Source organism: Citrobacter sp. Cu231, assembly GCF_030332265.1.
Classification (GTDB): Bacteria; Pseudomonadota; Gammaproteobacteria; order Enterobacterales; family Enterobacteriaceae; genus Citrobacter; species Citrobacter meridianamericanus.
Window position 1 is genome coordinate 403,699 of record NZ_JAOWIE010000029.1, and the last position, 218,924, is coordinate 622,622.

The 218,924-nt window shown below is 51.9% G+C and carries 199 protein-coding genes, 2 tRNA genes, 1 rRNA gene, 1 other RNA gene and 4 pseudogenes (1 of these 207 running past the window's edge); 107 read left to right on the plus strand and 100 right to left on the minus strand.

The window, feature by feature from the left end:
* Positions 1-667, minus strand: partial view of a response regulator gene (locus OGY15_RS04960; protein ID WP_286538588.1) — the beginning only. The gene continues 2,516 nt to the left of window position 1, outside the view; only the first 667 of its 3,183 coding nucleotides appear in the window; it begins with the start codon at positions 665-667; its stop codon lies off the left edge, out of view.
* Between the two features lie 2 nt (positions 668-669).
* Positions 670-1,299 carry an acid-sensing system DNA-binding response regulator EvgA gene (evgA, locus tag OGY15_RS04965; RefSeq protein ID WP_151217788.1) on the minus strand — a complete coding sequence of 210 codons (630 nt, stop codon included), beginning with the start codon at positions 1,297-1,299 and terminating at the stop codon, positions 670-672.
* A 389-nt stretch (positions 1,300-1,688) separates the two neighbouring features.
* On the opposite strand from evgA, the pseudogene OGY15_RS04970 reads away from it, so the two are divergent.
* Positions 1,689-1,833, plus strand: a pseudogene (locus OGY15_RS04970) (IS3 family transposase); the annotation flags it as partial.
* A 2-nt stretch (positions 1,834-1,835) separates the two neighbouring features.
* Here the strand turns inward: OGY15_RS04970 and OGY15_RS04975 are convergent.
* The 6 genes and pseudogenes from OGY15_RS04975 to OGY15_RS05000 form a co-directional block, all read right to left on the minus strand.
* Positions 1,836-2,166, minus strand: a pseudogene (locus OGY15_RS04975) (phage tail sheath subtilisin-like domain-containing protein); the annotation flags it as partial.
* A 109-nt stretch (positions 2,167-2,275) separates the two neighbouring features.
* Positions 2,276-2,599 (minus strand): DUF1889 family protein, encoded by a 324-nt coding sequence (locus OGY15_RS04980; protein WP_001573898.1) that lies wholly within the window; start codon positions 2,597-2,599, stop codon positions 2,276-2,278.
* A gap of 112 nt (positions 2,600-2,711) precedes the next feature.
* Positions 2,712-4,523 carry a diol dehydratase reactivase subunit alpha gene (locus OGY15_RS04985; protein WP_286538591.1) on the minus strand — a complete coding sequence of 604 codons (1,812 nt, stop codon included), beginning with the start codon at positions 4,521-4,523 and terminating at the stop codon, positions 2,712-2,714.
* A 10-nt stretch (positions 4,524-4,533) separates the two neighbouring features.
* Positions 4,534-4,962, minus strand: a complete 429-nt coding sequence (locus OGY15_RS04990; protein ID WP_151217790.1) for a diol dehydratase small subunit — start codon at positions 4,960-4,962, stop codon at positions 4,534-4,536.
* Between the two features lie 2 nt (positions 4,963-4,964).
* Entirely contained in the window at positions 4,965-5,549 is a 585-nt protein-coding gene (locus OGY15_RS04995) for a propanediol/glycerol family dehydratase medium subunit (RefSeq protein WP_151217791.1), read from the minus strand.
* Positions 5,550-5,560: 11 nt separating this feature from the next.
* On the minus strand, positions 5,561-7,228 hold the full coding sequence (locus OGY15_RS05000) for a propanediol/glycerol family dehydratase large subunit (RefSeq protein ID WP_286538595.1): 1,668 nt from the start codon (positions 7,226-7,228) through the stop codon (positions 5,561-5,563).
* 392 nt (positions 7,229-7,620) lie between these two features.
* Between OGY15_RS05000 and OGY15_RS05005 the strand changes: the two genes are divergently transcribed.
* The 4 genes from OGY15_RS05005 to OGY15_RS05020 are packed head-to-tail and all read left to right on the plus strand — an operon-like array spanning position 7,621 to position 10,136.
* Positions 7,621-8,049, plus strand: a complete 429-nt coding sequence (locus tag OGY15_RS05005) for a GlcG/HbpS family heme-binding protein (RefSeq protein ID WP_151217793.1) — start codon at positions 7,621-7,623, stop codon at positions 8,047-8,049.
* A gap of 22 nt (positions 8,050-8,071) precedes the next feature.
* Complete coding sequence (dhaT, locus tag OGY15_RS05010) at positions 8,072-9,235, plus strand: 1,3-propanediol dehydrogenase (protein WP_151217794.1); 1,164 nt, start codon at positions 8,072-8,074, stop codon at positions 9,233-9,235.
* Between the two features lie 16 nt (positions 9,236-9,251).
* Positions 9,252-9,605: a glycerol dehydratase reactivase beta/small subunit family protein gene (locus tag OGY15_RS05015; RefSeq protein ID WP_286538602.1), complete on the plus strand. Its 354-nt coding sequence runs from the start codon at positions 9,252-9,254 to the stop codon at positions 9,603-9,605.
* Positions 9,606-10,136, plus strand: coding sequence for a cob(I)yrinic acid a,c-diamide adenosyltransferase (locus OGY15_RS05020; protein WP_151217796.1), 531 nt, complete (start codon positions 9,606-9,608; stop codon positions 10,134-10,136).
* Here the strand turns inward: OGY15_RS05020 and dhaR are convergent.
* Positions 10,114-12,039: a dihydroxyacetone kinase operon transcriptional regulator DhaR gene (gene dhaR, locus OGY15_RS05025; protein WP_286538605.1), complete on the minus strand. Its 1,926-nt coding sequence runs from the start codon at positions 12,037-12,039 to the stop codon at positions 10,114-10,116. The genes OGY15_RS05020 and dhaR overlap by 23 nt on opposite strands.
* Positions 12,040-12,130: 91 nt before the next feature.
* Entirely contained in the window at positions 12,131-13,228 is a 1,098-nt protein-coding gene (locus tag OGY15_RS05030; RefSeq protein WP_032940746.1) for a glycerol dehydrogenase, read from the minus strand.
* A 562-nt stretch (positions 13,229-13,790) separates the two neighbouring features.
* Here OGY15_RS05030 and OGY15_RS05035 point away from each other — a divergent pair.
* Complete coding sequence (locus tag OGY15_RS05035) at positions 13,791-15,449, plus strand: glycerone kinase (RefSeq protein WP_286538609.1); 1,659 nt, start codon at positions 13,791-13,793, stop codon at positions 15,447-15,449.
* A gap of 44 nt (positions 15,450-15,493) precedes the next feature.
* On the opposite strand, the gene cfa is transcribed toward OGY15_RS05035, so the two are convergent.
* Entirely contained in the window at positions 15,494-16,648 is a 1,155-nt protein-coding gene (gene cfa / locus OGY15_RS05040) for a cyclopropane fatty acyl phospholipid synthase (RefSeq protein WP_210905415.1), read from the minus strand.
* A 67-nt stretch (positions 16,649-16,715) separates the two neighbouring features.
* On the opposite strand from cfa, the gene OGY15_RS05045 reads away from it, so the two are divergent.
* Positions 16,716-17,564, plus strand: coding sequence for a helix-turn-helix domain-containing protein (locus OGY15_RS05045; RefSeq protein ID WP_210905416.1), 849 nt, complete (start codon positions 16,716-16,718; stop codon positions 17,562-17,564).
* On the opposite strand, the gene OGY15_RS05050 is transcribed toward OGY15_RS05045, so the two are convergent.
* Positions 17,561-18,343, minus strand: coding sequence for a siderophore-interacting protein (locus tag OGY15_RS05050; protein ID WP_210905417.1), 783 nt, complete (start codon positions 18,341-18,343; stop codon positions 17,561-17,563). The two genes, OGY15_RS05045 and OGY15_RS05050, sit on opposite strands and share 4 nt — an antisense overlap.
* A gap of 238 nt (positions 18,344-18,581) precedes the next feature.
* Between OGY15_RS05050 and OGY15_RS05055 the strand changes: the two genes are divergently transcribed.
* The gene (locus tag OGY15_RS05055) at positions 18,582-19,253 is read left to right on the plus strand and encodes a PadR family transcriptional regulator (RefSeq protein ID WP_502872273.1); all 672 of its coding nucleotides are present in this window, start codon (positions 18,582-18,584) and stop codon (positions 19,251-19,253) included.
* A gap of 52 nt (positions 19,254-19,305) precedes the next feature.
* Here OGY15_RS05055 and OGY15_RS05060 read toward each other — a convergent pair whose 3' ends face one another.
* Positions 19,306-20,826, minus strand: a complete 1,521-nt coding sequence (locus OGY15_RS05060) for a methyl-accepting chemotaxis protein (protein WP_187253291.1) — start codon at positions 20,824-20,826, stop codon at positions 19,306-19,308.
* Between the two features lie 430 nt (positions 20,827-21,256).
* Here OGY15_RS05060 and ygjG point away from each other — a divergent pair, with 430 nt between their 5' ends.
* Complete coding sequence (gene ygjG / locus OGY15_RS05065; RefSeq protein ID WP_187253292.1) at positions 21,257-22,636, plus strand: putrescine aminotransferase; 1,380 nt, start codon at positions 21,257-21,259, stop codon at positions 22,634-22,636.
* A 54-nt stretch (positions 22,637-22,690) separates the two neighbouring features.
* Here ygjG and OGY15_RS05070 read toward each other — a convergent pair whose 3' ends face one another.
* Positions 22,691-23,023, minus strand: coding sequence for a tRNA-binding protein (locus OGY15_RS05070; protein ID WP_187253293.1), 333 nt, complete (start codon positions 23,021-23,023; stop codon positions 22,691-22,693).
* A gap of 151 nt (positions 23,024-23,174) precedes the next feature.
* Here OGY15_RS05070 and ebgR point away from each other — a divergent pair, with 151 nt between their 5' ends.
* The 7 genes from ebgR (at position 23,175) to OGY15_RS05105 (ending at position 35,432) form a co-directional block, all read left to right on the plus strand.
* Positions 23,175-24,158 carry a transcriptional regulator EbgR gene (ebgR, locus tag OGY15_RS05075; protein ID WP_286538616.1) on the plus strand — a complete coding sequence of 328 codons (984 nt, stop codon included), beginning with the start codon at positions 23,175-23,177 and terminating at the stop codon, positions 24,156-24,158.
* A 191-nt stretch (positions 24,159-24,349) separates the two neighbouring features.
* Positions 24,350-24,796 carry a beta-galactosidase subunit beta gene (locus tag OGY15_RS05080; RefSeq protein ID WP_286538620.1) on the plus strand — a complete coding sequence of 149 codons (447 nt, stop codon included), beginning with the start codon at positions 24,350-24,352 and terminating at the stop codon, positions 24,794-24,796.
* A 118-nt stretch (positions 24,797-24,914) separates the two neighbouring features.
* Positions 24,915-28,073: a glycoside hydrolase family 2 TIM barrel-domain containing protein gene (locus OGY15_RS05085; RefSeq protein ID WP_286538623.1), complete on the plus strand. Its 3,159-nt coding sequence runs from the start codon at positions 24,915-24,917 to the stop codon at positions 28,071-28,073.
* An 83-nt stretch (positions 28,074-28,156) separates the two neighbouring features.
* Complete coding sequence (locus OGY15_RS05090) at positions 28,157-29,656, plus strand: APC family permease (protein ID WP_278238286.1); 1,500 nt, start codon at positions 28,157-28,159, stop codon at positions 29,654-29,656.
* A gap of 88 nt (positions 29,657-29,744) precedes the next feature.
* The gene (gene ygjJ, locus OGY15_RS05095; RefSeq protein ID WP_278238285.1) at positions 29,745-30,872 is read left to right on the plus strand and encodes a protein YgjJ; all 1,128 of its coding nucleotides are present in this window, start codon (positions 29,745-29,747) and stop codon (positions 30,870-30,872) included.
* A gap of 45 nt (positions 30,873-30,917) precedes the next feature.
* Positions 30,918-33,269, plus strand: a complete 2,352-nt coding sequence (gene ygjK, locus OGY15_RS05100) for an alpha-glucosidase (RefSeq protein WP_286538628.1) — start codon at positions 30,918-30,920, stop codon at positions 33,267-33,269.
* A gap of 144 nt (positions 33,270-33,413) precedes the next feature.
* Positions 33,414-35,432: an oxidoreductase gene (locus tag OGY15_RS05105; RefSeq protein WP_151217807.1), complete on the plus strand. Its 2,019-nt coding sequence runs from the start codon at positions 33,414-33,416 to the stop codon at positions 35,430-35,432.
* Positions 35,433-35,486: 54 nt separating this feature from the next.
* Here OGY15_RS05105 and rlmG read toward each other — a convergent pair whose 3' ends face one another.
* Positions 35,487-36,623: a 23S rRNA (guanine(1835)-N(2))-methyltransferase RlmG gene (gene rlmG, locus OGY15_RS05110; protein ID WP_151217808.1), complete on the minus strand. Its 1,137-nt coding sequence runs from the start codon at positions 36,621-36,623 to the stop codon at positions 35,487-35,489.
* 201 nt (positions 36,624-36,824) lie between these two features.
* On the opposite strand from rlmG, the gene OGY15_RS05115 reads away from it, so the two are divergent.
* From OGY15_RS05115 to sstT, 4 genes are all read left to right on the plus strand, one after another.
* Positions 36,825-37,328: a M48 metallopeptidase family protein gene (locus OGY15_RS05115; protein WP_151217809.1), complete on the plus strand. Its 504-nt coding sequence runs from the start codon at positions 36,825-36,827 to the stop codon at positions 37,326-37,328.
* A gap of 69 nt (positions 37,329-37,397) precedes the next feature.
* On the plus strand, positions 37,398-38,396 hold the full coding sequence (locus OGY15_RS05120; RefSeq protein WP_151217810.1) for a Gfo/Idh/MocA family protein: 999 nt from the start codon (positions 37,398-37,400) through the stop codon (positions 38,394-38,396).
* Positions 38,397-38,668: 272 nt separating this feature from the next.
* The gene (locus tag OGY15_RS05125) at positions 38,669-39,637 is read left to right on the plus strand and encodes a TerC family protein (protein WP_151217811.1); all 969 of its coding nucleotides are present in this window, start codon (positions 38,669-38,671) and stop codon (positions 39,635-39,637) included.
* Positions 39,638-39,879: 242 nt separating this feature from the next.
* Positions 39,880-41,124, plus strand: coding sequence for a serine/threonine transporter SstT (sstT, locus tag OGY15_RS05130; protein WP_151217812.1), 1,245 nt, complete (start codon positions 39,880-39,882; stop codon positions 41,122-41,124).
* Positions 41,125-41,140: 16 nt separating this feature from the next.
* Here the strand turns inward: sstT and OGY15_RS05135 are convergent.
* The 3 genes and pseudogenes from OGY15_RS05135 to uxaC all read right to left on the minus strand — a co-directional run bounded on the left by OGY15_RS05135 (position 41,141) and on the right by uxaC (position 44,816).
* Positions 41,141-41,694 (minus strand): annotated as a pseudogene (locus OGY15_RS05135) (YgjV family protein).
* A gap of 206 nt (positions 41,695-41,900) precedes the next feature.
* A complete protein-coding gene (locus tag OGY15_RS05140) occupies positions 41,901-43,388 on the minus strand; it encodes a UxaA family hydrolase (protein ID WP_151217813.1) in 1,488 nt (495 codons plus the stop codon).
* A 15-nt stretch (positions 43,389-43,403) separates the two neighbouring features.
* The gene (gene uxaC, locus OGY15_RS05145) at positions 43,404-44,816 is read right to left on the minus strand and encodes a glucuronate isomerase (RefSeq protein ID WP_151217814.1); all 1,413 of its coding nucleotides are present in this window, start codon (positions 44,814-44,816) and stop codon (positions 43,404-43,406) included.
* Between the two features lie 472 nt (positions 44,817-45,288).
* Between uxaC and OGY15_RS05150 the strand changes: the two are divergent.
* From OGY15_RS05150 to OGY15_RS05200, 11 genes and pseudogenes are all read left to right on the plus strand, one after another.
* Positions 45,289-46,589: pseudogene (locus OGY15_RS05150) on the plus strand (MFS transporter).
* A gap of 134 nt (positions 46,590-46,723) precedes the next feature.
* The gene (exuR, locus tag OGY15_RS05155) at positions 46,724-47,500 is read left to right on the plus strand and encodes a transcriptional regulator ExuR (RefSeq protein ID WP_003024817.1); all 777 of its coding nucleotides are present in this window, start codon (positions 46,724-46,726) and stop codon (positions 47,498-47,500) included.
* Positions 47,501-47,848: 348 nt separating this feature from the next.
* Positions 47,849-48,511: a DedA family general envelope maintenance protein YqjA gene (gene yqjA / locus OGY15_RS05160; protein ID WP_151217816.1), complete on the plus strand. Its 663-nt coding sequence runs from the start codon at positions 47,849-47,851 to the stop codon at positions 48,509-48,511.
* 18 nt (positions 48,512-48,529) lie between these two features.
* Positions 48,530-48,898 carry an EnvZ/OmpR regulon moderator MzrA gene (mzrA, locus tag OGY15_RS05165; protein WP_187253354.1) on the plus strand — a complete coding sequence of 123 codons (369 nt, stop codon included), beginning with the start codon at positions 48,530-48,532 and terminating at the stop codon, positions 48,896-48,898.
* A 148-nt stretch (positions 48,899-49,046) separates the two neighbouring features.
* Entirely contained in the window at positions 49,047-49,415 is a 369-nt protein-coding gene (locus OGY15_RS05170) for a DUF1090 domain-containing protein (protein WP_187253301.1), read from the plus strand.
* Positions 49,416-49,448: 33 nt separating this feature from the next.
* Complete coding sequence (locus tag OGY15_RS05175; RefSeq protein WP_151217818.1) at positions 49,449-49,754, plus strand: ElaB/YgaM/YqjD family protein; 306 nt, start codon at positions 49,449-49,451, stop codon at positions 49,752-49,754.
* A 2-nt stretch (positions 49,755-49,756) separates the two neighbouring features.
* Positions 49,757-50,152: a phage holin family protein gene (locus OGY15_RS05180; RefSeq protein ID WP_151217819.1), complete on the plus strand. Its 396-nt coding sequence runs from the start codon at positions 49,757-49,759 to the stop codon at positions 50,150-50,152.
* Entirely contained in the window at positions 50,152-50,451 is a 300-nt protein-coding gene (locus tag OGY15_RS05185; RefSeq protein ID WP_151217820.1) for a YqjK-like family protein, read from the plus strand. The genes OGY15_RS05180 and OGY15_RS05185 overlap by 1 nt, the downstream gene beginning before the upstream one ends.
* A gap of 175 nt (positions 50,452-50,626) precedes the next feature.
* The gene (locus OGY15_RS05190) at positions 50,627-51,019 is read left to right on the plus strand and encodes a DoxX family protein (protein ID WP_005131473.1); all 393 of its coding nucleotides are present in this window, start codon (positions 50,627-50,629) and stop codon (positions 51,017-51,019) included.
* A 72-nt stretch (positions 51,020-51,091) separates the two neighbouring features.
* Positions 51,092-52,078, plus strand: a complete 987-nt coding sequence (gene yqjG, locus OGY15_RS05195) for a glutathionyl-hydroquinone reductase YqjG (protein ID WP_151217822.1) — start codon at positions 51,092-51,094, stop codon at positions 52,076-52,078.
* A 124-nt stretch (positions 52,079-52,202) separates the two neighbouring features.
* Positions 52,203-52,568: a DUF805 domain-containing protein gene (locus OGY15_RS05200; RefSeq protein ID WP_003024853.1), complete on the plus strand. Its 366-nt coding sequence runs from the start codon at positions 52,203-52,205 to the stop codon at positions 52,566-52,568.
* Between the two features lie 37 nt (positions 52,569-52,605).
* Here OGY15_RS05200 and yhaJ read toward each other — a convergent pair whose 3' ends face one another.
* Positions 52,606-53,502, minus strand: coding sequence for a DNA-binding transcriptional regulator YhaJ (gene yhaJ, locus OGY15_RS05205; RefSeq protein WP_003024855.1), 897 nt, complete (start codon positions 53,500-53,502; stop codon positions 52,606-52,608).
* Between the two features lie 104 nt (positions 53,503-53,606).
* Between yhaJ and OGY15_RS05210 the strand changes: the two genes are divergently transcribed.
* The gene (locus tag OGY15_RS05210; protein WP_151224390.1) at positions 53,607-54,308 is read left to right on the plus strand and encodes a pirin family protein; all 702 of its coding nucleotides are present in this window, start codon (positions 53,607-53,609) and stop codon (positions 54,306-54,308) included.
* Between the two features lie 26 nt (positions 54,309-54,334).
* A complete protein-coding gene (locus OGY15_RS05215; RefSeq protein WP_151217824.1) occupies positions 54,335-54,484 on the plus strand; it encodes a protein YhaL in 150 nt (49 codons plus the stop codon).
* Between the two features lie 54 nt (positions 54,485-54,538).
* Here OGY15_RS05215 and OGY15_RS05220 read toward each other — a convergent pair whose 3' ends face one another.
* From OGY15_RS05220 to garP, 14 genes are all read right to left on the minus strand, one after another.
* A complete protein-coding gene (locus tag OGY15_RS05220; RefSeq protein WP_151224391.1) occupies positions 54,539-55,849 on the minus strand; it encodes an L-cysteine desulfidase family protein in 1,311 nt (436 codons plus the stop codon).
* A 24-nt stretch (positions 55,850-55,873) separates the two neighbouring features.
* Positions 55,874-57,205, minus strand: a complete 1,332-nt coding sequence (locus tag OGY15_RS05225) for an SLC5/6 family protein (RefSeq protein ID WP_252838727.1) — start codon at positions 57,203-57,205, stop codon at positions 55,874-55,876.
* Positions 57,206-57,487: 282 nt separating this feature from the next.
* Positions 57,488-58,852: an L-serine ammonia-lyase gene (gene tdcG, locus OGY15_RS05230; RefSeq protein ID WP_252838726.1), complete on the minus strand. Its 1,365-nt coding sequence runs from the start codon at positions 58,850-58,852 to the stop codon at positions 57,488-57,490.
* Between the two features lie 87 nt (positions 58,853-58,939).
* Complete coding sequence (locus tag OGY15_RS05235; protein WP_003828585.1) at positions 58,940-59,335, minus strand: enamine/imine deaminase; 396 nt, start codon at positions 59,333-59,335, stop codon at positions 58,940-58,942.
* 13 nt (positions 59,336-59,348) lie between these two features.
* Positions 59,349-61,643, minus strand: a complete 2,295-nt coding sequence (pflB, locus tag OGY15_RS05240) for a formate C-acetyltransferase (RefSeq protein WP_286538654.1) — start codon at positions 61,641-61,643, stop codon at positions 59,349-59,351.
* A gap of 28 nt (positions 61,644-61,671) precedes the next feature.
* A complete protein-coding gene (gene tdcD / locus OGY15_RS05245; RefSeq protein WP_286538656.1) occupies positions 61,672-62,880 on the minus strand; it encodes a propionate kinase in 1,209 nt (402 codons plus the stop codon).
* A gap of 31 nt (positions 62,881-62,911) precedes the next feature.
* Entirely contained in the window at positions 62,912-64,243 is a 1,332-nt protein-coding gene (gene tdcC / locus OGY15_RS05250) for a threonine/serine transporter TdcC (RefSeq protein ID WP_005131699.1), read from the minus strand.
* 22 nt (positions 64,244-64,265) lie between these two features.
* On the minus strand, positions 64,266-65,255 hold the full coding sequence (tdcB, locus tag OGY15_RS05255) for a bifunctional threonine ammonia-lyase/L-serine ammonia-lyase TdcB (protein WP_187253309.1): 990 nt from the start codon (positions 65,253-65,255) through the stop codon (positions 64,266-64,268).
* A gap of 98 nt (positions 65,256-65,353) precedes the next feature.
* Positions 65,354-66,292, minus strand: coding sequence for a transcriptional regulator TdcA (gene tdcA, locus OGY15_RS05260; RefSeq protein ID WP_286538659.1), 939 nt, complete (start codon positions 66,290-66,292; stop codon positions 65,354-65,356).
* Between the two features lie 737 nt (positions 66,293-67,029).
* Positions 67,030-67,406: RNase P RNA component class A (gene rnpB / locus OGY15_RS05265), an RNA gene on the minus strand.
* Positions 67,407-67,438: 32 nt separating this feature from the next.
* The gene (gene garK, locus OGY15_RS05270) at positions 67,439-68,584 is read right to left on the minus strand and encodes a glycerate 2-kinase (protein WP_151217828.1); all 1,146 of its coding nucleotides are present in this window, start codon (positions 68,582-68,584) and stop codon (positions 67,439-67,441) included.
* Positions 68,585-68,649: 65 nt separating this feature from the next.
* Positions 68,650-69,540 carry a 2-hydroxy-3-oxopropionate reductase gene (gene garR, locus OGY15_RS05275; RefSeq protein WP_003024889.1) on the minus strand — a complete coding sequence of 297 codons (891 nt, stop codon included), beginning with the start codon at positions 69,538-69,540 and terminating at the stop codon, positions 68,650-68,652.
* A gap of 30 nt (positions 69,541-69,570) precedes the next feature.
* A complete protein-coding gene (gene garL, locus OGY15_RS05280) occupies positions 69,571-70,341 on the minus strand; it encodes a 2-dehydro-3-deoxyglucarate aldolase (RefSeq protein WP_151217829.1) in 771 nt (256 codons plus the stop codon).
* Between the two features lie 15 nt (positions 70,342-70,356).
* Positions 70,357-71,691 carry a galactarate/glucarate/glycerate transporter GarP gene (gene garP, locus OGY15_RS05285; protein ID WP_003024898.1) on the minus strand — a complete coding sequence of 445 codons (1,335 nt, stop codon included), beginning with the start codon at positions 71,689-71,691 and terminating at the stop codon, positions 70,357-70,359.
* Between the two features lie 402 nt (positions 71,692-72,093).
* Here garP and garD point away from each other — a divergent pair, with 402 nt between their 5' ends.
* From garD to OGY15_RS05320, 7 genes are all read left to right on the plus strand, one after another.
* Positions 72,094-73,665 (plus strand): galactarate dehydratase, encoded by a 1,572-nt coding sequence (gene garD / locus OGY15_RS05290; protein ID WP_187253310.1) that lies wholly within the window; start codon positions 72,094-72,096, stop codon positions 73,663-73,665.
* Between the two features lie 355 nt (positions 73,666-74,020).
* Entirely contained in the window at positions 74,021-75,280 is a 1,260-nt protein-coding gene (locus OGY15_RS05295) for an ABC transporter substrate-binding protein (protein ID WP_151217831.1), read from the plus strand.
* A 78-nt stretch (positions 75,281-75,358) separates the two neighbouring features.
* Complete coding sequence (locus tag OGY15_RS05300) at positions 75,359-76,303, plus strand: carbohydrate ABC transporter permease (protein WP_187253311.1); 945 nt, start codon at positions 75,359-75,361, stop codon at positions 76,301-76,303.
* A gap of 10 nt (positions 76,304-76,313) precedes the next feature.
* A complete protein-coding gene (locus tag OGY15_RS05305) occupies positions 76,314-77,138 on the plus strand; it encodes a carbohydrate ABC transporter permease (RefSeq protein WP_003024907.1) in 825 nt (274 codons plus the stop codon).
* Positions 77,139-77,149: 11 nt separating this feature from the next.
* Entirely contained in the window at positions 77,150-78,256 is a 1,107-nt protein-coding gene (locus tag OGY15_RS05310) for an ABC transporter ATP-binding protein (RefSeq protein ID WP_187253312.1), read from the plus strand.
* A 36-nt stretch (positions 78,257-78,292) separates the two neighbouring features.
* A complete protein-coding gene (locus tag OGY15_RS05315) occupies positions 78,293-79,549 on the plus strand; it encodes a Gfo/Idh/MocA family protein (protein ID WP_187253313.1) in 1,257 nt (418 codons plus the stop codon).
* 18 nt (positions 79,550-79,567) lie between these two features.
* Positions 79,568-80,488, plus strand: coding sequence for an ROK family protein (locus OGY15_RS05320; RefSeq protein ID WP_187253314.1), 921 nt, complete (start codon positions 79,568-79,570; stop codon positions 80,486-80,488).
* A gap of 37 nt (positions 80,489-80,525) precedes the next feature.
* Here the strand turns inward: OGY15_RS05320 and agaR are convergent, their stop codons facing one another.
* Together agaR and OGY15_RS05330 are read right to left on the minus strand one after the other, a co-directional pair.
* Positions 80,526-81,296 (minus strand): transcriptional repressor AgaR, encoded by a 771-nt coding sequence (agaR, locus tag OGY15_RS05325; protein ID WP_151217835.1) that lies wholly within the window; start codon positions 81,294-81,296, stop codon positions 80,526-80,528.
* A gap of 323 nt (positions 81,297-81,619) precedes the next feature.
* The gene (locus OGY15_RS05330) at positions 81,620-82,426 is read right to left on the minus strand and encodes a DeoR family transcriptional regulator (protein ID WP_187253315.1); all 807 of its coding nucleotides are present in this window, start codon (positions 82,424-82,426) and stop codon (positions 81,620-81,622) included.
* A gap of 219 nt (positions 82,427-82,645) precedes the next feature.
* Here OGY15_RS05330 and kbaZ point away from each other — a divergent pair, with 219 nt between their 5' ends.
* The 10 genes from kbaZ (at position 82,646) to OGY15_RS05380 (ending at position 92,925) form a co-directional block, all read left to right on the plus strand.
* Positions 82,646-83,971 (plus strand): tagatose-bisphosphate aldolase subunit KbaZ, encoded by a 1,326-nt coding sequence (kbaZ, locus tag OGY15_RS05335; RefSeq protein WP_151217836.1) that lies wholly within the window; start codon positions 82,646-82,648, stop codon positions 83,969-83,971.
* 20 nt (positions 83,972-83,991) lie between these two features.
* Positions 83,992-84,465: a PTS N-acetylgalactosamine transporter subunit IIB gene (gene agaV / locus OGY15_RS05340; RefSeq protein ID WP_003024925.1), complete on the plus strand. Its 474-nt coding sequence runs from the start codon at positions 83,992-83,994 to the stop codon at positions 84,463-84,465.
* Between the two features lie 10 nt (positions 84,466-84,475).
* The gene (agaW, locus tag OGY15_RS05345) at positions 84,476-85,255 is read left to right on the plus strand and encodes a PTS N-acetylgalactosamine transporter subunit IIC (protein WP_151217837.1); all 780 of its coding nucleotides are present in this window, start codon (positions 84,476-84,478) and stop codon (positions 85,253-85,255) included.
* Positions 85,245-86,123 carry a PTS N-acetylgalactosamine transporter subunit IID gene (gene agaE, locus OGY15_RS05350; RefSeq protein WP_149692148.1) on the plus strand — a complete coding sequence of 293 codons (879 nt, stop codon included), beginning with the start codon at positions 85,245-85,247 and terminating at the stop codon, positions 86,121-86,123. The genes agaW and agaE overlap by 11 nt, the downstream gene beginning before the upstream one ends.
* 16 nt (positions 86,124-86,139) lie before the next feature.
* Complete coding sequence (gene agaF, locus OGY15_RS05355) at positions 86,140-86,574, plus strand: PTS galactosamine/N-acetylgalactosamine transporter subunit IIA (RefSeq protein ID WP_151217838.1); 435 nt, start codon at positions 86,140-86,142, stop codon at positions 86,572-86,574.
* Positions 86,571-87,704, plus strand: a complete 1,134-nt coding sequence (gene nagA, locus OGY15_RS05360) for an N-acetylglucosamine-6-phosphate deacetylase (RefSeq protein ID WP_286538671.1) — start codon at positions 86,571-86,573, stop codon at positions 87,702-87,704. Before agaF ends, nagA begins: the two co-directional genes overlap by 4 nt.
* A gap of 301 nt (positions 87,705-88,005) precedes the next feature.
* Positions 88,006-89,160, plus strand: a complete 1,155-nt coding sequence (locus tag OGY15_RS05365) for an AgaS family sugar isomerase (RefSeq protein WP_151217840.1) — start codon at positions 88,006-88,008, stop codon at positions 89,158-89,160.
* Between the two features lie 12 nt (positions 89,161-89,172).
* Positions 89,173-90,045 carry a tagatose-bisphosphate aldolase subunit KbaY gene (gene kbaY, locus OGY15_RS05370; RefSeq protein WP_252838719.1) on the plus strand — a complete coding sequence of 291 codons (873 nt, stop codon included), beginning with the start codon at positions 89,173-89,175 and terminating at the stop codon, positions 90,043-90,045.
* 122 nt (positions 90,046-90,167) lie between these two features.
* Entirely contained in the window at positions 90,168-91,739 is a 1,572-nt protein-coding gene (gene malX / locus OGY15_RS05375) for a maltose/glucose-specific PTS transporter subunit IIBC (RefSeq protein WP_151217841.1), read from the plus strand.
* A 13-nt stretch (positions 91,740-91,752) separates the two neighbouring features.
* Positions 91,753-92,925 carry a MalY/PatB family protein gene (locus OGY15_RS05380; RefSeq protein WP_286538675.1) on the plus strand — a complete coding sequence of 391 codons (1,173 nt, stop codon included), beginning with the start codon at positions 91,753-91,755 and terminating at the stop codon, positions 92,923-92,925.
* Between the two features lie 183 nt (positions 92,926-93,108).
* Here OGY15_RS05380 and rsmI read toward each other — a convergent pair whose 3' ends face one another.
* Entirely contained in the window at positions 93,109-93,972 is an 864-nt protein-coding gene (gene rsmI, locus OGY15_RS05385) for a 16S rRNA (cytidine(1402)-2'-O)-methyltransferase (protein ID WP_151217843.1), read from the minus strand.
* 63 nt (positions 93,973-94,035) lie between these two features.
* Between rsmI and OGY15_RS05390 the strand changes: the two genes are divergently transcribed.
* From OGY15_RS05390 to dolP, 4 genes are read left to right on the plus strand one after another with little or no spacing between them, the layout of a single operon-like run.
* Positions 94,036-96,087, plus strand: coding sequence for a penicillin-binding protein activator (locus OGY15_RS05390; RefSeq protein WP_286538678.1), 2,052 nt, complete (start codon positions 94,036-94,038; stop codon positions 96,085-96,087).
* Complete coding sequence (locus tag OGY15_RS05395; protein ID WP_016157561.1) at positions 96,045-96,440, plus strand: YraN family protein; 396 nt, start codon at positions 96,045-96,047, stop codon at positions 96,438-96,440. The genes OGY15_RS05390 and OGY15_RS05395 overlap by 43 nt, the downstream gene beginning before the upstream one ends.
* A gap of 34 nt (positions 96,441-96,474) precedes the next feature.
* Positions 96,475-97,065, plus strand: coding sequence for a DnaA initiator-associating protein DiaA (gene diaA, locus OGY15_RS05400; RefSeq protein ID WP_003024948.1), 591 nt, complete (start codon positions 96,475-96,477; stop codon positions 97,063-97,065).
* A gap of 9 nt (positions 97,066-97,074) precedes the next feature.
* Positions 97,075-97,650, plus strand: a complete 576-nt coding sequence (gene dolP / locus OGY15_RS05405) for a division/outer membrane stress-associated lipid-binding lipoprotein (protein ID WP_151217845.1) — start codon at positions 97,075-97,077, stop codon at positions 97,648-97,650.
* Between the two features lie 49 nt (positions 97,651-97,699).
* On the opposite strand, the gene OGY15_RS05410 is transcribed toward dolP, so the two are convergent.
* Together OGY15_RS05410 and OGY15_RS05415 are read right to left on the minus strand one after the other, a co-directional pair.
* Positions 97,700-98,335 (minus strand): NAD(P)H-binding protein, encoded by a 636-nt coding sequence (locus tag OGY15_RS05410; RefSeq protein WP_151217846.1) that lies wholly within the window; start codon positions 98,333-98,335, stop codon positions 97,700-97,702.
* Between the two features lie 37 nt (positions 98,336-98,372).
* Positions 98,373-98,801, minus strand: a complete 429-nt coding sequence (locus OGY15_RS05415; protein WP_151224406.1) for a YhbP family protein — start codon at positions 98,799-98,801, stop codon at positions 98,373-98,375.
* A gap of 43 nt (positions 98,802-98,844) precedes the next feature.
* On the opposite strand from OGY15_RS05415, the gene OGY15_RS05420 reads away from it, so the two are divergent.
* Positions 98,845-99,153, plus strand: coding sequence for a GIY-YIG nuclease family protein (locus tag OGY15_RS05420; RefSeq protein WP_276577183.1), 309 nt, complete (start codon positions 98,845-98,847; stop codon positions 99,151-99,153).
* On the opposite strand, the gene OGY15_RS05425 is transcribed toward OGY15_RS05420, so the two are convergent.
* Positions 99,140-99,643 (minus strand): GNAT family N-acetyltransferase, encoded by a 504-nt coding sequence (locus OGY15_RS05425; RefSeq protein ID WP_003844854.1) that lies wholly within the window; start codon positions 99,641-99,643, stop codon positions 99,140-99,142. The two genes, OGY15_RS05420 and OGY15_RS05425, sit on opposite strands and share 14 nt — an antisense overlap.
* The gene (gene ubiT / locus OGY15_RS05430; RefSeq protein ID WP_151217848.1) at positions 99,637-100,161 is read right to left on the minus strand and encodes a ubiquinone anaerobic biosynthesis accessory factor UbiT; all 525 of its coding nucleotides are present in this window, start codon (positions 100,159-100,161) and stop codon (positions 99,637-99,639) included. The genes OGY15_RS05425 and ubiT overlap by 7 nt, the downstream gene beginning before the upstream one ends.
* Before the next feature lie 220 nt (positions 100,162-100,381).
* Here ubiT and ubiU point away from each other — a divergent pair, with 220 nt between their 5' ends.
* The 3 genes from ubiU (at position 100,382) to OGY15_RS05445 (ending at position 103,350) form a co-directional block, all read left to right on the plus strand.
* Positions 100,382-101,377: a ubiquinone anaerobic biosynthesis protein UbiU gene (gene ubiU, locus OGY15_RS05435; RefSeq protein WP_187260111.1), complete on the plus strand. Its 996-nt coding sequence runs from the start codon at positions 100,382-100,384 to the stop codon at positions 101,375-101,377.
* Positions 101,378-101,385: 8 nt separating this feature from the next.
* Positions 101,386-102,264, plus strand: a complete 879-nt coding sequence (locus OGY15_RS05440; protein ID WP_414438221.1) for a U32 family peptidase — start codon at positions 101,386-101,388, stop codon at positions 102,262-102,264.
* 78 nt (positions 102,265-102,342) lie between these two features.
* Positions 102,343-103,350: a luciferase-like monooxygenase gene (locus OGY15_RS05445; RefSeq protein ID WP_187253324.1), complete on the plus strand. Its 1,008-nt coding sequence runs from the start codon at positions 102,343-102,345 to the stop codon at positions 103,348-103,350.
* Between the two features lie 42 nt (positions 103,351-103,392).
* On the opposite strand, the gene mtr is transcribed toward OGY15_RS05445, so the two are convergent.
* The 12 genes from mtr to OGY15_RS05505 form a co-directional block, all read right to left on the minus strand.
* On the minus strand, positions 103,393-104,637 hold the full coding sequence (mtr, locus tag OGY15_RS05450; RefSeq protein ID WP_151217852.1) for a tryptophan permease: 1,245 nt from the start codon (positions 104,635-104,637) through the stop codon (positions 103,393-103,395).
* Positions 104,638-104,774: 137 nt separating this feature from the next.
* The gene (gene deaD, locus OGY15_RS05455; RefSeq protein ID WP_061068683.1) at positions 104,775-106,697 is read right to left on the minus strand and encodes an ATP-dependent RNA helicase DeaD; all 1,923 of its coding nucleotides are present in this window, start codon (positions 106,695-106,697) and stop codon (positions 104,775-104,777) included.
* Positions 106,690-106,770, minus strand: a complete 81-nt coding sequence (yrbN, locus tag OGY15_RS05460; RefSeq protein ID WP_010723222.1) for a protein YrbN — start codon at positions 106,768-106,770, stop codon at positions 106,690-106,692. The genes deaD and yrbN overlap by 8 nt, the downstream gene beginning before the upstream one ends.
* A gap of 106 nt (positions 106,771-106,876) precedes the next feature.
* Complete coding sequence (gene nlpI / locus OGY15_RS05465; protein ID WP_003024982.1) at positions 106,877-107,761, minus strand: lipoprotein NlpI; 885 nt, start codon at positions 107,759-107,761, stop codon at positions 106,877-106,879.
* A 109-nt stretch (positions 107,762-107,870) separates the two neighbouring features.
* Positions 107,871-110,006: a polyribonucleotide nucleotidyltransferase gene (gene pnp, locus OGY15_RS05470; protein ID WP_005131812.1), complete on the minus strand. Its 2,136-nt coding sequence runs from the start codon at positions 110,004-110,006 to the stop codon at positions 107,871-107,873.
* A gap of 246 nt (positions 110,007-110,252) precedes the next feature.
* On the minus strand, positions 110,253-110,522 hold the full coding sequence (rpsO, locus tag OGY15_RS05475) for a 30S ribosomal protein S15 (RefSeq protein WP_000059465.1): 270 nt from the start codon (positions 110,520-110,522) through the stop codon (positions 110,253-110,255).
* Positions 110,523-110,789: 267 nt separating this feature from the next.
* Positions 110,790-111,734 carry a tRNA pseudouridine(55) synthase TruB gene (truB, locus tag OGY15_RS05480; protein WP_286538697.1) on the minus strand — a complete coding sequence of 315 codons (945 nt, stop codon included), beginning with the start codon at positions 111,732-111,734 and terminating at the stop codon, positions 110,790-110,792.
* A complete protein-coding gene (gene rbfA, locus OGY15_RS05485; RefSeq protein WP_003024988.1) occupies positions 111,734-112,138 on the minus strand; it encodes a 30S ribosome-binding factor RbfA in 405 nt (134 codons plus the stop codon). The genes truB and rbfA overlap by 1 nt, the downstream gene beginning before the upstream one ends.
* Before the next feature lie 146 nt (positions 112,139-112,284).
* Positions 112,285-114,975 (minus strand): translation initiation factor IF-2, encoded by a 2,691-nt coding sequence (gene infB, locus OGY15_RS05490; protein WP_151217854.1) that lies wholly within the window; start codon positions 114,973-114,975, stop codon positions 112,285-112,287.
* Between the two features lie 24 nt (positions 114,976-114,999).
* Positions 115,000-116,487, minus strand: a complete 1,488-nt coding sequence (nusA, locus tag OGY15_RS05495; protein ID WP_043017784.1) for a transcription termination factor NusA — start codon at positions 116,485-116,487, stop codon at positions 115,000-115,002.
* Positions 116,488-116,515: 28 nt separating this feature from the next.
* Positions 116,516-116,968, minus strand: a complete 453-nt coding sequence (gene rimP, locus OGY15_RS05500) for a ribosome maturation factor RimP (protein WP_061068860.1) — start codon at positions 116,966-116,968, stop codon at positions 116,516-116,518.
* 207 nt (positions 116,969-117,175) lie between these two features.
* Positions 117,176-117,252 (minus strand) — tRNA-Met (locus tag OGY15_RS05505).
* Between the two features lie 334 nt (positions 117,253-117,586).
* Between OGY15_RS05505 and argG the strand changes: the two genes are divergently transcribed.
* The gene (gene argG / locus OGY15_RS05510) at positions 117,587-118,930 is read left to right on the plus strand and encodes an argininosuccinate synthase (protein WP_005131837.1); all 1,344 of its coding nucleotides are present in this window, start codon (positions 117,587-117,589) and stop codon (positions 118,928-118,930) included.
* A 169-nt stretch (positions 118,931-119,099) separates the two neighbouring features.
* Here the strand turns inward: argG and OGY15_RS05515 are convergent.
* From OGY15_RS05515 to OGY15_RS05525, 3 genes are all read right to left on the minus strand, one after another.
* Positions 119,100-119,186 (minus strand) — tRNA-Leu (locus tag OGY15_RS05515).
* Positions 119,187-119,195: 9 nt separating this feature from the next.
* Positions 119,196-119,528 carry a preprotein translocase subunit SecG gene (secG, locus tag OGY15_RS05520; protein ID WP_151217855.1) on the minus strand — a complete coding sequence of 111 codons (333 nt, stop codon included), beginning with the start codon at positions 119,526-119,528 and terminating at the stop codon, positions 119,196-119,198.
* 167 nt (positions 119,529-119,695) lie between these two features.
* On the minus strand, positions 119,696-120,589 hold the full coding sequence (locus tag OGY15_RS05525) for a LysR family transcriptional regulator (protein ID WP_151217856.1): 894 nt from the start codon (positions 120,587-120,589) through the stop codon (positions 119,696-119,698).
* A 148-nt stretch (positions 120,590-120,737) separates the two neighbouring features.
* Between OGY15_RS05525 and iadA the strand changes: the two genes are divergently transcribed.
* On the plus strand, positions 120,738-121,871 hold the full coding sequence (iadA, locus tag OGY15_RS05530; protein ID WP_286538706.1) for a beta-aspartyl-peptidase: 1,134 nt from the start codon (positions 120,738-120,740) through the stop codon (positions 121,869-121,871).
* A 10-nt stretch (positions 121,872-121,881) separates the two neighbouring features.
* A complete protein-coding gene (dcuC, locus tag OGY15_RS05535; RefSeq protein ID WP_151217858.1) occupies positions 121,882-123,348 on the plus strand; it encodes a C4-dicarboxylate transporter DcuC in 1,467 nt (488 codons plus the stop codon).
* Positions 123,349-123,393: 45 nt separating this feature from the next.
* Here dcuC (OGY15_RS05535) and glmM read toward each other — a convergent pair whose 3' ends face one another.
* From glmM to rlmE, 4 genes are all read right to left on the minus strand, one after another.
* A complete protein-coding gene (glmM, locus tag OGY15_RS05540; protein WP_151217859.1) occupies positions 123,394-124,731 on the minus strand; it encodes a phosphoglucosamine mutase in 1,338 nt (445 codons plus the stop codon).
* Complete coding sequence (gene folP, locus OGY15_RS05545; RefSeq protein ID WP_187260107.1) at positions 124,724-125,572, minus strand: dihydropteroate synthase; 849 nt, start codon at positions 125,570-125,572, stop codon at positions 124,724-124,726. The genes glmM and folP overlap by 8 nt, the downstream gene beginning before the upstream one ends.
* A gap of 98 nt (positions 125,573-125,670) precedes the next feature.
* Positions 125,671-127,605, minus strand: a complete 1,935-nt coding sequence (ftsH, locus tag OGY15_RS05550) for an ATP-dependent zinc metalloprotease FtsH (RefSeq protein WP_043017790.1) — start codon at positions 127,603-127,605, stop codon at positions 125,671-125,673.
* 99 nt (positions 127,606-127,704) lie between these two features.
* The gene (gene rlmE / locus OGY15_RS05555) at positions 127,705-128,334 is read right to left on the minus strand and encodes a 23S rRNA (uridine(2552)-2'-O)-methyltransferase RlmE (protein ID WP_003025015.1); all 630 of its coding nucleotides are present in this window, start codon (positions 128,332-128,334) and stop codon (positions 127,705-127,707) included.
* A gap of 125 nt (positions 128,335-128,459) precedes the next feature.
* Here rlmE and yhbY point away from each other — a divergent pair, with 125 nt between their 5' ends.
* The gene (yhbY, locus tag OGY15_RS05560; protein ID WP_003025016.1) at positions 128,460-128,753 is read left to right on the plus strand and encodes a ribosome assembly RNA-binding protein YhbY; all 294 of its coding nucleotides are present in this window, start codon (positions 128,460-128,462) and stop codon (positions 128,751-128,753) included.
* 155 nt (positions 128,754-128,908) lie between these two features.
* Here yhbY and greA read toward each other — a convergent pair whose 3' ends face one another.
* Positions 128,909-129,385, minus strand: a complete 477-nt coding sequence (gene greA, locus OGY15_RS05565; protein ID WP_286538709.1) for a transcription elongation factor GreA — start codon at positions 129,383-129,385, stop codon at positions 128,909-128,911.
* 248 nt (positions 129,386-129,633) lie between these two features.
* On the opposite strand from greA, the gene dacB reads away from it, so the two are divergent.
* Entirely contained in the window at positions 129,634-131,067 is a 1,434-nt protein-coding gene (dacB, locus tag OGY15_RS05570) for a serine-type D-Ala-D-Ala carboxypeptidase (protein WP_151224425.1), read from the plus strand.
* A 92-nt stretch (positions 131,068-131,159) separates the two neighbouring features.
* Here dacB and cgtA read toward each other — a convergent pair whose 3' ends face one another.
* From cgtA to rplU, 4 genes are all read right to left on the minus strand, one after another.
* Positions 131,160-132,332, minus strand: coding sequence for an Obg family GTPase CgtA (cgtA, locus tag OGY15_RS05575; RefSeq protein WP_151217862.1), 1,173 nt, complete (start codon positions 132,330-132,332; stop codon positions 131,160-131,162).
* Between the two features lie 15 nt (positions 132,333-132,347).
* Positions 132,348-133,313 carry a DMT family transporter gene (locus OGY15_RS05580; RefSeq protein ID WP_003025028.1) on the minus strand — a complete coding sequence of 322 codons (966 nt, stop codon included), beginning with the start codon at positions 133,311-133,313 and terminating at the stop codon, positions 132,348-132,350.
* A gap of 127 nt (positions 133,314-133,440) precedes the next feature.
* Positions 133,441-133,698: a 50S ribosomal protein L27 gene (rpmA, locus tag OGY15_RS05585; protein ID WP_003025030.1), complete on the minus strand. Its 258-nt coding sequence runs from the start codon at positions 133,696-133,698 to the stop codon at positions 133,441-133,443.
* Positions 133,699-133,717: 19 nt separating this feature from the next.
* Positions 133,718-134,029: a 50S ribosomal protein L21 gene (gene rplU, locus OGY15_RS05590; protein WP_003025032.1), complete on the minus strand. Its 312-nt coding sequence runs from the start codon at positions 134,027-134,029 to the stop codon at positions 133,718-133,720.
* A gap of 258 nt (positions 134,030-134,287) precedes the next feature.
* Between rplU and ispB the strand changes: the two genes are divergently transcribed.
* Positions 134,288-135,259, plus strand: a complete 972-nt coding sequence (ispB, locus tag OGY15_RS05595; protein ID WP_003025033.1) for an octaprenyl diphosphate synthase — start codon at positions 134,288-134,290, stop codon at positions 135,257-135,259.
* Positions 135,260-135,482: 223 nt separating this feature from the next.
* On the plus strand, positions 135,483-135,767 hold the full coding sequence (sfsB, locus tag OGY15_RS05600; RefSeq protein ID WP_151217863.1) for a DNA-binding transcriptional regulator SfsB: 285 nt from the start codon (positions 135,483-135,485) through the stop codon (positions 135,765-135,767).
* A 56-nt stretch (positions 135,768-135,823) separates the two neighbouring features.
* Here sfsB and murA read toward each other — a convergent pair whose 3' ends face one another.
* The 7 genes from murA to mlaF all read right to left on the minus strand — a co-directional run bounded on the left by murA (position 135,824) and on the right by mlaF (position 140,672).
* Complete coding sequence (gene murA, locus OGY15_RS05605) at positions 135,824-137,083, minus strand: UDP-N-acetylglucosamine 1-carboxyvinyltransferase (protein ID WP_003839949.1); 1,260 nt, start codon at positions 137,081-137,083, stop codon at positions 135,824-135,826.
* A gap of 53 nt (positions 137,084-137,136) precedes the next feature.
* A complete protein-coding gene (gene ibaG, locus OGY15_RS05610; RefSeq protein WP_151217864.1) occupies positions 137,137-137,391 on the minus strand; it encodes a BolA family iron metabolism protein IbaG in 255 nt (84 codons plus the stop codon).
* A 169-nt stretch (positions 137,392-137,560) separates the two neighbouring features.
* Positions 137,561-137,854, minus strand: coding sequence for a lipid asymmetry maintenance protein MlaB (gene mlaB / locus OGY15_RS05615; RefSeq protein ID WP_005121315.1), 294 nt, complete (start codon positions 137,852-137,854; stop codon positions 137,561-137,563).
* Positions 137,854-138,489 (minus strand): phospholipid-binding protein MlaC, encoded by a 636-nt coding sequence (gene mlaC, locus OGY15_RS05620; RefSeq protein WP_043017796.1) that lies wholly within the window; start codon positions 138,487-138,489, stop codon positions 137,854-137,856. The genes mlaB and mlaC overlap by 1 nt, the downstream gene beginning before the upstream one ends.
* 18 nt (positions 138,490-138,507) lie before the next feature.
* The gene (gene mlaD, locus OGY15_RS05625; RefSeq protein ID WP_151217865.1) at positions 138,508-139,065 is read right to left on the minus strand and encodes an outer membrane lipid asymmetry maintenance protein MlaD; all 558 of its coding nucleotides are present in this window, start codon (positions 139,063-139,065) and stop codon (positions 138,508-138,510) included.
* Between the two features lie 4 nt (positions 139,066-139,069).
* The gene (gene mlaE / locus OGY15_RS05630; RefSeq protein WP_286538716.1) at positions 139,070-139,852 is read right to left on the minus strand and encodes a lipid asymmetry maintenance ABC transporter permease subunit MlaE; all 783 of its coding nucleotides are present in this window, start codon (positions 139,850-139,852) and stop codon (positions 139,070-139,072) included.
* 19 nt (positions 139,853-139,871) lie between these two features.
* Positions 139,872-140,672: a phospholipid ABC transporter ATP-binding protein MlaF gene (gene mlaF / locus OGY15_RS05635; protein ID WP_187253327.1), complete on the minus strand. Its 801-nt coding sequence runs from the start codon at positions 140,670-140,672 to the stop codon at positions 139,872-139,874.
* Between the two features lie 214 nt (positions 140,673-140,886).
* Between mlaF and OGY15_RS05640 the strand changes: the two genes are divergently transcribed.
* From OGY15_RS05640 to npr, 11 genes are all read left to right on the plus strand, one after another.
* Positions 140,887-141,864, plus strand: coding sequence for a calcium/sodium antiporter (locus tag OGY15_RS05640; protein ID WP_187253328.1), 978 nt, complete (start codon positions 140,887-140,889; stop codon positions 141,862-141,864).
* 13 nt (positions 141,865-141,877) lie between these two features.
* Positions 141,878-142,864, plus strand: coding sequence for an arabinose-5-phosphate isomerase KdsD (gene kdsD, locus OGY15_RS05645; protein WP_151224428.1), 987 nt, complete (start codon positions 141,878-141,880; stop codon positions 142,862-142,864).
* Between the two features lie 20 nt (positions 142,865-142,884).
* Positions 142,885-143,451 (plus strand): 3-deoxy-manno-octulosonate-8-phosphatase KdsC, encoded by a 567-nt coding sequence (kdsC, locus tag OGY15_RS05650; RefSeq protein ID WP_151217867.1) that lies wholly within the window; start codon positions 142,885-142,887, stop codon positions 143,449-143,451.
* Positions 143,448-144,023 carry an LPS export ABC transporter periplasmic protein LptC gene (gene lptC, locus OGY15_RS05655; protein WP_151217868.1) on the plus strand — a complete coding sequence of 192 codons (576 nt, stop codon included), beginning with the start codon at positions 143,448-143,450 and terminating at the stop codon, positions 144,021-144,023. Before kdsC ends, lptC begins: the two co-directional genes overlap by 4 nt.
* On the plus strand, positions 143,992-144,546 hold the full coding sequence (gene lptA / locus OGY15_RS05660) for a lipopolysaccharide ABC transporter substrate-binding protein LptA (RefSeq protein WP_151217869.1): 555 nt from the start codon (positions 143,992-143,994) through the stop codon (positions 144,544-144,546). The genes lptC and lptA overlap by 32 nt, the downstream gene beginning before the upstream one ends.
* 6 nt (positions 144,547-144,552) lie before the next feature.
* Positions 144,553-145,278, plus strand: a complete 726-nt coding sequence (gene lptB, locus OGY15_RS05665) for an LPS export ABC transporter ATP-binding protein (RefSeq protein ID WP_003025073.1) — start codon at positions 144,553-144,555, stop codon at positions 145,276-145,278.
* Between the two features lie 46 nt (positions 145,279-145,324).
* Positions 145,325-146,758, plus strand: coding sequence for an RNA polymerase factor sigma-54 (gene rpoN, locus OGY15_RS05670; RefSeq protein ID WP_286538721.1), 1,434 nt, complete (start codon positions 145,325-145,327; stop codon positions 146,756-146,758).
* Positions 146,759-146,780: 22 nt separating this feature from the next.
* Positions 146,781-147,068, plus strand: a complete 288-nt coding sequence (gene hpf / locus OGY15_RS05675) for a ribosome hibernation promoting factor (RefSeq protein WP_003025078.1) — start codon at positions 146,781-146,783, stop codon at positions 147,066-147,068.
* 83 nt (positions 147,069-147,151) lie between these two features.
* Positions 147,152-147,643, plus strand: a complete 492-nt coding sequence (gene ptsN, locus OGY15_RS05680; RefSeq protein WP_151217871.1) for a PTS IIA-like nitrogen regulatory protein PtsN — start codon at positions 147,152-147,154, stop codon at positions 147,641-147,643.
* Positions 147,644-147,688: 45 nt separating this feature from the next.
* Positions 147,689-148,543 carry an RNase adapter RapZ gene (gene rapZ, locus OGY15_RS05685; protein ID WP_003025085.1) on the plus strand — a complete coding sequence of 285 codons (855 nt, stop codon included), beginning with the start codon at positions 147,689-147,691 and terminating at the stop codon, positions 148,541-148,543.
* Positions 148,540-148,812, plus strand: a complete 273-nt coding sequence (gene npr, locus OGY15_RS05690; RefSeq protein ID WP_003828770.1) for a PTS phosphocarrier protein NPr — start codon at positions 148,540-148,542, stop codon at positions 148,810-148,812. Before rapZ ends, npr begins: the two co-directional genes overlap by 4 nt.
* Positions 148,813-148,891: 79 nt before the next feature.
* Here the strand turns inward: npr and mtgA are convergent, their stop codons facing one another.
* The 4 genes from mtgA to mnmL form a co-directional block, all read right to left on the minus strand.
* The gene (gene mtgA, locus OGY15_RS05695) at positions 148,892-149,611 is read right to left on the minus strand and encodes a monofunctional biosynthetic peptidoglycan transglycosylase (RefSeq protein ID WP_151217872.1); all 720 of its coding nucleotides are present in this window, start codon (positions 149,609-149,611) and stop codon (positions 148,892-148,894) included.
* Complete coding sequence (gene elbB, locus OGY15_RS05700; protein ID WP_151217873.1) at positions 149,608-150,261, minus strand: isoprenoid biosynthesis glyoxalase ElbB; 654 nt, start codon at positions 150,259-150,261, stop codon at positions 149,608-149,610. The genes mtgA and elbB overlap by 4 nt, the downstream gene beginning before the upstream one ends.
* A 229-nt stretch (positions 150,262-150,490) precedes the next feature.
* Positions 150,491-152,827, minus strand: a complete 2,337-nt coding sequence (gene arcB / locus OGY15_RS05705) for an aerobic respiration two-component sensor histidine kinase ArcB (protein WP_187253330.1) — start codon at positions 152,825-152,827, stop codon at positions 150,491-150,493.
* Positions 152,828-152,921: 94 nt separating this feature from the next.
* The gene (gene mnmL, locus OGY15_RS05710; protein WP_151217875.1) at positions 152,922-153,851 is read right to left on the minus strand and encodes a tRNA modification radical SAM protein MnmL/YtqA; all 930 of its coding nucleotides are present in this window, start codon (positions 153,849-153,851) and stop codon (positions 152,922-152,924) included.
* Positions 153,852-154,535: 684 nt separating this feature from the next.
* Between mnmL and gltB the strand changes: the two genes are divergently transcribed.
* The 4 genes from gltB to OGY15_RS05730 all read left to right on the plus strand — a co-directional run bounded on the left by gltB (position 154,536) and on the right by OGY15_RS05730 (position 163,298).
* Positions 154,536-158,996, plus strand: a complete 4,461-nt coding sequence (gene gltB, locus OGY15_RS05715; RefSeq protein WP_187253331.1) for a glutamate synthase large subunit — start codon at positions 154,536-154,538, stop codon at positions 158,994-158,996.
* A gap of 12 nt (positions 158,997-159,008) precedes the next feature.
* Positions 159,009-160,427: a glutamate synthase small subunit gene (locus tag OGY15_RS05720; RefSeq protein ID WP_286538728.1), complete on the plus strand. Its 1,419-nt coding sequence runs from the start codon at positions 159,009-159,011 to the stop codon at positions 160,425-160,427.
* Between the two features lie 350 nt (positions 160,428-160,777).
* Entirely contained in the window at positions 160,778-162,028 is a 1,251-nt protein-coding gene (gene codB / locus OGY15_RS05725; protein WP_187253332.1) for a cytosine permease, read from the plus strand.
* Positions 162,018-163,298, plus strand: coding sequence for a cytosine deaminase (locus OGY15_RS05730; protein WP_151217876.1), 1,281 nt, complete (start codon positions 162,018-162,020; stop codon positions 163,296-163,298). Before codB ends, OGY15_RS05730 begins: the two co-directional genes overlap by 11 nt.
* Positions 163,299-163,350: 52 nt before the next feature.
* Here the strand turns inward: OGY15_RS05730 and nanQ are convergent, their stop codons facing one another.
* From nanQ to nanR, 5 genes are all read right to left on the minus strand, one after another.
* The gene (nanQ, locus tag OGY15_RS05735; RefSeq protein ID WP_151217877.1) at positions 163,351-163,818 is read right to left on the minus strand and encodes an N-acetylneuraminate anomerase; all 468 of its coding nucleotides are present in this window, start codon (positions 163,816-163,818) and stop codon (positions 163,351-163,353) included.
* 2 nt (positions 163,819-163,820) lie between these two features.
* A complete protein-coding gene (gene nanK, locus OGY15_RS05740) occupies positions 163,821-164,690 on the minus strand; it encodes an N-acetylmannosamine kinase (protein ID WP_286538731.1) in 870 nt (289 codons plus the stop codon).
* A 106-nt stretch (positions 164,691-164,796) separates the two neighbouring features.
* Positions 164,797-166,287: a sialic acid transporter NanT gene (gene nanT, locus OGY15_RS05745; protein WP_187253333.1), complete on the minus strand. Its 1,491-nt coding sequence runs from the start codon at positions 166,285-166,287 to the stop codon at positions 164,797-164,799.
* A 108-nt stretch (positions 166,288-166,395) separates the two neighbouring features.
* Positions 166,396-167,289 carry an N-acetylneuraminate lyase gene (gene nanA / locus OGY15_RS05750; RefSeq protein ID WP_121585117.1) on the minus strand — a complete coding sequence of 298 codons (894 nt, stop codon included), beginning with the start codon at positions 167,287-167,289 and terminating at the stop codon, positions 166,396-166,398.
* 259 nt (positions 167,290-167,548) lie between these two features.
* A complete protein-coding gene (gene nanR / locus OGY15_RS05755; protein ID WP_151217881.1) occupies positions 167,549-168,340 on the minus strand; it encodes a transcriptional regulator NanR in 792 nt (263 codons plus the stop codon).
* A gap of 359 nt (positions 168,341-168,699) precedes the next feature.
* Between nanR and dcuC (OGY15_RS05760) the strand changes: the two genes are divergently transcribed.
* Positions 168,700-170,067 carry an anaerobic C4-dicarboxylate transporter DcuC gene (gene dcuC, locus OGY15_RS05760; RefSeq protein WP_286538737.1) on the plus strand — a complete coding sequence of 456 codons (1,368 nt, stop codon included), beginning with the start codon at positions 168,700-168,702 and terminating at the stop codon, positions 170,065-170,067.
* 56 nt (positions 170,068-170,123) lie between these two features.
* Here dcuC (OGY15_RS05760) and sspB read toward each other — a convergent pair whose 3' ends face one another.
* The 5 genes from sspB to zapE form a co-directional block, all read right to left on the minus strand.
* On the minus strand, positions 170,124-170,627 hold the full coding sequence (gene sspB, locus OGY15_RS05765) for a ClpXP protease specificity-enhancing factor (protein ID WP_151217882.1): 504 nt from the start codon (positions 170,625-170,627) through the stop codon (positions 170,124-170,126).
* A 5-nt stretch (positions 170,628-170,632) separates the two neighbouring features.
* Positions 170,633-171,271 carry a stringent starvation protein SspA gene (gene sspA, locus OGY15_RS05770; protein ID WP_003025132.1) on the minus strand — a complete coding sequence of 213 codons (639 nt, stop codon included), beginning with the start codon at positions 171,269-171,271 and terminating at the stop codon, positions 170,633-170,635.
* A 315-nt stretch (positions 171,272-171,586) separates the two neighbouring features.
* Positions 171,587-171,979: a 30S ribosomal protein S9 gene (gene rpsI / locus OGY15_RS05775; protein ID WP_003025138.1), complete on the minus strand. Its 393-nt coding sequence runs from the start codon at positions 171,977-171,979 to the stop codon at positions 171,587-171,589.
* Positions 171,980-171,994: 15 nt separating this feature from the next.
* Positions 171,995-172,423: a 50S ribosomal protein L13 gene (gene rplM, locus OGY15_RS05780; RefSeq protein ID WP_003025141.1), complete on the minus strand. Its 429-nt coding sequence runs from the start codon at positions 172,421-172,423 to the stop codon at positions 171,995-171,997.
* 218 nt (positions 172,424-172,641) lie between these two features.
* The gene (gene zapE, locus OGY15_RS05785; protein ID WP_187260097.1) at positions 172,642-173,769 is read right to left on the minus strand and encodes a cell division protein ZapE; all 1,128 of its coding nucleotides are present in this window, start codon (positions 173,767-173,769) and stop codon (positions 172,642-172,644) included.
* A 192-nt stretch (positions 173,770-173,961) separates the two neighbouring features.
* Here zapE and zapG point away from each other — a divergent pair, with 192 nt between their 5' ends.
* From zapG to degS, 3 genes are all read left to right on the plus strand, one after another.
* The gene (gene zapG / locus OGY15_RS05790) at positions 173,962-174,360 is read left to right on the plus strand and encodes a Z-ring associated protein ZapG (protein WP_151217884.1); all 399 of its coding nucleotides are present in this window, start codon (positions 173,962-173,964) and stop codon (positions 174,358-174,360) included.
* Positions 174,361-174,528: 168 nt separating this feature from the next.
* Complete coding sequence (gene degQ, locus OGY15_RS05795) at positions 174,529-175,896, plus strand: serine endoprotease DegQ (protein ID WP_187253336.1); 1,368 nt, start codon at positions 174,529-174,531, stop codon at positions 175,894-175,896.
* An 89-nt stretch (positions 175,897-175,985) separates the two neighbouring features.
* Entirely contained in the window at positions 175,986-177,053 is a 1,068-nt protein-coding gene (degS, locus tag OGY15_RS05800; protein WP_151217885.1) for an outer membrane-stress sensor serine endopeptidase DegS, read from the plus strand.
* A gap of 56 nt (positions 177,054-177,109) precedes the next feature.
* Here the strand turns inward: degS and mdh are convergent, their stop codons facing one another.
* Positions 177,110-178,045 (minus strand): malate dehydrogenase, encoded by a 936-nt coding sequence (gene mdh / locus OGY15_RS05805; protein WP_003025158.1) that lies wholly within the window; start codon positions 178,043-178,045, stop codon positions 177,110-177,112.
* 436 nt (positions 178,046-178,481) lie between these two features.
* Between mdh and argR the strand changes: the two genes are divergently transcribed.
* Positions 178,482-178,952, plus strand: a complete 471-nt coding sequence (argR, locus tag OGY15_RS05810) for a transcriptional regulator ArgR (RefSeq protein ID WP_003025162.1) — start codon at positions 178,482-178,484, stop codon at positions 178,950-178,952.
* A gap of 376 nt (positions 178,953-179,328) precedes the next feature.
* On the plus strand, positions 179,329-179,595 hold the full coding sequence (gene yhcN / locus OGY15_RS05815) for a peroxide/acid stress response protein YhcN (protein WP_003025165.1): 267 nt from the start codon (positions 179,329-179,331) through the stop codon (positions 179,593-179,595).
* Positions 179,596-179,652: 57 nt separating this feature from the next.
* Here the strand turns inward: yhcN and OGY15_RS05820 are convergent, their stop codons facing one another.
* From OGY15_RS05820 to aaeX, 4 genes are all read right to left on the minus strand, one after another.
* Positions 179,653-179,931 carry a barstar family protein gene (locus tag OGY15_RS05820; RefSeq protein WP_151217886.1) on the minus strand — a complete coding sequence of 93 codons (279 nt, stop codon included), beginning with the start codon at positions 179,929-179,931 and terminating at the stop codon, positions 179,653-179,655.
* Positions 179,932-180,056: 125 nt separating this feature from the next.
* Positions 180,057-182,024: a p-hydroxybenzoic acid efflux pump subunit AaeB gene (aaeB, locus tag OGY15_RS05825; protein ID WP_151217887.1), complete on the minus strand. Its 1,968-nt coding sequence runs from the start codon at positions 182,022-182,024 to the stop codon at positions 180,057-180,059.
* A 5-nt stretch (positions 182,025-182,029) separates the two neighbouring features.
* The gene (gene aaeA / locus OGY15_RS05830; RefSeq protein WP_003025174.1) at positions 182,030-182,962 is read right to left on the minus strand and encodes a p-hydroxybenzoic acid efflux pump subunit AaeA; all 933 of its coding nucleotides are present in this window, start codon (positions 182,960-182,962) and stop codon (positions 182,030-182,032) included.
* 7 nt (positions 182,963-182,969) lie between these two features.
* Entirely contained in the window at positions 182,970-183,173 is a 204-nt protein-coding gene (gene aaeX, locus OGY15_RS05835) for a p-hydroxybenzoic acid efflux pump operon protein AaeX (RefSeq protein WP_286538745.1), read from the minus strand.
* Between the two features lie 184 nt (positions 183,174-183,357).
* Here aaeX and aaeR point away from each other — a divergent pair, with 184 nt between their 5' ends.
* A complete protein-coding gene (gene aaeR / locus OGY15_RS05840) occupies positions 183,358-184,287 on the plus strand; it encodes an HTH-type transcriptional activator AaeR (protein ID WP_210905444.1) in 930 nt (309 codons plus the stop codon).
* A 59-nt stretch (positions 184,288-184,346) separates the two neighbouring features.
* On the opposite strand, the gene tldD is transcribed toward aaeR, so the two are convergent.
* The 8 genes from tldD to csrD form a co-directional block, all read right to left on the minus strand.
* Positions 184,347-185,792: a metalloprotease TldD gene (gene tldD, locus OGY15_RS05845; protein ID WP_151224448.1), complete on the minus strand. Its 1,446-nt coding sequence runs from the start codon at positions 185,790-185,792 to the stop codon at positions 184,347-184,349.
* A 75-nt stretch (positions 185,793-185,867) separates the two neighbouring features.
* On the minus strand, positions 185,868-189,668 hold the full coding sequence (yhdP, locus tag OGY15_RS05850; RefSeq protein ID WP_151217890.1) for an AsmA2 domain-containing protein YhdP: 3,801 nt from the start codon (positions 189,666-189,668) through the stop codon (positions 185,868-185,870).
* Positions 189,669-189,782: 114 nt separating this feature from the next.
* Positions 189,783-191,252, minus strand: coding sequence for a ribonuclease G (gene rng, locus OGY15_RS05855; protein ID WP_187253338.1), 1,470 nt, complete (start codon positions 191,250-191,252; stop codon positions 189,783-189,785).
* Positions 191,242-191,835: a Maf family protein gene (locus OGY15_RS05860; protein ID WP_151217891.1), complete on the minus strand. Its 594-nt coding sequence runs from the start codon at positions 191,833-191,835 to the stop codon at positions 191,242-191,244. Before OGY15_RS05860 ends, rng begins: the two co-directional genes overlap by 11 nt.
* Before the next feature lie 8 nt (positions 191,836-191,843).
* Positions 191,844-192,332 carry a rod shape-determining protein MreD gene (mreD, locus tag OGY15_RS05865; protein WP_151217892.1) on the minus strand — a complete coding sequence of 163 codons (489 nt, stop codon included), beginning with the start codon at positions 192,330-192,332 and terminating at the stop codon, positions 191,844-191,846.
* Positions 192,333-193,355 carry a rod shape-determining protein MreC gene (gene mreC, locus OGY15_RS05870; protein ID WP_151217893.1) on the minus strand — a complete coding sequence of 341 codons (1,023 nt, stop codon included), beginning with the start codon at positions 193,353-193,355 and terminating at the stop codon, positions 192,333-192,335.
* 64 nt (positions 193,356-193,419) lie between these two features.
* Complete coding sequence (gene mreB, locus OGY15_RS05875; RefSeq protein WP_069117737.1) at positions 193,420-194,463, minus strand: rod shape-determining protein MreB; 1,044 nt, start codon at positions 194,461-194,463, stop codon at positions 193,420-193,422.
* 306 nt (positions 194,464-194,769) lie between these two features.
* Positions 194,770-196,710 (minus strand): RNase E specificity factor CsrD, encoded by a 1,941-nt coding sequence (csrD, locus tag OGY15_RS05880; protein ID WP_151224438.1) that lies wholly within the window; start codon positions 196,708-196,710, stop codon positions 194,770-194,772.
* A 225-nt stretch (positions 196,711-196,935) separates the two neighbouring features.
* Here csrD and acuI point away from each other — a divergent pair, with 225 nt between their 5' ends.
* The 13 genes from acuI (at position 196,936) to OGY15_RS05945 (ending at position 208,251) form a co-directional block, all read left to right on the plus strand.
* On the plus strand, positions 196,936-197,910 hold the full coding sequence (acuI, locus tag OGY15_RS05885; protein WP_151217894.1) for an acrylyl-CoA reductase (NADPH): 975 nt from the start codon (positions 196,936-196,938) through the stop codon (positions 197,908-197,910).
* 119 nt (positions 197,911-198,029) lie between these two features.
* The gene (msrP, locus tag OGY15_RS05890; protein WP_210905446.1) at positions 198,030-199,034 is read left to right on the plus strand and encodes a protein-methionine-sulfoxide reductase catalytic subunit MsrP; all 1,005 of its coding nucleotides are present in this window, start codon (positions 198,030-198,032) and stop codon (positions 199,032-199,034) included.
* Positions 199,035-199,634, plus strand: a complete 600-nt coding sequence (msrQ, locus tag OGY15_RS05895; protein WP_151224439.1) for a protein-methionine-sulfoxide reductase heme-binding subunit MsrQ — start codon at positions 199,035-199,037, stop codon at positions 199,632-199,634.
* A 392-nt stretch (positions 199,635-200,026) separates the two neighbouring features.
* Positions 200,027-200,497 (plus strand): acetyl-CoA carboxylase biotin carboxyl carrier protein, encoded by a 471-nt coding sequence (gene accB / locus OGY15_RS05900; RefSeq protein ID WP_003025210.1) that lies wholly within the window; start codon positions 200,027-200,029, stop codon positions 200,495-200,497.
* 10 nt (positions 200,498-200,507) lie between these two features.
* A complete protein-coding gene (accC, locus tag OGY15_RS05905) occupies positions 200,508-201,857 on the plus strand; it encodes an acetyl-CoA carboxylase biotin carboxylase subunit (protein ID WP_003025213.1) in 1,350 nt (449 codons plus the stop codon).
* Positions 201,858-201,964: 107 nt separating this feature from the next.
* Positions 201,965-202,207 carry a YhdT family protein gene (locus OGY15_RS05910; RefSeq protein WP_016154721.1) on the plus strand — a complete coding sequence of 81 codons (243 nt, stop codon included), beginning with the start codon at positions 201,965-201,967 and terminating at the stop codon, positions 202,205-202,207.
* Entirely contained in the window at positions 202,197-203,648 is a 1,452-nt protein-coding gene (gene panF, locus OGY15_RS05915) for a sodium/pantothenate symporter (RefSeq protein ID WP_286538760.1), read from the plus strand. Before OGY15_RS05910 ends, panF begins: the two co-directional genes overlap by 11 nt.
* Positions 203,649-203,659: 11 nt before the next feature.
* Entirely contained in the window at positions 203,660-204,541 is an 882-nt protein-coding gene (gene prmA, locus OGY15_RS05920) for a 50S ribosomal protein L11 methyltransferase (RefSeq protein WP_151217898.1), read from the plus strand.
* Between the two features lie 127 nt (positions 204,542-204,668).
* On the plus strand, positions 204,669-205,445 hold the full coding sequence (locus tag OGY15_RS05925) for a carbonic anhydrase (RefSeq protein WP_286538763.1): 777 nt from the start codon (positions 204,669-204,671) through the stop codon (positions 205,443-205,445).
* 298 nt (positions 205,446-205,743) lie between these two features.
* Positions 205,744-206,709: a tRNA dihydrouridine synthase DusB gene (gene dusB / locus OGY15_RS05930; protein ID WP_003025224.1), complete on the plus strand. Its 966-nt coding sequence runs from the start codon at positions 205,744-205,746 to the stop codon at positions 206,707-206,709.
* A 25-nt stretch (positions 206,710-206,734) separates the two neighbouring features.
* A complete protein-coding gene (gene fis / locus OGY15_RS05935) occupies positions 206,735-207,031 on the plus strand; it encodes a DNA-binding transcriptional regulator Fis (RefSeq protein WP_000462905.1) in 297 nt (98 codons plus the stop codon).
* Between the two features lie 88 nt (positions 207,032-207,119).
* Positions 207,120-208,004, plus strand: a complete 885-nt coding sequence (gene yhdJ, locus OGY15_RS05940) for an adenine-specific DNA-methyltransferase (RefSeq protein WP_151217900.1) — start codon at positions 207,120-207,122, stop codon at positions 208,002-208,004.
* An 82-nt stretch (positions 208,005-208,086) separates the two neighbouring features.
* Positions 208,087-208,251 carry a DUF2556 family protein gene (locus OGY15_RS05945; RefSeq protein WP_151217901.1) on the plus strand — a complete coding sequence of 55 codons (165 nt, stop codon included), beginning with the start codon at positions 208,087-208,089 and terminating at the stop codon, positions 208,249-208,251.
* Between the two features lie 45 nt (positions 208,252-208,296).
* Here the strand turns inward: OGY15_RS05945 and envR are convergent, their stop codons facing one another.
* Positions 208,297-208,953 carry an acrEF/envCD operon transcriptional regulator gene (gene envR / locus OGY15_RS05950; protein WP_151217902.1) on the minus strand — a complete coding sequence of 219 codons (657 nt, stop codon included), beginning with the start codon at positions 208,951-208,953 and terminating at the stop codon, positions 208,297-208,299.
* A gap of 412 nt (positions 208,954-209,365) precedes the next feature.
* Here envR and OGY15_RS05955 point away from each other — a divergent pair, with 412 nt between their 5' ends.
* The 7 genes from OGY15_RS05955 (at position 209,366) to OGY15_RS05985 (ending at position 218,756) form a co-directional block, all read left to right on the plus strand.
* Positions 209,366-210,526 carry an efflux RND transporter periplasmic adaptor subunit gene (locus OGY15_RS05955; protein WP_151217903.1) on the plus strand — a complete coding sequence of 387 codons (1,161 nt, stop codon included), beginning with the start codon at positions 209,366-209,368 and terminating at the stop codon, positions 210,524-210,526.
* A gap of 10 nt (positions 210,527-210,536) precedes the next feature.
* Positions 210,537-213,650, plus strand: coding sequence for an efflux RND transporter permease subunit (locus OGY15_RS05960; RefSeq protein ID WP_286538768.1), 3,114 nt, complete (start codon positions 210,537-210,539; stop codon positions 213,648-213,650).
* A 270-nt stretch (positions 213,651-213,920) separates the two neighbouring features.
* Positions 213,921-214,142, plus strand: a complete 222-nt coding sequence (locus OGY15_RS05965) for a lipoprotein (protein ID WP_003025292.1) — start codon at positions 213,921-213,923, stop codon at positions 214,140-214,142.
* Between the two features lie 458 nt (positions 214,143-214,600).
* Entirely contained in the window at positions 214,601-215,626 is a 1,026-nt protein-coding gene (locus tag OGY15_RS05970; protein ID WP_003025295.1) for an amino acid ABC transporter substrate-binding protein, read from the plus strand.
* Between the two features lie 69 nt (positions 215,627-215,695).
* Complete coding sequence (locus OGY15_RS05975; RefSeq protein WP_286538772.1) at positions 215,696-216,877, plus strand: amino acid ABC transporter permease; 1,182 nt, start codon at positions 215,696-215,698, stop codon at positions 216,875-216,877.
* A 9-nt stretch (positions 216,878-216,886) separates the two neighbouring features.
* A complete protein-coding gene (locus OGY15_RS05980) occupies positions 216,887-217,990 on the plus strand; it encodes an amino acid ABC transporter permease (protein WP_286538774.1) in 1,104 nt (367 codons plus the stop codon).
* Positions 217,991-217,997: 7 nt separating this feature from the next.
* Positions 217,998-218,756: an amino acid ABC transporter ATP-binding protein gene (locus tag OGY15_RS05985; RefSeq protein WP_151217906.1), complete on the plus strand. Its 759-nt coding sequence runs from the start codon at positions 217,998-218,000 to the stop codon at positions 218,754-218,756.
* An 86-nt stretch (positions 218,757-218,842) separates the two neighbouring features.
* Here the strand turns inward: OGY15_RS05985 and rrf are convergent.
* A 5S ribosomal RNA gene (rrf, locus tag OGY15_RS24790) occupies positions 218,843-218,924 on the minus strand; the annotation flags it as partial.

The following is a 218,924-nucleotide window of genomic DNA, read 5'->3' on the forward strand; positions in this document are numbered from 1 at the left end:
CTTGGGAAAGCCAAGTGCTAGTAGTTAGCGAATCACCCATAAACCATCGATTCTGCCCGGTAATAATGGAGTTCAGCGCCTCCTGATAGCTGGCGTAATTGGCTATTTCGGCATTCGGAAATGCCTCATGAATGAAATCAGTGCCAGGATAGCCCTCAACAACCGCAATACGAGCACTCTGCGGACTATGCAAGGGACCCATAACGTTAGAGAGCGAAGTCACCAGCACGGGCCAGGAATGTACTAGTGTCTCCGAGAGCTGAATGCCCTCCTCAGCGAAAGGAAACGTATCAAGACCAGTCAATACCGTATCAATCTCGCCCGCACGTAGCGCGCGAATTGCATCAGCGCGATTTTTATAGCTCAGTACAGCGATACGGACATTTAGCGAATTATGGATTAGCGTCAGATAGTCAGCGTTCATTCCCCTGTAGCGCCCACTGAGCGTGGTTTGCACCAACGGAGCCTGCTCAGGTTGATAAACTCCAATGCGTAGCGCTCTTTTTTGCAACAGCCAGCGCTTGTTATCCTCACTCAAGTACACAGGCACCGGAGTAATGTAACTATATCCCGACAGCTCTAGCTCAGTGGGGGAGACATCCTGAGCATAAGCAGCACATCCGCTGAAAACCCAGAGGAGCAGGAGAAGTACAAGACGCAGTTCCATCTTCAGGTCAGCTTATTCTGATGAGCAAAAGAGAGTAGTTCGACTAGTGATTTACAGCCTAATTTTTCCATTAATCTAGTTTTATAGGTACTTACCGTTTTGCTGCTTATATACATCGCTTCGCCAATCTGCGTATTATCAAGGCCGCTTAGCATATAGCTCATTACTTTCATCTCCTGCGCGGAGAGAGATTCAAGACGCTGATTATCCGTTAGTTCTACCGACGGTTCCTCCATGAAAAAGGGAAAGTAGATATAACCATTTTTCGCCGCATTAATCGCTGCGAGAATATTTTCCATATCTTGCTTTTTACTAATAAAAGCATTCGCGCCAGCCTGCGCGCAGCGTTTACTGTAATAGCGATCATTTTTTGCTGATACTACGATTAACACACCAGTAAAACATTGTGCCCTGAGTTTCTCCACCAGCTCAACGCCATTTATGCCAGGAATCTCGACATCCACAACGACGATATCGACAGCTGTTTTCGTCAACTCCTTTAGGGCTTCCGCTCCGTTCTCAAATTCTTTGATAATGGTAATGTGCTGTTTTTCCAACATGCCGCGTATGGCCATGCGAGCCAAGGGATGGTCATCCACAATAACGGCGGTAGGGGACCGAGACTCATTCATAGGCTACCTGAAAGCTGTAATTCGTGGAAGGAAACATACTCAGGATGATAACCTAACAATACTTCAGACTGATTTAAAAATTAAAAGTTTTTTTGTACTAGCTCACATTATAGCGATCAACTAAAACACGTTATTGTTCGAGCATTTTTCCCGTTTTGATTTCTGATTTATTTAGTTGTATCCGACCATTATCATCGTGCGACCTGAGTTTTACGATTTGCCAGAAGATAGTTCTTTATGGCAACCTTTAATCAGGTTTCTGTACCAGTTTAGAGGTATGAATAGCTTCGGATTTAACAAAGATCTTAGCGTCATTTCTGAGGACTTAAAGAGGGTTACCCAGCGGTAAGGGGTATCCCGAAGAGTGTAAAGTTGAAACAGCCAAACAGATTGTTTAGCGTGGCGATTCCGTTTTTAGCGTGAGCAAAACGTCTCAATATTGCCACACAGTCTGTACGCGAGGATAAAGGAGTACGGCCGGACTCATCCACCAATAAAGAACTGTCAGATGCTCAGGCCGAGATCCGCCGACTCTAGAAGAAGTTGAAGCCATCCTTGCTCACCAGTGTCGTGACCCCGACCAGGTAGATCAGGTCGGCATCAGTGCCGGATGCCTGCAAGTCCCGAAAGACTGAGACATTGATGCCGGTGACGCCCTGTACACCGACGTTAGATTGGTTTTGTGCCAACTGGCAGTCTGGTCGATGTAAGCACGCAGCCCTGGTGCAAACGCGGTAGCGTGGCCGTCGAAATAGCGTTCACAGTGGTATCCAATGAAAGTAAATCAGGCCAGATGACCATCAGCTCACGCTGACTGAAATTCTCGCGATAAGCCATCGCTTCGGAAATGATCTTACAGCCCCATGCGGGGAATAAGGTTATATCATACGCTGCGCCAGCCTATATCGCTGGCACGCCATTAGGACGCTGCCATCAGAGATGGAAACGTCCGTTAGAGTTTGATCCTATAGTCAGCTCACACCAGTTCTTTGAGCTGCTCCTGCATATAGGTTGAAAAATACTCTGGGTTCTTGATAAGGATGCGGTTACCGGAGGCGACTTTTTCTGCCCATCCGGCTACTTTTTTCGTGAACTCGGGATTCCATCCCTCCTGCTCACCCCGTGCCATCACTACTTCCGGACTCGCTGGCACACCTAAGTCATGCAAATACTTTAAGATTCCCTTAGCGGTACTTTCATCCATTGAATGGGGTACTGACGCCGAAGTGTTCATACCACCAATAAAATCCAATGCTTTCTCAATTGCTGTTGGCATGCTCTTATCCTTAAAATTAACCACGTGAGAGACACATTCATACTATGTACCCAACTCCGCCGGGATATCAAAGAGAACATCACCTTTATTTGATTTACCCCGCAGCTAAACGCTTGCGCGACTGTTTTCTGCGCGATTAATTCGCCATTCCAGCCAAAACCAGCCCGGTCGCCACCGCATTACGCGGCCCTTCAGTACCACGGATGTTGCCCTGTCCGGCGACAACCCCGTAATGCGCCAGCGCGTCGGTTATCATCTGTGGGATTTCGAAATCCAACGAGGAACCGCCTACCAGCACCACGAAAGAGATATCGCGAATGGTTCCACCGGGAGATACCTGGCGTAACGCACGCAGGCAGTTGGTCACAAAAACCTTCTCTTTAGCCTGTCGGCGCACCAGCCGAATTTTTTCCAGCGAGATTTGGTTATCTATCGGGATCAGCTCCCCGTCTTTCAGATACACCACTTTGGCAAACACCGACGGGCTGAGCGGCTCGCGAAAAAACTCCACCACGCCGTTCTCATGGCGAATGCTGAACAGACTCTCCACTTTTGCCAGCGGGTATTTTTTAATTTCCTCTGCCAAAAACGGATCGCTTAAGCCCAGCTCTGTTTGAATCAACAGGCTAACCATATTTCCCGCACCGGCCAGATGAACCGCTTTCACTGCACCGTCGCTATTGATAATGGCGGCATCGGTAGATCCTGCGCCCAGATCGAGGATCGCCAGCGGTGCAGCACAACCGGGCGTGGTTAACGCTCCGGCTATGGCCATGTTGGCCTCTACGCCACCGACTTCAACCGGGGTATTTAGCCGGGCGCTGAGCTCACTGGCGATGGCCTGCATCTGTAAGCGATCGGATTTCACCATCGCCGCAATGCCAACGGCGTTCTCCATTGAACACTCCCCGGCAATACCGCCCTGAACCTTGCGCGGAATGAATGTATCTACCGCCAACAGATCCTGAATGTGCACCGTGTTCATGTCATGACCGGTCAGTGAGGCCATCACCTTACGCACCCGCTCCAGCATGCCACCTGCGTGCGTACCAGCTTCACCGCGAATATCACACACGGGCGCACAGGCGCTTACCACCTGCATAATGGCCCGCGCGCCATGCGCAACGTCGGCTTCACCGCCGCGCTTTTCGCCACGGATAACGATCTTGCCCGCCGGGATCACTCTTGAACACACATCGCCCTGCGGCGTTTTCAGCACCACGGCAGAACGGTTGCCAATCAGCGCTCTGGCGATGGGGACGATAGCTTGCGTTTCCTCGGGCGTTAGGGCAAAGAAAGTCGCAATGCCGTAAGGGTTCGACAGCACCCGCACCACCTGTCCCGGGGCCGCCACTTCCACCGCCGCCAACACGCCTTCCGGCACCTTCTCAATCAGGGTAACTTCATCTACCACTGGCATGGTCCGGCGCAGACGATTGTTCACCAGTACACCATCATCTTTTTTCAGGATTGCCGCCACCACATTGACACCGCGATCCAGTGCCTCATTGATAAGCCAAACCGCCTCGAGAAAATCCATCTCCTCGCCTACCAGCGGGATCCAACCTTGAGCAAAATGATCTTCACTCACCGCCGCCAGCTTCTCCACTGTGATGGTGGTTCCTATTCCCACACCAATACCGCCGGGCGTTTGCGGGTTATGCCCAATCATCGTTGATTCGGTAATAATGGTTTCAGTGATGGTTTCCATCGCCACATCGCCGATTACCGGTGCCGCCTCGTTGATACAGATTTTCGCCACGTCCTGAAGCGACCACGGCGTGTTATTCAGCGCCTGCTGCAGGGAGGCCACCACCCCTGCAATATTATCCCGCGTCCCTTTCATGCCGGTAGTCGCGACAATCCCGCTGGCGATAAACCGGCCATGCTGCGCCAGCGCCACTTCAGTGGTGGCGTTGCCGATATCAATCCCTGCAATTAGCGGCATACACCCTCCGTCATTGGCTGCCTTTACGCAGCTTATTTCTCTGCTGATACACCTCTGCCGACTCGCGAACAAACCCGGCGTTCACCGTGGCATGCCAGGTATATTCCAGTTCATCGGCAATGGCCTGCAGCTCAGCAAACGAAGAACGAAACGGGCGCAGCGCGTTGTAGATCTCCAGAATGCGGGCATCTGGGATGGTAATCAGCTCTGCCGCACGACGGAAATTACGCGCCACGGCGTGACGCTGCATCTGTTCGGCAATCTGTGCCTGGTACTCCAGCGTTTGCTGAGAAATACGCACATCCTGCGGTCCTACGCGGCCCGCCAGCACATTCTCAAGGGTAATCTCGGTTAGCGGTTTCCCGGTGGGGGTCTGAATTTTCTCCGGGCAGCGGGTCGCTAATGGGTAATCCTGCGCGGTCATGATGTTGTCGTTCATGGTCATTCCCTTACCAGTGCAATATGCAGCGTGACGGGCGCAGCATCCTGCACCACGTGTTTGGTTTCTTTGATATGAAACAGTGCGGCCTTAGCCATAAATTTAGGGCGCACCATCTGGTCATTCACCACCGGCACCGGCGAGGGCGACTCTTTACGTGCATAGCGCGCGGCGTTTTTACCAATCTGGCGATACGTTTCCAGCGTCAGTAGCGGAGCCTGAGAGAACAGCTCCAGGTTGCTCAACGGCAGCAGATCGCGCTGATGAATCACCGTGGTTCCTTTCGACTGGATACCAATCCCGATACCAGAACCACTAAGATTTGCCGCATCCCACGCCATAAAAGAAACATCCGAGGTGCGCAGGATCCTCACTACCCGCGCATGTAACCCCTCTTCTTCGATGCCAGCAACCAGCTCTTTCAAAATCGCTTTGTGCGGCATCTCAATAAGGGTTTTATGCTGATACTTATCAAAGGCTGGGCCGACGCCAATCACTACTTCATCCACGCGTTCGTCCGCTTTAGCCGCCTCGCCTTCGCTCACCTGCAAGGTAAAAACCGGCTTACGCTCAGTTGTGCATTCCACTGTCTACCGCCTTATTCGATCGCGCTGGGCTGAACCACACCCGCTATATTTTTAATTTCCGCCCAGCGTTCGGCAGAAATACGATAGCCGGTGCCGGGTCCCTGATAATCATTGATGTCATTGACGGCACTGACGACGTCGAACTGGCGATCCAGAATGGCCGACGTTTGCAGGTAATCACCGGTGACGCGCTGCCTCAGCATGTTGAGGATATTGCTGGCGATGTCTTCGAAACCGCTACAACTTAACGCGCTGACGATATCCAGTCCGGTGATATTGCGCTTCATCATCTCTTCCACAGCAGCCAGATCCTCCACCACATTGCGTGCGGGCATATCTTTGCTGCCGTGAGCGTAAGTGGCTGCCTCCACCTCTTCATCACTAATTAGCGGCAGGCCCAGTTCGCGGAACACCGCCTGAATGGCACGGGCGGCCTTATTGCGAATAGCGATGGTTTCCTCTTCCGTGACCGGTCGCAGGCCCCCGTCAACCATCAGATCGCGTTGCAGAATGTTGTAATCATCGAAGTCTTCAGCGTCGAAGTTCGATCCGGCAAACATGTTGTCGTAGTTGGGTACCGCGCTATAACCGGAGAAGATAAAGTCGGTGCCCGGCAGCATCTGCATCAGGGTACGGGCAGTACGGCGAATATCGGAATGGGAAAAGGTCTGGTCATTGGCGGAGGCCACTTCAAGGTCGAGCATTGAGGCTATCAGGTTTTCCGCCAGCACCGCGCGGATCCCTGACGGTACTGCACCAGTCATGCCGATACAGCTGACCGCGCCGTTTTGCAGCCCCTGTACGCCTGCGCCTTTGGTGATAAAAATGCAGCGCGACTCCAGGTACAGCATCGATTTACTTTCGGAATAGCCCATCAGCGCTTCCGAACCGGTGCCGGAGGTGTAGCGCATCTTCAGGCCACGCGATGCATACGCTGAGGCGAGAAACGCTTTTGACCACGGCGTGTCATCACCATCGGTAAATACCGACTCCGTACCATAGACCGACACCGTTTCGGCGTAGCTGGTCAGCCCGCGCATGCCCAGCTCCAGCTCCGTGGCCTCTTCAACGGAACATTGCGTCAGCACGCCGGGGCGACCGCACTGAGACCCCACCAGCAGCGCCAGGGCGTTAAATGGCGCATAACGGGCGATCCCGACCGTCGTTTCCTGCTCGGAAAAACCACGGATCCCCGCTTCGGCGGCGTCGGCGGCAATCTGTACCGGGTTATCTTTCAGGTTGGTCACGTGACACTGATTGGAGGGGGTGCGTCTGGCGCGCATTTTTTGCAGCGCCATCATCATCTCCACCACGTTCATTTGCGCCATCACTTCCACCGCTTTCGCCGGGGTGATGGCGGTGGTAATGGCAATAATCTCTTCCCGACTGACGTGGATATCCACCAGCATTCTGGCGATCTCCAGCGCGTCGAGCTGCATGGCGCGCTCGGCCTCAGCCACGTTAATGGCGTAGTCGGCAATGAAACGGTCAATCATGTCGAACTCGGCGCGGCTCTTACCGTCCAGCTCAACAATACGACCACATTCTACCTTCACCGATGAAGCGGGATCGTAGGGGCTTTCCATGGCGATCAGCCCCTCTTCAGGCCATTCGCCAATCAGCCCATCCTGATTTACAGGCCGTTTCGCAAGCACTTCGAATCGTTTTGATCTTCTCATGATTTATTGACTCAAAAGATAAAAAATAGGGACGCCGGGCCGCATTGCCGGGGACACAACACCCGGCATTCGCCTTTCATCAGCAATGGTCGAACTCTAAATGAGCAGAACAATAAAAAAATAAAATTAATTTCGTTCCAATTTGGCACCTGATAAAAACGCATCGTTTCATATTGAAACGCAATTCAGGAATATCCACATCAAATTGTGACGAGGTTAAATGATCATTATCAATAAACGCAAATCCGGGAAGTTTAATTTAATATTTTTGGAATTTTCGCCCTATTGACTAAATAACGTGCGGCGAGAAAATAAGGTAAAGCCAATGATAAAAATAGCTGCTACGCGATATTTTTCGTGACCTCAGCCCTACAACATTTTCAGGAGAGACTGTGAATAAGAGCCAACAAATCGCCACCATTACGCTGGCGGCGGCAAAAAAAATGGCGCAGGCCGTCGAGGCTAAAGCGCTTGAAATTAACGTTCCGGTGGTTTTTTCCGTGGTTGATCGTGGCGGAAACACACTGCTGATGCAACGCATGGACGATGCGTTTGTCACCAGCTGTGATATCTCTCTTAATAAAGCGTATACCGCCTGCTGCCTGCGACAGGGTACCCATGAAATTACCGACGCAGTACAACCGGGGGCTTCTCTGTATGGTTTGCAGCTTACTAATCAACAGCGCATTGTTATTTTCGGCGGCGGCTTACCCGTCATATTAAACGGTAAATTAATCGGTGCCGTAGGCGTAAGCGGTGGTACCGTCGAACAAGACAGATTATTAGCAGAAACCGCACTGAATTGTTTCTCTGAATTATAATTTAAATCTAAGAAGGTATATTATGAGCTATCGTATGTTTGATTACCTGGTGCCAAATGTGAACTTCTTTGGCCCGAATGCTATTTCCGTTGTCGGCGAGCGCTGCAAATTGTTGGGTGGTAAAAAAGCGCTGCTGGTTACTGATAAAGGTCTGCGAGCGATTAAAGACGGCGCGGTAGATAAAACTCTCGCCCATCTGCGTGAAGCCGGTATTGAGGTGGTGGTTTTTGACGGCGTTGAACCTAACCCCAAAGATACCAACGTGCGCGACGGTCTGGAAGTCTTTCGCAAAGAGCATTGCGATATCATCGTTACCGTCGGCGGCGGTAGCCCACATGACTGCGGTAAAGGTATCGGTATCGCGGCGACCCACGAAGGCGATCTCTACAGCTATGCCGGGATTGAAACCCTGACCAATCCACTGCCGCCGATTGTCGCGGTGAATACCACTGCCGGTACCGCCAGCGAAGTTACCCGCCACTGCGTGCTGACCAATACCAAAACCAAAGTGAAGTTTGTGATTGTCAGCTGGCGCAACCTGCCGTCAGTCTCCATTAACGATCCGTTGCTGATGCTCGGCAAACCCGCACCACTGACCGCGGCGACCGGGATGGACGCCCTGACCCACGCCGTGGAAGCCTATATTTCCAAAGATGCCAACCCGGTCACCGACGCCGCCGCTATCCAGGCGATCCGCCTGATCGCCCGTAATTTACGGCAGGCCGTGGCGCTGGGCAGCAATCTGAAAGCACGTGAGAATATGGCCTACGCTTCGCTGCTGGCGGGCATGGCCTTCAACAACGCCAACCTCGGCTACGTTCATGCGATGGCGCATCAACTTGGCGGTCTGTACGACATGCCGCACGGCGTAGCGAATGCCGTACTGCTGCCGCACGTGGCACGCTATAACCTGATCGCTAACCCGGAAAAATTTGCCGACATCGCAGAGTTTATGGGCGAAAACACTAACGGACTTTCCACCATGGATGCGGCCGAACTGGCGATTCACGCCATCGCTCGCCTCTCTGCTGACATCGGCATTCCGCAGCATCTGCGCGATCTGGGCGTCAAAGAAGCCGATTTCCCCTATATGGCGGAAATGGCGCTGAAGGACGGCAATGCCTTCTCCAACCCACGCAAAGGGAACGAGAAAGAAATTGCCGGGATCTTCCGTCAGGCATTCTGATAACGCAGGGGACGCCATGTCACTTTCATCACCGGCCGTACATCTGTTTTATCACTCACGCTGGCAGGATACTCACGTGCTTGATGAGCTGTGTTGGGGACTGGAAGAGCAAGGCGTTCCTTACCGGGCAATCTGTTGCGACGATCATGACTGCGCGCTGGCGCTGGGCCAACTGGCGGCCAAAAGTTCGACGCTACGCGTGGGGCTCGGCCTCAATAACGCGGGTGATATTGCTTTAACCCATGCCCAGTTGCCCGAGGATCGGGCGCTGGTCTGCGGGCGTATCTGCGCCGGGGCTGTCCGGATCCGCGTGCTCGGCGCCAATGCCGGTCAACTGGTTAAAGTGCTTCCTTTCAGCGAGATAACATAAATGTACCGCATCTACACCCGAACCGGCGATAAAGGCACCACTGCGCTATATGGCGGCAGCCGCATCGACAAAGACGACATCCGCGTTGACGCCTACGGCACCGTGGATGAACTGATTTCCCAGCTTGGCGTCTGCTATGCCAGCACGCGCCAGGCCGAGCTACGCCAGGAACTGCACGCCATACAGAAGATGCTGTTTGTACTTGGAGCAGAGCTCGCCAGTGATGAGCAAGGACTTACCCGCTTAAAGCAGCGTATTGGTGAAGAGGATACTCAGGCGCTGGAGCAGCTTATTGACCGTAATATGGCGCAAAGCGGCCCGCTCAAAGCGTTTGTTATTCCGGGGAAAAATCTGGCCTCGGCACAGCTACACGTTGCGCGAACCCTGGTGCGTCGGCTGGAGCGGATCCTGATCGCGATGGACAGAACCCTGACGTTACGCGATGAGGCCAAACGTTACATCAACCGACTGTCGGATGTGTTGTTTTCGATGGCCAGAATCGAAGAAACTACTCCAGATGTTTGCGCTTAAACTGACTGGCATCGATGTCGTACTGCTTCATCTTGCGCCACAGGGTGGTGCGACCAATATTCAGCAGCTGCGACATCTCCTGCACGCGCCCGCTAGTGACGCGGGCGGCGTGGATAATCGCCTCTTTTTCGATGGCGGTAAATGTCAGGCTGGCTGGCAGCAGTGAAGATGCCGTCTCCAGACCAGGGCGTTCGGCAAACAGATAATCCGGTAGATTGCTCAGCCGAATATGACCGTTTTCACTGCTGATGGCGATATTTTCGATAATACTGTTCAGCTCAAAGTCATTACCCGGCCACGAGTAGGCCACCAGTTGCGCCAGCGCATCGTCGTCAATCTTCAGGCTGGTTGAAAAGCGTTTTTTCAGGCTATTCAGCCGCGTATAAATCAGCGAGGGAATACTGTTACGCCGCGCCCGTAGCGGCGGGATGACTATCTCAAAAGAGTGCAGCGCATAATACAGCTGACGGCTAAAGCGGTTTTGTTCCACCAGATTAGCGAGATCGACCGTGGTGGTGGCAATCACTTTCACATCCACCGGAATCAGCCGCCGGGCATCCAGGCGGGTTAAAACCCCCTGCTTAATCACCTGTAGCAGCGCGGATTGCAGCTCCGGCGCTAAATACTCAATTTTTTCCAGAAACAGGGTGCCGCCATTGGCCAGTTCAAGACGACTCAACCGACCGTTCTCATCATCGGTAGGCGCGCTGCCCATAAAATCCTGACCCAGCACGCTGTTGGCATACAGCTGGCAGTTCACGGCGATATACGGCCCGCTGGCGCGTTCGCTTTCATTGTGAATAGCCTGGCTCAACAACTCTTTACCGACCCCCTCTTCCCCACACAGCAGAATCGGGAAGCTCCCCCGCGCCGCCTGACGACCGAAATGGATCAAGCGCCGGGTTTCCGGATCGTCTGTCGACATCTGCTCAAAGGTATGGCTCACCTTGCCGAGCTGGCTGGTCATCAGTTGACGCATTTGTTCAACCGGATGCAGCAACAGAATAAAGCTGTTGCCCTGCTCTTCAACAATCGGCTTCAGGGTAATGACGGCATCAACAAACTGATGCTGACTTTCAAAGGTGACTTCGACGTGATTCAGGCCGCGGGCATGTTTGATCGCCCGACGCAGCAGCATGGGCAGATTGAGCAGGTCGTTAATATTTTTCCCCTGACTGGCCTGCGCGTCGAGATGCAAAAGCAGCGCCGCCCGCGCATTAAGGAACTGCAACACACCCTGCTCGTTCCACGCCATCACGCCATCATCCATGCTTTCCAGCAGTCCGTACATTTGGTTCAGATGACGATTGGATTCAGCCAGCAGACTGTCGGTCAGTAAAGAGTTACCGACTTCTCTGGCAATCGCCAGCGTCAGGGATAAATCAGAAACGCACTCATGCTCTACCAGACAGCACAGCGAGATGGAGCCAAACAGTCGACCATGGTTATCGAATACCGGCGTCGAGCAGAACGACCACGGATGCAACGCCTGCTTAAAGTGCTGATCGCCAGAGGTTTTTGTCGGCTGCCCCGGCATCGTCGCCAGCGACAGCGCACAGCTGCCAATAATGCTTTCCGCACAGTAACTGCCGTCGCGAAACCCGAGCTCCGCCAGTTGTTCCACCGTCTGCGGATCGCCGCAACGGCTGAGAATACAGGCCGACTCATCCAGAATCAGCAGCGCGCACGGACGGCCGTCCATAAATTCCCAGGCATCTTCCAGCGCAGCCTGAGCAATCGTCAGCAGCGCCGTCTTGCGACGACAAATCGACTCAAAGGTCAGCCCCTGCGCCTGATGCGGCGCCTGCCAGGTTTCCCGCTGCATAAACTTGCTGCAACGATGCCATGACTGGGCAAGAACCGAAGAGACTTCCTTCCCGATGCTATGCGTGTGCGCCGTCATATCCCTTTCCGCTGTTTTACCATAGACAACCCCTCCGGCAGAGACTGTCAGAGGGGGAGAAGATGTCGGATAAAAACTTACCGACGACTGATTAACGCGCCAGCCACTGCTGTCCCAGCAGGTCTGCCGTCAGAATAGCGGCATGAACGCTTTCAGGCGTCACCGGGAACGGCATATTGTGTATGGTTTCACCTTCTGCGCAGGTCGCTTTGGCCACGGCCATAATCTTGCCGTCGATGTCATCTTTCACGCCCATTTCCGCTAACGTTACCGGCAGACCGACTTTCTGACAGAAATTCAGTACGGTTTCGATCTCTTCCATCGGGCTGTTTTGCAGCACCAACTGCGCCAGCGTACCAAAGGCGACTTTCTCACCGTGATACAAATGGTGGCACTCTTCCAGAATTGTAAATCCGTTATGAATAGCATGCGCTCCCGCAAGACCGCTGCTTTCAAAGCCGATGCCGCTGAGGTAAGTGTTCGCTTCGACAATACGTTCCAGCGCGTCGGTCACCACGCCAGCCTGCGCGGCAAAGCGTGCCTTTTCGCCTTCCGCCAGCAGGGTATCATAGCACAGGCGCGCCAGGCTCAGCGCCGCCACAGTGGACTGTCCGCCCGCCATGCTGGTCGCTCTGGCGTCATAACAGGCTTTCGCTTCAAACCAGGTCGACAGCGCATCACCCATCCCGGCCACCAGCAGACGGACCGGCGCTTTGGCAATGATTGCGGTATCCATCACCACCATATCCGGATTTTTCGGGTAGATCAGATACTCTTCAAACTCACCAGCTTCGGTGTAGATAACGGACAGCGCGCTGGTTGGCGCATCGGTAGACGCAATAGTCGGGATCACCACCACCGGCAGCTTCTGGTAGTAACCAATCGCTTTAGCGGTATCCAGCGTTTTTCCACCGCCAATCCCAACCACGCCACGGCAACCGTGCTGTTTCAGAATGGCAATCAGGCGATTAATTTCGACATGGCTGCATTCCCCGTTGAAGCGTTCCGCATGACAGCTAATATCGTGGCTGTGCAGACCGTTGAGTACTTTCTCTCCCGCCAGCTTCATCACGAAGTCATCCGCAATCACGAAAAAGCTGTCCGCCAGATTTTTAGCATATTGACCAAATAAGGTGGAAGCGTCAGGACCCTGGAGATATTTGGCTGGAGATTGAATAACTTTTAGCATTCCTTTCATCCTCAAATAAGTACATGTTTTTACATGGTGAGCCCTGGCGTTAACCTGTTAGGCCGAATGCTGACGGCGAAAACGGGAGGTACCGGAGCGATGCAATAACTGTATGGCGAGGCGTACACAAAAAAATCTTTCGTCTTTTTGTTCTGATATGAAACAGATAAAAACCACGAACGTTCCAGATTGGAACGCTTATCCACAAAAATGATAAGGTTTGCGATCCCGATCCGTTCATTTCCCGCCAAATCTCCGGCAATCACCAATCCCACTTTCCCTTTTACTCACTTCGCTGCATTTAAAACCGACAAAAAAAGGCCGACTACACCGTATGACCTGTACTTTTGGCAGGAAAAAAAAGTCGAGCAAGCTCGCATTGCGATGATTCCCTAACTTTTTAAGTTTCATTTCGAAACAAAAAATAACGATGACGTTCCGTAATGAAACTCATTTTAGCGTTGTTTTTTTCCACGCTGAGTTCGCCAGAATCTCTCCATCGCCTCCGCACCATGGTTACACATTCGGGGGTTTGTCTTTCACTCAACCTCGAGGAGTCGTTATGTCTCAATTCTTTTTTAACCACCGTACCCATCTCGTAAGCGACGTCATCGACGGCACGATTATCGCCAGCCCGTGGAATAACCTTGCGCGTCTGGAAAGCGATCCAGCCATCCGCATCGTGATCCGTCGTGACCTCAACAAAAATAATGTGGCGGTCATTTCTGGCGGCGGTTCAGGACACGAACCCGCGCACGTTGGTTTTATCGGTAAAGGGATGCTCACCGCTGCGGTCTGCGGAGATGTGTTCGCCTCTCCGAGCGTAGATGCGGTACTGACCGCTATTCAGGCGGTGACCGGTGAGGCTGGCTGTCTGTTGATCGTGAAAAACTACACCGGTGACCGCCTTAATTTCGGTCTCGCCGCCGAGAAAGCACGTCGCCTTGGCTATAACGTTGAAATGCTGATTGTCGGCGACGACATCTCTCTGCCGGATAACAAACACCCGCGTGGCATTGCGGGAACCATCCTGGTGCATAAAATCGCAGGCTATTTCGCCGAATGCGGCTACAACCTCGCCACCGTCCTGCGTGAAGCGCAGTACGCAGCCAACAACACTTTCAGCCTGGGCGTCGCCCTTTCCAGCTGCCATCTGCCGCAAGAAACAGACGCCGCACCGCGTCATCATCCTGGTCATGCGGAGCTGGGGATGGGCATTCACGGCGAACCGGGTGCTTTGGTTATCGACACGCAAAACAGTGCGCAAGTGGTGAATTTGATGGTGGATAAACTGCTGGCGGTCCTGCCTGAAACCGGTCGTCTGGCAGTGATGATTAACAATCTTGGCGGCGTGTCCGTGGCCGAAATGGCCATCATTACCCGCGAACTGATCAGCAGCCCACTGCATCCGCGTATCGACTGGTTGATTGGCCCAGCTTCGCTGGTCACCGCGCTGGATATGAAAGGTTTTTCACTTACGGCCATCGTGCTCGAAGAAAGCATCGAAAAAGCGCTACTCACAGAGGTGGAAACCAGTAACTGGCCAACCCCGATCCCACCACGAGAAATCAGTTGCGTACCGTCATCTCAGCGCAGTGCGCGCGTGGAGTTTCAGCCTTCGGAAAACACCCTGGTAGCCGGGATTGTGGAACTTGTCACCGCAACTCTTTCCGGTCTGGAGACACATCTGAATGCGCTGGATGCCAAAGTTGGCGATGGCGATACCGGTTCGACCTTTGCCGCCGGCGCGCGTGAGATTGCCAGCCTGTTGCATCGCCAGCAGCTACCGCTGGATAACCTTGCCACGTTGTTCGCGCTGATTGGCGAACGTCTGACCGTGGTGATGGGCGGTTCCAGCGGTGTGCTGATGTCGATCTTCTTTACCGCCGCCGGACAGAAACTCGAACAGGGCGCTAACGTTGCCGAGGCGCTGAATACGGGTCTGGCGCAGATGAAGTTCTACGGCGGCGCTGATGAAGGCGATCGCACCATGATTGATGCACTGCAGCCGGCCCTGACGTCGCTGCTCGCACAGCCACTAAATATGCAGGCCGCATTCGACGCTGCGCAAGCGGGTGCCGAACGAACCTGTCTGTCGAGTAAAGCCAATGCGGGGCGCGCATCTTATCTGAACAGCGAAAGCCTGCTCGGCAATATGGACCCCGGCGCGCACGCCGTAGCGATGGTGTTTAAAGCCCTGGCGGAGGAGATGGTGAGCTAAGTTTTAATCAATGCCTGATGACACAAGCGTCATCAGGCAAAACGTTAACGGTAAACGCGAATCCCACCTTCCACGCCGCGGCTAAACAGCACCTGCCAAAGTTCGATATCTCTGGCGCGAAAAGCACCGGCGCAGGCGCATAAATAGTAATTAAACATTCTTCTGAAGGTGGCGGAATAACGTGCTGACAGCTCCGGCCATGCCTGATTAAAACGCTCGTGCCATGCCATCAGCGTTTTATCATAATCGCTGCCAAAATTATGCCAGTCTTCCATCACAAACCGTGATTCGCTGGCCTCAGCAATATGGGAGATCGCCGGTAAGCAGCCGTTCGGGAAAATGTATTTATTGATCCACGGATCGACGCTCATCCCCTTTTTATTGCTACCAATGGTATGTAACAGGAACAGCCCATCCGGTTTTAAACAACGGTCGGCGATGCTGAAATAGGTGTCGTAATTTTTCGGCCCTACATGTTCAAACATCCCCACGGAAACAATGCGATCGTAGTGTTTATCAAGGTCGCGATAGTCCTGCAGCAGAATATTAACGTCCAGCCCTTCACAGCGCTGCTGGGCCATTTTCTGCTGCTCTTTGGAGATAGTAACGCCTTCTACCACCACACCGTAATGACGCGCCGCATATTCCGCCAGCCCGCCCCAGCCACAACCGATGTCGAGTAAACGCATACCCGGTTCAAGTTGCAACTTCTCACAGATCATTTTTAATTTGGCATTTTGCGCATCGTCTAATGTGGTCGCGTCTTTCCAGTAACCGCAGGAATATTGCATATGCGGATCAAGCATCAACGCAAAGAGATCGTTACCAATATCGTAGTGCTCTTTGCCGACAATCCACGCGCGGCTGCGCGACTGCAAATTAAACAGGCGCGCACTGGCAATACGTAAAATATCTTTCAGATTACCCGGCATCTGCTGGTCAAGTTTTGCTTTGAGGATTTTGCAGAACAAAATATCGAGCCGCTCGCAGTCCCACCAGCCTTCCATATAGCTTTCACCAAGCCCTAACGAGCCTTGCTGCAATACTCGTTTAAAAAAACCAGCATGATGAAGTTGAATGTCCCAGGGACGGGAGCCATTAATCCTGATATCTGCTTGCGAAAGCAGCTCTTTTCCCATTCGGGTCCAGTTATCATTTGTTTCATTGACGATGACAGCATCTGAACAAAGCGAGTTCATGGTATTTACCAAAAGTGGGCTAAAAATTCTTACGCAAGATTATTATGGAAAACAGGGTGTATGTATTATGATCTGCGGACAAGATCTATCGAGCAGCGGCCACACCACCGGGAGCATTGACGATTTATTTATGGAAACTCTCGCGCAAAAACAGTGGAACTTCTTCCCGGATAACTCCATGGCGGAACTGCCGCAGGACGTGTATTTTCGCTCCTATGTATTAGAAGCCAACCACCATGTTCCGCCGCATTCACACTCTTTTATGCAGTTCCATTTCGCCCGCAAAGGCAGTATGCGTATTGATGTTGCCGGCAAGTGCTGGATAATCCCGGCGCACTATGGCATCTGGATCCCCAATAATACGGAGCATGCAGTTTGGGCTCTGGATGATGTGTATTTAGAGAACCTGGATATTAAACCGGGCTTTCTTGAAGCGCGCATTAATGAATGTAAAGTGGTCGCTATCAGTGATTTCGCCAGAGAGTTTATTCATTACGCCACCAATTTAGTTTCGGGGCATTATGATAGCCGCTCCAAAGAGGGCAGACTGGTGAGCGTGCTGGTCGACATTATTCTGCAACTCCCGGAAGTCGCTTTTGTATTACCCTGGCCGCAGGATCGCGAATTAACCAAAATATGCCGAACCATACAAGAATCCCCCGCTCTGGAGCATTCGGTTGAATACTGGGCACATCATCTGGGTATGTCTGCCCGAACCTTTTCACGCCATTTCAAAAAAGAAACTGGATTGCCTTTCAGCGTCTGGAAACAAAAAATGCGTATTCTGGAATCCGTATTAATGCTGAAAAAAAATAAAAGCGTGACCGCCGTGGCGCTCGACGTAGGGTATTCAAGCACCGCGGCATTTAGTTATGCCTTCCGCCAGGCATTTGGCGTGCCGCCGTCTAGTTATTAATCTGCCGCTTTACGCTGATGCCAGTAGGCTGCCGCACGCACCCGTTGAGGGTCAAACGCCTCGGTTTCAAAGCGAGCACTCAGGTTTTTTACCACCTTGCCTTCACCAGTGATCCAGATGTAATAATCATCTGTGGGCACGGTTAGTCGCGATAAGCGTTCATTCACTACCTGCGCGTCATGGCCGATAAACCACTCAATAGTAAATCCGTCGAGATGGGCAAGATAATCCTGGTACGCTGCATCCTGCACGCTGACCAGCGCCGTGACGTTTGGACGTACCGCTAAGCGGCTGAGCGACTCCAGCCGTCGGCGCAGCGCAGGCATTCCCGATTCATCACAGACGTAAACCTGATACGCATAATCTTCTGGCACCACCAACGAACCGCGCGGTCCGCCGATCGTCAGCTTGTCACCCACGCCAGCATTCATCGCCCATGTGCTCGCCACTCCACCGTCATGAATATAAAAATCCAGTGCCAGCTCATGGCGCGCTTCGTCATACAACGGCGTGTAGTCACGGGAGAGCGGACGCACCCCGTCGGCCCAGACGATGCCCTCATCAGTGACTACTGGCGGCACGAAATGGCAGCCCGGTTCCGGGAAAAAGACCTTGGTGTGGTCATCAAAGCCGTGCGAGCTAAAACCGTCCAGAGCGTCACCGCCCAGTACGATGCGCTGAAAGCCCGCGCTAACACGTTCAACGCGCAGGACGGTAAGTTCACGGAAGCGCAATTCATTGCGAACGCGCTGCGGGTAGCGTGAGGTGTTTTTTGTCATTTTCTCGCCTTTAAAAGATAATACGATATATCTAAATTTATTTTTAAATGATAATGATTGCTAATCACAAGGATTGCAAGCACTTTTTTGATATAGCCACACTCTGATTAATCACCTTCAAAGACCAAATAAAAACACCTGAAAATCAATAAATTAAAAAAAACCAAACTAATGATATTGCAAGAGCATTATTTTTAGATATAAATTAGATATATCTAAACAACATCAGGAGACGATGATGCAAAACCATCATGAAGGTTGCTGCAAACATACAGAGCACCAACACGAAGGCTGCTGCAAGGGTGAAGGACATCACCATGAAGGCCGCCACAACGAGCACCACGCAGGCTGCTGCAAAGGTGAAGAACATCGCCATGAAGGTTGTAACAAAGCACACCACCCTGAACAGGGTTGCGAACACCGCCACGGTCGCGGCGGCGGTCGTCGCCAGCGCTTCTTCGGTCACGGAGAATTACGCCTGGTGATTCTGGATATCCTGACCCGCGACGCCAGCCACGGCTATGAGCTGATAAAAGCGATTGAAACCCTGACTCAGGGTAACTACACCCCGAGCCCAGGCGTTATTTATCCGACGCTGGACTTCTTGCAGGATCAGGAGCTGATCACTATCAGCGATGAGGAAGGTGGGCGTAAACAGATTGCGATCACCGCCCTGGGCCAGCAGTGGCTGGATGAAAACCGTGAGCATCTGGACCATATCCACGAACGGATCAAAGCCCGCTGCGTGGGTTTTGAATTGCGCAAGAACCCGCAGATGAAACGCGCGCTGGAGAACTTCAAAGCCGTGCTGGACCTACGGGTCAATCATGGTGATACCAGCGATGCGCAAATCAAAAAAATCATCGGTATTATCGATCGCGCTGCGCTGGATATTACCCAACTGGATTAATCTGCTCAGCAGGCGAAACCCATTCCCCTGGATTTCGCCTGCATTGTGATTCTTAGTGCAGAACCGTGACTGCGTCTTCCAGACGCCCCGCGCGATGTTTCACCATCGCAGAAATTTGGGCGCTCTCTTCAACCAGTTCGGCGTTTTTCTGCGTAATGTTGCTCAGTTCATTCACCGCGCGGGTCAGGCTGGAAAGACCATCCGACTGTTCCAGCGTTGAGTGGCTGATTTGGGCGATCAGTTGAGTCACGTTTTGCACCTGCGCCACAATATCGTCCATCGTGCGCCCTGCGGCGTGAACCTGGTCGGATCCGGACTGCACCTTATCGGCGCTGGCATCAATCAGCTTGCGGATATCATTGGCTGCACTGGCGCTGCGGCTGGCAAGATGACGCACTTCTCCCGCCACCACGGCGAATCCTTTCCCCTGCTCACCCGCCCGTGCGGCTTCAACGGCGGCGTTCAGGGCCAGAATGTTAGTCTGGAAGGCAATATCGTTAATCAGCGTGGTAATGGTACCAATCCGCTGGGTGCTGTTGGCGATGTCGTCCATGGTTTTGATGACGGTATCCATCGCCTCACCACCGTGTGTCGCCGCGCTGCTGGCGGCGATGGAGAGCTTATCTGCCGCGGCGGCGGTCTGTGAGTTTTGTTTCACCGATGCCGCCATCTGGTTCATGGTCGCCACCGTTTCCTGCACGTTCTCAACGGTCTGCTGCGTATGTTTGTTTAAATCATCGCTACCTTTCGCCAGCGTTTCGCTGTCGCTGCGCACACAACTCACCTGGCTGGAGACATCATGGATGAGCCAGCGGCACATTAGCCCCAGTTGCCCGACCGCTCTAAGCATCAGACCCAGTTCATCACTGCGGTTAAGATGCGACACGCTGTTTCGCTCACCGGTCGCCACTTTCAACGCCTGACGAGCGACATTCTCAATGGGGCGCACAATCTGCCATTCGAAAATCGCCGTTCCCAGCATCATTACCAGCGCACTCATCAGCAGTAACGGCCATTCCGCGCCCATTTGTTGCAACGCAGCCGCCAGTACAATAAACATGAACGCCATTACACTGCGCACCCGCCAGCGAATCGGCAGTGCCGGGAGCTTCCCCAGCCAGCCTTTACGTACCACCAGTCCTTTATGGATACGTCGGTTGCAACGCCCTTCATTCAGCGCCTTATATAAAGGCTCTACCGTCGCAATTTCCTCGTCAGTTGCCCGGGTACGAATCGACATATACCCGGTTACATGTCCTTCCCTCACCATCGGCACCGCATTGGCTCTCACCCAGTAGTGATCGCCATTCTTACGCCGGTTTTTCACAATCCCGCTCCATGGCTCGCCCTGTTTCAGGGTGTACCACATATCCGCAAACGCCGCTTTTGGCATGTCCGGATGACGAACCAGATTGTGCGGCTTATTGAGCAACTCATTCAGTTGATAGCCGCTGACCTGAACGAAAGTGTCGTTCGCATGGGTAATATAGCTTTGTAAATCGGTGGTCGACATGAGGGTGATATCATCATCCAGCGGTGTATTTTGCTGACTAACGTAGGGATGAGAAGACATGATTGCGTCCTGTGCAGGTTATCTGGTTGTTAACTCTTTCGGCTTATGTTATTTCGGCGATAATTTTTTTATCTTTAGTTGTTAAATTTGATTTAGATCGCAATTTGCGATTAAACCTCAAAATCTATACGCATTCTAATCCATTGATTTAAAATACTTTCAATCAGAAACTATTCCATTGCACTTCTACCAATGCACCGTCACAGTGCGAAACTTGCTCATTTTTAGCGCAGAAAAGGGAGTTTCCGATCTGTTTTCGCAGTCTGAACTTGGGCAAAATGCCAGCAAATGTTAAAAGATGGCATTAAATGTTGCACAAATAAGATGTTTCCTGGTGTTTATCCCGATTTTTGCTAAGCGCGCCGGAATGGCGCAATCCCTGCAATACTTAATTCAGTATCATGTGATACGCCAGCTCCGGGAGCATATTTTGAACAGGTTACCTTCCAGCGCATCGGCCCTGGCCTGCAGCGCACACGCACTGAATCTCATCGAAAAGCGCACGCTTGATCATGAGGAAATGAAATCATTAAACCGAGAGGTGATTGAATACTTCAAGGAGCATGTCAATCCGGGGTTCTTAGAGTATCGAAAATCTGTAACTGCAGGCGGGGATTACGGAGCCGTAGAGTGGCAAGCGGGAAGCCTGAATACGCTTGTCGACACCCAGGGACAGGAGTTCGTTGATTGCCTGGGTGGTTTTGGAATTTTCAACGTGGGGCACCGTAATCCAGTCGTGGTTTCCGCCGTACAGAATCAACTCGCGAAACAACCTCTGCATAGCCAGGAGTTACTTGACCCTCTGCGGGCCATGCTGGCAAAGACCCTTGCCGCACTGGCACCCGGTAAACTGAAATACAGTTTTTTCTGTAACAGCGGGACCGAGTCGGTTGAAGCCGCTCTGAAGCTGGCGAAAGCGTATCAATCGCCGCGCGGTAAATTTACGTTTATTGCCACCAGCGGCGCATTTCACGGCAAATCTCTGGGCGCGCTCTCTGCCACAGCGAAATCAACTTTCCGCAAACCCTTTATGCCGCTGCTGCCAGGTTTCCGTCATGTGCCGTTTGGCGATGTTAACGCGCTGCGCACTATGCTCAGTGAGTGTAAAAAAACCGGTGATGACGTTGCAGCTGTGATCCTTGAACCTATCCAGGGTGAAGGAGGCGTGATCCTGCCGCCGCAAGGGTATTTGACCACCGTTCGTAAACTTTGCGATGAGTATGGCGCGCTGATGATCCTTGACGAAGTACAAACCGGCATGGGTCGTACTGGCAAAATGTTCGCCTGCGAGCACGAAAACGTGCAGCCCGACATTATGTGCCTGGCTAAAGCGCTGGGCGGGGGCGTGATGCCGATTGGCGCAACCATTGCCACCGAAGAGGTGTTCTCGGTTCTGTTCGACAATCCTTTCTTGCATACCACCACCTTTGGCGGCAATCCGCTCGCGTGTGCGGCTGCGCTGGCCACCATTAACGTCCTGCTGGAGCAAAATTTACCGGCCCAGGCGGAGCAGAAAGGCGATATGTTGCTGGATGGTTTCCGCCAGCTTGCGCGGGAATATCCGGACCTGGTGCATGATGTACGCGGCAAGGGCATGCTGATGGCAATCGAGTTTGTCGATAATGAAATCGGCTACAACTTTGCCAGTGAGATGTTCCGCCAGCGGGTGCTGGTTGCCGGCACGCTGAATAATGCCAAGACGATCCGCATCGAACCGCCGTTAACGTTAACGATCGAACAATGCGATCTGGTATTACGATCGACGCGCAAAGCCCTGGCAGCATTACGGGTGAGCGTGGAGCAGGTGTAAAAGATGTCTGTCCGGCCTGCGTTTACAAACGTAGGCCGGATAAGGCAGCACAATTTAAACAATCCGTACGCCTGCAGGCATGAGGCGTTCTGGCGTTAACAGCACGCTTTCGCTGCCATCGTCCGTCTCAGCGCACAGCAGCATACACTCTGATGTCTCACCGCGCATTTTGGCCTTTTGCAGATTACACAGTACCACCACCGTTTTCCCCATCAGCTCCTCTTCGCTGTAATAAGGCACCAGGCTGGTCACGGTTTGCAGCGTACGTTCTCCCACATCAACCTGCACGATATACAGCTTATCGGCATTGTCATGGCGCTTTACCTGTGCGATTTTTCCAACACGTATTTCCAAGCGGGCAAAATCAGCAAATGCGACGGTATCCATTTCTCCACCTTCAGGTTAAAATTTTACTAAAAAATAGCACGGTATTGATGGAAGACCAAGGGGGATGAATTTACTAAAAACAGATGCATCTCATGAGGCTTCATTTACAATACACATCCCATGCGGTCGAATGGTGGATTGAAAGGCATATATGGCAACACTTAAAGATATAGCAACGGAAGCAGGCGTTTCCCTGGCGACGGTCTCAAGAGTTTTGAATGACGATCCCACTCTGAATGTGAAAGAGGAGACCCGGCATCGTATTCTCGAAATAGCAGAAAAGCTGGAATACAAGAGCAGTTTATCCCATAGAACACAGGTCAGCATCGTCAATCAACATCATATTCTTGCGCTCTATAGCTACCAGCAGAAGCTGGAGATCAACGATCCCTACTATCTGTCTATACGTCACGGTATCGAAACCCAGTGTGAAAAGCTTGGCATCAAGCTCACTAATTGCTATGAGCACCATAGTGTGCCCACCGTCAAAAAACTCACAGGAGTACTGGTGATCGGAAAGGCCAGCGAAGCGATATGTCATACAGCCGCTTCGCTAACGGAAAATATCTGCTTTATCGATTTTCAGCCCCCGGGCGGTAAGTATGACTTCGTCGATACCAATCTGACTCAGATTAGCCAGCAAATTATCGACTTTTTTATCCAGCAAGGCGCAACGCGAATTGGCTTTATTGGCGGTGAAGATGTGCCCGGCGAAGTCGATATTCGTGAAGCCGCGTTTGCAGACTATGGCCGGCTGAAAGGTGTTGTATACGAAACGGATATCTATCGTGGCAGTTTCTCAAGTGCATCTGGCTATGAACTAGCAACCCAAATGTTGGCTAAAAAAGATTACCCTCCTGCCCTGTTCGTAGCTTCAGACTCTATCGCGATCGGCGTACTGCGTGCGATTCATGAACATGAAATCCGTATTCCGGAGCAAATTTCACTCATCAGCATCAACGATATCCCAACCGCGCGTTTCACCTTCCCTCCGCTTTCAACCGTGCGCATCCACTCAGAGATGATGGGGATTCAGGGTGTTAATCTGTTAATAGAAAAAGCGCGTGATGGTCGTGTTCTACCGCTTCAGGTCTATGTTCCAAGCCAGTTACAGCTGCGAGGCACCACCCGTTAATACTCGTTTGCCCGACGGTCAGGTCGGGCTTCTTCCCTTCTGTCGTTACCCGCCAAATTTCTCCATTTCGTGATCGAGTTAAAGTAAATCAAATTCCTCTGTTTTATTTAGTAAAACTTTTACTAAAATGATTACCATTGATGCAGCCTCACCAGGCTGTTGATGATGGTTCTATGCGCAGAGGAAGAAAAATGAGGGTTCTAGAAAGCTTCGAACTGTTCCAACAGCATGCCCATACGCAGCATCACTGGCAACATTGTGCCGCTTTGATGGAGAACATCGAAGGCATCACTCCCGGCTTCGTCCATTCACAGGGAGACTTCCTGAGCTACGACGTAAGGTTTGACAGCACCACGGATGCACTCTTCATCGGCCATCGTCGTTACGTAGAAGTGCATTGTTTTTTACGTGGCACACAGAAAATTGAATATGCGGCGAAAGCGCAACTCCGGCCTGTGGATTGTTACCGGGAGGAAATGGACCGGGAATATCTGAAAGGTTTAGGGCAAACCGTGCAGGTCGAGGAAGGACAGATAATCATTTGTGATAATGATGAAGCGTATCGATTCATTACTCATTCAATTGTAAAAAAGCTGGTGATTAAAATAATGTCTGACGGATTTATCCACCCAATATAGCCAGTAATTCGTATTAGCGCGCGGTAGAGGCCGTGGACTATTTTTCGGTTATGTATTTAAAAAATAAATACATATAACAAATAACAATCTTAAATATTATGAGATCTGGAGATAGATTATGAGTGTCATTGTCTCTGACAAAAAGCATATTATTTCTTTATATGCGGAACGCGATCATGTCCCTGCCGTCCTGGAAGACCATCGGATCAATGGAATCAATAAGGAATTACCGCGACCTTACCTGTTCCCATTCACCAACACCTGCCAGGCGATAAAAAATATTCCCGCAGAAGCCAGTAATTACCTGTCCTTGAATGGGATCTGGAAATTCAACTGCGCAAGCAATCCGCGCTCAAGACCCAAAACATTTTATCAAGAAGACTATAACGTTTCCGCATGGGATACCATTAAGGTTCCAGGCAACTGGGAAGCTCAAGGTTTTGATAAAGCTATTTATATTGACGAACGTTTTCCTTTTAACACCCATTGGCCAGAAATCCCTCGCGACTATAACCCGGTAGGTTCTTATCGCCGTACTTTTAATCTGGACAACAGCTGGGCCGGATGCGAAATATTCCTGCAACTGGCCGGAGCCAGAACCGCATCGTTCGTCTGGATAAATGGCCAGCGCGTAGGTTATACCCAAAATGCTAAAAACCCTGCCGAATTTAATATTACGCCCTACGTCAAAGAGGGTGAAAACACCATCGCGCTTGAAATTTACCGCTGGTCCAACGCCAGCTATGTAGAAAAGCAAGATATGCTGGATATGTCGGGTCTTGAGCGGGAAGTGTTTATCTACTCCACCGCGAAAACACGCATTTATGATATTTATTGCCAACCAGAACTCAATGATGATTATACACAAGGCACATTCAACGTCAGCGTCAGTCTGAAGCATTATGATAACCAACCTGGCGAACTTGCACTGAATGTAAAACTGCTGGATGACGCTTGCGATTTCTCCACATTAATAGATAAAAACCAATCTGTTATTCGCAATGGAACAGAGCAGGAATTTCATTTCACCGATCGGGTGAAGTCTCCTCGACTTTGGAGCGCAGAAACGCCCAACTTATATACGTTATTAGTTACCCTGACCAATCAGCAAGGCGAAACTATTGAAGCGACAAGCCATAAAATAGGCTTTCGCAAAGTAGAAATTATCAACAGCCAGCTCACGGTCAATGGTAAAGCAATTAAGATAAAAGGGGTTAACCGCCATGAGCTGCACCCTACACTTGGGCATGTTCCCACCGAAGAAAACATGCTGACCGACATTCGGTTGATGAAAGAGCACAATATCAATGCGGTTCGTACCAGTCATTTCCCCTGTCATTCCCGCTGGTATCAGCTCTGCGATGAATATGGCATCTATATTGTTGATGAAGCCAATATTGAATCCCATCCGTTGGCGCTAAAACCCGAAACACAAATCGGCGATACCGAATCCTGGATCCCGGTTCATCTGGATCGCGTCCAGGCGATGGTCGAACGCGACAAAAATCACCCCTGCGTGATTGTCTGGTCGATGGGGAATGAAGCGGGTACCGGATGTGTTTTTGAAACGCTTTATCAATGGATAAAAGAGAGAGACAGCAGCCGACCGGTACAGTATGAACCTGCTGGCGAAGCGCATTACAGCGATATTGTGTGCCCAATGTACCCCACGTTGGAGCGATTAGAGCAGTTTGCCTGCAAGGGCAGCGATCGTCCGATGATCATGATTGAGTACGCGCACGCCATGGGTAACTCCGTGGGCATTCTGCGAGATTACTGGAACATTATCGACGCGCATGACAATCTGCAAGGCGGCTTTATCTGGGAGTGGATGGATCACGCGCTGGAATTAACCAATGAACGCGGTCAGAAATATTGGGGCTATGGCAAAGACTATCATCCGGATAAACCCAGCGACGGCAACTTTATGAATGATGGGTTGGTTGCCGCCGATCGCACGCCACATCCACATATGGCGGAAGTGAAAAAGGTTTATCAACCTATTCGTTTTCACGTAACGGACCCGCTTGCCGGACTATTTGAAATAGAAAATCGCTATGATTTCATTACGTTGTCTCATTGCGATATTCAGTACAGTATCACTGAAAACGGACATCAAATAGCCAATGGCAGCCTGGGTTGCTTTGCGGTAAAACCCGCTCAGCGCCAGGCAATTCACGTCCCAGTCAAAAACATTACGCTTGCGGAAAATAAAGAATACCTGGTCACGCTCTGCGCGGTAACCAAAGATGAAGCCCCGCTGGTTGGCAGTGGATATGAAATTGCCTGGGAACAATTTAGCGTAACGCCGCCCGCCGTTTTTCATATTAGCCCGGATGCGCCCACCCTCCGCTTATCAGTGCAGGAGACACCGGCATCTATTGATATCAGCAGCGAGCGTTTTACCCTCTCCTTCGGGCGCAAAACGGGTCAAATGGATCGTCTGATGGTTGCCGGGAAAGATCTGCTTCTTTGCGGCATTGAGCCCAATTTCTGGCGGGGACTGACAGATAACGATCTCGGCGCTAAACTTTTCGATAAATCAGCAATCTGGCAAGACGCGGGCAAACAACGCGTATTATCCGGCCTCACAATCGAGCAGCCATCCAGCTACGAAGCGATCGTCACCAGCGAATTTACGCTGCCGACGGTCGACTGCAAATATACGCTGACCTACGCCATTTACGCGACGGGTGAAATGCGCATTAGCATTGATTTCACGCCAGGGAACCGCGAACTTCCTCTTCTGCTACGCATGGGTTCTCAGCTGACACTGCCCTGTGAATTCAAGTATATCCAGTGGTTTGGCCGTGGCCCGGTAGAAACCTATGCGGACAGAAAGGGAGCCAAAGCGGGTATCTACGGCGGAACAACATGGGAACAATTCCACGCTTACCCCAGACCGCAGGAAAGCGGTAATAAAACGGATGTTCGTTGGGTGCGCATCGTAAATCATGACGGGTTCGGCCTTGAAGCGATTGCCGACGGGCAATTACTCAATACCAGCGCGTGGCCTTTCGCTGCAAGCGAGCTTGATTTTGTCGCTGATAATGATGGCAGCAGCGCCTCGGGATTAACACCGTTATCACATAAACATGGTGTTGATGTTCAGCCGGGAGACATTACCACGTGGAACATCGATCTCGTGCAAATGGGGACAGGAGGACAAAACTCCTGGGGATCATTACCTCCAGAAGAGTATCAGTTATCCGTTAAGCCGTATCACTACGCCTTTTATTTGCGGCCAGTACATCCCGATACAGAAATAAAAAATTAAGCAACTGGTTGTGAATGTTCGTAAGAGGACATTCACAACACTGTCAAAACAAATACATTTACACGTATGTGAAGGGAATGGTTATGTCTGAAAAATCCGATGCAAGATATCAGATGTCATTAATAACATTTTTATTCTTCTCCATTGCCGGCGGCGGTTTTGTGCTGAAAGGCGTGGTCAGTCAGTATACCGATTGGGGAAACAACTCCTGGCTACTTTATGCTGTGGCTTCTCTGCTTTATGCAATTCCGTATACCTTTATGATTATCGAGCTTTCCTCCATCAAGAAATTACGCGAATCCGAAAGTGGATATCAAACATGGTTAAACCTGATCTTAGGTAAAAAATTAGGGTTTATTGCCGGTTTCTTTTATTTCTACGTCAATATTTTTTACTTTGTCGATCTGCTTCCCAATATTATCACCTACTTTATCTACACCTGTAGTAGCGATGTGGCGTGGGTCACCCAGTTAACCAGTCAGACATGGTTTAAACCGGTGATCAGTATTACTTCCATTATTCTCTTCTGGATCGCGACCTGGGTATCAATGAAAGGGCCAAAATGGTTATCCCGCGCGCTGTCGTTTTCTGGATACGCAGGATTCGCGCTAACCATGCTTTTTATTGTTTCGGCAGTCTATAAACTTTCATCCGGCACCGTCACCTTTAATGGTACGGCCATTGCCCCAGAATATATGCAACACATTGATTTATCCTGGTCAAAGGTAGCGTCAATGTCATGGGCTTTACAATCCTTAGGCGGACTGGAAGCGTTAGCCGCCTACAAGCGTAATATTCGCGGCGGCGATCGCAATTTCCGCCTGGGTTTAGTGCTCAACGTCTTTATCTTTTCAACCATTATCGTTATCTCTTCCCTGCTGCTGAACTTCATCTTACCGGCAGAGCAGGCCGCGAATCTTGGTCTGTTATCAGCCATTTATGTTGCCTTCCAGCAGTTGGGTTTCCCCGTCTGGTGGACCAACGTTATCGCCCTGTTTTTGATGATCACCACGCTGTGCGGTTCGCTCATGCTGTGGACTGCCGCGCCGGTAAAAATGTTATTTGTCGATGCGCCGAAAGGAATTTTCGGCGACAAATTGTCAGAGGTAAATAAAGAAGGTACACCGGTTAACGCGCTGAAGATACAGGGTATTATCGTCACCGTTATCATTATTCTTTTTATGCTGGGTCAGTTTAACTCCGAGATGAACACCATTCTGGTGGCGGTAAAAAATCTCGACGGCGGCGCCGCAACCATCCCGGTCCTCTTTATGCTGGCAGGCTATATTAAGCTGAGATATCGTCCCAACGATCCGAATTATGCACGCGATTTCCATTTTCTGGGCACCGGTCGTTTCTGGGCATTACTCTCGGTGGTACCAATGGTTATTATTTTTACCGCCTCCACCGTTGCTGCGCTGGTTCCTGGGCCAGAAGACTGGGATGCCAATTTCACAGGATCGTTAATTCAGGTTATTCTTGGGCCAGTCAGCATTATCGCCGTATTTTATTACTGCAGTCTGATGTTTAATCGTTGGCGCGTAAAAAACCCTGACGACCATTCATTATTTAATAAAATCTAAAACAACGAATTATTGAGCGGCAAAATTTTTCATTTTGCCGCTCACGTTTTGGTAAATAAAAATAGTATTTTTTCTGATGGAATAGAAAATGAAATTTAACATTAATGCTGGCAAGGCACTGATGGCGTTGTCCTTTTGTTGCTCGTTACCCCTGGTGGCCGAAGAAAAAGCGCCGCATATCGATGTCCCGCAGCCCGCCATGCATGACGATACAAAAATTCCCGAAATGGTCGAAACATCTGCCAGCCCCGCAATGCCGAAATCATCCCCCGCACCTTCATTCCGTTTTTATGGCGAAATGGGGCTTGGCGGGTATACGGCGCTGGAGGGAGACTACAAGCATAAATATGAAGACGGAACCTATATTGAAGGCGGTGTGGAAGGTCAGTATGGTCACTGGTTTGGACTGATTTATGGCGAGGGCTGGACCGTACAGGCGGACCACCAAGGCAATGCCTGGGAGCCCGACCATGGCTGGGGTGGTTTCGAAGGCGGTATTAACCGCTTTTGGGGAGGCTACAGGACAGATGATAAAACCGAAATTATCCTGAGCCTACATAACGACTCCTCCCTGGACGACCTGCAATATTGGGCCGACTTTACGCCAGAGTTTGGTTACGAAATCCCAAATACCCGCGATATCGCCACCGCGCTTAAAGTGCAAAACCTGAGCGGCGATTTCCGCTATAGCGTCATCGCCACTCCCGCAGGACATGCTGATGAAAGTAAAGCCTGGCTGCATTTTGGTAAATACGATCGCTACTCAGATAAATATATTTATCCCGCGATGATGAACGGCTATATCCAGTACGACCTGATGAAAGACGTCACCTGGATGGGCGGCACAGAAATCACCGATGGCACCGGACAACTCTTCGTGACCGGGGTTCTGACGCCGAATTTCGGTGTCCGCGTCTGGCATCATACCGGGCGCGGCGAGGGCCTCGGTAACCCCGGAACAGAAACCGGCGCGATGGTTAGCGCTATGTATGAAGCCTTCAAAGGATTCTACCTCTCTACCGCATATAGCTACGCACAGCACAATCTGGATAACGATCCGGACACCACGACATCCTATGCGCAATTCGGTATTTGGTACGAATATTGCGGCGGTAAATTCGCCACCGCCTTCGACAGCAGATTCAACCTGGGAAACAGTACCGACGACTCGGATAACAAGATATTCCTGATGCAGTATTACTACTGGGGTCATTAATTTTTCTTTTTATTTCACAGTGAATGTGAAAGGAGCTTCATTATTATGAAAAAGTTATATTCATTAACCCCGCTGACCTGCATGCTTTTATTTAGCCTGTCGGCCCATGCCGTTACCGCGACAGACTTTAAAGATTTGATCGATCGTCACGGCGCGCCGCAATATATGCGTGATGGCAATAGCGATCACCACCAGCGGTTTAGCCCGTTTTTCGATCTTGGCTCCTGGCACGGTCATTTGTTGCCGGATGGCCCGGATACCATGGGCGGTTTTCCGGGCGTGGCGCTGCTGACGGAAGAGTACATCAATTTTATGGCGACGAACTTCGATCGTCTGACGGTGTACCAGCAGGGTAAAAAGGTCAATTTCACCCTTGAGGCTTACAGCATTCCTGGCGCGCTGGTGCAGAAATTGTCGTCGAAAAATGTGCAGATAGAAATGACGCTGCGTTTTGCCAGCCACCATACCTCGCTGCTGGAAACCAAAATTACCAGCGCCACGCCGCTCGATCTGGTGTGGGATGGCGAACTGCTGAATAAAGTGGAAGCAGAGGACGGCAAAGCAACGTCAGATAAAACCGTCGACCAGCAGTATCCAGACTACCGGCGTAAAATTGTCCCCACCCACGACGGTCTGAAAGTCACGTTCGGCAAAGTGCGTTCAACCTGGGATTTGCTCACCTCCGGCGAATCAGAATATCAGGTGCATAAGTCGCTGCCGATGAAAACAGCCGTCGACGGTCTTCGCTTCACCAGCAAAGCGCATATCAACAGCTCTACCACGTTCTACACCACCTATTCACACTTATTGACCGCGCAGGAAGTGAGCAAAGAACAGCCGCAAATCCGCGATATTCTGGCGCGTCCCTCTTCTTATATGCTCGCCTCACAACAGCGCTGGGACACCTATTTGCAAAAAGGATTAAACAATCCTGATGCTACCCCGCAGCAGACCCGCGTCGCGGTGAAAGCGATAGAAACGCTGACGGGCAACTGGCGAACGCCAGAAGGCGCTGTGCGGCATAACACCGTTACCCCGTCGGTTACCGCTCGCTGGTTCTCCGGGAATCAGACCTATGCGTGGGATAGCTGGAAGATTGCCTATGCGATGGTGCACTTCAACCCGGACATTGCGAAAGACAGTATTCGCGCACTCTTTGACTGGCAAATTCAGCCCAACGATCCGGTACGTCCCCAGGATGCAGGCATGATCCTCGATCTGGTTACCTGGAACAAAATCCCCGAGCGCGGCGGCGACGGCGGCAACTGGAACGAACGCAACACCAAGCCAAGCCTGGCGGCCTGGTCGGTGATGGAGGTCTACAATGTCACCAAGGACAAGGCCTGGCTCGAAGAGATGTATCCGAAGCTGGTTGCATATCACGACTGGTGGCTACGAAACCGCGATCATAACGGCAACGGCGTACCTGAATATGGTGCAACGCGCGATAAAGCTCACAATACCGACAGCGGTGAAATGCTGTTCACGGTGAAAAAAGGCGACAAAGAAGAGACCCTCTCCGGGCTGAAAAACTACGCCAATATCATCAGTAAAGGCCAGTATGACAGCCTCGAGATCCCAGCACAGGTTGCCGCCTCCTGGGAATCCGGGCGTGACGATGCGGCAGTCTTCGGTTTTATCGACAAAGAGCAACTGGATAAATACGTCGCTAAGGGTGGGAAACGCAGCGACTGGGTGGTGAAATTTGCCGATAATCGCAGTAACGACGGGAGGTTACTGGGTTACTCGCTGCTGCAGGAATCGGTCGATCAGGCCAGCTACATGTATAGCGATAATCACTATCTGGCAGAAATGGCGACAATTCTCGGCAAAGCCGACGATGCCAAACGCTACCAGGCGCTGGCGAAAAAACTCGCCGATTACATCAATACCTGTATGTTCGACCCGGTAACACACTTCTATTACGACATTCGTATTGAAGATAAACCGCTGGCTAATGGCTGTGCGGGCCAACCAATCGTCGAACGCGGCAAAGGGCCGGAAGGCTGGTCGCCGCTGTTTAACGGGGCGGCAACGCAGCCCCATGCGGACGCGGTGGTTAAGGTGATGCTCGATCCCAAAGAGTTCAACACCTTTGTCCCGCTTGGTACGGCAGCGCTGACCAACCCGGCCTTCGGTGCAGACATTTACTGGCGTGGGCGTGTGTGGGTGGATCAGTTCTGGTTCGGGCTAAAAGGGATGGAGCGTTATGGCTATCGCGATGAAGCGTTAAAACTGGCAGATACCTTCTTCAGCCACGCCAAAGGCCTTACCGCAGACGGTCCGATTCAGGAGAACTATAACCCGCTAACCGGTGCGCAACAGGGCGCGCCAAACTTCTCCTGGAGCGCAGCGCATCTTTATATGCTGTATAACGATTTTCTAAAACAGCAGTAACGTCAATTGGCTCTCCTGTAAAGGAGAGCCTCTTTTTTGAATCCCATCACAATCACGGCATTCCCCTTTTCCCTTTTACGCCACGACGGCTAAATTAGAACTCATCCGACCACATAACAATAATTTTACATACTGGACACCTTTATGAGCTATCCGTCGCTGTTCGCCCCGCTCGATTTAGGCTTCACTACGCTTAAAAACCGCGTGCTGATGGGGTCAATGCATACCGGGTTGGAAGAGTACCCTGATGGCGCTGAACGGCTGGCCGCGTTCTACGCAGAACGTGCCCGTCACGGGGTCGCGTTAATTGTGAGCGGAGGTATTGCGCCTGCGCTTTCCGGCGTGGGGATGGAAGGCGGCGCGATGTTGAACGACAGCAGCCAGCTCGCACACCATCGCGTCATTACCGATGCCGTGCATGACGAAGGCGGCAAAATCGCCCTGCAAATCCTGCATACCGGGCGTTACAGCTATCAGCCGCATCTGGTGGCGCCTTCCGCTATTCAGGCGCCAATCAACCGTTTTACGCCACATGAACTGACGCATGATGAAGTGCTACAACTGATTGAAGATTTTGCCCATTGCGCCCAACTGGCGCGGGAAGCAGGCTACGATGGCGTTGAAGTGATGGGATCCGAAGGGTATCTCATCAATGAATTCCTGACTCTGCGCACCAATCAGCGCAATGATCAATGGGGCGGCGAGTATGCCAATCGCATGCGTTTTGCCGTTGAGGTGGTACGGGCAGTACGCCAGCGTGCGGGCCATGACTTCATAATCATCTTCCGTCTGTCGATGCTCGATCTGGTGGAAAACGGTGGAACCTTCGACGAAACCGTCCAGCTGGCACAAGCGATAGAAGCCGCAGGCGCCACCATTATTAACACCGGTATTGGCTGGCATGAGGCACGTATTCCCACTATCGCGACCCCGGTACCGCGCGGCGCGTTTAGTTGGGTGACACGTAAGCTGAAAGGGCACGTGACAATCCCACTGGTCACCACCAACCGTATTAACGATCCCCAGGTCGCCGATGACATTCTGGCCCGTGGCGATGCCGATATGGTGTCGATGGCCCGTCCGTTCCTCGCCGATGCCGAACTGCTGTCAAAAGCGCAAACCGGACGAGCGGATGAGATCAACACCTGTATCGGCTGTAACCAGGCCTGCCTGGATCAGATCTTCGTCGGCAAAGTTACCTCTTGCCTGGTGAATCCTCGCGCCTGCCATGAAACCAAAATGCCGATCGTTGCGGCCACTCAGCCGAAAAATCTGGCGGTGGTTGGCGCGGGCCCTGCGGGCCTCGCCTTCGCCATTAATGCCGCTGCGCGCGGGCATCACGTGACGCTGTTTGACGCGCATGGTGAGATTGGCGGGCAGTTTAATATCGCCAAACAGATCCCCGGCAAAGAAGAATTCTATGAAACCCTGCGCTACTACCGCCGGATGATCGACGTGACTGGCGTGACACTGAAGCTGAATCATTTTGTCAGCGCACGCGATCTGCACATCTTCGACGAAGTGATCCTTGCCAGCGGGATCGAGCCTCGCATGCCACCGATCGAGGGGATCGACCACCCTAAAGTACTGAGCTATCTTGACGTCCTGCGCGATAAAACGCCGGTGGGCAAACGCGTGGCGATCGTTGGCTGCGGCGGGATAGGATTCGATACTGCCATGTACCTGAGCCAATCAGGCGATCCCACCAGCCAGAACATTGCGGAGTTCTGCGTGGAATGGGGAATCGACACCAGCCTGCAACAGCCTGGCGGCTTACGCCCGGAAGGTCCGCATTTATCCCGCAGCCCACGCCAGATAGTGATGCTGCAACGCAAAGCCAGCAAACCGGGGCAAGGTTTAGGTAAAACGACAGGCTGGATCCATCGCGCCACCTTACTCTCACGCGGTGTGAAAATGATCCCGGCGGTCAGTTATCAGAAAATTGATGATGATGGCTTACACGTTGTGCTGAACGGCGAACCGGTGATCTTTAACGTGGATCACGTGGTGATTTGCGCCGGACAAGAGCCGCGCCGTGAGCTGGTCGATCCGCTCCACGCAGCGGGTAAAACGGTGCATCTGATCGGCGGCTGCGACGTGGCGATGGAACTGGATGCCCGACGCGCTATTGCGCAAGGGACGAGGCTGGCGCTGGAGATTTAACAAATTGTATCCCGGTGGCCGGATAAGGCGTTAGCCGCTATCCGGCACAAGGGCTTAACGACGACGACCGGTTTTGACCGCTTTCAGCACCACGAATTTATTATTGGTGGCGATGGTCACGCAGTTGCCAAAAATCTTCTTCAGCTTGTGGAAGTAGTCGAGATGACGGTTAGCCACAATGTACAGCTCGCCGTTGATTTTCAGACAGCGGCGGGCGTGGTGGAACATCTCCCAGGCGATATTATCGGTCAGCGCGTGCTTCTGGTGGAACGGCGGATTACACAATACGGCGTTAAAGCGGAACGGTTCGACACCAGACAGCGCGTTGTTGATCATAAACTCACAGCGATCCATCGCTTCCGGCATGTTACTTTCCACGTTCAAACGGCTAGAAGCCACCGCCATGGGCGATTCATCAACAAATACCACGCTGGCTTCTGGGTTCTTCGCCAGCAGTGTCATACCGATGACGCCGTTACCACAGCCGAGGTCAACAATCTCCCCTTCGAGGTTTTCCGGCAAATGCTCGATAAAAAAGCGCGCGCCGATATCCAGTCCGGTACGGGAGAAAACATTGGCGTGGTTATGGATAGTCCAGTCAGTGCCTTCCAGCTTCCAGCTCAGCGTTTGCGAGGCAGTGGCCAGCTCAGGTTTGCTGAATGTGCAGTTGATCAGACGGGCTTTTTTCCACGCCAGCGTCGTGGTGGTTGGCCCCAACACTTTTTCGAACAGCTCCAGCGTCGAGGTATGCACATCGCGCGCCTTCGCGCCCGCGATGATGCGCGTTTGCGGCGTCACTACTTCACGCAGCGCGCGCAGCTGCTGTTCGAGCAGCGCCATGGTTTTTGGCAGCTTAATCAGCACCACGCCCGGTGCCTGCGGATATTCAGCGGTACTGTCGAGGAATTTGACGCTCGACTCGGCAATATCGTTGTGACGCAGGTTCTCGCGGGTGGCAAGCTCACTTAAGTAGGAATCGCCGATGCTGTACGGCGTATGTTCCGCCAGCGCACAGCCCAGCGCACCAAAGGTATCATTCAGGATCAGCACCGGGCCGCTAATCTCGGTATCGTCCAGCTGTTGCAGCAGATATTCATCTGCTGCTTCCCACGCCAGCAGCGGGTTAACGTCATCCGTTTCCGGGAAACGTTTAAGTGACAGCGAACGGAAACCGTTGTCTATGTGGCTCATCGGCCCTCCTGAATGGTAAAATTTCGGCGTATCCCTGAAAAGGGTGCGTGAGTATACAACATTTTGAATACACAAAATCATTCAAGTTGCGTCAAGGCGGCAAGTGAGTGAATCCCCAGTCACGTACATAAGTACGTGACTGGGGTGCGCGAACGCAGCCAACACAGAGGCAGCTTGAAGGATGAAGTGGATGGGACATGAATGAACCAACTAACTTACCTCCAGGGCTACCCGGAACATTTGCTTTCTCAGGTGAGAACGCTGATTGCTGAACAGCGTCTGGGCGCAGTGCTGGAGAAGCGCTATCCGGGTACGCATGATTTCGCGACCGACAAAGCGCTCTGGCAATATACTCAGGATCTGAAAAATCAGTTTCTGCGTAACGCCCCACCACTGAATAAAGTCATGTATGACAGTAAGATCCACGTTCTGAAAAATGCGCTGGGCCTGCATACCGCCGTCTCTCGTGTGCAGGGTGGTAAGCTAAAGGCTAAAGCAGAAATCCGCGTCGCCACCGTGTTTCGCAATGCCCCTGAACCCTTTTTACGCATGATCGTCGTGCATGAGCTGGCGCATCTGAAAGAAAAAGAGCACGACAAAGCGTTTTACCAGCTGTGCTGCCATATGGAGCCTCAGTATCATCAACTGGAGTTCGATACCCGCCTGTGGTTAACGCAACATTCGTTAAAGCAAACTGCGCCGTAGCGCACTGGCTTTGTCTTCAGGGCATGCTAAATTGACGAAAGAATCCCTTTCCACAGCCTGAAGGCCTTTATGATACGTTTCGCAGTAATTGGCACAAACTGGATCACCCGCCAGTTTGTCGATGCCGCCCATGAAACCGGCAAATATAAGTTAACCGCAGTCTATTCCCGTAGCCTTGAGCAGGCGCAGACCTTCGCCAACGATTACCCCGTTGAGCATCTGTTTACCTCACTGGAAGCGATGGCGCAAAGCGAGGCGATTGACGCCGTCTACATCGCCAGTCCAAACTCTCTGCATTTCCCGCAGACAGAGCTGTTTTTGCGGCACAAAAAGCATGTTATTTGCGAAAAACCGCTGGCCTCAAACCTGGCGCAAGCCGAAGCCGCTATCGCCTGCGCGCGCGAAAACCAGGTGGTACTGTTTGAAGCATTTAAGACCGCCAGCCTGCCTAACTTCCTGTTGTTGCAGCAATCGCTACCCAAAGTTGGAAGAATCAGAAAAGCATTTATCAATTACTGCCAGTACTCCTCACGTTACCAGCGCTATCTGGACGGTGAAAATCCAAATACGTTTAATCCAGCGTTCTCAAATGGCTCGATTATGGATATTGGTTTTTACTGCCTGGCCTCAGCGGTTGCGCTATGGGGTGAGCCGCAGAGCGTTCAGGCCAGCGCCAGCCTGCTGGAGAGCGGCGTGGACGCCCACGGCGTGGTGGTGCTGAATTACGGTGACTTTAGCGTCACGCTTCAGCACTCAAAAGTCAGCGACTCGGTATTAGCCAGTGAAATTCAGGGCGAGTCAGGATCGCTGGTGATCGAGCACATCTCCGAATGTCAAAAAGTGTGCTTCGTTCCGCGCGGGGGGAAAACACAGGATCTGACGACGCCTCAGCACATCAATACTATGCTGTATGAGGCAGAGGCGTTTGCTCATTTGGTTGAATCCGGCGAAGTGGATCACCCGGCACTGGCCGTCAGCCGTATCACCGCTAAACTGCAAACGGAGATTCGCCGCCAGACCGGCGTGGTTTTCCCGGCAGACGAAACGGTAACCTCGCTGACTGCGTAAAAGTGTGTAAATGGAATGTTGCAGGCCATTGACTGAAAGCATGGCCTGTAATATTTTGTAACCCGCAAAGGGGAGTAACTTCGTTGTCGGTTGATCGTCATTACGATGTGGTGAAAAACCACATCCGGTCACCGGGCGATAACAAAGGAATACGCCATCGTATTCCTTTGTTGTTGTAAGTGAGACCTTGCCGAATGGCAAGGTCTATGCATAAAAAGCAGCGGCTAACGTCATTCGGCGTTGGCCGTTTTTTTTATGCATGGGGAAATACAATGAATACTGTTGGCACACCGTTGTTATGGGGTGGCTTCGCTGTCGTGGTGGTAATTATGCTGGCCATCGACCTGCTGTTGCAGGGGCGTCGTGGTGCGCATACGATGTCGATGAAGCAGGCTGCGGCCTGGTCCATCGTCTGGGTAACGTTGTCGTTACTGTTTAACGCCGCCTTCTGGTGGTATCTGGCGCAAACCCAGGGCCGAGCCGTTGCTGACCCGCAGGCACTGGCGTTCCTTACCGGCTATTTAATTGAAAAATCGCTGGCTGTAGATAACGTCTTCGTCTGGTTGATGCTGTTCAGTTACTTCTCCGTACCACCTGCATTGCAGCGTCGGGTGCTGGTGTATGGTGTGCTGGGAGCCATTGTTCTGCGTACGATCATGATCTTCGCTGGCACCTGGCTTATCACCCAGTTTGAATGGCTGCTGTACGTGTTCGGCGCGTTCCTGCTGTTTACCGGGGTGAAAATGGCGCTGGCAAAAGAGGATGAATCAGGCATTGGCGACAAACCGCTGGTACGCTGGCTACGTAGCCATTTGCGCATGACCGATACCATCGAAAACGAGCACTTCTTCGTGCGTAAGAACGGGCTGCTGTTTGTCACGCCGCTGATGCTGGTATTGATTCTGGTTGAGTTGAGCGACGTGATTTTTGCCGTCGACAGTATTCCGGCAATCTTCGCCGTCACTACCGACCCGTTCATCGTGTTGACCTCGAACCTGTTTGCTATTTTGGGTCTGCGCGCGATGTACTTCCTGCTGGCGGGCGTGGCGGAGCGTTTCTCCATGCTGAAGTACGGTCTGGCGGTCATTCTGGTGTTTATCGGTATTAAGATGCTGATCGTCGATTTCTACCATATCCCGATCGCTATCTCGCTAGGCGTGGTATTTGGCATCCTGTTTGTGACATTGATTGTCAACGCGTGGGTCAACCACCAGCACGATAAAAAGCAGCAAATACAGTAACTTTATCTGCTAGCTGAAAAGCCCGACGGCACACTGCGTGCGTTGGGCTTTTTGTTTATCATGTCAAAACAATGTTAACTCAAAGTTATAAAATATGATCTCAACGTGGAATCCAGCATATTTCTCTTCCCGAAGCTTTATCTTTCCTTATACTCAACCAGGCAAACACTTTGTTACATCCAGAAAGATGCGTCCTGAGAACGCACGATGGATGAGCAACAACACAATGAAAGGATCACGACATGACTACGCAACGTTCATCGGGGCTACTCTCGCGTTTGGCGCAAGGGAGCCTGGTTAAACAAATTTTGATCGGCTTGGTACTGGGGATTTTACTTGCACTGGTGTCAAAACCTGCGGCAGAAGCCGTTGGTCTGCTGGGTACGCTATTCGTCGGCGCATTAAAAGCCGTCGCGCCAATTCTGGTTCTGATGCTGGTAATGGCCTCTATCGCCAACCACCAGCACGGGCAAAAAACCAACATCCGCCCGATTCTGTTCCTCTACCTGCTCGGAACGTTTTCAGCCGCGTTAGCGGCCGTCGTCTTCAGCTTCGCCTTCCCGTCTACACTGCATCTTTCCAGCAGCGCCAGCGATATCGTGCCGCCATCCGGTATTGTTGAAGTGATGCGTGGACTGCTGATGAGCATGGTTTCCAACCCAATTGATGCCCTGCTTAACGCCAACTATATCGGTATTCTGGTATGGGCCGTTGGTCTGGGCTTTGCGCTGCGCCATGGTAATGAAACGACCAAAAACCTGGTCAATGATATGTCCAACGCCGTCACCTTTATGGTGAAGCTGGTGATCCGTTTTGCCCCGATCGGTATCTTCGGCCTGGTCTCTTCTACCCTGGCAACCACCGGTTTTGCCACGCTGTGGGGCTATGCTCATCTGCTGACCGTGCTGGTAGGCTGTATGCTGCTAGTGGCGCTGGTGGTCAACCCGCTGCTGGTATTCTGGAAAATTCGTCGTAACCCATATCCGCTGGTGCTGGCCTGTCTGCGCGAAAGCGGCGTATACGCTTTCTTTACCCGCAGCTCTGCCGCCAACATTCCGGTGAATATGGCGCTATGTGAGAAGCTGAATCTGGATCGTGATACCTACTCGGTATCTATCCCGCTTGGCGCAACCATCAATATGGCGGGCGCGGCGATCACCATTACCGTACTGACGCTGGCGGCGGTGAATACGCTGGGGATTCCGGTTGATTTACCGACGGCGCTGTTACTGAGCGTGGTGGCGTCGCTGTGCGCCTGTGGCGCATCGGGCGTGGCAGGTGGCTCCCTGCTGCTGATCCCGCTGGCGTGCAATATGTTTGGTATCCCAAATGACATCGCCATGCAGGTGGTAGCCGTTGGCTTCATCATCGGCGTACTGCAGGATTCCTGTGAAACGGCGCTGAACTCTTCTACTGACGTTCTGTTTACCGCGGCAGCCTGCCAGGCTGAAGACGAACGTCTGGCAAATAACGCTCTGCGCGGCTAATCCCTGCGCCCCTCCGTTATCGGGCGGAGGGGCTCTTTTCTTGTACGCTTTTTTCAATTTTGAACGGATCAATGCCGCGTTTTTGCATCCGCCGGAAGCGAATAATGTTCAGGCCATTCATCACCAGAAAGCTGCCTTCGATCATCGTCCCGCCAATCGATCCCAACCAGAAATTATGAATAACCCAGCAGGCGGTTGCGCACCACATCACGCAGCGCACGGTTAACCCCTGGCAGCGAAACAGCGCCCAGGTGCTGGCCAGCGTGCCGATTATCGGCAACAGCTCCATTGCATGCTGTAACTTTGCCAGCCCGAGAACCAGGGTGAGAAGAATAAAAACGGCCATTACCCACAGTTTGCGGGTATGCATTGAGACGAGCGTGCGGATGGTGTTGAGCTCGGCGCTCATTCCCGCAGGCCAGGCGCCCATCAAAAAAAATGCACGCCAATGGTGGCGCTGTAAACGGCCAGTTGCAGCCGGAACCGGCGCTCATCACGATTGAAAAAGGTGGTAATGCCGATCAGAAAGGCGATGACACCTACGCCCTGGGCCAGCCAATACGCGGTCATGAATGATCCTTATCAGGTAATGCAAAAACAAACGGCGTTCCAAATGATGAAACGCCGTTTTTTAAATCCACTCCATTTCGATTACCCAATCGATTTCGTGCCACAGCAAGGCGGCAAGTTCGCTCATCCCCGGGAGCTTACTGAAGTAAGTGACCGGGGTGAATGAACGCAGTCAACGCAGCTGCCGCGCGAAAGATGAAGGGTAATTACAACGTTACGCCGCTCTTAAATATTGCCAGTTCCCGGAAATCGTTGCGCTCATTGCAGGTCTGCTTGCCGTTGGCGAACTCAACGATGGTATCAACAAACTCACTCAGCAGTTGCGGCATCGCTTTACCGTGGATCAGCTGTCCGGCGTCAAAATCGATCCAGTGTTTTTTCTTCGCCGCCAGCTCGCTATTGGTGGCGATTTTCACTGTCGGCACAAAACCACCGTACGGTGTTCCACGTCCGGTACTAAATAGCACCATGTGGCAGCCCGCGCCCGCCAGCGCGCTGGTGGCGACCGCGTCGTTACCCGGCGCGCTCAGCAGGTTCAGGCCGTGCGTCTTCAGGCGTTCGCCGTAGCGCAGAACGTCAACCACTTTGCTGGACCCCGCTTTCTGGGTGCAGCCGAGCGATTTATCTTCCAGGGTGGTAATACCGCCCGCTTTGTTACCCGGCGATGGGTTCTCGTAGATCGGCTGGTCATGGGCAATGAAGTACTGCTTGAAGTCATTGACCATCGTAACCAGCTTGCCAAAAGTTTCTTCGTCACGACAGTGGTCCATCAACAACTGCTCGGCGCCGAACATTTCCGGCACTTCGGTCAGCACCGTGGTGCCGCCGTTCGCAATCACGTAGTCAGAGAAACGCCCCAGCATCGGGTTGGCGGTAATACCGGACAAGCCGTCAGAGCCGCCGCATTCCAGACCAAACTTCAGCTCGCCCAGTTTACCCGGCTCACGCTTATCATTACGCATCGCGTTGTATAACTGATGGAGATGTTCAATCCCCGCTTCCACTTCGTCTTCCTGATGCTGGCAGACCATAAAGTGAACGCGCTCAGGATCGAACTCACCTAAAGTTTCGCGGAAGGCATCCACCTGGTTGTTTTCACAGCCCAGACCAACGACCAACACCGCCCCCGCATTCGGATGGCGCACCATGTTTTGCAGCATGGTGCGGGTGTTAATGTGGTCGTCACCCAGCTGTGAACAGCCGTAGGTGTGGCTGAAGAGATGCACGCCGTCGATACCTTCGGCGTCGTTGGTCTCTTTCAAAAAGCGGTTCTGCATCTGACGCGCCATCGCGTTAACGCAGCCTACCGTTGGCAGGATCCACAGTTCGTTACGCACCCCAACGTCACCGTTCGCGCGGCGATAAATCTGCACATCGCGATCGGCAGGCTGCGTGACTTCGGCCTGGAAATCCGGTTGGTAGCGATACGTGTCCAGGTCGCTCAGATTGGTGCGGGTGTTATGGGCATGTATATGCTCACCCACCGCAACGTCCACCAGCGTGTGGCCGATTGGCAAACCGTATTTGATGACGTTTTCGCCCTTCGCAATATCGCGTAAAGCGAATTTATGACCACGAGAGACTGCCTGACGCAGGATTACCGCCTGACCGTCGACGATGACTTCGGTTCCTTCAGCCAAATCAGCAAGCGCAACTGCGACGTTATCCAGCGCATGGATCTTGATGTATTGCATACCGTCACCCAGACCTTAGTTCAGTTCAATGGCGAAGTAATCACGCGCATTGTTGAAGCAAATATTTCTCACCATTTCACCCAGCAGCTGGATGTCGGCAGGCGCTTCACCTGCGGCAACCCAACGACCAATCATCTGACACAGGATGCGACGGAAGTATTCATGGCGGGTGTAAGACAGGAAGCTACGGCTATCAGTCAGCATGCCGACGAAACGGCTCAGCAGGCCGAGCTGCGCCAGCTGCGTCATCTGACGTTCCATCCCGTCTTTCTGGTCGTTGAACCACCAGCCGGAACCGAACTGCATTTTCCCCGGCATGCCTTCGCCCTGGAAGTTACCGATCATCGTCCCCAGCACTTCGTTATCACGCGGGTTCAGGCAGTACAGAATGGTTTTCGGCAGCAGGTTTTGTTCATTCTGCTTGCTCAGCAGTTTGGACAGTTCTTCCGCCATCGGACGGTCATTGATGGAGTCAAAGCCAACATCCGCGCCCAGCAGCTTGAACTGGCGCAGGTTGTTATTACGCAGCGCACCGATGTGGTACTGCTGCACCCATTCGCGACGCGCGTATTCTGCGCCGAGGAACACCAGAACGGCGGTTTTGAACTGCGCCACTTCATGCTCGCTCAGGGTTTCACCAGCCAGGCGACGGGCCAGAATGCTGTCCAGCTCCGCTTCGTTAGATTCGGCAAACAGCACCACGTCCAGCGCATGGTCAGAGACTTTGCAGCCGTGCGCCGCGAAGTGATCCAGACGTTTGGTCAGTGCAACCTGCAGGTCGCTGAAGCGACGGATATCGGTATCTGACACTTCACCGAGTTTCGCCATATAGTCATTAAAGGTCGCCAGCTCAATGTTAAAGGCTTTATCCGGACGCCAGCTCGGCAACACTTTCACATCAAAGCTTCCGTCTTTAGCAACGGCCGCATGGTGCTCCAGAGAGTCAATCGGGTCATCGGTGGTACCGACCATTTTCACATTCATCTGCTGCATGATGCCGCGCGCGGAGAATTTATCCTGAGCCAGCAGTTCGTTGCACTGGTTCCAGATTTCGTCAGCCGTTGCCGGAGACAGCAACTTACCTGTAATACCAAACGGGCGACGTAATTCGAGATGGGTCCAGTGGTACAGCGGGTTACCGATAGTGTGCGGAACTGTGGCGGCCCACGCGTCAAATTTTTCACGATCGGACGCATCGCCAGTACAAAGGCGTTCAGCAACGCCGTTGGTACGCATCGCACGCCACTTATAGTGGTCGCCCTTCAGCCAGATGTCATACAGGTTATTGAAACGGTAGTTTTCCGCGATTTGTTGCGGTGGTAAATGGCAGTGGTAATCGAAGATCGGCTGGTCTTTAGCGTAATCATGATACAGACGGCGGGCAAATTCGGTATCCAGCAGGAAATCTTCAGTCATAAACGGGGTCATTATCGTCTTCCTCTCAGCGAGTGCGTCAGATTGCTTATGTTGCGATGCTGACAAAGTTATCACACCAATTTCCATGCACTGAAGATATTTTCGTGAGCTAGATCAACAAATGATGACAAAAAAATTACTCTCAAAGAGGTAAATCACACGTCAAACCGCGCCAGTACTGGCTTTGTTGAATCGAAATAATGACCACACGAAGATTCACACTTTTGTGATGGCACTCACCTTTTAAAGCTGTATGACAAGTTATCTTTTGGCCGTCGCGATACATAAGCCGACGGAATGCAAATTACCGATGTATCACCATCGGATTGACCGGTACGGAAACCGAATTAGCACAAATATTGACATGGCAATGTTCGGGGAGTACCGGCTTTTTTTTCGGTTACCCCCTCGTAAAAAACATCCTCCGCTCTGGACTGGAAGATGACCGCTCGTTCGCGGACATAACAAAACGATGAGGTTTTACATGCGTAAAATTAAAGGGTTACGTTGGTACATGATTGCACTGGTGACGCTTGGCACCGTGCTGGGTTACCTGACGCGTAACACTGTGGCGGCAGCTGCGCCAACTCTGATGGAAGAGTTACACATCTCCACTCAACAGTATTCCTATATCATCGCAGCCTATTCTGCTGCATACACCGTAATGCAACCCGTTGCCGGTTACGTACTCGATGTGCTCGGCACAAAAGTAGGTTACGCGATGTTCGCCGTTCTTTGGGCCGTTTTCTGTGGTGCGACCGCGCTGGCTGGAAGTTGGGGCGGGTTGGCACTGGCGCGAGGTGCTGTAGGTGCTGCCGAAGCCGCGATGATCCCTGCGGGCCTGAAAGCCAGTTCTGAATGGTTCCCGGCAAAAGAACGTTCAATTGCCGTAGGTTACTTTAACGTTGGTTCTTCTATCGGCGCGATGATCGCTCCACCGCTGGTCGTCTGGGCTATCGTCATGCACAGCTGGCAGATGGCATTTATTATTTCAGGAGCCCTGAGCTTCATCTGGGCCATGTGCTGGTTGGTATTTTACAAACACCCACGCGACCAGAAAAAACTGTCTGATGAAGAACGTGATTACATTCTGAATGGTCAGGAATCTCAGCATAAAAACAGCACCGCGAAGAAAATGTCGCTCGGTCAGATCCTGCGTAACCGCCAGTTCTGGGGAATTGCGCTGCCGCGTTTCCTGGCAGAACCGGCGTGGGGAACGTTCAACGCCTGGATTCCGCTGTTCATGTTCAAAGTTTACGGCTTTAACCTGAAAGAGATTGCGATGTTTGCCTGGATGCCTATGCTGTTTGCTGACCTGGGCTGTATCGTTGGGGGTTACTTACCGCCGCTGTTCCAGCGCTGGTTCGGTGTTAACCTGATCGTTTCGCGTAAAATGGTCGTGACGATGGGCGCATTACTGATGATTGGCCCGGGGATGATTGGTCTGTTCACCAGCCCATACATTGCTATTGCCCTGCTGTGCGTCGGTGGTTTTGCTCACCAGCGCTGTCCGGTGCACTGATTACACTCTCTTCTGACGTGTTTGGCCGTAATGAAGTGGCAACTGCGAACGGCCTGACCGGTATGTCCGCCTGGCTCGCAAGTACGCTGTTTGCGCTGGTCGTCGGTGCACTGGCTGACACCATCGGCTTTAGCCCGCTGTTTGCCGTACTGGCGGTATTCGACCTGCTCGGCGCGCTAGTCATCTGGACGGTATTGCAGAACAAATCGGCCAGCGAGGTAGAGTCAGCGTCGCAAACTGGCGATCCCGCCGCGCAAAGTTAACCAGACAAGATTTAATAAAGTTATGTAATGCTAAGCCGCCAGTTATCTGGCGGCTTTTTTAACAGCGCGAGTGGAGCCGTAATCGCAAAAGTGGTATAACAAATAGAGTCTGCCGTATCATGCCTGGAGCGCATATGGAAATCACTGAACCACGACGTTTGTACCAACAACTTGCCGCTGATCTGAAAGAACGCATTGAGCAGGGCGTCTATCTGGTGGGTGAAAAGCTCCCCGCCGAGCGCTTTATCGCCGATGAAAAAAATGTCAGCCGTACCGTGGTTCGTGAAGCGATTATCATGCTCGAAGTTGAGGGCTATGTAGAAGTGCGCAAAGGTTCCGGCATTCATGTCATTTCAAATCAGGCGCGTCACCAGCAGGCCACCGACGAATCACTTGAATTCGCCAATTATGGTCCTTTCGAGCTGCTTCAGGCTCGTCAGTTGATTGAAAGCAATATCGCTGAATTTGCTGCTACACAGGTTACCAAGCAAGACATCATGAAACTGATGGACATTCAGGAACATGCGCGGAATGAAAAATGCTTTCGCGATTCCGAGTGGGATCTGCAGTTTCATATTCAGGTCGCGCTAGCCACGCAGAACTCTGCGCTGGCCGCCATCGTAGAAAAAATGTGGACCCAGCGTAGCCACAACCCGTACTGGAAAAAACTGCACGAGCATATCGACGCACGTACCGTCGATAACTGGTGCGATGATCATGACCAAATTCTCAAAGCGCTGATCCGTAAAGATCCGAACGCGGCAAAACTGGCCATGTGGCAACACCTGGAGAATACCAAAATCATGTTGTTCAACGAGACCAGCGATGACTTTGAGTTCAACGCTGACCGTTATCTTTTTGCGGAAAATCCTGTCGTTCACCTCGATACTGCAGTTAACAGCGCTAAATAAGCAATCTTTTCGATCCAGGCGCAACAAAGCGCCTGTTTCTCATGCTTGGTAAGCATTAGGTATAAAGTGTCAGCCTGTGTAAATCCTCTCGCCTCCCTCCATTGCGATAAGCAAAATCACAGTTCAACAACCGTAATTTCTATAACGGACAACGTTGACCTTTGTTACAATTAGTTGTTATTTGAATTTTTGTGTTTGAGAGCTTGCTTACTTCACAACTTTACAGGGAATAGTTCAGGCCGTGAATTTGTGTCAGACCGCGATCCATGTAAAAAACACCAATAAAATTGCGGCGTTACAAACTCCAGAAAACCGGCATGACGACAACCGATTCTCCAGGAATATTGAATGGAACTACTGACTCAATTACTGAATGCTTTATGGGCTCAGGATTTTGAAACGCTGGCCAATCCTTCCATGATTGGCTTGCTCTATTTCGTACTATTTACCATTTTGTTTCTGGAAAACGGACTGCTGCCAGCGGCCTTTTTACCTGGCGACAGTCTACTGGTGCTGGTCGGCGTACTTATCGCCAAAGGCGCGATGGGTTTCCCGCAAACGATATTGCTACTTACCACCGCGGCCAGCCTGGGTTGTTGGCTCAGCTATATCCAGGGGCGATGGCTGGGGAATACCCGCACCGTACAAAACTGGCTATCTCATCTGCCTGCGCATTACCATCAGCGCGCGCATCATCTGTTCCATAAGCATGGCTTGTCTGCGCTGCTGGTCGGTCGCTTCATTGCGTTTGTCAGAACATTACTACCGACCATCGCAGGATTGTCCGGCCTGAACAATGCGCGCTTTCAGTTCTTTAACTGGATGAGCGGACTGCTTTGGGTTCTGATTCTTACAACGCTTGGCTATTTGCTGGGCAAAACACCGGTATTTCTCAAGTATGAAGATCAGCTGATGTCTTGCCTGATGCTGCTTCCCGTTGTGCTACTGGTGTTTGGTCTGGCAGGTTCACTGGTTGTTCTTTGGAAGAAGAAATACGGGAACCGAGGGTAAATTATGCTGAAATCACGCATAACGCTCCGACGACTTGCCTGGTCCACCACCTTTATGCTGTTTATCGGCGCGCTGCTCCTGACCTTGTCGGTCATCCGCCAGCAGGAGTCAACGCTTGCCATTCGTGCTGTAAACCAGGGAGCCAGCATGCCTGATGGCTTCTCTATCTGGCATCACCTGGACGCCAACGGCATTCGCTTTAAAAGTATAACTCCGCAAAATGACGCGCTGCTGATCACCTTTGATTCCAGCGCGCAGAGCGCAGCAGCAAAAGTCGTGCTGGACCGAACGTTACCGCACGGTTTCGTTATTGCTCAGCAGGATGATGATAATCAGGCGGTGCAGTGGTTATCTCGCTTACGTGATACCCCACACCGCTTTGGTTAATCTCCAGGAATCTGAATTAGATCACTCACTTTGGTGATTTCATCGTTTAGCGCCTATGATTAATAAACTGGGTTAATGACTCAACGCTTTATTATTCTGGAGCACCGACCATAAGCCACAAGGTCGAATCACAATGGAAGGTTCAAGAATGAAATACCGCATCGCTTTAGCAATTAGCCTTTTCGCTCTCAGTGCCGGCAGTTACGCATCCACCCTCTGTCAGGAAAAAGAACAGGATATCCAGCGGGAGATTAGCTATGCCGAAAAGCACAATAATCAGAGCCGCATCAATGGGCTGAACAAAGCGCTGAGCGAAGTTAGGGCCAACTGTACTGACAGTAAACTGCGCGCCGACCATCAGAAAAAAATCGCAGAACAGAAAAATGAGATAACCGAGCGTCAACGTGATTTGGCCGAGGCGAAGCAAAAAGGCGATGCGGATAAAATCGCAAAGCGCGAGCATAAGCTTGCTGAAGCTCAGAAAGAGCTGAAAGAACTCGAGACCCGCGATTACTAAGTACGGTAACTAGCCACTCAACTGGAGAAAACTATGTCGAAAGATAATGCTACGGAAAACCTGCGCGCTGAGCTGAAATCTCTTGCGGATACGCTTGAAGAAGTACTTAGCTCCTCTGGCGATAAGTCGAAGGAAGAGATAAGTAAAATTCGCAGCAAAGCCGAACACGCGCTGCGCGAGAGTCGCCATCGCCTGAGCGAAACCAGCGATGTGATTGCCAAACAGACCCGTGAGGCTGCGGCAAAAGCCGATAACTATGTGCGCGAAAACCCATGGACAGGCGTCGGCATTGGCGCTGCAGTCGGTGTGGTCCTTGGTGTACTGCTGTCGCGCCGCTAACAATGGCAGACTCTCAACACGCACAAGGTCCAGGCAAAGGCGTACTGGGTATTGGACAGCGGATCCTGACGATTCTCGTTGAGATCGTAGAGACGCGGCTGCGGCTGGCCGTCGTTGAGCTGGAAGAGGAAAAAGCCAATCTCATCCAGATCCTGCTGATGCTTGGGCTGACCATGCTGTTCGCGGCGTTTGGCCTGATGAGTCTGATGGTGCTTATCATCTGGGCCATCGATCCTCAATATCGCCTGAACGCCATGATTGCCACTACCGTTGTGCTGTTGCTTTTAGCGTTTATCGGCGGGCTATGGACGTTGCGAAAAGCGCGTAAAACAACGCTGCTACGCCATACGCGTAATGAACTCGCTAACGACAGGAAGGCCCTGGAGGATGAGGCATAATGAGCAGTAAAGTCGAACGTCTACAACGTAAGGCGCAACTGCTTGGACAGATCCAGCAGCAACGGCTGGATCTGTCTGCCGCTCGTCGTGACTGGCTGGAGGCAACCGAAGTCTACGATCGCGGTTGGAAAACGCTGTTGAACCTGCGCGGATGGGTGATAGTCGGGAGCAGTATTATGGCGGTTCGCACCATCCGTAATCCTAACCTGCTGGTACGCTGGGCTAAACGCGGCTTTAGCGTCTGGAGCATCTGGCGTCTGGTGAAATCGACCATCAGACAGCAGCAGTTGCGCGGCTGACCCTCTCGTCTCCCACCTAACCTCAAATTTTTTGAAGATTTCTGACAGTTTTCCTTGCTAACAATTGTCATTAGCCGCGTTTATGATTCTCTCCATCGACAGCAACGACGCACTCTGCGGCGTCGTTGCACAAAAAAACACAATAAGCCGCCTGAGTGGTTTCCTGGAGAGTATGATGAAGAAATTAGAAGATGTTGGTGTACTGGTAGCGCGCATTCTGATGCCTATCCTGTTTATTACCGCAGGTTGGGGAAAAATCACCGGATATGCGGGTACCCAACAGTACATGGAAGCCATGGGCGTCCCAGGATTTATGCTGCCGCTGGTTATTCTGCTTGAGTTTGGCGGCGGTCTGGCAATTCTGTTCGGTTTCCTGACTCGTACTACCGCGCTGTTCACCGCAGGCTTCACGCTGCTAACGGCGTTCCTTTTCCACAGCAACTTTGCTGAAGGTATGAACTCTCTGATGTTTATGAAAAACCTGACCATCGCAGGCGGCTTCCTGCTGCTGGCTATCACCGGTCCGGGCGCATTCAGTATTGACCGTGTACTGAATAAAAAGTGGTAAGCGAGCTATACTGAACACATCAAAAAGCGAGGAGATATCTCCTCGCTTTTGCTATCTGAGGAGACGAAAATCATGGGACAACTGATTGACGGCGTCTGGCACGACACCTGGTATGACACCAAATCAACTGGGGGGAAATTTCAACGCTCTGCATCGGCTTTCCGTAACTGGCTCACCGCGGATGGCGCTCCGGGTCCAACCGGTGAAGGTGGCTTCGCCGCCGAAAAAGACCGCTATCATCTGTACGTTTCTTTGGCCTGCCCGTGGGCGCATCGCACGCTGATTTTGCGTAAACTTAAAGGGCTGGAACCGTTTATTTCCGTTTCCGTTGTGCATCCGTTAATGCTGGAAAACGGCTGGACCTTTGACGACAACTTCCCGGCGGCAACTGGCGATACCCTGTATCAGCACGAATTTCTTTATCAGCTGTATTTACACGCCGATCCACACTACAGCGGTCGGGTGACCGTTCCGGTATTGTGGGACAAAAAGAACCACACCATTGTCAGTAACGAATCCGCAGAAATCATCCGCATGTTTAACACTGCGTTTGATGCGCAGGGTGCGAAAGCCGGGGATTACTATCCACCAACTCTGCAAAGTAAAATCGACGAGCTGAACGGCTGGATCTATGACAACGTCAATAACGGTGTATATAAAGCCGGATTTGCCACCAGCCAGGAAGCCTACGACGATGCCGTGGAAAAAGTCTTTCAATCGCTTGCACGACTGGAGCAGATCCTGGGTCAGCATCGCTACCTGACCGGCGACCAGTTAACTGAGGCCGATATTCGCCTGTGGACCACGCTGGTACGCTTTGATCCGGTCTATGTGACCCACTTCAAGTGCGACAAACACCGTATCAGTGACTACCTGAATCTGTACGGTTTTCTGCGCGATATCTACCAGATGCCGGGTATTGCAGATACTGTCAACTTTGACCACATCCGTCATCACTACTTCCGTAGCCACAAAACAATCAACCCGACCGGTATTATTTCAATCGGCCCGTGGCAGAACCTCGACGAACCTCATGGGCGTGACGAGCGTTTCGCCTGATTTACACTGGCCTCCGTTTGGGGCCAAATAATTAATACTACAAACATTTACCAGCATTCCATTCGCAGCTATTCTTAATTTGATTGCTTTAAAAACAAGTAATTGAACGCAGAACGAGGCAAAAATGGATTGGTATTTAAACGTATTAAAGAACTACTTTGGGTTTGGTGGCCGCGCGCGTCGTAAAGAATACTGGATGTTTGTGCTGGTCAACATCATCTTCACGTTCGTGCTGGGCATTCTGGACAGAATGCTTGGCTGGGAACGCGCCGGAGGAGAAGGCATATTAACAACGATTTATGGGGTTCTGGTCTTTATTCCGTGGTGGGCGGTACAGTTCCGGCGTTTACATGACACCGATCGTTCAGCCTGGTGGCTACTGGTGCTATTGATCCCGATCGTCGGCTGGTTGGTCATCATTATTTTCAACTGTCAAAACGGCACTCCGGGGAGCAACCGCTTCGGCGCTGACCCCAAACAGCTGTCCTGAATTCAAATACGCCCCTTCCGTTGAAGGGGTGTATTTCTTATTTACCCGCGAACAGTTTCGGGATTTCCCGCAGACACCAGGATTTCGCCTCGCCCATGCTGTCCCGACGCCAGGCCATAATAATATCAATTTCACTTGTCGATTCCGGGCTTACTACCCGCAGCCGACCTGCCGCAATATCCTCTTCCACCAGCGGATACGGCATTGTCGCCACGCCCAGGCCGGCCAATAACGCCTGGCGTTTATCTTCTATCGTACTCACCGTCAGACGCGGCTGTTTATCCAGCAGTTGGACCGTGAGTACCGGGCGTTCACGGGCGGTGTCCGCCACCGCGATCCCGCGGTACTTCACACGGGTGACTTCCGATAACGGTTCTGGCTCCTGATGGATGGGATGATCCGGAGCCGCCACATAGACGTTCATCAGCGAGTATAGCTTGCGCGAATTGATTTCTGAGGATGAGCGAAAATGCATATCCGGCGCAATCACGATATCCGCCCGTCCCTGCTCCAAACGCTCCCATGCTCCGGCCAAGACTTCGGTAATAACGGAAAGCTGGGTATTGGCCTTCCCGGCAAGTCGGTCAATCAGCGGGAAAAACGCCGCTGTCGGCACCAGCGCTTCGGTAACGATGGTCAGATGCGTTTCCCAACCGCGAGCCAGTGCTTCGGCATCGGTGGTCAGTTTATCCGCGGCTTCCAGCAGTACGCGTCCACGCTCCAGCAGCATACGCCCGACGTTAGTGAACTTTGTGCGATGGCCTGAACGGTCAAACAGCACCACGTCCAGCTCTTCCTCCAGTTTCTGCATGGTATAGCTGAGCGCGGAAGGCACGCGCCCTAGTTCGTCTGCCGCTGCGGCAAAGCTGCCGCGCCTGTCTATTGCGTCCATGACGCGTAACGCTTCAAGCGTTAAAGCCCTTTCTTTGGCCATCTCGTTCTCATTCAGGAAATTTGAACATACCGGGCAGAATATCTGGCTAACAATGCAGCGTCTAGCCATTTAACATAAAAGGAAGTAAAGAGAGGTCAATAACTATGATTACTACCCGTACAGCCAAACAATGCGGGCAAGCAGACTACGGCTGGCTGCAGGCTCGTTATACCTTCTCCTTTGGACACTATTTTGATCCTAAACTGCTGGGTTATGCCTCGCTGCGTGTTCTGAACCAGGAAGTTCTGGCACCGGGGGCCTCTTTCCAGCCACGTACCTATCCGAAGGTGGATATCGTCAATCTGATTCTCGAAGGGGAAGCGGAGTATCGCGATAGCGAAGGCAACCATATCCAGGCCAAAGCGGGAGAGGTTTTACTTCTCGCGACACAGCCGGGGATCAGCTATAGCGAACACAATATCAGCAAGGATAAATCGTTAACCCGAATGCAGCTGTGGCTGGACGCCTGCCCGCAGCGCGAAAATGCCTGCGTACAGAAAGCCACGCTGAGTGCCGGTAAGCATCAATTGCTGGCCTCGCCGGACGGTGAACAAGGCAGCCTGCACCTGCGCCAACAGGTATGGGTACACCACGTTGAACTGCAACAAGGTGAATCGCTGAGTTTTCAGTTACATGGGCCACGGGCTTACTTACAGTCGATCCACGGCAGATTCCATGCGGTGACCGCTGGCGCAGAAAAGGAAGCACTTACCTGCGGCGATGGCGCATTTATTCGTGACGAAACTAACATAACGTTAGTCGCCGATACCTCGCTGCGCGCTTTGCTGATAGATTTGCCCGTATAGTCAGAGAAAACAACGGAGTACGACTGTTGAGTAAGAAAACATCAAAAAAACGCCAGCCGCAGGTTGCGCCGGAAAAACGAGAAACAGTTCCCTTCGGCTATGAAGAAATGCTGACAGAGCTGGAAGCAATTGTGGCCGATGCTGAGCTACGGCTGGAAGACGAAGAAGCCGCCTGAAAAGGCGGCTTTGACTTATGCCGGATGACGACTCCACGTTACCCGGCCTGGAGATTAATGTGCCTTACTGGCCATGATCTCAATGATCTGTTTGTCGGTTTCCTGCATCGAACGACATGCCAGCGCACACAAGTTAGTGATAGATTGCTCGACGTTATGCGCCACAATCCCCTCGTTGCCGGTTACTGCAGTATCATCCAACGCCATCAGCACCGCTTTCCACGCCGCAGATGCGCTGGTTGAAACTTTCATCGCGCAGCTGTTTGAAGCGCCATCGCAAATCATGCCGCTCACGTCACCAATCATGCTGCTGATCGCCATCGCGATGGTGTTGTAGCGGCCATCCACGATCCATGCCATCCCTGCCGCAGCGCCCATCGCCGCCGTGGTTGCCGCGCACAGCGCAGACAAACGCGGAAGCTGATGATGGATGTAAATAGCGCTCAGGTGAGACAGCATCAGCGCACGCGCCAGTTTCTCCTCATCCGCGCCAAAGTGTTCAGCTACCACCATCACCGGGACGGTGGCGGTAATCCCCTGATTACCGGAACCGGAGTTGCTCATGGCTGGCAGCGTCGCCCCGCCCATTCGCGCATCCGATGCCGCACTGGTGCGGATCAGAATAGAGGTAGAAAGATCGTTCGCCAACAGGCCACGCGCGCACTGCTTCTCAAGCGTGGTTCCGATGTGCAAGCCCCAGTTACCGCGCAGCCCTTCCTGAGACAGCGCACCATTCAGTTTTGCCGCATCAAGAATAAAGCGGATTGACTCAAACGGTACCGCATTTACGAACGCCAGAATCTCTTCCAGCGAGGTGTGAGAAAGTACCGCCAGCGGTGACTCCTGCTCCTCTTCCTGCGCGTTCTGTTCTGTGGTGAACACCACGCCTTTATTGGTCTCGATATGCACAATGTTGGTATGCCCACCAACAATCGTCACGCACGCCCATCCTTCAGCGCTGTAAACCTTCGCGCGGGAAAAGAGGATATCCTCGCAAGGCTCCTGCAGCATCACCGCAACCTTGCCATCGCTCAACATCGCTTTCGCATCAGCGATCGCTTGTGGCGACGCATCTTTCAGTACCTCTAAACCGGCACGGGCATTTCCCCCCAGCGCACCCAGCGCCGCCGCGACAGGTAACCCGACCATTCCGGTACCCGGCACGGTAACGCCCATGCCATTTTTCATCAGGTTCGGTGAGACCCACGCATCAATACGTTCAACCGCACCGTCCAGCTCAGAGGATGCGACCGCTGCCGCCAGCGCCAGAGAGATAGGTTCCGTACAACCCAGCGCAGGCTTAACCTCCTCCTGTACCGCGCGGATAAAACTATCCCATAATGGATTCAATGTAGTCTCAAACATAACAACAACCTTTGCTCAGATAACTCAGGAAAATGCCAGGAACGGAGAAACGCACAGCAGCAGGCCCGTGATAATAATCAGATACAGGGAAGCGCCTTTGTATTTGTGCAGTGAAGGAACTTTGTAGACCAGCCAGGCCGGGATCAGACAACCCACCATGCCGAAGATAGGACTACAAATAGAGGTGAAGCTCAGCACCGGCGCATTGAGCACAATTGCGCTCCAGGCCAGCAGGATGGCGAAAACCATAATGCCGCGCTGAACCAGGGTTTCGTTGATTTTCTCGGCTGGCATTTTGCGGCGCAGCACGTTCATTACGATCCCCTGAGTCGCTTCACGGAAACCTAAGTAGACGCCGAAGAAAGCGGTCATAACGGCAAAGATGTTCAGAACAACGCTGACGATTTTCACCCAACCAGCACCCGCACCGCTGATAAACTGCGCGGCAATCGCCAGAGCGGAAATATTCTGCTCATAAGCTTTAACCGCTTCGTCATGGCCCATCGCCAACGTGAAGGAAACGGCGTAGAAAAAGACGGTCACGAACAGAATGCCGAACGCGATATTCATGGCACGCAGGGCTTTATGGCGCGCCACTTCAATGGATTTATTGCGCGAACGATACGAGATAACCATCGGGCTTAAGGTCTGAATAAACAGAATCGAGGTCAGCGTAAACGGCAGCGTGATGATCGCGTTTTTGATCAGTAGCGCCATCGGCGGCAGTGAACCTGCGTTATGCAGATGCCACATCCCTACCATTGACACGCCAAGCGCTGCCACTACCAGCAGCTTGGTCAGCACCATGCCGGTAGAGATTTTAAACAGCATTTGTTCACCACGTGACGAGAGAGCCACCAGAATGCAAATCAACACCAGACCATAGAACGGGCTATCGGACAGTAAACCTTCAGTAACGCCAAAAGTGTGCAGGTAAGAGGCGCTATCGTTGGTGATCGCGGTGGAATAAACAAACATCCAGATAACCAGCATCACAAAATACAACGCACCTAACAGAATGCCCCAGTTTTTACCCAGGTAGCCGCTGATCACACTCGGGTAGTCTTTACATTCCGGGGACTCAGCCAGCGTATTGATAAACAACCGCTGGAACAGATACATGGCTGGATAGCCAATAACAGAGGAGAGCAAAAACACCCACAGCCCCATCAGCCCGACCTGGACAGGAAGAAAAACAATCCCTGCGCCAATCGCCATACCGATACTCATAATGACCCAGCCAGTGTCCGTGCTGTCGAATTTAATGGCTTCACGCCATTCGCTTTCGGTCATTCCCGCCCGACGCGCCGGGGCAGATGCGTCGAGTATTACGCTGTTATTCGTTGCCGTTTCCATAAAAATCTCGCTCAAAATGTAGGGTAAGGTTTTATTATTTTTCCGTTCTGCATCAATGCGATACGCGGAACGAGTCGTGCAGGCGAGTTCGTTAGAATGGAGAAATCATACGCCGAGGGTCAGAGAAAAACTTCACAAACATACCCCTTTATTTCACAATGTTTAATAAAATTTTTCTTATTTATATTTATAAAATGGAACTATTTTCTCTTTTTGAGGCGGATCACAACAAAAAAAGGGCGCACTCAAGTGCGCCCAAAGGAGAAATAAACACAAATTCAGTTAACTGCAAACCACCTTGATCGCCAGCCCACCGCGTGAAGTTTCACGGTATTTGTCATTCATATCTTTGCCCGTTTCATACATCGTCTCGATCACTTTATCGAGCGAAACGCGTGGTTCTGATGTCCGACGTAGCGCCATACGCGCGGCGTTGACGGCTTTAACCGCATTGATCGCATTACGTTCAATGCATGGGATCTGCACCTGCCCAGCCACCGGATCGCAGGTCAGCCCCAGGTTATGCTCCATAGCAATTTCCGCCGCAATACACACCTGGGACGGGCTACCGCCAAGCAACTCTGTCAGCCCGGCAGCCGCCATTGAACAAGCAACACCAATCTCACCCTGGCAACCGACTTCTGCACCCGAAATCGAGGCGTTCATCTTATACAGCGCACCTATCGCCCCCGCGGCCAGCAAGTAGCGGGCAATGGAATTTGCATTTACCGGACGGCGGAATTTGTCGTAATAGGCCAATACGGCGGGAATAATTCCACATGCACCGTTGGTCGGCGCCGTCACAACCCGGCACCCGGCGGCGTTTTCTTCGCTCACGGCCAGCGCGAACATGTTGATCCAGTCAATGACGTTCATCGGGTCGCTGGACAGGTTGTCGCTGGAAACCAGCAACCGACGTAATGCCACGGCGCGGCGCGGTACATTAAGCGGGCCCGGCAGAACGCCTTCGGTATTCATGCCGCGCTCAATCCCCGTATGCATGACGTCCCAAATGGCAGCAAAGCCAGCATCGATTTCTTCTTTGCTGCGCATCGCCAGTTCGTTTTGCATCATCAGGCCGGAAACAGACAGCCCGTTGCGCTCACACAGTTTCAGCAGTTCGCTGGCGGAATGAAAATTGTAGGGCACATGTGCTTCAACATCATGCGCCTGACCAAATTGCTCCTCTTCAACGATAAAACCACCGCCGACGGAGTAATAGGTTTTCCTTAACAACGTCTCGGTGCCGTTCCACGCGGTGAGACGCATACCATTTTCATGGCGCGGCAGCGTTTCGGCATGAAAGAGAATATTTTCATCTGGAGAGAAATCGACAACATGCGCGCCTTCTGCCACCGGTAACCGTCCGGTACGGGCCACTTCCTGAGTAAAACCAGCGATTGAATCTATATTCACATTTTGCGGACTGTTACCGGCCAGCCCCATCATGATGGCGATATCTGTCGCATGACCTTTTCCGGTCAGAGAGAGTGATCCGTAAAGATCGACCACAATATGCGTAGCCTTGGGGAGTTCCCCGCTGCTGACCAACAGATCGATAAAACTTTTACCTGCATTCATTGGCCCCACGGTATGGGAGCTGGAAGGTCCAATGCCAATCTTGAAAATATCGAATGCGCTAATCATATCCACACCCTCGGATTGCCGTTCAGTGAAGACCAGGTTTCACACTCATTAAGGATCGGGGCGATCCTGAGATCGCCCCGCAAGGGATTACAGCGTGTCGCCACGTACAGCGATAGCTTCAATCTCCAGCTTCACATCCTTCGGTAAGCGAGCGACCTGCACGCAGCTGCGCGTGGGATAGATAGCCTTGTGCTCATCAAAGAACTGCTGGTACACCTGGTTAATGGTGGCGAAGTCATTCAGGTCGGAAACGAAAACGGTCGTCTTCACGATATCGCTCACTTTCAACCCTGCAGACTCGACGATCGCTTTCACGTTTTCCAGGCTTTGACGGGCCTGATCGGCCACGTTTTCTGCCACTTCACCGGTCTGGGGACACACCGGAATTTGACCTGACGTCAACACCATGCTGCCCAGATCCACACCCTGTACGTAAGGCCCGATGGCCCCTGGCGCACATTCGGTTGCAATAACTTTTCTCATAGTCCCTCCGGCGTCAAAGCGCCTGGGTGAAAGTACGCGAAATAACATCCTGCTGCTGTTCACGGGTCAGCGCGTTGAAGCGTACCGCATAGCCAGACACGCGGATCGTCAGGTTTGGATAGTTTTCCGGGTGCTCGATGGCATCCATCAACATTTCACGGTTCATGACGTTCACGTTCAGATGCTGTCCGCCTTCCACATGCGCTTCATGGTGGAAGTAACCGTCCAGCAGACCGACCAGGTTGGTTTTACGCACCCCGTCCTCTTTGCCCAGCGCGGCCGGCACAATCGAGAAGGTGTACGAGATACCGTCTTTGGCATAGGTAAACGGCAGTTTGGCAACAGACGTTAACGACGCAACCGCACCTTTACGATCGCGGCCATGCATCGGGTTCGCCCCTGGCGCAAACGGCGTACCTGCGCGACGTCCGTCCGGCGTGTTACCGGTTTTCTGGCCGTACACCACGTTGGAGGTGATGGTCAGAATGGACTGCGTCGGCACCGCGTTACGGTAGGTTGGCAACACCTTAATTTTCTTCATAAAGCGCTCGACCAGGTCGCAGGCAATGCTGTCCACGCGCTCGTCGTTGTTACCGTATTGCGGATAGTCGCCTTCGATTTCGAAATCAATTGCCAGACCGTTCTCATCGCGAATCGGTTTCACGCGGGCGTATTTGATAGCCGACAGAGAATCCGCCGCCACAGACAGGCCCGCCATACCGCAGGCCATCGTGCGATAGACATCACGATCGTGCAGCGCCATCAGCGATGCTTCGTAGCTGTACTTGTCGTGCATGTAGTGGATGATGTTCAGCGCACTGATGTACTGCACGGCCAGCCAGTCCATAAAGTGGTCCAGACTCTCCATCACCGTGTCGTAGTCCAGCACGTCATCCATCAGCGGTGCCGTTTTCGGCCCGACCTGGATTTTCAGTTTCTCATCCACACCGCCGTTGATTGCGTACAGCAACGTTTTGGCGAGGTTGGCACGCGCCCCGAAGAACTGCATTTGCTTGCCGATAACCATCGGGCTGACGCAGCAGGCAATGGCATAGTCATCGCTGTCAAAGTCGGCACGCATCAAATCGTCGTTTTCGTACTGTAAAGACGAGGTGATGATAGACACCTGGGCGGCGTATTTTTTGAAGGCGATCGGCAGCGCTTCGGACCACAACACCGTCAGGTTCGGCTCAGGTGCCGGGCCCATGGTGTGCAGCGTATGCAGATAGCGGAACGAGTTTTTCGTCACCAGCGTGCGGCCATCCAGCCCCATACCGCCGATAACTTCGGTCGCCCAGATAGGGTCGCCTGAGAACAGGGTGTCGAATTCCGGCGTACGCAGGAAGCGCACCATACGGATCTTCATAATGAAGTGGTCGATCAGCTCCTGCGCCTGCTGCTCGTTTAAAATTCCCGCTTTGAAATCGCGCTCAATGTAGATGTCGAGGAACGATGCGGTACGACCCAGCGACATCGCGCCGCCGTTCTGAGATTTCACTGCAGCCAGATAAGCGAAGTACACCCACTGCACCGCTTCCTGCGCATTCCGCGCCGGGCGGGAGATATCGCAGCCATACTTTGCCGCCATTTCCTGCATTTGCAGCAGGGCGCGACGGTGTTCAGACAGTTCTTCACGCAGACGAATCGTGGCTTCAAGATTCTGCCCCCACTCCAGATTCGACTGAAGATCGGCAAACTGCAGTTCACGCTCACGCACCAGGTAGCGGATACCGTACAGCGCCACGCGGCGATAGTCACCGATGATACGACCACGGCCATAGCCGTCCGGCAGACCTGTCAGCACGCCGGATTTACGACAACGCAGCATATCCGGAGAGTAGGCGTCGAATACGCCCTGATTATGGGTTTTACGCAGTTCAGTAAACTGGTATTCAAAATCAGCATCCATCTCACGGCCATAAGCATCAAAAGAGCTTTTGATCATGTTGATGCCGCCAAACGGATGCAGAGCACGCTTGAGCGGCTTATCCGTTTGCAAACCGACGATTTTTTCCAGTTCCTGTTCAATATAACCCGCATCATGTGCGGTAATCGTGGTGGCAATATTGGTATCGAAATCTACCGGCGCATGCGTCGAGTTTTCAATACGGATGCCCGCCATAACTTTTTCCCACAATGCCGTGGTTGCAGGCGTGGCTTCGGCGAGGAAAGATTCATCCCCTTCATAAGGTGTGTAGTTGTGCTGAATAAAATCACGGACATTAATTTCTTCTTTCCAGTCCGTACCTTTAAAGCCATTCCAGGCTTCGGCATACAGCATATCGCTGGTATCGATATTTACCTTCATGAAAAATAATCTCTCTGCTGAAAATTAATTATGCAAATGCTACTGAGGTATTAATTTTGCCTAACGCAATGGCATCACGTGCAATCATTTTCTCTTCATTTGTGGGAATAACCGCACAAATAACACGAGCATCTTTATTTGAGATAATTCTTTCGCCATGTGAATTTGGCAAACTATTCATTTCGCTGTCGATATTCACACCTAAAACAGCAAGGTGTTCAATAACCAAGCGACGAATTAATACCGAGTTTTCACCTATTCCACCGGTAAAAATAATCCCATCAAGACGATGCAGCGATGCGGCATGTCCGGCGATATGACGTGCGATACGATGCACAAACGTTTTAATTGCCAATTGCGCACGCTCATGTCCCTCGTGCCAGGCTTTTTCTAACGTACGTAAGTCAGAAGACAAACCAGAAATACCCAGTAAACCGGACTCTTTATTCACTACGCGCTCAAGGTCGCTCAGCGTCTGGTTGGTTTCGCTTGCAATCCACGCCATCGCGCCGAAATCGACGTCGCCGCTGCGTGTCCCCATCATCAGCCCTTCCAGCGGCGTCATGCCCATTGAGGTATCAACGCTCTGCCCATTACGCACCGCACAGATTGACGCACCGTTCCCCAAGTGAGCCACAACCAGCCCCGAGTCATCACTCTGCAGGTCGAGAAGGTCATGCGCTTGCTGAGAAATATAGCGATGCGACGTGCCGTGGAAGCCGTAACGACGAACGCCCAACTCTTCGAAATATTTCCACGGTAAACCGTACAAATAGGCCTCAGGAGCCATCGTCTGGTGGAAGCTGGTATCAAATACCGCAACCTGCTGCCGGCCAGGGAAAAGATGCTGAGCAGATTCAATCCCGCTCAGGTTCGCATAATTATGTAAAGGAGCTAAAGGCGATACCCGGCGGATATTTTCTATAACTTCATCAGTAATAATGGCTGATTCGGTAAAGATATTTCCGCCGTGGGCAATGCGGTGGCCAATTAAGGCCACGCTGTCCATTAAATTACGTTTCTCAAGTTCAACAGCAATGGCTTTTAATGCGTCTTCGTAGCTGTGGTGAGCCAGCTTAGCTGGCTCTCCTCCATTAATTGCTATGAACGCATTTTCAGAGTTAATACCGTCTGCAATTCCCGCCAGTAAAACTTCACAGTTTGCTGCATCCAGCACTGAGAATTTAATGGAGGATGAACCACAGTTAATAACCAGTACTACCGGAAACTCATTCATTTCACTACTCCGCTCATCCTGAGCTTATGGATTAAAACAGTTTGTAGACAATGTTCAGGATGGTCAGCAGACCAATCGCGGTAACAAACACGTTATCCAGACGGCCACGGTATTTCGCCAGTGACGGCGCTTTACGGATGGCATACATCGGCAGCAGGCAGAGCAGTGAGGCGATAATCGGCGCGCCCATTGCTTCAATCAGGTCCAGGATGTTCGGGTTGGCGTAAGCCACAACCCAGGTGGAGCCCATGATGAAGATCATGCTGATGGTGTTCAGTTTGCCGACGGAAACTTTCGTTTTATCGCCTTTATAACCAAACTTCAGCACCAGACCATTCAGACCTTCCAGCGTACCCAGGTAGTGCCCGAAGAACGATTTGAAGATAGCAACCAGGGCGATGATAGAAGCACCGTACTCCAGAACGGTCGCGAAGGTGGACTTCGTACCGGACAGTGACGCGAAGTGGTTCGCCAGGTAAGACAGTACCGGAATGTTCTGTGCTTTCGCATCCGCCATATTCGCCGGAGACAGCGTAAACAGGCAGCTAAAGGCGAAGAACATAACTACGGCAACCATCAGCATACTGGCGCGGGAGATGATTTTGGAACATTTCTGCTCGGTGAATTCACGACCGAAATCTTTCTCATACTCTTCACGTTTAGACACCACGAAGGAAGAAACGATAGGTGAGAAGTTGAAAGAGAACACCATGATGGAAATACCCAGCCACACGGTAACCAGAATGCCGTCGTGCCCGGTCAGTGCGATATTGCTGAGGTCAACCTGATCGATAACCGCAGAGTTCCAGTAAGGAATCAGTGACAGAGAGATAAGCACCAGGCTGGCGATAAACGGCCATACCAGGTAGCTCATCACTTTAACCATCAGATCCTTACCAAACCAGATGACGAATGCCATCAACAACAGCAGGAACAGAGCTACAAAGCCACGGTTTAACGCTGGCATCTGCAACTGGTTTTCCCAGAAGGTCATAAAGGTGTTGGTAATGGTGACGCCATAAATCCACAGCAGCGGACAAATCGCAAAGAAGTAGAGGAACGTGATAACCACCCCGCCCGTTTTACCAAAGTGCTCTTCAACCGTTTCTGTGATGTTGCCGGAAGGGTTAGAACCGGAAAGACACAGGCGCGCCAGCGCACGGTGGCAATAGAAGGCGATGGGGTATGCCAGCACCAGCATGATCAAAATGGGGATCAGTCCGCCAAAACCTGCGCGGATTGGGAAGAACAGCACCCCGGCGCCGATGGCTGTACCAAATAAACCCAGTGTCCAGGTGGTGTCCGATTTGCGCCAGGACGACTGTTTTGTCTGGCTGGATACAATGCTATCAGTAGTACTCATATCCTATCCTCAACGAAGTATATTAAGCGTCAACTAAACCAGTAATTTGAGATACACGAGAAAGGTCGATATTACCGCCAGAAATAATGCTGACTGTTTTTCTGTTCTGGATATAGCTATCTAATTTCCCGCTTAATAATGCTGCGCATGCCAGCGCGCCGGCACCTTCAGTCACAACTTTATTTCGCTGAATTAATGCCACCATGCTGTTGCGAATTTCATCTTCGCTGACCAGGACAATGTCATCCACCAACTCACGAACTATTTCATACGTTAAAGTACCCGGGCGGGAAACATCACAACCATCCGCCAGGGTGCCGGTCGTTCGGTGCGTGGTTATTTCTCCAGCGTGGAAGGAAGCCGCCATGCCGTGAACGTTTTCAGCCTGTACACCTATAATTTTAATGGTCGGGTTAATTGACTTAATTGCCACTGCAATACCCGCAATCAGTCCGCCGCCGCCAATTGGCACAATTACGTTATCGACATCGTACAAATCTTCCAGAATTTCCAGACCAATAGTGCCCTGACCGGCAATCACTTTCGGGTCATCATAGGGTGGAATAAAAATACGGCCTTCCGTTTCCACAATCTCGCTAACCTTCGCGATGGTGTCGTTGAAGTTGTCGCCATGCAGTACCACTTCTGCGGAATAATCGCAGGTTGCCGCCACTTTAGACTTCGGCGCGCCTTTTGGCATCACCACTTTGCCATCGATACCGAGCATAGCGCAGGAGAGAGAAACCCCTTGCGCATGGTTACCTGCAGAGCAAGCCACCACGCCCTTCATTCTTTCTGCTTCTGTTAATGAACTGAGCTTGTTAAAAGCGCCACGGATTTTAAATGAACCGGTACGCTGCATGTTTTCAAACTTGAGGAATATTTCCCCTTTGCAACGTTCACTAAAATAGTTAGAGCGAGGCATTCCCGTTTTATATATTTTCCCCGCCAGTCTTTTTTTCGCTTCGAGGATATCTTCAATTGCAACTGGGAGATCGTATGTAATGTGCATTAGAACCTCTTACTAGGGTATTAAAGTAAATAGATAGCCGTGACCATTGTCAGATATAGACAGATGGCGATTATTTTGTGTTAAAAAAAATTCAATCTTTAATCAACTTCAATTAATTGCCTTCGTCTTCGACAATTATATGATGAATATTCTTTGGCTAATTCCACCAAAATAGATGCTGCTTTTTTAATTCGATAATTTTTCGACCACACGGCGGCATAACGCGCGACGGGTAACGTCTCTTCTACCGGGATAGTAATAAACTGGTTTGAGCCAAATGGTGTGGTCATATCACAGGGAATTACTGTTAAGAAATCAGCATTGAGAACAAGATTATAAATGGTGACGGCGGAGTCGGTATTAACGATGTTTTCACTGCTGATGCCATTATTTTGTAACGTAGTTAGAAGTTCGCTGTAGTACCCCATATTCGTTTGTGGCAACACCCACTGTTCGTTTTTCAACGCGCTCAGCGAGGTGATGCCGGTGCATGTTCGGGACTTGCTGGCGACCAGGATGAAGTCTGACTCAAAGAGCGGCTCAACATGTAGATCGTGCAGTTTCATCTCATCACTTAGCGTACCGATGGCGAAGTCCAGACGCCCGTCACGAATCGCAGGTAAAAACGAGGAGAGCTGAGCTTCATACATGGAAACCTGCGCTTTCGGGAACACCTCTTTGAATTTTTTAATCATGCCGGACATGATGGTGAACGCAATCAGTGACGGAAAGCCAAACGACACATCAACGACTGCATTGCTCGTCATGCTGTTCATCTCATCAACCATGTTTTTCATTTCACGGGTAATGGATTCAGACCACGAGAGCATTACCTGACCAGCCTGAGTTAATGTCACGCCTGTATTTTTACGTACGACCAGCTCAATACCGAAATAAGCCTCTACATCATTTATGATTTTGCTGACAGCCGGTTGAGTTAAACCTAATTCTTTTGCAGCCGAGCCGATAGAACCGCTTCTGATGACTTCCTGAAAGACCACTAAGTGCTGTGTTTTAGGGAGCGTAATAGTATTCATATCGACCTGTGCTAATTACTTTGTTGACGGCAGGGAGTGTAGCAAATTAAGCATTCGAGGATATGTGCGACCACTCACAAATCCCCTTGACTTACATTTTGTAAGACTATTATAAAAAATGAAACCACTTATAAATCATATGGATATGAAATATCGATCTCACTTTATTCTGACTTTAATCAAAAAAAGATGGGGGGATAACGATTTTTTATGGCTATAACATCACCATTTTATCCGTTATTTATACAAACCAGGAAAGGCTATATTTCAATCAATTACAGAGTATTTATCGGTCAAAATGGCGCTTAAATTTAATAAGTAATTTATCAAATATAATTATATTTTATCGTTTGTGGTGATAAAATAACGCCATGCATCACATTTTCCAGCCTTATTTGTTTGCAAAGAAACATTGTGTTTATTAATTATTAATTAAAAACACACAATAAAACATCATATGCAACATCTCATTAACAGTGATTTTGTGCAATTTATTAGCAAGTAATTTTGTGATGTCGATCGATTGCGTTCGATTATTCTCGATAAAAACGTATCGCACAGCGTTTTGTGCTAACCATCACAAAAAATGAATTATCCCACGAAGCATTCCATAAAATAAAAGAAGCCCGCCGAATAAATAAAGGTCAAATAAAAGATTAGATGAAGGAGAAATAAACGCCTGAACCATGGTGAACCAATCGCAACGCAAAAACCCCGCCGAAGCGGGGTTTTATAAAGAGTGAAGCTGACCGATAAGCCGGGTTCTGTCGTGGACAGTCATTCATCTAGGCCAGCAATCGCTCACTGGCTCAAGCAGCCTACCCGGGTTCAGTACGGGCCGTACCTTGTGAACCCCTATTTGGCCTTGCTCCGGGTGGAGTTTACCGTGCCACGGACTGTTACCAGCCGCGCGGTGCGCTCTTACCGCACCCTTTCACCCTTACCTGATCCCACTTACGTGGGCCATCGGCGGTTTGCTCTCTGTTGCACTGGTCGTGGGTTTCCCCCCCAGGCGTTACCTGGCACCCTGCCCTATGGAGCCCGGACTTTCCTCCCCTCCGCCCGTCTCCCCCGAAGAGGACGACGACGAAGCGGCGACTGTCTGGTCAGCTTCGGCGCGCAGTATAGAGGGTTTGCGGGTCAATGTCACCCCGCACTGCGCATTCCTATCGCCAACGTGGCGGCGATGTTCCTTGAAGCGCGATAAATATTATCAAATGCCCCGCGGAAGGCCTCTTCCAGCGTGCTGATGCTGGTCAAGACGCTAAATACCGCATCGATACCATATTGATGCACTACCTCTACATCACGCGTCAGGCTGCCGCCAATACCAATTACTGGTTTGTGGTACTTCTTCGCGACGTTCGCCACACCTACCGGCACTTTGCCATGAATACTCTGGCTGTCGATACGCCCCTCTCCGGTCACCACCAACGTACAGTCGTGAATATGCTCTTCCAGGTTGAGCGCCTGGGTCACAATCTCAATACCACTGCGCAGGTCCGCGCCTAAAAAAGCCATTAACGCGGCACCCATTCCACCAGCTGCACCGGCTCCGGGAACATCCTTCACATCGACCCGCAGCGATCTTTTAATGATGTCAGCATAGTGGGATAAATTACGGTCCAGTTCGAGAATGCGTTCTTCCGTCGCCCCTTTCTGCGGGCCGAAGATTCGCGAAGCGCCAGTATCACCGATGAGTGGATTGGTCACATCGCAGGCCACGCGAATGGAGCAGGTTTTTAATCGCGGATCCAGACCGGAAATGTCGATGCGGTTGAGGCTCATCAGACTGCCGCCCCCGTAGCCAATCTCTGTCCCATTGGCGTCGCAGAGCTTCGCGCCCAGCGCCTGCACCATACCCGCGCCGCCGTCGTTGGTCGCACTACCGCCAATGCCGATAATAATGCTCTGCGCCCCGCTATCCAGCGCCTGCAAAATCAGTTCCCCGGTACCGCGTGACGTGGTGACTAACGGATTGCGCTTCTCAGGAGGAACCAACGCCAGACCGCTGGCAGCCGCCATTTCGATAAACGCAGTTTTCCCATCTCCGGACATACCCCAGCAGGCATTCACTTTTTCACCCAGCGGCCCCGTCACCCACGCGGAATATTCACTCCCTTGCGTGGCGGCGATCATGGCTTCGACCGTTCCTTCGCCGCCGTCGGCCACCGGAACTGAAACATATTGCGCATCGGGGAAAATTTCCCGAAATCCTTTTTCTATTGCCTGAGCTACCTCGGTGGCAGAAAGGCTTTCTTTATAAGAGTCTGGGGCAATTACGATTTTCATAGTTATGTAGCCTGACTGTGCCGCGCAAGGCAAGAAATACAGGGCGCGCATCCGCGCCCTTCTTGTTAGCGAGTGACTTCCACTTTCGCCAGTTTTTCGTAGTAGCATGCGAGCGCACTGTGATCGGCAGTGCCCAGCCCATCTGCGCGGAGCGCCTGCATCATCTCCATGACGGCAGCAGTCAGTGGCAACTGCGCACCGACCCCATGCGAGGTATCCAGCGCATTCGCCAGATCCTTAATATGCAGGTCAATACGGAAACCCGGCTTAAAGTTACGGTCCATAACCATTGGTGCTTTCGCGTCCAGTACGGTGCTTCCAGCCAGTCCGCCTCGGATCGCCTGATACACCAGATCCGGGTTCACACCCGCTTTGGTCGCCAGCGTCAGCGCTTCAGACATCGCCGCAATGTTCAGCGCCACAATCACCTGGTTCGCCAGCTTAGTAACGTTACCCGCGCCAATGTCACCGGTATGTACCACCGAACCAGCCATCGCTTTTAGCAGATCGTAATACTTGTCAAAAATCGCTTTATCACCGCCAACCATCACCGACAACGTGCCATCAATCGCTTTTGGTTCACCACCGCTGACCGGCGCATCCAGCATATCCACGCCTTTCGCTTTCAGCGCTTCGCTGATTTCGCGGCTGGCTAACGGCGCGATGGAACTCATGTCGATCAACACAGTGCCCGGCTTCGCCCCTTCAATAATACCGCCTTCCCCCAGCGCCACCTCTTTCACGTGCGGAGAGTTCGGCAGCATGGTGATGATCACATCGCACTGCTCGGCAATATCTTTCGCCGTGGCGGCGGTTTCTGCACCTGCGGCAATCACTTCCGCAATGGATTCCGGGTTACGGTCAGCAACCACCAGCGAGTAACCTGCCTTGAGGAGGTTTTTACTCATTGGTTTACCCATGATACCGAGGCCAATAAAACCAACTTTCATTGTCATGTCTTTATCTCTCTCTACTGTCGATGGTGGTTATTTCTTAAAAGAATCAGCCAGTTTCTGCGTGGCTGAACGGAACACGCCAAGGTCGCTGCCAACGGCAACAAACGTCGCGCCCCACTCCAGATAACGACGCGCATCTGCCTCTACCGGGGCCAGAATGCCGCTTGGTTTGCCATGTGCTTTCGCGCGGGCAAAAATGTGCTGGATAGCTTTCTGCACATCAGGATGTGATGCATTGCCGAGATGGCCTAACGCCGCAGCCAGATCGCTTGGACCGACAAAGACACCGTCAACGCCTTCGGTCGCCGCGATGGCGTCAACGTTATCGACGCCCTGTTGACTTTCAATCTGCACGATGATGGTGATGTTCTTATTCGACTGCGCAAAGTAGTCAGGTACGGTGCCAAACATATTGGCGCGATGGGAGACGGACACGCCGCGAATACCTTCCGGCGGATAGCGGGTCGACGCCACGGCGTTCACTGCCTCTTCTTCCGTCTCAACGAACGGGATCAGGAAGTTGTAAAACCCAATATCCAGCAAGCGCTTGATAATCACCGGCTCGTTGGTCGGTACGCGCACGACCGGCGCGCTGACGCTGCCTTTCAGCGCCATCAATTGCGGGATAAACGTCGAGATATCGTTCGGCGCGTGTTCGCCGTCCAGCACCAGCCAGTCAAAACCCGCCAGGCCTAAAACTTCGGTACTAATTGGGCTGGCTAATGCAGACCAGCAGCCAATCTGAATCTGTTGCGCCGCGAGGGCCGCTTTAAACTTATTCGGGAAAATCGTGTTATTCATCGCCTATACCTTTGTTTATTTCTGCAATTCCATACGTTTAATGTCACCGACAATAAACAGGTAGCAAACCATTGCCATCAGCGCCGAACACCCTACAAACATCAGCGCAGCATTAAATGAGTGCAGCTCGCTCACCAGATAACCAATCACCAGCGGGGTGACGATAGAGGCTACGTTGCCAAATACGTTAAATACCCCACCGCACAGACCGACGATTTCTTTCGGCGCGGTATCGGAAATCACCGGCCAACCCAGCGCGCCGAAGCCTTTGCCGAAGAACGCAAGCGCCATCAGCGCAACCACCAGAGTGGTGTTATCGGTGTAGTTACACAGAATAATGGTCGACGCGAGCAACATTCCGAGCACAATCGGCAGCTTACGTGCCAGAGTGATGCTGAAGCCACGTTTAATCAGATAATCAGAGAACACACCGCCGAGCACGCCCCCGGCAAATCCGCACAGCGCAGGAATCGACGCCACCAGCCCCACTTTCAAGATCGACATGCCTTTTTCCTGTACCAGGTAAATCGGGAACCAGGTGAGGAAAAACCAGGTAATGGTGTTAATAAAATACTGACCAAAGAACACGCCAAGCATCATACGATTTGTCAGCAACTGCTTGATATAATGCAGTTTAGGGCCACCTGATTTCACATCGCCGGGCTTTTTATGGTCCATATCCACGACCGCACCGTTTTCAGAGATAAACTTCAGCTCTTCTTGCGACATACGCGGGTGATCGGTTGGGTTATGGATAAACTTTACCCACAGGCCAGTGAGCACAAAACCGATAACGCCCATCACGGTAAAGACGTGCTCCCAGCCCCAGGCAAAGGTCAGCCAGCCCAGCAGCGGCGAAAACAGCGCCAGGGAGAAATATTGTGCGGAGTTAAAAATCGCGGATGCCGTACCGCGCTCTTTCGTCGGGAACCAGGCCGCCACAATACGGGCGTTCGCTGGGAAGGACGGCGCTTCCGAGAAGCCCAGCATAAAGCGCATGATGAACATTGAAATACCCGCCCAGGCCAGCGGGAACATGTCTACAAAACCCTGCAGAAAGGTAAACAGCGACCAGAAGAACAGACTGTAGGTGTAGACTTTCTTCGAACCGAACTTATCCAGCAGCCAACCGCCAGGGATTTGCATCAACAGGTAAGCCCAACCGAAGGCGGAGAAAATGTAACCCATTGATATGGCACTGAGCTGCAACTCTTTCGCCACTTCCGTGCCGGCAATAGACAGCGTCGCACGGTCCGCATAGTTAACGGCGGTAACAATAAATATGATTAGTAATATTAAGTAACGGGTGTGCGTACCTTTCTTTTTCTCGACAACTGTATCCAGTATCATTCTAATTACCTCGGGTACATAAAGTTTTTATTATTATTTGGCAAATATCCCTGATGATAAATTACCGATAATAAAAACGTATAATTATTTATCAGACGCTATAAAACCGTGATTTAGTATAATCAGCAGCCCAAGGTTAATCATTGTGCAAGCGCTCATTAAACACGAGTTATTAAAATAATGTTTTGGGCATATGCACACATGCATGGGCGCTAATCCACACATTTACGTATTGCTACCCCTGGTGGGACGGCCTTGCTGAGTTTAAGTGATCATTGTCACATTCTTCGCGATAAACTCCTGGCATTCTTATTTCACGATACCGAATCTTTATTACTGACAATGAGATTCAAAATATAAATACCTACACTATTATCACCACTTGTTGGAGAATACTGGACAATGGCCGACATCGAAATTAGACAAGAATCGCCAACGGCGTTTTATATTAAAGTTCACGACACAGATAATGTGGCGATTATTGTCAATGACAATGGTCTGAAAGCCGGGACACGTTTTCCGGACGGACTGGAGCTAATTGAACATATTCCCCAGGGTCATAAAGTGGCGCTCGTGGATATTCCAGTTCACGGCGAAATCGTGCGTTATGGCGAAGTGATAGGCTATGCCGTTCGCGATATCCCCCGTGGCAGCTGGATTGATGAATCAATGGTTGAGCTGCCCAAGGCCCCGCCGCTGGAGACGCTGCCGCTGGCAACCAAAGTGCCTGAGCCTCTGCCGCCTCTCGAGGGTTATACCTTCGAAGGCTACCGCAATGCTGACGGTAGCGTTGGCACCAAGAATCTGCTCGGCATCTCCACCAGCGTGCACTGCGTGGCGGGCGTGGTGGACTATGTAGTGAAAATCATTGAGCGCGACCTGCTGCCCAAATATCCGAATGTCGACGGCGTAGTCGGGCTCAATCATCTGTACGGCTGCGGCGTGGCGATTAACGCTCCAGCCGCCATCGTGCCCATTCGAACTATTCACAATATTGCGCTAAACCCGAACTTTGGCGGTGAGGTAATGGTCATTGGCCTCGGCTGTGAAAAACTGCAGCCAGAGCGCCTGCTGGAAGGCACGCACGATGTAAAAAGCATTCCGGTCGACAGCGCCAGCATCGTCAGCCTGCAGGATGAAAAACACGTCGGCTTTCAATCGATGGTTGCCGATATTTTGCAGGTGGCCGAACGCCATCTGGCAAAGCTCAATCAGCGCCAGCGTGAAACCTGCCCGGCATCAGAACTGGTGGTCGGCATGCAGTGCGGCGGCAGCGATGCGTTTTCCGGCGTAACGGCCAACCCGGCTGTAGGCTATGCCTCCGACCTGTTAGTACGCTGTGGCGCCACCGTGATGTTCTCTGAAGTTACCGAAGTACGCGATGCCATCCACCTTCTGACTCCACGTGCGATTAACGAAGATGTGGGTAAACGCCTGCTCGAGGAGATGGCCTGGTACGACAACTACCTGGACATGGGCAAAACGGACCGCAGCGCTAACCCTTCTCCAGGTAACAAGAAAGGTGGTCTGGCAAACGTGGTGGAAAAAGCGCTGGGTTCTATTGCGAAGTCGGGCAAGAGCGCGATTGTCGAAGTCTTGTCGCCGGGCCAGCGTCCAACCAAACGTGGCCTGATTTACGCTGCCACCCCCGCCAGCGATTTTGTCTGCGGTACGCAACAGGTTGCTTCCGGGATCACAGTACAAGTCTTTACCACCGGTCGCGGTACACCGTATGGCCTGATGGCCGTGCCGGTGATAAAAATGGCGACGCGTACCGAGTTGGCCAATCGTTGGTTTGACCTGATGGATATCAACGCAGGCACCATCGCCACCGGAGAAGAAACGATTGAAGATGTGGGTCTGAAACTGTTCGAGTTTATTCTCGACGTCGCCAGCGGACGTAAGAAAACATTCTCAGATCAGTGGGGGCTGCATAACCAGCTGGCGGTGTTTAACCCGGCGCCAGTGACCTGATTATCGAAACGAAAGCCAAAGAAAAAACGGGGATTTATCCCCGTTTTTTATGTCGATGCCTAAACAGATAAAGTGATAATGTTCGCATTTTTAGAGGTTTTTTTTAACGCCTGTTTTTTTCGTTTCAAACCTGAAAAATGAACCTAACAATATGAAATAAAAAGAAATAATATCAACCTTGTTTTACGTTATATTTTCGTTTTGATAAAAGAGAAACCCACCGAAAGACAATCTTGTTTTAATGCGATAAACCTCTCTTTTTTACTGCTTTGACTTTCTCCGATGTTAAACAGATTATTCATAGGCTCCTGTAATTTACCTCATTAGCATTCTGACCTGAATAAAGAGGGAAGTTATGTATACCCTGAATAAAAATAACGTCGCATTGGCCTGTCTTATTTCCTGTTTACTGGCAACACCTGTCGTCGCGAGTGCTGAAGGCCAGTCGGAAGCAAAGCCTGTTAAATTACGCTACACATTATGGGACCGCAATCAACTCCCTGGCGAACAACAGCTCGTTAAAGAATTTGAAAAAGACAACCCTGGTATTAAGATCGAAATTGAACTAACGCCTTATGACCAATACTTTATCAAACTCAGTTCGGCAGTCGGTGGAAATGTAGCACCGGATGTATTCTGGATGAACATGCCTAATTTCCAGCAATATGTGAAAAATGGCATGCTGGAACCACTGAGTAATTATCTGAAAGATAAATCAGTGCCGAAACTGGATGATTTTGTTAAAAGCTCAGTCGATGCCTACCAATATCAGTCGCAGCAATACGCTATCCCAAGAGATATTGATGCAATTGCCGTCTGGTACAACAAAAAAATGTTCGATCAGGCTGGTGTGAGTTATCCCGATAAAAACTGGACGTGGGACGATCTAAAACAAAAATCAGAGCAGTTACGTAAAGGGCTGGATAAACAGTCTTATCCACTGGCAATGGAATTCAGCAGCGGACAGGATAGTTACTTTAACCTGCTATTACAGGCCGGAGATAAGATTGTCCTACCGGGGGGCAAAACGGATGTTGCCAATGACAAAGCTATCGCCGTCTATCGCGATGTTCAAGGCATGCTGAACGCAGGACTGATCCAACCCCCAGGCGAGATGGAAGCCTCAGATGTCTTCCAGTCAAATCGAGTGGCCATGGTCTACGCTGGGTCATGGTGGGCACTACCTTTCTCTCAAAACGAACTGATTAAAGATCACGTCGGCGTAGTGCCAATGCCTAAAATGGCAGAGCAGGCAGGTGTATCCCATAGTCTGGCATTTGCTATGTCAGCCAAAAGTCAGCATAAAGATGCGGCGTGGAAGTTCATTGAATTCATGAGCTCTGAGCATGCGCAGCAGACGCTGGCTACGGGAAAAGTCGTGATCCCCGCCAATCAAAAAGTGGCCAAAGAGTGGGCTGAAGGCTTTAAGGATATTGATGTTTCAGCCTATATCGATTCGTTGGCTTTCTCACATAAATATCCAACCGCTGGCTCTAATACCGCCAAGTGGAATAGCATCCTGAATGATGGCTTGAAAAAAGTGTGGACGGGTACTGACCCAGAGAAAGTAATGCCTGGTGTTGCTAAACGCGTTGAACGAGAAATGCAGAAATAATCCTGAGGGAGCCATGCTCCCTCTCGCTTTCGCCCGCGCAATATATTTTGGTTGCACAGTGAGCATCCCGGAGTCTGTATGAGTTATTCAGATGAAGCCGCATCCCCACAATTACCGACCAGGGAGGCGCAAAAAAAGTCCCTGACCAAGCTGGAAAAAGAAGAACGCTTCTGGGGATGGATAATGATTCTGCCATTACTGGCGGGGTTAATTGTTTTCTACTTTACTCCGTTCTTCCAGAACGTTTTCTATAGCTTCACCGATCTTGGCGAGTTTCAGATCTGGACGACGATCAGCTTAGATAACTATATTAATTTATTCAGCGATGATGAGTTTCGTTCAGCAATATATAACACTCTGGCCTATGTATTTATTTGCGTACCAATAATCACCGTTTTGTCATTACTGCTCGCAATTGGCCTGAATCAGGCGATTCGCGGTCAGTGGTTGTTTCGCACGCTGTTATTTCTGCCCGCTGTCACTATGCCTGCGGCCATTGCTATGGTCTGGCAGTGGTTGATGAACCGAAACTTCGGCTTAATTAATCAGATCCTGGCCTTTTTCGATCTTCCGGCCATCGGGTGGTTATCCGATCCCGATGTCGTCCGGCTGAGCGCCTCACTGGTGATTATCTGGTCGGCTATCGCGCTGAAGATGATCATTCTGCTCGCCGGATTGCAGGGGATCCCCAAACAAATTTATGAAGCGATGTCGCTGGATGGCATCAGCAAATTGCGTGGATTCTGGTCTATTACCTTACCGCTAATGATCCCCACGCTGTTTTTCGTACTGGTGATCTCTTTTATCGAAACGCTGCAAATTTTCGATGTGGTTTATCTGCTGTTTGGCAGTTCATCCATGGTGGACGATCAGACGATGACTATCGCCTATCTCTTCTATAAATACGCCTTTATCTACCATGAAAAAGGGTATGCCTCAGCGATCGCGGTGGTGATTTTCGTTATCACGATGGTCCTGACGCTGCTGCAAATATGGATTGGTAAACGACTTAAAGCACAGTGAGGCAACCACGATGTTCATGACTAAACGTGAAAAATGGCTAATTTACGGTTTGATGATCCTCGCGACGCTGGTAACTGTGGTTCCCTTCATCTGGATGATCATCACCTCTTTTAAAACCCAGGCAGAAAGCATCGCCTTTCCGCCGATCCTGCTACCTGCCAACCCAGGGTTTCAGGCTTACGGTAAAATCTTGCATGAAATGCCTTTTGGCAGCTTTTACTTTAACTCGATCGTCTCCACGCTGGTCATCGTCATTTTGCAGACACTGATTGCGGCAATGGCAGCGTACGGTTTCTCCCGACTGCGTTTTAAAGGGCGAGATGTCCTGTTTATGCTGTGTATTTCAATTCTGATGGTGCCCGGTCAGATCTTTTTAATCCCACAGTTTTTAACCGTTGAAAAAATCGGTTTGCTGAACTCAATTCCTGGACTGGTGCTACCGGGTTTATTTAGCATATATAGCGCCTTTTTATTGCGTCAGTTTTTTCTGTCAGTACCTAAAGAACTGGAAGAGGCAGCCATTATGGATGGGTATAACCATCTGACTATTTTCTTCAAAATTATGCTGCCATTAATTAAACCAGGGCTGATTGCCTGCGTCATTATTAACGGATTGTGGAGCTGGAATAACTTAATGTGGCCGCTGATCGTTAATACCTCCATGGATAAAATGACATTACCGGTAGGGTTAGCCTCGCTTTCCGGACGCTCAGGCGTGGAATATCCGATGTTAATGGCGGGCGCATTGCTGGCGATTATCCCGATGTTGTTACTTTATATCTTCTTCCAGCGCTATTTTATTCGCGGCATCGCTGGTGCCGGAATTAAAGGATAAGGGGCAGTGTTATGTCAGGTATTCAATTACAGGCAGTAAGCAAAGTCTATCCCAATGGCTTTCAGGCGATCCATGGCGTTGATCTTGAAATCCACGATGGCGAATTCATGGTGTTTGTCGGGCCATCAGGCTGCGCCAAATCAACGCTGCTGCGCATGATTGCAGGTCTGGAAGATATCACTCATGGTCATATAGCAATCGGAGAGAAGTGCGTCAACGACCTGCTACCAAAGGAGCGAGGCGTTGCCATGGTCTTCCAGAATTATGCCCTCTATCCCCACATGACGATTTATAAAAATATGGCATTCAGTCTGTTAGGGAAAATGAGCAAAGAAGAGATTGATATCCGCGTACGGGAAGCTGCACACAAGCTGGAAATAGAGACATTACTCGATAAAAAGCCCGGCCAACTTTCGGGCGGTCAATGTCAGCGCGTTGCCGTTGGCAGGGCTATCGTGCGTAAGCCAGACGTTTTTTTATTTGATGAGCCGCTTTCCAACCTGGATGCAAAGCTGCGTGTTTCAATGCGCGTGCGGCTGACAGAACTGCATCGACAACTGCGTCACGAAGGCGTGAGCGCAACCATGGTGTACGTCACGCACGATCAGATTGAAGCGATGACGATGGGAGACAGAATTTGCGTTCTTAATGGCGGTCGTATTATGCAGGTGGATACCCCAGGAAATATCTACCATCATCCCAGGAATAAATTTGTTGCTGGTTTTATTGGCAATCCGGCAATGAATATCCTGCTGCTTGATATTGAACCCGGTGCTCGTGGCCTCCGCCTGGCTGATAATTTAATCCTGCCATTGAATACACGCTTGAGTAACCTACTGGAGCAATACCCGCACTCCAGCGTCTGGTTCGGCATCCGGTCAGAGGCCATTCAGTTAGCCTCGCAGCATGACGTCTCTGCGTTCGATGCGCACATTACCAACGTAGAAAGGATGGGCAACGAAGACCTTCTGCATTTTGATATTGGTGAACAACATATGATCTTACGTATTAACTCCACCCCCGACTGGAACCCTCTTCCTGGCGAATCTATCAAAGTGAAATTTAATCTGGAAGCCGCCTTTTTGTTTGATAAAAAACATGAAGAAAATTTGGCCTGACCGTTATTCAGGCTAAGTGAAAAATGAGAGGTTTATATGTGTGCGAATAAAGTAACCGTATTAGTGGTAGGGGCTGGTGCGCGCGGAGAAATATATTCTCGCTATGCGCTTGAACATCCAGACAGAATGCAGGTGGTAGGCGTTGCTGAGCCCAGAGAGGCATATCGCCAGCAGTTTGTCGCACAGCATAAGATTGCCCCAAACAACGTATTTTGCGACTGGCAAGAGGCTGCGGCCCAACCCAAAATGGCCGACGTAGTACTTATTTGCACCCAGGATAATATGCACAAAGATCCAGCCGTAGCGTTTGCCAATCTCGGCTATCACATTCTGCTGGAAAAACCGCTCGCCCCTACACCAGAAGATTGCCGGATCATTATTGATGCGGTCAAACGCAACAACGTATTACTGGCGGTCGCCCACGTTCTGCGCTACACCCGCTATACGCAAAAGCTGAAATCGCTGCTTGATGATGGCGTAATTGGCGATATTGTCAGCATGCAGCATCTCGAACCCGTAGGTTACTGGCATCAGGCACACTCGTTTGTACGTGGTAACTGGCGCAATGAAGCAGAATCGTCATTTATGTTGTTACAGAAATCCTGTCATGATTTGGACTGGATCCGCTACATCATGGGCGACAGCTGCCAGGATGTAGGATCATTTGGCAGCCTGAGTCACTTTGTGAAAGAGAATCAGCCTGCTGGCGCCGCCGATCGCTGCCTTGATTGTCAGGTTGAAGCAACTTGCCCCTGGTCAGCCTGCAAAATTTATCTGGGTGAAAACCACAAATGCACTCCACACTTCCGTCGGGTACTGACTGCAGACCCCAACGAAGAGAATGTTCGCCAGGCGCTGCGCGATGGGCCTTATGGTCGTTGCGTTTATCGTTGTGATAATGATGTGGTGGATCATCAGGTTGTTAACTTACGTTTTGCCCACCAACAGACAGTGACCTTTACCATGACCGCGTTTACCAAAATGGAAGATCGAAAAACACGTCTCTTTGGTACCAAAGGTTATCTGGAAGGTGACGGCGAACAGATCCGTGTGTTTGATTTCCTGACAGATAAAGAGACAGTACATCAAATAGAGGAGATCGCCGCAGGGACGCAAACCCAGATGGGAGGGCATAGCGGTGGCGATTACTACCTGATGGATCGCTTTATCCACGCAGTGATGGCTAAGGATCAAAATATGATCCTTTCCGGCCCGGATGAGTCACTGGAAAGCCACTTAATGGTCTTTGCCGCAGAGCGCGCTCGCAAGGAAAACTGTCTGGTTACGCTGTGAAGCCGGAGGAGATGAGGCATGTTTTACGGTGTTGATATTGGTGGAACCAAAACTGAAATTGTCGCTTTTGATAAGGAAATGCAGGTTTGCTGGCGCAAGCGCGTCGCCACGCCAGTCCAGGATTATGAACTCTTTCTTTCGACCTTTACTTCACTTATTGATACCGCCGACTGGGCGACAGGAACGCAAGGAAAAATTGGCATCGGCATGCCCGGCCTTATGGACAGACATACCGGAAAGTTACTGTCATCTAACGTCCCTTGCTTGACTGGACGCCAGGTGATGAACGATCTGGCCCATCGCCTCAATCGTTCGGTTGAACTGGACAATGACTGCTGCTGTTTTGCACTCTCGGAAGCCCATACCCAGCAGGCTCGCCAGTTCTCCAGAATTTTTGGTGCCATTATTGGCACCGGCATGGGTGGAGGGTTAGTCATTGACGGTCAGCTGTATCGGGGCCGCAACAGAATGGCCAGTGAGTTTGGCCATTTACCGCTTCCAGCAACATTTATGCGTCGTTATCACTTGCCGGAACTGAAGTGCGGCTGTGGCTTACAAGGGTGCCTGGAACGCTATCAATCTGGCCCCGGTTTACTCTGGCTCCACAAACACTTCAGTGGTGAACAGCTTAAAATGGAGACATTGCTGGAGCGCTATCGTCATGGCAATGCCAGCGCCGTCACCACCGTAGAAGCATGGATAGATATGTTAGGTTGTACGCTGGCGCAATTGCAGTTGATTCTGGATGTCGATGCTTTTGTTCTCGGCGGTGGGGTTTCCAACATCGAAGAAATTTATACGTTGCTGCCGCAGGCCATGTCACGTTATTTGTTCCCGGGATTAGAACCTGCCCGCGTATTCCCGGCCATCCATGGCGCATCCAGCGGGGTTCGCGGTGCCGCATTGCTGCTGGTTGAACAGGGTACGCAGACCCACTAAAAAACTGCTGGCGGGGGAATCTCGCCAGCAATTTCAGTTATTCATCCGCAATCACCACATCCACCCCAAGCTGGATTAACGTCCGGTGGTAATTTTCTGGGATCCCGCTGTCGGTAATCACCCGGTCAATCCCGCTGATTTCGCTAATCATACAGAAACTTTTGCGGCCAAACTTGCTGGAGTCAGCGACCACCGTGACCTCCTGCGCAACTTCACACATTACCTGATTCAGATGCGCTTCTCCCGGATGTGGCGTGGTAATCCCCGCTTCCAGACAGAATCCGTCAACGCCTAAAAAAAGCTTATCAAACCGATATTGTCTGAGCTGGTGTTCTGCTGAAGGACCATACAATGAGTAGACGCTTTGCCTGACATTCCCTCCAAGAATCATGACATCTACGCGCTCAAAATTCGCCAGTTCCCAGGCAATGTTAAGCGCATTGGTCATCACCACCAGATCGCGGCGATTTTTTAACATGGGAGGAATAAGGGTAGTGGTCGATCCGGAATCGAGTATTAACGTGTCACCATCTTTCACAAAGCTGGCCGCTTTTTCGGCAATTCGCGATTTCACATCGCGGTTCAGCCGGTCCTTATCCTGCAGAGGCCGATCAAGGGCAAAGTGCTGATTGAGAACCGCCCCACCATAGGAGCGCATAACGCATCCCTTCTGCTCCAGATAACGTAAGTCGTTGCGGATCGTGACCGATGACACACCAAAATGGACGCTCAGTGGCTCGACACGAACGCTCCCCTGATCGCACAGCAAATCAATTATTTGCTCGCGACGTCTTAAGTTATCCAGCATTTCTATTGCTCCATCAAATATTCATGTTGTTTTGTTTTAGCGCTTTAGCACTTTCGTTTTCTTTTGAATATATTACATCAGAAGCACTAAGGGGAATTTGTGCGCACAGACTCAGTGTTTAATTTAACCAAAACCGATTATTTCCTTTCGTTTTAACAAATCGAAATAAAGAAAAACGAAAAAACGAAAAGGATAAAAATGGGGGGATGCCAGAAAGAGCCGGGAAGTCTGCAAAAAAACGAAAGCGAGCCTCTGAAAAAGCTCGCTTATGGTTTATTTTTGTTTAATTGTGTGGGATCACATTTTTGAATTTTAGAGTGGGACTACTCTACAATGATCACCTCAACACCGCTGCGGCGTAACTCCTGCAAGCTCTCCTCTGGGATGCCTTCATCAACAATGATGGTATGGATCCTTTGAGTATCAATGATCTTATGCAGACTGGAGCGGTCAAACTTCGTCGAGTCGGTAACGACGATAATGCGCTCAGCCACTTCACACATCCGACGGTTGAGACGCGCTTCATCTTCGTTATGCGTGCTAACACCACGCTCCAAATCAATCGCATCAACGCCAAGGAACAGCATGTCGAAGTGATAATTTTGTAGCGATTGCTCAGCCTGATCGCCATAAAACGATTGCGACTGACGACGCAAATGGCCACCGGTCATCAGCAGTTCAACCCCTTCAGCTTCCAATAACGCATTGGCGACATTCATACCGTTGGTCATGGCAATGACGTTGGTATGCTGGCGCATCAGGCGGGCAATTTCATAGGTCGTGGTGCCGGAGTCAAGGATGACGCGGTGCCCCGGTTGAATTAACTCTGCGGCGGCTCTGGCAATACTGCGTTTTACTGCCGTATTAAGTGAACTCTTATCTTCAACAGAAGGCTCCACAACAGGCGCATTGCTCTCGCATATTAGCGCTCCGCCATAGGCACGTACCGCAATCCCCTGCTTTTCCAGAAAGGCGAGGTCGTTGCGAATAGTGACCGTGGAGACGCCAAAAAATAAGGAAAGATCGTTAACCTGAACGCTTCCCTGCTGCCGTAACCGCTGGATGATCTGCTCACGTCTTTCGCTGGTGCCAATAACGCGCTTGTCTGCAGAGGACTCGGTGTTACTCATAAGAAATCCTTTAGTTGAACCTTTCGTTTTATTTCGTTTTGTCTATTAACGCCTTTCTTTTACGCGAATGCAAGCCCCGCAAGCAGGGAAGAGCCAGACGAACTTACGCTGAAACCTTTCATTGCGTTTCTTTTGTGAAACAGATCGGAAAACCATTATCTTTCGTTTTATTTTTATAACACCATGATGCAGTATTAAATGAAACAAAACGAAAGATTGATGTCGAAGTTATCTGACCTGGAGAGGAAAGTGAAACATCTAACTAAAATGGTCGAGCAGCATAAACGGGGGAAGGCAAACGGTATTTATGCCGTTTGTTCCGCGCATCCAATCGTACTGGAAGCAGCAATACGCTACGCCCATGCAAACCATACACCGCTGTTGATCGAAGCAACCTCTAATCAGGTTGACCAGTTTGGCGGCTATACGGGTATGACACCAGCGGATTTTCGCAGCTTTGTCTGCCATTTAGCTGACTCGCTTAATTTTTCTCAGGATATGCTTATTCTCGGTGGAGACCATCTCGGACCAAACCGTTGGCAAAATCTACCTGCAGAACAGGCAATGGCCAACGCTGACGATCTGATCAAAAGCTATGTCACTGCAGGTTTTAAAAAAATCCACCTCGATTGCAGTATGTCTTGTGCTAACGACCCGGTTCCACTGACAGATGACATCGTCGCGGAACGCGCCGCGCGTCTGGCAAAAGTAGCCGAAGAAACCTGTATGGCACATTTTGGCGAGTCGGATCTGGTCTATGTGATTGGCACAGAAGTGCCGGTTCCAGGCGGCGCCCACGAAACGTTAACCGACCTGGCGGTAACAACCCCCGATGCCGCACGCGCAACGCTGCAGGCTCACTATCACGCCTTTGAAAAGCGCGGTCTGGAAGGTATCTGGCCGCGTATCATCGCCCTGGTAGTGCAACCTGGCGTTGAATTCGATCACACGCACATTATTGATTATCAACCGCAGAAAGCCGTGGCGCTCAGCAAAATGGTGGAAGACTACGACACGCTGGTTTTTGAAGCGCATTCTACCGATTACCAAACACCACAGTCTTTGCGCCAACTTGTGATAGATCACTTCGCTATCCTGAAAGTGGGACCCGCGTTGACCTTCGCTCTGCGCGAAGCACTGTTTTCACTGGCCGCGATTGAAGAAGAGTTACTGCCTGCAAAAGCCTGTTCAGGCCTGCGACATGTGCTGGAAAGCGTAATGCTTGATCGACCAGAGTACTGGCAGAGCCACTATCACGGCGATGGTAATGCACGCCGTTTGGCTCGCGGATATAGCTACTCCGATCGGGTTCGTTACTACTGGCCAGACAGCCATATTGATGAGGCATTCGAACGGCTGGTGCGCAACCTGGCGGATGACGCTATTCCACTGCCGCTGATTAGCCAATATTTACCCTTGCAGTACGTAAAAGTGCGCGAGGGAGATCTCAGCGCCACACCGCGAGAACTCATCATTAACCATATTCAGGACATACTGCAGCAATATCACTGCGCCTGCCAGGGTGCTTCAGAGCGTAACGCATAACAAAAAAGAGAAAAAATACCATGCCAAACATTGTATTAAGTCGCATTGATGAACGTCTGATTCACGGTCAGGTTGGTGTGCAATGGGTTGGGTTTGCGGGGGCAAACCTGGTGCTGGTCGCCAATGATGAAGTGGCTGAAGACCCAGTGCAGCAAAACCTGATGGAAATGGTACTGGCAGAAGGGATCGCCGTGCGCTTCTGGTCGCTACAAAAAGTGATCGACAATATTCACCGTGCCGCCGATCGCCAGAAAATTCTGCTGGTCTGCAAATCACCTGCGGATTTCTTCCGTCTGGTCGAAGGCGGTGTTCCTGTTAACCGCATCAACGTTGGCAATATGCACTACGCCAACGGCAAGCAACAAATCGCCAAAACGGTTTCTGTAGACGCTGCCGATATTACGGCGTTCAACGGGCTAAAAGCCGCTGGGGTGGAATGCTTCGTTCAGGGCGTTCCAACAGAACCCGCCCAGGACCTCTATAAACTTCTCTGAGGGATTCACAATGGAAATCAGTCTGTTGCAGGCTTTTGCGTTGGGTATTCTCGCCTTTATTGCTGGGCTGGATATGTTCAACGGGTTAACGCATATGCACCGCCCGGTTGTTCTCGGGCCGCTGGTCGGTTTGATTCTGGGCGATCTACATACCGGTATTTTGACAGGGGGGACGCTGGAACTGGTGTGGATGGGTCTGGCTCCATTGGCTGGAGCTCAGCCGCCAAACGTGATTATCGGCACCATAGTAGGAACCACATTTGCCATAACGACCGGGGTGAAACCCGAAGTTGCCGTAGGTGTGGCGGTACCGTTCGCCGTAGCAGTTCAGATGGGGATCACCTTCCTGTTCTCTGTGATGTCAGGGGTGATGGCTCGGTGTGATCGCATGGCAGCGAATGCCGATACCGCAGGGATTGAGCGGGTCAACTATCTGGCGTTACTCGCACTGGGGACCTTCTACTTCTTATGCGCGTTCCTGCCGATTTATTTTGGAGCGGAACATGCCAAAACCGCTATAGATGTTCTGCCAGCTCGTCTGATTGATGGCCTCGGTGTGGCAGGCGGCATCATGCCCGCTATCGGCTTCGCCGTACTGCTAAAAATCATGATGAAAAACGTCTATATCCCCTACTTTATCCTGGGTTTTGTGGCAGCAGCCTGGCTCAAACTCCCGGTGCTAGCGATTGCCGCAGCTGCACTAGCCATGGCGCTGATCGATTTTCTGCGTAAATCACCTGAACCTACAGCTCCTGCAGCACAAAAAGAGGAATTCGAAGATGGCATCTAATCAAACGACTCTGCCGAACGTTTCCGAAACCGAAGAAACGCTGCTGTCTGGCACAAACGAAAACGTCTACGAAGACCAGAATATCGGTGCCGAGCTGACAAAAAAAGATATCAACCGTGTTGCCTGGCGTTCAATGTTGTTACAGGCCTCTTTTAACTACGAACGTATGCAGGCGTCAGGATGGTTGTACGGCTTGTTACCTGCACTGAAAAAGATCCATACCAATAAACGCGACCTGGCGCGTTCGATGACAGGTCATATGGGCTTCTTCAACACGCACCCTTTTCTGGTCACGTTTGTTATCGGGATTATCCTGGCGATGGAACGTTCGAAGCAGGATGTGAACAGTATTCAAAGCACTAAGATTGCCGTCGGGGCGCCGCTTGGCGGTATCGGTGATGCCATGTTCTGGTTAACGTTATTGCCTATTTGCGGCGGTATCGGGGCCAGTCTGGCGCTGCAAGGCTCTATTCTTGGCGCAGTTGTCTTTATTGTTATGTTTAACGTGGTTCATCTTGGTCTGCGCTTTGGCTTAGCACACTATGCTTATCGAATGGGCGTTGCTGCCATCCCGCTGATTAAAGCTAATACCAAAAAGGTTGGACATGCGGCATCCATCGTAGGGATGACGGTGATCGGCGCGCTGGTTGCAACCTATGTTCGCCTGAGCACTACCCTGGAAATCACGGCTGGTGATGCGGTTGTGAAACTGCAAACGGATGTTATAGACAAGCTGATGCCTGCTTTTTTGCCGCTGGTCTACACATTAACCATGTTCTGGCTGGTCCGTCGTGGCTGGAGCCCTTTGCGCCTTATCGCCATTACCGTGGTGCTCGGCGTCGTGGGCAAGTTCTGTCATTTCCTGTAAATACGAGGGGTTGTAGATGTTAGGTATTATTTTGACGGGCCATGGCGGGTTTGCCAGCGGAATGGAAAAAGCGATGAAACAGATTCTGGGTGAACAATCACAGTTCATCGCCATCGACTTTCCGGAAACCTCAACCACCGCCTTACTCACCTCGCAGCTTGAACAGGCGGTGAGTGAACTGGATGCGCAGCAAGACATCGTGTTTCTGACAGACCTGTTAGGCGGAACGCCGTTTCGCGTCGCTTCCACGCTGGCTATGCAAAGGCAAGGCACTGAGGTGATCACCGGCACTAATCTGCAACTACTGCTGGAAATGGTGCTGGAGCGCGATGGCCTGAGCAGTGAAGAATTTCGCTTGCAAGCGCTGGAGTGCGGGCATCGTGGTTTAACTAGCCTGGTGGACGAACTGGGACGCTGTCGTGAGGAAAAGCCCGTTGAGGAAGGGATATGACACAGCTACTTCGCGCCAGACGTCTACTGACCGAACGGGGCTGGTTGGACGATCATCAAATTCACATTGAAGACGGCATCATTGCAGAAATAGAGCCAATTCCCTCCGGCGTTATGGCCCGCGATGCAGAGCTGCTTTGTCCGGCTTACATTGATATCCACGTGCACGGCGGCGCGGGCGTCGATGTGATGGATGAGGCACCGGATACGCTCAACAAACTGGCGATGCATAAAGCACGTGAAGGGGTAGCCAACTGGCTACCCACCACCGTCACCGCTCCACTACCGGATATTCACAAGGCGTTGGAGCGTATCGCGCATCGCTACCATTTCGGTGGACCTGGCGCGCAGGTGCTGGGCAGTTATCTTGAAGGCCCGTACTTTACCCCGCAGAACAAAGGGGCGCACCCGCCTGAGCTTTTCAGGGAACTGGAACTCAGTGAACTGGATGAACTGATTGCGATTTCCCAGCAAACATTGCGCGTCGTTGCGCTGGCACCAGAAAAACCCGGTGCATTGCAGGCCATTGAACATCTGAAGCAGCGCAACGTACGGGTGATGCTGGGACACAGCGCAGCTACCTGGGAACAAACCCGCGCGGCCTTTGACACCGGTGCTGACGGACTGGTGCACTGCTATAACGGTATGACCGGCTTACATCATCGGGAGCCAGGAATGGTTGGCGCAGGGTTAACCGACCCTCGCGCCTGGCTGGAACTTATCGCTGACGGACACCATGTCCACCCAGCGGCCATGAAGCTCTGCTGCTGTTGCGCCAAAGACAGGCTGGTGCTGATCACCGATGCCATGCAGGCTGCAGGAATGCCAGACGGGCGCTATACGCTCTGTGGCGAGGAAGTGGAAATGTGCAGTGGTGTTGTGCGTACCGCTTCCGGTGGCCTGGCTGGTAGCACGCTCTCGGTTGATGCTGCCGTACGTAATATGGTCGAGCTCACCGGGGTAACGGCAGAAGAGGCCATTCATATGGCCTCTCTCCACCCCGCACGTCTGTTGGGTATCGATCGCCACCTGGGATCGTTAGCAGTGGGAAAACGTGCCGACGCGATCGCGCTTAATAGCGGGCTGCATTTACAACAGATCTGGATTCAGGGTCAGGCTCTCCCCCTTTGACCTTTCATTTTGTCTCGTGTTGGCCTGCGGTCTTCGATCGCAAGGCCTTTCTTTTCCTTTCGCTTGTGGAAATACCGATCCACGTTGCAATCAATCTCTTCATTATATATCAACAAGATAACTGCAACCTTCGTTCTCACGATCACAAATTTCGTTTTATTTCATTTTGGATTATTGATCTTTCGATTTCTTTTCTATAGATTTTAATCAATCGACAAGATGAACAAGTGAAACGAAACGAAAGATAGCGACATTTTCGCCAGCGTCTTATGTGGAATTTACGAGACTAAGGACTTAAGTTATGCCAGAAACCTATACCTCTGTTACTGCGGTAACAGGCACCTGGACCGAAGAAGAGATCCGTCAACAGCCAGCCAGTTGGATCCGATCCCTCACGAATATCGACAACATTCGATCTGCCATTGACAACTTTCTCGCGCCATTGCTGCGCAAAAACGATCTGCGGATCGTACTGACCGGGGCAGGAACCTCAGCATTCATTGGCGACATCATTGCCCCCTGGCTGGCAAGCTATACCGGAAAAAACATCAGCGCTGTTCCGACCACTGACCTGGTCACCAATCCGATGGATTATCTGAATCCCTCGCATCCGCTGTTGCTAGTCTCTTTCGCTCGCTCAGGTAACAGCCCGGAAAGCGTTGCGGCAGTGGAGCTGGCTAATCAGTTTGTACCTGAGTGCTATCACCTGCCAATTACCTGCAACGAAGCAGGTAGCCTGTATCAAAACGCAGTCGCAAGCGACAACGCTTTTGCTCTGTTAATGCCTGCTGAAACACATGACCGTGGTTTCGCCATGACCAGCAGCATTACCACCATGATGGCCAGCTGTCTGGCAGTATTCGCCCCGGAGAAAATCAACAGTCAGACCTTCAGTGATGTGGCCGATCGGTGCCAGGCGATCCTGACTTCACTGGGCGATTTCAGCGACGGTGTGTTTGGCAATGAGCCCTGGAAACGGATCGTCTATCTCGGTAGCGGTGGATTACAGGGAGCTGCCCGAGAATCGGCACTGAAAGTCCTGGAACTGACAGCGGGTAAACTGGCCGCATTCTACGATTCCCCGACCGGCTTTCGTCACGGTCCAAAGTCGCTGGTTGATAACGAAACGCTGATCGTAGTCTTTGTTTCCAGTCATCCCTATACACGTCAATACGACCTCGATTTGCTAGCAGAGTTACGCCGCGATCGGCAGGCACTGCGGGTGGTCGCAATTTCCGCACAAACCCATGAAGTGATTGAAGCGGGTCCACATATTTTGCTGCCGCCAGCACGCTCTTTCATTGATATGGAATTGGCGTTCTGCTTCCTGATCTACGCCCAGGTCTTTGCTTTGACGCAATCCATCAATATCGGTAATACGCCGGATACACCTTCAGCCAGTGGCACAGTGAACCGTGTTGTACAGGGCGTTGTTATTCACCCCTGGAACGCCTAAGAGGATCGTTTTATGAGCATTATTTCCACAAAATACCTTCTGCTGGATGCGCAAAAAAAGGGCTACGCCGTCCCCGCCTTCAACATCCACAACGCCGAGACGATCCAGGCAATCCTTGAGGTGTGCCATGAAATGCGATCGCCAGTGATCCTCGCCGGAACGCCAGGCACCTTTAAGCATATTGCACTGGAAGAGATCTATGCGTTGTGCAGCGCTTATTCCACCAGCTACGACATGCCGCTGGCGTTACATCTCGATCATCATGAGTCTCTGGACGATATCCGACACAAAGTGAATGCTGGCGTTCGTAGCGCAATGATCGACGGTAGCCACTTCCCGTTTGAGGAAAACGTAAAGCTGGTGAAATCCGTCGTCGATTTTTGCCATGCCAAAGATTGCAGCGTGGAAGCAGAGTTAGGTCGCCTCGGTGGTGTTGAAGATGACATGAGCGTGGATGCCGAAAGCGCCTTCCTCACCGACCCACTGGAAGCCAAACGGTTTGTTGAGCGTACCGGCGTTGATAGCCTTGCCGTTGCCATCGGCACTGCGCACGGCCTGTACACCAAAACGCCTAAAATCGATTTCCAGCGCCTGGGTGAAATTCGTGAAGTGGTGGATATTCCGCTGGTGCTGCATGGCGCAAGCGATGTCCCTGACGAATATGTTCGCCGTACGATTGAGCTTGGCGTGTGCAAAGTTAACGTCGCCACTGAGCTGAAAATTGCCTTTGCCGACGCGGTCAAAGCATGGTTTGCAGAAAATCCGCAGGGCAACGATCCGCGCTACTACATGCGGGTCGGTATGGATGCAATGAAAGAAGTGGTGCGCAGCAAAATCAATGTGTGTGGCTCATATGAAAAGTTGCTAACTACATTAAATTGTTAATATATATTATTGGTCAAGATAAATAATAAATTAATTACTACTTACCTCTCAATTTATAAAGGTCATGATGAGATATTCATGACCTTCATGACTATACTGATAAAAATAATGGAGTACTCTACATGACACAGGAAAAGTCGTTTAAGTCACGGATATGGGAATTTTTCCAAAGTCTTGGCAAAACATTTATGTTTCCCGTATCGCTATTAGCATTTATGGGATTGTTATTGGGTGTCGGGAGTTCAATTACCAGCCCCTCTACTATAAAAAGTTTTCCATTTCTTGGAGGGGAACTAACGCAATTAACTTTTGGTTTTATTGCTATGGTAGGTGGTTTCGCATTTACCTATTTACCTGTAATGTTTGCTATAGCTATTCCATTAGGTATGGCTAAAAGAAATAAGGCTGTAGGTGCTTATTCTGGCTTTATCGGTTATATGCTGATGAACATGAGCATCAATTATTATCTGACAGTGACACATCAACTCGCGGATACAGCAACCATGAAACAGGTTGGGCAATCCGTTGTTTTGGGTATACAGACGCTAGAGATGGGGGTTTTGGGCGGCATCATTGCTGGCGTAATTACCTACTTCCTACATGAACGATTTCAGGATACGGTGTTACATGATGCCTTTGCATTTTTTAGTGGCATCCGCTTTGTGCCTATTATTACCTCCCTGACCCTGTCACTTGTCGGCCTTGCTATCCCGTTGCTCTGGACCTACGTAGCGATGGGCATCGCCGGAATCGGCCATATCATTCAAAGTACCAGCGTCTTTGGTCCCTTCCTCTACGGAGTCGGTGTACTGCTGCTCAAACCTTTCGGCCTGCACCATATATTGTTGGCGATGGTTCGCTTCACACCCGCAGGTGGTACAGAAATCGTGAATGGTCATGAAATTGCAGGCGCGTTGAATATCTTCTACGCCGAGCTAAAAGCTGGCCTACCATTTAGCCCTCACGTAACCGCATTTTTATCTCAGGGTTTTATGCCGACCTTTATTTTCGGTCTTCCGGCTGTAGCTTATGCTATTTATCGTACAGCAAAGCCTGAGAATCGCCCTATTATCAAAGGGCTATTGCTTTCTGGCGTGTTAGTTTCGGTTATTACCGGTATCTCTGAACCGATTGAATTCTTATTTCTGTTTATTGCACCTGCACTGTATGCTTTCCATATCGTTATGTCTGGTTTAGCACTCATGGTAATGGCAATCCTGGGGGTAACAATAGGTAATACTGACGGCGGGATTCTAGATCTTCTTATTTTCGGCGTGATGCAAGGCACATCAACGAAATGGTATCTATTATTCCCGGTTGGTATCGTTTGGTTTACTGTTTATTTCTTGGTTTTCCGTTGGTACATACTCAAACACGATATTAAAACACCGGGACGTGAAGATTCTACCGACGGCGCTGCGCAAGCCGTTGCTTCTAATACAAAAGCACGCGGGAAATCGAAATACGATCATGGCGTAATATTGAATGCGCTTGGCGGTAAGGAAAATATTGATTCACTGGATAACTGCATTACCCGTCTACGCCTTGTAGTCAAAGATATGAGCAAGGTCGATCAACAAACGCTGAAAAGCGCCGGAGCACTTTCGGTCGTCGTTCTCGACGCACACAGCGTGCAGGTGATCATCGGACCGCAGGTACAAAGCGTCAAGACAGGCATTGAAGCCTTAATTTAAATAGGGGTTGGACATGTTCGATTTCGATAAAATCATTGAGCGGAAAAGTGATAAATGCCGCAAGTGGGATCATCAGTTTGTATGTTCACGTTTTGGCCGGGTACAAGAGGACTTCATCCCCTTATGGATCGCCGATATGGATTTTACCTCACCGCCGGCGGTAATTGACGGATTTCAGCAGATCGTGAGCCACGGAACATTTGGCTACACCTACTGTTTCGACCAGTTTTACGACGCTGTGGTGGACTTTCAGCGTGAACGCCACCATGTCAACGTTGAACGCGACTGGATAACGCTCACCTACGGCACCGTTTCTACCTTGCATTATCTCGTGCAAGCCTTTTGCCTACCGGGCGACAGCGTCATGATGAATACGCCAGTCTATGATCCTTTCGCCATGGCAACGCAACGACAGGGAGTCACAGTACTGGCAAATCCGCTGCAGGCCACGGATAACCGCTATCAGTTGGATTTTTCGCTGGTTGAATCACAGCTGAAAACTCACAGGCCTAAGCTGTGGTTATTTTGCTCGCCGCATAATCCATCGGGAAGAATTTGGACACAGGCTGAAATACACCAGGTATCCGAGCTCTGTAAACGCTATGGCGTGATTCTGGTCGTCGATGAAGTTCACGCCGAGCACCTTCTTGAAGGGGAATTTACCAGTTGCCTGGCTCCGGGTGCAACGGCGCAGGATAACCTGATCCTACTCACCTCACCCAATAAAGCGTTTAACCTCGGCGGACTGAAAACCTCGTATTCCATCATTCCGGATAGCCGCCTGCGCCAGCGCTTTCGCCAGCAGTTGGAAAGGAACTCCATCACGTCCCCTAATATGTTTGGAGTTTGGGGGATTATTCTGGCCTACCAGCATGGGCTACCCTGGCTGGATGCGCTGAATGGCTATTTGCGGGGCAACTCCCACTACCTCGCCGACGCAATTCATACACATTTCCCAGACTGGAAGATGATGACGCCCGAGTCCTCTTATTTGGCATGGATAGACGTGAGCAGCGGTGGCAAAACGGCGACCGAGGTCGTCAACCATTTTGCCCATCGCGCTAGCGTAATTATTGAAGATGGCAGCCACTATGTTCAGGATGGTGAACGCTTTATCAGAATTAACTTTGGCACACAGCGATATTGGCTGGAACAAGCAATAGAACGGATGCAAAAAAGTTATTAATAACCCCAGCAGATAACTAACGTTATCTGCTTAATTCCACCGATCCTGATAAATAAAATTTACAGACCCGCCACATCCCTGTTTCGTCGCGCCAACGCGTTGCAGTTTGCCTTTTAGCTGCAACGCTTTCAGCGCGTTCTTCCGACATTTCTTCCAACAAACTGGCGATCAATCCAGACGCTCTTACTCTACCTGCTGTTCCAGCGCGTGCTTATACAGCGCATTCTTTTTCACGCCGTGGATTTCAGCGGCCAGCGCGGCGGCCTTTTTCAGCGGCAGTTCGGCCTGCAGCAACGCCAGAGTTCGCAGCGCATCAGCAGGTAGATCGTCTTCTTGCGCTTTATGCCCTTCAACAATTAGCACCATTTCACCTTTGCGACGGTTTTCATCTTCCTTGACCCACGCCAGCAGCTCGCCGACCGGCGCACCGTGAATGGTTTCCCAGGTTTTCGTCAGTTCGCGCGCCAGCACCACGTAGCGGGATTCGCCCCAGACGGCGACCATATCTTCCAGGCTATCCAGTAAACGGTGAGTGGATTCATAAAAAATAAGCGTACGTGGTTCAGCCTCAATGGCTTTCATCGCATCACGACGCCCTTTCGATTTGGCAGGCAGAAAACCTTCATAGCAAAAGCGGTCTGAAGGCAGACCGGCAGCGCTCAGTGCCGCAATCGCTGCGCAAGGGCCCGGCAGAGGTACTACGCGGATCCCCGCTTCGCGACAGGTGCGCACCAGATGGTAACCAGGATCGTTAATCAGCGGCGTTCCGGCATCGGAAACTAGCGCAATGTTTTGCCCTTCTTTGAGTTTCGCCACCAGCGTTTCCGCTTTTTGTTGCTCATTGTGATCGTGTAATGCAAACAAACGAGCGTTAATCGCGAAGTGTTGTAACAATAACCCTGTATGACGGGTATCTTCAGCGGCAATCAAATCAACGGCTTGTAAAACTTCGAGCGCTCGTTGGGTAATATCAGCCAAATTTCCTATAGGAGTAGGTACAATAAAGAGTTGGCCTTGAGAATTATCCGCCGATTCGTGTTGTTTCATTGTGTCGTCCGTATTGCCGATTTAATATTGAGCATTGAGTAAAAAAATATCACTGGATACAGTATGGTACCCTCAACATTTTCTCGTTTGAAAGCCGCACGCGCGCTACCAGTCATTCTGGCAGCACTGATTTTCGCAGGCTGTGGCACCCAGGCGCCAGACCAGAGTGCAGCCCATATGCAGGGCACTGCGCAGGCTGATTCCGGCTTTTATCTGCAACAAATGCAGCAAAGCTCAGATGATAGCAAGACCAACTGGCAATTACTCGCCATTCGTGCACTGCTGAAAGAAGGCAAGAGCCAGCAGGCTATCGAGCTGTTCAACCAGCTACCGCAGAAACTCAGCGATACTCAGCGTCGTGAGCAGTCTCTGCTGGCCGTCGAAATCAAGCTCGCACAGAAAGATATCGCTGGCGCTCAGGCCCTGCTGGATAAACTTACTCCTGCCGATTTCGATCAAAACCAGCAGGCCAGATACTGGCAGGCGCAAATCGACGTCAACCAGGGTCGCCCATCGTTGACGCTATTGCGCGCCCTCATCGCCCAGGAACCGCTGCTGGCCGCGAATGCTAAGCAGAAAAACATCGACGCCACCTGGCAGGCGCTGTCATCCATGACCCAGGAGCAAGCGCAGGCGCTGGTTATCAATGCGGATGAAAACGTGCTACAAGGCTGGCTGGATCTCCAGCGCGTCTGGTTCGATAACCGTAACGATCCGGACATGATGAAAGCCGGTATTGCTGACTGGCAGAAACGCTATCCGCAAAACCCTGGCGCAAAAATGCTGCCAACGCAGTTGGTTAACGTGCAGAGCTTTAAACCCGCCTCCACCAGCAAAATTGCACTGCTGCTGCCGCTGAACGGTCAGGCCGCTGTATTTGGCCGGACTATTCAGCAAGGCTTTGAAGCGGCGAAAAATATGGGTACTCAACCCGTAGCGATCCCTGCTGTAGCTGCGCTTGCTGAGGATACAACAGCTGCGACAACTGCGGAGCAGCCGCAAACAACTGACGGTGTTGCCAGCCCTTCTCAGGCGTCTGTCAGCGACCTGACTAATGAGACGCCAGCACAGCCAGAAACACCTGCTGCGCAGCCCACAGCACCCGCTCAGCCAACAACCGCCAGCGCGCCGGCGAATCCATCTGCAGAGCTGAAAATCTACGACACCTCATCACAGCCTCTGAACCAGATCCTGACTCAGGTTCAACAGGATGGCGCCAGCATCGTGGTTGGTCCGCTGTTGAAAAACAATGTTGAAGAGCTGATGAAAAGCAACACGCCATTAAACGTGCTGGCGCTTAATCAGCCGGAGTCGGTGAAAAACCTGCCGAACGTCTGCTACTTCGCTTTGTCGCCAGAAGATGAAGCGCGCGACGCCGCGCGTCACATCCACGACCAGGGCAAACAAACGCCGCTGCTGTTGATCCCACGCAGTTCGTTAGGCGATCGCGTTGCCAATGCCTTTGCTCAGGAATGGCAAAAACTGGGCGGCGGCGTGGTATTGCAACAGAAGTTCGGCTCCACCGCCGAGCTGAAAATGGGCGTCAACGGCGGCTCGGGGATTTCCCTGACGGGCAGCCCGGTGGCTTCCTCTGTGCCTGCGCAACCTGGCGTGACGATTGGCGGCCTGACGATTCCGGCTGCGCCAACCGATGCGCAGATCACCGGCGGCAACGGTCGTGTTGATGCCGTGTATATTCTGGCGACGCCGGAAGAAATTGCCTTTATTAAGCCGATGATCGCTATGCGCAACGGCAGCCAGAGCGGCGCAACGCTGTACGCCAGCTCCCGTAGCGCGCAAGGAACTGCCGGCCCGGATTTCCGCCTGGAGATGGAAGGCTTGCAGTACAGCGAAATACCGATGCTGGCAGGGGCTAACGCGCCTCTCATGCAGCAAGCGCTTGACGCAGTGCGTAATGACTACTCATTGGCGCGTATGTACGCGATGGGCGTCGATGCCTGGTCACTTGCCAACCACTTCTCGCAAATGCGTCAGGTACAGGGTTTCGAAATTAACGGCAACACCGGGGCCTTAACCGCAACGCAGGATTGTGTGATTAACAGGAAGTTATCATGGCTCAAATACCAGCAAGGACAAGTCGTCCCCGCCAGTTAACGAGTAAACAGACCGGTGACGCGTGGGAATCCACCGCGCGTGACTGGCTGCAGAGCAAGGGACTGCATTTTATCGCCGCTAACGTGCGTGAACGTGGCGGCGAAATCGACCTGATAATGCGTGAAGGCAACACCACCGTCTTTGTTGAAGTCCGCTATCGGCGCTCGGCCCAGTTTGGCGGCGCAGCGGCGAGTGTGACCCGGAGCAAACAACACAAATTATTACAGACCGCCCGCTTGTGGCTTGCACGCCACAATGGGAGTTTTGATACTGTGGATTGCCGGTTCGATGTGTTAGCCTTCACCGGAAATGATGTTGAGTGGTTTAAGGACGCGTTCAACGACCGCTCATAGTTGAAGATTCAGAGCCTGGTTCTTAAGGATTAGCGTGTTAGATAGAATTAAAGTCTGCTTTACTGAAAGCATTCAAACTCAGATAGCTGCGGCTGAAGCACTTCCGGATGCGATCTCCCGTGCAGCCATGACGCTGGTTCAGTCCCTGCTCAATGGCAACAAAATTCTCTGTTGTGGTAATGGGACGTCCGCTGCCAACGCACAGCATTTTGCTGCCAGCATGATCAATCGTTTTGAAACAGAGCGCCCAAGTTTACCTGCGATTGCACTAAATACTGATAATGTGGTCTTAACTGCGATTGCCAACGATCGCCTGCACGATGAAGTTTATGCAAAACAAGTCCGTGCGCTGGGACATGCAGGTGATGTTCTGCTGGCAATCTCTACGCGTGGTAATAGCCGCGATATCGTAAAAGCCGTTGAAGCCGCCGTGACACGCGACATGACAATTGTCGCGCTGACCGGGTATGACGGAGGGGAGCTGGCCGGGTTACTGGGGCCGCAGGATGTTGAAATCCGTATCCCCTCACACCATAGCGCCCGCGTTCAGGAAATGCACATGCTGACGGTCAACTGCCTTTGCGATCTCATCGACAACACGCTTTTCCCTCACCAGGATGATTAAGGAGTACACATGAAGGCATTTTCGCCGCTTGCTGTGATTATCGCTGCACTGCTGCTGCAAGGCTGTGTCGCTGCTGCCGTTGTCGGAACTGCTGCTGTCGGCACCAAAGCCGCGACGGACCCTCGTAGTGTCGGCACCCAGGTAGATGATGGAACCCTGGAGTTACGCGTCAATACGGCGTTGTCGAAAGATGCCCAGATCAAGAAAGAAACGCGAATTAACGTGAGCGCGTATCAGGGTAAAGTGCTACTGGTCGGTCAGTCGCCAAATAGCGAACTGTCTACGCGGGCAAAACAGATTGCGATGGGCGTAGAGGGTACGACAGAGGTCTTTAATGAGATCCGTCAAGGCCAGCCAATCGGCCTGGGCGATGCGTCCAACGATACCTGGATCACCACCAAAGTACGTTCACAATTGCTGACCAGCGATCAGGTGAAATCCACTAACGTGAAAGTCACGACCGAAAATGGGGAAGTCTTCCTGCTGGGTCTGGTGACCGAGCGCGAAGCGAAGGCGGCGGCGGACATCGCCAGCCGGGTAAGCGGCGTGAAACGCGTCACGACGGCCTTCACCTTTATTAAGTAAGATGATGACAGATGCCGGATGACGACGTCAGAGCACGTTATCCGGCATTTTATTTAGCCCGTTCGCGCAGCCCGGAAGAGGTCAGTATAGTAACACCTTCCGGTCCTGGTGCCAGCGCCTCTGCCAGCATAGCCCGCGCCACATCACGCGCTTCAATCGACTTCCAGTTACCCGGCAGCAACCGAAATAATGGCGCTAAAAACATTTCATTCGCCCGCTGTTTATCCCGATCCCCCAGAAGCATAGAAGGCCGGGCAATCGTCAGTCGCGGCCAATTCTGCGCAATCAGCGCCTGCTCCATTTCACCTTTCACCCGGTTATAAAAAAAGGGCGAATTGGCATTAGCGCCCATCGAACTCACCACCAACATGTGCTGGGCCCCCAGCCGACGCCCCGTCAGGGCCGTATCCACTACCAGCGTATAGTCAGCGTGGATAAATGCCTCTTTGCTGCCCGCTTCACGTCGGGTCGTTCCCAGACAACAAAAGACGATATCGACCGGATCGGTAACCTGCGCCAGAGCATCGGTTAGCTGCGGATCGTGGGGATTATAGATGCCAACCGTATCAGCCAGCGGTCGACGCGTCGGCGCCGTAATGGCATTGACCCGAGGTTCATTCAGCAACATACGCAATAAATGTCCACCCACCAGACCCGTTGCACCGGTTATTAACACCTGGCTCATCGTTTATTTTCCCCTGACACTTCAATCACTCTTTTAACTATAGATCACGTAGCCAGTGCATCTTTTTACCGAAGCCCAGTGTGTTGTCCGTGAATTTGACTTCATCCAGTCGAATCTCCCACACGGGCGCTGGCAACATTCTGGCGACGGGGAAACGGCGGTTGTAGGCGTTACGCGCGGTGTCACTCTCCTGCCCTTCAAGACGGCGAATCTCCCCCTTAAACTGCACGCCACGAATCAGGGCGACCGTTTTGGGCTGACCATTTACCGTGCCGGCAATCGGCGCGCGCGGCCCGGACATTTGCGCATGGCGCGTTTTATCTTCGGTCAGCACATAGAATGCCATCTTCTGCGCATCAAACAGGTAAAACGCATTGGCGCACCACAATTCACCTTCATGATGAACGCACCAGGTCACGACATGCTGCTTTGCCAGCCAGCGGGTCACCGCAGTCAGTGTTTCCATTTCTGTTCTCTTTTATACTGTAGGCCTGAAAATTATCACGTCGATGGTGACAATGACACCCTGGTATCTGTACCTGATCCGTACTGCAGACAACGCCTTATACACCGGTATAACCACCGATGTGCAGCGCCGCTATAAGCAGCATCAAAGTGGGAAAGGTGCGAAGGCACTACGCGGAAAGGGGGAACTCACGTTGGCATTTGCGGCGCAGATCGGCGACCGTTCGCTGGCTCTGCGCATAGAGTATCGCGTCAAACAGCTCACCAAGCGGCAGAAAGAGCGCCTTGTAGACGGCGAAGGGCTTGAGGCGCTACTGAGCAGCCTGCAAACCCCGGAGCTTAAAAACGATTGAAGTGGTCGTGGTATTCCACAAGGCCCGTCACGCCTTCCAGCGCGTCATCCGCCAGGCGATGAACCTGGAATGCGCTTTCAGTGCCCGGCCAACGGCAATGCAGATCGTGATGCGCAGCCAGCTCAAAGCCAAAGCGGCTGTACAGCGCCGGATCGCCCAGCGTAACCACCGCGGCGTAGCCAAACTCGTTCAGGGAATCAAGCCCTTCATAGACCAGCTGACGCGCCAGACCCTGCCCACGGTAGTTTTCATCCACGGCCAGCGGCGCCATGCCGACCCATTGCAGATCTTCGCCCTGGACATCGACAGGGCTGAACGCGACGTAACCCACGACCTGACCTTCGTCATCGGTAGCAACCAGACCCAGCGTTAAAAACCCGTCTTCACGCAGGTCGTGTACTAGTTTCGCTTCCGCATCGCTCTCAAACGAACGGCGCAGCAGCGCATCAATACCAGGGGCATCAATGGGAATTTCAACTCGAATCAGCATGGCTCACCTACCGAAGTCTGTTTGGTTTCTGGCGTTGTTTTCATTCCCGCCTCAACAAAATCCGCCAACTGCATCAGCATGATGCGCAGCGCCTTAGGCATCTGCTCCAGTTCGATGGCGTCCATCAGATTTTTTACATACAGCCCTAATTCTGTATCACCTTCAATCACCAGGCGACGCTGGAAGAACAGCGTATCCGGATCCTGCTTACGTGCCACGATCATCAGAAGATCGCTGGCATCCGCGCTAAAACTGACATCCGCATCTGCATTCTGGCTGACGATCAGTTTATCGTTTTGAACAGAGGTATACCATTTAAGGCCGATGTCACGCACATGAATGCTCAGCCAGCGACCGTCGAGAAACTCCAGCTCCCCATCGGCCAGCGCCTGACTAAACTGCCAGCTCAGGACCTGTTCCAGAACCTGGCGCTTCAGCGCAAAGGGCGTCAGTTTAACCGGTACACTCATCAAAGAAGGACCAAAATGTACTAAGCGTGAACGCAGTTTATCCAACACGAGCTTTACTCCCTGTTTCAATAGTCCTGCTATTTTGCCATATCAAATAAACGACATAGCGGCATAAATCAACAATTCGCTACGAAATTGTTACCTCTTTATTGGTGTCACCAATACGACTTTAACTGCCTTAAATCAAAAATTGTCTCATCAAGGTTAACTAAAATCCCTCTTCGTTAACATTTCTGCGCCCTACATGGCGCAACGTTCAGGATAAATTATGGAGCTGCTCTGCCCTGCCGGAAACCTCCCGGCGCTTAAGGCGGCCATCGAGAACGGCGCTGATGCTGTCTACATCGGGCTGAAAGATGATACCAATGCCCGTCATTTCGCCGGCCTTAATTTTACCGAGAAAAAATTGCAGGAAGCGGTGAATTTTGTCCATCAGCACCGCCGGAAGCTGCACATCGCGATTAACACCTTTGCGCATCCGGATGGTTACGCGCGCTGGCAACGTGCCGTGGATATGGCGGCGCAACTGGGTGCAGATGCGCTGATCCTCGCCGACCTCGCTATGCTTGAGTATGCCGCAGAGCGCTACCCGCATATTGAGCGCCATGTCTCTGTTCAGGCATCTGCAACCAATGAAGAGGCGATTAATTTCTACCATCGCAACTTTGACGTTGCCCGCGTGGTGCTGCCGCGCGTGCTGTCTATTCATCAGGTGAAGCAGCTCGCTCGCGTCACACCAGTTCCCCTGGAAGTGTTCGCCTTTGGCAGCCTGTGCATTATGGCGGAAGGCCGTTGCTATCTTTCGTCCTATCTGACAGGCGAATCTCCAAACACAGTTGGTGCCTGCTCTCCTGCTCGTTTTGTTCGCTGGCAGCAGACCCAACAAGGGCTGGAATCCCGCCTCAATGAAGTGCTGATCGATCGCTATCAGGACGGAGAAAACGCCGGTTATCCGACGCTGTGTAAAGGCCGCTATCTGGTTGATGGCGAGCGCTACCATGCGCTGGAAGAGCCCACCAGCCTGAATACGCTGGAACTGCTGCCGGAACTGCTGGCGGCCAATATTGCTTCGGTAAAAATCGAAGGGCGTCAGCGTAGCCCGGCCTATGTCAGCCAGGTAGCGAAAGTGTGGCGTCAGGCAATCGACCGCTGTATGGCCGACCCGCAAAACTACGCCCCGCAAGGCGCGTGGATGGAAACGCTCGGTTCAATGTCCGAAGGCACGCAAACCACGCTTGGCGCCTATCACCGTAAATGGCAGTGAGAGAAGCAATGAAATATTCCTTAGGGCCAGTACTATGGTACTGGCCGAAAGAAACGCTGGAAGACTTTTATCAGCAGGCCGCTGTAAGCCAGGCCGACATTATCTACCTTGGCGAAGCGGTATGCAGTAAACGCCGCGCCACCAAAGTGGGCGACTGGCTGGATATGGCGAAATCACTCGCTGGCAGCGGTAAACAGGTGGTGCTGTCGACGCTGGCGCTGGTGCAAGCCTCCTCTGAGCTGGGAGAGCTGAAGCGCTATGTTGAAAACGGCGACTTCCTGCTGGAAGCCAGCGATCTCGGCGTAGTAAACATGTGCGCCGAGCGTAAGCTGCCGTTTGTCGCTGGGCATGCGCTCAACTGTTATAACGCGGTAACCCTGCGTTTGCTGCTCAATCAGGGCATGGTGCGCTGGTGTATGCCGGTAGAGTTATCCCGTGACTGGCTGGTGAACCTGCTCAACCAGTGTGATGAGCTGGGCATTCGCAATCAATTTGAAGTCGAGGTACTGAGCTACGGGCATCTGCCACTGGCGTACTCCGCCCGCTGCTTTACCGCACGCTCTGAAGATCGTCCAAAAGACGAATGTGAAACCTGCTGCATCAAATACCCGAACGGACGCGATGTGCTGTCGCAGGAGAATCAGCAGGTCTTTGTGCTCAACGGGATCCAGACCATGAGCGGTTATGTTTACAACCTCGGCAACGAGCTGACATCAATGCAGGGTCTGGTTGATATTGTGCGTCTGTCGCCCTCAGGCAGCGAAACGTTCGCCATGCTTGATGCGTTCCGCGCCAATGAAAATGGCGCGGCCCCATTACCGCTTGCCGCCCACAGTGACTGCAACGGCTACTGGAAGCGACTGGCGGGTCTGGAGCTGCAGGCGTAAAAAAGCTCACTTTGTTAACAACGGTAATCAAATTTTAATGCAGTATTAAAAGATTAACCGGTAACAAAGTGAGCCGTTATGACTGACAAAACTATTCCGTTCTCGGTGTTGGATCTGGCGCCGATCCCTGAAGGTTCTTCGGCGAAAGAGGCCTTCACGCACTCGCTTGATCTCGCCCGATTGGCCGAAAAGCGCGGCTACCACCGCTACTGGCTGGCAGAGCATCACAACATGACCGGCATCGCCAGCGCCGCAACTTCAGTGCTGATTGGCTATCTGGCAGCCAATACCACCACGCTGCATCTTGGTTCCGGCGGTGTTATGCTGCCTAATCATTCGCCGCTGGTGATCGCCGAGCAGTTCGGTACCTTGAATACGCTGTATCCGGGACGCATCGATCTTGGGCTTGGCCGCGCGCCGGGGAGCGATCAGCCAACGATGCGCGCACTGCGCCGCCATATGAGTGGTGATATCGATAACTTCCCACGCGACGTAGCTGAACTGTTGGACTGGTTCGACGCCCGCGATCCTAACCCTCATGTGCGTCCGGTTCCCGGCTACGGCGAGCAGATCCCGGTCTGGTTATTAGGCTCCAGCCTGTACAGCGCACAGTTGGCAGCCCAGCTCGGCCTGCCGTTTGCCTTCGCCTCGCACTTTGCTCCGGATATGCTGCATCAGGCGCTGCATCTGTACCGCACCCAATTCAAACCCTCAGCGCGGCTGGCAAAACCGTACGCGATGGTGTGCATCAACATCATTGCCGCCGACAGCAATCGCGATGCCGAATTTCTTTTCACCTCAATGCAGCAAGCGTTTGTGAAACTACGTCGTGGCGAAACTGGCCAGCTACCGCCGCCGGTAGAGAATATGCATCAGCTGTGGTCCGCTTCTGAGCAATATGGCGTACAACAGGCGCTGAGCATGTCGCTCGTCGGCGATAAGGCGAAAGTCCGTCACGGCCTCGATGCCATTTTACGCGAAACCCAGGCTGATGAAATTATGGTTAACGGCCAGATTTTCGATCATCAGGCACGGCTACATTCGTTTGATTTGGCGATGCAGGTGAAAGAAGAATTGGCTGGGTAAGTTGTTGCCCTCTCCCGGTAGGGAGAGGGTGAAAAAAAGAGATTACTGATAGACCGGTAACAGATCCACGCTCGACAGAATATGGATAATCGCGTTGCCGATACCAAATACCAGGATTAGCGCAATCATCGGCTTGCCGCCCCAGACGCGGAATTTCGGGCTACCGAAACGCTCACGGGATTTACGTGCCAGCAGCGCCGGTACAATGGCGGCCCAGATGGTTGCCGCGAGTCCTGCATACCCAATGGCGTACAGGAAACCGTTCGGCCACAGCAAGCCACCCACAATTGGCGGGACAAACGTCAGCAATGCCGTTTTAAAACGCCCCATCGCCGAGTCATCAAAGCCAAACAGATCCGCCAGGTAGTCAAACAGACCGAGCGTAACGCCAAGGAATGAACTCGCCACTGCAAAGTTAGAGAACACCACTAACAGTAGATCAAGGCTGCGACTGTTCAGTACGCCGCTCAGCGCCTGTACCAACACATCAATGTTACCGCCCTGCTGCGCAATACCGATAAACTCCGGACGTGGAATATTACCCATCGTTCCCAGCAACCATACGGTATACAGCACCAGCGCCAGCAGCGTGCCATACACCAGACATTTCACAATGGTCTTCGGATCTTTGCCGTAGTACTTCATCAGGCTAGGGACGTTACCGTGATAACCAAATGAGGCCAGGCAAAACGGCAGCGTCATCAGCAGGTACGGTGTATACGAAGCATTGCTTTGTGCCACATTAAACAGCGTAGTGGGCGTAACATGCCCCAGCAGACTACCAAAGGTCAGGAAAAAGGTAATCACCTTCGCGCCCAGCACAATCGCCGTCATGCGGCTAACCGCTTTGGTGCTTAACCACACCACAAATGCCACCAGCAGTGCAAAGCCAAGACCCGCCGCGCGCGCCGGAACATTCAGCGACATCTCGGAGAAAGTGTGATGCAGAATCGAGCCGCTCGCCGAAATGTAGGCGTAGGTCAGGATATAGAGAACGAAGGCGATCGAGATGCCGTTCACCACGTTCCAACCTTTGCCCAGCAGATCTTTCGTGATGGTGTCAAAGCTGGAACCAATGCGGTAATTAAGGTTCGCTTCGAGGATCATCAGTCCGGAATGCAGCATACAGAACCAGGTGAAGATCAGCGCTGCCATTGACCAGAAAAACCACGCCCCGGACATGACCACTGGCAGAGAAAACATCCCCGCGCCAATAATGGTGCCGCCGATAATCACCACGCCGCCGAGCAGCGAAGGTGACGTTTGGGTGGTGGTTAGTGTTGCCATTTAGCCATCTCTCCAGTCATTTATATTGTGACTACATCTCAATGTGCTGCACTGTACCAGTACACGAGTACAAATGAAATAAAAAAAGCCCCGATTGTTGAGATCGGGGCTGTATATATTACTTTACGCAGTGAAACTTATGCGTCACCGCCGAAACGACGACGACCAGCGGAGTCATCACGACGCGGAGCAGAAGAATCGTCACGACGCGGACCACGGTTGCCTTCACGGCGTTCGCCGCTGAAACGACGACCATCGCCACGACCGCCTTCACGACGCTCACCGCTGAAATTACGACCTTCGCCACGACCACCTTCACGACGCTCGCCGCTGAAGCGGCCACCGCCACGACGCTCACCACCGGTGTGCGGAACTGCATCGCCAACCAGCTGCATGTTCATCGGTTTGTTCAGGATGCGAGTACGGGTAAAGTGCTGCAGCACGTCGCCCGGCATACCTTTCGGCAGCTCGATGGTGGAGTGGGAAGCAAACAGCTTGATGTTACCGATGTAACGGCTGCTGATATCGCCTTCGTTAGCAATCGCGCCAACGATATGACGAACTTCAACACCGTCATCACGGCCCACTTCAATGCGGTACAGCTGCATATCGCCAACGTCACGACGTTCACGACGCGGACGATCTTCACCACCACGGTCATTACGCGGGCCACGATCGTTGCGGTCACGCGGACCACGATCGTCACGGTCGCGGAATTCGCGTTTCGGACGCATCGGTGCATCTGGCGGCAGGATCAGCGGACGTTCGCCCTGAGCCATTTTCAGCAGTGCGGCTGCCAGCGTTTCGATATCCAGCTCTTCTTCCGGCTGCATTTTCGCCAGCAGAGCACGGTACTGATCCAGATCGCTGCTTTCCAGCTGCTGCTGTACTTTAGCGGCGAATTTTTCCAGACGGCGTTTACCCAGCAGTTCTGCATTCGGCAGTTCTACTTCCGGAATCGTCAGCTTCATGGTGCGTTCGATGTTACGCAGCAGACGACGCTCACGGTTCTCAACGAACAGCAGCGCACGGCCAGCACGACCCGCACGACCAGTACGGCCGATACGGTGAACGTAAGACTCGGAATCCATCGGGATGTCGTAGTTAACAACCAGGCTGATACGCTCAACGTCCAGGCCACGGGCCGCAACGTCGGTTGCAATCAGAATGTCCAGACGGCCATCTTTCAGACGTTCCAGAGTCTGCTCACGCAGGGACTGGTTCATGTCGCCGTTCAGTGCAGCGCTGCTATAACCGCTACGCTCCAGCGCTTCTGCCACTTCCAGGGTCGCATTTTTGGTACGAACGAAGATAATCGCCGCATCAAAATCTTCTGCTTCCAGGAAACGCACCAGCGCTTCATTTTTACGCATGCCCCAGACAGTCCAGTAGCTCTGGCTGATGTCAGGACGTGTGGTAACGCTGGACTGAATGCGTACTTCCTGCGGCTCTTTCATAAAGCGGCGGGTAATACGACGAATCGCTTCCGGCATAGTCGCGGAGAACAGAGCGGTCTGATGACCTTCCGGGATCTGCGCCATGATGGTTTCAACGTCTTCGATGAAGCCCATACGCAGCATTTCGTCTGCTTCGTCCAGTACCAGACCGCTCAGTTTAGAGAGGTCCAGAGTCCCGCGCTTCAGGTGATCCAGCAGACGGCCCGGCGTACCGACGACGATCTGTGGTCCCTGACGCAGGGCACGTAATTGCACGTCATAACGCTGGCCGCCGTACAGGGCAACCACGTTCACGCCGCGCATGTGTTTAGAGAAATCCGTCATGGCTTCTGCAACCTGAACCGCCAGTTCGCGGGTCGGTGCCAGCACCAGAATCTGAGGTGCCTTCAGCTCAGGATCAAGATTGTTGAGCAGCGGTAAAGAGAACGCTGCAGTTTTGCCGCTACCCGTCTGGGCCATACCCAGAACATCGCGACCGCCCAGCAGATGCGGAATGCACTCTGCCTGGATTGGAGATGGTTTTTCGTAACCCAGATCGTTAAGGGCTTCAAGGATAGGAGCCTTCAGGCCCAGATCTGCAAAAGTGGTTTCGAATTCAGCCATGTAGTACGTGTGCCTCAAAATTAATGGCGGCCAGTCTACATAACTCATCATGAAATTGATCTGCAATTTTCATTGAAAAGTGTGAACCGGCTCAAAGTAGGTGTATTAACGAACAACAACGCCCTCACCCGTGAAGGTGATGGCAATCAAAAAAGATTACGGGCTGATGTGTACGTCAGCTATTGCTGGTCCGATTCTGCCAGGTCATCTTGGTCCTGGCCCAGGAGCGATAATTCCAACAATGCGTATCGGTGCTCAACAAAGTTATGCACGTTGTTAGCCACCGCCAGTTTGAACAATGCCGTAGCGTTGTCCAAATCCCCCAGACTTAGGTAGTACTTACCTAAATAGAAGTTGGTTTCACTGAGATGCTCAGCGAGCGAGGTGTTATCCGTTGCGTCCGCCTTCAGGCGTTCCATCAGCGTTGCTTCGCTAATGTTGCCCAGGTAGAACTCGACAATGTTCCATCCCCATTGCTCTTTATCCGATTTTTCAAAGCGTTGCTTTAACGCTTCTTTAGCCTGCTTCTCATCGAGCTTCTGCTCGGCGAGATAAAGCCACAGACTACGGAAAGGATCATTGGGATCGTCTTGATAAAACGCTAGCAGATCATCTTGCGCTAACTTGTCGCGACCGCCGTAATACAATGCGATACCGCGATTTAAGTGCGCGTAGTTGTAAGTTGGATCAAGCTCAAGTACAGAATCAAACGCTTCATAGGCAGCATCAAAATTGCCTGCCTGCGTTAAATATATACCTAAGTAATTGAATACTTCAGGCATATCTGGTCGGATTGCCAGCGCTTGTGAAAAATCATTCCGCGCTAGTGCCCTCAGACCGAGACTATCATACAACACTCCGCGCTCATATAAAAGCTGTGCGCGTTCGTCATCGGTTAAAGCCCGACTGGCAAGAATTTGTTCCATACGTGCCAGAATCACTTCCTGCTGCAAAGTCGGTTGCAATGGTACTGCGAGGACTTCACTCTTACGCCAGGCGGAATTACTGCATCCAGCCAGCGTGAGTGCTGTCGCAACGAAACACCAGCGCAAAAAAGGCTTCATTTCCCACTCCCGAAGACAACGATTGAATGAACGTCCAGGTTCCCCGGTTGCTAACAAGGCGTCCTGCCGGGTTAAAGGCCCTCCGCTTTCACGGAGGGCAATGGCAACCTTACTCGCCCTGTTGGCTTACCGGAGCTTCCGGTTCGCCTGCAGGTTGAGACTGCTCAGTTGCTTCTTTAATGCTCAGACGTACGCGGCCCTGGCGATCAACTTCCAGAACTTTGACCGGTACTTCCTGGCCCATCTGCAGGTAATCGGTCACTTTCTCAACGCGCTTATCAGCGATCTGAGAGATGTGCACCAGACCTTCTTTACCGCCACCGATGGCAACGAACGCGCCAAAGTCAACGATACGGGTCACTTTACCATTGTAGATACGGCCTACTTCGATCTCTGCGGTGATCTCTTCGATACGACGGATAGCATATTTCGCTTTTTCGCCGTCAGTCGCAGCAATCTTCACGGTACCATCATCTTCGATTTCAATGGTGGTGCCGGTTTCTTCGGTCAGGGCACGGATAACAGAACCGCCTTTACCGATAACGTCTTTGATCTTGTCCGGGCTGATCTTGATGGTGTGGATACGCGGAGCAAATTCAGAGATATCGCCACGCGGTGCGTTGATCGCTTGTTCCATCACACCCAGGATGTGCAGACGCGCACCTTTAGCCTGGTTCAGAGCAACCTGCATGATCTCTTTGGTGATACCTTCAATTTTGATATCCATCTGCAGTGCAGAGATACCGTCGCGGGAACCCGCCACTTTGAAGTCCATATCGCCCAGGTGGTCTTCGTCGCCCAGGATGTCAGACAGCACAACATAGTTGTCGCCTTCTTTCACCAGCCCCATCGCGATACCCGCAACGGCCGCTTTGATTGGCACGCCTGCGTCCATCAGCGCCAGGGAAGCGCCACATACGGAAGCCATGGAAGAAGAACCGTTAGATTCGGTGATTTCAGAAACCACACGCACGGTGTACGGGAATTTATCCAGTTCCGGCATTACTGCCAGCACGCCACGCTTCGCCAGACGACCGTGACCAATCTCACGACGCTTCGGAGAACCGACCATGCCGGTTTCACCTACGCAGTACGGAGGGAAGTTGTAGTGGAACAGGAAGTTGTCAGTACGCTCGCCCATCAGTTCGTCGAGGTTCTGCGCATCACGGGTGGTGCCCAGGGTCGCAGTAACCAGCGCCTGAGTTTCACCACGGGTGAACAGTGCGGAACCGTGGGTACGCGGCAGAACGCCAGTACGCACGTCCAGACCACGGATCATGTCTTTTTCACGGCCGTCGATACGCGGCTCGCCTGCCAGTACGCGGCTACGAACAACGTTTTTCTCGATAGCGTGCAGGATTTCACCCAGTTCGTTAGCGTCCAGGGTTTCGTCTTCAGCCACCAGAGTCGCGATGGTTTCAGATTTGATCACGTCAACCTGAGCGTAACGCTCTTGTTTGTCGGTGATGCGGTAAGCATCGCTCAGGCGAGCTTCTGCCAGTGCGGCAACGCGCGCGTTCAGCGCTTCGTTTACGGCTTCTGGCTGCCAGTCCCAACGCGGTTTGCCAGCTTCTTTCGCCAGCTCGTTGATCGCCTGAATAACAACCTGCTGCTGTTCGTGACCGAATACCACAGCGCCCAGCATCTGGTCTTCGCTCAGCAGTTCAGCTTCAGATTCAACCATCAGTACGGCAGCTTCTGTACCAGCAACCACCAGGTCCAGCTTGCTTTCTTTCAGTTCGTCCTGGGTCGGGTTCAGTACGTACTGGTCATTGATGTAACCAACACGTGCAGCACCGATCGGGCCGTTGAATGGGATGCCAGACAGAGTCAGTGCAGCAGATGCACCAATCATCGCCACGATGTCCGGGTTAACCTGCGGGTTAACAGAAACAACAGTCGCGATAACCTGAACTTCGTTAACGAAGCCTTCCGGGAACAGTGGACGAACCGGGCGGTCAATCAGACGCGCGATCAGGGTTTCGCCTTCACTCGGACGGCCCTCACGACGGAAGAAGCTACCCGGGATACGGCCAGCAGCGTAGGTACGCTCCTGATAGTTAACGGTCAGCGGGAAGAAATCCTGGCCTGGTTTCGCTTTTTTCTGGCCAACAACGGTAACGAATACCGCAGTGTCATCCATGCTAACCATAACAGCGGCAGTCGCCTGACGCGCCATCATGCCGGTTTCCAGCGTAACGGTATGCTGACCGTACTGGAATTTACGAACGATCGGATTAAGCAAAATAATATCCTTTCTCTATTTTTTGACGGCACATTTTTGCGCCATCGTTAATACCCGATCTTCTGCGCATCCTCGCGACTAATGACAACCCTAACCCATAAGCATGAGTAAAGCCTCTCATTAGCCGCGCGAACCTCTGCAACGGAAGATCATTCATAGCAACAATACATTAGTTTCCAGCGAATTGCTGCCATCTGCTGGAAAAAAGGGGCCATGAAGGCCCCCTCTTTCTGAAACTCGAAAGAATTAGCGACGCAGACCCAGACGCTCGATCAGCGCGGTGTAACGTGCAACATCTTTACGTTTCAGGTAGTCGAGCAGTTTACGACGCTGAGAAACCATGCGCAGCAGACCACGACGGCTGTGGTGATCTTTTTTGTGCTCTGCAAAGTGGCCCTGCAGGTGGTTAATCTGTGCAGTCAACAGAGCAACCTGAACATCGGTAGAACCGGTGTCGTTTGCATCACGACCAAACTCAGAAACGATTTTAGCGGTAGCTTCAGTACTTAGAGACATTTTAAAACTCCAAAGTGTTAAGAATGAAAGGATGCCGATCTCTAATTCAGCTATCCCAGTGTATACACTTTATCCTTCAAACTGACTCTGCGTTGGCTGCGTCCGCTCACCTCAGTCACTTGTAAGCTCCTAAGGATTCTCAGACTTGCCGCCTGGATGCAGCTCGAATGATTTTGTGTATACGCCACGCACATTGTTAAACAATTTACGCGACGTTAAGCGGCAGTATTCTACTCGCAGCGCCCTTTTATCGCAAGACAGAGAGCGTTATGCCGGATATTCAACCACCAGGCGACGGGGGGCGACGCGACCTTCATCGTCGATCGCCCCCATGCCAATAAATTTACCGTCATCGCCTTCCGTCACACGCACCAGGCCTTCCAGCGGGGCACCTGTCGTACGTACCGGGTTACCATTTTTAAAGTAAACCGACGATGTTAAAGGCAAATTAACCACCGGATAGTCCGATGCCGGACTGTCCATTGGCATCAGCAAAGGATCAAGCAACTGCGCCGCCGGAATATTTTGCTGTTCGGCCTGTTCAGCCAGTTCACGCAAATGCTCCAGCGTGACCATACGATCCACCGGATACTTGCTGACCGTCAGACGACGCAGATACGTTACGTGTGCGCCGCAGCCCAGCTTCTCACCGAGATCGTCAACGATGGTGCGAATATAGGTGCCTTTAGAGCAGTGAACTTCCAGTTCCAGCTCGTTACCTTCGTGGCGAATAAACAACAGCTCATAGACGGTAATCGGTCGCGCTTCACGCGGAACTTCAATACCCTGACGCGCATATTCGTACAGCTTCTTACCCTGATACTTCAGCGCCGAATACATTGAGGGAATCTGCTCGATATCGCCGCGGAAAGTCTCCAGCGCACTTGCAAGCTGCTCAGCGGTGAAAGTTACCGGACGTTCCTGCACGATTTGCCCATCGGCATCAGAGGTATCAGTACGCTGACCCAGACGGGCAACCACACGATAGCGTTTATCAGAATCCAGCAAGTACTGTGAAAATTTCGTCGCTTCACCGAGGCAGATAGGCAGCATGCCTGTCGCCAGCGGATCCAGCGCGCCGGTATGTCCCGCGCGGTTGGCATTATAGATGCGCTTTACTTTTTGCAGTACGTCATTGCTGGACATGCCTTGCGGTTTGTCCAGCAGCAGAACACCGTGAATGTCGCGACCACGACGACGAGGACGACTCATCAGTCCTCCTTGCTGTCGTCCGCTGGGTTCACACGACGCTCATCGTCATGTTTCACCACGCTGGTCACCAGGTTGGACATGCGCATCCCTTCTACCAGCGAGTTGTCGTAGAAGAAGGTCAACTCAGGCACGATTCGCAGACGCATGGCTTTACCCAGCAGAGAGCGGATAAAACCAGAGGCTTCCTGCAGTGCCTTAATGCCGTTTTTCACGGCCGCTTCGTCCTGGTCGTTAAGGAAGGTCACGAACACTTTGGCATAGGCCAGATCACGGGACATCTCAACACCAGACACGGTAGTCATCATGCCCACGCGTGGGTCTTTGATTTCGCGTTGCAGGATGAGTGCGATTTCTTTCTGCATCTCCTGCGCGACACGCTGTGGGCGACCAAATTCTTTCGCCATAATAAATTCTCCAGAATAAAGACAAAAAAGGGGCAATAAGCCCCTTTTTAAATTTCTTGCCGGGTGGCGCTTCGCTTACCCGGCCTACGCTTATTCATCTTCTCAGGATTTTGGGCTGCAAGTTGCGGCCCAAAAGACGACGAAGATTATGCGATGGTACGTTTGATCTCGATGATCTCGAACACTTCGATCATATCGCCAACGCGAACATCGTTGTAGTTCTTAACGCCGATACCACATTCCATGCCGTTACGGACTTCGTTGACGTCATCTTTGAAGCGGCGCAGGGATTCCAGCTCGCCTTCATAGATAACCACGTTATCGCGCAGTACGCGGATTGGGTTGTGACGTTTAATCGTACCTTCGGTAACCATACAGCCTGCGATAGCGCCGAATTTCGGTGATTTGAACACATCACGAACTTCAGCCAGACCGATGATCTGCTGTTTCAGCTCCGGAGACAGCATGCCGCTCATCGCCGCTTTCACTTCGTCGATCAGATGATAGATGACGGAGTAGTAACGCAGATCCAGGCTTTCAGATTCGATAACTTTGCGTGCAGAGGCATCAGCACGGACGTTGAAGCCAACCAGAATCGCGTTGGATGCCGCAGCCAGGGTCGCGTCGGTTTCGGTGATACCACCCACGCCGGAACCGATGATCTTCACTTTTACTTCGTCGGTAGACAGTTTCAGTAAAGAGTCGGAAATCGCTTCGACAGAACCCTGCACGTCGGCTTTCAGGACGATGTTCACTTCGTGAACTTCACCATCAGTCATGTTAGCGAACATGTTTTCAAGTTTAGATTTCTGCTGACGAGCCAGTTTAACTTCACGGAATTTGCCCTGACGATACAGTGCAACTTCACGGGCTTTCTTCTCGTCACGAACCACGGTGACTTCGTCACCAGCCGCCGGAACACCGGACAGACCGAGGATTTCCACCGGAATGGACGGACCCGCTTCCAGGACTTCCTGACCCAATTCGTTACGCATCGCACGAACGCGACCGTATTCAAAACCACAGAGTACGATGTCGCCTTTGTGCAGCGTACCTTCACGCACCAGTACGGTAGCAACCGGACCACGACCTTTATCCAGGAAGGATTCGATAACCGCACCGCTCGCCATACCCTTACGGACAGCCTTCAGTTCCAGAACTTCAGCCTGCAGCAGAATAGCATCCAGCAGCTCATCGATACCGGTACCCGCTTTCGCAGAAACGTGGACGAACTGGCTCTCGCCGCCCCACTCTTCCGGCATGATGCCGTACTGGGACAGTTCGTTTTTAACGCGATCAGGATCCGCTTCTGGTTTATCGATCTTGTTGACTGCAACCACTACCGGCACACCTGCCGCTTTCGCGTGCTGGATTGCTTCGATAGTCTGCGGCATCACGCCGTCGTCTGCTGCAACAACCAGAACAACGATATCCGTTGCCTGAGCACCACGAGCACGCATGGAGGTAAACGCGGCGTGACCCGGAGTATCTAGGAAGGTGATCATACCGTTGTCAGTTTCAACGTGGTACGCACCGATGTGCTGAGTGATGCCGCCTGCTTCGCCAGAGGCCACTTTCGTAGAACGAATGTAGTCCAGCAGAGACGTTTTACCGTGGTCAACGTGACCCATGATGGTGACTACCGGTGCGCGCGGTTCAGCCGCTGCGCCGGTGTCACGGTCGCTCATTACTGCTTCTTCCAGCTCGTTTTCACGACGCAGGATAACTTTATGGCCCATCTCTTCGGCAACCAGCTGTGCGGTTTCCTGGTCGATGACCTGGTTGATGGTCGCCATTGCACCCAGTTTCATCATCGCTTTGATGACCTGAGAGCCTTTAACTGCCATCTTGTTCGCCAGATCGCCAACGGTGATGGTTTCGCCGATCACAACGTCACGGTTAACGGCCTGAGCCGGCTTCTGGAAGCCCTGCTGCAGAGCGGAACCTTTACGCTGCTTACCGCCTTTACCACCGCGAACCGCTGCACGCGCTTCTTCACGGTCAGCTTTAGATTCAGCGTGTTTGTTGCCTTTTTTCGCCGGACGCGCGGCTTTCGCGCTGCGAGTACGACCACGACCGCCTTCAACTTCACGATCGTTCTCGTCTTCAGCCTGGCGAGCATGCTGGGAAGTGGTGACGTGATAATCGCTGGTATCTTCAACAGGTTCAGCGTTATTCACACCATTTTTCTCGTTTTCTTCCGCCATACGGCGAGCTTCTTCCGCTACGCGGCGCGCTTCTTCTTCAAGCTTGCGACGTGCTTCTTCTTCCGCTTTACGCTTCAGTTCAGCGGCTTCATTTTCACGGCGGGCTTTTTCGGCCTGGGCGGTTTTAGTCATATCGTCGGTCTGTTGATTGCTCACTTTGTCTTTTTCCGCAGCTTCACGTTTCGCTTTATCAGCGGCTTCACGCTTAGCTTGTTCTGCGGCCTCACGTTCGGCTTTTTGTTGCGCCTCGCGTTTGGCAGCTTCTTCTGCCTCACGACGGGCTTGCTCTTCCGCTTCACGCTGCGCCTGCTCTTCCGCGGCCAGGCGTTCAGCCTCTTGCGGATCGCGTTTCACAAAGGTGCGTGTCTTGCGGACTTCGATTTGTACCGATTTGCTTTTCCCACCGGTACCTGGAATATTGAGAGTACTGCGCGTTTTACGCTGCAATGTCAACTTATCCGGCGCTGAGCCGTTTTCACGGTTCAGGTGCGCCAGTAAGGTTTGTTTCTCTTGTGCGGATACAGAGTCGTCAGCAGACTTCGGGATACCTGCATCAGCAAATTGCTGTACCAGGCGATCCACGGAGGTCTGTATCTCTGCAGCCAGCGTTTTTACGGTTACATCTGTCATACTGTTCCTTCCTGCTACAGTTTATTACGCTTCGTCGCCGAACCAGCAAATATTACGGGCAGCCATAATCAGCTCACCGGCTTTTTCGTCGGTCAACCCTTCGATATCAGCCAGATCATCAATGCCCTGTTCAGCGAGATCTTCCAGCGTACAAACACCACGGGCAGCCAGTTTGAAGGCCATCTCACGATCCAATCCTTCCAGATTCAGCAGATCGTCAGCCGGTTTGTTATCACCGAGGCTTTCTTCCTGGGCCAGTGCCAGAGTGGTCAGTGCGTTTTTAGCACGCTCGCGCAGCGCTTCAACGGTCTGTTCATCCAGGCCGTCAATTTCCAGCAGCTCTTTCATTGGCACGTAGGCCAGTTCTTCCAGCGTCGCAAAACCTTCTTCCACCAGAACTGTCGCGAAATCTTCATCGATATCGAGATATTTGGTGAAGGTGTCAATGGCTGCATGTGCTTCAGCCTGATGCTTCGCCTGCAGGTCATCAACGGTCATCACGTTGAGTTCCCAACCGCTCAGTTGTGAAGCCAGGCGGACGTTCTGACCATTACGTCCAATCGCCTGCGCCAGGTTACCGGCTTCAACCGCGATATCCATGGTGTGTTTGTCTTCATCCACCACGATAGAAGCGACGTCTGCTGGTGCCATTGCGTTAATCACGAACTGCGCCGGGTTATCATCCCACAGGACGATATCAATACGCTCGCCGCCCAGTTCGGTAGAAACCGCCTGAACGCGCGCACCGCGCATACCCACACACGCACCGACCGGATCAATACGCTTGTCGTTGGTCTTAACGGCGATTTTCGCACGCGATCCAGGATCGCGGGCTGCCGCTTTAATTTCGATCACTTCTTCGCCAATTTCCGGCACTTCGATGCGGAACAGTTCAACCAGCATTTCCGGTTTGGAACGGGTTACGAACAGTTGCGCACCGCGCGCTTCCGGGCGTACAGAGTACAGAACGCCACGAATACGGTCACCTGGACGGAAGTTTTCACGCGGCAGCATGTCTTCACGCAGGATCACGGCTTCAGCATTGCTGCCCAGATCCAGAGAAATGTTGTCGCGGTTTACTTTCTTCACCACGCCAGTAACGATTTCGCCTTCGTGCTCGCGGAATTGATCAACAACCATTGCACGTTCAGCTTCACGTACTTTCTGTACGATAACCTGTTTCGCGGTCTGGGTGGTGATACGGTCAAAGGTGACAGACTCAATCTGATCTTCAACATATTCGCCCACGTTCAGACTTTCGTCTTCGAAACGTGCTGCTTCCAGCGTAATTTCTTTGGTCGGCTGAGTAACTTCTTCTACGATTACCCAACGACGGAAGGTATCGAAATCACCGCTTTTACGATCGATTTCTACGCGAACGTCGATCTCTTGCTCATATTTTTTCTTTGTTGCTGTAGCCAGCGCACTTTCCAGCGCTTCAAAAATTTTCTCGCGTGGCAGCGCTTTTTCGTTGGATACGGCTTCAACAACAGCCAAAATTTCTTTGTTCATCGCGGGCTTTTCACCTCAATCCAGACTGTTAAAAGTGGGGAACCAGGTTCGCCTTCTGGATATTACTCAGCGCGAACACTTCATCTTTACCGTCGACTGTGACCGTGATCATCTCACCGTCCACCGCTTTGATAACGCCCTGCCATTTACGGCGGTTTTGTACAGCCATACGAAGAACCAGCGTGACTTCTTCACCCAGGAAACGCACGTAGTGTTCAGCGGTGAACAAAGGACGGTCGAGACCCGGAGAGGAGACTTCCAGGTTATAGGCAACGGTGATCGGGTCTTCGACATCCATCACGGCGCTTACCTGATGGCTCACATCAGCACAATCATCAACATTGATGCCATCTTCACTATCAATATAGATGCGCAGTGTGGATGTGCGACCGCGAATAAATTCGATGCCGACTAGTTCGTAGCCCAGAGCTTCAACTGGCGCTGTAATCATCTCTGTTAATTTTTGCTCTAATGTGGACAAGCCCACCCCCAAGACATAAAAAAAGGGCCTAAAGCCCAGTTATTCTGTAGTCAGATAACAAAAAACCCCGATAAATCGGGGCTTTAGATAACTGAACCCTATAACCGCACCTGCGGTTCGGAGAACCTTCCGAAAGAATTTTTTTCAAATCCAGCTACGAAGGCCTAAGTCTTCACAGTATATTTGAAAAAGAACTCTAAGGGAAAGTGGTTGCGGGGGCCGGATTTGAACCGACGACCTTCGGGTTATGAGCCCGACGAGCTACCAGGCTGCTCCACCCCGCGCCTGAAACGTGGCAAATTTTACGCGTTTTGGGTAAAAAATGCAAATACTGCTGGGATTTGGTACCGAGGACGGGACGTAAAATCTGCGCACAGTATATTGATTCACTATGCGGTATGTCAACCTTGTTACGACTATGCAAATCAATGAATGCTGGCCCGCAGATGTTCAGCAAGATAAATATGCTATCCACGCCGTTATTTAACGAAATTATCACTAAACTCTTCCTGTCACCCAGAAAAGATGATTAAATGAAAACTCATTTATTTTGCATAAAAATGCAATCAGTATAATAAGCCGACCTCTTCACCAGTCTATCAAGCAGGGTTTTATTTTATGACGACGATTCTCAAGCATCTCCCGGTAGGTCAACGTATTGGTATCGCTTTTTCCGGCGGCCTGGACACCAGTGCAGCACTGCTGTGGATGCGACAAAAAGGGGCTGTCCCATATGCATATACTGCGAATTTGGGCCAGCCAGATGAGGATGACTATGACGCCATCCCTCGCCGTGCAATGGAATATGGTGCTGAGAATGCTCGCCTGGTAGATTGCCGTAAGCAGCTGGTTGCCGAAGGGATCGCAGCCATTCAGTGCGGTGCATTCCACAATACCACCGGCGGACTAACCTATTTCAATACCACTCCGCTGGGCCGTGCAGTCACTGGCACCATGCTGGTTGCTGCCATGAAAGAAGATGGCGTAAATATCTGGGGTGACGGCAGCACCTATAAAGGGAACGATATTGAACGTTTCTATCGTTACGGTCTGCTGACCAACGCCGAACTGCAGATTTACAAACCATGGCTGGATACCGACTTCATCGACGAACTCGGTGGTCGCCATGAGATGTCTGAATTTATGATTGCCTGTGGTTTCGACTACAAAATGTCCGTTGAGAAAGCGTACTCCACAGACTCCAATATGCTCGGCGCGACCCACGAAGCTAAAGATCTCGAGTTCCTGAACTCCAGCGTCAAAATCGTCAATCCGATTATGGGCGTGAAATTCTGGGATGAGAGCGTGAAGATCCCAGCAGAAGAAGTTACCGTACGTTTTGAGCAGGGTCATCCGGTTGCACTGAACGGTAAAACCTTCAGCGACGACGTTGAGATGATGCTGGAAGCCAACCGTATCGGTGGCCGTCACGGTCTGGGTATGAGCGATCAGATTGAAAACCGTATTATTGAAGCGAAGAGCCGCGGCATTTACGAAGCCCCGGGGATGGCGTTGCTGCATATCGCCTACGAGCGTCTGCTGACCGGTATTCACAACGAAGACACCATCGAGCAGTATCACGCGCACGGTCGCCAGTTGGGTCGTCTGTTGTATCAGGGCCGCTGGTTCGACTCTCAGGCGCTGATGCTACGTGATGGTCTACAGCGTTGGGTTGCCAGCCAGATTACGGGTGAAGTTACGCTGGAACTGCGTCGCGGTAATGACTACTCAATCCTCAACACCGTGTCAGACAATCTGACTTACAAACCAGAACGTCTGACCATGGAAAAAGGCGATTCGGTATTCTCTCCGGACGATCGTATCGGTCAGTTGACCATGCGTAATCTGGATATCACCGATACCCGCGAGAAGCTGTTCGGCTACGCGCAGTCTGGCCTGCTCACCGCCTCTTCCGCAACCGGCCTGCCGCAGGTTGAGAATCTGGAAAACAAAGCGAAATAAACATTCATCATCTTAAGGCCGCGAAAGCGGCCTTTTTTATGCGCGGAATATGAGAGATATGGCTTGTAATAATGTCGGATGGCGGCGTAAACGCCTTATCAGGCCTACAGCACAGCTACAAATGACAGACGAAAAAAAAGACGCTTTTCAGCGTCTTTTTTTCGGAATTTGGTACCGAGGATGGGACTCGAACCCACAAGCCCGTTAGGGCACTACCACCTCAAGGTAGCGTGTCTACCAATTCCACCACCTCGGTACAGAATACTTAGCGTGGGATGTCGCTGGTCGGCTGAGCCGGAGCAGCTGGCTGAGTTTGTTCGGTTTTCACCGGTGCGCTCAGATTTTCCCACTCACTTCCTTTATTGGTCTTGTTGCTGTTCATGTTACCCAGCACCAGACTGATAATGAAGAACAAGGTTCCTAATACAGCTGTCATACGGGTCATGAAGTTACCAGAACCACTTGAACCAAACAGAGTACCAGAAGCGCCTGCGCCAAAAGAGGCTCCCATATCAGCGCCTTTGCCTTGCTGCAGCATGATCAAGCCTACCAGGCCAATTGCCACAATAAGGAAAACTACTAAAAGAGCTTCGTGCATAATCAACCTGTTCCTTGCGGAGTTGCCGCGTACAATGCTTCGACCATTAAAGCGGGAATATTTACTGTTTCCCACTGAAGCGGGTGTGAATACTAACCAAAGCGAATAACCTTCGCAAGGGCAATTTGTTAGCATTGTATCAACTGCGGAAAAAATCGCCACATCAATCAAAAACGCAGCAACTTCTCCCAGCATCTCTGCATGACGGCACGTTGATCGTCAAGATTCGCCCATACCACAACGGGGATTTCACAAATCAGATCTGCGTTTTCCGGCCAGCAATGAATAATTTGCTGATTCACCAGCTCCTCCGCCACCATCGACTCGGGTAACCATGCCATCCCCATATGGCGTAGAACCATTTCTCGTATTGTTTCGCTTAAACCACTCTCAAACACTTTTTTCAGACGTGGGCGAACACGCTGTTCAGCTGGCTCAATAATGCGTCTGACAAAGGTGTAATCGCTGTAGCAAAGCCACGGGATCGGTGCATGCAGATCGTTAAGCACATTAGCAAGTTGCGCAGAAATAACCGGTATAAATCGCTCATATCGCCATAGCGAACGCTTTAATCCTCCGGCGATCTCCAGCCCCGGCTGCGCAGACGGCAAATCATATGTCACCAGCAGATCGATTTGCCGGTCTATCAGGGCGTTAAAGTGGTTGTCTATCCCCTGAATGCTGGCATTTACCGTGAAATTTAACTGCGGTTCACTTTGTCGCAGATAGTTGATCATATCCGGCAAGATATTCACCGACAGCGTATGCAGGCTAACCATTACCAGCGTATTGTCCGTTGCTGGCATCATCGCCGCCAGCTCGTGGCGCGCCTCTGTTAACGTGCTGAGGACGTGCCGGGCATACGGTTCAAAGCGCTCACCATAATGCGTCAGCGTAACGGGAGTCGTGGTCCGGTCAAACAATGGCACCCCCAACACCTCTTCCAGCGCCTTTATACGGCGACTGAGCGCTGGTTGAGTAATATGCCGCTGCGCTGCGGCCTGAGAGTAGTTTCCATGCTGACTCAATGCCAGAAAATCTTCCAGCCACTTACAATCCACGTTGAACTCTCCACCATGCCATAACCGCATCCTCCAATAACAAATCGGTAATAGTCATAGTTATAGTAATGGCTTTATGGTGGGCATCATAACAACAATATTCCGTTTCACCTGCCGACTCTCACCCTCGACGTTTGACAGGACCGATATGTTTACTTTATTGACCAATGCCCGTATTTTTTCTCCGGAGGATTTAGGCCTCTGCTCCCTGCTCATTCATGCCGACCGCATTGTTGCGGTGGAAAAAGATATTTCTCTGTTTAATAGTGTCGACGAGGTCATTGATTGTCGGGGGAAATGGGTTATCCCTGGCATCATCGATCAGCATGTCCATCTTACCGGTGGCGGTGGCGAAGCCGGATTTGCCAGTCGCACGCCAGCCGTTAAGCTGCGAGACCTGATTCAGGCAGGTATTACCACGGTTGTCGGCGTGTTGGGTACCGATGCCATTTCTCGTTCCCCCAAAGATCTCTACGCTAAAATGCAATCGCTCAACCTTGAGGGATTACGCGCGTTTATGCATACGGGAGCCTACGCGGTACCCAGCCCAACCATTACGCGATCCATCCGCGATGATATGACGTTCATTCCGGCGATTCTTGGCGTAAAAATCGCCCTCGCCGATCACCGTGGTTCTTACCCCTCTTTCCAGGAATTACTGAGGATAGTCAGTGATATCCGCGTAGCTTCCCTGCTGGCAGGGAAAAAAGGGTTGCTGCATGTTCACCTGGGGAATCTGCCAGAAGGGATGTCACAGCTTATTGAACTGTGTGATGCAGGCATTCCGACTCACCACATTTCACCAACCCATGTTGCGAGAACAGAGCCCTTGTTTGAACAGGCAATTGCTTTCGCCCATCGCGGCGGCCATATTGACGTGACATCCGGTGGTAGTCGCTTCATGCCTCAGGAACAGGCGATCCTCCATGCTCTGGAAGCCCAGGTCCCGGCCGATCGCATCACGATCAGCTCTGATGGTAATGGTAGCGTTCCGCGGTTTAACGCTCAGGGGATCGTGGAAGGTTTAAGCGCAGCACCGGTCGCAGGTAACCTTAATCTGCTTCCTCGCCTGATTGATGTGGGGATTCCGGTGCCACAGGCGATTGCGATGTTGACGGCAAACGTGGCGCGCTCGCTGGGTATTTCCGGTGGTGTACTCTGCGCCGGGGAACGTGCCGATATTTGTGTACTCAACGATGACCTCTCGCTGGCCCATCTGTTTGCTGCGGGTAAGCCGTTGCTACGGAATGGCGAGTGCCAGGTTACCGGCAACTTCGAGTAAGGGGGCGAGAATGTCATTATTATTGGCGCTACTCGCCATCATTTTTGCCGGACGTCTGATCCTCAAAAAATATCACCCCCAGTCGGTGCTGCTCCTGACCGGGATTGTGCTGCTGCTCATCGCGCATTTTAGCGGGATGACCACGCTCAGCAGCCTGGTGAAAAAGAGCACCGGATTTGGTCCCTTTGACGCCTTTGAGTTTATCCGCGATACCCTGAGCGTGCGTCTCGGCGGCCTCGGGCTGCAAATTATGCTGATCGGTGGGTTCGCCACCTATATGTCAGCCATTGGCGCAAGCCAGGTGCTGGTTCGGGTAACGTCTCGTCCTTTGCAGCGTCTGAACTCACCGTACCTGCTGTTGGGCCTGGCGTTACTACTGGGCCAATTCCTGTCGCTGTTTATCAGCAGCGCCACCGGACTTGGCCTGCTGTTGATGGCGACGCTTTACCCGTTACTGACCCGTCTTGGCTGTAGTCGCGCCGCCGTTGCCGCCGTTATCGCCAGCACCTGTGCGGTTGAATTTGGTCCGGGTTCCGGCAACTCAGTTCTCGCCGCTAAAACCGCCGGCATTGAGGTGGTGAATTATTTCGTGCAGGATCAGTTGCCAATCGTTGTCCCCGTTATTCTGTTCATCGCCCTGCTGCATATTGTTGTACAACGCTTTTTCGACCGTCGTGAAATTGGTGACAATGTGGCTCAGCAAATGCAAACACTAACGTCTTCCGATGAAGCCGATGCACCGATCGCCTGGCTGTTTCTGCCCATGCTCCCACTGGTGTTGATGCTGGTGTGCAGCGATTTAGTATTCAGCTCGCTCAAAATTACGCTCGATACCGCCGTACTGATAAGTCTTGCCATTACCCTGATCTTTGAGTACTGCCGCCACCGTAAGGCACGCGACGTGATGGCCGGCGTACAAAAAGTTTTCGACAGCATGGGCAGCGTATTTGCCACCGTGGTGACGCTGATTATCGCCGGTGAAGTTTTTTCTGCCGGACTGAAAGCCATTGGCGCCGTCGACGCACTACTGTCGCTTTCTGGTGAATTTGGCCTCAGCGCCGCCTCGATTATCCTGCTAATGACGCTGATCACCTTTGCGATTTCCGCCCTGATGGGCTCCGGGAATGCGGCATTTTTCTCATTCGCCCCAATGGTACCGGACATCAGCCGTCATATCGGTAGCGACATCGCAGTCATGATGTTGCCTATCCAGATCTCGGCGGGCATTGGTCGTACGTTATCCCCCATTGCCGGCGTCATCATTGCTATCGCGGGAATCGCTGGCGTTTCGCCAGTCGATATTGTTAAGCGCACCGCAATTCCGATGCTGGGCGGTTGGTTACTGATGATTGCGTTGACTTTTGCCCGGTCAGGGCATTTGCTGGCAATACTGCCGTGGCTGGCAGTCCTTGTACTGCTGATGGTCGCCGGTTACTTCTGGCAGCGCAGACGTAAACAGCCGCTTGCCGTACAGTAAAAAAAAAGCCGGAGTCTCTGACTCCGGCTTTCGCTGTTTAAGTGATTACACTGCTTTCACGGCATCTGCAATACGGTGTGCGAATTCAGTCACCTGCGCTTCGTCTTCACCTTCAACCATCACGCGAATCAACGGTTCAGTACCTGATTTACGCAGCAGGACACGTCCACGATTGCCCAGCGCCGTTTCAACTTCGGTCATCACCGCTTTTACGTTTTCATGCTCCAGCGGATCGCCGCCACCTGCGGTGTAACGTACGTTAACCAGCAGTTGTGGGAACATTTTCATGCCGCTGCACAGGTCGTGCAAACTCATATGGTTGCGCACCATCGCCGCCAGGACCTGCAAACCCGCCACGATGCCGTCACCAGTGGTGGTTTTGTCCAGCAGGATCACATGGCCTGAGTTTTCGGCACCGATACGCCAGCCTTTTTCCTGCATTTTTTCCAGTACGTAGCGGTCGCCGACTTTCGCGCGGGCAAACGGAATACCCAGCTGTTTCAACGCCAGCTCGAGGCCCATGTTGCTCATCAGTGTGCCTACCGCGCCACCGCGCAACTGCCCCTGACGCAGGGCTTCACGAGCGATGATGTACATGATCTGATCGCCATCGACCTTATTACCTTCGTGGTCAACCATAATGACACGGTCGCCATCGCCGTCCAGCGCTATCCCCAGATCGGCTTTTTCCGCAATCACGCGCGCCTGCAGGGCACGGACGTCGGTGGCGCCAACTTCTTCATTGATGTTCACGCCGTTTGGCTCACAGCCAATAGCAATCACGTTCGCACCCAGCTCGCGCAGTACATTTGGCGCAATGTGGTACGTCGCACCGTTGGCGCAATCCACCACGATTTTAAGCTCACTCAGGCTTAGCTCATTCGGGAAGGTGCCTTTGCAAAACTCGATATAGCGACCAGCAGCATCAACGATACGGGTAGCTTTACCCAGCTCAGCCGAATCTACACAGGTGATCGCTTTTTCCATTTCGGCTTCGATAGCTTCTTCAACGGCATCCGGCAGTTTAGTCCCGTCGATGGAGAAGAATTTAATCCCGTTGTCATAGTACGGGTTGTGCGAAGCAGAGATAACAATCCCGGCCTCAGCACGGAAAGCGCGAGTCAGATAAGCAACGGCAGGAGTTGGCATTGGGCCCGTGAAAGAGGCAGAAAGACCGGCAGCAGCCAGACCCGCTTCCAGCGCAGACTCCAGCATATAGCCAGAGATACGCGTATCTTTACCGATAATAATTTTACGTGAACCATGACGTGCCAGCACTTTACCTGCAGCCCACCCCAGTTTAAGGACAAAGTCAGGAGTAATGGGGGCGTCGCCTACGCGTCCGCGAATTCCATCAGTGCCAAAATATTTACGATTACTCATAGCGTTTTTTTTCCTTTGCAGACAATGTGGCTTCCACCACACGCATCGCTTCTACGGTTTCTTTGACGTCATGGACACGAACAATCTGCGCCCCCTGCATTGCGGCAATGACCGCGCACGCCAGACTGCCGCTCAGGCGTTCGGATGGCCCCACATTCAGCAGTTGGCCAATCATTGATTTTCGTGACATTCCAACCAGCAGCGGCAGATTAAAATGATGAAACTCCGCCAGACGTGCCAGTAATGTGTAGTTGTGGGTGAGATTTTTACCGAATCCGAACCCGGGGTCGAGCAACAATTTATCTTTTGTGATTCCAGCCCGTTCACAACGCGCTATTTGCTCAACAAAATAACGATTTACATCAGCAAAAACATCCTCGTATTTTGGTGCTTCCTGCATGGTTTTCGGCTGCCCCTGCATATGCATCAGGCAAACTGGCAATCCGGATTCCGCTGCAGCTTCCAGCGCTCCGGGTTCCGAGAGTGAGCGAATGTCATTAATGATATGTGCGCCGGCTCTGGCGCTTTCGCGAATCACTTCCGGTTTTGAGGTATCGACAGAAATCCACACTTCAAAACGCTGAGCAATCGCCTCCACCACCGGGATCACTCGCTGCAACTCTTCTTCGACGCTCACATCGGCAGCACCTGGACGCGTGGATTCACCACCCACATCAATGATAGTCGCCCCGGCGTTAATCATCAGGTTGGCGTGTTTCACCGCCTCAACCAGAGAATTGTGCGCCCCGCCATCGGAAAAAGAATCTGGCGTGACGTTCAAAATCCCCATGACATGTGGATGGCTGAGATCCAGTGAAGAACCCTGAGCAAAGAGTTTCATAGCTTTATCCCTGAAAAAATCTTGAATATGCAGATAAGAAAAACCCCGGAGCAAGCCCCAGGGTTTTCAATTAAAACACGGTCATCATCAACGATAACTTATTTGTCGCCCAGTTGCTCTGACATGGTGCCAGAGTCCGGCGCACGCGGTTCATCAACCGGACGCGGTGCGCTAGGCTTACCGGTGCTGCCAGAGTTGTTGTTAGAAGAACCCGGTTCTTCCCAACCCGCTGGCGGACGCACGTCGCGGCGAGCCATCAAATCGTCAATCTGCGGTGCATCGATGGTCTCATATTTCATGAGCGCATCTTTCATCGAGTGCAGAATATCCATGTTTTCATTCAACAGACGACGCGCACGGTCATAGTTACGTTCAATCAGCAGTTTAACTTCCTGATCGATAATGCGAGCCGTTTCATCGGACATATGTTTAGCTTTCGCCACAGAACGTCCCAGGAACACTTCGCCTTCTTCTTCAGCATACAGCAACGGTCCGAGTTTCTCGGAGAAGCCCCACTGAGTAACCATGTTACGCGCCAGATTCGTCGCGACCTTAATGTCGTTCGACGCACCGGTAGAAACGTGCTCAACACCGTAGATGATCTCTTCCGCCAGACGACCGCCGTACAGCGTGGAGATCTGGCTTTCCAGTTTCTGACGGCTGGCGCTAATTGCGTCGCCTTCAGGCAGGAAGAAGGTCACACCCAGTGCACGACCGCGCGGGATAATCGTCACTTTGTGCACCGGATCGTGTTCCGGTACCAGGCGACCGATAATCGCGTGGCCTGCTTCGTGGTACGCGGTAGATTCTTTCTGCGCTTCCGTCATCACCATGGAGCGACGTTCCGCACCCATCATGATTTTGTCTTTCGCTTTCTCGAACTCAACCATCGACACGACGCGCTTGTTGCCGCGAGCAGCAAACAGCGCCGCTTCGTTCACCAGGTTCGCGAGGTCCGCACCAGAGAAGCCTGGCGTACCACGTGCAATGATTGCCGCATCGATATCCGGAGACAGCGGTACGCGACGCATATGCACTTTCAGGATCTGTTCACGACCGCGAACGTCCGGCAGACCAACCACAACCTGACGGTCGAAACGGCCTGGACGCAACAGCGCAGGGTCAAGTACGTCCGGACGGTTAGTTGCCGCGATAACGATAATACCTTCGTTACCTTCGAAGCCGTCCATCTCAACCAGCATCTGGTTCAGCGTCTGCTCACGTTCATCGTGACCACCGCCCAGACCTGCGCCACGCTGGCGACCAACGGCGTCGATTTCATCGATAAAGATGATGCACGGTGCCGCTTTCTTGGCTTGTTCGAACATGTCACGCACACGAGATGCACCGACACCGACGAACATTTCCACGAAATCAGAACCGGAAATTGTGAAGAAAGGAACCTTCGCCTCACCTGCGATAGCTTTTGCCAGCAGAGTTTTACCTGTACCCGGAGGACCGACCATCAGGACGCCTTTCGGGATTTTACCGCCCAGCTTCTGGAAACGGCTCGGTTCGCGCAGATACTCAACCAGTTCAGCAACTTCTTCTTTTGCTTCGTCACAACCGGCAACGTCAGCAAAAGTGGTTTTGATCTGATCTTCCGTTAGCATGCGCGCTTTGCTCTTACCGAACGACATGGCACCTTTGCCACCACCGCCCTGCATTTGACGCATGAAGAAGATCCAGACACCAATCAGCAGCAGCATTGGGAACCAGGAAATGAAGATAGAAGCCAGCAGGCTCGGCTCTTCAGGCGGTTCGCCAACAACCTTGACGTTTTTGGTCAGCAGGTTATCAAGCAGCTTCGGATCGTTAACCGGAATGTAGGTCGTGTAACGGTTACTATCTTTCTTGGTAACGTTAATCTCACGTCCGTTGATCTTCGCTTCACGAACCTGGTCCTGATTGACCTCTTGCAGGAAGGTAGAGTAATCAACCTTACGGCCATTAGACTCGCTGGGCCCAAAGCTCTGGAATACTGACATCAGCACAACGGCAATGACCAGCCAGAGAATTAGGTTTTTCGCCATGTCACTCAAGGGATTAACCTCATATTACAACTGTGTTAAAAACAGCGTCAGGATACTCTATATCCAGTTTCTTTCAAACTTTCGTTTGAAATCTACCGGTTATGGTTTACGCCCGGTCGCTACAATATACACTTCACGCGAACGGGCGCGAGAAGAGTCCGGCTTACGAACTTTGACCTTCGTAAACAGGGAGCGAATCTCTCTTAGATACTCATCGAAGCCTTCGCCCTGGAACACCTTCACTACAAAACTACCACCTGGCGCTAATACATCACGAGCCATTCCAAGCGCCAGCTCTACCAGATACATGGCCCGGGGAATGTCCACCGCCGGTGTTCCACACATATTTGGCGCCATATCAGACATGACAACTTGTACTTTACTGTCACCTACGCGCTCAAGTAACGCTTTCAGGACTAATTCATCACGAAAGTCGCCCTGAAGGAAGTCCACACCAACGATTGGATCCATAGGTAAAAGATCGCAAGCGATAATGCGGCCAGTGTTGCCGATCTGCGTAACCGCATATTGCGACCAACCACCGGGTGCAGCACCGAGATCAACAATCGTCATCCCCGGTTTAAAAATTTTGTCACTTTGCTGTATTTCATCAAGTTTAAACCAGGCACGGGAACGTAACCCCTTTTTCTGCGCCTGTTGAACATATTTATCGCTAAAGTGTTCCTGAAGCCAGCGACTCGAGCTGGCAGAACGCTTTTTACCTGTCATTTCACATTCCCAAAGGGCAGTTCATCGTAACCAATGGTGTAAATTTCTACACAGCTATTTGGCGATATATGGGAGATGGCGGTAGAATGACCCGTTTTCAATCCCAACGTAAGCAAAAATATACGATGAATCTGAGTACTAAACAAAAACAGCACCTGAAAGGTCTGGCACATCCGCTCAAGCCTGTAGTTATGCTTGGCAACAATGGTTTGACCGAAGGGGTACTGGCCGAGATTGAACAAGCGTTAGAGCACCATGAACTTATCAAGGTGAAAATCGCCTCGGAAGATCGCGATACCAAAACCTTGATCGTGGAAGCTATCGTACGCGAAACCGGCGCCTGTAACGTACAGGTCATCGGCAAAACGCTGGTACTGTATCGCCCGACTAAAGAACGTAAAATCTCGCTGCCACGCTAAGAATATCCCAAAGTTGCACACGAAGTTTGTGTAAAACGCGGGATTTTCCGCTAGCAGGAGAGCAAAATGCCACGCTCTCTTCGTTGATAAAAGGCCGCTATGCGGCCTTTTTCCTTTCTTTACAATACATCAACATCTTGAGTATTGGGAAATTCTTACAGGTATTCGACCTTCGTCACTTCATATTCAACTTCACCGCCCGGCGTTTTGATAACCACCACGTCATCCTGCTCTTTGCCAATCAGGCCACGAGCGATAGGCGAGCTCACCGAAATCAGGTTCTGTTTAAAATCGGCTTCATCATCGCCGACAATACGCCAGGTCTGCTCTTCGTCGTTATCAAGATTCAGCACGGTAACCGTCGCACCGAAAACGACGCGGCCATTGTTCGGCATTTTAGTGACGTCGATAACCTGCGCGTTGGACAGTTTAGCTTCGATATCTTTGATGCGCCCTTCGCAGAACCCCTGTTGTTCACGCGCCGCGTGGTACTCCGCATTTTCTTTCAGGTCGCCATGCTCACGCGCATCTGCAATAGCGGCAATGATTTCAGGACGGCGCACAGATTTCAGAAAATCCAGCTCTTCGCGCAGTTTTTCAGCACCACGTAAGGTCATCGGGATAGCTTGCATTTGTTATACCTCTTGAACATTCCTGTAGGGGGCGGTTGCTCTCACCCCGGCTGCTAAGCACACTCTGGCATACGCCATGCCAGAGTCAGAAGCAAAAAAATACCGACCCGGGGCTCAGGGTCCCAGGTCAGCTACAATTCTCTATTTGATGATCATTTTACCCTGGAGTTCCCGATGGGTCATCGTTTACTTTTTGGGGCGTTGCGCCGTAGTATGACGGCCTGTTTCCAGGTTGTTAGCGCGAGATTATGCGATTTTCCAGATTTACCATTGGATTGACTGCCAGTATAGCGTTCAGCGTTCAGGCCGCGAACGTCGACGAGTATATCAATCAGCTCCCTGCCGGAGCCAACCTCGCCCTCATGGTACAGAAGGTTGGCGCACCTGCTCCTGCTATTGATTTTCATAGCCAGCAGATGGCACTCCCCGCCAGTACCCAGAAAGTGATCACCGCGCTGGCGGCATTGATTCAGCTCGGGCCTGACTTTCGTTTTACCACCACGCTTGAGACAAAAGGCAACGTGGAAGGCGGGGTATTAAAAGGTGACTTAGTGGCGCGATTTGGTGCCGATCCGACGCTAAAACGTCAGGATATCCGCAATATGGTGGCAACCCTGAAAAAATCAGGCGTGACGCAAATTGCCGGAAATGTCCTGATCGATACCTCTATTTTCGCCAGTCATGATAAAGCTCCTGGCTGGCCCTGGAACGACATGACGCAGTGTTTTAGCGCGCCGCCCGCAGCAGCCATTGTCGATCGTAACTGTTTCTCTGTTTCACTCTACAGCGCGCAAAAACCTAACGATCTCGCGTTTATCCGCGTGGCATCTTATTACCCGGTCACCATGTTCAGCCAGGTGCGAACTCTCGCTCGAGGCTCTGCCGAAGCGCAATATTGTGAACTGGACGTGGTGCCTGGCGATCTCAACCGCTTTACGTTGACCGGATGTCTGCCACAACGTGCCGATCCGCTGCCGCTGGCGTTCGCCATTCAGGACGGCGCCAGTTATGCCGGGGCGATTCTCAAAGATGAGCTAAAACAAGCAGGGATCACTTACAGCGGTACTCTGCTGCGCCAGACGCAGGTCAACACACCGGGAACCGTGGTCGCCAGTAAGCAGTCAGCGCCGCTGCATGACCTGCTTAAGATTATGCTGAAAAAATCGGACAACATGATTGCCGATACCGTTTTCCGCATGATTGGTCATGCGCGATTTAACGTGCCGGGCACCTGGCGAGCAGGTTCTGATGCCGTACGCCAGATTTTGCGTCAGCAAGCGGGCGTTGATATCGGCAACACGATTATTGCCGATGGTTCTGGACTCTCCCGCCATAACCTGATTGCTCCTGCGACCATGATGCAGGTACTGCAATATATTGCTCAGCACGATAACGAGTTGAACTTTATCACCATGTTGCCGCTGGCGGGCCATGATGGCTCTTTGCAATATCGTGCGGGTCTGCATCAGGCTGGTGTGGATGGCAAAGTATCGGCGAAGACAGGCTCTTTGCAGGGGGTCTATAACCTTGCGGGCTTTATCACTACGGCAAGCGGTCAACGTATGGCATTTGTGCAGTATTTGTCTGGTTATGCGGTAGAGCCGGCTGACCAACGTAATCGCCGAATTCCGCTAGTACGCTTCGAGAGCCGGTTGTACAAGGACATTTATCAGAATAACTAGATTTTGAAGATGGCGGATGGCGCTTGCGCTTATCCGGCCTACGCAAACTGGAAACAAAAACCCCGGCAGCATGGCCGGGGTTTTTAATGCGATTAACGCTTGTAGATGAACTCAACGCCTTCTTCGTCGTCTTCGTCCCAATCGTCATCCCAGTCATCTTCCGCTTCGTCTTCGACTTCAGCGAGCTGCTGGCGATGGTAATCATCCCACATGAACTCAACTTTCTCTGGCTGTTTCGCTTCTTCAGCCTGAACAATCGGGTTCTCGATGATAAAGGTCATCACATCCCAGCAAAGATCCTTCACGCCCAGCTGGCTGGCGGCAGAGATCAGATAATATTTACCTTCCCAGCCCAACGCTTCGGCGATCGCTTTCGCTTTCTCTTCCGCTGCAGACTTGTCCATCAAATCAATTTTGTTGAACACTAACCAGCGCGGTTTAGACGCCAGATCCTGACTGTATTTTTCCAGTTCGCCAATAATGATACGGGCGTTTTCTACCGGATCGGAACCGTCAATCGGATCGATATCGATGAGGTGCAGCAACACGCGGCAACGTTCCAGATGTTTCAGGAAGCGGATACCCAGACCAGCGCCTTCAGCCGCACCTTCAATCAGCCCCGGGATATCGGCAACCACGAAGCTCTTTTCATTGTCCATACGCACTACACCCAGGCTTGGTACCAGGGTGGTAAACGGATAATCAGCGACTTTCGGCTTCGCCGCAGATACTGCACGGATAAACGTCGATTTACCGGCGTTTGGCATACCCAGCATACCCACGTCTGCCAGCAGCATCAGCTCGAGCATCAGATCGCGCTTATCGCCCGGCGTCCCCATTGTTTTCTGACGCGGAGTACGGTTGACCGAGGATTTGAAACGGGTGTTACCCAGACCGTGCCAGCCGCCTTTAGCGACCATCAGACGCTGACCATGTTTAGTCATGTCGCCCATGGTTTCGCCCGTGCCCTGGTCGATAACACGTGTACCGACAGGCACTTTAATCGTGACATCTTTACCACGCTTACCGGTGCAATCACGACTCGCGCCATTCTGACCACGTTCCGCACGGAATGATTTTTCAAAACGGTAATCAATCAGCGTGTTCAGGTTCTCGTCGGCTTCCAGCCAAACGTCACCGCCATCACCGCCGTCACCACCGTCCGGACCGCCTTTTGGGATGTATTTTTCGCGGCGGAAGCTGACGCAACCATTACCGCCATCACCTGCAACGACCAGAATCGATGCTTCATCAACAAACTTCATTTTACTCTCCGTAAATCATTCGCCTGAGCGGGGTTGCGAAACCACCGTTTCATGCTTACGTAAACCGCCCCAAATTCGATGACCAATGGCGGAATACATCGCGCCCGCAACCACGATAAACGCACCGAGATAACCTAATAGGTTTAGCATCGGTCTGGCGAAGAAATCGGGCCAGGCCAGTGATAATAAATCTGAAAATAACAACGTAAACAGCGGTGTGAGCGTAATAATGGCACTCACCTGCGCCGCCTGCCAACGCGCCATCGCTTCCGCGAGAGCACCGTATCCTACCAGCGTATTCAGGCCGCAGAATACAAGGCATGCCAGCTGCCAGTCGCTGAGCTGCGTGATGACACCGGGTTTAGCCAGCGGCAATAACGCAATCGTACATAAAGTGTACAGCAAAAACAGGATCTGCGGTGATGCCAGCCGACGCAATAACACCTTTTGCGCGACCCCATAGCTCACCCAAACCATTGCCGCACCGACACCAAAGATAACGCCCCAGGTGTAATCGGTGAGCCGGGTAAAAATTTCGATCAGACTAGTATTAAAAAACAGGACCAGTCCGCTCAGAAGCATAATGGCGCCAATCACCTGCGTGCCGCGCATCTTTTCTTTCAGGATAAAGACGCTGGCGATCATCATACCAACCGGTGACAGTTGACCGATAACCTGCGAAGCCGTTGGGCTCAAATATTGCAAGGATGAACTAAACAGAATGAAGTTACCGAACAGCCCACCGGTAGCGATAGCCAGCAGTACCAGCCAACGCGCTTTGCGAAAAATACGCAATGGAGGGAGCTTTTTTTTAACCGCAAGAATAGCGCCAAGGCCAATACTTGCCATTAAAAAACGGTAAAACACCACGGTAGGAGGCTCCATCACCTCCAGCACTTGCTTCATTGCTATTGGCAAAGCCCCCCAACATACTGCCGTTGTGAGTGCTAACAGAATACCAATGCCTGCCTGCTGCTTCATACCGTATTCCCTGCAAGGGCTCGTTTCCGGGTTGTCACGGCGCGACGAGCGTATTTACCGGCCGTCGAATGTAAAAAGCCCCGCAACGTGTTGCGGGGCTTTTATCCGTTACCGGGACGCGAAAAACTTATTCAGCAACGATGCTGATGAATTTACGGTTTTTCGGGCCTTTCACTTCAAATTTCACTTTACCGTCTGCTTTAGCAAACAGAGTGTGGTCTTTGCCGCAACCAACGTTGGAGCCAGCGTGGAATTTAGTACCACGTTGACGAACGATGATGCTACCAGCCAGAACTGTTTCACCGCCGAAGCGTTTTACGCCCAGACGTTTAGCTTCTGAATCGCGACCGTTACGAGTCGAGCCGCCAGCCTTTTTATGTGCCATTTAATCTGCTCCCCTTAACTTAAGCGCTGATGCCAGTGATTTTCACATCAGTGAACCACTGACGATGGCCCTGCTGCTTACGGTAGTGTTTACGACGACGAAACTTAACAATTTTAACTTTCTCGCCACGACCGTGAGCAACAACTTCAGCTTTGATAACGCCGCCATCAACGAAAGGAACGCCGATTTTGACTTCTTCACCGTTTGCGATCATCAGAACTTCAGCGAATTCAACAGATTCGCCAGTTGCGATGTCCAGCTTTTCCAGGCGAACGGTCTGACCTTCGCTTACTCGGTGTTGTTTACCACCACTTTGGAAAACCGCGTACATAAAAAACTCCGCTTCCGCGCACACCTTTTTGATGATTCAGAGTGCGCTATAAATATTCACAATAGGGCGCGAATATTACGCAAAACGCGAGCCTTTGACAAGTGCTACCGTCAATACATGAAGAAAAAAAACACAACACGTACGGTAACGTTTATCTACGGCGTTTTTTCAGTACAATCAGCATATATTTATAACCCTAAACCCGACGTTACCTTTTCATACAGTAAGGTAATCGGGGCGAGAAGCCCGGCTTTTGCGATGAATTTAGAAAAAATCAATGAGTTAACCGCGCAAGATATGGCGGGGGTCAATGCGACAATCCTTGAACAGCTCAATTCCGACGTCCAGTTGATCAATCAACTGGGGTACTACATCGTTAGCGGCGGCGGAAAACGCATTCGCCCAATGATCGCCGTACTCGCCGCGCGTGCCGTTGGCTACCAGGAAAATGCACACGTTACGATTGCGGCCCTGATCGAGTTTATCCACACCGCGACCCTGTTACACGACGATGTTGTGGATGAATCTGACATGCGTCGCGGGAAAGCCACGGCGAATGCGGCCTTTGGTAATGCGGCCAGCGTGCTGGTCGGCGATTTTATCTATACCCGTGCTTTTCAGATGATGACCAGCCTCGGTTCGCTGAAAGTGCTGGAAGTCATGTCGAAAGCGGTCAACGTCATCGCCGAAGGTGAAGTCTTACAGTTGATGAATGTCAACGATCCGGACATCACCGAAGAAAACTATATGCGCGTCATCTACAGTAAGACCGCGCGTTTGTTTGAGGCAGCGGCCCAATGCTCTGGCATTCTGGCTGGTTGCAGCGAAGAACAAGAGAAAGGATTGCAGGATTACGGCCGTTATCTCGGTACAGCTTTCCAGTTAATTGACGATTTGCTGGATTACAGCGCAGATGGCGAGCAACTGGGTAAAAACGTTGGTGATGACCTCAACGAAGGCAAACCTACGCTGCCGCTGCTGCATGCCATGCGCCACGGTACGCCAGAACAAGCGCAAATGATCCGCCAGGCCATTGAGCAAGGTAATGGCCGTCACCTTCTGGAGCCGGTTCTGGAAGCGATGAACGCCTGTGGTTCTCTGGAGTGGACTCGCCAACGTGCAGAAGAAGAGGCTGATAAAGCCATCGCTGCGTTACAGGTGCTACCAGATACGCCGTGGAGAGAAGCGCTGATTGGTCTGGCGCATATCGCCGTACAGCGCGACCGTTAATTCCTTCCAGCCCCCTCCTTTATCATCCCGTGCCTTGCACGGGATGTTCTTATAAACTCCAATAACAAATATAACCCTCCTAAAAACAACAAATAACCTTGATATATTCTGAATGTACACGCTCTTTAAGTGAACATTTTAGAACATTCATTCTCCGGGCGTTATAGTGTTGCCACAACCGATCGTGGAACCGTAAGTCGTTAACCAAAGGAGAGATGAATTTATGGAAAGCAAGCTGATTGACTGGCATCCGGCCGACATCATCGCCGGACTGCGCAAGAAAGGAACCTCAATGGCCGCTGAATCACGTAAGAATGGGTTGAGCTCATCAACGCTGGCCAATGCGTTAACCCGGCCATGGCCAAAAGGTGAGTTGATTATCGCCCGGGCACTGGGAACTGATCCCTGGGTGATTTGGCCGTCACGCTATCACGATGCCAAAACGCATGAGTTCATTGACAGAACGCGGATGATGAGGAGTCGCAGAGAGAAACAGAATCCGGAATGAACATTGAGCAGTAACCCCCGGCCAACTGAACTGGGGGTTACAAGAGACGTAGACGATTACTCGCCTTTCACGCGCTCAATGTTTGCGCCCAGCGCGCGCAGCTTATCTTCGATACGCTCATAGCCGCGATCGATATGATAAATACGGTCGACTACCGTCGTCCCTTCAGCAATACATCCTGCGAGGACCAGGCTTGCGGATGCACGCAGATCGGTCGCCATAACCTGTGCGCCAGAGAGCGTTTCCACGCCGTGGCAAATCACAGTATTGCTTTCGATTTCTGCATGAGCGCCCATACGGCTCAGCTCAGGCACATGCATAAAGCGGTTCTCAAACACGGTTTCCGTGATGAAGCCCGTCCCTTCTGCCACCAGGTTCAGCAGCGTGAACTGAGCCTGCATATCGGTTGGGAACGCCGGATGCGGCGCAGTGCGCACATTGACCGCTTTCGGACGTTTACCGTGCATATCGAGGCTTATCCAGTCGTCGCCGACTTCGATATCCGCCCCCGCATCACGCAGCTTCGCCAGAACGGCATCCAGCGTGTCTGGCTGTGCATTACGGCAGATGATTTTGCCACGAGAAATTGCCGCGGCGACCAGGAAGGTACCGGTTTCGATACGGTCTGGCAGAACGCGGTAAACGCCGCCACCAAGACGTTCTACGCCTTCGATAGTAATGCGATCGGTACCCTGACCGGTGATCTTCGCACCCAGCGCAATCAGGAAATTCGCGGTATCGACAATTTCCGGCTCACGTGCGGCGTTTTCGATGATGGTCGTGCCTTCGGCAAGCGTTGCTGCGCACATGATAGTAACAGTCGCACCGACGCTTACTTTGTCCATGACGATGTGCGCGCCTTTCAGGCGGCCATCAACGGACGCTTTCACATAGCCTTCTTCGAGCTTGATTGTCGCGCCTAACTGCTCCAGACCGGTAATGTGCAGGTCAACCGGACGCGCACCAATGGTGCAGCCGCCCGGCAGTGAAACCTGACCCTGGCCAAAGCGAGCAACCAGCGGCCCGAGCGCCCAGATGGACGCACGCATGGTTTTCACCAGATCGTACGGCGCACAGAAAACGTTCACGTCGCGCGCATCAATGTGCACCGAACCATTACGTTCAACTTTCGCACCCAGCTGGCTCAGCAGCTTCATTGAGGTGTCAACGTCCTTAAGTTTCGGGACGTTTTGGATCTCTACAGGTTCTTCAGCCAGCAGCGCCGCAAACAGGATCGGCAGTGCAGCATTTTTAGCGCCTGAAATTGTGACTTCGCCCTGGAGCTTGGTTGGCCCCTGAACACGAAATTTATCCATTATTCTGTTCTCTGTTAAGAATTTATCTTCGCTACCGGCACATCACCCGTAGCTCAAAAACCGTTAAGTTTGCGATCGCGCGCCCATTCTGCTGGGGTAAAGGCCTTAATCGACACGGCATGAATGCGGTTGTCCGCAATGTACTCCATCAACGGGCCATAGACTGTTTGCTGCTTCTTGACCCGGCTCATGCCTTCAAACATCTCACCCACGGCAATAACCTGAAAGTGACTGCCGTCGCCAGAAACGTGGACTTCCTGGAGGGAGAGTGCATTCATCAGCACGCTCTGAATTTCATTATTTTCCATGGGCTCTTCATTCGTCAGATAGTGAAAACAGCCCAACATCTTAGAGCAAAGTGGCGCTGTCATAAATAAGCAAAAAGCCTCGCTGATAAATCAGACAAGGCTTTAGAGGCAGATCCCTCGCAGAGGGGTTACTGGATGACGGCACAAGCCCTTATCCGGCCTGAAAAAATTAACGCGGAAGAACGTCGTCAGGCAAATTGTAAAGCTGCGCCAGCGTGTACACTTTATCGTTAACGCCAGCGAGCGAAACACTGTTCCCCTGCTGCTTGCCCTGATTAATCAGGTGCAGCAGTAATGCCAGACCACCGGTATCGACCCGGGAAACCTGGTTCAGGTCGATGCAGGATACTCCCTTCATCGCCTCAACTCGTGCATCCCATAATGGATTTAATACGTCCTGATCCAGCTCGCCCACCAGCACCAGCTTGTCGCCTTCACGCGTCCAGGTGAGTGATTGCGTCATTATTTTTTCTCTTCCAGAGTAATTTTCTGCTGAGAAATTGATTTCAACTGAGCAGTCAGGCCATCAATACCTTTCGTACGCAGCAGGTCGCTCCACTCATTTTGTTTGGTGGTGATCATACTTACGCCTTCAGCAATCATGTCATACGCCTGCCAGTTACCGGTCTGAGAATTTTTACGCCACTGGAAATCCAGACGCACCGGAGGACGACCGTTTGGATCGATGATAGTTACGCGGATAGGAACGATAGTCGCATCGCCCAGCGGCTGCTCTGGGGCAATCTGATAGGTCTGGCCATGGTACATCGCCAGCGCCTGACCGTAAGCCTGCTTCAGATATTCACGGAATGCGGCGAAATAGGCGTCACGCTGAGCGGGAGTGGCATCTTTGTAGTAACGGCCCAGTACCAGCGCGCCAGCATATTTAACCTGCACATAAGGCAACAGTTCCTGATCGACAACCTGACGCAGGTAATCCGGGTTGGAACGAATTTTAGGTTGTTCGTTCTTCAGACGGTCAAACGTCTTCTGCGCGGCCTCATTCATCAGTTTATACGGATTCGTCTGGTCCGCTGCGGTTGCCGCGCTAAGTGGGGCAATGACAAGCATAGCCACCATCATCAATCGTTTAAACATACGTCGATTCTCCTGAGATTATTTCGTTGCGCCCGCAGGCGTAGTGGCTTCATTATTGCCTTCAGTTGCGGCTGGCGCATCGCCAGAATTCTTATTGTCGTCACCTTTACTGTTGCTGTTGTAAAGGAACTGACCAATCATATCCTCCAGTACCATCGCAGATTTCGTGTCCTGAATCGTACTGCCATCTTTGAGGATAGACGTTCCCAACTCAGGATCTTCAAAACCCACGTTCAGTGCCAGATACTGCTCGCCCAGCAGACCGGAAGTACGGATGCTCAGAGAACTGGTGTCAGGAATATGGTTAAAACGCGATTCGATTTCCAGCGTCACGCGCGGCAGGTACGTTTTCGGATCTAACGAGATGTCCGCTACGCGTCCAACGACGACCCCGCCAATCCGCACCGGAGAACGCTCTCTCAGGCCGCCGATGTTATCAAAAGTCGCATAAATCGTATAAGTCGGCTCAGTACGCATGGAGGTAACGTTCGCCGCCTTCAGGCAGACAAACAGCGCAGCCAACAGCGCCACCAGCAGGAATAACCCGACCCAAATTTCATTTTTTTTCGTTTGCATGAACTCAATTCCCAAACATCAGTGCGGTCAGCACAAAATCCAGCCCCAGAACGGCAAGAGAGGCGTGCACAACGGTGCGTGTCGTTGCCCGGCTAATCCCGGCAGAGGTCGGGATCGCATCATAACCATCGAACAATGCAATCCATGTGACCGTAATGGCGAACACCACGCTCTTAATCAGACAGTTGACCAGGTCCAGACGCCAGTCGACGGCATTTTGCATAGCCGACCAGAAAAAGCCGGCATCAATACCTTTCCAGCTTACGCCAACCAGTGAACCACCCCAGATCCCCACGGCGACAAATATAATCGTCAGCAGCGGCAATGAAATGACACCGGCCCAAAAACGTGGAGAGATCACCCGGCGCAGTGGATCGACGGCCATCATTTCCAGACTGGAAAGCTGCTCGGTCGCTCGCATCAGACCAATCTCTGCAGTTAAGGCCGAACCGGCCCGCCCAGCGAACAACAGTGCCGCAACCACCGGCCCCAGCTCACGTAGCAATGACAGCGCCACCAGCATACCGAGGCTGGTTTCCGCGCTGTAGGTCGTCAGCACCAGGTATCCCTGCAATCCCAGCACCATACCGATGAACACGCCTGAAACAATAATGATCAGCATCGATAAGACGCCGACATTATAGAGCTGGCGTATCAGCAGCGGCGCATGTTTGCGAAACTCCGGTTTGCCGACAACCGCATTGAACAACATTAATCCGGCTCGCCCGAACGTCCTGAGGGTTTTTATTCCCCGATGTCCGAGTGATGCCAGCGCATTTAACAACATGGGTGGCTTAACTCCCTGTTTAGAGTAAATCGATATGGTAGTCACCCGCCGGGTAACGGAACGGAACCGGTCCATCGGCAATGCCGTCGAGGAACTGACGCACTCGCGGATCGGCATTTTCTTGCAGCGCCTGAGCACTACCGTAGGCCACAATTTTTTTGTCCGCCATTATATAGGCGTAATCCGCAATACTCAGCACCTCTGGCACATCATGAGAAACCACCACACAGGTGACGCCCAGTGCGCTGTTCAGTTCTGAAATCAGCTTCACCAGCACGCCCATGGTAATGGGATCCTGGCCAACGAACGGCTCATCAAACATAATGAGGTCAGGCTCCAGCGCGATAGCACGCGCTAACGCAGCGCGACGCGCCATCCCACCGGATAATTCAGAAGGCATTAGTTTTGCCGCGCCCCGCAGCCCGACGGCCTCGAGTTTCATCATTACCGTGCTTTTCAACAGCGGCGCAGGTAGCGTTGTATGTTCGCGCAACGGATATGCGACGTTGTCAAACACGTTCATGTCGGTAAACAGCGCACCAGACTGAAACAGCATGCTCATACGCTTACGCACGGTAAATAAACGCGAACGGGACATGGCTGGGACGTTTTCGCCGTCAAACAGGATCTCGCCCTTATTCGGGGAGATTTGTCCGCCAATCAGACGCAGCAGCGTCGTTTTGCCGATGCCTGATGGCCCCATGATCGCCGTCACCTTACCACGCGGCACCGTCAGGGAAATATTATCAAAGATGCAGCGGTCACCTCGGGAAAAGCTGACATCGCGCATATCGACTAGATTCGCCACAGACTGACCCATTGATTCATCCTTTACTATTGCCTCGTTGATCGAAGAGTTTGGCGCTCAATTTAGCCCTGAACCCAACATATTTACAGATTATTGCCTGTCCTGGTTAGCGAAAGCTGGCATTTGTTTTACTTTTTAGCCGCATAAAGTCAAAATTAAGACTTCGTTACGGCTTCCAGAAACCCTTCAAGTGGACCGGCGAGTATACCTGAAGAAAGGACTTTAGATGCTTTTAGCGACGGCGCTGTTAATAATTGGTTTACTTCTGGTGGTCTACGGCGCCGACCGTCTGGTGTTTGCCGCATCCATTTTATGTCGAAACTTCGGTATTCCCCCCATCATTATCGGGATGACCGTGGTCAGCATTGGTACATCGTTACCCGAGATCATCGTCTCCGTTGCCGCGTCAATGAACGGGCAACTCGATTTAGCCGTCGGTACCGCCATTGGCTCTAACATCACCAACATCTTGCTTATTCTTGGCTTGTCGGCGCTGATTCATCCTTTTACCGTGCATTCTGATGTTCTGCGTCGCGAATTACCGCTAATGTTACTGGTAAGTATTTTAGCCGCATCAGTTCTGTATGACGGGCAGTTGAGCCGCAGTGACGGTTTCTTTCTTCTGCTTCTGGCCGTGCTATGGCTGCTATTCATTGTTAAAATCGCCCGTCTGGCCGAACGACAAGGCAATGACAGCCTGACCCGCGAGCAGGTAGCTGAGCTTCCCCGCGAAGGCGGGCTACCCGTCGCATTTTTGTGGTTGGGTATTGCGCTGATTATTATGCCAATGGCCACGCGTATGGTAGTGGATAACGCTACTGTACTGGCGAACTACTTCGCCATGAGCGAACTCACCATTGGGCTGACGGTAGTCGCCATTGGTACCAGCCTGCCGGAACTGGCAACGGCTATTGCGGGTCTGCGTAAAGGTGAAAACGATATTGCCGTCGGCAACATTATCGGCGCGAACATTTTTAATATTGTTATCGTGCTCGGGCTGCCCGCCTTGATTACACCGGGCGAGGTCAATCCGATGGCCTTCGTCCGTGACTACAGCGTTATGCTGCTGGTGAGCGTTATATTTGCATTACTCTGCTGGCGACGTTCGCGCCAGATTGGTCGCGGTGCGGGTGCGCTGCTGACCAGCGGTTTTATCATATGGCTGGCGATGCTGTATTGGTTATCGCCAATTCTCGTTGGATAACTGGAAACGCATTATGTCGCACTTAGAGTTGCAACCGGGTTTTGACTTTCAGCAAGCAGGCAAGGAAGTCCTGGCAATTGAACGTGAAGGCCTGGCGGAGCTTGATCAGTACATCAACCAAAATTTTACCCTCGCCTGTGAGAAAATATTCAGTTGCCCGGGTAAGGTTGTGGTGATGGGGATGGGGAAATCCGGTCATATCGGGCGGAAAATGGCGGCCACGTTTGCCAGCACCGGCACGCCCTCTTTTTTCGTACACCCCGGCGAAGCCGCACATGGCGATCTGGGTATGGTTTCGCCGCAGGATGTGGTCATCGCCATCTCTAATTCCGGTGAATCCAATGAGATAGCGGCGTTGATCCCTGTGTTAAAACGTCTTCACGTACCGCTTATCTGCATGACCGGTCGTCCGGAAAGCAGCATGGCGCGTGCGGCAGATGTGCATCTGTGTGTTAAAGTGCCTAAAGAAGCCTGCCCGTTAGGTCTGGCACCGACCAGCAGCACGACCGCAACGCTGGTGATGGGCGATGCGCTTGCCGTGGCATTATTAAAAGCGCGTGGCTTTACTGCAGAAGATTTTGCGTTATCTCATCCCGGCGGCGCTCTGGGCCGTAAGCTTTTGCTGCGCGTTAACGATATTATGCATACGGGTGATGAGATCCCGCATGTAAATAAAAGCGCTAGCCTGCGTGACGCTCTGGTTGAAATCACGCGTAAAAATCTCGGCATGACCGTCATTTGCGATGATGCCATGAAGATTGACGGTATTTTTACCGATGGCGATTTACGTCGCGTCTTCGATATGGGCGTTGATGTCCGCCAGTTAGGCATTGCCGATGTGATGACCCCAGGAGGCATTCGCGTGCGTCCGGGCATTCTTGCCGTCGATGCCCTGAACTTAATGCAGTCCCGCCATATCACCTCGGTAATGGTTGCTGATGGCGACCAGTTACTCGGTGTGTTACATATGCATGATCTGCTGCGTGCAGGTGTAGTGTAAGAAACTCAAGGATAAACAAAATGAGTAAAGCAGGTGCGTCGCTTGCGACCTGTTATGGACCCGTCAGCGCAGACGTTATCACCCGGGCAGAAAACATCCGTTTGCTGATCCTGGATGTGGATGGCGTGCTGTCTGATGGTCTGATTTATATGGGTAATAACGGTGAAGAGCTGAAGGCATTTAACGTCCGCGATGGTTACGGCATTCGCTGTGCGCTCACTTCCGGTATTGAGGTTGCCATTATTACCGGACGAAAGGCTAAACTTGTAGAAGATCGCTGTACCACATTGGGGATCACGCACCTGTATCAGGGACAGTCAGATAAACTGGTCGCCTTTAGCGATCTACTGAACAAACTGGCGGTCGCGCCCGAAAATGTCGCCTACGTTGGCGACGATCTGATCGACTGGCCGGTGATGGCACAAGTGGGATTAAGCGTGGCGGTGGCGGATGCTCACCCTTTGCTGATCCCGCGGGCAGATTATGTCACCCGTATTGACGGGGGACGCGGCGCTGTGCGTGAAGTCTGCGATTTATTACTGCTGGCGCAGGGCAAACTGGACGAGGCCAAAGGGCAATCGATATGAGCAAAACCAGACGTTGGGTTATCATTCTACTGTCGCTGGCTGTCCTTGTGATGATTGGTATTAATCTGGCAGACAAAGACGACACCACTCAGGCTGTCGTCAATAACAATGAGCCAACCTATAAGAGCGAACATACTGATACCCTCGTGTATAGCCCGGAAGGCGCGCTGAGCTATAACTTGATCGCGCAACACGTTGAATATTATTCAGAACAAGCGGTTTCCTGGTTTACTCAACCGGTATTAACCACGTTTGATAAGGATAAAGTACCGACCTGGTCGATCAAGGCAGATAAAGCCAAATTGACCAACGATCGCATGCTGTATCTGTACGGCCATGTTGAAGTCAACGCTCTGGTGCCTGACTCTCAACTACGCAGAATTACCACCGATAACGCGCAGATTAACCTGGTGACACAAGACGTCACTTCCGATGATCTTGTCACGTTATATGGCACAACATTTAACTCCAGCGGACTGAAGATGCGCGGTAACTTACGCAGCAAGAACGCCGAGCTGATTGAAAAGGTTAGAACCTCATATGAAATTCAAAACAAACAAACTCAGCCTTAACCTTATGCTTGCCAGCACACTTCTGGCCGCCAGCATTCCGGCATTTGCCGTCACCGGCGATACCGAGCAGCCGATCCATATTGAGTCTGACACGCAGTCGCTCGATATGCAGGGCAATGTTGTCACCTTTACTGGCAACGTGGTGATGACTCAGGGCACCATCAAAATTAACGCCGATAAAGTCGTTGTGACCCGCCCTGGTGGCGAACAGGGCAAAGAGATTATTGATGGCTACGGTAATCCCGCAACCTTCTACCAGATGCAGGACAACGGTAAACCGGTTAAAGGTCGCGCCTCACACATGCACTATGAACTGGCGAAGGATCTCGTCATCCTGACCGGTAACGCCTACCTGGAACAACTCGATAGCAACATTACCGGTGATAAGATCACCTATCTGGTAAAAGAGCAGAAAATGCAGGCCTTCAGCGAGAAAGGCAAGCGCGTCACCACCGTTCTGGTTCCGTCGCAGTTGCAGGACAAAAACAAGGCCAAGGCTCCGGCAGAGAAAAAAGGTAACTGATTCGTTATGGCAACATTAACTGCAAAGAACCTTGCAAAAGCCTATAAAGGCCGCCGCGTGGTGGAAGATGTCAGTCTGACCGTCAACTCCGGGGAGATAGTCGGTCTGCTCGGTCCTAACGGCGCGGGCAAGACGACGACCTTTTACATGGTGGTCGGCATTGTCCCGCGCGATGCGGGCAACATTATCATTGATGACGAAGATATCAGCCTGCTGCCTTTGCATGCGCGCGCACGTCGCGGCATTGGCTACTTACCGCAGGAAGCGTCAATTTTTCGCCGCTTGAGCGTGTTTGATAACCTGATGGCGGTGCTGCAGATTCGTGACGATCTGACCAGCGAGCAGCGGGAAGATCGCGCCAACGAACTGATGGAAGAATTCCACATCGAACACCTGCGTGACAGCATGGGACAGTCGCTATCCGGTGGCGAACGACGCCGCGTGGAGATCGCCCGCGCGTTGGCCGCTAATCCGAAATTTATCCTGCTGGATGAACCGTTTGCCGGTGTTGACCCGATTTCGGTTATTGATATCAAACGGATCATCGAACACCTGCGCGACAGCGGGCTTGGCGTGCTGATTACCGACCACAACGTCCGCGAAACGCTGGCAGTGTGTGAGCGCGCCTACATCGTGAGTCAGGGCCACCTGATCGCGCACGGTACGCCAACAGAAATACTGCAGGATGAGCACGTGAAGCGCGTATACCTTGGGGAAGACTTCAGACTCTGATAGGGTAGAAGACTTCACGTCACCGCAGGAGAGAATAACTCTGAACATGAAGCAAGGTTTGCAACTCAGGCTTAGCCAACAACTGGCGATGACGCCTCAGCTACAACAGGCTATCCGTCTGTTGCAGCTGTCCACGCTGGAACTTCAGCAAGAACTTCAGCAAGCGCTGGAAAGTAACCCACTGCTCGAGCAAACCGATCTTCACGACGAAATTGATACCCAGGAAAAACAGGACAGCGAATCACTCGACACTGCAGATGCTCTTGAACAAAAAGAGATGCCAGAAGAGCTGCCGCTTGACGCCAGCTGGGATGAAATTTACACCGCCGGTACGCCTTCGGGTACCAGCGGGGATTACATCGACGACGAACTGCCTGTGTATCAGGGTGAGACCACGCAATCGCTGCAGGATTACCTGATGTGGCAAGTGGAGCTGACCCCGTTCTCAGATACCGATCGCGCTATTGCGACATCCATTGTTGATGCGGTAGACGAAACCGGTTATCTCACCGTAACTCTGGACGATATTCTCGAAAGCATGGGCGATGACGACATCGGTATGGATGAAATCGAAGCCGTGCTTAAACGCGTTCAGCGTTTTGATCCCGTGGGCGTAGCGGCCAAAGATCTCCGCGACTGCTTACTGATCCAACTTTCACAGTTTGATAAAGCCACGCCGTGGCTGGAAGAAGCGTCCCTGATCATCAGCGATCACCTCGATCTGCTAGCCAACCATGACTTCCGCACGCTAATGCGCGTGACCCGACTGAAAGAAGAGGTGCTGAAAGAGGCCGTTAACCTTATTCAGTCTCTGGACCCAAGACCCGGGCAGTCTATCCAGACCGGTGAGCCAGAGTACGTCATTCCAGATGTACTGGTGCGTAAGCATAACGATCGCTGGGTGGTCGAACTCAACGGCGACAGCATTCCACGGCTGCAGATTAACCAGCACTACGCCGCCATGTGCAACAGCGCGCGCAACGATGCCGACAGCCAGTTTATTCGTAGTAATCTGCAGGATGCGAAGTGGCTGATTAAAAGCCTGGAAAGCCGCAATGATACGCTGCTGCGCGTCAGCCGCTGCATCGTTGAACAGCAGCAAGCCTTCTTTGAGCAAGGCGAAGAGTTTATGAAACCGATGGTGCTGGCGGATATCGCCCAGGCCGTCGAGATGCATGAATCGACCATTTCCCGAGTGACCACGCAAAAGTATCTGCACAGTCCGCGCGGCATTTTTGAATTGAAGTATTTCTTTTCCAGTCACGTTAACACTGAAGGCGGAGGCGAAGCCTCATCCACGGCGATCCGTGCGCTGGTGAAGAAATTAATTGCTGCGGAAAACCCCGCGAAACCGCTGAGCGACAGCAAGTTAACCTCTATATTGTCAGAACAGGGTATCATGGTGGCACGCCGCACCGTTGCGAAGTACCGAGAGTCTTTATCCATTCCGCCGTCTAACCAGCGCAAACAGCTGGTCTGACCCAACCGATAAGGAAGACACTATGCAGCTCAACATCACTGGAAACAACGTCGAAATCACGGAAGCCCTGCGCGATTTTGTTAATACAAAATTCGCCAAGCTCGAACAATATTTCGACCGGATTAATCAGGTCTATATTGTGTTGAAAGTGGAGAAGGTTACACATATCTCGGACGCAACACTGCATGTGAACGGTGGCGAAATTCATGCCAGTGCGGAAGGTCAGGATATGTACGCCGCCATTGACGGTTTAATTGATAAACTGGCTCGGCAATTAACAAAACATAAAGATAAACTGAAACAGCACTAACTTGTCCGGGCAGTTAGCGGGTGCAGGACGGCCTGTTGTGTAGCACAACAGGCCATTTGTACAGTTAGCGCTTAGGTGAAATTATGACAAATAACGATACGACTCTACAACTGAGCAATGTTCTTAACCAGGAATGTACACGCGCGGCAGTTCACTGCCAAAGCAAGAAACGCGCACTGGAAATCATCAGTGAACTGGCGGCAAAGCAGCTCAGCTTGCCTTCTCAGTTGGTATTTGAAGCTATTTTAACGCGTGAAAAAATGGGTAGTACCGGCATCGGGAATGGTATTGCTATCCCGCACGGAAAGCTCGAAGAAGACACGATGCGCGCAGTGGGCGTGTTTGTGCAACTTGAAACGCCTATCGCTTTTGACGCCATCGATAATCAACCCGTCGATCTGCTTTTCGCTCTGCTGGTACCGGCGGACCAAACCAAGACGCATTTGCATACGTTGTCACTGGTCGCCAAACGTCTGGCAGATAAAACAATCTGCCGTCGCCTGCGCGCCGCACAGAGTGACCAGGAGTTGTATCAAATCATCACGGACACCGAAGGTGGACAGGATGAAGCATAACAGCCCAATGGCATCCTTTTTTGTCGTTGTGAGGAGAAACAGTACATGGTACTGATGATCGTCAGCGGTCGTTCGGGGTCAGGCAAATCTGTCGCCTTGCGTGCGCTGGAAGATATGGGTTTTTACTGCGTGGATAACCTTCCCGTAGTGCTGTTGCCCGATCTGGCTCGTACTCTGGCCGATCGCCAGATTTCTGCAGCCGTCAGCATTGATGTGCGCAACATGCCTGAGTCCCCGGAGATTTTCGAGCAGGCAATGAACAATCTGCCTGAAGGCTTCTCACCACAGCTGCTGTTCCTTGACGCCGATCGGAACACCCTGATTCGTCGCTACAGCGACACGCGTCGCCTGCACCCACTCTCCAGCAAGAACTTATCTCTGGAAAGCGCTATCGATAAGGAAAGCGACCTGCTGGAGCCCTTGCGCTCTCGCGCTGACCTGATCGTTGATACCTCCGAAATGTCCGTGCACGAACTGGCGGAAATGTTGCGTACCCGACTGCTGGGCAAACGCGAACGCGAATTGACGATGGTATTCGAATCCTTTGGTTTCAAACACGGCATTCCCATTGACGCGGATTACGTGTTTGACGTGCGTTTCCTGCCTAACCCACACTGGGATCCGAAGCTGCGCCCGATGACCGGTCTTGACCGACCCGTCGCCGCCTTCCTCGACAGGCACACAGAAGTACACAATTTTATCTACCAGACGCGCAGCTATCTTGAGCTATGGTTACCCATGCTGGAAACCAACAACCGCAGCTACCTCACCGTAGCCATCGGCTGTACCGGCGGGAAACACCGTTCGGTGTATATTGCAGAGCAGCTGGCAGACTATTTCCGCTCACGCGGTAAAAACGTGCAGTCACGCCATCGTACGCTGGAAAAACGTAAATCATGACCGTGAAGCAAACTGTTGAAATCACGAACAAGCTGGGCATGCATGCCCGCCCAGCAATGAAACTGTTTGAACTGATGCAGGGCTTTGAAGCAGAAGTTTTGCTGCGTAATGATGAAGGAACGGAAGCCGAGGCAAACAGCGTTATCGCTCTGCTGATGCTGGATTCCGCTAAAGGGCGTCAGATTGAAGTCGAAGCCACGGGTCCACAGGAAGTTGAAGCCCTGGCAGCAGTAATTGCGCTATTTAATTCAGGGTTTGACGAAGATTAGTCGAGTGCAGAGTTACCGTTTCAGCACCTGGCCAATAGGCCGGATAAGGCGTTTAAGCCCTCTTCCGGCAATAACCCCGCTAATACAGCTTATTTTCCCGCATGAACGACTCACCGCCTAACTGGCGCATTTGGCGCATAATCCACGCCTGACGGCTACGCACATAACCAGAAGGCGCATTCGCCTTAAAACGCAAAGGATTGGGCAATACCGCCGCCAGCAAGGCCGCTTCAGACAGACTCAACCGACTGGCTGGCTTATGGAAATAGCGCTGCGCCGCCGCCTCCACGCCGAAAACCCCATCGCCAAACTCAGCAATGTTCAGGTAAACGGTCAGAATACGTTTCTTGCTCCAGACGGTTTCCATACCCAGCGTAAGCCCGGCTTCGAGGCCTTTACGCACCCAGCTACGCCCATCCCACAGAAAGAGGTTTTTTGCCGTCTGTTGCGATAAGGTCGACGCCCCGCGGATACGGTTTTCATTACGTTCGTTGTGCGCCAGCGCTTTCTCTATGGCGGAGACATCGAATCCCCAGTGCTCGGGAAACTTCTGGTCCTCTGCGGCAATGACAGCCAGTCCCATCCACACAGAGATCTCATCCATGCTCACCCAGTCCGAGTGCGCCACATAACCAAAATCACCGGACAGCCATGCGCCCAGTTGCCGTTCAACCATTACCGCAGAGAAAGGTACAGGCATCACGCTGAAAAGTGCGATGCCCCCGCCCCAGAATACGGCGAGGACAATGACCGCCCGCAGAAAGATACGTCGCAGAAAGGCGGTAACTCCTTTTTTCATTCAGCCAGCACCAGAACACGCGAGACCAGTTTCTCGATACCGCTCGCGGCTTGAGCGATATCCTGTGCCAGCATATAGGCGGGCGTGGTGACAATTTTGTTGTCTTCATCGACGACAATGTCATCAACCGGACACGGAACATGTTCAGCGCCCATTTCTTCCAGCACCTCTGCCGTATCGATATCAGTACCGATGGTCAGACGCAGCGGGAAGTCAAAAATTTTAGGTAACATGGCGGGCGCAATACACATAAAACCCAGCGGCTTACCCGCCTGATGCATGGCCACCGCCAGCGCGGCTAAGTCGCTATCAACCCGGCAGTCGCTGCCCTGGCTGGCAAAATTGCTCAGATTTTTGGCCGCGCCAAACCCACCTGGCACTATCAACGCGTCCAGTTCCGTTGAGACTGCCTGAGCGAGAGGGCGGATATCACCACGTGTTATACGTGCGGCTTCAATCAGCACATTTCGCGTTTCCTGCATCGGCTCGCCGGTCAGATGATTAATCACATCCGCTTGTTGTTTATCCGGAGCAAAGCAGACGGCTTGTGCGCCGTTGCGGGCAATGGCCAGAAGCGTGAGAACAGTTTCATGGATCTCTGCACCGTCGTACACGCCGCATCCGCTGAGGACTACACCCACTTTTTTCATCGTGATACTCCTTTCTCAACTGGCTGAAACATATTAGTTATTATGATTTAAATGCTACGCTTCACACATTTAACTGATTCATGTAACAAATTATTTAAGATTTGCTATCTTAACTGCGTGCGGCCTGAGAATTAGGGCTGCGCCCTTGTAAACAATGATAATAATTTACGGCGCAGCCACGATTTCCCTGGTGTTGGCGCAGTATTCGCGCACCCCGGTCAAGCCGGGGTCATTTTTTTTCCACGCTCGCCACCCAGGCTTTTAATACTGCCACGTCGTGCTGCCACTCCTGCTTCATCTCTTCAATCCATTCAGCAACGTTATCTTCCCAAGCAGGGAGATCCGGCGACTGGATTTGCTGAGCTAACTGTTGCAAGTGGCGCAGTCCCACTGAACCTGCCGCACCTTTAATTTTATGGCCTTCCTCAACCACGCCTTTTTTGTCACGTGCGGTCAGATTGGATTCCAGCACGCTCAAATATCCCGGCATCATCTTCTCAAACACCGCCAGCCCGTCGGTAATTAACTTCGGTCCCACCAGCTCGAGGTATTGTTCCAACATAGGAATATCTAACAGCGCTTGCGATTTACTGCTCTCTTCAGATGTCACAGTGCTCTCCTCTTTGTTTCGGGTATCCCAGTATTTTTTGATCATGGCGGTTAACGCCGGAACCGACAGCGGCTTACTCAGCACGTCGTCCATTCCCGCGTCCAGATACTCTTTTTTATCTTTCAGGACGTTGGCGGTGAGCGCAACCAGCGGCGGCAGATCCTCACGTGGGTATTTTTGCGTCAGCTCGCGCGAGATATCCAGGCCGGTCATATCCGGTAGCTGAATATCCAGCAACACCAGGTCATATTCGCCCGGCGTGAACATTTCCAGCGCGGCTTTCCCGGTCATGGCGACATCGACACTGTTGCCCAGTTTTTCCAGCACAGAACGCGCGACAATAACGTTCAGTTCAATGTCTTCAACCAGCAGCACATTCAGGGCTGGCAGCGGCATGTCATCGTCTTCAAAAGCGTCTTCTATCTCTTCCGCTACCGCAGGCGCATGCACGGTCAGCGTAAAGATCGAGCCTTTGCCAGCCTGGCTGGAGACCGTAATATCACCGCCCATATTTTTCGCCAGACGCTTCGATACGGCCAGTCCAATCCCGGTTCCCGTTGCCGGTTTGCCACCGTTGCTGTCCTTCACCTGATAATACATGGCGAAGATTTTATCCTGCTCATCCTGCGGAATGCCGATCCCAGAATCTTCAACCTCGAAATGCAGCATATCGCCCTGGTCATAGCGCGCCCTTACGGTCACCTGCCCCTGCTGTGTAAACTTCACGGCGTTGCTTATCAGATTCCACAGAATCTGGCGCAAACGCGTGCCGTCGGTAATGACCTTATGCGGTAGCGGTAACGTTGGCTCAAGTACAAAACGCAGCCCTTTTTGCTGCGCCTGCAGGCCAGAGAGGTTTTCCAGATCCGCCATAAAACTGGTGAAGTCAACAGGTTGGTTATCGAGCTGGACTTTACGTCGCTCCATCTTGTCCATATCTATGATATCGTTGAAAATATTCCCAAGCGTCACGGCAGAGACATGAATGGTTTTCAGGTATTTTTCCTGCTCAGCAGTCAGGTCCGTATCCAACAGGATCCGGCTTAAGCCGACAATACCGTTAAGCGGAGTGCGCAGCTCGTGGCTGATGGTGGAAATGAAGGTGGTCTTATCACGGCTGGCACGTTCAAGTGCGTCCTGATAACGCTTACGCTCGGTAATATCTCGCCCAAAGCCCATCAGGCCATGTCGCTTACCTACGCGGTCATAGTACGGCACTTTACGAATTTCAAAGCAGGCTTTGCGCCCGTCCGGGTAGTCCAGCCATTGTTCGTAGGTGAGCGAGACGTTATGACGGAATACCTTCTCGTCGGTTTCAATTACCTTTTCAGCCGCCTCAGGGGAGTAAACATCAGCCGGTTTTAAATGCACCAGTTGCTTTTCGCTCTTGCCGGTCAGCAGTTCCATGGCACGGTTACAGCCGGAAAATTCTTTATCTTCATTACGATAAAAAACCAGATCCGGCGAGGCATCAAGGAAAGAGCGTAGAAAGGAAGACTGTTGCTCGAGCTGGATCTGCGCTTCTTCGCGCTCTTTGATTTCAACCTTCAGTTGCTCGAACGTATCCTGGCGCTCCGCTTCGGCTTTTTCGCGCTCAACAATTTCCTGATTGAGCTGGGCAATATTATCTTTCAACTGCACATTGAGCTTGAGATCGCGCTCGCGCATCTCTTCCAGCTTTTGGACCAGTCGTGACAAGCGTTGTCGGGACTCTTCGAGTTGCTCCACCACCACTGACAGGAAGTAGACAGCCCAAGGGGTAATTAACAGACCAAAAAAGATAGAACGGATAACATCAATACTTTCTACCTGACCATGCAGCACCATGGTGACAGCCATCTGCACCACAATTGCCAACACGACCAGAGCCAGCGCTAATAGCAGCGAAAAGCGCACCAGACCCAACTTCATCATCAGGTCGACGTAATATTGCGCCAGCATACGGATTTGCTTCATAGAGGGTTCCTTCACGACAACTTGGCACAATAATACTCAATTCTTGGCGTGACGTTTGAGAATGTGCAAGAAATGCGGGGTTTCCCTCATCACGCTACGCTGTTGGCGGGCTCCAGGGTCGTCCGAGAGCAGATCCCTGGACGCCATGTACGTTGAGATAACGATCCAGTTCAACCATCCCGGTCCAGCGATTTTCACACCACAGAGGTGCCAATAGTGTTGGGCGACGCGCGCTGGCGGAAATGCGATGATAAATCACCTCTGGCGGCGTATGGCGGATCATCTCCCCGGCGGTAACCGTATAGTCGTCCAGTTCAATGCCGTTCAGCCGCCCCGCTTCCCAGGCTTTCGCCATCGTACTGCCTTTCACAATATGCAGCGGATGCAGCTTAATACCGTCGACTCCCGTCTCCACCACACGCTCCATGGTTTGCAGACATTCTGCCAGCCCTTCTCCCGGCAGACCCACAATCAGGTGCGAGCACACCTTCAGTCCGCGCTCGCGTGCCAGCCGCGTGGTGTTCTGGTAGCAGGCAAAATCATGGCCGCGGTTAATACGGTGCAGAGTTTTATCATGCGCGGTTTGCAGACCGAGCTCCAGCCATACCTCATAGCCCAGGTCTTTATACTCACAAAGCAGATCGAGTACCGCATCCGGTACACAGTCGGGGCGCGTGCCAACACATAATCCGACGATGCTGGCCTGGCTGACGGCCTGTTGGTACATCGAACGCAGCACCTGTACTTCAGCAAAGGTGCTGGTATAGGCCTGGAAATAGGCCAGATAGCGTCTGGCGCGATTGACCAACTGCGCCTGATGCTCAAGCTGCTCGGCAATGGAATGATGCTGTTGAGCTTCATCAGCAAACGAGGCGACATTACAGAAAGTACATCCGCCACGTCCGATGGTGCCATCACGATTTGGACAGCTAAAGCCGCCGTGCAGCGTGAGTTTATGAACCTTTTGTCCATAACGGCGAGAAAGATCCCCACCAAACATATTGACTAATTTCTGTAACTGCATAATCTGGTAGACCGCGCCTTGAAAAGAGGCCAAAGCCTGCCATTTTTTGCCCCAGTCGGCGATGACCTGGATCAATCGCCCTGGCGAGCCTTTATTTATTGCATAACAAATCAAAATAATTGAAATTCCATTCACTAAAAATCTAATTACTTTTCCTTATATTCAGCGGTTTTTTTTATCTTCTTATACTCTCAGCGTAAAAACAGTATCTTTAAGACGCCGAAACTTTATAAACCAGCATAAAATGCCAGACATCTCGATAAATAAAGGGAGGACGAGGGATATCAGGCCTTTCTGACAGTGAGACAGATCACACTTCCAAGAGTATTCCCCTCGGGTTAAATCAATGTAAAAAATCCTTTTATTTCAACATTTTCATAAAGTTAATTGCCCTATAGCACATTTTTGCATAAATAAGATTGCCATTTGACCTGTGTGTGGATTCCCGATAACTTGGAAATCCGCTGGAAGCTTTCTGGATGAGCAGCCTGCTCATCATATTTATGCAGTTATTGAGATTCCCTCTGAAGCAAGTCCTCAAACTTGTTTGACCTGTGCGAAAAGGATAAAGAGGGCGAATGCGAGGTAAGCGTATGACACGCAAACCCCGTCGCCATGCTCTTGGTGTGCCCGTGCGCAACGGTCCAGATGGGGATCCCGCAGAGCCTGGGGAGGTTCACTTATATGTTGTACGATAAATCCCTTGAGAGGGATAACTGTGGTTTCGGCCTGATCGCCCACATAGAAGGCGAACCTAGCCACAAGGTAGTGCGTACCGCCATACACGCACTGGCCCGTATGCAGCACCGTGGCGCAATTCTTGCCGATGGAAAAACCGGCGATGGTTGCGGCCTGCTGTTACAAAAACCTGACCGCTTTTTCCGCATCGTGGCGCAAGAGCGCGGCTGGCGTTTAGCCAAAAACTACGCCGTCGGCATGATCTTTTTAAATAAAGACCCTGAGCTGGCTGCGGCTTCTCGTCGCATTGTTGAAGAAGAATTACAGCAGGAAACCCTGTCGATTGTCGGCTGGCGCGACGTGCCGACCAACGAAGGTGTTCTCGGTGAAATTGCGCTCTCCTCCCTGCCTCGTATCGAGCAAATTTTTGTTAACGCCCCTGCGGGCTGGCGTCCGCGTGATATGGAGCGTCGCCTGTTCATTGCGCGTCGTCGTATCGAAAAACGCCTCCTGCAAGACAAAGACTTCTACGTCTGTAGCTTGTCGAATCTGGTCAATATCTATAAAGGTCTGTGTATGCCGGCGGATCTGCCGCGCTTCTACCTGGACCTCGCAGACCTGCGTCTGGAATCGGCCATCTGCCTGTTCCATCAGCGCTTCTCCACCAACACCGTACCGCGCTGGCCGCTGGCGCAGCCGTTCCGCTATCTGGCGCACAACGGTGAAATCAACACCATCACCGGCAACCGCCAGTGGGCTCGCGCGCGTACCTATAAGTTCCAGACCCCGTTGATCCCGGATTTGCACGACGCCGCGCCGTTTGTTAACGAAACCGGCTCAGACTCCAGTTCGATGGATAACATGCTGGAACTGCTGCTGGCAGGCGGGATGGACATCATCCGTGCCATGCGCTTACTGGTTCCACCGGCATGGCAGAATAATCCGGATATGGACCCGGAGCTGCGTGCGTTCTTTGACTTTAACTCCATGCACATGGAACCGTGGGATGGCCCGGCGGGCATCGTGATGTCCGACGGTCGCTTTGCCGCCTGTAACCTCGACCGTAACGGCCTGCGTCCGGCACGCTACGTCATCACCAAAGACAAGCTGATCACCTGTGCCTCTGAAGTCGGGATCTGGGATTATCAGCCGGATGAAGTGGTAGAGAAAGGCCGCGTCGGCCCCGGCGAGCTAATGGTTATCGATACCCGCAGCGGGCGCATTCTGCATTCCGCCGAAACCGATGACGATCTGAAAAGCCGACATCCGTACAAAGAGTGGATGGAGAAAAACGTCCGCCGCCTGGTACCGTTCGAAGACCTGGCTGACGATCAGGTCGGCAGCCGTGAACTCGACGATGATACGCTTGCCAGCTATCAGAAACAGTTTAACTACAGCGCTGAAGAGCTGGATTCCGTTATCCGCGTGCTCGGCGAAAATGGCCAGGAAGCGGTCGGTTCAATGGGTGACGATACCCCGTTTGCCGTGCTCTCCAGCCAGCCACGCATCATTTATGACTACTTCCGCCAGCAGTTCGCGCAGGTCACCAACCCGCCGATCGACCCGCTGCGTGAAGCGCACGTCATGTCGCTGGCCACCAGCATTGGTCGTGAGATGAACGTCTTCTGCGAAGCTGAAGGTCAGGCACACCGCCTGAGCTTTAAATCGCCGATCCTGCTGTACTCTGATTTCACCCAGCTCACCACCATGAAAGAGGAGCATTATCGCGCTGACCGCCTGGATATCACCTTCGACGTGACCGAAACTACGCTCGAAGAGACCGTCAAAGCATTGTGTGATAAGGCGGAACAGATGGTGCGCAACGGCACGGTACTGCTGGTACTCTCTGACCGCAACATCGCCAAAAACCGCCTGCCGGTTCCGGCGCCAATGGCCGTGGGCGCAGTGCAAACACGTCTGGTAGAACAGAACCTGCGCTGTGACGCTAACATCATCGTGGAAACCGCCAGTGCCCGTGACCCGCACCATTTTGCCGTCCTGCTCGGCTTTGGCGCGACGGCAATCTATCCGTACCTCGCGTATGAAACATTGGGACGTCTGATCGACACTCAGGCGATTGCCAAAGATTACCGGACCGTGATGCTGAACTACCGTAACGGCATCAATAAAGGTCTGTACAAAATCATGTCCAAAATGGGCATCTCGACCATTGCCTCTTATCGCTGCTCGAAGCTGTTTGAAGCCGTTGGTCTGCACGATGATGTGGTTGCGTTGTGCTTCCAGGGCGTGGTTAGCCGCATCAGCGGCGCAGGATTTACCGACTTCCAGCAGGATCTGCTGAACCTCTCCAAACATGCCTGGCTGGCGCGTAAGCCCATCAGCCAGGGAGGATTGCTGAAGTACGTCCACGGCGGCGAATACCACGCCTACAACCCGGACGTGGTGCGCACGCTACAACAGGCGGTGCAAAGCGGCGAGTACAGCGACTATCAGGAGTATGCAAAGCTGGTCAACGAGCGCCCAGCGGCCACGCTGCGCGATTTGCTGGCGATTACACCTGGCGATGAAGCCGTAAGTATTAACGACGTCGAACCTGCGACCGAACTGTTTAAGCGCTTTGATACCGCCGCCATGTCTATCGGCGCATTAAGCCCGGAAGCACACGAAGCGCTGGCCGAAGCGATGAACAGCATCGGCGGTAATTCCAACTCCGGCGAAGGCGGTGAAGACCCGGCGCGCTACGGCACCAACAAAGTGTCGCGGATTAAGCAGGTGGCTTCTGGTCGCTTTGGCGTAACCCCGGCGTACCTGGTCAACGCAGATGTCATTCAGATTAAAGTCGCTCAGGGCGCAAAGCCCGGCGAAGGCGGCCAGTTACCGGGCGACAAAGTCACTCCGTACATCGCCAAACTGCGTTATTCGGTACCGGGCGTGACGCTGATCTCCCCGCCGCCGCACCACGATATCTACTCTATCGAGGACTTAGCGCAGCTGATTTTCGACCTGAAACAGGTCAACCCGAAGGCGATGATCTCGGTGAAGCTGGTTTCCGAACCGGGCGTGGGCACTATTGCCACCGGTGTAGCGAAAGCCTATGCGGATCTGATCACCATCGCCGGCTACGATGGCGGTACCGGCGCAAGCCCGCTGTCATCGGTGAAATACGCCGGTTGCCCGTGGGAACTCGGTCTGGTGGAAACCCAGCAGGCGCTGGTGGCTAACGGTCTGCGTCACAAGATTCGTCTGCAGGTCGATGGCGGTTTGAAAACCGGCGTCGATATCATTAAAGCGGCGATTCTGGGTGCAGAGAGCTTCGGTTTCGGTACCGGCCCAATGGTCGCGCTGGGCTGTAAATATCTGCGTATTTGCCATCTGAACAACTGTGCAACCGGCGTGGCAACTCAGGACGACAAACTGCGTAAGAATCACTATCACGGCCTGCCGTTCAAAGTGACCAACTACTTTGAATTCATCGCCCGTGAAGTGCGTGAGCTGATGGCTGAACTGGGCGTAACCCGTCTCGTCGACCTGATTGGCCGCACTGATCTGCTCAAAGAGCTGGATGGATTTACCGCCAAACAGCAAAAGCTGGAGCTGTCTCGTCTGCTGGAAACCGCCGAGCCGCATCCGGGTAAAGCGTTGCATTGCACCGAGAACAACCCGCCGTTTGATAACGGCGTGCTGAACGCCCAGCTGTTGCAGCAGGCGAAGCCGTTCGTCGACGAGCGCCAGAGCAAAACCTTCTGGTTCGATATCCGCAACACCGACCGTTCCGTCGGCGCATCGCTGTCGGGCTATATCGCTCAGACGCATGGCGATCAGGGGCTGGCTTCTGATCCGATCAAAGCGCACTTCAGCGGTACTGCAGGCCAGAGCTTTGGCGTGTGGAACGCGGGCGGCGTGGAGCTGTATCTGACCGGCGATGCCAACGACTATGTCGGTAAAGGCATGGCGGGCGGCCTGCTGGCGGTGCGCCCTCCGGTTGGCTCTGCTTTCCGTAGCCATGAGGCGAGTATCATCGGTAACACCTGTCTGTATGGCGCCACCGGTGGTCGCCTGTTTGCTGCGGGTCGTGCGGGTGAGCGCTTTGCAGTGCGTAACTCCGGTGCAATCACCGTGGTTGAAGGTATTGGCGACAACGGCTGTGAATACATGACCGGCGGCATCGTCTGTATTCTCGGCAAAACCGGCGTTAACTTTGGCGCGGGCATGACCGGCGGATTCGCCTACGTGCTCGACGAAGACGGTGAATTCCGCAAACGCGTAAACCCGGAACTGGTCGAAGTGCTGAGCGTGGACTCGCTGGCGATCCACGAAGAGCACCTGCGCGGCCTGATTACCGAGCACGTACAGCATACCGGCTCTTCTCACGGCGAAGAGATCCTGGCGAACTGGCCAGCATTCTCGGCGAAATTCGCGCTGGTAAAACCAAAATCCAGTGATGTGAAAGCACTGTTGGGTCACCGTAGTCGTAGCGCAGCAGAGCTGCGTGTGCAGGCGCAGTAAGGGGTAGCAGCAATGAGTCAGAACGTATACCAATTTATCGACCTGCAGCGTGTTGATCCGCCGAAGAAGCCGCTGAAGATCCGTAAGATCGAATTTATCGAGATCTACGAGCCGTTTTCCGAAGGCCAGGCCAAAGCGCAGGCAGATCGCTGCCTGTCCTGCGGTAACCCGTACTGCGAGTGGAAGTGCCCGGTGCATAACTACATCCCGAACTGGCTGAAGTTGGCGAATGAGGGACGTATTTTTGAAGCGGCAGAATTGTCGCACCAGACCAACACCTTGCCGGAAGTCTGTGGCCGTGTATGCCCGCAGGATCGACTGTGTGAAGGATCCTGTACGCTGAACGATGAGTTTGGCGCAGTAACTATCGGCAATATCGAGCGCTATATCAATGATAAAGCCTTCGAGATGGGCTGGCGTCCGGATATGACCGGCGTTCGCCAGACGGACAAGCGCGTGGCAATTATCGGTGCGGGTCCGGCGGGCCTGGCCTGTGCTGATGTGCTAACCCGCAACGGCGTGAAGGCAGTGGTATTTGACCGTCACCCGGAAATCGGCGGCCTGCTGACCTTTGGTATCCCGGCCTTCAAGCTGGAAAAAGAGGTCATGACCCGGCGCCGTGAAATCTTCACCGGTATGGGCATTGAGTTCAAACTGAACGTGGAAGTGGGCCGCGACGTTCAGCTCAACGACTTGCTGAAGGATTACGACGCCGTGTTCCTTGGTGTCGGTACCTATCAGTCGATGCGCGGCGGGCTGGAAAACGAAGACGCTGATGGCGTGTTTGATGCCCTGCCGTTCCTGATTGCCAATACCAAACAGTTGATGGGCTTTGGCGAAAGCAGCAACGAGCCATACATCAGCATGGAAGGCAAACGTGTCGTCGTGCTCGGCGGTGGCGATACCGCGATGGACTGCGTGCGCACCTCCGTACGTCAGGAAGCATCGCACGTTATCTGCGCCTATCGTCGCGACGAAGAGAACATGCCGGGTTCCAAACGCGAAGTAAAAAATGCGCGTGAAGAAGGCGTCGAGTTCCAGTTCAACGTCCAGCCTTTAGGTGTGGAAGTGAATGCCAACGGGAAAGTGTGCGGCGTGAGAATGGCGCGCACTGAAATGGGCGAACCGGATGCGAAGGGGCGCCGCCGTGCGGAGATCGTCGCTGGATCCGAGCACGTTGTTCCGGCTGATGCGGTGGTCCTGGCGTTTGGTTTCCGCCCACACAGCATGGAGTGGCTGAAAGAGCACAGCGTCGAGCTGGATTCACAGGGCCGCATTATTGCCCCGGAACGTAGCGATAACGCTTTCCAGACCAGCAACCCGAAAATCTTCGCCGGTGGCGACATCGTGCGCGGTTCGGATCTGGTAGTCACCGCGATAGCCGAAGGTCGTAAAGCGGCAGACGGGATTCTGAACTACCTGGAAGTGTAATACTTTTGGCTCCCCTGACGCTGATAGCTGGGGAGCCAATATTCCTCCACTAAATACATGCGGTATCATTTTTCGAAAACCGCTCACAAATACAGCTGTATATTCAGTACATTGAAATTCCGCAGACAGTGTCTGCAGAATCTTACCATTTGGCGTAACACTTAATCTTTTCCACTACCCTGGTCGGCGTTTGTCCGCTTCTTATTGGTTAAAAATGTCGAGCCCAAAAATCAACGCAATCATCAACCTCATGAATAAAAACCATGTAAAGATTATACGTAATCGTTTGCTTTATTCTAAGAACTGTATATTATGCGGCGGATTTTTTGGGCAAAATTCATGGAGGCGTTGTGTCGCAGGACAACAATTATAGCCAGGGCCCCGTCCCTCTGGCGGCGCGGAAAGGCGTGGTTCCACTAACATTTGTCATGTTGGGTCTCACATTTTTTTCCGCCAGTATGTGGACCGGTGGCACACTCGGTACCGGTCTTTCTTATAATGATTTCTTCCTGGCAGTTCTCTTCGGTAATCTTCTCCTCGGTATTTACACTGCATTTCTCGGTTTTATCGGCGCAAAAACAGGGCTCTCAACCCACCTTCTGGCGCGTTACTCATTTGGTGTGAAAGGTTCATGGCTTCCCTCACTGCTGTTAGGCGGTACGCAGGTAGGCTGGTTTGGCGTGGGTGTGGCCATGTTTGCTATCCCGGTGGGCAAAGCGACGGGAATTGACGTCAATATCCTGATTGCAGTTTCCGGTCTGTTGATGACTATGACCATCTTTTTTGGCATCTCGGCGCTGACCGTTTTATCTATTATCGCCGTCCCCGCCATCGTCGTTCTTGGCAGCTACTCCGTCTGGCTGGCGGTGAGTGATGTCGGCGGTTTAGACCATTTAAAAGCGATAGTGCCGCAGACACCGCTGAATTTCTCCACCGCCCTGGCGCTGGTGGTCGGTTCGTTTGTCAGCGCAGGAACATTAACCGCCGACTTCGTTCGCTTTGGTCGCAACGCCAAAGGCGCGGTGCTGATTGCCATGGTGGCGTTTTTCCTTGGTAACTCTCTGATGTTTATCTTCGGCGCGGCGGGTGCCGCCGCTGTTGGACAGGCGGATATCTCCGACGTGATGATTGCCCAGGGACTGCTGCTGCCCGCGATTGTAGTGCTCGGCCTGAATATCTGGACTACCAACGACAATGCGCTGTACGCCTCAGGCCTGGGTTTTGCCAATATTACCGGCCTTTCCAGCCGTTCGCTGTCGGTGGCTAACGGTATTATCGGCACATTGTGCGCGCTATGGCTTTACAATAACTTTGTCGGCTGGCTGACCTTTCTGTCGGCAGCAATTCCTCCCATTGGCGGAGTGATCATCGCCGACTATCTGCTAAACCATCGCCGTTATGCAGACTTCAGCAAAGCGCAATTTATTTCCGTAAACTGGATAGCTATCCTGTCCGTTGCATTGGGCATTGCCGCAGGCCACTATATTCCCGGTATTGTGCCCGTCAACGCCGTACTTGGCGGCGTATTCAGTTATATCCTGCTGAATCCACTTTTTAATCGCAGCCTTGCTAAATCACCAGAGGTCAGCCATGCAGAATAATAACATCACCCTTTGTCAGGCACGTTTACAGGGACGCGAAGGATTGTGGCAGCTCACGATTGAAAACGGGCGCTTCAGCCGGATTGAGCCACAGGACACCGCCACGTTGCCGCAGGGAGAAGTACTTGATGCCGAAGGCGGCTTAGCCATTCCACCGTTCGTTGAGCCACATATCCATCTGGACACCACGCAAACCGCAGGCGAGCCGAGCTGGAACCAGTCTGGTACGTTATTTGAAGGCATTGAACGCTGGGCCGAACGTAAGGCAATGCTCACGCACGAAGACGTCAAAGCGCGCGCCATGCAGACCCTGAAGTGGCAGATGGCCAACGGCATCCAGCATGTCCGCACGCACGTTGACGTTTCCGATCCGACGCTGACGGCGCTGAAAGCCATGCTGGAGGTGAAGCAAGAAGTCGCACCGTGGATAGAGCTGCAAATTGTCGCCTTCCCGCAAGAGGGCATTCTTTCTTACCCCAACGGTGAAGCGCTATTAGAGGAAGCCGTGCGTTTGGGTGCCGACGTCATTGGCGCGATCCCCCACTTTGAATTTACGCGTGAATATGGCGTTGAGTCGCTGCACAAAATTTTCGCTCTGGCGCAGAAATATGACCGACTTATCGATGTGCACTGCGACGAAATTGACGATGAGCAGTCACGCTTTGTTGAAACCGTTGCGGCACTGGCCCATCGCGACAATATGGGCGACCGCGTGACCGCCAGCCATACCACGGCAATGCATTCCTATAACGGCGCCTATGCTTCCCGACTCTTTCGCCTGTTGAAAATGTCCGGCATCAACTTTGTCGCGAATCCACTGGTAAATATTCACCTGCAAGGGCGCTTTGATACGTATCCTAAACGTCGCGGTGTAACGCGCGTCAAAGAGATGCTGGAAGCGGAGATCAACGTCTGCTTCGGCCATGATGACGTCTTCGATCCGTGGTATCCGCTGGGCACCGCGAATATGCTGCAGGTACTGCATATGGGATTACACGTGTGTCAGCTGATGGGATACGGACAGATCAACGATGGTCTGAACCTGGTCACTACCCACAGTGCGAAAACCCTGCACCTGCAGGATTACGGTCTGAACGTGGGGAACTCCGGAAATCTGGTGATTTTAGCGGCAGAAAATGGGTTTGACGCGGTTCGTCGCCAGACGCCTGCACGTTATTCCATTCGTCACGGGCGAGTCATTGCTGAAACGGTGCCAAGCCAGACCACGCTGCATCTGACACAGCCGGAAGCGGTAACGTTTAAGCGCTAGGTTGTTCTATCCAGTGTCGGATGGCGCAAGCCTTGCCATCCGACACGGTCTGTCAGGCTTGTAATAAGCTGGCGTGTACCTTAATCACTACCTTTTTGATTTCCCCCGGCTCCCCCACCATACAGCCTGGTTTATGCGGTTCGCCCGGCATAAAAATCGCAAATCTTCCCGGCTTCAGTACGAGCGCCTGCTCATCGGCAATCTCGCTGCACAGCTGATAGTCATCCTCAACATGCATCTCATCGCACTGGCGAGCAGAATCGGTCATCCCGAACAGAATGCGTTCTTCACCGGACAATAGCACCTGAATATCAATGTACTGCTGATGCAGTTCCGCTTTCTTTTGTTCTGGGCTCTGCGTTGCAAACTGCATGACATTCATAAAAATAGTATCGCCCTGCAACGCGTAGCGCCCTGGGGTCTTCTCCTGAGGATTCGCCGCAATGGCAAGCGTTAATGCCTGCTGCAAGACCGGATGTAATCCGGCAGAAGGCAGTGAACGCAACTCATCTGACATCATAATCAATCTCCCTGGGCCAACAGCGCGGCCCCCAGTAAACCAGCGTCATGACGGTAATGCGCTGCCAGTAATTCCACGTGATAGACCAAAGGCTCTTGTGCCAGATAATGTTCAACCAGCGCCAGATATCCTTCAGCCAGACCAACGCTGCCGCCAATCACCACAATCTGGCAATCGGTCGTAGCCTTCACATCGGCGACAAGCCTTGCCAAAGTACGCGCTGAACGATGGATCAAGTGTCTTGCCTGCTCATCTCCTTGCCCGGCGCGGCTAAAAATGGTTTTGGCATCGCATCCAGCAAGCGTACCTTCGGCTGCAGCCGCGATCCCTCGACCGGAAGCGATCGCCTCGACACAGCCCACGCGCCCGCAGCCGCATACTGGCCCATGCGGGTCAGCCAGCGTATGTCCGAGATGTCCTGCCAAACCGTTGATTCCGGTCAGCAGTTTTCCCTCGCTCACCACCCCGCCGCCCACGCCGGTGGAGACGGTAATAAACACCATATCGCGGTACTCGCCCCCAAGTGCATGATGTTCAGCCCAGGCCGCCGCCTGCGCATCATTAACCGCCATGGTCGGCAAACCGGTCAGCTCTTTTAAGGTTTGTACCAGCGGGAAGTGCATAAGCCCGCCAAGATTGAGCGGGTTTATCGCCAGTAGTGTGCCCTCGCGGATAATACCGGTGGAGGCAATCGCGACGTGGACAGCCTGCCCCTGTAGCGGCGCAACGAGTGCTTGCAGTGCAGCGCGCAGCGCCTCCGGCGTTTTGCTGGCGGGCGTCGGCAATTCACGCCGCTCGCGAATTTGCAGATTACTGTCTACCAGCGCGGCTGCCAGTTTGGTACCGCCGATATCAATCGCCAACGTAGTCATGACACCGCCTTCTGCATCGCGGTGATACGCTTTTTATCCCGTTGCTCAAATAACGACATACTTCTTCCTTTACGTTAATTGCCCGGTTCAACACCGGGCAATCGGATTAACTTTTGGATTTCATCATGGTGCTTTTGTCACCGCCGAACGGCACAGCCCCGCTAAACGGTCGACCATCAATGGCATCATGCGTACGTATCGCTTCAGGACGTAGCCAGCGCTGTACGCGGGACGGCATATCGAGACCAATCAGCAGGATAACCACAAATGTCAGGCCGAAAGAGAGCGATCCCAGCGCAGTGCCCAGATCCAGACGCTGCGCAATCAGCGCCCCGATGATCGGCGCCAAAGCCCCGCCCAGCGCACCCACGTTGTAGGTGAAGCCCAGACCAGCCGCACGCTGGTCGGTATCGAAATAGCCGCCAATCAGTTTTGGTAAGATCCCGGAGATCCCTTGACCAAGCATTTGCTGGAAAAACAGCAGCAAACCCAGCACCCAGACGTTTGAGCCGCCAATCGCAAATACCGGAATAATCAGCAACTGTGAAGCCAGCAGACTGCAAACATAGGCCTTGCGCGTGCCCAGCCAGTCACCAAGAAAACCACCGACGCAACAACCGACCGCCGCGCCAAATCCGCTAAAGAACAGGACATTGGCAACCGTGTGCGGATCATAAGCCAGTTCGGTTTTCAGATAGGTTGGCAACAACGCCTGAATAGGCCATGAATAGAGGAAGGCGAACAGCACGACCACCATTAGCATGACGCCTGTCGGCCAGCGCTTCCCGCTGCTTTGCACCATAAAGCTAATGAAAATAAACGCACATATCAGGCCAAGGACCGCTACGATAGCTGCATTTTGCAGGTTGCCTGCAAAGCAAAACCACAGCGCGGTCGCGGCGGCGAGGGTCATCAGAATATTGATAACCCGATGTTCGCCCCGGTAGAGTATGTCCACCATCGTGCGCACCGGCGCTTTGCCTTCGTGTTTCTCTTTCCAGTCTTCCGCTTCCGGGATATTTTTACGCAGCCAGAGGGCGAAGATAATTGGCAGAATGCCGATGAAGAACAGCGCGCGCCATCCCCAGACCGGAACCACCAGGCTGTAGACCTGCGCGGCTATCACCGCGCCAACGGAGAAACCGGAAATCAGGAAGCCACTGGCTTTATTTCGCAGATGCTTAGGCCAGCTTTCAATAACATAAGTCGCGCTGGAACCATACTCGCCGGCCATACCCATACCGATAACCAGGCGGGCGATAAACATAGTGGTGTAGCCCGGTGCGAAGCCACAGGCCAGCGTCCCCACTGAGAACAGAATGATGCTGGTGACCATCGCCAGGCGACGTCCGTAACGGTCACCCATCGCCCCCAGCATTAATCCGCCAAACCAGCGGGAGATAAAGGCGGCGGAGATCAGACTGGCCGCCTGCACCGTCGTCAGTCCGAATTCGCCTTGTACTTCTGTCAGTACAAGGGCGATTAATACAAAATCAAAACCATCAAGCAAATATCCCAGCCAGGCGGCGGAAAATGCCCGCCATTGTGCCCGATTGAGATGGCGATACCACGGGATGCTCTGGGTAGAAGTACTCATTTTACTCTCCCGACGATCTTTGTTGTTGAGCCGGATGGCGGCTTTGCCTTATCCGGCCACGGTCGAAATATCCAGGCCGGGCAAGCGAAGCGCCCCGGCGACCCGCGATTACGCCTTTTCCGCCAACAGTTGGTTTGCCAGCGCTTTCAGTTCCGGCAAATATTGTTCATCTACCGGGGCAAATGGTTTACGGCACAGCGGAACAGAAACCACGTCCATATAGTGCAGTACCGTTTTCAGGCCGCGGAACACGCCAACTTTAATGAGCAGATCGATAACCTTATTGCACTCGGTTTGCAGCTTTTGTGCCGTCCGGATGTCGCCTTCTTTGAGCGCTTTCACAATTCCCTGGTAACGCCATCCCATGATGTTGTAGGTACTACCGATACCTCCATCTGCACCCGCCAACAGACCAGAAGCGAAGATCTCATCATAGCCGTTGTAAAGCACCAGATCGGGGTGAGCGCGGCGGATCTGTTCCATCTGATAGAGATCGCCTGAGGTTTGCTTCAGCGCACCAACGCCCGGCAACGTCACCAGCGTGTTGATCTGATCCAGCGTCAGTTTTACGCCGCTCAGTGCCGGGATGTTATAGACCACCATCGGTAAGCCATCGGCGGAATCAATAATTGCGCGGTAGTGATCGCAGTGCTCTTCAAAGCTGAACGGATAGTAAAATGGCGTGACAGCCGAAACCGCATCAAACCCGTAGCGATGCGCAGCGCTCGCCAGCTGCTGGCTCTCTTCGGTACTCACTGTGCCGACGTGGGCGATCAGCGTCACCTTGCCTTTTGCTTCTTCGGCAACAATTTCCAGTACCTGCTCTCTTTCAGCGCGGTTTTGGACAAAGGCCTCACCCGTTGAGCCACCGACATACAGCCCATCTATTCCCTGCCCAATATTGAAACGCACCAGACGGCGCAAGCTCTCGATGTCCAGTTTCTGTTGGTTATCGAATGGAGTTAACAACGCTGGCATTACGCCTTTTAAATTTCTTGCCATAACGACCTCTGAGGATGATTAGTGTTATCTGACTACATACCTTTATACCTGTTATACCAGATCAAATAAGCAGCAATACAATACAGAACGCTTATATTGCGATCTACCTCACTAAACACTTCATCCTTCGAGCCGCCTCTGCGTTGGCTGCGTTCGATCACCCCTGTCACATAGTTATCTATGCTCCAGGGTGCTCGCTCTCTTGCCGCATTGATGCAACTTGAATGATTTTGTGTTTAAACGATCGTCGGGATCGCGATCACTTACGCAATTTTTTGTTTTTACTGAGGGCGTGCCAGGTGGCAGAAACGCTGTTGAGATGTTCTTGTAATGCGCGGTCGGCTTCATCAGGATCATGCTGACGAATAGCCTCAACAATAGAAATATGTTGTTGATAACTCACACTATTATGCTCGTACAATTCCCGATCAGGGACGGTCGGACGTGCGGCAATCAGCCAATCCAGCAGCGCGACGTGGATCGCCATAAAGATGGGATTGCCCGGGATCTCCGCCAGTACGCGGTGAAAATCAACGTCCGAGCGAATGAACAACGCATTGTCATCGAGCGACTGACTGTTGATCTCCAGCGCCTTCGCCAGTTTGTCGATTTGCTCGTCCGTCGCATGTTCGGCGGCATATCGTACCAGGCTGGATTCAAAGAACAATCGCAGCTGTTCGAAGTGGGCAATGCCGCCGGGATGCGCGAGGAAATCTTTCGCCATACCAGAGAGCTCGCTGATAATAGTATCAGCAGAAGGACGCGAAACGCGGGCGCGCTCACCGTTGTTGATTTGTACCAGACCTTTGCGCTTTAACGCCGCCAGCGCTTCTCGTACAGAAGGACGGCCCACGTTAAAGAAGGTCATCAGCTCTCGCTCAGACGGCAACTGTTCGCCCTCGCCAAATTCCCGACGACGAATCATCTGCTCCAGTTCTTCTTCAACCATTTCAGACAGTTTTTTACGCGCCAGCGGGCGATTGCGTAAGCTACGGCCAATGGCGGATGGAGAGTCTTCAGCTTGCGAATCAAATGCGTTCATAGGGCCCATTCAGCTAAGTCGTGGTAACAAACAACAGCGGGTTTATCCTATCACAGGATCGAAAGCAGGGTGAAATGATGGTCATTCGGGCTGAACAGCTTATTGGTCATATCTGCAATAAATATATTTTATTCAGTTTAATCATTCTGCATATATTTAATTTAACGGCACTCTATTCACTTTTTGAAATTTATGAATATGAACATGACAAATTATCATAACCATCTATTTTATAACGATAAATAATTTAAAGATCGAATTAAAAACAAGATATCCACTCCATAAAAAACGCTCAAAAAAATATAACATCCGTTTACATAACAGCGTTATTACCGGATTTATCTTCTTCTCTGGCATGGAGTGAAACAATGTTCGGCATCATTATTTCTGTTATCGTTTTATTAACGATGGGTTACCTGATCCTCAAAAACTACAAACCGCAGGTCGTGCTGGCGGCCGCGGGGATATTCCTGATGATCTGCGGTGTCTGGCTGGGCTACGGCGCGCTGGTCGCTGACGACAAGAGCAGCGGCTATCTACTGATCGATATTTACAACGAAATTCTGCGTATGCTCTCCAATCGGGCGGCCGGACTGGGGTTATCCATCATGGCAGTGGGCGGTTATGCCCGTTATATGGACAGGATGGGAGCCAGCAGAGCGATGGTTAGCCTGTTAAGCCGTCCGCTTAAGCTAATCCGCTCACCCTATGTTGTTCTTGCCGCCACCTATGTTATTGGTCAGATCATGGCGCAGTTCATTACCAGTGCATCCGGGTTAGGTATGCTGCTGATGGTGACGCTGTTCCCAACGCTGGTCAGCCTTGGCGTGAGCCGTTTGTCTGCGGTGGCCGTCATTGCTACCTCAATGTCCATTGAATGGGGCATTCTGGAAACCAACTCGATTTTTGCCGCGCAGGTCGCAGGTATGAAAATCGCCACCTACTTCTTTCATTATCAGTTACCCGTCGCATCGTGCGTCATCATCGCCGTCGCCATTGCGCATTTTTTCGTTCAGCGGCAATTTGATAAAAAAACAGTACCGGACAACAACGGATTCACTGAACAAAAAGCACTGGAAAACGTACCTCCACTCTATTACGCCATTTTACCCGTCATGCCGCTGATCCTGATGCTGGGCTCGCTTGCCCTGGCACAGATGGGGCTAATGAAAGCAGAGCTGAATCTGGTGGTGGTAATGCTGATGAGCATGACGCTCACGATGTTTGTTCAATTCCTGCATAAACATGATCTGCGCGAAACGATGGATGATGTGCAGGCTTTTTTTGACGGTATGGGGACGCAGTTCGCCAACGTTGTCACGCTGGTGGTTGCCGGGGAGATCTTTGCGAAAGGGTTAACGACAATCGGCACTGTCGACGCCGTGATAAAAGGTGCAGAGCATTCCGGCCTTGGCGGCATCGGCGTGATGATCATCATGGCCGTGGTCATCGCCGCCTGCGCGATCGTCATGGGATCAGGCAACGCGCCATTCATGTCTTTTGCCAGCCTGATTCCGGATATTGCCGCCGGGCTGCATATTCCTGCGGTAGTGATGATTATGCCGATGCATTTTGCTACTACGCTCGCCAGAGCGGTGTCACCCATTACCGCGGTCATTGTGGTGACGTCGGGTATTGCCGGCGTGTCGCCCTTTGAGGTGGTAAAACGTACAGCCATCCCAATGGCGGTGGGATTTGTGGTGAATATGATAGTCACCATCGCGCTGTTTTACTGATCCCGAAACCAGAAAACAGAACAGGCCCCAAAGGGCCTGTTTTTTTATTTCACTATTTATTTCACTACGCGCAGCGCTGGACGCCCACCGCGAGGTGGCGGCGGTGTGTCATCTGGTTCGTTGTCGTCGCCATTGTCAGGCTTATCGCCATCAATGACCGACATGACCGTTTCACTCTCAAAACCAGACGCGTCGTTGTCGTCATCATTTAAGCTGGCGACATCTTCGTCGTAGGCGGCTTCCGGCTCGAACATCGTACCGGCGCCATTTTCACGAGCATAAATTGCCAGGACGGCAGCCAGCGGCACTGAAACCTGACGCGGCACACCACCAAAGCGCGCGTTAAAGCGCACTTCGTCGTTAGCCAGTTCCAGATTGCCCACCGCACGCGGTGCAATGTTCAGAACAATTTGCCCGTCACGTGCATATTCCATCGGAACCTGCACGTCCTGGAGCGTCACATCCACCACCAGATGCGGCGTGAGCTGGTTGTCTAACAACCACTCATAGAATGCGCGCAGCAGATACGGACGGCGTGGTGTTAGCTGTGGCAAATCCATACAGGTTAACCCCGGCCCAGACGCATTTCACGTTCAGGCTCAGTCAGAGAAGCCAGGAAAGAGTCACGTTCAAAGACGCGAGTCATGTACCCTTTCAGTTCTTTCGAACCTGCACCGTTGAATTCAATACCCAGCTGCGGTAAACGCCACAGCAGCGGCGCCAGATAGCAATCTACCAGGCTGAACTCATCGCTCAGGAAGTAAGGTTTCTGGCCAAATACCGGCGCAATTGCCAGCAGTTCTTCGCGCAGACGCTTACGCGCGACTTCGGCTTCAGAAGCAGACCCGTTCACGATGACGTTCATCAGCGTGTACCAGTCTTTTTCAATACGCTGCATGTACAGGCGGCTTTCACCACGCGCAACCGGGTAAACCGGCATCAGCGGTGGATGCGGGAAACGCTCATCCAGATATTCCATAATGATGCGAGATTCCCACAGGGTCAGCTCACGATCCACCAGTGTCGGTACGCTCTGATTCGGGTTGAGGTCGATCAGATCCTGAGGTGGATTGTCCTTCTCCACATGCTCAATCTCGAAACTAACACCTTTTTCAGCCAGCACAATGCGGACCTGATGGCTATAGATGTCAGTAGGACCAGAAAACAGCGTCATTACCGAACGTTTGTTGGCAGCGACAGCCATGAAAACCTCCAGGTATATTCAGAATTTTTACTGCTACCAGCCACTCAGTGGCCAGCCAGAAGTGATGTCACCCAGGCTCGGAAAGTCATTGCTGTTCAAAATACAAACAAAAAATGAGCGATACCGGACATTTGGGCAGAAAATTGGATGATAGTTTACCAGATTTTGTGACCGTTGTGGTGAGTCGATTCTTGAAATGGGGAAAAAGAGGTGGCAATTAGCGGATTGCCGTGGTTCTACGGCGAGAAATAACGATAAAAAAACCCGCCGAAGCGGGTTTTTTCACAAATTGTCGTCTGCCGAAGCAGAATACAATTAACGTTTGGAGAACTGAGGACGACGACGTGCTTTACGCAGACCGACTTTCTTACGTTCAACCTGACGAGCATCACGGGTAACGAAGCCAGCTTTACGCAGTTCGCCACGCAGGGACTCGTCGTACTCCATCAGAGCGCGGGTGATACCGTGACGGATCGCACCAGCCTGACCAGAGATACCACCACCTTTAACAGTGATGTACAGATCCAGTTTCTCAACCATGTCGACCAGTTCCAGCGGCTGACGAACTACCATGCGGGCAGTTTCACGACCGAAGTACTGTTCCAGAGAACGTTGGTTGATTACGATTTTACCACTGCCCGGTTTGATGAAAACGCGAGCTGCGGAACTTTTGCGGCGACCAGTGCCGTAGTATTGATTTTCAGCCATTGCCTATAATCCCGATTAGATGTCAAGAACTTGCGGTTGCTGTGCCGCGTGGTTGTGCTCGTTGCCAGCGTAAACTTTCAGTTTACGGAACATAGCACGACCCAGCGGGCCTTTTGGCAGCATGCCTTTAACCGCGATTTCAAGCACACGCTCAGGACGGCGAGCAATCATCTCTTCAAAGGTCGCTTGTTTGATACCACCGATGTGGCCGGTGTGGTGATAGTACACTTTGTCAGTACGCTTGTTGCCGGTTACAGCAACTTTGTCAGCGTTCAGAACGATGATGTAATCACCGGTATCTACGTGCGGAGTGTATTCCGCTTTGTGCTTACCGCGCAGGCGCAGAGCCAGTTCGGAAGCCAGACGGCCCAGAGTTTTACCGGTCGCGTCAACAACATACCAGTCGCGTTTTACGGTTTCTGGTTTAGCTGTAAAAGTTTTCATTAAAAGCTTACCCAAATAAATAAGTTACACGTTGGTGAACACCCAAACGTTTTGTCAGTTGAGGTTCACACGACATTGTCCAGCAAACCTACCCCTTCGAATAGCCTATGCCGGCGCATAGAAAGTTTTGGGAAAAAAACTCTCTCGTAACGTGGGGTCGCAAGATTATAGAGAAGTCAGGGTCAAAGATCGACCCCTTTATGTGATTTGCGGCAGGTTTAACCGGCTAAATGTTCCCGCTTCAGATACTCTTCGCTTTGCATCTCCTGCAAGCGCGACAAACAGCGCTGAAATTCAAACTTCAGACGCTCGCCCTGATAAATTTCATAGAGTGGCGACGCCGCGCTGACCACCAGCTTGACGTGACGCTCATAGAACTCATCCACCAGCGCGATAAAACGCCGCGCCTCACTCTCCATCAGCGTCGTCATGACCGGTACATCAAACAACAGCACCGTATGAAACAGACGCGACAGCGCAATGTAGTCATGTTGGCTACGCGCATCGACACAGAGCGTAGTGAACGACACCGCCAGCGTTTGGTTTTCGACGGCCAGCGTCTGCATAGGGCGATGATTGATTTCCAGCGTCGGCGCATGCTCGCCTTTCGTTCCCGCCAATGCCAGCCAGAGCTTATCCATCTGCTGGCGGGTTTCCTCATTCAGTGGTGACAACCACAAATGCGCCTGGGTTAAGGTGCGCAGACGATAATCGACGCCAGCATCAACATTCATAATGTCACAATGCTGTTTGATAGCATCAATAGCAGGAAGAAAACGCGTGCGTTGCAACCCGTTGCGATACAGTTCATCTGGCGGAATATTGGAGGTCGCGACCAGCGTAATACCGCGGGCAAATAGTGCCTTCATCAGGCCGCCGAGCAGCATGGCATCGGTGATGTCAGAAACAAAAAATTCGTCAAAGCACAGCACGTCCGTTTCGGCCTTAAAACGGTCGGCAATGATTTCCAGCGGATCGCTCTGCCCCTGCAGGGCGGTAAGCTCCTCATGGACGCGCAACATAAAACGGTGAAAGTGCAAACGCTGTTTACGCCCGCCCGGCAGGCTATGGTAAAACAGATCCATCAGCCAGGTTTTTCCGCGCCCGACGCCGCCCCACATATACAGCCCACGCACCGGCGGGTTAGTCGGCGACTCGCGCTTACCCAGCAATTTGCCAAAACGCGCCATCAGTCCACTCTCCTGTGGCACAGGACGCGCCGGCGTCGAAAGCGCCTGGAAAATGGTTTCCAATCGATTCACGGCTTCTTGTTGTACGTTGTCGGGCTGATGACTGCCATCTTTGAGGGCTTGCTGGTAACGCGATGTCGGAGAAAGGCTTTGCATGATGTTATTGTTATTCCTTGAGAATCGATGTGCCGTCGCTCACGGTTGACGAAAAAAAGGCCGTTCTACATTACGTGATATAAACACGGGATTCCACTTCTACGGAATTAGCGGTTATAGTGGCATAATCAGGCGCAGGCATGGAGCCTAAAGCCAACACCCTACGGAAACACAAGACAACGGGAGATGTTCATGACCTGGGAATATGCGCTAATTGGGTTAGTCGTCGGTATCATTATTGGTGCTGTAGCCATGCGTTTTGGTAATCGTAAATTACGCCAACAGCAGGCATTGCAGTACGAACTGGAAAAAAATAAAGCTGAGCTGGAAGAGTACCGCGAAGAGCTGGTGAGCCACTTTGCCCGCAGCGCTGAATTGCTGGATAACATGGCGGACGATTATCGTCAGATCTACCAGCATATGGCGAAAAGCTCCAGCAACCTGCTGCCGGGTATGTCACCGGAAAACAACCCGTTCCGTAATCGTCTGGCAGAGTCCGAAGCTGGCAACGATCAGGCGCCGGTTCAAATGCCGCGTGACTATTCTGAAGGGGCTTCTGGCCTGCTGCGTAGCGGCGTAAAGCGCGACTAACCGCACATCGTTAAGAAATTTATTGGGCGCAGCAATTGCGCCCTCCGCTTCTCTTCCCGTCCCAGCTATTATTTAGTCGTTAGCCTCATTGTGACCAAACCGAAAATTCAATAACATCAAACTGTTTTGAATCATCTTCCGTTTACTCAAGGTACGAGAGCAGGATCCATGAAAAAACAAACCCAGCTGTTGAGTGCATTAGCGTTAAGTGTCGGGTTAACTCTCTCGGCGCCATTCCCGGCCGTTGCGTCGATTCCCGGCCAGGTTCCCGGTCAGGCTGCGCTCCCCAGTCTCGCCCCGATGCTGGAGAAAGTGTTACCTGCCGTGGTGAGCGTAAGGGTCGAAGGCACCGCCACTCAGGGGCAGAAAGTCCCGGAAGAGTTCAAAAAGTTTTTTGGTGATGAACTTCCCGACCAACCTTCCCAACCTTTTGAAGGGCTGGGTTCCGGGGTTATTATTGATGCCGCCAAAGGCTACGTCCTGACCAATAACCACGTTATTAATCAGGCGCAAAAAATCAGCGTTCAGCTTAATGATGGTCGTGAGTTCGACGCAAAGCTTATCGGCAGCGACGATCAGAGCGATATCGCTCTGCTACAAATTCAGCATCCCAGCAACCTGACGCAAATAGCCATTGCCGATTCCGACAAACTCCGCGTGGGTGATTTCGCGGTAGCCGTGGGTAACCCGTTTGGTTTGGGGCAAACTGCCACCTCAGGCATTGTATCGGCTTTGGGTCGTAGCGGGTTGAACCTCGAAGGTCTGGAAAACTTTATTCAGACGGACGCTTCCATCAACCGGGGTAACTCCGGCGGTGCATTGCTTAACCTCAACGGTGAGCTGATTGGCATTAACACCGCGATTCTGGCTCCCGGTGGCGGTAGCATCGGTATTGGCTTTGCAATTCCGAGCAACATGGCGCGTACGCTGGCGCAGCAGTTGATGCAGTTTGGTGAAATCAAACGTGGCCTGCTGGGGATTAAAGGCACCGAAATGACCGCCGATATCGCCAAAGCGTTCAAACTGGACGTGCAGCGCGGCGCGTTTGTCAGCGAGGTTCTGCCTAACTCCGGTTCCGCAAAAGCGGGAGTGAAGTCTGGCGACGTCATTACCAGCCTCAACGGCAAACCGCTCAACAGCTTCGCCGAACTGCGTTCACGCATTGCGACAACCGAGCCTGGCACCAAGGTCAAACTGGGTCTGCTGCGTAACGGTAAACCGCTGGAGGTTGAGGTCACCCTGGACACCAGTACATCATCGTCCGCCAGCGCGGAGATGATTGCGCCTGCGTTGCAAGGTGCTACGCTCAGCGACGGACAGTTAAAAGACGGCACCAAAGGCATTAAAATCGATAACGTCGAAAAAAGCAGCCCAGCCGCGCAGGCCGGCCTGCATAAAGATGACGTTATCATTGGCGTTAACCGCGATCGCGTAAACTCAATCGCTGAAATGCGCAAAGTGCTGGAAGCGAAACCGTCGATTATTGCTCTGCAGGTGGTTCGCGGTAACGAAAGTATTTACCTGCTCCTGCGTTAACGCCTGTAACCGGACATCAGCCCCCCGTGTGATGTCCGGTAAACTCGTGATATGCTGCTGCCGTTCCCTTTATTAATGACGCCGCCATCATGTTTGTGAAGCTTTTACGTTCGGTCGCGATTGGTTTAATCGTCGGCGCTATTCTGCTGGCCGCGATGCCCTCGTTGCGCAAAATTAATACGCTTACCGCACCGCAGTTCGACAGTGCAGATGAAACACCCGCCAGTTATAACCCGGCTGTTCGCCGCGCAGCGCCTGCCGTCGTTAACGTTTATAACCGCAGTATGAACAGCACAGCGCATAACCAGCTTGAGATCCGCACGCTCGGCTCAGGCGTTATCATGGATCAGCGCGGCTATATCATTACCAACAAGCACGTCATTAATGATGCTGACCAAATCATCGTCGCATTGCAGGATGGTCGTGTATTTGAAGCGCTACTTGTGGGTTCTGATACGTTAACCGACCTTGCGGTGCTGAAAATCAACGCGACTGGCGGACTGCCGACAATTCCGATTAATAACAAACGCGTACCGCACATCGGCGATGTGGTTCTCGCCATTGGTAACCCTTACAACCTCGGGCAAACCATCACTCAGGGGATTATCAGCGCCACCGGTCGTATTGGCCTGAACCCGACGGGGCGGCAAAACTTCCTGCAAACCGATGCCTCCATCAACCACGGCAACTCCGGTGGTGCGCTGGTTAACTCGTTGGGTGAGTTGATGGGTATTAACACCCTGTCATTTGATAAAAGCAACGATGGCGAAACCCCGGAAGGGATCGGTTTTGCTATTCCTTTTCAACTGGCAACCAAAATCATGGATAAGCTGATTCGTGACGGACGCGTGATTCGCGGCTACATCGGCATCAGCGGTCGCGAAATAGCGCCACTGCACGCCCAGGGTGGCGGCATGGATCAAATTCAGGGAATTGTGGTTAACGAAGTGTCCCCGGATGGTCCGGCAGCGCGGGCTGGCATACAGGTTAACGATCTGATTATTTCGGTCAATAATAAGCCAGCGGTGTCAGCGCTGGAAACAATGGATCAGGTGGCAGAGATTCGCCCAGGCTCGGTTATCTCCGTGGTCGTGATGCGCGATGATAAGCAGTTGACGCTGCAGGTCACGATTCAGGAATATCCGGCAACCAACTAACGCGGATATAAAAAAACCGGAGCCAGTGCTCCGGTTTTTTACTTTCTGGTAGTTCGTTATTTAACGAACTCTTCGCCCAGAGTGATATCTTTCTTCAGCGTATCCAGCATACCTTCCAGCGCAGCTTGCTCAAACGCGCTCAGCTTGCCGATAGACTGACGTTCTTCTACGCCGTTTTTGCCCAGCAGCAGCGGCTGAGAGAAGAAGCGAGCATACTGGCCGTCGCCTTCAACGTAAGCACATTCAACCACACCTTTTTCACCGCTCAGTGCGCGAACCAGTGACAGGCCAAAACGTGCTGCAGCCTGACCCATAGACAGGGTTGCAGATCCGCCACCAGCTTTAGCTTCCACAACTTCAGTACCCGCATTCTGGATACGTTTGGTCAGGTCAGCCGCTTCTTGCTCGGTGAAGCTTACGCCAGGAATTTGTGACAGCAGCGGCAGAATGGTCACGCCAGAGTGGCCGCCAATAACCGGGACTTCAACGTCGCCTGGCTGCTTGCCTTTCAGTTCCGCCACAAAGGTGTTGGAGCGGATAATGTCCAGCGTGGTCACGCCAAACAGTTTGTTCTTATCGTATACGCCTGCTTTTTTCAGTACTTCTGCAGCGATAGCAACCGTCGTGTTAACCGGGTTGGTGATGATACCGATACACGCTTTCGGACAGGTTTTAGCAACCTGCTGCACCAGGTTCTTCACAATACCGGCGTTAACGTTGAACAGGTCGGAACGATCCATACCCGGTTTACGTGCGACGCCAGCGGAGATCAGCACCACATCAGCACCTTCCAGTGCAGGGGTAGCGTCTTCGCCGCTAAAGCCTTTGATTTTCACAGCAGTAGGGATATGGCTCAAATCAACGGCCACACCAGGCGTTACTGGAGCGATGTCGTACAGGGAGAGTTCTGAACCTGAAGGCAGTTGGGTTTTTAACAGTAATGCTAGCGCCTGACCGATACCACCAGCAGCGCCGAGGACTGCAACTTTCATCCTAAACTCCTTATTATATTGATAAGCAAAGTGTCTATTGCTCCGCGGCGGCGACCTTAATTCACAAATCCAACGAATACAACAACCACGCGTCAAGAATGCGTAGTCACGCAAATTTGGCTTTTATGCATTTAACTTACGTAAAATAAAACCTAAGTTACGTAATTCAAAACCACCCGCACAGTAGAGCAACTTTCCAACAGGTGCTGACAATATACCCTACCCGCCTCTCAAAACAACATCAATTTGATAACATTTAATTTACTTTTAACCTTATTTGCGAGCCGTGACACAGGCATGTTTCTTGATAACGAAATTTGATAAAATTCCGCTCTTTCATAACATTATTTCAGCCTTGAACAAGGCAGACCGTTTGCATAAAAATTCATCTGTATGCACAATAATGTTGTTTCTACTGCCATATTACGGGTGACTTATGCGAAGCTCGGCAAAACAAGAAGAATTAGTCAAGGCGTTTAAAGCGCTGCTTAAAGAAGAAAAGTTCAGCTCTCAGGGCGAAATTGTCCTGGCGTTGCAGGATCAGGGCTTTGATAATATCAATCAGTCCAAGGTTTCTCGCATGCTGACCAAGTTCGGCGCCGTGCGTACACGCAATGCGAAAATGGAAATGGTTTACTGCCTGCCAGCAGAGTTAGGGGTACCGACAACCTCCAGCCCGCTAAAAAATCTGGTACTGGATATAGACTACAACGATGCGGTCGTGGTTATTCATACCAGCCCCGGCGCTGCTCAGTTGATTGCACGTCTGCTGGACTCATTGGGGAAAGCGGAAGGTATTCTGGGTACGATTGCCGGTGACGATACTATCTTCACCACCCCAGCGAAGGGATTTACGGTAAAAGATTTGTACGAAGCCATTCTGGAACTGTTCGAACAAGAACTATAGTGCCTCCTCCCCGTCGCCTCGCGACGGGGGAAAAAACTCTGTTTTCTCCCTCTTCCCTCTATTTTCCACTACAACTCGTTTAACAAATGGTGCGTTTAACCATCAAAAACCATTCACGTAGTGAATACGAACACTTTAAAACGCACATTTTGCAAAAATTCATATCATTATGATTTGATTGAATTTATTTATTTAAAGATGTCAAAAACACTCTTTTTAATTCCATTTGGTTATAAAAAAACCATTTCTTAACACCAAATACCAGCAGAAACAATTAGCGTGGTATTAATTTATCAGGTTATTAGTGTATACTTGATTTTGTGATGAGGGTCACGAAACGCAGACCCCTATAAAAGAATTCGACGAGGTAAAAATCATGAAAATCAAAACGACTATTGCAACCTTAAGCCTTCTTTCTGTTCTCTCTTTCGGTGCAAGCGCCGCGGTTACTCAGGTGAACTCACAAGAAGCACAGAACCTGCAATCCATGGGTAGCATCTCCGTATCTCAGATCGGTAGCTCACCAATGGATATGCGTCAGGCCATCGCTGCTAAAGCTGAAAAAGCGGGTGCCAGCAGCTATCGCGTTACCGAGCTCCGTGAAGGCGCTCACTGGCATGCTACTGCAGAACTCTACAAATAAACCCTCGTCGTCTCAGTCCGACGACTTGCCCCCGCCTGCCGGGGGCTTTTTTATGCCTTATATTGAATGCCGAACATTAAAGCGCAACTGCCCTTCCAGCTCTTCTTCCGCTTCATCGAACAGTAAAATCAGCGCACCATATCGTCTGCGTAGCTTGTCCGGCAAATGAACAAATTCAATCTCCAGCGGCAACGGTAAGACTTCCCCGATAACCACCTCCCACAAAGAATCTAAATCAACCACCTTTTCCCTGGCGAGACCGAACGTGCGCGTAAACTCGCGATAGAAATCACCCTGGTCTTCTATCTCGTCAAAATCAAATGTATAGATGTTCATCTATAGCCACCATCCCGACGCCAGTCACTGTCACTCTACGAACCAATAATATGCAGAGACTTCCTGCATTTTCAGGTAAGTATAGCCATAAAAAAACCGACGTTTTTATCGTCGGTTTCTCACATTCAATTGCTGGTCAGCGCATGTTGATACTTATGTAGCATCCCACTGAGTCGTTTTACCGGCTCGGTAACCTGCGGTGGTGCTTGCCAGATGATTAATTTCTCCTGGTAGATCTCAAGCTCTTCCAGCAACTGACTAAAGTAACGTCGCCGCTTGTCGTCGTTTCCTGCAGAAATCACGTGATCGGCAGTGCGGCGAAGCTGGCGATGGAATGCGGAGAGATCCTCGTTTACCGGTACCGGCGCATCGCGCAGGCGCTGATGCGCGATGATCATGGTCAGCGCCAGGCGAAACTTCGCCAGGTCGCCGGGAAATTTGTTCATTAGCAAAAACAGCTGCTGATAAAGCGCCGGAAGATGGTTTTCTTTTCGACGAACCACGTTGGTGGTCATCGCAGAAACCGCCGCCGAGACAAACTGGTTGAGCAACACGCGGCCCGTTCTGTCACGAGAGTTATCACGCACCAACATAATGACGATAAATGCCAGTACACAGCCAACAATCTGCCCCAGCGCACTGTCAAGAAACTGGCTAAAGTGGAACGTCATCGGGTTATCCAGCACGATGATATTAATCGTGCTGGCCAGCGCCCCCATCGATCCCAATCGTCTTTTCTGTACCTCGATCCCCAGAAAGAAACCCAGCACCGCCAGGCTCAGACACAGCAACAACATACTTTGCTGGGTATTAGGGATAATCACCAGGAAATAGAGTGCCCCGAGCGGTAACGCCGCCAATGTGCCGTATATAAAGTCTATCGCCACCATACGCGGGTTAGGCAAACGCATTGCCAGCGAGGTAACAACCGCAATCATCACCATTGCACCGCTGCCGGATGTCCAACCGGTCCACAGCCAGAATAAGGTTCCCAGCACACATGAAAGTGTGGTGCGCCAGAAATTAACCATCGCATGGTGGCGCTCGGCAGATTCCACTTTTACCACCGGTTCACCTTGCAGGATCTCTTCTTCGATAGCGCTAATTTTGGTGTTGCTGACAACTCCACGTTTAAGTAACAAATAGCGTGTTGCCGCCCCAGCCCAGGTGTAAATTGTGACAGGTGTGTCACGTTCTCCGGTCCAGGCAATCACCCTACGCATCCGCTTCAACTGTTTATGGACATCCTGTACCGTTTCAACCGGCGTATCGAACAACTCACGGAAGGTATCGGTGATCAATTCTGGTCGGGTGTTCTGAATTAGATAGGTTTCGCAGGACTGCGTGATGAGCGTGAGCGACAACGTATTCAATGCCTTGAGTCTGCGGTTAGCCCGCACCCAGCGCGAGGACTCCATATTCAGGTTACTACGCATCCCTTCCAGCGCCGCCGTTCGCCTGACTAAATCTCCCCAGGCCTTGTCCACTTCCTCACTGTCGCCATGCTTAATGCACAGCTGCATAAGCTGATATTGCGCTACCAGCAGGCTATCCAGTTCGACATCAATTTCCTGTTTCACCGAACGGGGCGAAAAGAGCAGGTCAGCAACAATGGCACAGACAATGCCCATCACAATTTCACTACAGCGTTCGAGCGCAAATTGCGGCGTCAGCAGCGGTTCAGCCTGAATAGTAATGACGATGATCAGCGCCGTATAGCCTGAAAGCCCCCAGGCATAGGAGTTTTCGATCTTTACTAACGATGAGATCCAGGTACAAAAACCGGCCCAGACACAACACACCAGGATCATCAATAGCGGGGCGCGGATCATGCTGATGATAATGATCAGTGCGGCAATACAGCCGATAAATGTCCCGACAATACGCAGCATGCCGCGATAGCGGATAGCACCTGAATAAGGTTCTCCACCAGCGGCAAAGGCCGGACCTGCCGCCACAATGGCCGCGGTCAGCACCGCCCAGCGCGGGGTCTCAAGCTGGAAATGAAAGCCAACGAACAGCGCCAGTACAATCGCGCAGGCCAGTTTTACCGCAAAGCGGATATGCTGATTGGCAATGGAGAAAATACCCATCGCGATTAACCAAATTCGCGCAGGCGGTGCGCCATTTTACGGAAGAAAGATTCCTGACTGGCATCGCGATCCTGCTTGCCGGTAATGACGACGGTCGCCGTCGTCCCGGCAGGCCACAAGGTTCCCTGCTGCTCATCAAGGCGAATTCGCACCGGCACACGCTGCGCCAGACGCACCCATTCAAGATTGGAATCAATGGTCGCCATACCCTTGGCGTCCCGCGTGCTGCTGGCATTCGTTACGCCAGCCGCCACACTATCAACAGTCCCCTTCAGCACATTATTACTGCCAAGCGGGGTGATTTCAGCGCGATACCCAGGACGAACGCCTTCCAGTTTGGTTTCTTCCATATACGCCAGCACATAGAAAGAATGCTGTTTGACTAACGCCACCGCCGTGGACCCGCGCGTAATAAATTCGCCGCTATAGACGTTCAGGTTAGTCACCCAGCCATCTGCTGGCGCGCGGATAACGGTACGCTCCAGATCTAATTTCGCCAGGTCGCGGGTCGCTTGTGCCTTCGCAAGCTGGTGTAATACGGTTTGCAGGACGTTGTTTGACTGATCGATCTCTTCACGAGACATGGCCTGCACGCCAAGTCGGTTACGACGACCGGCCTCCTGGCGTTTTTCCTGCGCCAGAACTTGATAATAAGCGACATCAGCTTCAGCCTGTTCAAGGGCTTTCTTATAGCGTGGCTGATCGATGGTGAACAGGATCTGATCCTTTTTCACCAGTTGGTTATCATGGATGTTAACGTTGGTAATAAGGCCCGCAACATCCGGCGCAATGGCGACAACATCGGCGCTGAAACGGGCATCACGCGTCCACGGCGACTCGGTGTAGAACACCCATGCGCGGAAAATGGCGATGAAGGCCAGAATGACCAGTATCACGGTAATGGCCGTGCGGGAGAGTTTTCTTGTTAGTGTTTTCACTTCAACCTCAAACGAACAGGCGCGTTGTTAAGTAGAACAGACAGCAATACAGCGCGGTGTTAAACAGAGCCGGATGCCAGACAAAATCATAGATACCAGTCGGAACCAGCACCCGACGCATCAGCCAGAAAATCGCCAGTGACAAAAGTAATTCGAAAAAAATCGGTGGGAAGGACAAACCAAACACCACGATAACGGGAAACAGACTCATGTTGACCTTGGTAACGTAAGAGAGTGCAGATGATAGTTTTTCTAGCGTATGTCACCGCAGAGAAGGGCGAGGATGAGCCAGGCGAGAGCGACATAGCCGTTATTTGAATAATAATATATTAACGTAACTGTTATGCTGTTATCTATATTATGTGATCTAAATCACTTTTAAGTCAGAGTGAACAATGGAACGATTAAAACGTATGTCGGTGTTCGCCAAAGTTGTCGAACTGGGCTCCTTCACCGCCGCCGCAAGACAGCTACAAATGAGCGTTTCATCAATAAGCCAGACGGTCTCCAAACTGGAAGATGAGTTACAGGTCAAGCTGCTAAACCGCAGTACGCGCAGCATTGGGCTAACTGAAGCCGGTAAAATTTATTATCAGGGCTGCCGCCGGATGCTGCACGAAGCACAGGATGTTCACGAGCAACTTTATGCCTTTAACAACACGCCTATCGGTACCCTGCGCATTGGCTGCTCTTCAACTATGGCACAAAATGTCCTCGCCGGGTTGACCGCCACGATGCTGAAAGAGTATCCGGGATTGACGGTAAATCTGGTAACCGGCATTCCGGCCCCGGATTTAATCGCGGATGGTCTGGACGTAGTTATCCGCGTCGGCGCGTTGCAGGACTCCAGCCTGTTTTCACGCCGTTTGGGAGCTATGCCGATGGTTGTCTGCGCCGCGAAAAGCTATCTCGCGCAGTTTGGCACCCCGGAGAAACCCGCCGATCTCAGCAACCACTCGTGGCTGGAATACAGCGTGCGCCCGGATAATGAATTCGAGCTTATCGCTCCGGAGGGCATCTCCACCCGCCTGATCCCAGAGGGGCGCTTCGTGACTAACGATCCGATGACGCTGGTACGCTGGCTGGCCGCAGGCACGGGCATTGCCTATGTACCGCTGATGTGGGTGATCAATGAGATCAATCGTGGCGAAGTGGAGATCCTGCTTCCCCGCTACCAGTCGGATCCGCGTCCGGTCTACGCGCTGTATACCGAAAAAGACAAATTGCCACTCAAGGTGCAGGTAGTGATTAACTATCTGACAGACTATTTTGTCGATGTGGCGAAGCTATTCCAGGGAATGTACGGTCGGGGAAAAGAGAAGTGATGATATGCCCGATAGCGCTAGCGCTTATCGGGCAAAAATACCCTTTAAATTACAGTTTCTCAGGCAGTACCGCCCACGGTCAGGTTATCCACCTTCAGCGTCGGCTGACCCACGCCCACAGGCAGACTCTGTCCTTCTTTACCGCAAACGCCAACTCCGTTATCCAGTCTCAGGTCGTTACCCACCATCGAAATCTGCTGCATCGCTTCGATACCGGAGCCAATTAACGTTGCGCCTTTCACCGGTTTGGTCACTTTACCGTTCTCAATCAGATACGCTTCGGACGTCGAGAATACAAATTTCCCGGAGGTGATATCCACCTGGCCGCCGCCGAAGTTAGGTGCATAAATACCGTATTCAACGGATTCGATGATTTCCTGCGGCGTGGATTTCCCCGGCAGCATATAGGTGTTAGTCATACGCGGCATCGGCAGGTGCGCGTAAGATTCACGGCGACCGTTACCCGTTGGCGCGACTCCCATCAGGCGCGCATTGAGTTTGTCCTGCATATAGCCTTTCAGAATGCCATTTTCGATCAGCACGTTGTACTGACCCGGCGTACCTTCGTCATCGATAGCCACGGAACCACGACGGTCCGCCATTGTGCCGTCATCCACCACGGTACACAATTCTGACGCCACCAGTTCACCCATGTGACCGCTGAATACCGACGTGCCACGGCGGTTAAAGTCACCTTCCAGACCATGACCGACCGCTTCATGCAGCAGAACGCCAGGCCAGCCAGCGCCGAGCACCACCGGCAACGTACCGGCAGGCGCGGCCACCGCAGAGAGGTTAACCAACGCCATGCGTACGGCCTCTTTCGCCCATGCGTCAGCACGGACTTCGCCATCGAGATTGGCAAGGAAATAGTCATAGCCAAAACGCCCGCCGCCACCGCTGGCGCCGCGTTCACGCTTGCCATCCTCTTCAACCTGTACGCTTACCGACAAACGCACCAACGGACGGACGTCAGCGGCCAGCGTACCGTCGGTCGCCGCCACCAGAATCAGTTCATAAACACCGGTCAGACTGGCGGTCACTTCCTGAACGCGCTTGTCTGCGGCACGCGCCACGTTGTCTACGCGGCGCAGAATATCCAGCTTCTCTTCACGGCTCATGCTCTGCAGGGGATCAACTGAGGTATAAAGCGCCTGGTGCTCCACCGCCCCCAGCGTTTTTACTTTGCCATCACCGTTGTCACGCACGATGGTACGAGCGGCATGAGCACTTTGTTCCAGCGCCAGCAGGCTAATCTGGTCTGCATAGGCAAACCCTGTTTTTTCGCCGCTGATGGCTCGCACGCCAACGCCCTGATCGATATTGTAAGAACCATCTTTAATGATGCGGTCTTCTAAAACCCAGGATTCGTGATAGCTCGACTGAAAATAGAGATCGCCGTAATCAAGGCGGCGTTCGGCCAGTTGGCCCAGGATGGCAAACAGATCCTGATGTTTCAGGCCATTCGCCGCTAGCAATTGTTCACTTACCAGGTTCAGACTCATCGTTTTGCTACTCATTAGTTACTGCGGTAGAAGATCTATGTAGTGAGATTGGGGCAATTACTCGCCCCCGTCAAATCATTGCTGGCTTTCTTTGCGCGGCTGACGCAGAACTTCGTTGATCTGTGGCTTATCGATCGGACCAGTGATGCGATAGCGCAGAATCGACACTTTGCTCCACAGCGGTCCCAATACCTTACTGGCAGCAAACACCGCCGCACCAACAATCGGGTTGACGGCAAACGCAGCGGCAACCCCTACGGTGGCAGAAATCTCTGGCGCGACCACCGCTTCCATATTCAACTCCCGGCGTACCAGGTTCACCGAGCCTTTCATCGCAATATCGGCTTCCAGACCGTCCACCAGCGTATCATCAGTATGCATCACGCCATCTTTGATCCACGCCGTGCTGCGAATCGAGTCGAAATAGAAGCCTTCGCTGAAGGTATCGCTGAAATCAAAGCGCAGTTTACGCAGCAACGCATCAAAGCTTAACAGGCGTAACAGTTGTCCCGCATGACCGGTACTGAGTTCTGTAAGCTCACCTTTGCCCAGGCGGGTACGCAAAATGCCATTCAGCGAAGCTAAATCTGGATCCCACGGCGGGTTACGCCAGTGCAGATCGTACTCAACGTTGAACGAAGAGTTGCGAATCGGGGTCGATACGCCAAAGAAGTTGGCCGCGGAGTCAATTTTATTGCCACTCAGTTTACCCTTCAGCGACGTCCGCTCCTTGCCCGGCGCATTCACCCACACGCCGTCGGTGGTCAGTCTGGCAAAACCGGTATCCAACAGGCCGTTACTCAAGGTGAGCGTGTCGCCTTTAATCGCGACATCGGCGTCAATACGACCGTATTTCTGTCCCCACATCCAGCACTCGGCACAGCGTAGTTGAAGATCCGGCCAGCCACGGAAGCTGACGTTGTCGATGGTGGAAAACGGCGAAGCGGGCGTACTATTCGGTGACGGTTTTGCCGCACTTGGGTTGTAATAAAGATACTTAATATTGGCCAGCCACGGCGCGTTATTGCGCATCGCCAGCGTGGCGTTAATTTCGCGGCCCTGCGCCTGCACGGTGGAGCCATTGATTGACGGCTCAGACACAATACTTAAATTATTCCACTGCTGGCCACCCAGGGATAACGCTGGCGTACGTACCGTGATGCGCTGAGGGAAGTTGGCGTTGGTCCCAACGTTATCCGCAGCACCTTTCTGGAACAAAGCCAGCCATTGCGCCCCATCCATAGGGGGAAGATTAAGCTCAATGCCTTGTTGATCGGGTAACGCGGGCACGGTACGGCTTTCCGACGTCCAGATTGCGCGGTCAAGCGTCAGTTTCTGATTCAGCAACCAGCGGCTGTTAAAGTGATTCTTACTGCCCGCGTTGCCGGTCAGATCAAAACTGCGCAGATTGCCGTTGGCCTTAACGTTAACCGGCAACGCCTCACCGGCAGCCTTATTCAGGGGAGAAGGTAAGTGACTACTTACATTCTTCAGGTCGCCTTTTATCTCTATGTCGTAAGTCGGCCCCGCATGATACGGGAGATCGATACCTACCTTGCCATTCCACGCCATGCTGCCGCTTAACGCATCGTTGACCTGCGCCGGTAAAATCCCCATACGGGTTGGCTGCCAGTCACCTTGCAGATTCACGGCTACCTGATAGGCTTTCGCCCCTTCGGTCGTGGAAAAGTCGACGTTCAGCGGTTGATTAAACCAGTTCGCCGTCATCGGCTCGCTCTTTAAATCGCCATTGATAAAGCTGAATTTACCGTTCAAATTCTTCAGCGTGCTGTCGAGCGGTTTAATAAACAGGCTGTTATTACGCAGGTTGACATCACCTTTCGCGGTAACCAGCGAGCCGTCTAGCGGAATATCCAGATGTAAGCGAGCATTCACATCGCCGTCAATCTGCAACTGCTCTAGCGTGGCGCCGAGGGAATCCTTCAGCGGCGTCTCATCAAAATAAGGTCCGACCGCCTTGCCTGGTCCGTTAATATCGGCATCAATCAGCAGTTTTTCTTTGGCATAGTCGGGGATATTGGCCGTCAGATTACTGGCCTTCACGCCGCCCAGATTAACGCTATCCGTCTTCATCCACAGACCGTCGTTAATGAAATTCAGTTCAATATTGAGGTCAGTAAGCGCAGGCCAGTCGGGCTGGAAAGCAAATTTCGCGTTGCGTAGCGGCACCAGGACCTGAAATTGCCCCTCATTATGCAGATACGGGAACAGATGCGGGTTACCGCCATACACCAGCGTGGCGTTATCCGCTTCGCCGCCCTGAATAGCGCCACTGAGGTAGTCAACCAGGTCTTTGCCCATCAGATTTTCCGGGAAGTAGCGCCAGGCTTGGGAGCCGTCGTCGGTGCTGATGCCAGCCAGAATACCTAACCACGGTTCATCTCCAGTGGGTTGCAGATAGCGAAAACCACCGCGCGCACGTACCGCTTTCGCTTTCACATCAATGTTGCGCCCGTCTAACTGAAAGCCTTTCTCATTCTTCAGCCAGCTTAGCGTCGCCACGCCGTTCTCTATTTCCAGCGGTGCGCGGAAAACGGTTTCGTACGGCATTTTAGCTTGCTTCATCGAAGCGGTGAGTGCACCATTTTCAACGCTGCCCGCAAGCGTACCGGAGAAATGCTCAGCCCCCGGTAGCAGCTTCCACTGTTTCCAGGCCAGATTGCTCCACGAGGACTGGAAGCGAGTTTTTTCTGTCGCCTGCAGTGGGATATCCAACGCCAGCACATCTATCTTTCCGCTCGGCTGCGTGGCCCGCCAGATATCACCCAGTGCAGGCGATATCCTGGCCGCCATCGGGCGCAGCCCCTCCAACCCAGCCAATTCCAGGTTACTGGCACGAATGCGTAACTCATCGCTGCGTTTATGATTCTCACCACCGACTTCCTGCTCAGGGACCCAGGCCAGCGTTAATGCCCCGCTCGGCCAGGGTTTATCGTCCATGGTGATACGGGTGTCAGGGATCGAGAATTGCCAGCCCGGTCCTTCATGGGTAATGTGCGCCGTCAGGTTATCGACAGAGAGCGTGTGAGTATGCTCATCACCCAGCCAACTTGCCCCGCCTTTTTTCAGCCAGACATCACCGCCGGAAACGACCCCTTTGCTAATCGTCATCCAGGCTTCCAGGCTGAAACGCGCAGTTTGCAGCGCAACATTATCCTGCATCCATTTACTCAGCCACGGTTTGACGTCGATGTCATCGGCTTGCAGCCAGACCCGACCGTTATTCAACAGCCCGTCATCGTCGCGCAAATCCATACGCACCTGCATAACACCGTGCTGCCCGGTCAGACTGGAGAGACTGACCAGGCCCTCTGCACGATGGCGGTTTTTACCGTTCAGCCAGGTAAGCTGTGGGATCGCCAGTTCTGCACGCTGGCCAGAGAGGGTTAAGAAACTAATCTGGCTGTCACGCAGATCGAAATGATCAAACTGACGCAGAAAGAGATCGCTGAGGTGGCCGGCTTCAATTCCGTCACCGCTTTCACTGTGCTGGATGGGGGTATTGATGCGCAGTTGCAATTGCCAAAAGGTGAGGTCGCGGAACTGCCAGCGCATGTGCAGTAAGCTTTGCCAGACATCCAACGCTAACGTGACGCGCTTTACCGAAAATTCGCCACCGTCTTTTAGCTGCGCATGGATATCGCGCGCTTCAAGCGTAGGACCGAAATTTTGCCAACTTGCGGAAAGCTCACTGGCGGAAACCGGCAGACCGGTGGCGGATTCAATCTTGCCAAGGATGACAGGCCGCCAACTGTCAAGATGAGGTAGCGCCAGGCGCAGCCCACTGACCAGCAGCGCTGCGATGACAACGAATGCGGCTCCAGTGAGCAGTAATATCCCCGGCAATCGCCTCACGCGCCTCTCCTTGTCTACCAAAAAATGTGACTCACAAAACCGTGTTGCCGGATGGCGGCGTGAACGCCTGCTCCCACCTGCAAGGTATCGCCATCAGGCGTTTACCAGGCCAGATTACATCATGACGACGTCGAACTGCTCCTGGTTATACAGCGGTTCAATTTGAACTTTGACCTGCTTGCCGACAAAGATTTCAACTTCCGCCAACGCATGAGACTCCTCCCCCTTCAGGGCTTCAGCCACCGCCGGAGAGGCATATACCAGGAAACGATCGGATTCATATGCATGGTGAACGCGCACAATTTCACGCATGATTTCATAGCACACGGTTTCCACCGTTTTCACCGTGCCGCGCCCATGGCAGGTCGGACACTCGTTGCACAACACATGTTCCACGCTTTCGCGCGTGCGTTTGCGCGTCATCTCTACCAGACCCAGCTGTGAAAAACCGTTGATGCTGGTTTTTACGCGATCCTTGCTCAGAGCCTGCTCCAGAGAGTGCAGCACTCGGCGACGGTGGTCTTCATTATTCATGTCGATAAAATCGATAATAATAATGCCGCCGAGGTTACGCAGACGCAGCTGACGGGCAATAGCCTGCGTTGCTTCAATATTAGTATTAAAGATAGTGTCGTCGAGATTACGATGCCCAACAAACGCGCCGGTATTAATATCGACGGTGGTCATCGCTTCAGTCTGGTCGATAACCAGATAACCACCTGACTTGAGTTCAACTTTACGCTCCAGCGCACGTTGGATTTCATTCTCAACGTCAAACAGATCAAAGATAGGCTGGCGACCGCTGTAATGCTCAAGCTTACTGGTCATTTCAGGCATATATTCAGCCGTGAATTCCATTAACGCTTCGTACGTCAGGCGGGAGTCGACGCGGATCCGATCAAGCTGGGCGTCAGCAAAATCGCGCAACACGCGCTGCGCGAGCGCCAGCTCACCGTACATTTGATAGCGCGTTTGCGGGCGTTTCTTACGTTCCATGACTTTCGTCCAGACACGCTTCAGGTAGGCAGCATCCGAAGCCAGATCTTCTTCGCAGACGCCTTCTGCCGCCGTACGAATAATGAATCCGCCCTGCTCATCGCAGTAATCCGCCACCACTTTTTTCAGGCGTTCGCGTTCAATTTCGCTTTCGATACGTTGGGAAACGCCAACGTGCGACGCCCCCGGCATAAAGACGAGATAACGGGAAGGCAGCGTGATATCCGTGGTAAGACGGGCGCCTTTAGTACCCAACGGATCTTTTACTACCTGCACCATCAGGTCCTGACCCTGGCGCACCAGTTCAGAGATGTCGCGCACGGTGAACTGTTTTTGTTCTTCACCCGCCACGCATTCGGTGTGCGGCATGATGTCCGAAGCGTGAAGAAATGCGGCTTTATCAAGCCCAATATCTACAAAAGCCGCCTGCATACCCGGAAGTACACGACTTACACGACCTTTGTAGATATTGCCTACGATTCCGCGTCGCGCCTCACGTTCAATATGAATTTCCTGCAGAATACCACCATCAATGTAAGCCACCCGTGTTTCCGATGGCGTTACGTTTACCAACAATTCAGCCGTCATGTTTATCCCTTTTATCACGCAGTGCGTTAAAATTGGTCAGCAACTCATACGTTTCTACCAGCGGTAAGCCGACTACGGCGTGATAGCTGCCATTGATCTTCCTGACAAAACAGCCACCCAACCCTTGAATACCGTATGCACCTGCTTTATCCATTGGTTCACCGCTGGCAACATAACCCGCGATGTCCTCATCGGTTAGTGCTCTGAACGTCACTTCCGTCATCACCAGACAGTCCAGACTGTGCTGGCGGTCGGCCAATGCTACGGCGGTCATGACCTGATGCGTTTTGCCCGACAGTTTACGCAGCATTGCAGCGGCATGGTCGGCGTCATGTGGTTTTTCCAGCACCTCGCCATTAAGGATAACAATGGTATCCGCCCCCAATACCGGCAAATCGCGCGCGGCCAGCGCCACGCCAGCCTGCGCTTTTTCGCGCGCCAGACGCGAAACATACTGCTGCGCACTTTCCTGCGGGTGGCGCTGTTCTTCAATTCCAGGAACCAGCCGTTCAAACGTAACACCAAGCTGAGCAAGCAACTCCTGACGACGTGGAGAACCTGAAGCAAGATACAGAGTATTCATATCAACCTTTATTGCACCGCAAACTGCTGACGGACCTTACGCATCAGTAAGAATAGCCATGGCCAAAGCACACCATTCACTACACTACTCCAGAACACTTCGGGTCTGAAAGAGACATTGATCACTAAAAACTCGGCCCAGAAAACAATAATATCCACGACCAGTGATAACAACATGACTACCAGCGCCTGTTGCCAGAGTGCGAGGTTGCGGAATAGCTGGAATTTCAGCGCGACCAGATAAGCAATGATACTCATCGACAGTGCACGCACGCCAAGGGTGGAACCGCTGATGAGATCCAGTATGGCACCCATCACAAATCCTGTGCCTACATTTACGCGATGCGGCAGCGCAAGGATCCAGTACAACAAGATAAGCAGCACCCAGTTCGGCCGGAAAACCAGAATGTCGTCCGGCCAGGGCATGACTTGCAGCAACAGTGCAATAAGGAACGAGAGCCAAATCACCCAACGTCCCTGGCTACGATAGCTTGCCACTTACTGTCCTCCCGGCTTACGCGGAGCAGGCTGTGGCGATGTGGTATCCGCAGGCGCAGGAGTCACGCCTGTTGCAGGAGCTGGCATGGGCGCAGGCGGTCCCATTGCTTCAGGTGCAGGCAGAACTTGCGGCATCATTTGCATCAGACGTTCATTGGCAACACGGTGCACTTCTTCTGGCGTCATCGGATTTGCGCCATTGCGATCGGCGCCCCACAACAGCAGCAGATAGCGCAGACGCTGCAGACCGGCGGTCGGGCGCGCCTGAATCACGGTATATGCGCGCTGCGTGTCCAGCTTAACCGATGAAACGACACCGACCGGATAACCTTCAGGGAAACGTCCGCCCAGGCCCGAGGTAACCAGCACATCGCCAACGCGAATGTCGGTATTGGCCGGCAGATGTTCGAGCTGAAGATCGTCGGTGCAGCCGTTACCCGCAGCGATCACGCGAATATCATTACGCAGGACCTGGATCGGTAGTGCATGCGTCGCGTCGCAAATCAGCAGCACGCGGCTGGTCAGTTTAGCCACAGCAACGACCTGACCCACAACGCCTTTGTCGCTAATAACCGGCTGACCTTCATAGACGCCGTTAACGCTCCCTTTGTCGATCACGACCTGATCGCTGTAAGGGTCATTAACCGTTGAGATGACCTGCGTCACCATCTTTTGTTCGTCCTGACGTAGCGGCGATCCCAGCAGCTCGCGCAATCGCGCGTTCTCCTGTTTATATTGCCCCAACATCAGCAGCTCGCTGTTTTTCAGCAGCAGTTCCTGACGCAACGCCCGGTTTTCAAGTTCGAGTTGATCGCGCGAAGCCAGCGTTTGTGAAACGCCGTCGAGTAATTCACGGGGAGCATTTGAGATAAAGTAGAAAGGACTGACGGCGGTATCCATGTACGTTCGGATTTGACTAAACGTACCCAGGCGGCTGTCGGCAATAATAACGCCGAGCGCCACCAGCACCGCCAGAATAAGGCGAATCTGTAGCGACGGGCCACGGCTAAAAATTGGCTTCATAGTCTATGCGTATTCTCGTATCAGAGCGGAAGGGCAACCCGCGGGCTACCCAGCCTGCATCCGATTACTCTTCGCTGAACAGGTCGCCGCCGTGCATATCGATCATTTCCAGCGTCTTGCCACCACCGCGCGCCACGCAGGTCAGCGGATCTTCAGCAACAACAACTGGAATACCGGTTTCTTCCATTAACAGACGGTCAAGGTTACGCAGCAGCGCGCCACCACCGGTCAGCACCATGCCGCGTTCAGAGATATCAGACGCCAGCTCTGGCGGGCACTGTTCCAGTGCAACCATTACCGCGCTTACGATACCGGTCAGAGGTTCCTGCAGGGCTTCCAGAATCTCGTTGGAGTTCAGGGTAAAGCCGCGTGGAACACCTTCTGCCAGGTTACGACCGCGAACTTCGATCTCGCGGACTTCGTCGCCCGGATAGGCGGAACCGATTTCGTGTTTAATACGTTCTGCGGTGGCTTCACCGATCAAAGAACCGTAGTTACGACGAACATAATTAATGATGGCTTCATCAAAGCGGTCACCACCAATACGAACAGAAGAGGAGTAAACCACGCCGTTCAGGGAGATAACGGCAACTTCAGTCGTACCACCACCGATATCCACAACCATAGAACCGGTTGCTTCAGAAACTGGCAGACCGGCACCGATCGCAGCCGCCATCGGCTCTTCGATCAGAAAGACTTCACGGGCACCAGCGCCCTGTGCGGATTCACGGATCGCACGGCGTTCAACCTGCGTTGCTCCAACCGGTACACACACCAGTACGCGCGGGCTTGGGCGCATGAAGCTATTGCTGTGCACTTGTTTGATAAAGTGCTGGAGCATTTTTTCAGTCACGAAGAAGTCAGCGATAACGCCGTCTTTCATTGGGCGAATTGCAGCAATATTGCCCGGCGTACGACCCAGCATCTGCTTCGCATCATGACCTACTGCAGCCACGCTTTTCGGCGAACCGGCACGATCCTGACGAATGGCCACAACAGAAGGCTCATTCAATACGATGCCTTGTCCTTTTACATAAATAAGGGTATTCGCGGTACCCAGGTCAATGGACAGGTCATTGGAAAACATGCCACGAAATTTTTTCAACATACTAAGGGATAATCCTGAAAGCTGGGGCGGAAAACAAAATCCGCTTACTTTACCAACCACACGCAGCAGCGACAAGGCGCAAAAATCATCTGCTACGGTGAAAATTAGTGCAGTTCGTTTCCTTTGTTACAAAACCGGCCTGAGTCCATCAGGGCTGAATAAATCAGCAGCACTCCTCGCTTTTGTTTGCAACCTGTCAAAGGTCATTCACCTGCATGTTTGCTGTTACAACCTGGCGAGCAGACAAGCACACCCCCAGAAGGCACAGCGCGCGTTATTCTACGTGAAAACAAATTAAACGGCAGGTTAAACCGAGTATCTTTGCGAATATTTTTTCACGTTAGTGTCAAGTGGCTGTGATGCGGCAAAAAAATCCCCTTGCCCACCAGCAACTCCGCGTTCCGTCAGCGTGTGCCACTCACTACGCGAACGAACGCCCGTGGCGTAAACCTGCGTTGGTGTTCCTGAACAGGCCTCTACCAGGCTTTGAACCAGCAGCTGGTTTTCCGTTCGTTTATCAATATTCCTCACCAGGCTTGGATGTAGCTTCAATAACTCAACGTTAAGCTCCTTGATCCAACTGGTACTCACCAGCGTTAGGCCCGCCTGCGTCACAGCGATTCGCACACCCAGCGCCCCCATCAATCTGATGACGGGTTGTAACCGGCTGATATGTTGACAGACATCTGCCTCCGCAAGTTCAATAATTATGCGTTTGCGTAATGATTTTTCGCACTGCATCAGCGTATCACGTAGCCAGCGCTGAAAACGCGGGCGAATGAGTGATTCAACCGTTGTCTGCATCGCCAGACTTTCCTGCGGCCAGTACCCCAACAGCAGGATCAAACGGCTGATTTGCAGACGGTCATACTCTTCAGCCAGGCCAAACTGCAGCACCATCGGCATATATTCCGCCGAAATAACCTCTTCGCTGCCATCAAAAATACGGCACATCAGCTCCCGATGATGTACTCGTCCTTCACGCGTTACCGCAGGCTTTTGATAAATTCTCGGCCCGCCCCGACTGAGCATCTGTTCGATTAGCGTTCGCCAGCGTACGTTGCCCCGACCTTTTTCCGGCAGTGAATCATCATAGACCGACCAGCTGTTCCCACCCTGTAATACCGAATTCCGCGTGGCGGCTTCGGCATGATCCATCACTTGTTCTGTCGACTGCCCGCTGCGACAAACACAAATGCCGATATGAATCATATCGGCACGATCGATCATTTTATTAGCCGGAAGCGCGTCCACCGCTTTTAATAATTGCCCCGCGATGCTTTCCGCCTCTTTCAACGTGCGGTGCGGCAGCAGGATGGCAAAATCGCTACGGTGGTAGCGCGCCAGCAACGCGCCTGGATAGCGCGTCATAAAAGTCGACAATAAATTGATGAGCATTGAAATTTGTTCTTCCGCGAGGGTAATTCCCCAGCTATCGCGCAGCAGCGTAAAGTCTGGAAGGCGCACCATCATCACGACGCCATGCGATCCCACTTTTTCCTGATCTTCAAGTAGCGTTGCCAGTTGGTTATCAAAGAACAAGCGGTTACTCAGCCCGGTTTTTGTATCCTGCGCCACATAGGAACGAATCAGCGTATCGAGGCGACTGCGTTGTTCGCGAGCATTTTGAATCTCGGCCAGGAGCATATCGAGCGCGCTACTGGTACGTGCTGGCCATTCATAGACCGTTCCCCGCACGTTCGGTCCACGTTCACCATTCAGAATGCGCGTTGAACGAATCTCCAGCAGCTCTTGCCCTGAAAGCTGACGCTGAAGCCAGCGCACCGACAAAAAGAGCATAAGTATAATGAAAGCAATCGCCAGCGTGAGCGGTGCGGTGGTCAGCAGCGAATGGAAATAGTTACCCATCGGATCCTGATAAACCAGACGCAGCGACATACCCGGGTTCTTGATCAACGGGACGGTGATATCGCGATAGAGATTATTTGTCCCCGCCGGGCGATAGCTGCTGGTGCGGGAGTGCTCATACACCACGTGCTCGCCCTGCATCAGTTGTATACGCACGATATCAACCGAAACCATCAGTTCATCGATTTGCGGGGTTAACGCAACGACATCGCGGGAGACAAGTTGAGTATCAATCGCCGTCGCCACCCCCTGAACACGGGTGGTGAACTTATATTGAACTGCGTTGTAGAAACTCAGCGAGCAGCCGATGAGAGTTACGAAAATCGTTAACCCAGTAAGCAGCGTGACAAAAGCTGAAAATTTCGTCGTTAATCGCATCCTTGTGTTAACTCCGACAGTTATGAAACAGGTATGAAAGTGATAAAGCGACGCGCAAATGCAAAGCTGAACGCAAAATCCGTCCATTTATACAAACAGTGTGGGCATACTACCAAATCAGGTATATCTGGCAATTTATTGCGCAGAATCGGCATCATGTTTTGATTAGCGAGTATAGTCTTCATAATTAATTTTCCAATCCACCAGACGAATTGAGGACAGGTTATGCAGGCTTTGATCTTAGAACAGCAGGACGGAAAAACCCTCGCATCCGTTCAACCCCTCGACGAAAATCAGCTACCGGAAGGCGATGTGACGGTGGATATCCACTGGTCAAGCCTGAACTACAAAGACGCCCTGGCTATCACTGGCAAGGGTAAAATCATTCGTAATTTTCCGATGATTCCTGGTATCGATTTCGCCGGTACCGTTCGCGCAAGCGAAGATCCCCGTTTTCATGCAGGTCAGGAAGTTTTGCTGACCGGCTGGGGCGTGGGTGAAAATCATTGGGGTGGACTGGCAGAACGCGCACGCGTGAAAGGCGACTGGCTGGTTGCGCTGCCAAAAGGGCTGGACGGACGTAAAGCCATGGTCATCGGTACCGCCGGTTTTACCGCCATGCTGTGCGTCATGGCGCTGGAAGATGCCGGCATCCGCCCGCAAGACGGTGAGATTGTTGTCACCGGCGCCAGTGGCGGCGTGGGCAGCACGGCCATTGCGTTACTGCATAAGCTGGGTTATCAGGTTGCGGCGGTTTCGGGTCGCGAAAGCACCCACGACTACCTGAAAAGCCTGGGCGCTAGCCGTATTCTTGGTCGCGATGAGTTTGCAGAATCACGCCCGCTGGAAAAACAACTGTGGGCTGGTGCAGTTGATACGGTTGGTGACAAAGTCCTGGCGAAAGTACTGGCACAGATGAACTACGGCGGCTGCGTTGCCGCCTGTGGCCTGGCAGGCGGTTTTACTCTGCCGACTACGGTGATGCCGTTCATTCTGCGTAACGTTCGTTTGCAAGGGGTAGACTCAGTGATGACTCCGCCGGAACGGCGTGCACAAGCCTGGGCGCGACTGGTGAAGGATTTGCCGGAATCGTTCTATGCTCAGGCCGCCACGGAAATTACGCTGGCAGATGCACCGAAGTTCGCCGATGCCATCATCAATAACCAGGTGCAAGGCCGTACGCTGGTGAAAGTGAAGTAATAGACCGTGGCGCAGAAATTTACACTTAATTAACCAAATTTCACGGCATATCTTCAGACTCCCTGCCATATTAACTACGCGTCCCCTGTCAGTTATGACGCGTAAGCCGGGAGTCTGTTATGAAGAAATTACGTCCATTTACAGAAGCCGACGTCACTGACGAGTCGGCTTTTTTTATGCAGCGCCGCCAGGTTCTGAAAGCATTAGGGATCAGCGCTGCCGCGTTGTCTTTGCCCCTCTCTGCGCAGGCCGATCTTCTTAGCTGGTTTAAGGGCAACGATCGCCCTCCAGCACCCGCAGGTAAGCCGCTTGATTACAGTAAGCCCGCCGTCTGGCAAAATTCGCTTCCTTTAACGCCTGCGGATAAGGTTTCTGGCTACAACAACTTCTACGAGTTCGGTCTCGATAAGGCGGATCCGGCAGCCAATGCTGGCAGCCTGAAAACCGATCCGTGGACGTTGCAAATCAGTGGCGAGGTGGCAAAACCACTCACCCTCGATCACGATGCACTAACCGCCCGTTTCCCGCTGGAAGAACGGATTTATCGGATGCGCTGCGTGGAAGCCTGGTCAATGGTCGTGCCGTGGATTGGGTTTCCGTTACATAAACTGCTGGCACAGGTTGAACCGACCGGCAACGCAAAGTATGTTGCGTTCGAAACGCGCTACGCGCCGGATGAAATGCCAGGACAAAAGGATCGCTTTATTGGCGGCGGGCTGAAGTATCCCTATGTTGAAGGGCTGCGTCTGGATGAAGCGATGCATCCACTCACACTGCTCACCGTAGGGGTTTATGGTAAGGCCCTTCCCCCACAAAATGGCGCGCCCATCCGCCTGATTGTGCCGTGGAAATACGGATTTAAAGGCATTAAGTCGATCGTGAGTATTAAACTCACCCGCGAACGTCCCCCGACCACCTGGAACCTGGCTGCCCCCAACGAATACGGGTTTTATGCCAACGTTAATCCGCATGTCGATCATCCCCGCTGGTCCCAGGCCACAGAGCGTTTTATTGGCGCAGGCGGTATTCTGGACGTTCAGCGCCAGCCCACGCTGCTGTTTAACGGTTACGCCGACGAAGTCGCTTCGCTGTATCGAGGACTTAATCTGCAGGAGAATTTTTAAGTGCGCCTGACTGCAAAGCACATTACCGGGCTGAAAGTTTGCCTGCATCTTGCAGGCTTTTTACCGTTTGTCTGGCTATTTTGGGCGGTAAACCACGGTGGACTGAGCGCCGACCCGGTCAAAGATATCCAGCACTTTACCGGTAGGACAGCTCTGAAATTCTTGTTGGCGACCTTGCTGGTCTCTCCACTCGCGCGCTACGCTAAACAGCCATTATTGATACGCACGCGTCGCCTGTTAGGGCTATGGTGTTTCGCCTGGGCGACATTGCATTTAACCAGCTATGCGCTCCTGGAGTTGGGTATTAATAATCTGACGTTGTTAGGGCGGGAGTTAATCACGCGACCTTACTTGATGCTGGGCATTGTCAGTTGGGTGATCTTATTCACCCTCACCTTAACGTCCACGCAGGCGGCACAGCGAAAGCTGGGGAAAAAATGGCAGTATCTGCACAACTTCGTCTATCTTGTGGCGATTCTGGCACCCATACATTATCTGTGGTCGGTAAAAATTATCTCCCCTCAACCGATTATTTATGCCGCACTCGCGGCGGTGCTGTTAGCCTGCCGCTACAAGAAGTTTCGCCAGTGGTGGCGGTAGTTTCACGATATGTGCAGTACGTTGCAAAATGCGGACGATCCGATTTTCTTTACATGTTAACGGTTGATTATCTTCCCTGATAAGACCAGTATTTAGCTGCCAATTGCTACGAAATAGTTATAATGTGCGACTTTGCTATCCCCGGTAGCGTTTTTACGGCGTGGAAAGGGTGACATTCGCATATTGAAGGTATATTTTGTCTTTTACCCGAAAATGGCAGAAGATAGCCGCACAATGACTAACAAGTCTGGCAATCTCATATAATGGCCGCAGCACCCAGTGCAACGCCTGAGATGCGTGGCATCTTGTCACTCACTGTTATAAAAATGCTATACAGACGGCGGTAAAACGCTTGTCACAATCTCACTAAACAAAGAGTACGGAACCCACTCATGGATATTCGTAAGATTAAAAAACTGATCGAGCTGGTTGAAGAATCAGGCATCTCCGAACTGGAAATTTCTGAAGGCGAAGAGTCTGTACGCATCAGCCGTGCAGCGCCAGCTGCAAGTTTTCCAATGATGCAACAAGCTTATGCTGCACCAGTGATGCAGCAGCCAGCTCTGTCTAACGCTGTCGCACAAACTGCCTCTCCAAGTATGGAAGCTCCGGCAGCAGCGGAAATCAGTGGTCACATCGTACGCTCCCCAATGGTTGGTACGTTCTACCGCACCCCGAGCCCGGATGCTAAAGCGTTCATCGAGATCGGCCAGAAAGTGAATGCGGGCGATACCCTGTGCATCGTTGAAGCCATGAAAATGATGAACCAGATCGAAGCCGACAAATCCGGCGTAGTTAAAGCGATTCTGGTAGAAAGCGGTCAACCGGTAGAATTTGACGAGCCGCTGGTCGTCATCGAATAACGAGGCGAACATGTTGGATAAAATTGTTATCGCCAACCGCGGCGAGATTGCCTTGCGTATTCTTCGTGCCTGTAAAGAACTGGGCATCAAGACTGTCGCGGTGCATTCAAGCGCGGATCGCGATTTAAAACACGTATTGCTGGCGGATGAGACGGTCTGTATTGGCCCGGCTGCGTCCGTAAAAAGCTATCTGAACATTCCGGCTATCATTAGCGCTGCTGAAATCACTGGCGCGGTGGCAATTCACCCGGGTTATGGCTTCCTCTCTGAGAACGCCAACTTTGCTGAGCAGGTAGAACGTTCCGGCTTTATCTTCATCGGTCCGAAAGCCGACACAATCCGCCTGATGGGCGACAAAGTGTCTGCGATCACCGCCATGAAGAAAGCTGGCGTACCGACAGTACCAGGCTCTGATGGCCCGCTGGGCGATGACATGGACGCTAACCGCGCTCATGCTAAACGCATCGGTTATCCGGTTATCATCAAAGCCTCCGGCGGCGGCGGCGGTCGCGGTATGCGCGTCGTACGTAGCGATGCCGAACTGGCACAATCCATCTCCATGACCAAAGCGGAAGCGAAAGCGGCTTTCAACAACGATATGGTTTACATGGAGAAGTACCTGGAAAACCCACGCCATATCGAAATCCAGGTGCTGGCAGACGGTCAGGGTAACGCGATTTATCTGGCTGAGCGTGACTGTTCCATGCAGCGTCGTCACCAGAAAGTCGTCGAAGAAGCACCAGCACCGGGCATTACCCCGGAACTGCGTCGCTACATCGGTGAGCGTTGCGCCAAAGCGTGTGTTGATATCGGCTATCGTGGCGCAGGTACTTTCGAGTTTCTGTTCGAAAACGGTGAGTTCTACTTCATTGAGATGAACACCCGTATTCAGGTTGAACACCCGGTTACCGAAATGATCACCGGCGTTGACCTGATCAAAGAGCAGCTGCGTATCGCTGCGGGACAACCGCTGTCCATCAAGCAGGATGAAGTTGTGGTTAAAGGCCATGCGGTTGAATGCCGTATCAACGCCGAAGACCCGAACACCTTCCTGCCAAGCCCGGGTAAAATCACGCGTTTCCACGCGCCGGGCGGATTTGGTGTGCGCTGGGAGTCTCATATTTACGCAGGCTACACAGTACCTCCGTACTATGACTCAATGATCGGGAAGCTCATTTGCTACGGTGAAAACCGCGACGTAGCAATCGCCCGTATGAAAAACGCATTGCAGGAACTGATCATCGACGGTATCAAAACCAACGTTGATCTGCAGATCCGCATCATGAATGACGAGCACTTCCAGCATGGTGGAACCAATATCCACTATCTGGAGAAAAAACTCGGACTCCAGGAAAAGTAAGCATGCGTTAACCGAAAAGGCCGGAAATTCCGGCCTTTTGTTTTTCTCCCCTCCCGTACGCGCCATAAGGTACAATCCCCGCTTTCTTTATCTACAAGGGACAAAAAATGGACGCTCGTTTTGTTCAGGCCCATAAAGAGGCGCGCTGGGCGCTGTGGCTGACCCTTTTATATCTTGCCACATGGTTAGTGGCCGCTTACTTACCAGATTCCACGCTCGGCTTTACCGGCTTACCGCACTGGTTCGAAATGGCCTGCCTGCTAACGCCGCTGGTTTTCATCGTACTGTGCTGGGCGATGGTGAAGTTTATCTATCGCGACATTCCGTTGGAGGATGACGATGCAGCTTGAAGTTATTTTGCCGCTGGTCGCCTATCTGTTGGTGGTCTTCGGTCTCTCTGTTTACGCCATGCGTAAGAGAGCGACCGGTACTTTCCTGAACGAATATTTCCTCGGCAGCCGCTCGATGGGTGGGGTCGTGTTAGCCATGACGCTAACGGCAACCTACATTAGCGCCAGTTCGTTTATTGGCGGCCCTGGCGCGGCTTACAAATACGGATTGGGATGGGTGCTGTTGGCAATGATCCAGTTGCCTGCCGTGTGGCTCTCTTTGGGGATTCTCGGGAAGAAATTCGCCATTCTGGCGCGCCGCTATAATGCCGTTACCCTTAACGACATGCTGTTTGCCCGCTACCAGAGTCGTCTACTGGTGTGGCTGGCAAGCCTGAGCCTGCTGGTCGCGTTTGTTGGAGCAATGACCGTACAGTTTATTGGCGGCGCACGATTGCTGGAAACCGCAGCGGGCATTCCTTACGAAACCGGTCTGCTGATCTTTGGCGTCAGTATCGCATTGTATACTGCGTTCGGCGGATTTCGTGCCAGCGTACTGAACGATACCATGCAAGGCATGGTAATGCTGATTGGTGCTATCGTGCTGCTGATCGGCGTCGTTCATGCCGCCGGTGGCCTTAGCAATGCAGTGGTAACCCTACAGACCATCGACCCGAAACTGGTCTCACCGCAGGGTGCGGATGACATTCTGTCACCCACGTTTATGACCTCATTTTGGGTATTGGTGTGTTTTGGCGTAATTGGCCTGCCGCATACGGCAGTACGCTGTATCTCCTATAAAGACAGCAAAGCGGTCCACCGCGGAATTATCATCGGCACCATCGTAGTGGCGATCCTGATGTTTGGTATGCATCTGGCAGGTGCATTAGGACGGGCGGTAATCCCTGATCTGACGGTACCGGATCTGGTTATCCCGACCCTGATGGTAAAAGTGTTGCCACCGGTAGCTGCCGGGATCTTCCTTGCAGCTCCCATGGCCGCGATCATGTCGACGATCAATGCCCAATTGCTGCAAAGTTCCGCTACGATCATTAAGGATCTGTACCTGAACCTTCGTCCGGAACAGCTTAAAAATGAAACCCGGCTGAAGCGCATGTCGGCCGTGATTACCCTGCTGCTCGGTGCGTTACTGCTGCTGGCTGCCTGGAAACCGCCAGAGATGATTATCTGGCTTAACCTGCTGGCGTTTGGCGGGTTGGAAGCCGTCTTCCTGTGGCCGCTGGTGCTGGGCCTGTACTGGGAACGAGCAAATGCTGCTGGCGCATTGAGTGCGATGATTGTCGGCGGCGTGCTTTATGCCGTACTCGCGACCTTTAACGTTCAGTACCTGGGCTTTCATCCGATTGTGCCTTCGTTACTGATAAGCTTGCTGGCTTTCCTGATCGGTAACCGTTTCGGTTCCACCGTCCCGCAAGCTGCCATATTGACTACTGATAAATAAAGAGTTTTGCCATGCCATGGATCCAACTAAAACTGAACACGACCGGTGCCAACGCTGAAGAGTTAAGCGATGCGCTGATGGAAGCGGGCTCCGTTTCCATTACTTTCCAGGATACGCATGATACGCCGGTATTTGAGCCTCTGCCGGGCGAAACTCGCCTGTGGGGTGATACCGATGTTATCGGCTTGTTCGACGCAGAAACCGACATGAAAGAAGTCGTTGCCATCCTGGAACAGCATCCGCTGCTGGGTGAAGGCTTCGCGCATAAAATCGAACAGCTTGAAGATAAAGACTGGGAACGCGAATGGATGGATAACTTCCACCCGATGCGTTTTGGTGAACGCTTGTGGATTTGCCCGAGCTGGCGCGATGTCCCGGATGAGAATGCCGTCAACGTAATGCTGGACCCGGGTCTGGCGTTTGGTACAGGTACTCATCCAACCACTTCGCTGTGCCTGCAATGGCTGGACGGTCTCGATCTAAACGGCAAAACGGTTATCGACTTTGGTTGCGGCTCAGGCATTCTAGCGATTGCGGCCCTGAAGCTGGGCGCAGCGAAAGCCATCGGTGTCGATATCGATCCGCAAGCAATTCAGGCCAGCCGTGATAACGCTCAACGGAATGGTGTTTCTGAGCGTCTTGAGCTTTATCTACCGAAAGACCAGCCAGAAGCGATGAAAGCCGACGTGGTGGTCGCTAACATCCTCGCGGGTCCATTACGTGAACTGGCGCCGTTAATCAGCGTACTGCCCGTTGAGGGCGGTTTACTGGGGCTTTCTGGCATTCTTGCCAGTCAGGCGGAAAGCGTCTGTGAGGCCTATGCCGATCTCTTTACACTCGATCCGGTTATCGAGAAAGAAGAATGGTGCCGCATTACCGGTAAGAAAAAATAATCCCTTCCGGCGTGGTTATCTGACCACGCCATTTTCAGACAATTGACCAGCACAGCGATACCTCTCCTCGATATACAATATTTAATTGATTTTGTTAATTTTTATATTGTTTTCGTTGAGTGTACGTATGCATTTCTATCGTTTTACAACAACTTTACTAACAGCATGCTTGATGCCCCTGACAACGCTTGCCGCATCATGGGGATATATCGGAGAGACCGGCCCTGCACGGTGGGGAGAAATTAGCAGTGAGTATGCAACGTGCCAAACTGGAATAAATCAATCACCCATTGATATCCAGACCGCCACAACCAATAAACTCAGCCTTCCTGCGCTCAACATACAATACGTCGATGGTCCGACAAGATTTCGTAGCATCAACCATACGCTACAGGGAACAATGAGTCCCTATACTTCAAACTCTATTAATGTTGATGAAAAAATTTATTATCTGAAAGAATTAGATTTTCACGCACCGAGCGAACATACCCTCAACGGAAAAAACTATCCTCTGGAGCTGCAGTTAGTCCACAAAAACCAACACGGAGACATCGCCATCGTAGCGGTCATGTTTGATGTCGATGAACCTAACCAGGCGATTCAAAATCTGTGGGAATCCTTTCCAACCATGAAGGACAATAGCATGCCCATTTTTTCGCCAGTCAATATCAACCACCTTTTACCCGATGATAAATCCTACTGGCGTTATAGCGGTTCGCTAACTACTCCTCCCTGCACTGAAGGCGTGACCTGGACTGTACTGAAAACGCCAGTTACCCTTTCCGCCGACCAGTTGGATAAATTTCACTACATTGTTGGGTCTGCGAATAATCGCCCACCGCAGCCGCTGAATGAACGCAAAATTGAGGAAAGCAATTCCGGGGATACCGAGATCCTGTACTAAAATGAGGTAGCGATCACACAATGGTGAGGTTATTTGCTGATTAATTCAGCAGAATATCTTGTCAGTACCTTCTGCCGCTGAAGAAAAAATGAGAAGTTACGCAAAATTATATGTGTATATAAAATCGGCACTTTTTTATAACACTATGATTTACATGATCAAATATTTTAATGCGCTCATATTTACGGCAATTCATTGATCCACCTCAGTGGATTGGTCAAAGTTTGGCCTTTCATCTCGTGCGAAAAATGCGTAATATACGCCGCCTTGCAGTCACAGTATGGTCATTTCTTAACTCATGCGCATCGGACAATACCAGCTCAGAAATCGCCTGATCGCAGCACCTATGGCTGGCATCACTGACAGACCATTCAGGACGCTGTGCTATGAGATGGGAGCCGGGTTGACGGTATCCGAGATGATGTCATCTAACCCGCAGGTTTGGGAAAGTGACAAGTCTCGTTTACGGATGGTGCACGTTGATGAGCCAGGAATTCGCACGGTGCAAATTGCCGGTAGCGACCCTGTTGAGATGGCCGATGCCGCACGAATTAACGTGGAAAGCGGCGCCCAGATTATTGATATCAATATGGGGTGTCCGGCTAAAAAAGTGAATCGTAAGCTCGCAGGTTCAGCCCTTTTGCAGTACCCGGATCTAGTGAAATCAATACTAACCGAGGTCGTCAATGCAGTGGACGTTCCTGTCACGCTCAAGATTCGCACCGGCTGGGCTCCGGAACACCGTAACTGCGTAGAGATTGCCCAACTGGCTGAAGACTGTGGCATTCAGGCTCTGACCATTCATGGACGCACCCGCGCCTGTTTGTTCAATGGAGATGCTGAGTACGACAGTATTCGGGCAGTTAAGCAGAAAGTTTCCATTCCGATTATCGCGAATGGCGACATTACTGACCCGCATAAAGCCAGAGCTGTACTCGACTATACAGGGGCGGATGCCCTTATGATAGGACGTGCAGCTCAGGGAAGACCCTGGATCTTTCGGGAAATCCAGCATTATCTGGACACTGGGGAGCTGCTGCCCCCGCTGCCTCTGGCAGAGGTTAAGCGCTTGCTTTGTGCGCACGTTCGGGAACTGCACGACTTTTATGGTCAGGCAAAAGGGTACCGAATTGCGCGTAAACACGTATCCTGGTATCTCCAGGAACACGCTCCGGATGACCAGTTTCGGCGCACATTCAACGCCATTGAAGATTCCAGCGAACAGCTGGCGGCGTTGGAGGCATACTTCGAAAATTTTGCGTAAACAGAAATAAAGAGCTGACAGAACTATGTTCGAACAACGCGTAAATTCTGACGTACTGACCGTTTCTACCGTTAACTCTCAGGACCAGGTAACTCAAAAACCCCTGCGTGACTCGGTTAAACAGGCACTGAAGAACTATTTTGCTCAATTGAATGGTCAGGATGTTAACGATCTCTATGAGCTGGTACTGGCTGAAGTAGAACAGCCCCTGTTGGACATGGTGATGCAATACACCCGCGGCAACCAGACCCGTGCTGCCCTGATGATGGGCATCAACCGTGGTACGCTGCGTAAAAAACTGAAAAAATACGGCATGAACTGATACTAATCAGTTAAATGTTTGTTTTAAAAGGCGCTACTCGGCATGGGGAAGCGCCTTTTTTATTGACGTCATACGGGAGGCTTTGGCGATGAACGCGAGATGTGAACCTGTCTATTTTGGCGATGAATCTAAAAAGATAATCCTGGGTGATGCGCTGACCGAACTGAAAAAGCTGCCGTCTGAAAGCGTCGAGCTCATTTTTGCCGACCCACCTTATAATATCGGTAAAAACTTTGACGGAATGGTGGAATCCTGGGACGAACAGAGCTTTTTGACATGGCTGTTTGAATGCATTGACGAATGCCATCGTATTCTCAAACCGCATGGCACCATGTACATCATGAACAGTACGGAGAACATGCCATACATCGACCTCAAATGCCGCCAGCTTTTTACCATCAAGAGCCGCATCGTGTGGTCATATGATAGCTCTGGGGTGCAGGCCAAAAAGTACTTTGGTTCGATGTATGAACCGATCCTGATGATGGTAAAAGATCAGAAAAACTATACGTTTAATCGCGATGATATTCTGGTGGAAGCCAAAACGGGCGCTAAACGCGCGCTGATAGATTACAGAAAGAATCCACCCCAGCCATATAATCAGAAAAAAGTGCCTGGCAATGTCTGGGCGTTTCCCCGCGTTCGCTATCTGATGGACGAATACGAAAATCACCCCACGCAGAAACCCAAAGCTTTACTGGAGCGCATCATTCTGGCTTCCTCCAACCCAGATGACAAAGTGCTGGATCCGTTTGCCGGTAGCTTCACGACCGGCGCCACCGCCGTGGAGTTAGGTCGCAAGTTTGTCGGGATTGAAATCAATACTGAATACGTGAAAATGGGGCTCAGAAGACTGAGTATTGGTTCTCATTTTTCAGAAATTGAACTTGCAAAGGTGAAAAAGCGTAAGACAAAAAACATGTCTAAAAAGAGCCATTTGACGGCAAAGTGTGGCGATCGTTCAGCAAAGTAAAGGCATTGTAAGTCCGCTTTTCAGCGTGCAGATTTCGTGTATATTCCCTGCACGCTTGGGCATGAATACACAGGGTTTGGTAATGATACGCAAGTATTGGTGGCTGGTTATTTTTGCGGTCTTCGTTTTTCTTTTTGATGCGCTGCTTATTCAGTGGATAGAGCTGATGACAACAGAGCACGACAAGTGTCGGAACATGAACTCGGTGAATCCCCTTAAGCTGGTCAACTGCGTCGATCTCGAATAGTGCCGCCCACCCCACTTCAGCAGCCGTCAGGCCTGGCGGCTAAAACTACCCTACCTGACTCTCACTCTGCGTTAATTGCCTTACGATACCATCTGGGCTTAACATTTTTAATACATTATCAACTAATACTGGCGCTTGTTTATAAAGATCATAACTCATTGGATTAATGAGCCAGTTTTTAACGATGCCACTAAAACTGCCATGAAGAATAATTATTATAACGTCTAAATCAAGGCCGGTTGCGACAAGCCCTTCGTCCATACATTGTTGCAAGGCAATGCGCATATCCAGATGATTGATACCAATTTTTTCACGAATAGCCTGTTCCGATATCATATCATTATGGAATTCACATTTATGATATAAAATCTGCATTAATGCCTGCTGTCGAGGATTCTCAGCAATATATTGCAAACCCACGACTAATCTTTCTTGTAACCGCTGTAATGGGTTATCTCCCCAACGCCCAACGAGCTGCTCCTGAATAAGATCACGCAAGGGTGGTTGCTGTAACCAAAGCTCATTAAAAAGCTGCGTTTTATTTTCGAAATGCCAATAGAGTGCCCCTCGCGTAACGTTGGCCGCATCCGCAATGTCGTTGAGCGTCGTATTACTCACGCCACGCGCGGCGAACTGCACAATCGCTGTTTCAATCAGGTGCTGTCGCGTTTTGAGGGCATCAGCTTTTGTTCTTCTGGCCATGATCCCGACTGTCCGGAGTAGAGTGGAGAATGATTAACTTTCTTATCTAATATTTGCTGAACGGAATAAATGTATCACTTAGCGTATATTTAGACGAGGCCTAAAAGCGTTAATTGCTGACATTGCACACGAATAAATAAAATATATAAAAAACTTAAATATATTCACCAATCAAATGCTTATTTCGACATGTATTTATGCGCATCATAGTATTGCTATTAACACCATAATGAAACATCAGAAGATTAATCCTTTTTTGTTTTTATGTGCCGTGTGTCGCGTCCATAAATAAGTATTACTTACATCGCAGGCTAATAATTTGTAGGATAGCCAACTATTATTTTTCTTGTGCGCGTTATCGCCTCTGCGTTACCCGGTTAATAACGAGCGTTCGGTTTTTTAAGGAATAGAAATGACGAAAAATGCCAGGTTTTCACTCCTGCCCTCATTCATCATCATCTCCGCTGCATTACTCGCCGGTTGTAACGATCAGGGAGAAACACAAGCTCATCCCGCAGAGCCGCAGGTGACTGTCCATGTCGTCGAAAAGGCCCCCTTAGCCGTGACGACCGAATTACCCGGGCGCACAACGGCATTTCGTATTGCAGAAGTCCGTCCTCAGGTTAGCGGGATTGTACTTAAACGGAATTTCACTGAGGGAAGCGATGTTGAAGCCGGTCAGTCGCTTTATCAGATCGACCCCGCGACTTACCAGGCTGACTATGACAGCGCCAAAGGCGAACTGGCAAAGAGTGAAGCGGCGGCAGCTATCGCGCATTTAACGGTAAAACGTTATGTTCCGCTGGTTGGCACTAAGTACATCAGCCAGCAAGAGTACGATCAGGCCATTGCTGATGCCCGCCAGGCCGATGCATCCGTAATCGCAGCAAAAGCCGCGGTCGAAAGCGCACGTATTAACCTGGCCTACACCAAAGTGACATCGCCCATTAGCGGACGTATCGGTAAATCTAACGTCACCGAAGGTGCATTAGTCACGAATGGCCAGGCGACTGAGCTTGCTACCGTTCAACAGCTTGATCCTATTTACGTCGATGTAACGCAGTCCAGCAATGACTTTATGCGCCTCAAACAATCTATTGAGCAAGGGAGCCTGCATAAGGACGATGCCAGCAGTACTGTAGAACTGGTAATGGAAAATGGTCAGTCGTACCCGCTGAAAGGCTCTTTGCAATTTTCTGACGTGACGGTTGATGAAAGTACCGGATCCATCACCCTCAGGGCCGTCTTCCCTAACCCGCAGCACACATTGCTGCCGGGCATGTTTGTGCGCGCGCGCGTTGATGAAGGTGTTCAGCCAAATGCGATTCTCGTTCCGCAGCAAGGGGTAACGCGTACGCCTCGCGGCGATGCCACCGTGATGGTCGTTAACGACAAGAGCCAGGTTGAGTCTCGCACAGTTGTTGCCGCACAAGCCATTGGCGACAAATGGCTCATCAGTGAAGGTCTGCAACCGGGTGACAAAGTTATCGTGAGCGGCTTACAGAAAGCACGCCCTGGCGTCCAGGTTAAAGCAACTGCCGACACCGAAACCTCTGCCACGAAAGCCCAATAAGGTACCGGATATGGCTAACTTCTTTATCAGGCGTCCTATTTTTGCCTGGGTACTGGCCATCATTCTGATGATGGCGGGAGCTCTGGCAATCATGCAGCTTCCCGTAGCGCAGTACCCGACCATTGCACCTCCTGCGGTCGCAATCACCGCAACCTATCCAGGCGCGGATGCACAGACGGTGCAAGATACTGTTACGCAGGTTATCGAACAGAATATGAACGGTATCGATAACCTGATGTATATGTCCTCCACCAGCGATTCCGCCGGGAGTGTGACCATCACACTGACTTTCCAGTCCGGTACCGACCCCGATATCGCCCAGGTTCAGGTGCAAAACAAATTGCAGCTCGCCACACCGTTACTGCCGCAGGAAGTCCAGCAGCAGGGGATCGGCGTTGAGAAATCCAGCAGCAGCTTTTTAATGGTCGCGGGGTTTGTTTCTGATAACCCGCAAACCACGCAGGATGATATTTCCGACTACGTCGCCTCAAACGTTAAAGACTCAATCAGTCGTCTGAATGGCGTAGGCGACGTACAACTGTTTGGCGCGCAGTACGCTATGCGTATTTGGCTGGATGCGAACTTGTTGAACAAGTACCAGCTTACGCCGGTTGATGTGATCAATCAGTTAAAGGTCCAGAACGATCAAATTGCCGCGGGTCAGTTAGGGGGGACGCCTGCATTACCTAACCAGCAGCTTAACGCTTCTATCATTGCGCAAACGCGACTGAAAGACCCTGAAGAGTTCGGCAAAGTCACTTTACGCGTGAACAGCGATGGTTCGGTAGTTCATCTGAAAGACGTCGCGCGGATCGAACTGGGTGGTGAGAACTACAACGTCGTTGCGCGTATTAACGGTAAGCCTGCATCCGGTCTCGGTATTAAATTGGCTACCGGGGCAAACGCGCTGGATACCGCTAACGCAATCAAAGCCAAACTGGCTGAGTTACAACCGTTCTTCCCGCAGGGAATGAAGGTGGTCTATCCGTACGACACCACGCCATTTGTGACTATCTCCATCCACGAAGTGGTAAAAACGCTGTTTGAGGCGATCGTGCTGGTGTTCCTGGTCATGTATTTGTTCCTGCAGAACATCCGGGCAACGCTCATTCCAACCATCGCTGTACCCGTCGTATTATTAGGCACATTCGCCGTACTTGCCGCGTTTGGCTACTCGATAAACACCCTGACGATGTTCGGGATGGTGCTCGCCATCGGTCTATTGGTCGATGATGCAATAGTGGTGGTGGAAAACGTCGAACGTGTGATGATGGAAGATAATCTGCCGCCTAAAGAGGCGACGGAAAAATCTATGTCACAAATTCAGGGAGCACTGGTCGGTATCGCCATGGTGCTGTCTGCGGTTTTTATCCCAATGGCCTTTTTTGGTGGGTCGACAGGTGCTATCTACCGGCAGTTCTCCATCACCATTGTTTCCGCCATGGCGCTTTCTGTATTGGTCGCGCTGATCCTGACTCCCGCGCTTTGCGCAACGCTGCTGAAGCCGGTATTGGCTGAACATCACGAGAAAAAAAGCGGTTTCTTTGGCTGGTTTAATGCCAAATTCGATAACAGCGTCAACCACTACACCAATAGCGTCAGCGGTATTGTGCGTAAAACCGGGCGTTACCTGGTTGTCTACCTGATCATCGTGATCGGAATGGCGGTGCTGTTTATGCGTCTGCCGACTTCCTTCCTGCCGGAAGAAGATCAGGGCGTATTTATGACCATGATTCAGCTCCCGGCGGGCGCAACACAAGAGCGCACCCAGAAAGTGCTGGATCAGGTTACTCAGTATTATCTGAACAATGAGAAAGCTAACGTCGAAAGCGTCTTCACGGTTAACGGCTTTAGCTTCAGCGGCCAGGGGCAAAACTCCGGTCTGGCGTTCGTCAGCCTCAAGCCCTGGGATGAGCGTAGTCGAGAAGAAAACAGCGCTGAAGCTGTCATTGCACGCGCCACTTACGCCTTCAGCCGGATTCGCGATGGCCTGGTCTTCCCCTTCAACATGCCAGCGATAGTTGAATTGGGTACCGCAACCGGCTTCGATTTTGAGCTGATCGATCAAGGCGGTTTGGGACATACGGCGTTAACGCAAGCACGTAACCAACTGCTGGGTATGGTGGCTAAACACCCAGATTTGTTAGTCCGCGTACGCCCGAACGGCCTGGAAGATACCCCTCAATTCAAACTGGATGTCGATCAGGAGAAAGCGCAAGCACTGGGCGTTTCGCTGTCGGACATTAACGAGACGATCTCTGCATCGTTGGGCGGCTATTACGTCAATGACTTTATTGACCGCGGTCGTGTGAAAAAAGTTTACGTTCAGGCGGATGCTAAATACCGCATGCTGCCAACGGACATCAGTAATCTGTATATCCGCAGTGCCAATGGCGAAATGGTTCCGTTCTCTGCGTTCAGCGCATCGCATTGGGTTTACGGCTCACCGCGCCTGGAGCGTTACAACGGTATGCCATCGATGGAAATACTGGGGGAAGCCGCGCCTGGTCGAAGTACGGGTGAAGCAATGGCATTAATGGAAAGCCTCGCAGAAAAGCTGCCAAACGGTATTGGTCATGACTGGACAGGTATGTCTTATCAGGAACGACTGTCGGGTAACCAGGCGCCTGCACTTTATGCCATCTCGCTAATCGTCGTCTTCCTTTGCCTGGCCGCATTGTATGAGAGCTGGTCAATTCCCTTCTCCGTCATGCTGGTTGTACCACTCGGCGTGGTAGGCGCATTGTTAGCTGCATCGCTGCGTGGGATGAATAACGACGTCTACTTCCAGGTCGGTCTGCTAACCACTATTGGCCTCTCGGCTAAAAACGCCATCCTGATCGTCGAATTTGCCAAAGACTTGATGGATAAAGAGGGTAAAGGGTTGATAGAAGCCACTCTGGAGGCGTCGCGCATGCGTCTTCGTCCAATCCTGATGACATCTCTGGCGTTTATTCTGGGGGTTATGCCTCTGGTTATCAGCCACGGAGCGGGTAGCGGCGCGCAGAATGCGGTCGGTACGGGCGTAATGGGGGGAATGTTGACCGCGACGTTGTTGGCAATCTTCTTCGTCCCTGTCTTCTTTGTTGTCGTCAGACGGCGTTTTAGTCGACACAACGACTAATTTGTAAAAAAAGGCGTCTTCGGACGCCTTTTTCATCGATGGTGTCCCTCTTTATTTATTAATAAGATAGCCATTAATTTCTTTTTAATCTTTCCTGAAAATTCGCCCGTCGCCTTTCTTTTTATTCATTATTTTTACAATCCACATGAATTGAGATTATTCCTCATGTCAGTATTTTTTTAAGAAGTGGTAAAATAGCCTCCAGGTTCGCAGATGGCTTAGCGTTTGTCTTTGCCCGATTAGCGAAACGCTTATTTTTGAGGTAACACCATGAAAAGATTAATCTCCGTTGCATTGCTAACCGCATTTCTGGCCGGCTGTGCACACGATTCTCCTTGCGTACCTGTATACGACGATCAGGGACGCCTGGTTCATACCAATACATGTATGAAAGGCACCACGCAGGATAACTGGGAAACCGCCGGAGCCATCGCCGGTGGTGCCGCAGCCGTTGCTGGACTGACGTTAGGGATCGTTGCCTTAACCAAATAATTCCTCTTAAAAGCGCGGTTGTTACCGCGCTTTTAGTTATAAAAATAAAATATATATAAGACAAAGCGTTAGTATAAAGTACCTAACGTATAATAAAATTATTATAGATTTCTCTCACATCTCCACGATTTGAAATTAGCATTTTTTCTTTTCTTAGTAACACCACGTTTTCTTTCTATTATTCTCACGTGATCAATATTAACGCACGAAATCGTTATCACGCGTCCAGTCTGATTTTTGAATTTTTTGCGCCGAAATGTGGCTTACGTTTCAATTTTGCACCACTTCAGGGCGCTGCATTTATTTTTTCCTGTCTACACTCTGCATATTGCGTCGAATAATCGTGCGCAAAAACCTGGCACTACCTTTGCTTAAAAGAGTATGGCCAAAGCCACAGACAGGTAAAAGACGTTTTCAGAACGTTTCCATAACAATAATTCCTCCACACAGGATGCTCTATGAAAAAGATGATAATAGCCAGCCTGGCTGCGGCCGGCGTGCTGCTTGCGGTTGCAAATCAGGCACATGCCGGCGCAACACTGGATGCAGTAAAGAAAAAAGGTTTTGTGCAGTGTGGGATCAGTGACGGGTTGCCTGGCTTTTCTTACGCCGATGCAAGCGGTAAGTTTTCAGGTATTGATGTCGACGTATGTCGTGGCGTTGCCTCCGCCGTATTTGGCGATGATAGCAAAGTAAAATATACCCCGCTTACCGCCAAGGAACGTTTCACCGCGCTACAATCGGGTGAAGTTGACATGCTTTCTCGTAATACTACCTGGACCTCCTCTCGCGATGCAGGAATGGGAATGTCTTTCACTGGCGTAACGTATTACGACGGCATTGGTTTTCTTACCCACAATAAAGCAGGTCTGAAGAGTGCTAAAGAGCTGGATGGCGCAACGGTTTGTATCCAGGCAGGAACTGATACCGAACTGAACGTGGCCGACTATTTTAAAGCCAACAATATGAAGTACACCCCCGTCACTTTCGACCGCTCGGATGAATCCGCTAAAGCTCTCGAATCTGGGCGCTGCGATACGCTGGCTTCCGACCAGTCTCAGCTGTACGCCCTGCGAATCAAGCTGAGTAATCCTGCGGAGTGGATTGTCCTGCCAGAAGTTATTTCTAAAGAACCGCTGGGACCTGTCGTACGTCGTGGCGACGATGAGTGGTTCTCCATTGTTCGCTGGACGCTGTTCGCCATGCTGAATGCGGAAGAAATGGGGGTTAACTCGAAAAACGTCGATGAAAAAGCGGCTAATCCTGCCACGCCGGATATGGCGCACCTGTTAGGCAAGGAAGGGGATTATGGTAAGGACCTGAAGCTTGATAACAAGTGGGCTTACAACATAATCAAGCAGGTAGGTAACTACTCGGAGATCTTTGAGCGTAACGTTGGATCGGAAAGTCCACTGAAGATCAAACGTGGACAGAACAATCTCTGGAATAACGGCGGCATTCAATATGCACCACCGGTGCGCTAATGCGTAGTGATGTAACGGGCGCCGCGACTGCGGCGCTCAGTCCAGGGTCATCGTTACCGAGGTTTTCTTATGTTCCATCGCCGCTCAACCGTAAAAGGATCGTTATCCTTTTCTAACCCTGCGGTCCGCGCCTGGTTATTTCAAATACTTACCGTCATTTCAGTCATCAGCATTGCGGTCTATCTCATTCATAACACAATAAATAACCTGAACAATAGCGGTATTACCTCGGGATTCTCTTTTCTCGATCGCAGCGCCGGATTTGGTATTGTCCAGCATCTTATTGATTACGAGCAAGGCGATACGTATGGCCGTGTCTTTGTAGTCGGTCTGCTCAATACGCTATTAGTCTCTGCGTTGTGTATTGTTTTCGCTTCTGTTCTCGGTTTCTTTCTCGGCCTGGCACGCCTTTCAGATAACTGGTTATTGCGAAAGCTCTCAACGATCTACATCGAAACGTTCCGCAATATACCGCCGCTGCTGCAGATATTTTTCTGGTATTTCGCCGTATTACGTAACCTGCCCGGCCCACGTCAGGCCATTAACGCGTTGGATTTACTGTTTCTGAGTAACCGGGGATTGTATATTCCGGCACCGCAAATGGGAGAAGGTTTTTTTGCGTTATGTATCGCTGTCATTATCGCTATCGCCGTCGCCATCGGGCTATTTCGCTACAACAGAATGCACCAGACTAAAACAGGTCAGTTACGCCGGACCTGGCCAACGGCTTTGGCGCTGATCGTGCTTTTACCGGTGATTTCACAGTGGCTGTTTGGCGCGGCGCTTCACTGGGACATCCCCGCGCTTCGCGGTTTTAACTTCCGTGGAGGTATGGTGCTTATTCCCGAACTGGCTGCCCTGACCCTGGCGCTTTCCGTGTATACCTCGGCGTTTATTGCAGAAATTATTCGGGCGGGAATTCAGGCTGTTCCTTATGGCCAACATGAAGCCGCACGCTCACTGGGCCTACCAAATCCAGTAACGCTGCGCCAGGTAATCATCCCACAGGCGCTGCGCGTCATCATTCCCCCATTGACCAGCCAGTATCTGAACATCGTCAAAAACTCCTCCCTTGCGGCCGCCATTGGCTACCCGGATATGGTTTCACTGTTTGCCGGTACGGTGCTCAACCAAACAGGGCAAGCCATTGAAACTATCGCCATCACCATGTCGGTGTACCTAATCATCAGCCTGAGCATTTCTCTGCTGATGAATATTTATAACCGCCGTATCGCACTGATTGAGCGCTAAGGAGCCATGATGACAAAAGCACTGCTGTCTCCCCCCTCGCGCCAGAGCAGTAACCCGGCTGGCCGCAGTCTACTCTGGGTGCGTAAAAACCTGTTCTCCAGCTGGTCAAATAGCCTGCTCACGCTGCTATGCGTATGGCTGATTTGGTCATTTCTTCCACCACTGCTGAACTGGGTATTCTTTCAGGCCAACTGGGTCGGTTCGACCCGAGCAGACTGTACCAAAGCCGGAGCCTGCTGGGTGTTCATTCATGAACGCTTTGGGCAATTCATGTATGGACTTTATCCCCACGATCAGCGCTGGCGCGTAAATCTGGCCTTGATAATTGGCCTGGTTTCTATCATCCCCATGTTCTGGAAATTTATTCCCCATCGTGGCCGCTATATTACCGTCTGGGCCATTGTGTATCCGGTGGTGGTCTGGTGGTTGATGTACGGTGGTTTTTTCGGACTTGAGCGCGTAGAAACCCGACAGTGGGGAGGATTAACACTGACACTTATCATCGCATCCGTAGGGATTGCGGGCGCGCTTCCGTGGGGTATTTTATTGGCACTGGGGCGTCGTTCCCATATGCCAATAGTGCGGATTTTATCTGTCATTTTCATTGAGTTCTGGCGCGGTGTGCCGTTGATAACCGTCCTGTTTATGTCCTCAGTTATGCTCCCTCTGTTTATGTCCGAAGGAGCCAGTATCGACAAACTTATCCGGGCGCTGGTCGGCGTTATTCTTTTCCAGTCGGCTTATGTCGCAGAAGTGGTTCGCGGAGGACTACAAGCCCTGCCAAAAGGTCAGTATGAAGCCGCTGAATCACTGGCTCTAGGGTACTGGAAAACACAAGGGCTGGTCATTCTTCCGCAAGCCCTTAAGCTGGTTATTCCCGGTCTGGTTAACACAATTATCGCTCTGTTCAAGGATACCAGCCTGGTCATCATTATCGGTCTGTTTGATCTCTTCAGCAGCGTGCAGCAGGCAACTGTGGACCCCGCGTGGTTGGGTATGTCGACGGAAGGATATGTTTTTGCCGCTCTGATTTACTGGATCTTCTGTTTCAGCATGTCACGTTACAGCCAACATCTGGAAAAACGTTTTAACACCGGGCGTACACCGCACTGAGGAATTTATGAGCCAATTATTAATGCCGTCTACCGACGCGATGATTACGCTGGAAAACGTCAACAAATGGTACGGACAATTTCACGTCCTGAAAAACATCAACCTGAAGGTAAAGCAGGGAGAACGTATCGTATTGTGCGGGCCTTCCGGCTCAGGTAAATCGACAACCATCCGCTGTATTAACCACCTGGAAGAGCATCAGCAAGGACGTATTGTGGTGGATGGAATTGAACTCAATGAGGACATCCGAAATATTGAGCGCGTCAGGCAAGAAGTCGGCATGGTCTTTCAGCACTTTAATCTCTTTCCCCATTTAACGGTTCTGCAGAACTGCACGCTGGCACCTGTATGGGTGCAAAAGATGCCGAAAAAAGAGGCGGAAACTCTGGCAATGCACTACCTTGAGCGAGTTCGCATTGCTGAACATGCGCATAAATATCCCGGACAAATCTCTGGTGGGCAGCAACAGCGCGTGGCCATTGCACGCTCGCTGTGCATGAAACCCAAAATCATGTTGTTTGATGAACCCACATCAGCATTGGATCCTGAAATGGTAAAAGAAGTGCTGGATACCATGATAGGTCTGGCGCAATCGGGCATGACCATGTTATGTGTTACCCATGAAATGGGCTTTGCCCGCACAGTGGCCGACCGGGTGATCTTTATGGATCTTGGTGAGATTGTTGAACAGGCACCACCGGACGAGTTTTTTGCTCATCCAAAATCTGAACGCACACGCGCCTTTTTGTCGCAGGTTATTCATTAAATAGATATGGCGGATACCGTTCTGGATTTTTTCGCTTATAAACGCAAAAAGGCCATCCTGACGGATGGCCTTTTTGCTTATTTGATGTCTGGCAGTTCCCTACTCTCGCATGGGGAGACCCCACACTACCATCGGCGCTACGGCGTTTCACTTCTGAGTTCGGCATGG

Coding starts and splice junctions, on each gene's coding strand:
- rpoN (WP_286538721.1), top strand. CDS start 145,325: ATGAAGCAAGGTTTGCAACTCAGGCTTAGCCAACAACTGGCGATGACG.
- dolP (WP_151217845.1), top strand. CDS start 97,075: ATGAAGGCATTTTCGCCGCTTGCTGTGATTATCGCTGCACTGCTGCTG.
- OGY15_RS05305 (WP_003024907.1), top strand. CDS start 76,314: ATGTTCATGACTAAACGTGAAAAATGGCTAATTTACGGTTTGATGATC.
- mlaB (WP_005121315.1), bottom strand. CDS start 137,854: ATGACGCAATCACTCACCTGGACGCGTGAAGGCGACAAGCTGGTGCTG.
- nanK (WP_286538731.1), bottom strand. CDS start 164,690: ATGACTACGTTGGCGATTGATATCGGCGGTACCAAACTGGCAGCCGCG.
- OGY15_RS05045 (WP_210905416.1), top strand. CDS start 16,716: ATGATCTGCGGACAAGATCTATCGAGCAGCGGCCACACCACCGGGAGC.
- mreB (WP_069117737.1), bottom strand. CDS start 194,463: ATGTTGAAAAAATTTCGTGGCATGTTTTCCAATGACCTGTCCATTGAC.
- OGY15_RS05860 (WP_151217891.1), bottom strand. CDS start 191,835: ATGAATACTCTGTATCTTGCTTCAGGTTCTCCACGTCGTCAGGAGTTG.
- OGY15_RS05125 (WP_151217811.1), top strand. CDS start 38,669: ATGAATACTGTTGGCACACCGTTGTTATGGGGTGGCTTCGCTGTCGTG.
- iadA (WP_286538706.1), top strand. CDS start 120,738: ATGTTTACTTTATTGACCAATGCCCGTATTTTTTCTCCGGAGGATTTA.
- nanT (WP_187253333.1), bottom strand. CDS start 166,287: ATGAGTACTTCTACCCAGAGCATCCCGTGGTATCGCCATCTCAATCGG.
- uxaC (WP_151217814.1), bottom strand. CDS start 44,816: ATGACCCCGTTTATGACTGAAGATTTCCTGCTGGATACCGAATTTGCC.
- OGY15_RS05180 (WP_151217819.1), top strand. CDS start 49,757: ATGGCAGACTCTCAACACGCACAAGGTCCAGGCAAAGGCGTACTGGGT.
- OGY15_RS05820 (WP_151217886.1), bottom strand. CDS start 179,931: ATGAACATCTATACATTTGATTTTGACGAGATAGAAGACCAGGGTGAT.
- deaD (WP_061068683.1), bottom strand. CDS start 106,697: ATGGCTGAATTCGAAACCACTTTTGCAGATCTGGGCCTGAAGGCTCCT.
- garK (WP_151217828.1), bottom strand. CDS start 68,584: ATGAAAATCGTAATTGCCCCAGACTCTTATAAAGAAAGCCTTTCTGCC.
- OGY15_RS05970 (WP_003025295.1), top strand. CDS start 214,601: ATGAAAAAGATGATAATAGCCAGCCTGGCTGCGGCCGGCGTGCTGCTT.
- lptC (WP_151217868.1), top strand. CDS start 143,448: ATGAGCAAAACCAGACGTTGGGTTATCATTCTACTGTCGCTGGCTGTC.
- rapZ (WP_003025085.1), top strand. CDS start 147,689: ATGGTACTGATGATCGTCAGCGGTCGTTCGGGGTCAGGCAAATCTGTC.
- yhcN (WP_003025165.1), top strand. CDS start 179,329: ATGAAAATCAAAACGACTATTGCAACCTTAAGCCTTCTTTCTGTTCTC.
- ptsN (WP_151217871.1), top strand. CDS start 147,152: ATGACAAATAACGATACGACTCTACAACTGAGCAATGTTCTTAACCAG.
- degQ (WP_187253336.1), top strand. CDS start 174,529: ATGAAAAAACAAACCCAGCTGTTGAGTGCATTAGCGTTAAGTGTCGGG.
- ygjJ (WP_278238285.1), top strand. CDS start 29,745: ATGAAATTTAACATTAATGCTGGCAAGGCACTGATGGCGTTGTCCTTT.
- kdsD (WP_151224428.1), top strand. CDS start 141,878: ATGTCGCACTTAGAGTTGCAACCGGGTTTTGACTTTCAGCAAGCAGGC.
- OGY15_RS05300 (WP_187253311.1), top strand. CDS start 75,359: ATGAGTTATTCAGATGAAGCCGCATCCCCACAATTACCGACCAGGGAG.
- mreC (WP_151217893.1), bottom strand. CDS start 193,355: ATGAAGCCAATTTTTAGCCGTGGCCCGTCGCTACAGATTCGCCTTATT.
- truB (WP_286538697.1), bottom strand. CDS start 111,734: ATGAGTCGTCCTCGTCGTCGTGGTCGCGACATTCACGGTGTTCTGCTG.
- OGY15_RS05085 (WP_286538623.1), top strand. CDS start 24,915: ATGAGTGTCATTGTCTCTGACAAAAAGCATATTATTTCTTTATATGCG.
- gltB (WP_187253331.1), top strand. CDS start 154,536: ATGTTGTACGATAAATCCCTTGAGAGGGATAACTGTGGTTTCGGCCTG.
- OGY15_RS05030 (WP_032940746.1), bottom strand. CDS start 13,228: ATGCTAAAAGTTATTCAATCTCCAGCCAAATATCTCCAGGGTCCTGAC.
- ubiU (WP_187260111.1), top strand. CDS start 100,382: ATGGAGCTGCTCTGCCCTGCCGGAAACCTCCCGGCGCTTAAGGCGGCC.
- rng (WP_187253338.1), bottom strand. CDS start 191,252: ATGACGGCTGAATTGTTGGTAAACGTAACGCCATCGGAAACACGGGTG.
- OGY15_RS05035 (WP_286538609.1), top strand. CDS start 13,791: ATGTCTCAATTCTTTTTTAACCACCGTACCCATCTCGTAAGCGACGTC.
- secG (WP_151217855.1), bottom strand. CDS start 119,528: ATGCACGAAGCTCTTTTAGTAGTTTTCCTTATTGTGGCAATTGGCCTG.
- zapG (WP_151217884.1), top strand. CDS start 173,962: ATGACCTGGGAATATGCGCTAATTGGGTTAGTCGTCGGTATCATTATT.
- nanQ (WP_151217877.1), bottom strand. CDS start 163,818: ATGATGTCAGATGAGTTGCGTTCACTGCCTTCTGCCGGATTACATCCG.
- OGY15_RS05320 (WP_187253314.1), top strand. CDS start 79,568: ATGTTTTACGGTGTTGATATTGGTGGAACCAAAACTGAAATTGTCGCT.
- OGY15_RS05410 (WP_151217846.1), bottom strand. CDS start 98,335: ATGAGCCAGGTGTTAATAACCGGTGCAACGGGTCTGGTGGGTGGACAT.
- mnmL (WP_151217875.1), bottom strand. CDS start 153,851: ATGCAGTTACAGAAATTAGTCAATATGTTTGGTGGGGATCTTTCTCGC.
- OGY15_RS05185 (WP_151217820.1), top strand. CDS start 50,152: ATGAGCAGTAAAGTCGAACGTCTACAACGTAAGGCGCAACTGCTTGGA.
- OGY15_RS05080 (WP_286538620.1), top strand. CDS start 24,350: ATGAGGGTTCTAGAAAGCTTCGAACTGTTCCAACAGCATGCCCATACG.
- OGY15_RS05170 (WP_187253301.1), top strand. CDS start 49,047: ATGAAATACCGCATCGCTTTAGCAATTAGCCTTTTCGCTCTCAGTGCC.
- tdcD (WP_286538656.1), bottom strand. CDS start 62,880: ATGAATGAGTTTCCGGTAGTACTGGTTATTAACTGTGGTTCATCCTCC.
- rlmG (WP_151217808.1), bottom strand. CDS start 36,623: ATGAGCCACATAGACAACGGTTTCCGTTCGCTGTCACTTAAACGTTTC.
- sspA (WP_003025132.1), bottom strand. CDS start 171,271: ATGGCTGTCGCTGCCAACAAACGTTCGGTAATGACGCTGTTTTCTGGT.
- OGY15_RS05910 (WP_016154721.1), top strand. CDS start 201,965: ATGGACGCTCGTTTTGTTCAGGCCCATAAAGAGGCGCGCTGGGCGCTG.
- nlpI (WP_003024982.1), bottom strand. CDS start 107,761: ATGAAGCCTTTTTTGCGCTGGTGTTTCGTTGCGACAGCACTCACGCTG.
- OGY15_RS05985 (WP_151217906.1), top strand. CDS start 217,998: ATGAGCCAATTATTAATGCCGTCTACCGACGCGATGATTACGCTGGAA.
- yhbY (WP_003025016.1), top strand. CDS start 128,460: ATGAATCTGAGTACTAAACAAAAACAGCACCTGAAAGGTCTGGCACAT.
- OGY15_RS05580 (WP_003025028.1), bottom strand. CDS start 133,313: ATGAAGCAGCAGGCAGGCATTGGTATTCTGTTAGCACTCACAACGGCA.
- OGY15_RS05220 (WP_151224391.1), bottom strand. CDS start 55,849: ATGTTTGAGACTACATTGAATCCATTATGGGATAGTTTTATCCGCGCG.
- OGY15_RS05200 (WP_003024853.1), top strand. CDS start 52,203: ATGGATTGGTATTTAAACGTATTAAAGAACTACTTTGGGTTTGGTGGC.
- OGY15_RS05380 (WP_286538675.1), top strand. CDS start 91,753: ATGTTCGATTTCGATAAAATCATTGAGCGGAAAAGTGATAAATGCCGC.
- evgA (WP_151217788.1), bottom strand. CDS start 1,299: ATGAATGAGTCTCGGTCCCCTACCGCCGTTATTGTGGATGACCATCCC.
- OGY15_RS05015 (WP_286538602.1), top strand. CDS start 9,252: ATGTCACTTTCATCACCGGCCGTACATCTGTTTTATCACTCACGCTGG.
- OGY15_RS05295 (WP_151217831.1), top strand. CDS start 74,021: ATGTATACCCTGAATAAAAATAACGTCGCATTGGCCTGTCTTATTTCC.
- kbaY (WP_252838719.1), top strand. CDS start 89,173: ATGAGCATTATTTCCACAAAATACCTTCTGCTGGATGCGCAAAAAAAG.
- mdh (WP_003025158.1), bottom strand. CDS start 178,045: ATGAAAGTTGCAGTCCTCGGCGCTGCTGGTGGTATCGGTCAGGCGCTA.
- OGY15_RS05415 (WP_151224406.1), bottom strand. CDS start 98,801: ATGGAAACACTGACTGCGGTGACCCGCTGGCTGGCAAAGCAGCATGTC.
- tdcA (WP_286538659.1), bottom strand. CDS start 66,292: ATGAATACTATTACGCTCCCTAAAACACAGCACTTAGTGGTCTTTCAG.
- malX (WP_151217841.1), top strand. CDS start 90,168: ATGACACAGGAAAAGTCGTTTAAGTCACGGATATGGGAATTTTTCCAA.
- accC (WP_003025213.1), top strand. CDS start 200,508: ATGTTGGATAAAATTGTTATCGCCAACCGCGGCGAGATTGCCTTGCGT.
- infB (WP_151217854.1), bottom strand. CDS start 114,975: ATGACAGATGTAACCGTAAAAACGCTGGCTGCAGAGATACAGACCTCC.
- OGY15_RS05000 (WP_286538595.1), bottom strand. CDS start 7,228: ATGAGAAGATCAAAACGATTCGAAGTGCTTGCGAAACGGCCTGTAAAT.
- OGY15_RS05975 (WP_286538772.1), top strand. CDS start 215,696: ATGTTCCATCGCCGCTCAACCGTAAAAGGATCGTTATCCTTTTCTAAC.
- yqjA (WP_151217816.1), top strand. CDS start 47,849: ATGGAACTACTGACTCAATTACTGAATGCTTTATGGGCTCAGGATTTT.
- mlaD (WP_151217865.1), bottom strand. CDS start 139,065: ATGCAAACGAAAAAAAATGAAATTTGGGTCGGGTTATTCCTGCTGGTG.
- dhaT (WP_151217794.1), top strand. CDS start 8,072: ATGAGCTATCGTATGTTTGATTACCTGGTGCCAAATGTGAACTTCTTT.
- fis (WP_000462905.1), top strand. CDS start 206,735: ATGTTCGAACAACGCGTAAATTCTGACGTACTGACCGTTTCTACCGTT.
- OGY15_RS05225 (WP_252838727.1), bottom strand. CDS start 57,205: ATGGAAACGGCAACGAATAACAGCGTAATACTCGACGCATCTGCCCCG.
- aaeR (WP_210905444.1), top strand. CDS start 183,358: ATGGAACGATTAAAACGTATGTCGGTGTTCGCCAAAGTTGTCGAACTG.
- nanA (WP_121585117.1), bottom strand. CDS start 167,289: ATGGCAAGAAATTTAAAAGGCGTAATGCCAGCGTTGTTAACTCCATTC.
- accB (WP_003025210.1), top strand. CDS start 200,027: ATGGATATTCGTAAGATTAAAAAACTGATCGAGCTGGTTGAAGAATCA.
- greA (WP_286538709.1), bottom strand. CDS start 129,385: ATGCAAGCTATCCCGATGACCTTACGTGGTGCTGAAAAACTGCGCGAA.
- ispB (WP_003025033.1), top strand. CDS start 134,288: ATGAATTTAGAAAAAATCAATGAGTTAACCGCGCAAGATATGGCGGGG.
- rplU (WP_003025032.1), bottom strand. CDS start 134,029: ATGTACGCGGTTTTCCAAAGTGGTGGTAAACAACACCGAGTAAGCGAA.
- lptB (WP_003025073.1), top strand. CDS start 144,553: ATGGCAACATTAACTGCAAAGAACCTTGCAAAAGCCTATAAAGGCCGC.
- nagA (WP_286538671.1), top strand. CDS start 86,571: ATGACACAGCTACTTCGCGCCAGACGTCTACTGACCGAACGGGGCTGG.
- zapE (WP_187260097.1), bottom strand. CDS start 173,769: ATGCAAAGCCTTTCTCCGACATCGCGTTACCAGCAAGCCCTCAAAGAT.
- arcB (WP_187253330.1), bottom strand. CDS start 152,827: ATGAAGCAAATCCGTATGCTGGCGCAATATTACGTCGACCTGATGATG.
- OGY15_RS05330 (WP_187253315.1), bottom strand. CDS start 82,426: ATGAGTAACACCGAGTCCTCTGCAGACAAGCGCGTTATTGGCACCAGC.
- folP (WP_187260107.1), bottom strand. CDS start 125,572: ATGAAACTCTTTGCTCAGGGTTCTTCACTGGATCTCAGCCATCCACAT.
- envR (WP_151217902.1), bottom strand. CDS start 208,953: ATGGCCAGAAGAACAAAAGCTGATGCCCTCAAAACGCGACAGCACCTG.
- tdcG (WP_252838726.1), bottom strand. CDS start 58,852: ATGATTAGCGCATTCGATATTTTCAAGATTGGCATTGGACCTTCCAGC.
- nusA (WP_043017784.1), bottom strand. CDS start 116,487: ATGAACAAAGAAATTTTGGCTGTTGTTGAAGCCGTATCCAACGAAAAA.
- OGY15_RS05060 (WP_187253291.1), bottom strand. CDS start 20,826: ATGTCTTCTCATCCCTACGTTAGTCAGCAAAATACACCGCTGGATGAT.
- mlaC (WP_043017796.1), bottom strand. CDS start 138,489: ATGTTTAAACGATTGATGATGGTGGCTATGCTTGTCATTGCCCCACTT.
- OGY15_RS05105 (WP_151217807.1), top strand. CDS start 33,414: ATGAGCTATCCGTCGCTGTTCGCCCCGCTCGATTTAGGCTTCACTACG.
- ebgR (WP_286538616.1), top strand. CDS start 23,175: ATGGCAACACTTAAAGATATAGCAACGGAAGCAGGCGTTTCCCTGGCG.
- OGY15_RS05925 (WP_286538763.1), top strand. CDS start 204,669: ATGCATTTCTATCGTTTTACAACAACTTTACTAACAGCATGCTTGATG.
- tldD (WP_151224448.1), bottom strand. CDS start 185,792: ATGAGTCTGAACCTGGTAAGTGAACAATTGCTAGCGGCGAATGGCCTG.
- OGY15_RS05020 (WP_151217796.1), top strand. CDS start 9,606: ATGTACCGCATCTACACCCGAACCGGCGATAAAGGCACCACTGCGCTA.
- OGY15_RS05315 (WP_187253313.1), top strand. CDS start 78,293: ATGTGTGCGAATAAAGTAACCGTATTAGTGGTAGGGGCTGGTGCGCGC.
- OGY15_RS05955 (WP_151217903.1), top strand. CDS start 209,366: ATGACGAAAAATGCCAGGTTTTCACTCCTGCCCTCATTCATCATCATC.
- OGY15_RS05390 (WP_286538678.1), top strand. CDS start 94,036: ATGGTACCCTCAACATTTTCTCGTTTGAAAGCCGCACGCGCGCTACCA.
- garL (WP_151217829.1), bottom strand. CDS start 70,341: ATGAATAACACGATTTTCCCGAATAAGTTTAAAGCGGCCCTCGCGGCG.
- agaW (WP_151217837.1), top strand. CDS start 84,476: ATGGAAATCAGTCTGTTGCAGGCTTTTGCGTTGGGTATTCTCGCCTTT.
- dusB (WP_003025224.1), top strand. CDS start 205,744: ATGCGCATCGGACAATACCAGCTCAGAAATCGCCTGATCGCAGCACCT.
- OGY15_RS05310 (WP_187253312.1), top strand. CDS start 77,150: ATGTCAGGTATTCAATTACAGGCAGTAAGCAAAGTCTATCCCAATGGC.
- OGY15_RS05420 (WP_276577183.1), top strand. CDS start 98,845: ATGGTGACAATGACACCCTGGTATCTGTACCTGATCCGTACTGCAGAC.
- OGY15_RS04990 (WP_151217790.1), bottom strand. CDS start 4,962: ATGAACGACAACATCATGACCGCGCAGGATTACCCATTAGCGACCCGC.
- yrbN (WP_010723222.1), bottom strand. CDS start 106,770: ATGAAAATTGCAGATCAATTTCATGATGAGTTATGTAGACTGGCCGCC.
- dcuC (WP_286538737.1), top strand. CDS start 168,700: ATGTTCGGCATCATTATTTCTGTTATCGTTTTATTAACGATGGGTTAC.
- garD (WP_187253310.1), top strand. CDS start 72,094: ATGGCCGACATCGAAATTAGACAAGAATCGCCAACGGCGTTTTATATT.
- ibaG (WP_151217864.1), bottom strand. CDS start 137,391: ATGGAAAATAATGAAATTCAGAGCGTGCTGATGAATGCACTCTCCCTC.
- OGY15_RS05720 (WP_286538728.1), top strand. CDS start 159,009: ATGAGTCAGAACGTATACCAATTTATCGACCTGCAGCGTGTTGATCCG.
- panF (WP_286538760.1), top strand. CDS start 202,197: ATGCAGCTTGAAGTTATTTTGCCGCTGGTCGCCTATCTGTTGGTGGTC.
- kdsC (WP_151217867.1), top strand. CDS start 142,885: ATGAGTAAAGCAGGTGCGTCGCTTGCGACCTGTTATGGACCCGTCAGC.
- agaV (WP_003024925.1), top strand. CDS start 83,992: ATGCCAAACATTGTATTAAGTCGCATTGATGAACGTCTGATTCACGGT.
- garP (WP_003024898.1), bottom strand. CDS start 71,691: ATGATACTGGATACAGTTGTCGAGAAAAAGAAAGGTACGCACACCCGT.
- sfsB (WP_151217863.1), top strand. CDS start 135,483: ATGGAAAGCAAGCTGATTGACTGGCATCCGGCCGACATCATCGCCGGA.
- OGY15_RS05365 (WP_151217840.1), top strand. CDS start 88,006: ATGCCAGAAACCTATACCTCTGTTACTGCGGTAACAGGCACCTGGACC.
- OGY15_RS05445 (WP_187253324.1), top strand. CDS start 102,343: ATGACTGACAAAACTATTCCGTTCTCGGTGTTGGATCTGGCGCCGATC.
- OGY15_RS05140 (WP_151217813.1), bottom strand. CDS start 43,388: ATGCAATACATCAAGATCCATGCGCTGGATAACGTCGCAGTTGCGCTT.
- rpsO (WP_000059465.1), bottom strand. CDS start 110,522: ATGTCTCTAAGTACTGAAGCTACCGCTAAAATCGTTTCTGAGTTTGGT.
- OGY15_RS05120 (WP_151217810.1), top strand. CDS start 37,398: ATGATACGTTTCGCAGTAATTGGCACAAACTGGATCACCCGCCAGTTT.
- mlaF (WP_187253327.1), bottom strand. CDS start 140,672: ATGGGTCAGTCTGTGGCGAATCTAGTCGATATGCGCGATGTCAGCTTT.
- OGY15_RS05115 (WP_151217809.1), top strand. CDS start 36,825: ATGAACCAACTAACTTACCTCCAGGGCTACCCGGAACATTTGCTTTCT.
- cgtA (WP_151217862.1), bottom strand. CDS start 132,332: ATGAAGTTTGTTGATGAAGCATCGATTCTGGTCGTTGCAGGTGATGGC.
- mtr (WP_151217852.1), bottom strand. CDS start 104,637: ATGGCAACACTAACCACCACCCAAACGTCACCTTCGCTGCTCGGCGGC.
- OGY15_RS05050 (WP_210905417.1), bottom strand. CDS start 18,343: ATGACAAAAAACACCTCACGCTACCCGCAGCGCGTTCGCAATGAATTG.
- OGY15_RS05965 (WP_003025292.1), top strand. CDS start 213,921: ATGAAAAGATTAATCTCCGTTGCATTGCTAACCGCATTTCTGGCCGGC.
- acuI (WP_151217894.1), top strand. CDS start 196,936: ATGCAGGCTTTGATCTTAGAACAGCAGGACGGAAAAACCCTCGCATCC.
- rsmI (WP_151217843.1), bottom strand. CDS start 93,972: ATGAAACAACACGAATCGGCGGATAATTCTCAAGGCCAACTCTTTATT.
- ygjK (WP_286538628.1), top strand. CDS start 30,918: ATGAAAAAGTTATATTCATTAACCCCGCTGACCTGCATGCTTTTATTT.
- yqjG (WP_151217822.1), top strand. CDS start 51,092: ATGGGACAACTGATTGACGGCGTCTGGCACGACACCTGGTATGACACC.
- OGY15_RS05070 (WP_187253293.1), bottom strand. CDS start 23,023: ATGGATACCGTCGCATTTGCTGATTTTGCCCGCTTGGAAATACGTGTT.
- sspB (WP_151217882.1), bottom strand. CDS start 170,627: ATGGATTTGCCACAGCTAACACCACGCCGTCCGTATCTGCTGCGCGCA.
- rplM (WP_003025141.1), bottom strand. CDS start 172,423: ATGAAAACTTTTACAGCTAAACCAGAAACCGTAAAACGCGACTGGTAT.
- degS (WP_151217885.1), top strand. CDS start 175,986: ATGTTTGTGAAGCTTTTACGTTCGGTCGCGATTGGTTTAATCGTCGGC.
- OGY15_RS05980 (WP_286538774.1), top strand. CDS start 216,887: ATGACAAAAGCACTGCTGTCTCCCCCCTCGCGCCAGAGCAGTAACCCG.
- rlmE (WP_003025015.1), bottom strand. CDS start 128,334: ATGACAGGTAAAAAGCGTTCTGCCAGCTCGAGTCGCTGGCTTCAGGAA.
- agaE (WP_149692148.1), top strand. CDS start 85,245: ATGGCATCTAATCAAACGACTCTGCCGAACGTTTCCGAAACCGAAGAA.
- msrP (WP_210905446.1), top strand. CDS start 198,030: ATGAAGAAATTACGTCCATTTACAGAAGCCGACGTCACTGACGAGTCG.
- OGY15_RS05235 (WP_003828585.1), bottom strand. CDS start 59,335: ATGAGAAAAGTTATTGCAACCGAATGTGCGCCAGGGGCCATCGGGCCT.
- murA (WP_003839949.1), bottom strand. CDS start 137,083: ATGGATAAATTTCGTGTTCAGGGGCCAACCAAGCTCCAGGGCGAAGTC.
- tdcB (WP_187253309.1), bottom strand. CDS start 65,255: ATGCACATTACATACGATCTCCCAGTTGCAATTGAAGATATCCTCGAA.
- OGY15_RS05175 (WP_151217818.1), top strand. CDS start 49,449: ATGTCGAAAGATAATGCTACGGAAAACCTGCGCGCTGAGCTGAAATCT.
- rbfA (WP_003024988.1), bottom strand. CDS start 112,138: ATGGCGAAAGAATTTGGTCGCCCACAGCGTGTCGCGCAGGAGATGCAG.
- glmM (WP_151217859.1), bottom strand. CDS start 124,731: ATGAGTAATCGTAAATATTTTGGCACTGATGGAATTCGCGGACGCGTA.
- OGY15_RS05090 (WP_278238286.1), top strand. CDS start 28,157: ATGTCTGAAAAATCCGATGCAAGATATCAGATGTCATTAATAACATTT.
- cfa (WP_210905415.1), bottom strand. CDS start 16,648: ATGAACTCGCTTTGTTCAGATGCTGTCATCGTCAATGAAACAAATGAT.
- OGY15_RS05730 (WP_151217876.1), top strand. CDS start 162,018: ATGCAGAATAATAACATCACCCTTTGTCAGGCACGTTTACAGGGACGC.
- aaeB (WP_151217887.1), bottom strand. CDS start 182,024: ATGGGTATTTTCTCCATTGCCAATCAGCATATCCGCTTTGCGGTAAAA.
- mlaE (WP_286538716.1), bottom strand. CDS start 139,852: ATGTTGTTAAATGCGCTGGCATCACTCGGACATCGGGGAATAAAAACC.
- nanR (WP_151217881.1), bottom strand. CDS start 168,340: ATGGGCCCTATGAACGCATTTGATTCGCAAGCTGAAGACTCTCCATCC.
- garR (WP_003024889.1), bottom strand. CDS start 69,540: ATGACAATGAAAGTTGGTTTTATTGGCCTCGGTATCATGGGTAAACCA.
- csrD (WP_151224438.1), bottom strand. CDS start 196,710: ATGCGATTAACGACGAAATTTTCAGCTTTTGTCACGCTGCTTACTGGG.
- argG (WP_005131837.1), top strand. CDS start 117,587: ATGACGACGATTCTCAAGCATCTCCCGGTAGGTCAACGTATTGGTATC.
- aaeX (WP_286538745.1), bottom strand. CDS start 183,173: ATGAGTCTGTTTCCCGTTATCGTGGTGTTTGGTTTGTCCTTCCCACCG.
- sstT (WP_151217812.1), top strand. CDS start 39,880: ATGACTACGCAACGTTCATCGGGGCTACTCTCGCGTTTGGCGCAAGGG.
- OGY15_RS05190 (WP_005131473.1), top strand. CDS start 50,627: ATGAAGAAATTAGAAGATGTTGGTGTACTGGTAGCGCGCATTCTGATG.
- tdcC (WP_005131699.1), bottom strand. CDS start 64,243: ATGAGTACTACTGATAGCATTGTATCCAGCCAGACAAAACAGTCGTCC.
- npr (WP_003828770.1), top strand. CDS start 148,540: ATGACCGTGAAGCAAACTGTTGAAATCACGAACAAGCTGGGCATGCAT.
- ftsH (WP_043017790.1), bottom strand. CDS start 127,605: ATGGCGAAAAACCTAATTCTCTGGCTGGTCATTGCCGTTGTGCTGATG.
- OGY15_RS05640 (WP_187253328.1), top strand. CDS start 140,887: ATGCTTTTAGCGACGGCGCTGTTAATAATTGGTTTACTTCTGGTGGTC.
- dhaR (WP_286538605.1), bottom strand. CDS start 12,039: ATGACGGCGCACACGCATAGCATCGGGAAGGAAGTCTCTTCGGTTCTT.
- agaR (WP_151217835.1), bottom strand. CDS start 81,296: ATGCTGGATAACTTAAGACGTCGCGAGCAAATAATTGATTTGCTGTGC.
- OGY15_RS05960 (WP_286538768.1), top strand. CDS start 210,537: ATGGCTAACTTCTTTATCAGGCGTCCTATTTTTGCCTGGGTACTGGCC.
- OGY15_RS05440 (WP_414438221.1), top strand. CDS start 101,386: ATGAAATATTCCTTAGGGCCAGTACTATGGTACTGGCCGAAAGAAACG.
- dcuC (WP_151217858.1), top strand. CDS start 121,882: ATGTCATTATTATTGGCGCTACTCGCCATCATTTTTGCCGGACGTCTG.
- prmA (WP_151217898.1), top strand. CDS start 203,660: ATGCCATGGATCCAACTAAAACTGAACACGACCGGTGCCAACGCTGAA.
- yhdJ (WP_151217900.1), top strand. CDS start 207,120: ATGAACGCGAGATGTGAACCTGTCTATTTTGGCGATGAATCTAAAAAG.
- lptA (WP_151217869.1), top strand. CDS start 143,992: ATGAAATTCAAAACAAACAAACTCAGCCTTAACCTTATGCTTGCCAGC.
- exuR (WP_003024817.1), top strand. CDS start 46,724: ATGGAAATCACTGAACCACGACGTTTGTACCAACAACTTGCCGCTGAT.
- OGY15_RS05210 (WP_151224390.1), top strand. CDS start 53,607: ATGATTACTACCCGTACAGCCAAACAATGCGGGCAAGCAGACTACGGC.
- dacB (WP_151224425.1), top strand. CDS start 129,634: ATGCGATTTTCCAGATTTACCATTGGATTGACTGCCAGTATAGCGTTC.
- mtgA (WP_151217872.1), bottom strand. CDS start 149,611: ATGAAAAAAGGAGTTACCGCCTTTCTGCGACGTATCTTTCTGCGGGCG.
- yhaJ (WP_003024855.1), bottom strand. CDS start 53,502: ATGGCCAAAGAAAGGGCTTTAACGCTTGAAGCGTTACGCGTCATGGAC.
- rpmA (WP_003025030.1), bottom strand. CDS start 133,698: ATGGCACATAAAAAGGCTGGCGGCTCGACTCGTAACGGTCGCGATTCA.
- pflB (WP_286538654.1), bottom strand. CDS start 61,643: ATGAAGGTAAATATCGATACCAGCGATATGCTGTATGCCGAAGCCTGG.
- rpsI (WP_003025138.1), bottom strand. CDS start 171,979: ATGGCTGAAAATCAATACTACGGCACTGGTCGCCGCAAAAGTTCCGCA.
- OGY15_RS05055 (WP_502872273.1), top strand. CDS start 18,582: ATGCAAAACCATCATGAAGGTTGCTGCAAACATACAGAGCACCAACAC.
- OGY15_RS05945 (WP_151217901.1), top strand. CDS start 208,087: ATGATACGCAAGTATTGGTGGCTGGTTATTTTTGCGGTCTTCGTTTTT.
- OGY15_RS05425 (WP_003844854.1), bottom strand. CDS start 99,643: ATGCTGATTCGAGTTGAAATTCCCATTGATGCCCCTGGTATTGATGCG.
- hpf (WP_003025078.1), top strand. CDS start 146,781: ATGCAGCTCAACATCACTGGAAACAACGTCGAAATCACGGAAGCCCTG.
- OGY15_RS05395 (WP_016157561.1), top strand. CDS start 96,045: ATGGCTCAAATACCAGCAAGGACAAGTCGTCCCCGCCAGTTAACGAGT.
- argR (WP_003025162.1), top strand. CDS start 178,482: ATGCGAAGCTCGGCAAAACAAGAAGAATTAGTCAAGGCGTTTAAAGCG.
- agaF (WP_151217838.1), top strand. CDS start 86,140: ATGTTAGGTATTATTTTGACGGGCCATGGCGGGTTTGCCAGCGGAATG.
- OGY15_RS04985 (WP_286538591.1), bottom strand. CDS start 4,523: ATGCCGCTAATTGCAGGGATTGATATCGGCAACGCCACCACTGAAGTG.
- kbaZ (WP_151217836.1), top strand. CDS start 82,646: ATGTCGAAGTTATCTGACCTGGAGAGGAAAGTGAAACATCTAACTAAA.
- elbB (WP_151217873.1), bottom strand. CDS start 150,261: ATGAAAAAAGTGGGTGTAGTCCTCAGCGGATGCGGCGTGTACGACGGT.